Here is a 191,483-nt window from a genome sequence, read left to right as displayed (position 1 = left end):
GGCGGCAGATAAGGCCGACATAGATAGGACCAGATTGTTAGCAATTAAAGAAAACCGAGTTCAGATAACTGTTCCGCAGGCCGCGAATTCAGTCGAGCAGATCTCGGCCAATGACTGTGTTTTGTCGATCTGGAGAAGTCCAAGGAGATCAGTGTCGCCAGAACCACGGGTCGGTCACCAAGTCTTGCCCGCCGTTGCTACCCACCTGCGAGACGGCCTGAAAGTCTACGACCCCTTCGGTCGGACGTCGATAGCTTGCAGCTCGAACCGACAGCCCTAGCACCGTGGTTGGCGATACGCTGGCGTTGTCGGAAGGTGAGCGCATGGTGCCCGGTGACCGTGCACGTGCCCAGCGGATCGCGTGCATGTGATGGTCGACGAGGATCCGCTGGAAACCCGCCGCGACGTGAATATGCCCGTCGCGACGGAGTTGAGTGCGGCCGGGCTCGAGGATGCGAAGGAGATCGGCCGAGGGGGTTTCGGTGTCGTCTACCGGTGCACGCAAGTAGCGCTGGACCGCACGGTCGCCGTGAAGGTGCTGACTGCAGAACTGGATGCCGACAACCAGGAGCGATTCTTCCGCGAACAACAAGCGATGGGGCGGCTGACTGGGCATCCGAACATCGTCATGGTGCTGCAGGTGGGTGTCACGGCCGTCGGGCGACCATATCTGGTAATGCCGTATCACCCCTTGGATTCACTCGATGCTTGGATCCGCCGACAAGGGCCGGTACCGACCGAGACGGTGCTCTGGGTCGGGGTGAAGATCGCCGGTGCGCTCGAGAGCGCGCACCGACTCGGGATCGTGCATCGCGATGTGAAACCGGGAAACATTCTGCTCACCGACTACGGGGAACCTGCATTAACCGATTTCGGTATCGCGCGTATCGCAGGAGGGTTCCAGACGGCCACGGGCATCCTGACGGGTTCTCCAGCATTCACCGCCCCGGAGGTGCTCAGTGGCGGGACCGCGACACCGGCAGCAGATGTGTACGGGCTGGGTGCGACTCTATTCTGTGCGCTGACCGGACATGCGGCGTTCGAGCGTCACAGCGGTGAGGAGGTGGTTGCACAGTTTTTGCGGATCACCAGCCAGCCCACGCCGGACCTGCGGCAGGGCGGTATTACCGACGATGTGGCGGCGGTCGTGAGAGCGGCGATGAACCGGGATCCGCAGCAGAGGCCGTCGGCGGCGAGGTTGGGCGAGACGATCCGCCAGGTCCAGCGGAACCACGGATATCAGGTCGGTGAGATGGCCGTGTATGGCACACCGACTGCGGCACCAGGGTTGCCTGGCCGTACTCCCGCGAGGGGGGAGTCGCCCCCCTCGCAACAAATGGAGGCTTACCGAAGTACGGGTGAGTTGCCGCTCGAGTTGACGAGTTTCGTCAACCGCCGCGCTGAGACATCCGAGATCAAGAACCTGCTGTCGGTGACGCGGCTGGTGACATTGACCGGAATCGGTGGTGTCGGCAAAACCCGGCTGGCGTTGCGGGCGGCGTCGAATGCTCGATCAGGTTTCGCCGATGGGGTACGGGTGATCGAACTGGCCGACGTGCGCGACCCGACACTGCTGGTAGACGTCGTGGCTGCCTCGCTGGGCTTGCGGGGCGATTCGGCCCAGCCGATGCCGCAGGTGCTGGTCAACTTCCTACGTTCCCGGGAAGCGTTGCTGGTTTTGGACAATGGCGAGCAGGTTGTCGAGGCGTTGGCGAGATTGGTCGAGACATTGTTGGTGGCGTGTGCGGACCTGCGGATTCTCCTCACCAGCCGCGAGCCGCTGGATATTGCTGGGGAAGCGGTGTTGCGGGTATTACCGCTGTCCGTTCCGAGCTCCGACGGTGAGCCCACGCTGCGGGGGCTGCCCCAATACGACGCGGTAACCTTGTTCGCCGAGCGCGCCGCGGCGGTGGTTCCGGGCTTCGAGGTCACTGCGGACAACAAAGCCGCGGTGGCCGGGGTCTGCGCCCGGTTGGACGGATTGCCGCTGGCGATTGAGCTGGCAGCGGCGCGGATGCGCACGATGTCACCACAGCAAATCCTGGCGCGGCTGACCGACCGGTACACCCTGCTGACCCACAGTAGCCGCACGGCGCCGCAGCGGCAGCAGACGCTGCGGTGGTGCATCGACTGGAGTTACCAATTGTGCACCACGGTCGAGCAGCGACTGTGGGCCCGGTTGTCGGTGTTCGCCGGCGGTTTCGAACTCGATGCCGCCGAACAGATCTGCGGTGCCGAGTTAGCGCCGGAGAGCCTCCTGGACGCGTTGTCGTCCTTGGTGGATAAATCGATCGTGAACCGGGAGGAATCTGATGGCGTGGTGCGATTCCGTATGCTCGAGACGCTGCGAGAATACGGTCGCGAACAGCTGAACGAGTCCGGCGAAGATCTGGATCTGCGCCGTCGGTTCAGTGACTGGTACCAGCGGTTGGCGCTGGATGCCGAGGCCGGGTGGATAAGCGACCGACAGCCTGACCTGCTGGCCCGTCTCGAGCGTGAGCAACCGAATCTGCGGGAGGCGCTCGAGTTCTACACCTCCGACGACAGCGCAACCTCGGGCGAAGCTGGGCTGCGCACCACCGCGGCGCTGTGGATGTTCTGGAGCTACCGCGGTATGCATGGTGAAGGTCGGCGCTGGATCGCCCGCGCCCTGGCCCATCCCACCGTTCGTTCGATTCCCGACCGCATCAGGGCGCTTCATGCCGGCATTGTCCTGGCCACGATGCAGCGAGACTTTTCGTTGGCCGAGGCCCTACTGGAGCAGGCGCGCGCTCTGGCAGAACAGGATCGCACTCCTATGAACCAGGCGCTGGTTGCCTGGGCCGACGGCTCCTTGGCGCTGTATAGAGACGAACCTGCGCGGGCAGTATCTTCCTTCGAGCGAGCGGTCGAGGTGTTCAGCTCGAACAGAAAGGGATATTTCCACGTTGCTGTGCTGATGTTGCTGGGTTGGGCGTACGCATCGCAGGGCGATACCCAGCGGGCGATCGAGTGTCACGAGCAAATGCTCGCCATCACCGAAGAGAGTGGCGAATCTCTGCTTCGGTCGCGTGCGCTGTGGGGAATGGGAATCGCCGCGTGGCAACAAGGCCAGCAACCACACGCACAAGAATTACTGCAGAAATCGCTACGAGTCAATCGGCGCGTGCGCAGCCCGATGATCGCGGCGTTCGATATCGAGGGGCTGGCCTGGACCACCGCCGATCATGATAGTGAGCGCGCAGCCGTTCTGATGGGTGCCGCAGAAAATCTGCTCCGGTCCACCTCCGGCGTTTCGATTTTCTTCCCCGAGCTATCCGACGCACACGACGAATGCGAGCACATGGTGCGTCGCAAGCTCGGTAACCAACGATTCGATGCGATGTTCAAGCGCGGTCAGGCCATGGGAATGAACGCTGCGGTGGCCTACGCATTGGGAGAGCCGGAAAATGCCACCCCCCACGCTTCAGGGATGGAGTTGACCGACCGCGAACGGCAGGTCGCCGAGTTTGTCGCCAAAGGGCTTACGAACAAGCAAATCGCAGCAAAATTGGTGATCTCGCAACGCACCGCAGAGCACCATGTCGAAAAGATTCTGACCAAACTCGGCTTCACTTCCCGTGCTCAGATCGCGGCCTGGATCGTGGACCGGGGCCATCACGAAAGCCTTTGACCGCAAAGCATCGCATATGCTTTCGGGATCAGCCGCTGCCGGAATTGGCACTTCGACATCGTATTCCTTGGCTCGTGTCAGCAGCTGGGTACTGAATTCGGCACCGGCACTGTGCGCCGTCAGCTCCAGCGCGTGCGCGTCACAGCATCTTCCTCGGGCTCGGCGAAACGACTACCACCTCCGAGCTTCCCTCGCTGCTCGACCGCTACGCCGACCAGCACCGCAACCATTGTCCGACTTGCCCACCTCCAGCTGGAGGAGGAAGACCCACGGTCGGCCGGACCACGGCGATCCGAGCGGATGGACGGCTACCGTTGAAGACTGTCGGCGCCCTCGATGCGCGCTCCACCCCGGTGTCGGTCAGGGATCATCCGGACTGTGAGCGGCGCTGACACTGGTAATCACTCGCATACGAAAACGATCCGAAATGCGGAGCACGCCAGAGAATCTCAAGCTATGCAATATGTCACATTCCTGGGGGCGACACGGTCTGACGCGGAACTAGGCATCCGATCAACACCACCGCCCTGCACGCGATTCAGGGATACAAACCCAACTTTCCGCCCACCTTGTCAAATTCGCAAGTGAGCTTCCACAAAATTACACTTTTGCAACAGGTACCGTCTCCAATTCATTCTGTGTAACGTCCGAATTATCCGGTGAAAACACGTCTGGAGGCCACCGAACTGTGAAGAACCATATCGTTCGCACCCATCGTTCCGCGGAGGAATTCCCTCGCGAAGAACACCTTGCCTGGCGGATAGCCGAAGTCGCCACCGACAGTGCGGAAGTCGCCGCCGACACCGAAGAGATGATCGTCAACAGGATCATCGACAACGCCGCGGTCGCTGCAGCCTCGTTGGTCCGTCGCCCCGTCGCCAACGCGCGTGCCCAGGCAATCGCCCATCCCTACGACCAAGGTGCGGCGGTCTTTGGTCTCAACGGTTCCTACTCTCCTGAGTGGGCTGCATGGGCCAACGGCGTCGCGGTGCGCGAGTTGGACTTTCACGACACATTCCTCGGCGCAGAGTACTCGCATCCGGGCGACAACATCCCGCCGATCCTGGCTGTCGCCCAGCACACCGGGCGCACCGGGCGCGACCTGATCCGCGGTATCGCAACAGGTTACGAAGTTCAAATCGATCTCGCGCGCGCGATCTGCTTGCACGAGCACAAGATCGACCATGTGGCCCACCTCGGCCCCTCTGCCGCCGCGGGAATCGGCACCCTTCTGGGGTTGGACACCGAGACCATCTACCAGGCCATCGGCCAGGCACTGCACACCACCACCGCCACTCGCCAGTCCCGCAAGGGCAAGATCTCCAGTTGGAAGGCCTACGCCCCGGCCTTCGCTGGGAAGATGGCCGTCGAAGCCGTCGATCGCGCGATGCGGGGCGAGGGTGCGCCTTCCCCGATCTGGGAGGGTGAGGACGGCGTTATCGCCTGGCTGCTGGGTGGCCCCGACGCGGAGTACTCGGTCTCATTGCCCAGCCCGGGCGAGGCAAAACGAGCAATCCTGGACTCCTACACCAAGGAGCACTCGGCCGAGTACCAGAGTCAAGCGCCGATCGACCTGGCTCGCCGCATGCGCAAACGCATCGGCGACCTGACACAGGTCCAGTCCATCGTCCTGCACACCAGCCACCACACTCATGTGGTGATTGGCACCGGCTCCAACGACCCGCAGAAGTTCGATCCCAAGGCCTCGCGCGAAACGCTTGATCATTCGGTCATGTATGTCTTCGCGGTCGCGCTGGAAGACGGTGCTTGGCATCACGAACGCTCATACGCACCCGAACGCGCGCAGCGCCCCGAGACGATCGCGTTGTGGAACAAGATCTCCACTACCGAGGACCCTGAATGGACTCGTCGCTACCACGCCTTGGATCCGAATGAGAGGGCGTTCGGCGCGCGCGCAGAAGTCACCCTCGAGAATGGGGAGGTCATCGTGGACGAGCTGGCAATCGCGGACGCCAATCCATACGGTGCTCGGCCGTTCGCTCGCCCACAATATGTCGAGAAGTTCCGCACCCTGGCAGAAGACGTGATCGTGCCGGCCGAGCAGGACCGCTTCCTGGAGGCCGTGCAGAACACGCGAGAGCTTGCAGCCGGAGAGCTTTCCCAGCTCTGTTTCTCGGTCCCAGATGAAGTGCTTGCCCGCGCGCCGAAGTCTCCGAGGGGGCTCTTCTGATGACCGGTCTCATCGCTGCCGCCACCTCTGCCGCAGACAAGCGTGCCGCGCTCAAAGCCGGCCTGAACTCCGGCACGATTCAGCGGTTCCCCGGCGCATTCAACCCTTTGGTGGCCAAGCTGATTCAGGAGATCGGTTTCGAAGGCGTCTACGTTTCCGGCGCGGTGCTGTCGGCCGACCTGGGGTTGCCCGACATCGGGCTCACCACCTTATCCGAGGTTGCTGGACGCGGCCAGCAGATCGCCAGCGTCACCGATTTACCTGTCCTCATCGATGCTGACACCGGCTTCGGTGAACCCATGAGCGCCGCCCGCACAGTAAGCGTCCTCGAGGATGCAGGTATCGCCGGCTGTCATCTCGAAGATCAGGTCAACCCGAAACGGTGCGGCCATCTGGACGGCAAGGCGGTGGTGCCGACCGCGGAGATGGTGCGACGGTTGCGCGCAGCCGTATCCGCACGACGTGACCCGAATTTCGTGATCTGCGCGCGCACCGATGCAGCCGGGATCGAGGGAATCGACGCAGCCATCGAACGCGCCAAGGCCTATGTCGACGCGGGTGCAGACCTCATTTTCACGGAGGCGCTCGACACGGCGGCTGATTTCGAGAAGTTCCGCGGTGCAGTGTCGATTCCTCTGCTGGCCAACATGACCGAGTTCGGCAAATCCGAGCTGATACCGGCGCAGACGTTGGAGTCGATCGGCTACGACGCGGTCATCTACCCAGTGACCACCCTTCGGCTCGCGATGTACGCCACTGAGACCGGGCTGCGAGAGATCGCGGCGACCGGCACCCAGTCCACCTTGCTGGGCCGTATGCAGCAGCGCAGCCGCCTCTACGAGCTCCTGCAGTACGAGCGTTACAACGAATTCGATTCCGACATCTTCAATTTCACCCTGGGAAGGAACCAGTAATGGCGGAGACTGCGATACCGACCGTCTACAAGGGTCTCGCCGGCGTCGTCGTCGACACCACCGCGATCTCCAAGGTGGTGCCGGAAACCAACTCACTGACCTATCGCGGCTACGCGGTGCAAGATCTGGCCGCCAGCTGCAGCTTCGAGCAGGTCGCCTACCTGCTGTGGCACGGCGAACTGCCGACCGCCGCCGAACTCGACCGATTCTGCCAGCGAGAACGCGCGAGCCGGAGTGCTGATCGCTCCCTCTTGTCACTGGTCGCGAAGCTGCCCGAGAACTGCCATCCGATGGACGTGGTGCGCACGGCGATCAGCTATATCGGCGCGGAAGACCCGCTCGAAGACGACAACTCGCCGAAAGCTAATCGGACCAAGGCAATACGCATGATGGCGGTGCTCCCGACCATCGTGGCCGCCGACCACCGACGCCGCCACGGCCTGGATCCCATAGCACCGAGTATGAATCTTGGGTTCGCCGAGAACTTCTTGGGTATGTGCTTCGGCGAGGTGCCGGCACCCGAGCTGGTCAAAGCATTCGAGGTATCGCTGATCCTGTATGCCGAGCACAGCTTCAATGCGTCCACTTTCGCCGCCCGAGTAGTCACCTCAACGTTATCGGACATCTACAGCGCCGTCACCGCCGCCATCGGTGCGCTCAAAGGGCCGCTGCACGGCGGCGCCAACGAAGCCGTCATGCACAACATGCTCGAGATCAATGATCCAGCGCTGGCAGAGGAGTGGATGCACAGCAAATTGGCGAACAAGGAAAAGATCATGGGCTTCGGCCACCGGGTCTACAAGAATGGTGACTCTCGGGTGCCGACCATGAAGAAAGCGTTCCTGGACATCGCTGCAGCTACCGGCGGACAGAAGTGGGTACGCATGTACCAGATTCTCGAGAACACCATGAATGATTCGACGGGTATCAAGCCAAACCTCGATTTCCCTACCGGCCCAGCCTATTACCTGCTCGGTTTCGATATCGAGGTGTTCACCCCAATCTTCGTCATGAGCCGCATCACCGGCTGGACAGCCCACATCATCGAACAGAGTGGATCCAATGCCTTGATCCGGCCGCTCAGCGAATACGTTGGCGTACCACAACGTTCCGTTGCCTGACAGCCCCGGGGGCGGGACCGAGGGTGTGACAGAACCCGCAGCCAGAGTTGATCGGCCCGCCCCACCTTCTGCCCCGCAAACACCGAGATCCACAGCATCCGGCTGTATGGGGCCTCGAACCTGCCGGTAATTGCACAAGCCGAGGTTCACGTCGAACCTGAAGGCCCACCGAATCAATCGATCGCCGACGCGCCACCTGCACGTCGCCTACCCCGATGTCAGCACCAACGACCACTAATGACTCTCCCTCCCCCAGAAGGCATTTTCGCGACCTCCCCGAACCAGGCGAAGGAAGGCGATCAAGATGGCTAGGCAACGCGCACTCGGCTACCTGAGATCCGATGTCAGCAGATACAAGCAGCGTTGGGACGAGTACCACATACGACATCACGCCCGCCTTATGGGGCTGGAACTCGGCAAGATCGTTGCCTTCAGCGACCGAACCTCGCATCCCATCGAAAAGCTGCTGAGAGCCGTAAAGGACTCCGGCGCAACGGCACTGGTTGTCCCTGGAGTCGAGCATTTCGACGAAGGACGGATGCCGCCCGAGATCTGTCAGATCACGGATATCTTCGCGGTAGATTCTCAGCGCACCTACCCTCGCCGGGATGCCGATGAAGAAGAAACGGACAGGAACGAGACGCAACAATGATCAGTTCGATCAGGCCGACAGCAAACATGACTGGGCCCTTGGACCACGTCATCAAGATCTCATCATAGGCGGTCGAGCTGCCAATCTTCCATGTGCTGTGGCGTTGCCTCCGGTCGACGCCACAGCATTGACCGTGCCCAACCCGGCGGTCACTGAACATCAGCCCAGTCTGATATGCGATACGATCTGCTGACCGTAAATCCTGAACAGAAGTGGACACGAACGCATCCGGTCAGCCTCACCTCCGACAACGGTAAAAGCCTATGCCCCATAGGGAACAGTAAGAGCTTGGTTGTCGTCGACGTGAACCGGCGCCCCAATCTGCGGGAACGCGCGTTGAGCGCAATCCCGACGATCGCAGACCTTGCACCCGGCACCGATGAGGACCGCGGTTCTCGGGTCATTGATCGGCAGACCGTGAGAATAGACGATCTTTTCAGCATAGGTCAGGTCACAGCCCAGGCCGACCGCAAAATCACGCTTGGGAGCCAAATAGCCCGGAGTGTTTTCATCAGTGGTTCGTGCGAGCCACAGGTAGGTGCGTCCGTCGGGCATCTGCGCAATCTGAGTGCGGATGCAGCCGGGGGCGGAGAATGCCTCGTGCACAACCCACAGTGGGCAACTCCCGCCAACTTGCGAGAAGTGAAAAGCAGTGGCGGACTGGCGTTTCGAGATGTTGCCAGCACGATCCGTGCGTACGAAGCAAAACGGCACTCCACGCTGCTCCGGACGCTGGAGGGTGGAGAGACGGTGGCAAACGGTTTCGAAACCCACTTCGAACTTCGCTGCCAGCAGCTCAATGTCGTAGCGTAGTGCCTCCGCATTCGCGTGGAACAGTGTGTAGGGCAAGACGAGAGCACCGGCGAAGTAGTTGGCGAGGCCAATGCGTAGCACGCCACGGGACAGATCAGGCATCCCCTCAGCAGAGTCGATCAGCCTGGCCATGGTCTCGGTCTGCGTGAGGAACGCGAGCTGAGCAGCTAGCTGGAACGCGCGCTGGCCGTGCGAGAGCCGACGGGCCAGAGTCAGTACCCGCGATTTCGGGTCGTAACGCCGTTTCGGCCCAGGCTTGAGCGGATCGTAGTTACGGATGACGACGGCAATGTCGTGCTGCTCTCTTAAGATCCGCGTGAGCTGCAGATCGAGGCCGCCGAGTGTCAACCGATTGCTGCCAAAAAGCTCTTCTGCTGCGGCGTCGAGCTCGGCTACGTGATTCCGCCGGTCATAGAAGTAGTCCCGCACATCCTCATACGGTCGAGCAATGGGCGATTCGGTTGCGGAACTGTCGGTCCCCTCCGACGCCCGCTCGAGCTGTTCAAGGGCCCCATGCGCACGCCGGTGCAGGCCGACGAGCATGCGGGCAGCGATTGGCATACGGGCTACCAAATCATCGATTTCCGCAGGACTGATCGCCGCCCCCTCCGGATCCTCAGCGAAGACGTCGTGAAGGTCAGCAATCAACCTGGCGTCAGTGTCACGTGCGAAGTAACACATGTCGAGCGCGAAGCTGGTGTTGAGCCGCAGCAGCACTTGCACTGTCAGTGGGCGCTGGTCGTGTTCGAGTTGGTTGACATAGCTGACTGAGATCCCTAGCGCCCGAGCCAGCCCCGACTGGGACAGACCTCGCTGCTCGCGCAGAGCTCGCAGGCGAGGGCCCGCATACATCTTCTGCATAACCGCCGGTACCTCCGTCTCATCAATGAACCGACCGACACCTTGCCATCCGCACAAGGGTGGTGTATATCTATCTACCAGAAATCTAGTATAAGTAGTCATGACAAGTGTAGCTAGCTCTACGACATGATGAGGGTTCAGCGAGGGCGGTACGCACCGGTTCGTGTTGTCAGCTCGGACACCCGACGTCCGTGCAGTCGAAAGGCAGGCCAATGGAGAAGCGTGCTGCCAGGGCGGCGCCCATCTCGGGCTTCAATACGACCGAAGCCAGTTCGACACCCATAGGCCATGCATCGATAAGGACTGTGATCGAGCTTTATGCGCTCACAATCTACGTATTTGTCGCCATCATCATCGCACTGACCTTCCCGGCCTGGCATGTCTTGGCGGCAGGGCTAGTACCTACGGTGGTCGGCTTCGTCTGCAGGCTAGCAGCCAGACTGGTGTATGGCCGGTCTGGCGCAAGTACATCTTCCGAGATCTCGGGCATGACTGTTCGACTTCGCCGGTCATTACTCCGTAACTCCAAACAGACCTATTGGATTCGACCTACCCCGAATCCAATGGTCGGGGTCCGACCACCCCTTTCGGACCCCGGTGAGACCGCCACCCAGCCGGCGGTAAGGGAATCCGGTGTCTTCGCGATTCACCGTCGTCGATGTCGACGACACCGGATTCCCCCATCTCGCAGGTAGTCGATAGTTGGTCTGTCCATGAACATATTCTCACGCACCCCCCGATGGTCCTCCAAGGACACGTCGACCACGAAGCACTCACATGTCGCCTCGTCGACACCGGATTGCCGCAAAGCAATCCACGCCCAGGGGGCAACGATCGACCTCAGCCGCTTCAGCTTGCTCGGACTGCTCGCGGTCGAATTCACTCCCCTGTTCGTCCATGTCGAGAGCGACTTCGACGCCGAAATCCACCGAAGACAGGTCGATGCCGGTCACGCCGACCAGCCTGGCCCTGCGAGGTGATCCATGGCTAGCCCCCTCGGCGTCACGGTCGACACCAGATCGCGTTAGCAGGATTGTGTCATGCCCAATACCGATGCCACACAAAGCGATACGCAGTGCGGTATTCCCGCGGAACTGGCGGCCGCCGGCTTCTTCGATGCGGAGCAGATCGGCCAGGGCGGTTTCGGGATCGTCTACCGATGTGTCGAGAGCTCTCTCGATCGAAATGTCGCCATCAAGGTCCTTACCGCAACTGTCGCTACCGAGGATCGCGAACGATTCGTGCGTGAACAGCATGCCCTCGGTCGGCTGTCGGGACATCCGAACATCGTTCAGATATTGCAGGCCGATGTCACCTCGCGTGGAATCCCGTACATCGTCATGCCGTTCCACTCTCGAGGCTCGTTGGAAGAGCGGCTACGTGAATCTGGCCCACTGTCCTGGAACGAAGTCGCGCGGATCGGTGAGCGTATCGCTGGGGCGTTAGCAGCCGCGCACAGGATCGGCATCATCCACCGTGACGTAAAACCCGCCAACATTCTCGTAGATGACTACGACGAACCCCAACTCGCCGACTTCGGTATCGCCCGGATCGGGGAGGGATTCGAAACCACCCGTGGCCACGTCGCAGGCACGCCTTCCTTCACTGCACCTGAACTACTGAGCGGCCAGCGCCCTAACGCAAAGTCGGACATCTACAGCCTCGGCGCAACGCTCTTCTGCTTGCTGACCGGGCACGCCGCCTTCGAACGCCGAACCGGCGAGAGCGTAGTCGCCCAGTTTCTCCGCATGCGCAACGACCCGATTCCAGATCTCAGAGAGACCGACATTCCAGTCACCGTAATCGAATCCATCGAATGGGCGATGGCGCTGAACCCTGAAGACCGGCCCGAGTCGGTGCAGATCTATCAAAAGCTACTCAGAAACACACTCACATCGGTCGGTTCCCGAGTCATAGTGACTCCGCTCGCCTCGCGCCCACCGATTTCGGGAAAAGCCCGTCGACACCGTTCGGTCACTCCCCCGCCGACAGCGGCCACCAGATTCCGTCCGCCAGTGTCGACCTCGCCCCCGGTAGTCCGCAAACGACTACTTCACGTACTCGAGACACACCGCGAACGCAGGCTCACCGTCATCCACGGCCCCGCTGGATTCGGCAAGAGCACCTTGGCGGTTCAGTGGGCACACACCTTGGAGGCCGACCACATTCCGGTTGCCTGGTTGACGGTCGACGCGGACGACAACGATGTTGTCTGGTTCTTGTCTCATCTCATCGAGGCTATCGAACGAGCGCGGCCAAACCTGGGGCAGCAGTTGGGAGGCGTCCTGGAGAAGCGGGCGTCATCTAATGCGGTCCGCTACGTTGTCACAACGCTCATCGATGGAATACACCATCGTGGTGAGCGCCTGGCTGTCGTCATCGACAACTGGCATCAAGTCACGGATCCACATGTCGTCCGCACTATGGAGTTCCTACTCGACCAGGCATGTCACCATCTTCAGGTCATCGTGACCAGCCGCAATACCGATGGGCTGCCTGTAGCGACAATGCGTGTGCGCGACGAGTTGAACGAGATCGATACCGAGGACCTCCGATTCGACGACGTCGAAACCGACACCTTCCTCGACACCCACGCGCTTCGGTTGCCAGCCGCCGACGTCGTCGGCCTCCGAGCCTCTACCGAAGGCTGGGCGGCCGCGCTCCAACTCGTTTCCCTGTCACTCCACAACTCCCTCGAACCAGCTCGCTCGATTACACAGTTCCCGACGATCAGTCGCACCCTCGATGACTACGTCGCAACGAATGTGCTCGGTCATCTCGACCCCCACATGCTCGACTTCCTGCTGGCAACGTCGATCTCCCGTCGAATCTGCGCCAGCCTGGCGGACGCTCTGATCGGCACATCGAATGGACAGGAAACTCTGGAGGAGATAGAACGGCTCGGGCTTTTCTTACAGCGAGATGAGGACCCGGAATGGTTCCGCTATCACAGGTTGTTCTGTGCCGTATTGGTACACAAGCTGTCTCGCCAGGAACCTCGTCGAGTCCAGGAGTTGCACCTACGAGCCTGCTCCTGGTACTCCGAACACGACATGCTCCTGGACGCGGTCGACCATGCGCTTGCAGTCCCGGATTGCGAACGAGCCGTGCAAGTTATCACCGCACATGGTCAGGATCTGCTTAGACAATCGAAGATGACGACCTTGCTTGGTCTCATCGAGAAACTCCCGTCGGCCTGTTCAACAGCGAACCCTCGCTTGCAGTTGTACGTGGCATGGGCGAACCTCGCGTTGCACCGACTATCGTCCACCTACACCGCGCTCGACCTCACTGAACTCATCCTCGAATCCCCGCGAGGCCTTGACGATCTGGAGATCGCAGACATGCGCGTCGAGATCGGCCTCATTCGGTCCTCGGCGAGCTTCTTCGCCGATCGGTACGAGTCGGTCCCCCAGGTCGTCGAAGAACGAATGGAAGATCAACTCGACCCCTTCCTTGCAGTCTCCGCAGCGAACGTTGCATCCATGGTCGCCCTATACGACTTCGATTTTGGCCAAGCTCGTCGTTGGCACCGATGGGCCGCTCCACGTCAACCACAGCAAAAGGGCCACATCGGGGTCGTGTACAGCTACTGTCTGTCCTCGCTTGCCGCGCTCGAACTACTCGATCTCGATGCCGCGGAGTCCGACCTGAGAACTGCGTTTGCTCTCGCACGATCGATTGGACCGCACTCGCACGGTGTCCGCCTGGCGTCTTCATTGCTGGGATACCTTCGCTATCTCGCCGACGACATCACCGGCGCGGCAGAACTCCTCGAGGAAGGTAGCGACTTTGGGCCGGAGGCGATGTCGATCGAGTTCATGCTTGCAGCTTATGGCGTCGGTAGCCGTGTCAAGGCGCTGAACAGTGATTTGATCGGCGCAGAAAGCCTGCTCTCCGAGGGCGCGAAGCTGGCCGAAACTCTGAACCTGCCGCGATTGTCGGCCCGTATTCTCAATGAACGCGTCCGACTGGGGCTCACGATAGATTCGGACGACAGGGCAGCACTGCTTCGGTCGCTGGATCCGGTAGACAACTGTGACACAGATGGTCTACGTGAGCTGACGCGAGAACTCGAACAGGAGACCGCGATTCGCATTCTCCTATCCGAAAAGAACTCTGCCGCAACAGAGACGGCATGTCGATACGCTGAAGGCCTGGCTGGCGCAATCGCCGGGCGAGAACGCCATCGAGCCAGTGTATCCGCTGAGCTTCTCTGGGCAGCAGCGCTTTTCGACAATCAACAACAAGCTCGTGCATGGGAAGTCGCTACCCCGGCGCTGGCTCGGTGCGCGGAGCTTCGCTTAGTCCGACTCGTCGCCGACGAGGGTCCCCTGCTGCGGAGGATGCTCGCCGAGGGCTACACCAGCCACACTGCACCCACAGCGGTTCCCCGCAGCTTCCTCCGAAATATCCTGGCCGTGAGGAGCATTCCGCCTCGGAACATCCGATGAGCTCGCCGAGGGCCGCCGTTCGACGAATTCCGCATCGGTGTCTCAGCCCCTTGGAAGCCGGGCGGAACGACAATCTGACATATCAGCGACTACGTCGAGCATCTCCGCGGAGTTCCGCACGACGTATATCACGAGCCCGTGTAAGTGTTTCGGGCCACGCCCCGTGTGGCCGTAGCGGTCCGATCGGCTTCGTGGTGGTTGCTTCGACCAGAAGCGCGGCGAGCTCCCGCGGTCGGCTGAGAAAGGGAGCATGCCCCGAGTCGATCGACAGCGGATCGACCCCGAGCCGCGCAATGAACTGCGCGGCCATCGCTGCCGGAACTGCTCTGTCCTTATCGCACCTGATAAAGCTCCGAGGCAAATCTGCCAACCAGAAGCGCAGGATGGACACCGGTTCAGTCAGGAAACCCACTGGCTGCGGGCACAGTTGCCGGTACGCTGACCGTGCGGTTACCTCGTCGCAGTCACTATAAAAGAACTTCCAAGCGCCGGGGAAATCAACGCATTCCATTCGACCCTGGGCATTTGGTCGCGTGAACGTCGAAATCCCGGTGTCATTGGTCATTACGTCCGTGACCTGTCCATTGCCCTCTTCACTCGTAGCGCCCCCGTGGCCTCCAGCAAAGTCCGTCCTTCGAGAGGCAAGCTTGCTGCCAGATACACCAGGTGCCGCAACAGCTCCGGAATCACATCGGCCGCAACTGTGATGTCATAACCACCGGAAGAGTGACCTACCAGGACATCACCAGGCTCGACTGCCTCTACGATCGCGTCCCTGCGATCGGAGAGCGTCGAACGCTGATCGCGCCGATCGCCATGCCCCGGGAGGTCGATGGCGATGGCATCGTGGCCGAGCTGACGAAGTTCCGAGATCGTCCGACCCCAGCACCACGCGCCATGGAACCCCCCGTGAACGAGCACGAACCTCATAACCGAACTCCTTTTGGTCGCTTGCACCTGCGGTGCCCAACGCTGTCCAAGGTCTCCATCAGACAAGTTGACTACCGGCCGACACAGAGAAGAACGTCGACGAGGTGTTTACGATTCGCCGGGATGGCTTCGCTGAACGCTACCCGAGTAGCCTGATCAAACAGATCGTTGTGCATGATCGTCCCACACACGCCATTCTCAAGATTTCCGACGATACTCAGCTATACATCGTGAGCAGCCACAGCCGAGTCGGTCTTGCCGGCGTACTGCTCGGATCAATAGTCAATGACTCCGCCCGCGAGGGACCGAATAAGCCCGCATTGCACACTTGCAAACGATGGTCGTCGGCACCGATCTGGTGTCGACGACCATCGGGTCAGCTGTTCCGTAGACTATCGCATACCGAGCGCAGCTTCGGTGTCCTTGAACACCACCTCGTTGAACTTCTCCTCCTCGAAGGAGACCTTCTTGTTGAGCCCATTTCGATTGTTGAAGTGCTCGATCAGCTGCGGGTCGACGGCATGAGCCATGCCAAGAAGCTCCGACGGCTTGGGGCAGTACTTCTGAGCAAGGTTCTCGAGGTAAACACGATCGAGGCCGTAGAAATTGATCGCATTGTCACCGAGAATGGCGCGGGCATCGGGCTCGGGCACGTCGTTGAGTACGACCCGCAGGAAGTCGAGCGTATTCGGCCAGGTGCTTTCCGCGTGCGGATAGTCGCTGCCGAACATCGTCTTCTCCAAGCCCACCCGGTGACGGACCTCGAGGTCGGACACCCGCATGAAGGTGGGCGTCACCGCGCAGTTGCGCTCCCAATATTCCCATGGTGTGCGCTTGAGGACACCGCCGGCCTCGTCGTTGATGCGAGTCAGCGCATCGAGTGTCGGCGGGACCCAGTGGCTGCGGATCTCGGCGAATACGACTCGAAGATCCGGGAAGCGATCGAAGACCCCCGCCCACATCATCTGCCAGAGCGGGCGTCGTTCGTCAAAAATCCCCTCGAAGATCTGCGCAAGCGCATCAGGGCCTTGCCCGGCCTTCTCCAACGCGGTCTTGATGCGAGTGAGCATGAAGCCCTGAGGCTTGCCACTCCCGGCGTGAAGATGGACCGCGACTCCAGTATCACTACATGCCTTGAAGAACGGGTCCCAAGAGCGATCGTAAATCGGCGGCAGATCGTCTGGAGCGCCTGCGAAACGAGCCGGATACACACCGACCATGCCCTGCTTGCCAGCCCACTTCACGGTTCGCGCGGCGGCATCCATGTCAGGCCACGGATAGGTCGACGGCACACCGATCAGTCGCTTGCGGTCCGCGCTGCAGAAATCGTCAAGAAAGCGGTTGTAGGCTGCGGTTCCCGCCGCGCGAAGTTCTTCGGACACGCGCCGAGTACCAGGGTCGGCCCAGGGGGTGATTGCCATAGGCCCACCCGGGTGAAGGATCTCCGCGACCAGACCGTCGCGCTCCATGACACGCAGCCGACGATGCGGGTCATAGAAGCCGGCCACGCCTCCCGAGCAGTAAACGCCCTCCTTGTCGATCACGTCGAGGACTTGCGGGCTCCAGGGGTAGCCAAGCTTACGAAACATCCCTTGGAAAACCAGATTGTCTTCGAGGTAGCTGTCGAAAGCGTCGCGATACTGCGGATCCAGATACGGGCGGTATTCCTCGGGCGGAAGTCCGACGTGCGAGTCCGCGGACATGATCGTGAACGGCTTCTCCGCCCCCTGATCCGCCGCTGCGGGTTTCTGATCTGACATTGAAATTTCTCCTCTCGACTGATCGTCCACCGAGTCCACCGAAGCCATACTTACGGCAGCACACCGAACTCAGTTCGAACTCGCAGTCAATTACGACGGAACCCAAACGCGTACAGGGAAGCACAGACAGGTCCCATTGATTGCATTGATTGAACGCGACAGAAGGGATGGCGCCCAATATGAGCACCGCCCGCACCCTACCAATACCTGTTATTGCAAGAACGCCATACAACTCCTTCAGTTCGCAGACTTAAAAGAAGAGGAGCATCCGATATCGATTTCTTGAGATACGGCAATGGATCAGGTCACCGAATCCTTTGCGACGCCGCCGCTCATGCTGTCGCAATGGTAAAGTTGTACGACTGTTTGCAGGCCTCAACAAAGCACATCCCGGTGCCATGGCCATGAAACCCTAATGCGTCGGCCACGACCGCTGACATTGTGTCTCCTCCTCTACCAAAGAACCCACCGGCGTGCCGTTACCTCCGGGGGCCGCCGATCGAACGAGCGAGCGAGCTGAACCGGCGGACCGCATGCCCGTCGTGCACCTGGACCGGCTTCGCCCATCCTGCCGACAATCGGTAGCTATGTCAAGCATCACTAGCCATCTCTACTAGAGATGGAGGGGTCTACACGGCTCTCGCGGCGCAATCGTTATCTCACGGTTGCCGAGCTCGAGTAGCACAGACCAGCTCGATCAGGATCGTCCCGTAGTGATGCCTACCTCGCCGAATGGCACATTATCCGCCCGCGCCACCGCACAACTCCGACGTCTTGCGCCCGAGCGCCGACTTCGCCGCTGTGCCGTGACATGTAGACCCGCCGCCCGATCGAGGTTCTGGAGGACCGGGCGGTGGAAGTTTTCACGGGTTGGTTGCGCCTCACCCGGGCGCGGAGATCGAGTACCGCGACGGGGCCGGGGTCTACGCCGAAGGCACTGCGGCGGGAGCGCCGGACCGCTGCAGCTCGCCGATCGCGGGCACACCTAGAGCAACCCTGGCGAGGCGGTCGAACGCACCCTGGCGCGCACCGCATCAGCTTGTCCGCCGCCACCACCGAGCCCCGAACCACAGGATCGGCCCGGTATCACCGAAGTCACCGCCGAAATACATTGTGGTCCAATCTCACCCGGTCAACGGCAGCATCCGTGCTGCGCTTGGTCGCGCTAGCTGTTGCGGGTCGTGACGTTGGTGACGCGGGCGTGGGTGGGGTGAGCTGAGGGCGGTTCTTTCGGCGGCAGGATGTGAAGCGCCAACACCACGTCCGCCACTGCCTGAAAGAACCGCCGTCTCTCACCGTAATGCCCCACTGACCATTGAAGGCCGTCACCGGCTCGTGCGACGCTGCCGTACCCACCCGATCGCGCATGTCGCTGCCGAGATGGGCATCTCACGCCAATGTGCGAGCAAGTGGGTCAACAGGTTTCGTCGGCACGGCGAGCTCGGTTTACTCGACCGGTCCAGCGCTCCGCATCGTTCACCGGCGGCCACCGGTGCCGGGGTGGTGGCCCGGATCGAGCAGTTGCGGCGGGCCCGTAAATGGTCCGCGCGCCGGATCGCCCTCGAGTTGGCCGCCGAGGGCGCCGGGGTGTCGGACACATCCCCGACGGCGGTGGCTGGCGGGTGCATGGGAAAGGCTCAGCTCAGCACAAGGCCACCCGGGCGGTGAACCGGCGCACCCGGCCCGGCCACATGTTCCTGCACTCTGCGGTCGACGGTTGTTCGCGCCTGGCCTACACCGAAGCCCTGCCCGACGAAAAAGCAGTCACCGCAATCGGTTTCACTTTCAGAGTCGGCGCGTTCTTCGCCGCGCACGGCATCACCCGGATCGAGCGGATCGTCACAGACAACGGCGCCTGCTACAAAGCCCGCGACTTCGCGAAAGCGCTGCTGGGCGCCCGTCACCAGCGGATCACCCCCTACACGCCCCGCCACAACGGGAAAGTCGAACGCTACAACCGGATCCTGGCCGAGGAATTCCTCTACGCCCACGAATGGATCTCGGATCTGCAACGCCAGCAGGCACTGCAAATCTGGAACATCCACTACAACTACCCATTCGGCCACCGGAAACCGGCCGCCAGCCAGTTGCCTGCCTACCGGCGTCACGAACGTCAAGACCTCATACAGTTAGACGACACGGCGGTGAAAATTCGCCGAGGCCGCGTCGCGGTCGGCAGCGAGATCGACGAGACGTTGCCGAAGTCCGCGAGCATCCGCATGGTCGATTTCCCGCGGAGAGCACTCTCGACACTTAGACCACGTCTTACATGGATGTTCTGTTCGGGTATAGGTTGCGGAGTTCGGGGTTGGTTTGCGGGGTGGTTGCAGAGTTCGGATATAGATTTCTTGTTCTGAAGACGTGGAAGGGTTCTGGCGGGCAGACCCGGTGCTCGAGCTGAGCCTGAGCGTGGTCTGCGGCGGTGCACCGTCGCCGCCGGTCTGGGAGTTCGAGCTGGCCTACGGGGTGAGAGGTCGACGGATACACCCAACCGCGAACATGGTCGAGCCGACCGGTCAGGCGCCTTTTGCCCAAGCCCAGGCCGTCAGCCGCCACTGTGTCCCCGCCTTGCCGAGCGCGACGGTGAAGAGCGCGCCGGTTTGCGTTACCTGCTTGCCCTGCAGATTGACCGTCATGGTGGCGGGAACAACGACATATGCGTGGTCGCCGGTGACGTCGACGTGCTGTGGCTCGCCGAGCGCAATGTGGTAGCTCGAGGCTCCGGCGTGCTCGCCCTCCCTGCGTACGTCCCTCCACCAGTCCTCGCTGGCTGTCGGTCCCTGCCACACATGCGGCGACATTCCGTCGAGTATCTGCATCGGATCAGCGCACAGCGCAGCCATCGCCTTCGAGTCACCGTTGTTGAAGGCATTGACGTATTGGAGCACCACCGTCATGGGCGGGTCGAGCGCGATGTCCATGCTCGGGACGGTAACTCGAGTTCCCCGTGCCGGGACGAATGACGATGTCGTGTCGTCGTTCGTTCGTCGAGACCGGCACCGAAGTCCCCCCACAATCGGCAAAGTAGGTGCGAACACTTCGGCAGTTTGAATCGTCCGCACAACGTTTCGGGTGCAGGTCAGCGACTCGACGCCCGCAAAGTTCGACCGGAACGGACAATGGATTTCTTCGCTTTCGCGACCTTCTTGAATCAGGTGAGCGCAGCAGCCAATGTCGGGAAGCCCAGGTAATGAATTCCCTTGCGGTCGTATCGGATATTGAGCCGGTGGTAGCCGGTCAGCCATGACACCGTCCGTTCGATCACCCACCTGTGGCGGCCGAGTCGTTCAGCGGACTCGATTCCCTCGCGGGCGATACGAACTGCCACACCCTCACCGACGCAGCCACAGTCACAACTCGGGCTGGTCATATGCTTTGTCGGCGTGCAACGTGCCCGGCCGGCGCCGTCGGGGGCCCAGCCGGGACCGCACCGCCGGAATCGCCATGACGAGGGCTTTCAACGCCCGCGAGTCGTGGACATTGGCAGCCGAAACCGCCACGGACAGAGCGATTCCCGCCCGATCGGACAAGATATGCTGCTTGGACCCCGGCTTGCCGCGGTCGGTCGGGTTCGGGCCGGTCAGATCGCCCCTTTTTCGCCCGGACACTCGCTGCGCCGGCCACCACTCGCGACCAGTCGATCAAGCCCTGGCCACCCAACTCATCGAGCACCGCCCGATGCAGCCGACGCCACACCCCGGCCTCGGTCCACACCGAGAACCGGCGATGCACCGTGGGCACGCTCACCCCGAACGAGGGTGGCAGCATCCACCATGCACAACCGCTGGTCAGCACATACACCACAGCTGTGAACACCGCCCGCTGGTCGGTCGGGACCACCCCGCCACCCTGCGGACGCGGCGTAAACTTCGGCAGCGGAGGCTCCACCAATTCCCACAACTCGTCCGGCACCAACCGCTGTGACAACGCATCCACCACGACCGAACATCATGCAACACAACTAAATTCAGCGCATACCGGACGAATCACATCCATGTGAGGCATGGTCTTAGCCTCGACCGAGACCCGATGCGTGCTCCAGCGGTTACGGACGTTCATCATGTCCGCATCTTCGCCTGCTCGTTCCACGCGCCACTGATGCAATGCGCTGTCGGCATTCCCGCGATTGCTGTGTCGGCCAGGACGGGAATGTGCTGGCTTCTGGGCTTCATGGCCGTGCGCGGTGTGGGGCTATTCGGATGGTGAATTCCGGGTCGGCATGGTTATTGCGGGCGCGCGTGATGATGTGCGCCTCAGCAACTTTTTTCGTCGCCCGCTTAGACTGAGTCGAAGTACATCGGCCGATTACCCGGGAGCCTGGGGCATGCGGAGCATTGGTTTCGGTGATTTTACGCGCAACGCTGTATCGGTAGCGTCGTTGGTTGGGCGCCTGGGGGCCGAGACGGTGGTGGCTGCGCAGGCGCTGGCGGGTCCGGTGGCCGGCCCGGTTCGCGCATCGGCGCGCGTCATGTTCGGCGGTCCGCAGGGAAGCGGCCAGGTCGATGCGGGCCGGTCGGTGGCGTGGCTGGCGGGACGCAGGCTGCATATCGATCTCGACCCGGTACTGCCATTTCCGGCGTGGGTGCAGTGGTCCGCGGCGTTGGAGCGTGCGGTTCAGGCGGTTCCAGGGGTGGTTTCGGTTCATGTGGAGGGGGTTCTCGGGCGGTTGGTGATCGAGCGGGAGGAGACTGCCGGCATCGATGAGATCCACCGGGTGATCCGCCGTGTCGCCGAGGCCGTACCCGAGGCCGTTGCGGGCGCGGGCAATCGGCCGATGAGGGCGGTGGTGCCGGCGGCTGATCCAGGGGATCCGCTGGCGTTGATCGTTCCGGCGGTGGCGGCGGGGATGGACGTGCTGGCGGTGACGGGAGCGGTTACCGGATGGCTGGGCAGGGTTCCTCGTGCACCGCGTGCCGCGCGGGCCGCTGTGGCGGTGATCAAGCATCAGCCCCGGGTGGTTGCCGTGCTGGAGGCTCGGCTCGGGCGCGTGGGTACCGATCTGCTGTTGAACGCGATCTCCGCGGCAACTCATGGGCTCGCTCAGGCACCGGGCAGCCCATTGTTGGATCTGATGCAGCGCACGGCGCAGATTTCCGAGGCGCTGGCTCATCGGCAGACCTGGCGAACGCGTGAGCCGGGCCTTGCCGATGCCGAGCGGCCGCAGTGCCCGGCGATGGCGGTGATCTCGACGGCGCAGGACTCCGACGGCCCGCGGCACAGTTGGGCGGTCGCTGCGGCCGGAGAGGCCTCGCATGTGGTCGTCGACTCGACCGTTGACGTGTCGGTCGATGCCGCCGCCTCGGCAGTGGTCGGCGTCGTCGAGGACTACGCCGACCAGTCCGCCAACGGTTCGCTCGTGGCGGCTGCGGGGGCTCTCCTGGCGGGTGGCACGGTCGACGATGTCGCCGATGCGGTGCTGGCCGGGGTTCCCAAGGCGGCGTATTTGGGCAGGGAATCGTTCGCGGCGGCCCTGGGCCGGGGGCTGGCCAAGGCGGGGCTCCTGGTCCTCGACCCGGGCGCGTTACGGCGTCTGGACCGGGTTCGGGTGGTCGTCATCGATGGCGCCGCGTTGCGTGGCGACACCCGCACGGTGCTCGATGTCCAGGTGCGCGTGCCGGGGTGGGATGACGAGCGGGTGTACGAGGTTGCCGATGCGCTGCTGCACGGTGAGAAGGCTCCACCGCCCGATCCTGACGAGTTGCCCGCCGAGAGTGCCGGTTTGGGCTGGCATCAGCGACCGGATGTCACCACACCGGCTCTGGGAGTCGAGTATGCCGACCTGCTGGTCGATGGGCGGGTGGTGGCCACCCTCGCGGTCGGCTGGGAACCGGACCCCTATTCGATTCCGTTGGTGGAGACGGCTCGTCGCAGCGGCGCGCGAGTGGTGTTGCGGCATGTGGGTGGCACCGAAGAATTGGCCGCATCGGTAGCGGCCGCATACGAGCCGGGCACTCCTCTGCTGGACATTGTGCGGGATTTACGGGACGACCGCGGCCCGGTCATGTTGATCTCTGCGCTGCACCCGGATTTCCTATCCATCGACACGCTGGCCGCGCTCGCTGTCGCCGATATCGGGCTGGCGTTGGACGATCCCGCGGCGGCGACGCCCTGGACCGCCGACATCATTGCCGGCACCGATCTGGTCGCGGCGGTGCGGGTACTCACGGCTCTGTCGGCTGCGCACCGAGCCACCGAATCCGCGGTGCGGTTGGCCAAGGCGGGTAGCACCCTGGCGGGATTGCTGCTGGTCACGGGAGAAACTGGTCGACGCGGTCGGCTCGGTCTGGGGCAATGGCTCAGCCCGGTCAACGCTGCGGGCGCGAGCGCCTGGATTTCCGGCGCGTGGGCGGCTCACCGGGTCATGAGGCTGCCGGACCCGCCACCTCAGCCGCTGACGGCGTGGCATGCCCTCGATCCCGAGATCGTGTATTCGCGAGTTTCCGGCGCCATGCCCTCATCGCTGCCGTCGGTGAGCTCGCAGTGGTACCGGGTGCTGTCCGAACTGTCGAAAACCGGTGCCGGAGAGTCTCTTCGACGCCCGGCCACACTGCTGGTCAGGCTGGCCGATGCCACCCGTCGTGAATTGCGCGATCCGCTCACTCCGATCCTGGCCGTCGGTGCGGCGGCGGCCGCGATCTTGGGCAGCAATATCGATGCGGTGCTGGTTGCCGGGGTGATGAGCGTGAACGCGATGGTGGGTGGCCTCCAGCGTCTGCGCGCCGAGAAGGCCACCGAGGCGCTGTTCGCCGAACAAGAACAGGCCGTGCGGCGGGTGGTGGTCCCCACGGTGGCGACCACGGCACGTCGGCTGCACGCAGCGCGTAACTCGGGGCGCGTCGCGGTTGTCCCGGCTACCCGATTGCACCCCGGCGACGTCCTGGATCTTCGCGCACCGGAGGTGATCCCGGCCGATGCTCGGTTGCTGGTCGCCGACGATCTGGAAGTCGACGAGTCGTCGCTGACCGGCGAGTCGGTTCCGGTGATCAAACAGGTCGAGGCGGTGGCCAACGACGCTACCGACCGAGCCAGCATGCTCTTCGAAGGCAGCACGATCATTGCCGGGCACGCTCGCGCCATTGTCGTGGCCACCGGGCCGGCCACCGCCTCGCACCGCGCCATCTCCTCGGTCTCCGATGCGGCTGTGGCCGTGGGGGTGCAGAACCGGCTGCGCGAGCTCACCGCCAAGGTCCTGCCGCTGACTTTGGCGGGGGGTGCCGCGGTGAGTGGTTTGTCGCTCGCGCGTCGGGGAACGCTGCGTCAGGCAGTGGCCGACGGGGTCGCGATCGCGGTAGCGGCGGTCCCGGAGGGGCTGCCGCTGGTGGCCACCCTCGCGCAGCTGGCCGCCGCCCGTCGCCTGTCCCGCCTCGGTGTGCTCGTCCGCACCCCACGCACACTCGAGGCCGTCGGACGAGTCGACACGGTCTGCTTCGACAAGACCGGAACATTGACACTGAATCGGCTCGCGGTCGTGACCGCAGTCCCACCCGGCTTCACCGCTGATCGCCCCTACCTGGAGATCACCGACCCCCGAGCCGCCGCGGTGGTGCGCTGTGCGGCACGGGCGTGTCCACGTCCGGAGAACGGTGAGGGGCACGCCCATGCCACTGACGAGGCGATCCTCACCGCCGCCGTACGCGTCGGCGAAGAAGGTCCCGAACCGATGACCGTCGCGGAGGTTCCCTTCGAATCCAGCCGCGGCTACTCCGCCTCGATCATCGCTTCTGCCGGCACCGAGTCGGCTTCGCATGCGCAGCTGGTCCTCAAAGGCGCGCCGGAGGTGGTGTTGCCGCGCTGCCGGTTCGACATCGGCGGCCACGACCGTGCCTCAGCCGAAGACCTTGTGCACCATTTGGCCGATCAGGGCCTGCGAGTGCTTGCTGTCGCACAGCGCACGACCGATGCTGTTCACGAGGAGGAGGTGAACGATCCGGATCTGATCGATGCACTGGCTACCGACCTGACCCTCGTCGGCTATGTCGGACTTGCCGACACCATCCGCGACTCGGCGCGCCCGCTGCTCGAACAGCTGGTGGCGGCGCGCCGTAACACTGCGCTGATCACCGGCGACCATCCGGTCACCGCTCGGGCAATCGCACGCCAGCTCGGCTTTCCCGCCGACGCGCGCGTGGTCACCGGCACCGAACTCGCAGACGCCGACGAGGATGCCCGCTCGACACTCGCCGGCTCGGCCCAGGTTTTCGCTCGGGTCAGCCCCGAACAGAAGGTGCAGGTGGTCTCCGCGCTGCAACGGTCCGGCCGCGTCGTCGCCATGGTCGGCGACGGAGCCAACGATGCCGCAGCGATCCGCATGGCCGATGTCGGGGTCGGAGTGACCGGGCGTGGGTCCTCGCCCGCACGAGAAGCCGCCGATCTCGTGGTGACCGGCGAAAACCTCACTGTCCTGTTGGATGCCCTCGTCGAAGGCCGGAACATGTGGGCCAGCGTCCGTGATGCCCTCACACTGCTGCTCGGCGGGAATGCCGGCGAGGTCGCGTTCACCATCCTCGGCACCGCACTCGGTCGCGGTGGCGCTCCGATCAGCACCCGCCAACTCCTGCTGGTCAACCTGCTCACCGACATGTTCCCCGCGCTCGCCATCGCGGTCTCGCCACCGGGGCGCGCCGATGACGCGGACCCCACCGCAGCCGACGGCGCCTCCACCGCTGCGGTGTCGGTGCTGTCGGCCCCGGCTCCCTCGCTCGAACGACCACTGATCCAGGCCATCGCCCGCCGAGGAGCCGCCACCGCGGCTGCGGCCACCGCCGCCTGGGCGATCGGGCAGTGGACGCCGGGCACCCGGCGGCGCTCTGCCACAATGGGATTGACCGCTCTGGTCGGCGCCCAACTTGCCCAGACCCTGGTCTTGCGCCAGGAAAGCACGCTCGTGATGGCCACCGCCGTCGGCAGCGCTGCGGTGCTCGTGGCGATCGTCGAGACTCCCGGAGTCAGCCATTTCTTCGGCTGCACCCCACTGGGACCATTGGCCTGGGGCGGAGTGCTCACCGCCGTCACCGCCACCACCGCTGTAGTGGTATTCGCACCGGCCTGGTTCACTCGACGAACCGACGCGTTGATCGAACGAGCCGAACGCTTGCCGACCATCTCACCCGTGCGCGACCATGAACAAACCACTCACTTCGCACCACCGGATCCGGTTCATGCCGGTGGTGACATAAACCGGTAGTTCTCACACACGGACAGGACCACAACCATGCCTTCCCGCAGTAGAACCACCAGCAACGACCGGCCCGCCTCGGCGCCTGAACCCGAATCCCTTCCAGCATCGGCCGAACGTCCCGCCGCGCCCGCCGCGACGATCAACCTGCCCTACCTCAGCGCCGAAGTAGCAATTCCCGGCCCTGGCATCCGGATCAAGGCAGGACCGGTCAACCTCGCCATCCCCACCCGCTACCTCTACTACGGAGGATTGGGCGCACTCACCATCGCCGGTACCGTCGAGTGGCCCATCACCGGCGCACTCGCAGCGACAGGGCTCATCATCAACCGCATGCGCAAACCCGCCCCCGCACAACCCGACACCGCCCCTGCCGGAGCACAGAAGAAGCCATCCCACCAATAGAACAACAGCTGTATCCGCCGCGCCGCACCGGCAAAGCGGCACGCCCACCGGTTGGGCTCGTGCCCGACCGGGATCGAGTCCGAGTATCCCAGGGCTGCTTTCTCGTCGGCTGCACCAGCAGTCTTGGTGTGGCCCTCCCGGGGGGCCCGCGTCCCGCGGGGTGCCTGCCGGGTGCCTGGGCCGACCGCGCCAACGCCGGCGACCGAGCGACCGGGCCGACGCCATCCGCTCACGACGCGGCTCTGCCACTGCTGTTCGCCGGCGGCATGACCCTGTTCGACACGGCGACGGACATTTGCATGAACGTAGTTTTGTGCCTCGGGGCGCCACTCGCCGTACTCAATTCGGTGAATCCACGTTCTCCGGGAATGTCGGAACGCCAATAATCCGACACTCCCCGTTCTCTCCCCCCATAATCTGTCGTCTCATGAGGCAGTCTGTCCTGATTGACCTACCGGGTAATGTGCACGAGTCGTGTCGTGATCTGACATGGTCGATATTTCTCAGCGTCGCCACAGCGAGCTGTCACTACGGTCGCGGTCTGTGACAGAGATGACGGGAGCCGAGGCCCGTACGACCCGGCAGATGTTGAGCAAGGTGCCCGAGGTCACGGTGTGGTTCTGGGTCATCAAGATTCTGTGCACCACTGTGGGGGAAACCGTCGCGGACTGGATCAACAGTTCGCTGGGTTTCGGCCTGGTCGTCACGGCCGTGCTGTTCACGGTGGTATTGGCCGCGGTGCTGGGCTGGCAGCTGCGCCTGAATCGGTATGTGCCGTTCGTGTACTGGCTGACGGTCGTGGTGGTCAGTGTGGCCGGCACCCTGTACACCGATATCCTCACCGACAAGCTTTCGGTGCCGCTGGCGGTGAGCACCAGCGTTTTCGCCGTGGTGTTGGCGGTGGTGTTCGGCATCTGGTACTCCCGTGAGGGCACGCTGTCGATCCATTCCATCGTCACGCTGCCGCGCGAGTTGTTCTACTGGCTGGCGATTCTGGTTACCTTCGCGCTGGGGACCGCGGCCGGTGACTGGACGTTGTCGTTGACCGGCTGGGGACCGGGAACCTCGGTGCTGTTGCCGGCCGGGTTGATCCTCGCGGTCGTCGTGGGTTGGCGGCTGGGGGCGAATGCGGTGCTGTCGTTCTGGTTGGCCTACATCCTGACCCGTCCGCTGGGGGCGAACCTCGGTGACTGGTTCGCCTCCCCACGAGCCGATCACGGGCTCGGTGTGGGTACCGCCATCACCAGCGTCATCTTCCTGGCCACAATCCTCGTCGTGGTCGTCTACCTCACGCGTTCGCGCCGCGACGTGATCGACGGTCCACAGCGGCAAACGCCGGCCTCGGCTACCAACCCGGCCCGCGAGGGCCTCATGCTCGGCTACTACGCGGTCGTCGCCGTGGCCGCGGGTGCTCTACTGGTGTGGACGTCCGCGCAGCCGCACGCCTCCGCGAGTGACGAGCCGGCCGCCGCGCCGACCGCCGCGACACTGGCCCCGGGCGAAGTGGCAGCAAAGTTCCCGGCGGCGGAGATTACCAAGTTCCGGACCATCGCCCAGGACACCGTGTCGAAGGTGCAAGCCGGTCAGCAGAAGGAAGCGACCGCACAGATCAAGGACCTCGAGACGGCGTGGGATCAGGACCAGGACACGTTGCAGCCGATGGACAACTCCGGCTGGAGTGTGCTCGACGGCAAGATCGACATCGTACTCGAGGCGCTGCGCGCGAAGACACCAGATCCCGGGGCTGAAACCCAGGCCCTGACGAATCTTCTTGCCGCACTGCGCTGATCCAGCGCACGACACTCTCAGCCCGGCATAGCGAGGGCAGCCTGTTCGCGTGCCGGACTCGCCGTGCTCGGAACGCCGAAGCACACCCCACTCGATTCATCTTTGGGCCCGGACCTACCGCTGTCCGGGCCCACCGCGATCCTCGACAGGAGAACGCCTATGGCCATCACGTATCTGGAATCGATCGTTGTCGGAGCATTGCAGGGAGTCAGCGAGCTCTTCCCGGTCTCCAGCCTCGGTCACAGCATCCTGCTGCCGGCCTGGATCGGCGGACAATGGGCCACCGACCTCGACATGTCCACGAAAGGCTCACCGTATCTGGCGATCCTGGTAGCCATGCACGTCGCCACCGCACTCGCACTGGTGGTGTTCTTCCGTCGTGACTGGATGCGCGTCATTGCCGGGCTCTGGGATGTGTTGCGCACCAGACAGATTCGTACTCCCGAGGCACGATTGGGTGTGCTGCTGGTGCTCGCCACCATCCCCGTCGGCCTGGCCGGACTAGCGCTGGAGAAAATGGTCCGCAACTACCTCGGCACCCCCATTCCGACCTCGATATTCCTGGCGCTCAACGGCGTGGTGCTGGGGTCGGTCGAACTGCTGCGCCACCGCGACGCCAAACGCCACGCCGTGCTGACCCCCAGCGGGCACGGAGCCGACCTGTCCGCTCAGGACACCACCGTGCTGCCTGTCGCGTACTCGGAGAGGGCCACGGATGCACGGCTCTCGCGCCTGAGCATCGCCGACGCACTCATCATCGGATCAGCCCAGATCGCAGCGCTTTTCCCAGGCGTGAGCCGCTCGGGGGCCACCATCACGGCGGGCTTGTTGAAGGGAATGCGCCACGAGGACGCGGCCCGCTTCGCGTTCCTGCTGGCCACCCCGGTCATCCTCGCCGCCGGTGTATTGAAGACACCCGAATTGTTCGCTCCGGAGAACCACTCCGTCCTCGGCCCGGCGCTGGCCGGGGCCCTCGCCGCCGGCCTGCTGGCCTACGTCTCGGTCAAGTTCCTGGTCACCTACTTCGAAACCAAGACCTTGACCCCATTCGCCGTCTACTGCCTGGTCGTCGGGATCGGCAGCGCAGTGTATTTCACCGTGCGCGGCTGATACCCCGCCGACCATCGACCCGCCACGTTCGTGCACCGGCACGTGGTGGGCGTCGTCAGGACTGCGATTCGAACCGGTAGCCGCGGCCTCGGACGATTGTGATCCGGTAGGGGTCCTCACCATATTCGGCGAGTCGGTGGTGCAGGGCCGAGACGTGGACATCCAGGGTTTCGGTCGGTTCGTACCAGTGCTCGTCCCACATCGTCGTGATGAGCGTGTCGCGGGTGACCACGTGGCTGGCGTGTTCGACCAGCAGGTGCAGCACGTCGAATTCCTTGGGCCGCAACACGAGCGACCCAGGCGCGGTGGGCGTGTGGATCGATGCGCAGCGGCCGGTGGTGAGGACGGGGGCGCCGAGGGCCGTGGAGCGGCGGCGCAGATGCGCCCGCAGCCGGGCGAGCAGCTCGGTGAGCCGGAACGATTTGGTCACGTAGTCGTCGGCGCCCGCGTTCAAGGCCTCGACCACTTCGAATTCCTGGGTGCGAGCGGTCGATACGACGATGACCGTGACACGCAGCGCGACACGAGGGTCCGGCACAGCGCTACCCCGTCGCGGTCGGGCAGCCCCAGGTCCAGCAGGACCAGGTCGGGATTGTGTTGCGGCGCAAGTTGTTCTGCCGCGGTCCTGGCCCAGTCCACGGTGAACCCGTACACGGCGAGCACCTGCTCAATCTGTTGCAGAGCCCTGGGCTGTGGCCCCGAACTCGGGATTCGCCGACTGGTCGATACCGGTGGCCCTTCGGCGTCGGCGCCGCAGGACGACGGCGACGGCGACGGCGATCGCGATCGCGGCCAGCGCGGCGATGAGGTAACTCGGCCCGCGCAGGGTGTCTTCCAGATGCTGCCAATTGGCGCCGACACCGTAGCCCGCGATGGCCAGGGCCGCGGTCCACGGCAGACAGCCCGCGAGGGTGTAGACCCCGAACCGGAGGGCGGACATGCCGGCGATCCCGGCGGGCAACGAGATGAAGGTCCGGATGCCGGGCAGCAGCCGCGCCCAGAACACCGACGCCGCACCGCGGCGCACGAACCAGTCCTGAGCGCGGTCGATGTCCTCGGCGCGCAGGAAAATGTAGCGGCCCCACCGGTGCAGGGCGGGGCGGCCGCCGTAGCGGCCGGCCAGCCATGCCACGTAGCTGCCCGCCACATTGCCCGCGGTGCCGGCTGCGATGACCGCGACCAGATTCGGGTGCGGCCCACTCACCGCTCCGGCGGCCAAAGCCCCACCCAGCAGCATCGTCACCTCGGACGGAATCGGTATACACGCCGACTCGGCGGCCATGAGCAACAGGATCGCGGCGAGGCCATAGCTGAGGATCAGATGTTGCATAACCGGCCATCCCAGCGGTGGAAACTCGATATCACCAGGCCACCCTGGCAGGAAGGTGCTGAGAACACGCTGAGACCGGCACCGTGCTCCGGGCAGCCGTGGATGAGGATGTGGGGCATGGGCAACCTCGAGATCGTCTGGAGCCCGGACCGGTGGGGGGTGCGGGTGCGTTCGGCGCTCACCGCGGCGGGGGTGGTCGCGGTGGTGGTGCTGCTCGGTGCGGTGGTCGTGGTATCGCTGCTGTACCGATCGCTGTACGGCTCGGTCGACTCCCCGGCGCTGGCCCGCCTGAGCGAGATCACCGACCAGCTGCACACCACCGCACCCGGCGGGCTGAATCCGGCGCTGCTGTCCGCGACCTCGCACATCGAAGCGGTGCAGATCTTCGACGCCACAGGCGCGCTCGTACGCTCCTCGGCCGGGGCACCCGGGCGTCCGCTGGTCACCGTGCCCGGCTCCGGTGCGGTGACCGGATTGTCCGCCGACGGCCCCGCCGACCTTCGCGTGTCGGCACGCACGGTGCACGGCCCGGCCGGAGTGTTCACCGTCCTGGCCGCGGTCAGCGCCGAACCGGCCGAGGACGCGCTCAAGGACGTCGCGCTCGGGCTTGCCCTCAGCGGCCCGATCGTCGTCCTGGCCGCCGCGGCGGCCACCTACGCATTGGTCGGGCGGTCGTTGGCATCGGTGGAAGCGATCCGGGCCCGGGTCGCCGACATCGGCGCTTCCGAACTGTCACAACGGGTTCCGGTCCCACTCGCCCGCGACGAGATCGCCCGGCTGGCCACCACCATGAACGAGATGCTCACCCGCATCGAAACCGGGCACACCGCCCAGCGCCGCTTCCTCGCCGACGCCTCCCACGAGCTGCGCAGCCCCCTTGCCACGCTGGTCGCCGGACTCGAACTGGCCCATCACCATCCCGACACCGCCGATGACAGCTTGATCGGAGCGACACTGCTGCCCGAAGCCGTGCGCATGCAGAAGCTCATCGCCGACCTACTCACCCTCGCCACCGCCGACGACCACGGCCTCACCCTGCACGCCACCGACGTCGACCTCGACGACATCGCCGCCACCGTCGTCGCCGCGGTACGTCACACCTGCATGGCGGTGGCGGTGACCGCCCAGTTGCAGCCTGTGCGGATCGACGGCGACCCGCAGGCGCTGACCCGCGTCGTGCGTAATCTCCTCGACAACGCGGTCACGCATGCCCGCTCGATGGTCACCGTCACGCTCACCGCGACCGACACCACCGCACGGGTGGTCATCGACGACGACGGCCCCGGCATCCCTGACGCCGACCGGCTGCGGGTGTTCGACCGATTCGTCCGCCTACAGGACGACCGCGGCCGCAGCAGCGGTGGCACCGGACTCGGACTGGCGATCGTCGCCGAAATCGTCACCGCCCACCACGGCACCGTCGACATCGGCCGATCACCCCTGGGCGGAGCACGTTTGAGCGTGGACCTCCCACTGCATCCACCACCGGCCGAAATACTCTCCTGACCCGGGTCAGAGGGCGCACCTCAACGATCGGCGCGGGTTCGGCTCTCAGCGTGCTCTCAGTGCCGGTCGCGGATACTGCCGCGAGCCCCTGTCCGCCAACGCCGCAACGCCCGCCGCTCGGCCCCGAAACCCGAACCGCCGACCGCCGGAAATCGGCTTGAAAGCCTTGCCTGCCCGCATTTTCGACACCATCCCGCCGAGAGATGGGGGTGTCGGTCGATCGCTGTGTCCGTCCCGTCTCATTCGCAAAGGTGACCCGTTGAGCATCTCCTCCGGTGGACCGAGTTCGTCCTCCCCGGCACTGACCCGCGCCGGTGCGCTGCGCGTCCCCGAGATCACCGCCGTGTTCTGGATCGTCAAGGGATTGTCCACCGCCATGGGCGAATCCACCTCCGACTTCCTGGTCACCAGCATCGACCCGCAGATCGCGGTCGTCCTGGGTTTCCTGGCCTTCGTGGCGGCCCTCATGCTGCAACTATGGATCGGTCGCTACGTGGCGTGGTCGTATTGGCTCGCCGTGGTCATGGTCGGCGTCTTCGGCACCATGGCCGCCGACGTCATGCACGTCGTCCTCGGCATCCCCTACCCGGTTTCCACCGGCTTCTACGCCGCAGCGCTCGCGGCGGTATTCCTGCTTTGGTACCGCACCGAACGCACCCTGTCGATCCACGCCGTCGACACCACCCGGCGCGAACTGTTCTACTGGGCTGCGGTCGTGGCCACCTTCGCCATGGGCACCGCCCTGGGCGACTTCACCGCCTACACACTGCATCTGGGCTACGCCGCCTCTGCAGCCGTGTTCGCCGCCGCGATCCTTATCCCCGCCGCCGGCTACCGCCGGCTGAACTGGAATCCGATTCTGTGCTTCTGGACCGCCTACGTCATCACCCGCCCCCTGGGCGCCTCGATCGCCGACTGGCTCGGCAAACCACGACAAGTGACCGGGCTCGGACTCGGTGACGGCCCCGTCATCACCGTCCTCGGACTGCTCATCCTTGCGTTGGTCACCTACCTGGCCATCACCAAAACCGATGTGCAGCAAACCTTCCGAACCAGCAGCCCGCACCACGAAGACCCCGCCCTGCGGCAGTAAGTCGGACCGTGCGGCGACCCGGCCACCGTAGTTGGATGATTCCGGCCGGATCGCTGAACGCCCCCGCCGGGCGGGCCGGTCGCGGGAGCGGCGGGCCCGCCAGATCCCCCGCCGCATCACCTTCGCAGACCTCTCAGCGGTGTTCGCGCGGGTCGCCGCGCCGTGGGTGGTGGCGGGAGATACGGCTTCGACCCGATGACCGCACGCACCTTCCGGATCCAGTCGACACTGCGCACACCGTCGACCAGCAGCACATCAGCGTCGGTTGCAGCCAGCGCTTCCGCGCGATCACCCCGACGCGCCGAGCATCTCCAACTGCTCGACCACATGACAGACCACCTCCGCATCCACATACCCATCGTCGATGTCGACCAGCAGATGTTGGCGCGGGAACGCCAGCCGCAACCGCTGCACGAACCCGACCATGTCCGGCCAGGCGATGAACCCGATATCCGGTAGACCGTAATAGGACGCGGCGAAACCGAATCCGGACCGTGGTGACGTTGGCGGCGGTCCCGCACCAGCGACGACGATGCCGGGGCCGAGCGCGGGTGGGTTGCGGCACGTCTACGCCGAAGGCGGTGCGCACCGCCTTTTTGATGGCGGCCGGGTCGACGATGTTGACGTCCCCAGCTCGGTTTGCGCCGCATGTGTTCACAACATCGATGTCACGCTCGAGGCGGCCATCGAGAACGGGCTGATCCAAGGCCCCCGTATGGTGCCGAGCGTGCGCTCAACTCTTCTCGACTGGGACAACACCGATACGTTCGTTTACGGGCACATCGGTTCGACCGCGATGCCCGGCAGGGGTGCCAGTGAACAGGTTGTCCTGCACGGACAAGCCGTCCTGGAACTGCTGAGGGTTCCGCAGACACTGACGATCACGTTCGAAGAGCCCGAGTCGGGTGCCTGTGAACTGTTGTCGAAACTCCGCGAGCGCCTGTAATCCTTTCCGTGGTCAGGGTTTATACCCCACTGCGCCCGGATACGCTGTTACCTTTGGGACGTACCGGTCGTGCGCGTTATCCGTCGAGGTTCTACGCTTGCCGCTGCGGCATTGTGATGAAGACAAGGAGCAGATTCGTATGGCGAAGAAGGTCACCGTCGAATTGATCGACGACTATGACGGTAAGTCCGCGGCGCAGGAAACTGTCGTGTTCGGCATCGATGGTGTCGAGTACGAGATCGATCTGTCGGTGAAGAACGCGGGCAAGCTGCGTAAGGCGTTCGAACAGTGGACCGAGCCTGCCCGGAAGGTCGGCCGGATTCCCAAGGCCAAAGGCAAGGTCGGCAATCGTACTGTGGCGGATAAGGAACAGACCAAAGCGGTTCGGGAATGGGCCCGCAAGAACGGCTACGACGTGTCCGATCGCGGCCGGATTCAGGCCAGCGTCCTGGAGGCATACAACAAGGCGAGCTAGCCGGGCACCCCGCGTCGGCATCGTGTCCGGGGTGAGAGGCTGCCCGATTCGCCGAGCAACCCTACGACCTGGCATCGACACGGTCACCTGCTGCTACCGATCGGTTGCGCAGATGCTCGGACATCTCGGTTCTCATCGAAGAGCTTCGCCGGCTCGACTATCGGGGCAGCCAGCGCACCGTCTATCGCTACCTGTAGCCCCACCGCGACGGCCGCAGGAACGCGCGGCCAGCCGTGGTCCCGCCGGCCGCGCCGAAGATCCGCGCCGTAACCGCGTGGATCATGCGGGACCCGGATACGCTGGCCAGCGACGACGCCCAGCAGCTCGCCGGAATTCTGGCCTGCTGCCCAGAACTCGAGGCCACCTGCCGGCACGTCGGTGCATTCGCCGTCATGAAGCGCGACCTGCGCGGTGATCGTCTCCCCGAGTGGATGTCGCAAGTCCGTGCCGACAATCTGCCAGCGCTGCACTCGTTCGTGACCGGGCTCGAACATGACTTCGCGGCGGTCACCGCGGGGCTGACGCTTCCGTGGAGAAATGGGCCTGTGGAAGGCACCGTCAATAAACTCAAGCACCACAAGCCCAGTGCTTCGGCCGGGCCAAACTGGATCTGTTGCGCAAGCGCCTACTTCTCAACCACGCAACCGTCGACCAGCACCTCCCGGTGAAATGATCACGGTTCGTGCGCCAGAATGAGCACCCTGACGCCGTCGAGCGCGCCCTGCGGGCCTGGAAGTCAATCACCGCTCTCAGGGGCTTGTCGGCCCAGCCGGATCAGGGTCCGCAAGACATTCCGGTAGGTCCTCGACCAGCTCGTGGGGAAGACGTCCGCTGCCCTGGGGTGCAGAACCAGGATCGAGGGACAATCACCACCACTGCGCCGCACCTCGCGCGGCGCCGGTCAAGACTCAGCGTTGCAATCGGTGCCTGCCGCCGTCGCTCTGGCCCACAGCCTTCTCTTGTGCCTGAATCGCCCCGGGTCCAGCCCAGTGGCCTGTGAAGCGGCGTAGCTCCTCGGTCGGATTCTCGACACTACCTCGCAGACGCGCACAGAACGCGTCCAACGAACCGTATCGGGCCACGATATCCCTCACCAGATGCGCCGCGGTCGTGTTCAGAACCGGCATCGCTTCCTTTCCTTCATCATCGGAATCACCCCAGTTCTCACCCCCCGCCAATCGGATAGCCCCGCCCGTCTCGCAGCGGACCTGCCACGGACGACGCGGACGAACGGGGCTCCACCATCGCGATTACGCCACTATCCACCCGATGCCGCGACGGCGGATCCCACCCTATCCACCCGGCGTTCACATCCGGCAATCTCCCGGCGAGTCCGGCTGCGCGCGCCCCTCATAACGGAGAAATCGGTCAATACCACACACTTCCCGGCGCGGTAACCGTCATCGAGCGGCACACAGCAACCGGGCAATTAGTAACTGCGAGATAGCGTTACCGTCGGTTCACACGCGGATCGCGTGAGCGTTGTCCGTCAACCCTGCCCAATGGATCGGTACCGAGGAGACCGCAGCCTCCAGCTGCGATGTGCGCCAACCACTACCACCTCGGCGATCACCAACATTGGGCAATGATCCCGTTGCCCCCGAACTGCCCGTCGACGGACCGGCCCGGATCGGCATCCGAACTGGACGCTTGGTGAAAATGGGCTATCATCAATAACGCTGAGCGGGCTCGGTATTCGGTTCCCGGGATGAAGACCCACACCTGGTGACCGGTCTTGTTGCGACACCGTGTCCGACCGCGAATTGCAGAGCTGATTCTTGGCGATATAGCATTCTGTAATTACTTGGCTTGTGGGTCGGCTACTCGGATTCACGTGTGTGCAACCACATCGATGGTGACCGTGCCCCACTGGTTCATCGCCGGTTATCTCTCGAAGCTACCGTGGCGAGTGCTCGGAAGGAGCAGCGTCATGGAATTCCGGCATTTGGTCTCGTTCATCACCATCGCCGAAGAGCTACATTTCGGTCGCGCAGCGCAGCGCCTTCATCTCACTCAACCAAGCCTGTCCACCCAGCTACAGAAGTTGGAAAAGTCTCTCCGGGTACAACTGGTCGCCCGCAACTCGCACGAGGTGCAATTGACCGCGGCTGGGCGGGCATTCGAGCTACAAGCCCGTCAGATCATGGCCCGGATGGACCGCGCGGCCGCGGTAGCCAAGGCCACCGCCGAGGGCCGCGCAGGCTCGGTCGGTGTCGGCTACAACGTGCCCGCCAGTCGCCACATACTGCCGCACACCTTGACCCGGATGACCGAGCGACATCCGGATGTCGTGGTGTCGCTGTGGGAAAAACGCACCGGGCCCCAGCTCGCTGCGCTCTCGAACGGATCGTTGGATATTGCCCTCGTCTACGGTCAGCCCAGCACCACGGAGTTCCAGTACCGAAGAGTGCTGCACCGGGTGCCACTGGTCGCGGTGGTCGGGCGCCGCCATCGATGGGCAGATCGGCCAGGTGTGTCATTCAACGAACTACAGCATCAGCAGTGCGTGCTGTTCGGCCGCGAGCAATGCCCAGCCATGTACGACACCATCTTCCACGCCGCCGCACAATCACAGATCTCACTGTCGGTGTCCCATCACGCCGATGATCCGGGCGCGACCGCGCACCTGGTGTCCGTACGCCCACTGGTCGGTTTCGCGTCCTTACCACGCGCGATTGCTATGAATATGGGCGAGCCCGACAGCCCGGCAGTCGCGGTGAAATTGATGGACCCGGTCCCAACTCTGGATTTGTATGCCGTGTGGCGATCGGGAGAAACGAACCCCGCGGTGGACGCCTTTCTCGATTGCATGGAAACACCCGAATCCGCACAGCTCGATAATCCTCCACCGGCTTCGGCGGCAGCGATTCGATAGATATTCGGCTTCGAGCGGTAGAAACGACGCGGACCTCCGCGACGAGAAGCATCGCCATCAAGTAGAAGTCCTGGTGTCAACCGTGCATCTCCAACCGCCGAATCGCACGCTGCTATTCATCCGTCAGCCAAGGGACTCACCGCCGAGTCCGCAACTGCCGGCGGTGTGCATCCGACTCGAGACCGTGCCTCGTTTCGGCATGACCCATGACGCGTTGAAGTAGCTCCCTGATACGGATTGAGAGAACGTCACCCACCGGCGGTGACGTTGAGCACCACGAAGGCCAGCGCACAGGTGAACAGGAATTCCACCGCAAGATAGTCGGCGAGCACCCGGCCGGTGGGTCGATGTGATCATGCCTCCGTGACGGTGGCCGAGCTACGAGCTACTCGCCCCGCACGATCGCCACTGAGGCGGCAAGGATCATCGCGAAGGCGTGCACAGCGTTGCCGGAGATGCTGACCGCCGACGGCACGGCGAGCACACCCTGGAAAATCATGCGCACGAGACACGGCATGGGTTGGGTCGTGTGGTCCGTGTGCGTGGGGGGTGCACGCGAGCTGGGGCACCGCGGTCGAGCAGACCATCCTGGATCTGTCCGCCCGCCCTCATCCAGGCGCCCTCCCCGAGGAAGCCAACGCGGCCGCCCGTGCACTGTTGCGACGGGCCGATCACGAACTGCTCGCCGAGCTGGCGCCCAGCAACGGCGTCACGCCAGCCTGCGACGTCTGAACGGCGCACCAGAAGGGGGTACTGGTGCTCACCCCGGCCGATGAACACCGAGTCATGGACTGCTTCGGTGTGGCTCGCGCGCAGGTTCACCGAGGTCACCTGATTTCGCACGTTCTGGCCACCGTCGGAAGATACCTTCCCGACCGAATTCTTTTCTTCGGAACGGCGTTGAGCCACATCGTGATACCTGACGGCTGGTCGTCCGAGGACATCGACCTCATCGCAACCGCTTCAACATACGTTCGCCGGATCGTATGCCTGTTGCAAGTGGTTCGCGACGACACTGCCCGGATTCGCCGCAGCCTGGCATCCAGGTGCAGGTCAGTGTTCTGTTTTCGCCAGCCGGGTGCCGTACCGGACTGCTTTCAATGACGCGATCATGTCGTCCTCGATCCGGTACAGGAAGAAGTACTGCGCCCACAGGGTGTTGCCGACCGTCAGCGGCTGGATCGGGAAACCGGGATGGTCACGTACGCAACGGTATTCCACGGTGATGTCCAGCAACAGCCACGGGTCGTCGATCGCCATGGCGTGAATGTCCCGGAAATATTCTTCGACACCACTGTGCATCGGGACGAAGAACAGATCCAGGAAGTTCCGGCGACCAACCAGGGTGCCATCTCCCGGCGTTTCCACCACGAGATTCTCGGCCATGTACCGTGCGCCGAGCAGTTCCCAGTCCTGGCTGTTCAGCGTCTTGATGAACTCGCTGACGATATCTTTGGTCCACATGTCGGGCGTTGTCTCCGCTCAGGCCAGGGTCAGCGGCAGCGCGGTCACGCCACGATGCGCCAGACTGGTCAAATAGGTGAGGTTGTCGTCGGCCAGCGCCAGCTTCGGCGCCCGGGTGACCAGTTCGCGGATCTCCGCCTCGGCTTCCATCTTCGCCAGCGGCGCGCCCAAGCAATAGTGCAGACCCAGCCCGAAACCGAGGTTGCGGCGGGCCGGGGTGGCCCCGGCGTACCGAGTGATGTCGAACCGGTCCGCCTCGGGGAACACCGACTCGTCGCGCCCGGCCGAGGCCATCAGCACGACCGCGCCGGAGCCGCGGGTGAACTCCCGGCCGACCACGGTGGTGTCGTTGAGCGCCACCCGGATCGTGAAGTGCACCGGCGGGTCGTAGCGCAGCATCTCGTCACCGGCGTACTCGGCCAGTTCGGGCCGCTCCCGCAGGAGCGCCAACTGCTCGGGGTTGCGCAGCAGCGCCAGTACGCCGTTGCCGATCAGGTTCACCGTGGTCTCCACGCCGGCGACCATCAGCAGGGCGAGGATGTCCAGCATCTCCTTCTCGGTGAGCCGGGCACCCTGTTCCTCGACATCGGCCAGCAGGCTGACCAGGTCACCGGTGGGGTTGGCGCGGCGCAGCGCGATCAGGTCCTTGAAGTAGGCGCCGAAGTCGGTGTTGGCACGCACCCGGTTCTCGATTTCCTCGGCGGTGAGCATGAAGTCGGGGTCGGTGCCTCGGGCCATCGCGCGACCCCAGCCGCCCATCATGCTCGCGTCCTCCTGTGGCACGCCGAGCAGTTCGCACATCACCGCGACGGACACCGGCCGGGCCAGATCGCCGACGATGTCCATCTCGCCGGCGTCCAAACCGGCGTCGATCAGGCTGGTGACCAGGGCGTCGATACCCGGGCGCAGCCCGCCGACCATGCGAGGTGTGAATGCCTTGGACACCAGCGCGCGCAGCCGGGTGTGATCGGGCGGGTCCATCGCCAGGAACGACGCGGGCACATCCTCGGCCTTCACACCCGGCCGGAACGGGCTGATGCCCGCCGTGTAGCCGTGACCCCAGTCGGTGCTCTGCAGGATCGAGGCGGCTGCCTCGTAGCGGGTGACCACAGTGACCGGAATCGGTCCGAGGTCGAACGGGCTGAATGCGGACGCCGCGCGGGCTTTCGCGTACGCCGGATACGGGTTCTCCCGGAACATCGGGTGGAATCCGTCGAACGGCGCGGGATCGGTTTCGGGCACGGTGGTCATCGGGTGAGGTCCTTATCCGTTCGATCCAATGTGACTCAGCTCTTGAAGCGGACCTGGAGTTCCGCGAGGCCGCGGATGAGCACGTTCGGCTTGTACGGCGGGTTGTCCTGGAGCAGTTCCATCGAGCCGACCCGTGCGAGGAGGGCGGTGAGCACGACTTCCATCTCCAGGGTGGCCAGCGGCGCGCCGAGGCAGTAGTGGTGGCCGCGGCTGAACGCGAGGTGCCGGGATACCGGGGCGTGGCCGTCGAAGCGGGTGATATCCAGCTTGTCCGGGTTGTCGAAAGCCCGGGGGTCGCGGTTCGCGCAGGCCAGCAGGGTGACGACACCGTCACCGGGTTCGAAGGTCTGGCCGCCGAGAGTCGTGCGCACCTTCGCGGAGCGGGTGTTGAGGTGCGGGGGGCCGTCGTAGCGCAGCAGTTCGTCGATGGCCGGGCGGACCAGTTCGGGTCGGGACCGCAGTAGGTCCATCTGGTCGGAGTTGCGCAGCAGCGCGAGCAGGCCGTTGCCGACCAGGTTCACCGTGGTCTCGTGACCGGCGACGATCAGGAAAATGATCGTGCCGAGCATTTCCTCCTCGCTGAGCCGGTCGCCCTGCTCCTCCACGGTGGCCAATGCGCTTATCAGGTCCTCGCCGGGGTTGGCGCGGCGTTCAGCGATGAGCGCGCGAAGGTACTCCAGGAACTTCGGAGTGGCCTCGGAGCGGGCGTCCTTGGCTTCCTGCGGCAGCAGGTGGTCGGGGTCCAGGCCCCAGGACAGGATTTGTGACCATTCCTGGATGAGGTCGTGGTCGCGCGCAGGGACGCCGAGGATCTCGCAGATCACGGTCAGCGGCAGCGGGTAGGCGATGCCGGTGATTGCGTCGAACTCCTCGGCGGCCAGTGCGGTGTCGAGCAGCCCGTCGACGATTTCCTCCATCCGCGGCCGGATCGACATGATCCGCCCGGGGGTGAACGCCTTGGAGACCAGGCCGCGCAGTCGGGTGTGGTCGGGGGGTTCCATCCACATGAAGACCGGCGGGAAGGCTTCCTCCTGGCCGGAGTGCAGGTGCTCGACTTCCTGGTCGTGGCCCCAGTCGGAACTGGTGAGCGCGGTGACGACCTCGTCGTAGCGAGTGAGCAGGCTCAGCCCCAGCGGCGACCGGTGCACCGGACCGAGGTCCTGTAACTGCCGATAAAGAGGGAACGGGTCGTGCCGATTCGCGGGGTTGAAGATCTGCAACATCAGTTGCAATTCAACCGGCAGTTCACCCGGCGCCAGGGTGGGCTGCTCGGGCGTGCTGGCCAGGCTCATGGCTGAGTTCCTTCGTATGAGGAGCTTATCGCTATTCGAGATATCCAGTCCGGGCAACTATTGCGGCATTTCCAGGGGTCTACCGATCGTTATTCGATCTTTGATTCGGTCGATAGATAGATGTATGACGTGGGGATTTCTCTCGCTTCGAACCCCGATACACATGGGAAAGTGGGCACGTGGCCACAGCACAAGAGAAGCCCCAGACGTCTTCAGTAGACCTCGGGAATCCACAACTCGTTTTGGCACGACTGTTCGATCCGGCGAGTCGGCCCGATCCCTATCCGCTGTTCGACGCGCTGCGGGACAACGGCCCGTTTCTGGCGATGAACGGCGCCATGGTCGTGGTCACCGATCACGAGCGGGCCTCCGCGATTCTGCGTGACCCGGCGGTGAGCAGCGATCGCAGGCGCTCTCTGGTGCCCGGGACCCTGACCGCACCGGATAACGATGCGCCGCTGTCATTTCTGACCATGGACCCGCCGGATCACACCCGGCTGCGGAAGTTGGTCTCCAAGGCCTTCACATCGCGGGTGGCCGCGGAGCTCGAGCCGACCATCCGAGCGATCGTGGCCGAGCTGCTCGCCGACATCGCGGACAGCGATTCCTTCGATGTCGTATCCCAGTTCGCCTATCCGCTGCCGGTGCGGATAATTACCCAGCTGCTCGGCGTGCCCGTGGCCGATCATGAGTGGTTCGAGGGCTGCGGTCGCCGGGTCGCGGCCGGGCTGGACCCAGCGGTCTCGGTCAACGCCCCGGACCAGCTGGCCGATATTCATGCCGCGCAACGGGAGTTCCGGGAGTACTTTCTCGGGCTGATCGCGGACCGTCGGCGGACGCCGACCGAGGATCTGCTGTCCAAGCTCGTGCTGATCGAGGAACATGGCGACCAGCTCACCGAACATGAACTGATCACCACCTGTGTGCTGTTGCTACTCGCCGGCCACGAGACGACCGCCAACCTGATCACCGGCGGCGTGTTGGCGTTGTTGCGCCACCCCGATCAGCTCGCCGCACTGCGAACGGATCCGGCGTTGATCTCCGGGGCGGTGGAGGAGGCGCTGCGTTACGACACTCCTGTGCAGTTGGCCACCCGGATCGTGCGCAAGCCCACCGTCCTGGGGGAGGTCACTGCGCCGACCGACGCGATGGTGCTGATGTTTCTGTCCGCGGCCAACCGCGATCCGGCGGTATTCGACGAGCCGGACCGGTTCGACATCACCCGGGACGCGCGAGCACACCTGTCTTTCGCGGCCGGCACGCATTTCTGCCTGGGTGCCGGTCTGGCCAGGATGGAAGCGTCGATTGCCTTGTCCGCGTTCGCCGATCGGGTTGTTCGGCCAGAACTGGACGAGGACTCGTTGCGTTACCGTCCGCATTTGAATCTGCGCGGACCGGAGCGGATGGTGGTCGGATTCGAGTCGGTCCGTACGTAACCGTTCGTGCTAGCGCGTGCCTCTCAAATATTCAGGTCTCGATCGGCGAAGAGGGGACTGAAAATAGACGGCTCTGTCTCCCATTCGGCTCTGGTACACATCCGGCCGTCCGCGTCGGCGGCAGATCGTGACCTGTGCGCGAAAGCATCCACTACCGCAATACTATTCGCCTCTTACTTGACGCAGCGGATTCGGCGTCCGTGCCGTGACCACCGAAAGTGCGACAGAGCCAGATCTCAGACAGTCCCACCCCGGGAGGCGATTCAGGGCGCTCCGCGCTGTTACAGCAGTCCGAGCTGTTGCAGGTTGGTGATGTATCTGATGATGATCGGTGCGGTGATGTGTGGAATGTCTTTGTCCGGGCCGATTTTCGCCTCTTGTACTGCCGCATGGAACCGTTCGGCTGGCGCGAGGGCTCCGCGCAGCGGCTGTGCGGGCTGGTGGTAGAAGTGCAGCAGCGGTAGCGCGGAATGCTGGCGTTGCCGGTCCGGTAGAGCACGCATGGCGGTCTCGAATCGGTGCAGCCAGTCGTGATAGTCCGGGATGCGCTGGATCGGGTGGCCGGCGTCGATGAGCCAATCGACGTATTCGTCGAGCCCGATGCCGTCGTCGTGCGGGTTGGTCACGTGATATGTCTCGATCCCGGTTTCCAGCTGGGCGCCCAGGGTGACGATCGCTTCGGCGATGAAATCGACGGGCAGGCCGTCGTAGTGGGCGCGTTGGCGGTTGCCGTCTTTGTCGAGTTCGTAGAACGAGTAAGGCGCAATACCGGTGGCGACCAGGGAAAGCATCAGCCGGGTGAAGATGTCGGGCAGGTTCATCTGACCGACGTATCGGGTGTCGGTCATGATCATGTCGCAGCGGAACACCGCTACCGGTAGGCCGCACACGTCGTTGGCTTCTCGTAGTAGCACTTCGCTGGCCCATTTGCTGGTGTTGTAGCCGTTGGCGTAGCTGTTGTCGAGTCTGCGGGTCGGGTTGATGGTGCGGATGTCGGCGTTTTCGGTGAACTGCGACGGTGGGGTCCGGTCACCGACTCCGAGGGTCGACACGTAGCTGTATGCCTTGATCCTGGTGGTCAGCGCGAGCCGGATCAGTTCGGCGGTGCCTGCCACGTTGGGGCCGAACAGCTGGCTGTAGGGCAGGACGTGGTTGACCAGGGCGGCGGGGTCGACGATCTGGTCGACGGTGTCGGCCAGCCGCTGCCAGGTCTGTTGATCCAGCCCGAGGTTCGGCTCGCTCTTGTCGCCGGCGATCACGTGCAGGTGCTGGGCGGCCAGGTCGCGGTAGTGCGCCAGTAGCGCCGGGTCGCCGCTGTCGAATGTCTGGTCCAGCCGGGCGCGGGCGGCGGTGTCGTCCTTGCCGCGTATCAGGCAGATCAGTGTGCCATCGACGGGGGCCAGCCGCTCGAGCCACTCCAGGGCCAGGAACCGTCCCAGGAATCCGGTCGCACCGGTCAGCAGAACGGTGCGCACGTGTGCGTGGCGCCGCGGCAGGGTCGGCGCGACCGCCAGTGTCGATGAACTTGTCCAGGGTGAGGTCGCCGGCGGCGACCTCGGTGACTTCCCGGTGATCGTCTGTGTGTGCGTGGACGGAGGCGAAGGCAGGCCGGCGGCTGCCGGGTTGTCGCTGCGCCTGGATGTAGTGGGCGAGGGTCTGCAGGTCGGTGGCCGGGCTGATGATGACGCCCACCGGCACGTCGATGCCGAAGATCTCGTGTAGCAGGTTGGCAAAGGTCAACGCGGACAACGAGTCTCCGCCCAGGTCGCTGAACTGCGCATCCGGCCGCAGATCGCTGTCCGCTGTGCCGAGCAGCGCTGCCGCGGCCCGTCTGATCGTCTGCAGCACCGGCTGGTCGGCGCCGTTGCGGCGCAGCCGGCGCAGTTCGTTGTCCTGGCCGTGGGCCAGATCGTCGTACAGCTGTTCCAGCTGCCGGCCGTAGCGTTGCTTCAGTTTGGGGCGCGCTATTTTGCCGATGCCGGTCAGCAGGCCGTTTTCCTGGCTGAACGGCGCCGGTTCGATGGGGAAGTCGCGCGGGATCTCGTCGAACAGAGCCTTTCCGGTTCCGTCGAACACGACGTCCACACCGTTGCCGTCGACCAGTTCCCGGATCGCCGCGCCCAGGTCCTCGATCTCATCACGCACCAGTACCTGCCAGGCACCGGCCTCGCGGGCCGCGCCCGCCTTGTGCGCCCGTGACACCGTGGCGATCACCCGGCCACCCCGGTGGGCGGCCAACTGGGTGAGCATGCGGCCGACGCCGCTGCCGGCGGAGTGCACGAGCACCACCGCATCCCGCCGGACGGGGACGGACACATGGGTCAGATACTGTGCCGTCATCCCCTGCATCAGCCCGCCCGCAGCAGCTTCGAGGCTCACCCCTTCGGGGATCGGCACGAGGCTATCGTTCGGTACTGCCACCATGTCCGCGTAGCTCCCCGGGACACCCATCCACCCGACCCGGTCGCCCACCTTCGCGGCGGCCTGGTCACCGGCCGCCGTCACGATACCCGCTCCGTCGACCCCCAGACTGAGCGGCGGTTCATGGTTGAAGTGGCCTGCGGGCATGCCGCGGCGGACGTAGGTGTCCATGAGGCGGCCTTCACTTCGACAACCACTTCGCCGGGCCCCGGCTGGGGAACCGGCCGTTCCTCGACGAACAACACGTCAGGAGGCCCGTGGTGCGACGCTGTGACGAATCGCATGCTCTACTCCCTCGGTTCAGTGCCGAAGTAGCTTCTCGGCACGGTGAGATCGACGGCCCGGGCAACCGGTACGATCGCGCACACCTGGCCCGGTCCCGGGGCCACTGCTGGCTGGGCTAATGCTTGCTGAACCCGGTCGGGCGCACCACGATGACCACCCAGTCCGGGGCGTCGGCGGGAGCCTCGCCCCGGGGCGGGGCGTCGGGGGGAGGCTCCGAGCCTTTGTAGCGGTCGGCGATACGCAGGAAGAAGCTCGCCGCTGGATCGGGGTCGATGCGCTCGACGTTGCCGCGCACCTCCAGGTAGCGGTACGGATCGTCGGGATCCGAGATCGACATCGCAACCCGCGGGTTGATCTGTATATTGCGGTACTTCTGCCGCTTGGTGGTGTGCGCGAACCGCAGCAGCTCGCCGTCCCAGTCGAACCACATCGGACTCACCTGCACCGCGCCGTCAGGCCGGGTCGTCGCCAAATGCCCGTACAGCGGGCGCTCGAGCAGGTCATCGTATCCGGTGGGAACCGCAACCATGATTTGCTCCTATCCAAATCCGAGGGGAATGACAGTTGATACAACGGCGACCCCGCTGTATCAGGTCAGTAGTCGGCGGGCTGGTTGAACACGATCACCAGGCTGACGATCTTGCCGTCACGCACGCTGAAGTAACTCGTCAGAACAATCTCGTCGGGCAGATCGGTCCGGTCGAACGTACCGTCGTAGGCTCCGCGCACTACGGTATCGCCGTAATGATCGAGCACCTCGCGAACTTCGATCGTCACCTTGTCGCCGACCATCTCCTTGGCCACCCAGCGGCGGATGGCGTCGATTCCGGCGAATTCGCGGTGGTTGTCGTTGACGTAGGCATCCGCGGCGAACGTAGCGACCGCGCCATCGAGGTCGTGGGCATTGATCGTCTCGATGTGTTCGGCGACGATCCCGGTCAGGTCTGTCTCTTTCATGCTCTTGTCTCCTGATTCGTGTCCGGCGCATGGTGCAGCCGGTGATCCCACCGTGCGCGCTCACATCGTGGGCGAGTCAAGGCATGTTCTGGGCGTGAGTCTCCCCCAAGGGGAGAGCGCACACTGAAGCCATGAGTTCACCCACGCTGTTGGCCATCGGGGACTTCTCCCGTGCGACGCAGTTGAGCGTGAAGATGCTGCGCCACTACCACCAGATAGGGCTGCTCGAGCCCGTCGACGTCGACCGCGCTACCGGCTACCGCCGCTACAGCACCGAGCAGATCTCCACAGCACAGATCATTCGCCGTTTCCGGGCTCTGGAAATGCCGCTCGACGAAATCGGCACCGTGATGAGCACCACCGACATTCGTCAACGCAACGAACTGATCAACGCGCACCTCACGCGACTGGAATCCCAACTCGCGCACACCAAGCACGCCGTTGAGTCGCTGCGTCAACTGCTCGAGCCCGGACCTGCCGCCGAAGGCCGGATCGGTTACCGCAGAGTCGAAGCGACCGAGGCGGTCGCGATCAGCGAGGTCGTCGACCTCAGTGATGCGCTGACATGGGTCCAGGGAGCGTTGGCCGAGCTGTACGCCACAGTTACCGCTCGAGGCGCGCGTATCAGCGGCTCGGCCGGGGGCATCTTCGCCGACGAGTTAGTCGCCAACGAACGAGGACCGGCGACCGTTTTCGTCCCGTTCGCCGGCGACATCCGCCTCACCGGACGCCTCACCGAACTGCTCGTGCCCGCCGCCGAACTGGTCACCGTCGTGCACGCCGGCTCGTATCACGACTTCGACCTGGCCTACGGCGCCCTGGCCACCCACGTCGCCCAACACGCGATCCCCGTCGATGAGCCCATTCGTGAGTACTTCCTCGTCGGCCCCCAGGACACCCGCGACGAAACGGCCTGGCGCACCGAAATCGGGTGGCCAGTCTTTCACACCACCACCGCCTGAGCGTGCCCACGCTCCATCAACGCTGCCGACCCTCACCACCACACCCACCACGGCTGCCAGCGCACGACCAACGTCCCAACGAAATCTGCACGGGGTCTGTCCAGTCTCAGGCTCTGGTGCACATTCGGTGGTCGTGCCCGCATCCGGCCGTCCGTGTCGGCGACAGATCGTGACCGGCACGCGAAACATCCACTACCACAATATTATTCGCCTCTTACCTAATGCAGCGGGTTCGGCGGCCGTGCCATGACCACCGAAAGTGCGACAGAGCCGTTGAATTGACAGTCCCGCGAAGAGTGGCCGGTGACGCGGTTGGGTTTGATTTCTGATGAGTTCTGGGCGGCTGTGGAGCCTGTGATGCCGTCGGATAAGGGCAAGCGAGGCAACAGGTTCGGTGATCACCGGTTGATGCTCGAGGGGATCGCGTGGCGGTTCCGCACCGGTACTCCGTGGCGGGACTTGCCCGCTGTTTTCGGGCCGTGGCAGACGGTGTGGAAGCGGCATCACCGGTGGTCCTTGGATGGCACCTACGACGAGATGTTCGCCGGGGTAGCAGTTGTGTTCGGGTTCGACCCGGAGATGGCCGGTGATGTCGAGAGCTGCCGTCGGTGGACTCGACGAGCGCGCGGGCGCATCAGCATGCCGCGAGTGCACGCTCCGACACGCTCGCCACAGGGGGCTCTGTCGAATTAAAGGAAAGCCGCCGATGAGCCCGCGAACATGCGCTGGGCCGTTCGCGTGGCGGATTGACCACGAAGATCCATGCTCTGACCGATCAGCGCCAGGCCCCGGTCACGGTTCGGTTGACCGCGGGCCAAGCCGGGGACAATCCTCAGCTGGTGCCGTTGCTCGACGACTACGCCCGGACCCGTCGAGCCGCGGGTAATCCCGGCGGCGACTTTCGGCTGCTCGGCGACAAAGCGTACTCACATCCCAGCACGCGAACCGAATTACGTTCCAGGAGAATCAAAAACACCATCCCCGAGCGTAAAGACCAGATCGCCCGCTGTAAGGCGAAAGGATCGAAAGGAGGGCTGGCCACCTGCGTTCGACACCGAACTCTACGGTCTGCGCAACACCGTGGAACGGGGCTTCAACCGGCTCAAACAGTGGCGACGCATCGCGACCCGCTACGACAAGTACGCGCTGACCTACCTCGGCGGCGTGCTATTGGCTTGCGCCGTCATCCATGCCCGCGTCGGGACCCACAATTTGGGAGACACACCCTAGTCGATGACGGCCTGGTACACGAGGTTCTTGAAGACCCGTTGGTAATGCCTGGCCCGCCAGTATCTCTGGGTCATGAACAGCCCGATCATATCCTCGGCCGGGTCGACGAAGAAGCTTGTCGATCCGCGTCCGAGCCACCAGAAGTCGCCCGCCGAGCCGAGGACATCGGATAGTCCCGGCTCTTTGCGCACCGCAACGCCCAAGCCGAAGGTGTACCCGTCGCGCGGCATGTAGTCGGGGCCGGTGCCGTAGATCGTGCCGAGATGGTCGGAAGTCATCAGCTCGACGGATTTCCGGCTGAGCACCCGCTGTCCCTCCAATTCGCCCATTCCGAGCAGCATCCTGGTGAAGCGGAGATAGTCGCGCACGGTGGAGAAAGCGCCGCTGCCGCCGGAGAGGAATGTCGGACGAGAGGTGAAGTCGCGCAGCACCGTGTCCGCGGCGAAGGACTCGGCCGGCTGCGCGATCCGGTGGGCCTGCTGCGGTGAGACGAAGAACCCCGTGTCGGCCATGCCGAGCGGGGTGAACACTCGATCGTCGAGCAGCGCGTCCAGCGACCGGCCGCCGGCAATCTCCAAGAGCCGTCCCATGACGTCGCCGGATCGACCGTATTCCCAATGCGAGCCTGGTTGCATGGCCAAGGGCAGTGTGCTGAGGGCGGTGACGAGGTCCTGTGTGGATGTGGTGAAAGCGACGTCGGTGTGGTCGAACTCCCGGATACCGGCCTGCTCGTACAGTTTCAGGATCCAGGGGGTACCGAAATACCCGCCGACGATGCCTGATGTGTGCCGCAGCAGATCCAGCACAGTCATCTCACGCTCGGCGGTCACGAGGCGATAGCCACCGTCGGATGTGGATTCGCCGACCGGTAGGTTGGCCAATTCGGGCAGAAAACGCCCGACGGGATCACTGAGGTCGAGAAGTCCCTCCTCATGCAGGGACATCGCGGCCACGCTCGTGATCGGCTTGGTCATGGAGTAGATGCGAAAGATCGCGTCCAGTGGCATCGGCGTGCCGGTCGAGGGCGTCACCATGCCTGCCCGCGCGATGTACGCGACCCGACCGCGGCGAAACACGAGTGCTACTGCGCCGGGGAACTGGCCGTCGTCCACCTGTGATGCAAGCAAGTATTCGATCCTGGCGAGCCTGGCGGACGACAGACCGACCTCTTCGGGTGTGGCGAGGTCACCCAGGTCCGTTTCCGGTTCCACGGGTTCCTTTCGATCGGAGAGAATACCTATTGATTCGACCATGCGCATAGATCCGCACGCACAGAGAATACGCGATATCCCCGGATTTCTTTTGCAGGCGAGAGTAGCACCGGCGAGTTTCGAATCGGACCGAAATTCGGGCGATCGAGATAACTCGATCGAGCGATAGAAAGTTCCGAGATGGCCGTGCCGTTCGACGTTCTGTCCGATCGCGCGGGAATCCCTTTGTCGGTGGGTGTTTCGGCTGTCGACACCACGACGCCGCGGCACTCGCCCCCTGCGAGCGATCCCTGCGGTGGGGGTTGTCTATCGACCGATAGCCATCCCGGAACGGACCGTTTATACGCTCTCCGTTCCGGTTAGATCTTCACTACATGGATTCATGATTCGAATCGCTGGTCGATTACGGCAGAACCTTCTGTGGAGGGGCACGTGTTGAAAGTGCTGCGCACGATCGAGGAAATACGCGAGCAAACGCGTGAATGGCGTGCCGCTGGCTCCTCCATTGGCTGCGTCATGACCATGGGCGCTCTCCACGAAGGGCATCTGAGCCTTGTCGACGCCGCGCGGAAAGAATGTGACAAGGCGGTATTGACGCTATTCGTGAATCCGATTCAGTTCGGACCTGCCGAGGACTTCGCCCGCTATCCGAGGACCGAGGAAGCGGATTTCCGCGCCTTGCGCGACCGGGAGTGTGACGCGGTCTTCGCACCGGCTACGGAAACGATCTTCCCTTCGGGTGAGCGGCATATCGACCAGATGCGCACCAAGGTCATCGTGTCCGGGCTGACCGATGTGCTGTGTGGCCCGCAACGCCAGTGGACAACCGGCAGCGGCACGCAGGGCTCGGGGCACTTCGACGGAGTCACCACCGAGGTTCTCAAGATGTTGCACATTGTCGACTGCGATCGCACCTACTGGGGTGAGAAGGACTACCAGCAGTACGCGATTATCCGGGCGATGGTCGAGGATCAGGGGCTCCAGGTCGCGGTGGTTCCCTGCCCGACCGTGCGCGAGACCGACGGCCTCGCGTTGAGCAGCCGCAACACGTACTTGGACGAGGGCCAGCGGGCGATTGCCCCGCAGCTGTACGCGGAACTCCGGCGCGGCGCGCGTCGGATCGCCGAGCAGGGCATCGACGTCATCGGCGAGACCACGACGCAGATCGCGCGGAGCCTGCTCGCGCACGGATTCGACCTGGTCGAGTACGTCGAGGTGTACACCAGCGCACTGCGCCCGGCCGTCGCGGACACCCCGGTCGAGGAACTGCGAGTCTTCGCGGCGGTGCACATCGGTGGCGCCCGCCTGCTCGACAATGTCGCCGTCGCCGACGAAGTCGGCCGATGAACGCGATCAAGGGGCTGTATTCCGGTGGCCGCTGGTCGCCCGGCGTCGGCAGCGCGGAAGTCCGCAACCCGTACACCGACGAGGTGGTGGGGACCGTGGTTCGCGCGAGTCGGGAGCAGGCGGTCGAGGCAGTGCGTGGGCTGGGTGCGGTCAGGCCCGAGCTGACCGCGCACGACCGGAGCGAGATCCTCGCCGCGACGGCGGCCCTGCTGCACCGCGAACGTGACGACGTAGCGAGCACGATCTCCCAGGAGTCGGGCCTGGCCATCCGCGACGCAGGGCGCGAGGTGGACCGCGCGACCACTCAACTCCGGTACTGCGCGGAGGAGGCCACGCGGATCACGGGCGAGGCGATCCGAACCGACATCACCAGCGCACGACAGCGACGCCTGGCGATAACGACCCGTGAGCCGATCGGCGTCGTGTGCGCCGTCACGCCGTTCAACCGGCCACTCAACCAGGTCGTCACCAAGGTTGCCCCCGCGATCGCCGCCAACAACCGGGTGGTCGTCAAGCCGTCGGAAAAGACCCCGTTGAGCGCGATCCGCTTCGTGGACGCGCTGCTGCGGTCCGGCCTGCCGCCCGAGATGATCGCATTGGTGTGCGGCGACCCCGGCGACCTCATGGACGCGCTCATCCATTCCGGGCATATCGACATGTTGACGTTCACCGGCAGCACCGCGGTGGGCCGGCTGCTGGCCGCGTCGGCCGGGATGATCAGACAAACCTATGAGCTCGGGGACAGTGGCGCGCTGGTCGTCATGGCCGATGCGGACCTGCCCGCGGCTGTCGCGGCGGCCACCGCGGGCGCGTTCACTACGTCCGGCCAGTCGTGCCGGGGGGTGAAACGCATCATCGCGCACGAGGACATCGCCGACGAATTCGCCGGAAAACTCGCCGCCGCCGCGTCGGAACTGGTCGTCGGCGATCCGGCGGACCCGGCGACCGACATAGGCACGCTGATCGACCAGACTGCCGCGGACGAAGTGGCGGACCGAGTGGCTCGTGCCGTGGCCGCGGGCGCGCAGGTGCTGTGCGGGGCCCGGCGTGCGGGCGCCCAGTACTGGCCGACGGTTCTCGACCACGTGCCGCGGGACGCCGATCTGGTGCGCCTCGAGACCTTCGGCCCAACCGCACCGGTGATCAGAGTCGAGGACTTCGACGACGCGGTCGCGGTCGTCAACGACACCCGGTATGGCCTACAGGCGGGGATCTTCACCAACAGTCTGGACCACGCCCGCCGGGCCGCCGAACTCTTCGACGTGGGTGCGGTCATCGTGAACGGCGGACCGCAGTTCGAGTCGCCCAACATTCCGTTCGGCGGGATGAAGGACAGTGGCATCGGTCGCGAGGGTGCGAGATACGCGATCGAGGAGATGACAAGGATCAAGACCTTTGTCATCTGAGTGCTCTCATCCGATCAGGAGAAAAATGACCCACAGGAGCCGCTCGTGACCGCGGACCGCGAGATCACCAACCCGAAGGCGGTCGCCTGGGACCGGCTGGGTAGTGCGTACTGGAACCTCAACTACAACGGCGGCCCGAACCCCTCGGCGTGTGTTCAGTACCTCGACGGAGTCGCGGCCGGCGAGCGAGTGCTCCTCGTAGGCGCCAGCACGGTCGCACTCGCCCGTGCAGTGCTCGACGCCGGCGCCGAGCTGGTGGTCGCAGACTTCTCCGCGGTGATGCTCGCCGAGCTGGAGTATCTGCTCCCTGGACAGGCCGAGTTCGTCCGGGTCGACGTCACCCGCGCCGACCCGCGGTTCGACGACGCGTTCGATCTCGTGTTGGCCGATCGACTTGTCAATAGGTTCGTCCTCGCCGAAATGCGCGGCGCCCTGCGCACCCTGTCCGGCGCGGTGCGCCCCGGCGGGAAGCTGCGGCTGAGCTACCGGCTGGGGCTCTATGAGCGGGACGTGCCGGTGCTCGCCGAGGCCGCTCGGCGCGGGGAGACGTCCGCGGTTTTCGACGAGGCGCAGTTCGACGTCGATTACAGCGGCGCAGCGGAATGGCTCGCCACTGTGTTGCCGCCGCACGGCGACATCCCCATGGATATGCTGGTCGACTTCTACGTCGCCAGGGGACGAGAACACCGGATCAGAACCGGCGAACTCGACGAGTTGGCCGCACAGGTGATTTCCGACAGCACTCGTTACGAGATCGCGCACCTGCCGGTACTCGGCCATAGCGGCGACTTCCTCTTCCAACTCACCCGCCGGACATGACCTACGACACCGGAAAGCGCGACTTCCGCGTGTTGTTGTGCGGTGAGTCGATCAGCCTGCTCGGCGACCGGGTGGCCACCTTCGCCGTGCCGACCATCGCGATCCTGACCCTGCACGCGACCACGTTCGAAGTCGGCCTCTTGACGATGGCCACCTACATCGCGTACCCGGTCGCCGGTATCGGTGCGGGACTGCTCGTCGATCGGTTCAGCCGCCGACCGATGATGCTGGTGGCCAGCGCCGCGCGGTTCATGTTGTTCATGAGCGTTCCGCTCGCGGACCGGTTCGGCGTGCTCACCATCGAGCAACTGCTCCTGGTCGTCGGCGTGAGTGGCTGCTTCACCCTGCTGTACGACGTGGCGTTGCAGGGGTATCTGCCCATCCTGCTACCCGGCGACGAACTGCCGCGCGGCAACGCCGCGGTGGAAGTCTCCCGGACCACTTCGCAGGCTATCGGACCCGCACTCGGCGGGGTGCTGTCGCGCGTATTCGGGGCAAGCTCCGCGGTGGCCCTGAACGCGACGTCCTTTTTGGCCTCCATGCTCGGCGTGCTGGCCGTGCGGACGGGCGAACCGGCACCCGAGCCGCACGCACCACGGGACACGATGGCAGGCCGGCTCCGAGAGGGCTTCGCGTTCGTGTTCACCCACGACCTCCTGCGACCCCTCATGCTCTCTGCCGCAGTGCGAAATCTGGGCACGACGGTGATCAAGACGGTGATCTTCCTGTACGCGTATCGAGCACTGCACATCTGCGTCGACACCATGGGAGTGATCCTGGCGGTCGCAGCAGTCGCCGCGGTGCTCGGCGCATCGGTCGCGGGGCGCGTCGTGCGGAGATTCGGTTACGGCAGGACGCTGCTGATCACGGTCGCGGAAGGGGTGGCGTGGCTGTTGTCACCGCTGGCCCTCCTCGGTCACCCGGCCCAGGCGCTGGGGGTGATCGTCGCGCTCACCTCACCCTGGCTGCCGATCTGGAACAGCCAGGTGTCCACCGCACGCCAGGTGTTGGCGCCTGTCCGTCTGCAGAGCCGCGTGCTCGCTTCGATACGGACGATCAGTTGGGGGACCCTGCCGCTGGGAGCGTTGCTGGGCGGCGTGCTCGCCACGGTTCTCGTCGGTGCGCTCGGTGAACGAGCCGGACTCGCTCTCGCAATAGTCGTCGGTGGGGTCGTCACGACGAGTGCGGGTAGTTGGCTGTCGGCTCCGGCCGTACGGAGTTTGCGGGAGGTTCCCCTGGCACGTTCCGCCGATCGATCGGCCGAGGAAATTCTGTCGGGAGCTCGCCATTGATCAAGGAGCGGTGAAAGTGCTGTTGGATACGTTCAAGGTCGTTCACTGGATGAATGCCCGAAAGATCACCGGTCATCAACTCGCGGCGCGGCTGACAATCGATGACGGGGAATTCGGTCGATTACTCGCCGCGGACGAATTCGATGTGCCGGACGAGTTCGCCGAGTTATTGGCCGGTCAGCTCGAGATCGAACTCTCGCAATTGTCCGGCGGTACCGTGAAGGACCTCGTGGTGATCCGCACGGCGGCCGAAATGCGGGCCACCTGTCGTGCTGTACCGCGCGACGGAATCCATTTCTACAACTACTACACGATGGCGGCGCCGACTGGGAAGGTCGCGCCGGTCGTACTCGATATCCTGTGTCCCGCCGACCGGTTGCCAGCGTTGAACAACGGTCACCTCGAGCCCGCGATCACTGTGAATTTGGGTCCGGGTGACATCAACGGCCGCTGGGGAACCGAACTCACGGAAGCGACATGGCAGCGGATGCGCGCGGGGACCTCGGCCGTGCCGTGGGTGGCGGGCGATTCCTACGTGGAGCCGTCCTTCTGCCCGCACACCTACTCCCTCGCGACCGATGTGCCCGCACGGATCATCTCCTACACCGGTGTGTCCGGGCTCGAGGCGTTGGTGGCGGAGACGAACACCTGGTCCGACCATGCCTTCGACACGATGGCGGAGTCGGTGTCCGACGGCTCGCCCGCGGCGATCCTGCGGAGCCTGCTGGCCCGCCGTGGTCACGACGTGACCAGCCTGGCAAAGGAGACCGGTATCCCGCACGAACGTCTCGCCGCCGTGGCAGACCTGACGCTCGATGAGTTGCGCACGGTTGCCGGGGTGCTCGCGACGGACTACCGGGTCCTTCTCCCCCCGATGCGCGCATACGACGAGGTCGGCAAGACGTTCTGCTCGGTGGACAGCAGCGTGGCGAGTATCCGCCCGTTTCACGACTACGAGGTCGCTTCCCTCGCCGCCGCGCCGCATCTGCCCGACTTGACCGGGCTGTACGTGCGCATCGACAACGACACCCCGGCGCCGGTGCTCGATCTCTGCGACCTGGGTGAGACCCACTACTTCGTGCTGGACGGCGAGATCACCCTCTGGTGGCGGCAGGACGGCGATGGGATCGGCTCCGCACGGCTGACCGCGGACGGCAGCGCATGGGTGTCGCCGTTCGTCGCGCACGGCTGGTCCGGCTCGGGATCGGTGGTGAAGTTGGGTAGCGGAAAGCATATGTCCTACCTGGACTACCTCGAGCTATCGAACACCTTCCAGGCCCGGCAGGTGCTGCGCAGAGGGCGCCGTGATCGGCTCGGCTGGGGTTACGACGCTCAGGACGGGGCGCAGGGCTGATGCGTGTGGTGTATACGGACCCGGCGTGGGCTGTCGACGTGGGTGGTGAACTCGATCCGGCGCTGGCGAAGATCGAGCGCGAGATCTACGGCGAGGATATCGAGATCGGGCTCGGCATTCGCCGGGATGGCCGGTTCCTCATCGATGGGGCGGAATTCGAGGACCACGTCGCCGGTGCGGACGCGCTGGTCGTCTACCGCGCCCGGGTGACTCAGCGACTGCTCGACGCGGTGGGTCCGTCGTGCCGGGTCGTCGCGCGGCAGGGGGTGGGGCTGGACAACCTCAACGCCGAGTTGCTGCGTGCACAGGGACTGTGGGGCTTTCACGTTCCCGATTACTGCGGAGATGAGGTCAGCACCCACACGCTGGCCCTGGCACTCGCCCTCGAACGCGGCGTCTGCGTGCAGGACCAGTTGGTGCGCAACCGCGCGTGGAACATCCACGCGGGTCGGATTCCCCGGCGCACCGCCGGGTTGACAGCGGGCATCGTCGGTTTCGGCAGGATCGGCCGCGCCACCAGCCGTAAGCTGCACGCCTTCTACGGGCGTGTCGTCGCCTACGACCCCAACGTCGCGACGGACCTGATGGCAAGCCACGGCGTCTGCCCTTGTGCGTCGCCGGCCGAACTGTTCGCCGTCTCGGATGTCATCGTCCTGCACCCGGAGTTGACGGCCGAGACCGACCGTTTGGTCGACCGGGCCTTGCTCCGGTCGTGCAAGCCGGGCGCCTTGCTGGTCAACACCGCTCGCGGCAGGCTCGTCGACCTGCCCGCGGTGCTGGAAGCCCTTCGCGACGGATGCCTGGGCGGGTTCGCCTCGGACGTCTTCTCGCCGGAGGACCCCAACGACGACGAGATCGGTCGTGAGCTGTTGTGCCGACCGGACGTCATCGTCACCGCTCATCGGGCGTTCCTGTCCGCCGAGTCGGAGATCAGCCTGCGGCAGCGGGTCGCCGCCGGAGTGCGGCACGTACTGCGCGAGGGGCAACCTCCGCCCGCAGGCCGGGTCGCCTGAAGCCGCTTTCCCTCACTGGACTGGACCGAGGTGGAGAACACGACATGCAGAGAATCAGGAGCAGGACCTTCCGGGCTGTGCTGGCGGAGGGCCGGGCAGTGCGCGCCGCGGGCGTTCACGACGCGCTGGGAGCAATGCTTGCCGAGCAGGCGGGCTTCGCCGCGGTCTGGGCCTCGGGCCTGGGAATCTCCGCGTCCCGTTGTGTACCCGACGCGAGCCTGCTCACCATGACCGAATACCTCCAAGCCGCGGTACAGATGCAGCGCCAGGTGAGCATCCCGGTTGTCGCCGATTGCGATTCGGGTTTCGGCAACAACCTGAATATCACCCATATGGTGCACGAGTACGAAGCGGCGGGAATCACCGCGGTCTGCGTCGAGGACAAGCAGTATCCGAAGAGGAACAGCTTCGCTCCCGGCAATCAGGATCTGGTCGACACCGCCGCTTTCGCGGACAAGATCGCCATCGCGAAGCGGGCCCAGAGCGACGAGGACTTCTTCGTCATCGCCCGCACCGAAGCACTCATCAGTGGCCTCGGTGTCGACGAAGCACTGAACCGCGGCTACGCCTATGCCGCAGCCGGTGCGGACGCGATGCTGGTCCATTCCAAACAGCCGACCAGCGCCGAGGTGCACGCGTTCCTCGAGCAGTGGGACGGGCGCGTGCCGGTCGTGGTCGTACCGACCACCTATCCTGATTGGCACTTCGACGACGCGGTCAAGGCGGGCGCGTCCATGGTCATCTACGCCAACCAGGGGCTTCGCGCGACGATCGAGGCGCTGCGGACTACTTTCGACTCGATCATCACGCACGGGAGTTCGGCCGACCTCGAGGTCGACCTCGCGTCGGTGAACGATGTGTTCGAGCTTCAGCGGCTGCGGCAATGGCTGGAGTTGGAGCGGTGATCGATGCCGACCGGTTCTGTACGCAGTTGATCGCGCACGGCTTCACCTCCGCCACTGGCGTGCCGTGCTCGTATCTCGCCGGTCCGATCGAGTGGCTCTCGCGCGAAGAACGTTACGTGCCCGCGGCGAACGAGGGCACCGCCCTTGCCATCGCCGCGGGTGCGGCCCTCGCAGGCTCGCGTACCGCGGTATTCGCGCAGAACTCCGGGCTGGGAAACCTGATCAACCCACTTGCCTCGCTGCAGATGACCTACGACATCGCCACCCTGGTGTTCGTGAGTCTGCGCGGCTGGCCCGATCCGTCGCAAGACGAACCACAACACGCCCTCATGGGACAGGTCACCGGAAGGCTGCTCGACGCGCTCGGTGCGGCCAGGTGGTTGCTGACCGCCGAGGCGAACGACCTCGACGGCATCCTCGACGAGGCAGAGGGTGAACTGGCCCACGGCCGTCCGGCGTTCGTCCTGGTCGAGAAGGGAGCCATCGGCGGGGTCGTCAAGGGGGAGAACGGTGACCTGCCCGTCTGCGAGACCCGAGCCGGGGTACTGCGTGCGATCCAGCCCGACCTGCGCGAGCTGCCGATCATTTCCACGACCGGTTACACCTCGCGTGAGCTGTTCTCGATGCGCGACGCGGACAACCACTTCTACATGCAGGGGTCCATGGGGCACGCGGTGGCCATCGGCCTGGGGCTGTCGCGGACGTTGTCCGACGCGCAGCCGGTGGTCGTCCTGGACGGCGACGGGGCCGCGTTGATGCACCTGGGCACGATGTCGACCATCGGTTCCACCGCGCCGGCAAACCTCGTGCACATCCTGTTCGACAATGGCTCCTACGAATCCACCGGCTCGCAGGCGACCAGCTCGTCGACGACCGACTTCGTTCAGATCGGGCTGGCCTGCGGGTACCGCACCGCGCGCGAATGCTCGGAAGTTCCGGACGTACGCTCCGCTCTGCGCATGATGCTGGCCACTCCTGGACCACACCTGCTGGTTGTGCGTGTGGCGTCCAGTCACGGCACGGCTCCGCCCCGAGCGACCTCCGCGATGAGCGCACCGGAGATACACCGGCGCTTTCGCACCTGGGTATCCAGCCGTGCGGAGGAACCATGCCCGAGGTGATCAGCGCCGCCGGCTCCGTGTCGGCGCTAACACGGGTAGTGGGTGCGGGCAGGCGCGTGCTGGTGGTGGCCAGCGCCCGCGCGTTCCGAGCGGTCGAGGGGGTGCTGCCGGGAACCGAGGTTGCGTTGTTCTGCGGCTTCACGCCCAACCCCCGCCTGCGCGATGTGGTCGCCGGTTGCCGGTTGCGGGACCGATGGCGGCCGGAAGTGATCGTCGGTATCGGCGGCGGCAGCGCACTCGACGTGGCGAAGTTGGTTCGCCTGCTGCCCGCCGACATCGAGCAGGCTCGCGTGTCGCTGCACACGACGCGGTACGAGCCACCCGCACACCGAACCCCGCTCGTGCTCGTGCCGACAACCGCCGGCACCGGCAGCGAGGTCACCCGATTCGCGACGGTCTTCGACGACCACACCAAGCTGTCGCTGGACCACGAATCGGTGCTGGCCGACGTTGCCGTCATCGATCCCGACCTGGCAGTGTCGTGCCCACCGAGCCTGGTCGGAAGTTGTGGCTTCGACGCGCTGTGTCACGCCGTCGAGTCGTGGTGGAGCAAGCGGTCGACCCCGCATTCCCGGGAATTCGCGAGCGAGGCGCTGCGCGCGCTCGTACCCCTGTTGCGGCGACCGGTGTCCGAGCCGGACGCCGCGGAACGGAGCATGCTGGCGGCCGCGGCGCTTGCCGCGGGGCGGGCCATCGACATCACCAGGACAACAGCGGCCCACGCCTTCGCGTACCGGTTGACCACGCAATACGACGTGCCGCACGGCGTCGCCTGCTTGCTGAACCTGCAGTGGCTGCTTCGCCACAATCTAGCGATGGCCGGCCGACCCGGCGGCGAGGCACGGGTCGTCGAGCAGCTGGCGGCCATCGTCGAGTTGCTCGATCTCGGGGACCGGGAGCCGACGGACTACTTCACCGAGTACTTCACCGGATTCGGCTGGTCGCCGCGGCTGAGGGACTACGGGATCAGCCGCGATGCACTTCCGTCCCTCGTGGACGCGGGGCTGGGGTCCCGGGCCAGGGCGGAGAACAACCCGATCAAGCTGCATCACCATGAGGCGCTACGAGGGCTGCACTCGGTTTTCTGAGCGGGCTGTGGCGCCACCGGCGGCCGACCAGACCACCTCTATCCCCTCGACCAGTTGCGCGTCGGGAATGGTCAGCGGGGGCGCTATCCGGATGCGTTCACCGTGTCGGCCCCCGCTGAACACGAGTGCGCCGTCGGCGAACGCCCGGCGCACCAGTTCCCCGCTGGAGACGACGGTCGGTTCGAAGGACAGTGCGGGGCCGATCGTGTACACTGCGCGCGCGAGGTCGGCAGCCTCCAGTCGGTCGGCGAGTTCCTTGAGCCGGGCGCCGACGGCCGCGCCCATACCCGCCACGTCGTGGTCGTCGATGTATCGGGTCACCTCATACGCGGCGGCAGGGCCCAGCGTTCCGGTCTGGAAGGTGTGCGCCAGATACATCGGATCCGCTCCCGCTTCCAGAAAGCGTTTGTACACCACGGCCGACAGCGGGTACATACCGTTGGTCAGAGACTTGCTGAACAGCACAATGTCCGGGTCCAGACCCCAGGCCGCGGATGGGCTGAACACACCGTGCCGGAAGAACCCACACTGGATCTCGTCGGCCACGGTAACCACGCCCGCCGAGGCTGCCGAGGCGGTCACCTCCTCCAGCCACCCGCGGTCGAGAGGCACATACCCGTTGGCGCCTTGCACGGGCTCGTAGATGAGGCATGAGACGCCGTTCCAGTCCCGTGGCACGATGCCGGGAGTCAGGTGGATCACCTCAGGCGCGAGCAGGTCGGCAAAACCGGTGTCGTGCAACGAGAACCGCCGCTGCACGGTGGTGAGCGCTGCCGTGTCGACACCGAGGCCGTGGAAGCCGCCGTCGATCGACATCACCCGGCCAGGACGGGTGCGGCGGGCCAGAGCCAGAGCGGCCGCCACCGCGAAGCTGCCGCCGACCTGGTACAGCACACGCCGACTGTCCGGTTCGGGCAGCTGATTGCACAACCACCGCGCCACGGTTTCCGCCGCCGGACCGTGAAACAGGCCCGTGAGGTCGGACGATCGCGCCAGTGCCCGCTCGATCTCCGGGTTGCGATGGCCGAAGTTGACCGCGGCATACGCCGACATGAAGTCGATGCATCGGTGCGATCCGCCGTCCCCATCTAGCAGGTGCAGAGTGGCGTTGTCGGCGCGGACCAGCACGTACCGCTGGTCGAGCACGCTCGCCTCGTCGAGCCGACTCTGATAGAACCGGTCCCCGATTTGCCGGGCCGAATCGATGGTCGTCACCGCAGCTCCTCCAGGAATAACGCATCCAGACCAGTAGCTTCGCTGCGCCGCGTCATCGATGTATCAGCGATCGCGGAAGCCTCGGAAGCGATAGGAGATTCCGAGGTGGCCCGCATCGGCGGCGCGGAGTCGCGAGACTATGCGACATGCGGGGCTGGGTCGCGATGTGGACGAGAACGGACATGGGCAATCGATCCGAATCGGGACCGAAACACCTGAGGATCGTCGATCTGCTGATTCTCGCTGTCGGCACATTCACCCTCGGTGTGGACGGCTACGTGCTCTCGGGTTTGCTGCCGGAGGTCTCCGCTGACCTTCGGGTCTCGATCAGCGAGGCTGGTCAACTGACCGCGTTGTTCGCGATCGTGTACGCGGTCGGGTCGCCGGTCATCGCCGCGCTGACGGGCAGTTGGGATCGCCGGGTGCTGCTCGGGGGCGGGATGATGGTGTTCATCGTCGGCCTGATGCTGCAGGCCGGCGGACCGAATTTTCCGACAGTGGCAGTGGGGCGCATTGTCGCAGCTCTGGGTGCGGCGGCTTACCAGGCGAACGCGTTCAGCACCGCTGGATTGCTGAGCGACGATGCGCATCGTGCCCGATCGCTGGCCGTTGTCGCGGGCGGCGCTTCGCTTGCGCTGGTGGCGGGGCTTCCGTTCGGCATCATCGTCGGCCAAGTGTGGGGGTGGCGCAATGCCATGTGGATCCTGGTCGTGCTGGCCGCGATCTCGTGTCTCTCGGTAGGGCTCCTCCCGGCCGCACATGCTCCGAGGCTCGGTCTGCGCGACCGATTGCTGGTGCTCGCGGATGCTCGTGTACGCGGCATACTGGTCGGCACGCTCACCGTGATGGTCCCGGGTTTTCTCATCATCTCCTTCCTACCAACGGTCCTGCATGCCTCCGGCGTGCTCGTGGTGGTGGCGATGTTCGCCTTCGGATGCGGGCAGGTTCTCGGCACGACTGCCGTGCCGCGACTCATCCGATGGCGTGGAGCGCCTTTCGTGCTCGTTCTCGGTGCCGGCGGCGTGACCGCATTCGCGGCGATGCTGGCCGTGACGGGCACGACCGAACTCGGAGCGGTTGCGTCGATGATCGCGCTGGGCCTGAGCATGGGTATCGCGATCGTGCCCCAGCAGCACCGCTTGTTCGCGCTCGTCCCCGCAAGGGCCCCGGTCGCGATGGGCCTCAACGGGTCGGCGATCTACACTGCCGCAGCACTCGGCGCCGGACTGGGTGGCGGCGTGCTGGCCGTCGCCGGGGAAATCGCACTCGCGCCGACCGCGGCCATCATCGGTCTGCTCGCCGTCACGGCCGGTGTCGCCGTCCGCCCTGAGCGCCGCCCGCAGCGGTGAATCGGATGGGACGTGGCGAGGTGGTCAGGAGTGTGGTCGCTGTGGGATCGGTGGTGGTGCCTGTTCGGTGTACTCACCTATCCCGGGCATCTTCTCGTTGACCGGCGTTTCCTCGACCGCTGGATTGATCGTCATGCCAACTCCAAGTCAGATCCCTTCCCGGCGAGGAGCAGGTACCGAGGACATGGCGACCGAGGTACTGGCATTCGTCGCCGGGCATCCCGACGGCGTGCGCTACTCGGGGGTGACCTCGAAGTTCGGCGACAAGGCAGGGCGCTACCTGGACGGGATGCGCGCATCGGGCACGGTCGTGCGGCCCAAGCGCGGCTTGTACGCCCTCGCCCCCGGTCCAACGCCGCCCGTCGAGCCACAGGGGGTTGCCGCCCGCACAGTGACCACGATGTTGATTCAGCTCTCCGCTGCGCTCGATGACGCGGTGAAACAGGGCTTGGTGACCCGCAACGTCGCGCGACTGGTGAAGCGGCCCGACATCGCCGACACCGAAATGCAAGTGTGGACCCGGGAGCAGAGCCGGGAGTTCCGGGAGCACGTCCGCGAGCACCGCCTCTATGCGCTGTTCTTGCTGTCGCTGTGCGGGCTGCGTCGCTCGGAAATCATGGGGTTGTGCTGGTCCCGCATCGAGGGAAACACCCTGCACATCCGCCGTGGCCGCGTAGCGATCGGCAAAGACGTGGAGGAGGGCGACCCGAAGTCATGGCGCAGCCGCCGGAGCCTGCCTCTTCCAGCCGACGTGGTGGCGGCACTGGCCCGGTTCGAAGTCGCCCAGAAGGCCGAAGCGCTGGTCCTCGGGGCGTCGTGGTCGGACGAACGTCTGGTCGCGGTGCACGAGGATGGCTCACCGATCCGGCACGAGTGGTACACCGACGAGTTCCAGCGGCAGGCCGAGGCAGCGGGCCTACCCGTAATCCGCCTACACGACGCCCGGCACACGGCCGCAACCATCCGGTTGGACTCCGGCGGCCGTCTCGGCGGTGGCGAAGTGGCTCGGCCATGACCCGGCCGTTCTGCTCAGAGTCTACGGTCACGTCTATGACGAGGCGCTGGAGTCAGCGGGCGCGGCCCTGTTCGGTGACGACACCGCAGCGAGCGGCACCTAGTCCCGCCGGTCCGTTGGGTCACTCTGGGGACACTGGGCGCTTCGCGCTCGATGGCGGATCCTCCGCCGAATGACCAAACTAGCCTCTGACCTGGCAATCAACGAGTGGGCGCAGAGGGGTTCGAACCCCCGACCGCTGGTGTGTAAGACCAGTGCTCTACCGCTGAGCTATACGCCCGGTACTCCGCTTCGCCGAGCGGAGTGGGTGGCCTCTGGAGGAGGCGCGGGTTACGAATCTAACGCAGTGAGGGCTTTCTCCCAAGCTGCCTGGTCACGGGGTTCGCCGGGGCCGTTCATCTCGGCGAAGCGGATGATGCCGGACTTGTCGACCACGAAGGTGCCGCGGTTGGCGAAGCCGGTTTTGTCGTTGAAGACGCCGTAGGTCTGCGCGACGGCGCCGTGCGGCCAGAAGTCGGACAGCAGCGGGAAGGTGTAGCCCTGTTCGGCGGCCCAGATCTTGTGGGTGGGTGGCGCGCCGACCGAGACCGCGAGGATCTCGGCGTTGTCGTTCTGGAATTTCGGCAGTTCGTCGCGCACCTTGCACAATTCACCCTGGCAGACGCCGGTGAAGGCGAGCGGATAGAACACGATCAGAACGTTCTTGTCGCCGCGGTAATGGGACAGGCTGACGTCCTGGTTGTTCTGGTCCTTCAGCGTGAAATCCGGTGCGGCCGTACCTACTTCGATGGGCATGCGCGAATCCTCCTGTCTGTGATGCGTCCCGCGCCTTGGCTGCGCGGCACGGGGCTCGCTTACTGGCCGCGGTGCGCGTCGAGTTCCGCGCTCGCCGGACGGCCTCGATCCGGTGCGCTTGCGCGAGAAGACGGCACGCGCCCCGGTGAACCCCTGCCGCGCTGCGAATCAGCGCTGCTTGGAGGGTGTCTTCGGCTGGGTGAGCTTGATCCCTGTCCAGCCACCGAGACTGACCGGTGTGGTGGAGGTCAGTCCGGCCGGGGTCGCCGATTCGGCGATCTCGCTGGGATCCACATGCCCCTGCTCCCCCGTCTTGGGGCACAGAACCCAGACGAAGCCGTCGTCGGCCAGCGGGCCGATCGCATCCATCAGCTCGTCGACCAGGTCTCCGTCCCCATCACGCCACCACAGCAGGACGACATCGACGACCTCGTCGGTATCGTCGTCCAGCATCTCGGAGCCACTCTCCTCCTCGATGGCTGCCCGCAGCTCGTCGTCGGTGTCCTCGTCCCAGCCCAGTTCCTGAACAACAAGCCCGGATGAAATACCGAGCTTCTGAGCATAGTTGTGCGCGTCCGCCGCGGCGACCACGGTGGTGTCCTCCTCAACTCCAGACAATAGGTAGTTGCAAGCGAACATGGTCCAGCGTCACAACGCAAGCCGATCCGACCAAAATCTCGGCGAAATGTCGCGGGACAGTTCGGTGAACACGTCCGGGTCGGCACCACCCCGTGTCTGGAACCAAGGCTGCCACTCCCGTGAAATCAGCAGGCCAAGCAGTACTCCTTACCGCGCTGAACAGGCATCGCGCGCCACGTTGAGGGCATCGTTCACCCGCTTGCTGGCGTCGTTGAGCGCGCCGACCGGCGCGGTGTAGGTCATCTTCCGTGATTCCGAGGCCAGCGTGCGAGCCGCGGCCACGTAGGCGCTGAATTTCTGTGCCAGATCGGTCGGCAGGGCGTCACCGGAGGTGTTCACCCGGCCCTCGACCGTCTTGGCGGCGTCCTCGAGCGTCTGCGCCGCGGTGTCGCGCTTGGCTTCCTGATCGGGCGCGTTCGCGTCGTGCGCGTCGACGAACTCGTTGTACTTGGTGACCGCGACACTGGTCGTGCCCCGGAACGGCGTGCAGTTGTCGCTGATCGCCTTCGCCTGCGCGGCCGCCTTCTGCGAGGAGGTGGCCGCAGCGGAGGACGAAGCCATCTCCGTCCGGTACGCCGAGGCCTCCACCTGGTTGGCGGTGGCGGTACCGTGGATGGAGCTCGAGCAGCCGGCCACCACCAGTCCCGTGCCGACCGCCATGGTCGCGCACATCAGTCCGAACCCGCGTGGGTCCAGCAGCTTCATCGTCCTCCCCGCTTCTCGACATCGACTGTGTCCAAGGGCACTTATGAATGCAAATGTTGCCTCGTGCACGGTACTGGATTTCCGGCTGACATGATGACCTGGGACGCATCATCGGCAAGGATGTGAGATGCGCCCTATTCGTTCGCGTCGGATAGCCCGCTTACCAGCGCAAGCTACCCGGGGAATCTCGACAACAGAGCCATCAGCCTGTCCACCCCTGCACGAGGAGCATTGATTTTGACCGACCTGCTGCACCCGATGTCTTCGTCCGGTCCCGCTGCCGACGGCCACGGCGACGCCGCACAGGCGCCCAGCCGGCCCGCTGGGGCACGCGTACGAGTGATCCGCGAGGGGGTGGCGTCGTACCTACCGGATATCGACCCGGACGAGACCAGCGAATGGCTGGAATCCTTCGACGAGATGCTCGATCGCGAAGGTCCGGGTCGCGCCCGCTATCTGATGCTGCGCCTGCTCGAGCGCGCCGGTGAGCGGCACGTCACCATCCCTGCCCTGACCTCCACCGACTACGTCAACACCATCCCCACCGAGAACGAGCCCTGGTTCCCCGGTGACGAAGAGGTCGAGCGTCGCTACCGCGCCTGGATCCGCTGGAACGCCGCGGTCATGGTGCACCGCGCCCAGCGTCCGGGAATCGGTGTGGGCGGCCATATTTCGACCTACGCGTCCTCGGCGGCGCTGTACGAGGTCGGCTTCAACCACTTCTTCCGGGGCAAGGATCATCCCGGTGGCGGCGATCAGGTGTTCATGCAGGGCCACGCCTCCCCCGGCATGTACGCCCGCGCGTTCCTGGAGGGCCGGCTGACCACCGATCAGCTCGACGGGTTCCGCCAGGAGTACAGCCACGGCGGCCCGGGACACGGCCTGTCCTCGTATCCGCATCCGCGCCTGATGCCGGACTTCTGGGAATTCCCCACGGTGTCCATGGGGCTGGGCCCGATGAACGCCATCTACCAGGCGCGGTTCAACCACTACCTGCACGACCGCGGCATCAAGGACACCTCCGATCAGCACGTGTGGGCGTTCCTGGGCGACGGCGAGATGGACGAGCCCGAATCGCGCGGCCTGATCCAGGTGGCCGCGAACGAGGGCCTGGACAACCTCACCTTCGTCATCAACTGCAACCTGCAGCGCCTCGACGGCCCGGTGCGCGGTAACGGCAAGATCATCCAGGAGCTGGAGTCGTTCTTCCGCGGCGCGGGCTGGAACGTCATCAAGGTCATCTGGGGCCGCGAGTGGGACGCGCTGCTGGGCGCCGACCGCGACGGCGCACTGGTGAATCTGATGAACTCCACCCCCGACGGCGACTACCAGACGTACAAGGCCAACGACGGCGCTTACGTGCGGGAGCACTTCTTCGGCCGCGACCCGCGCACCAAGGAACTGGTGAAGGGCCTGACCGATCAGGAGATCTGGAACCTCAAGCGCGGCGGCCACGACTACCGCAAGATCTACGCGGCGTACGCGGCGGCGCTGGCGCATCAGGGCAAGCCGACGGTGATCCTGGCCAAGACCATCAAGGGCTACGGCCTGGGCAAGCACTTCGAGGCGCGCAACGCCACCCATCAGATGAAGAAGATGACGCTGGACGACCTCAAGGCCTTCCGCGACGTGCAGCGCATCCCGATCACCGACGCGCAGCTCGAGGAGAATCCGTACCTCCCGCCGTACTACCACCCCGGCATGGAGTCCCCGGAGATCCAGTACCTGCTGGGCCGGCGTCAGGCGCTCGGCGGTTATCTGCCCGAACGACGCAGTGTGGCAAAGCCTCTGCAACTTCCCGGCGACGAGCCGTACCGCGGCGTACGCAAGGGTTCGGGCAAGCAGAACGTCGCCACCACGATGGCGTTCGTGCGCCTGATGAAGGAACTGCTGCGGGACAAGGAGATCGGCAAGCGGATCGTGCCGATCATCCCCGACGAGGCCCGTACCTTCGGTATGGACTCGTGGTTCCCTTCGTTGAAGATCTACAACCGCAACGGCCAGTTGTACACGTCGGTCGACGCGGAATTGATGCTTGCCTACAAAGAGAGCACCATCGGGCAGATCCTGCACGAGGGCATCAACGAGGCGGGGTCGACCGCGTCGTTCACCGCGGCGGGCACCTCGTACGCCACCCACGGCGAGCCGATGATTCCGCTGTACATCTTCTATTCGATGTTCGGCTTCCAGCGCACCGGCGATGGCCTGTGGGCCGCGGCGGATCAGCTCGCCCGCGGTTTCGTGCTCGGAGCTACCGCCGGGCGAACGACGCTGACCGGTGAGGGCCTGCAGCACAACGACGGTCATTCGCTGCTGCTCGCCTCGACCAACCCGGCGGCGGTCGCCTACGACCCGGCGTTCGCGTTCGAGATCGCGCACATCGTGCGCGATGGCATGCGACGGATGTACGGCGGCGGCACCACCCCGCCCGACCCGGCCGCGGTGCCGGGCACGCATCCGCACATGCACCAGGACGCGTTCGGCGGGGAGAACATCTTCTACTACATCACCCTGTACAACGAGCCCTATCCGCAGCCCGCCGAGCCGGACGGCATCGATATCGACGGTCTGCTCAAGGGCTTGTACCTGTACAAGCGCGGTGGCGAGGGTGCCGTGCGCGCGCAGATCCTGGTCTCGGGCGTGACGGTGCCCGACGGCCTGCGGGCGCAGGAACTGCTGGCCGAATGGGGTGTGCAGGCCGATGTGTGGTCGGTGACCTCGTGGAGTGAGCTGCGTCGCGAAGCGCTCGCCAAGGAGATTGCGGCACTGCGCAATCCGGGCGCCTCGGCGGAGGTTCCGTACATCACCGAGGCGCTGTCGCAGGCGCAGGGACCGTTCATCGCCGCCTCGGACTGGATGCGCGCGGTGCAGGACCAGATCCGCAAGTGGGTTCCGGGTGACTACACGACCCTCGGCACGGACGGTTTCGGCTTCTCCGACACCCGTCCGGCGGCACGCCGCGTGTTCAATGTGGATGCCGAGTCGATCACGGTCGCCGCACTGTCCGCACTGGGCCGCACGGGCGCGATCGACGCGTCGAAGGTAACCGAGGCCGCAGCCCGCTACCGCATCGACGACGTAGACTCCGCCGAGCAGTCCACCAACAACGAGGACTGACAGGGTTCGCGTCCGCTTCGCTCCTCCGGGAGCCTCCGCCCGAAGGGTGAAATGACCCCCAACCTGACCACCTCCGGCGTACTCGGCAGCAATGCGGCTCGGTACGCCGGAGCAGTCAGCCCGAACACGCCGACACCACGGTTCGCAAAACGACTCGCCGCTGCGTGCACGAAGGGTGAGATGGCTCGCACCCCGACCACCACCCACGCACCCAGCGGCGAAGCGTCTCCGTACGCCGGAACTGCCAGGCAAATCAGTTCAACCCCAAAGGTTTTCGGCGCGGGATCGTCGTTCGGCCCTCGAAGCGCATGGGCGAAGCCCGAGTCTCGAGGGACGAACGACGAGCCTTACAGCGCCGAAAACCCGCCGGAGCGAAGCGGAGGCCAAAAGTACAGTGGATCGTAAACCGCCGAGGCCGCGCCGGGTATCCGAGTCCGGTACTTCCACCTCGCATGAGGTGTATCTGCCCACCGGGGCTTTGTCGCCCAATCGGCAGACCCGCGACCCGCTGCCGGACACGCTGCTCAAACGGGTCAAGCAGTTCTCCGGGCGGTTGTCCACCGAGGCGGTCGCCTCGATGGAGGATCGGCTGCCGTTTTTCGGCAGTCTGGACGCCGCACAGCGCGCGGGCGTGCAGATGCTGGTGCAGACCGCGGTGGTCAATTTCCTGGAGTGGCTGCAGGATCCCGAGAGCGATATCCGCTTCAGCCTGGATGCCTTCCAGGTCATCCCGCAGGATCTGGCGCGTCGGCTGACGCTGCGCCAGACCGTGGACATGGTGCGGGTGGCCATGGAGTTCTTCGAGCAGTGGCTGCCCGCGCTGGCCCGCAACGACCGGCAGCTGGTGGCCCTGACCGAGGCGGTGCTGCGGTACGGGCGCGAGCTGGGTTTCGCCGCGGCCTCGGTGTACGCCAGTGCCGCCGAATCCCGTGGCGCCTGGGACACCCGGCTCGAGGCGCTGGTCGTGGACGCGGTGGTGCGCGGCGACACCGGACCCGAAATGCTCTCCCGCGCCGCCACTCTCAACTGGGATGCCACCGCGCCGGCGACGGTTCTGGTCGGCACGCCGCCGAAGGATCAGGTGGCCGTGGTCGGCTCGGTGCACAACACCGCGGCCCGGCACGGTCGCGCCGCGCTCGCCGTGGTGCAGGGTTCGCGGCTGGTGATGGTGGTCAGCGGCCATCTCGGCGACACCTCCTACCCCTCCCCCTTCCTGATCGATCTGCTCGCCGAGACGTTCTCCGAGGGGCCCGTGGTGATCGGACCGACCACTCGCACCCTGTCCGCGGCGCATGCCAGTGCGGTGGAGGCGATGGCCGGAATGGAGGCCGTGGTCGGCTGGCGGGGCGCCCCGCGGCCGGTGCATGCCTCCGAACTCCTGCCCGAACGAGCCCTGCTCGGAGATCGCGCTGCGGTCGAGGCTCTGAACGAGTATCTTGTGCTACCGTTGGCCGCCGCCGGGTCGGCTCTGTCGGACACCCTCGACGCCTACCTGGATTGCGGTGGAGCCGTCGAGACCTGCGCCCGCCAGCTGTTCGTTCATCCAAATACGGTTCGTTATCGCCTCAAGCGCATCGGCGAGGTCACGGGCCGGGATCCGCTGAATCCACGCGACGCGTACGTGCTCCGGATCGCCGCGACCATAGGTCGTCTGACACGAACTCGTAACGAATCGCCAACTTCTGCCTCAGAGGACCCAGCCGGCCTGATCCACGAGGATCGGTTGTAACGCCGTACACGAGATCCTCGATGCCGGTAGCCGACTAGCCGTTTTGTGGAGTCCACACAAAAGCAGTCCGCAAACATCATTCGCGTCGACATCTCCACAACCCCCGAAAACGGTGTTGTCTAGAGAAGTGATCGCGTTGTTCGCCCCAGGACAGGGCTCTCAGACACCCGGCATGCTCGCGCCTTGGCTCGACCTCCCCGGCGCGCGTGACCATCTCGAACTCTGGTCCAAGGCCGCAGGCCTGGACCTGGTGCAGCTGGGCACCACCGCAACGGCGGAGGAGATCACCGATACGGCGGTCACCCAGCCGCTGGTGGTCGCCGCCGCGCTGCTCGCCTATGCGGAGATACCGCAGAATGCGCTGCCGCCCGCTACGATCGTCGCCGGACACTCGGTCGGCGAGCTCGCCGCCGCCGCTGTCGCCGGCGTCATCTCCCCCGATGACGCGGTGATGCTCGCCGCGATCCGCGGTGCGGAGATGGCCAAGGCGTGCGCGCTGGAGCCGACCGGTATGTCCGCTGTGCTCGGCGGCGACGAGGCCGCCGTGCTCGCCCGGCTCGCGGAACTGGATCTCGTTCCGGCCAACCGCAACGCGGTGGGTCAGATCGTGGCCGCGGGCCGGCTCGATGCACTGGCCGAACTGGCGGCGAACCCGCCGGAGAAGGCACGCGTGCGTGCCCTGCCCGTCGCCGGGGCGTTCCACACCGCGTTCATGGCTCCGGCCCAGGACGCGGTGGCGAAGGCCATCGCACAGATTTCCCCCGGCGAACCGACCCGGACCCTGCTGTCGAACTTCGACGGCAAGCCGGTCACTTCGGGTAAGGACGCCGTCGACAAGCTCGCGGCACAGGTGACCCGGCCCGTCCGGTGGGACCTGTGCACCGAAACCGTTCGCGCGGCAGGGGTTTCCGGGGTGGCAGAGTTGCCGCCCGCTGGAACCCTGGTCGGCATCGCCAAACGGGAGCTCAAGGGCACCCCGAATCTGGCGCTGAAGACCCCCGAGAACATCCCCGCGTTGTCCGACCTGTCGGCAACCGGCTAGCTTTTCTGCGGCTTGCAGTGATGCAACCGCAACCGGATGGATCGAAACGTTCGCCCAGCCGGTTCCGAAATAAGTAAACAGACCCCGTCGAAGAGAAGAACAAGAAGGGAGCCACGCAGTGGCCGCTCTGACCCAGGAACAGATCGTCGAAGAGCTCGGCAAGATCATCGAAGAGGTGACCGGTATCGAGCCCTCCGAGGTGACCATCGAGAAGTCCTTCGTCGACGACCTGGACATCGACTCGCTGTCGATGGTCGAGATCGCCGTGCAGACCGAGGACAAGTACGGCGTCAAGATCCCGGACGAGGATCTGGCGAGCCTGAAGACCGTCGGCGACGCCGTCGGTTACATCCAGAAGCTCGAGGCGGAGAACTCCGAGGCCGCTGCCGAGCTGAAGGCCAAGTTCGGCGCGGACTCCGAATAGGACCGATACCGTGACCACTCCTTCCACTCTGAACGGGAACTTCCCCAACGTCGTCGTAACAAGCCTGGCGGCGACCACGTCGATCGCGGGTGATGTCGATGCGACGTGGAAGGGACTCCTCAACGGCGAGAGCGGCATCGACGTTCTCGAGGATTCCTTCGTCGAGGAATACGACCTTCCGGTCCGCATCGGCGGTCACCTGAAGGTTCGGCCCGAGACCCTGCTCAGCCGGGTCGAGTGCCGTCGCATGGCGTACGTCGAGCAGCTCGCGACCGTTCTCGGTCGCGAGGTGTGGAAGAACGCCGGTACTCCGGAGGTCGACCCGGAGCGCCTGGGCGTCGCCATCGGCACTGGACTCGGCGGCGGCGACGCGCTGATCGATTCGGTCGACAAGCTCAAGAACGGTGGCTATCGCAAGATTTCGCCACTGGCAGTGCAGATGGTCATGCCGAACGGGCCGTCCGCCGTCGTGGGCCTGGAGTTGAAGGCCAGGGCGGGAGTGGTCACTCCGGTCTCCGCGTGCTCATCGGGTTCGGAAGCCATCGCGAACGCGTGGCGGATGATCGTCATGGGCGACGCCGACATAGTCGTCACCGGCGGCGTCGAGGGTTATATCGACGCCGTGCCGATCGCGGCATTCTCCATGATGCGCGCGATGAGCACCCGTAACGACAACCCGAAGGCGGCCTCGCGTCCCTTCGACTCGGCACGGGACGGTTTCGTCTTCGGTGAAGCCGGTGCGCTCATGGTCATCGAGACCGAGGAGCACGCCAAGGCGCGTGGAGCAACCATCCACGCACGGCTGATGGGCGCCGGAATCACTTCCGACGGTTTCCATCTGGTCGCCCCGGCCCCGGACGGGCAGGGCGCGGCACGCGCGATGACCCGGGCGATGCAGACCGCTGGTCTGAACAAGAAGGACATCACCCACGTCAACGCGCACGCGACCGCGACGCCGATCGGTGATACCGCCGAGGCGAACGCGATCAACCTGGCCGTGGGCAACCATGCCTCGGTCTACGCGCCCAAGTCCGCCCTGGGCCACTCGATCGGCGCCGTCGGCGCGCTCGAGTCGGTGCTCACCGTGCTCAGCATTCGCGACGGCATCGTGCCGCCGACGCTGAACCTGGACAACCAGGATCCGGAGATCGACCTCGATGTCGTGCACGGCGAGGCTCGTCGTCAGGACATCGAGTACGCGATCAACAACTCGTTCGGCTTCGGCGGTCACAACGTGGCGCTGGCCTTCGGCCGGTACTGAGTTCCGCCGTTCGACAACACAACGAATCCCCGTGTGGGCCTTCGGGATTGGTCGACCCCATTTCCGCCAGGCCGCACGGGGAATTCTCTCGACAGCCGATCAACTGCTGCACTCACAGCCGCGTCAGCGACTCACCATCGCATCGAGGAGAGAACGCGATGACCATCATGGCTCCCGCGCAGGCGGATACTGCCACCGATCCCCGGGATCCGCTGGGCCGGTTGCAACGGTTCTTCGACCCCGGCACGGTGCTGCCGCTGCATCCTCGTGACAAGTCCGGCGTGCTCGCCGCCACCGGCGAGGTCGACGGTGTGCGCACCGTCGCCTACTGCTCGGACGCCACGGTCATGGGCGGCGCGATGGGCATCGAGGGATGTAAGCACATCGTCGACGCGATCGACACCGCCATCGAGTCCGGACTGCCCGTCGTGGGCATCTGGCATTCCGGTGGCGCCCGCCTGGCCGAGGGCGTGGAGGCCCTGCACGCGGTCGGCCTGGTCTTCGAGGCCATGGTCCGCGCGTCCGGCCTGGTCCCCCAGATTTCGGTGGTGCTCGGCTTCGCAGCCGGTGGCGCCGCCTACGGTCCCGCGCTGACCGATGTGGTCATCATGGCCCCCGAGGGCCGGGTCTTCGTGACCGGTCCGGATGTCGTGCGCAGTGTGACCGGCGAGAACGTCGACATGGCCACGCTCGGCGGCCCGGATACGCACTACAAGAAGTCCGGTGTGTGCCACATCGCCGCCTACGACGAATCCGACGCCATGCACCGCGGCCGTCGTCTGGTCTCGATGTTCGCAGAGCAGGGCTCGTTCGATATGGTCGCCGCCGAACACGGCGATGTCGACCTGCGAGCGATGATGCCCGAATCGGCCAAGCGCGCCTACGACGTCAAGCCGATCGTGCATGAGCTGCTGGACAACATCAACGGCGAGTCGACGTTCGAGGAGTTCCAAGGCGGGTACGCCCGCAGCATGGTCACCGGCCTGGGTCGTCTGGCCGGACGCACCGTCGGTGTGCTGGCGAACAACCCGCTGCGCCTGGGCGGCTGCCTGGATTCCCAGAGTGCGGAGAAGGCAGCGCGTTTCGTGCGCCTGTGCAACTCGTTCGGCATCCCGCTGGTCGTGATCACCGACGTGCCCGGCTACCTGCCCGGTGTCGGCATGGAGTGGGAGGGTGTGGTGCGCCGCGGCGCGAAGCTGCTGCACGCCTTCGCCGAGGCGCGCGTTCCGCGCGTGACCCTGGTGACCCGCAAGATCTATGGCGGCGCGTACATCGCGATGAACGCGCGCTCGCTCGGTGCGACGGCGGTATTCGCCTGGCCGGGTTCGGAAGTCGCGGTCATGGGAGCCAAGGCCGCCGTCGGCATCCTGCACAAGAAGGCCATCGCCGCCGCGCCCGAGGAGGAGCGAGAAGCGCTGATCGAGCGGCTGACCGTCGAGCACGAGCAGATCGCCGGCGGTCTGGGCCGGGCGATGTCGATCGGGGTGGTCGACGAGGTCATCGATCCGGCCAAGACCCGCTCCACCATCGCCGCCGCGCTGGCCGCCGCGCCCGCCCGGCCGAGTCACCTCAAGAACATTCCGCTGTAGCCTGGCGAAGATATCTCTTCCACAACAAGGATTACGGGTGGTCTCCTCGGAGGCCACCCGTATTCCATTACTTCACAACAGAATCGAGGGGGACCGGATGGATGATCTGCACGAGCGGCTGATGGCAGCCCTGGACGAGTTGCACGAGTCCTATGCCGAGCAGACCGCGCTGCGAGCCGAACTGGCCGAGGCGCGCGCCGAGCAGAGCGCCCTGGCCGCCGAACTGCATTACACGCGAAGCGAATTGGATATCGCCTGGACCGATACCGCACAGTTGCACTCGGACTATCTACGCATCCAAGGCGACTACGTGCAGATGCAGTACGAGCAGATCGATATGCGGCACGATCTGATCGAGGTCGAACACCTGGTCACGGTGCGGCTCGCGGCTCAGGAGGAGGAGCTGCGATTGCTACGGGGGCGCGAGCTGCCGCCGGAGGGCTGATACTCGCCGCGGTCAGGGCTCGGTCGGGTCGGGGTCGTCGGAGTAGCCGGTGACGGTCAGCTCGACGAGCAGCAGCATGGGTGAGTCGGCGGTGGGGACCAGAGACCCGACGGCATCGACCACGGTCCAGCCGCCGCCGTTGCGGCGCAGACGAATTCCGTTGACCCGCCCGCTCGTCTCCTGTGCCCGGACGCCCCGGTCGACCTCGGCGAGAATGCGGGCGACGTCGTCGGGATGCGGGGTGTCGCGGTCGTCGACCACGCCCTTCCACTGGATGCCCGGGATCGGGTCGGTGACCCACCGGATCAGCCGGACCTTCTCCACGTCGGCGAGCACCAGGTATGAGCGTCCGGGGCGCTGACGGCCGAGTGCGGCGAAGGCCGCGGTGTCCACCGAAGCCGGTTCGGGCGCGAGGAATTCGGTGACGTCGTGCAACAGTCCGCGCCACCGCGTGAGTTCGGTTCCGGCGCCGTTGCGCAGGGCCAGGTGGTAGCGGCGTGGCGTACCGTCGACGCAGGCGGTGACATCGCCCGCCCAGCGCATCCCTTCGCGGGGATCGCGCGTCTGCATGATCAGTTCCATCGAGCCGTCGCACCGCCGCACGTGCCGGAATGCCTCCGGAACCGTCCACTGCGAACGCCCCTCGGGCAATGCCCATCCGAACGGGTTGTCCGCCAGCTGAATCGTTCGCCGCTGAGACGAATAGTCCAATGCGACAACGGAATACGGATCAGGCAAGTGATCCCGCGCGGCGGCACTACACACCTGCACCGCGTAGACCCGACCATCGGTACCGAATACCGGTGAGGCGCATACGATCTCGGTGTCCCATGCACCGCGCGAACGACGGGTCGGCTCCACCTCGACGGACTCCCCGCGACGCCATACCTGTTCGATCGTGCGCTGCACCGCGGGCCGCAGCACCCGTGCCACCGACCGCCAGGGCACGGGGCGCTCGTCGACCGCGAGTACGGTCCAATCCTCGTACTCCCCCAGTGTTTCGATCAGTACCCGCCCGCTGTCCACTCCACCCCTCCTCCTCGGTGCCGGAAACGACTCTGCCACACGGGCTCGCCGGGCTCCCCGGGAGCGTCGGCAGTGCGATATTCGGAGGCGGTGTGCGGTCCAGTCAGCCGACGTCGCGGCGCAGCCAGGTGACTTCCGCGCCCTCACTGCCGCTGCGGAAGGGCTCGAGGTCGTCGTCCCAGGCGGTACCGAGGGCTCGATCCATCTCGGCGGCGATCTCGGCGGGACCGTACCGGCCCCGCTCGCGCGCCAGACGCACGATCTCCCGCAGCCGCATCTCCCCGACCATCACATCGCCGTTGGCGCTCATCGCGCCGCACCACAGGCCCAGGCTGGGGACGAAACTGTAGCGTTCACCGTCGACGCCCTCACTGGGATCCTCGGTGACCTCGAAACGCAGAACCGGCCAGGCCCGCAACGCATTGGCAATCTTCGATCCGGTACCGACCGGACCCGCCCACTCGGTGGTTGCGCGCAGTTGTCCGGAGGCGGCGGGTTGTGCGGTCCACCGCAATTGCGCGGGCGATTTCAGGGTCGAGGAGAGCGTCCATTCGATGTGCGGGCACAGCGCGGCAGGCGACGCGTGGATATACACCACACCAGACGTCGCGTCCGCGAACTGACTCGTTCCGCGCACCAGTACACCTCCAGCCTCGACCTGGAACGTCTTCCCCAACGATCGGGTCGAGCTGGCGTGGCCTGAGTTTACTGGAGTGTCCGGAGTTACGTGTGTTACTTTGCCGACGTGTCGCGATCCGCCGCGATCTCGGTGAGTACCGAGTCGCTGAGCGGCGGCCAGGCCGTGCGAGCCCAGTCGCCGAAATTCTCGTCGCTCAGCGCCACGCACGCCAGCCCCTGCGCGGGATCCACCCACAGGAAGGTGCCGGATTGCCCGAAATGGCCGTAGGTGCGCGGTGAATTCGCACTTCCGGTCCAATGGGGAGTCTTGTTGTCGCGGATCTCGAATCCCAGCCCCCAATCGTTGGGGCGCTGCGAACCGTAGCCGGGCAGCACTCCGTTGCAGCCCGGAAATTGCACGGTGATGGCCTCATCGAGAGTTTCCGGAGAAAGCAAACTCGGATTGAGCAACTCACCGGCAAAAAGCAGTAGGTCGGCGGTCGTCGACCAGGCGCCGTGCCCGGCCGAGCCGTCCAGATCCGAGGATTTCATCCCGAGTGGCTCGAATACCGCCTCGTGCAGGTAATCCTCGAAAGCGATCCCGGTGTGATCGGCGACGAACTGCGCCAGCACTTCGAATCCGGAACTCGAGTAGATCCGCCGCGTCCCCGGCTCGGCCATGATCACCGTGGTGTCGAAGGCCAGGCCCGAGGTGTGCGCCAGTAGATGACGCACCGTCGATCCCGGTGGCCCGGCAGGCTGGTCCAGTTCGACCGCGCCCTCCTCCACCGCGACCAGAACCGCATAGGCGACAAGCGGTTTCGTCACCGAAGCCAACGCGAACGTGCGATCGAGGTCCCCCTCGGTCGCCACCACTCCCGCGGCCGTCGCCACCCCCGCAGCCGCATGCCCGACCGGCCATTCTCGAATCTGCTCCAACGCTCGCACGCACAGAGCTTATAAGGGGTGCGCGAACGCCTGATCGGTCAGGCGTGGATGTCGTGGAGGTGGTGCACGAGGTCGTGCAGGAAGTAGGTGGCCATGGAGTCGACGGTGAACAGGGAGCCGTTGCTGCGGCGGGCGGCGCGGGTGCGCTCGGACACGGGGACGGATTCGAAGGCGTGCGATACGGAGTCGGCCGCTTCGGTCAGTTCGGCGGCCACCGCGGCGGGGGTCTGGGTGAGGTACCGGTCGGCTTCGGCGGTGCGGTCCTGGTCCCAGTTCGCGAAAACGGGCAGCCCTTCGGAGATTCCGGTCTTCGCCTCGAAGGCGGTGATCGCGGGCGGGGTGGCGAGATTGCCCAGCGCGATGTCCAGGCGGTAGCGGAACATTCGGCAGACGTCGCGGACGTGGGCGGCGTATTCGATTGGGGCCCAGGTGGATTCGTCGGGGCGAACGGCGATGTCGGGGCGTTCGAGTGCGGCGGTGAAACGTGCGGCGGCGGCCCGGGTCAGGCCCGGCACCGCATCGTAGGCGGTGGCCGGGCCGTCGAAACCGCATTCTGGGCAGGACCTGTCCAGCACCCAGGTCCAGTCCTTGTCTTCGGCAGCGATCGGCATGCGCAGTAATTTATCCTGGCTGCAAATCATCTACCACAAATAAGCTGCCAAACCTCGTCGAGATTCGGCCGTAGCCGAGGAGGCGGGAGACTCACTCCACCAGCTGATTCGCCTTCTCGAACAGTTCCAGGGTGATCGCGTGCAGGAAGTCGCCGACCTGCTGGGGCGCCTTACCCGCGAAGGCGCGGGCGTGGGTGCCCTCGAGCACGATGCCGAGTTTGAAGCAGGCCAGCACCGTGTACCAGGTGATGTCGCTCAGATCGCGGCCGGAGAATTTCCCGTAGTGCGCGATCATCTCCTCGGCGGTGGGCAGCCCGCCGCGCTGGCCGAGCGCACCGAACAGCCCCGCGCCGGCGGTGCCGGGCTCGGGGCGGGTCGCGAGCTGCCAGCCCAGATCCAGCAGCGGATCGCCGATGGTGGACATCTCCCAGTCGACCAGCGCCGCCACCTGCGGGCCGTCGTAGCGGAACATGATGTTGGCCAGATGGCAGTCGCCGTGCAGAATGCCGGGCTCCCAGCGGGCGGGCCGGTTGCGCTCGAGCCATTCGCCGATCCGCTCGACATCGCCGATCTGCGGGCCCGGATAGCCTTCGTTGGCGCTGTAGGAGTCGAGTTCGGCGAGCCAGCGCGGCACCTGACGCTCCAGGAAACCCTCCGGCTTGCCGTAGTCCTCGAGACCAAGTTTCCGGTAGTCCAGCGCACCCAGTCGAGCGATCGCCTCCACCGCGGACAGGCCCATCTGCCTGCGAATCTCCGCATCACCGGCGTGCAGTTCGGGCAGTTCGGTCTGCGGATTGAAACCGATGATCGGCTGCATCAGATAGAACACCGCGCCCAGGACGGATTCGTCGGGGCAGGCCGCGATCACCTCGGGCGCGCGCACGCCCGTCCCGGCGAGCGCGCCCAGCAGCCGCGCCTCCCGGCGGATCACGTCATTGCTCTTGGCGCGCAGGTGTTTCGGACCGCGCCGCAGAACGTAGTCGCGACCCGCGCGGGTGAATCGCAGCATGATGTTCTGGGTGCCGCCGCCGAGCGCGGTCACGCCCTCGAACTGCCCGCCGGGCAGCCCCTGCTCTTCCATCCATTTTCCGACGACCGCGAAGTCGACGACATCACGGTCCACATCGGCCGGTTGCACCACAGACATGTCCCACATTGTGCACCAGAGGCCGCACAGAACTGAAGGCAGACGCCCTCAATAGGCCGTCCGAGCCGACCGATCCCGCGGACTACGGTGAAGCCCATGCGCACGACCCGCCCCGGGGTCCGACCGGGGCCCGCATCCGATCACACCGATGACACCCGGCCGCCGGCCGCACCGCACGAGCTCGGGCTCACGCCGACGGCAGGATCGGCGCACAGCACGTCGACGCCCAGCGGACCCGATCCGGAGCGGGCGAGCACCGAGGAAACGCCGATCGCGCTGACCGTGCTGTACGAGCGGATCGATCGCGCGGTGGATCCCGAGGCCGTGTTCCTGTCGCTGTATCGGGACTCGGAGACGGCGTTCTGGCTCGACAGCACGCATGCCGAACCCGGGTTGGACCGGTTCTCCTATCTGGGTGATGCGGCCGGGCCGCTGGCCGAGACGGTGCGGTACCGGGTCGATGCGGGCCAGGTGGAGATCGATCGGCGGGCGGGCCGCAGTACCGTATCGGGCACCGTATTCGATTATCTGACAACGCGATTGCGGCAGATCGAGATCGATTTCCCGGATGTGCCTTTCGATTTCGCCGGCGGCTACGTCGGCTATCTCGGCTACGAGATGAAGGCCGACTGCGGCGCGTCGGCCCGGCATCGCGCACCCGCGCCCGACGCGCAGTGGCTCTTCGCCGATCGCCTGATCGTGGTCGACCACGTTGCCGAACACACCTATCTCCTCACGCTCGCAGACGCGGATACCCTTGCCGCAGCGGCTCGTTGGCTGTCCTCGACCCGGGCTGCCCTGGCGGCGATGCCCGACCGGTCCACCCCGCCCCGACTCGAGCTCGCCGCCGACGAGGGGGCCGTTGAGTCCCGGCTCACCCGCGGCAGACAACGCTATCTGGCCGATATCGCCGAAATCCGCGCGCAACTGCAGGCGGGTGAGACGTACGAGGTCAACCTCACCGACAGCGCCTACGTCGAGCAGGACTGCGACGGGCTGGCCGTGTATCGGGCACTGCGACGCTCGAATCCGGCGCCGTACGCGGCATTCCTCCGTTTCGGTGAGCTCGAGGTCGCCTGCTCCTCGCCCGAGCGATTCCTCAAGGTGGACCGCACCCGCACGGTGGAGACCAAGCCGATCAAGGGCACCGCACCCCGCGGGCACACTCCCGAACAGGACGAAATCCTGCGCCGCGCACTGGAATCCGATCCCAAGACGCGCGCGGAGAACCTGATGATCGTCGATCTGCTGCGCAACGATCTGGGCCGGGTCTGCGAACTGGGCAGCGTGCGCGTCGCGGCGCTCATGCACACCGAGACGTACACCACGATGCATCAGCTGGTGACCACCATCCGCGGGCGTCTGCGCTCGAACGTGGACGCGGTCACCTGCCTGCGCGCCTGCTTTCCGGGCGGCTCGATGACCGGTGCGCCGAAACTGCGCACCATGGACATCATCGACGATCTGGAAACCGAAGCGCGCGGCGTCTATTCGGGCACCATCGGATTCCTGGGCCTGGGCGGCACGGCCGATCTGAACATCGTCATCCGCACCGCGGTCCGGTACGAGGGGCGCTGGCGGGTCGGCGCGGGCGGTGCGATCGTGCTGGATTCCGATCCCGAGCAGGAGTACCACGAGATGGTGCTCAAGGCGTCCGCGGCGCTGCGGGCGGTGTGTGCGGTCACCGAGGTCGCCGGGGCGCAGCCGTGAACCGGTCTATTTTCCTCGTCCACGACCGCGTCGGCGCGGATCGATCGGCTCCGACGGCGCGTTCTCGCGTCCGGTGAGACGTCCGATCATCGACACCCCCGGCAGCCGGGACAACCGGTTGTAGACCTCCTCGCCCATCGAGATCATCGCCTCGAGCCGCGGCAGCAGCCGGTCGTAGGCAGCGAACGCCGGATCGGCCAGCGCCAGGGTCCGGTCCAGGCGATCGATGGTCCGGTTGAGCCGATCGATCGCCATCGAGAGGTTCTCGATCAGATCCGGCAGCTGGGCGGCGAGCTGCACCGAGGCCGGTGGCAGCCGGACCGCGGTGTCGAAGGCCTGTCCGGCGGTCACCTGCGCGGCGTCCAGAGCCTGTCCGGCCGCCCGCTGGGCCGCCTCCGCCGCGGCCTGGGCGGCGGCGATCAACTCACCCGCGCCGGGCACGCGGGGCGTTCCGGGCTTGCGGGCGGGCTCCTTCTGATCGCTCATACATCCATCGTGCCGCATCGGGCGCCCGCCGCCCGCGCACGACAGACCCTACGGTCTGTGTCGGTGCCGCCTGGCATAGTTCCACGACGATGACCTTCACCGAGAACGGCGCGACGCCGATACCGACTTCGCTGCTGAGCGTGGAACTTTCGTGGCGCTCGGCCCATGCGTTGGACGCGCATGCGCTGTTGCTCGACGACGACGGCCTGGTCCGTACACCGCGCGACGCGGTGTTCTTCAACGCGCCCCGGCATCCCTCCCAGGCGGTGACGCTGGACCAGGAGCCCGAGCCCCGCTCGGCCCGCCTGTCGGTCTCGCTGCCCCGAACCGAGTCCACGGTCGTGCGGATCGTGCTGGGCGTCTCGTCGGAGGGGCCGCTGCACGAGGTGGCGGATCTGACGGTCACGGTCCGGGACGCCGCCGGGACGGTGGCCCGCCGCGACGTCCCGGCACCGCGGTCGCGCGAGGTGACAGCCCTGTCGATCGCGGAGTTCAGCCGAGACGAGGAGCACTGGTCCTTCCGCCCGTTCGACCGCTCCCGGGACGAATTGTCCCAGCTGTTCGAGGATTTCGGCATCGCGACGGATGTCGATGCGGTGCGGGGTCGAATTTCGCTGCGGCGAACAGGATTCGACCGGCTCGTCGATGAAAACCCCACGGTCGCACCGCCGCCGGATCCCCGACCGGACTGGCATCCGCAGGACACGATCTTGCGCTGGTGGGACGGCACGCAATGGTCCGACAGAACCGTCCCGCTACCTCCGGCCGATGCCCGGATCTGCCCGCACTGCGGACGACGACGTAGCTGGCGCGTCCTGGGCGCGCCCGCCCCCTGCCGGTCCTGCGCCGCCGAGATCGAGGAGTACCTCGACACCTGGCGGGCCCGCGCCTGGCGCGTCCTGACCGGTGACGGGCCGGGCGGCGTGGCGTGGGAGGAGCTGTGGACCGCCCTGCGCTACCGGCGGATCTCCGAGGACACCGGGCGCGCGGCGCTGCGCGGCCCCGGTCTGGCCTATGTCGAGCGGCTGGCCGCCTTCGCCGACGAGGAGATCACCGCGGCGGAGGTCGAGGAGTTCGACACCGCCCTGCGGGAGCTGGACCTGTCCGGCCCGCAGGTGGAGGAGTTGCGACGCCGCATGCACCGCGGCCGCACCCGCACCCGGTTTCGTGCCGGGGAACTGCCCGTCGTGCACGCGCGGGGGCTGCATCTGGATCCCGAGGAGCGCGTCCACCTGGACATCGAAGCGACCCGCATCCGGCAGTTGTCCCGCGGCGAGCGCGCCACCGCGGGTCGGCTGATCGGCACGAACAAGAAGCTGCGTTTCGTCGGGCCGGAGGCGGGAATCGAAATGCCCTGGTCCCGAATCGTTTCCGTCTCCATCGCCGAGGGCCTGGTCGCGCTCGCGGCGACCTCCGCACGCGGCGGAGCCGAATTCGACGTCGAGGACCCGGATCTGGTGGCCGCGATGCTGGAAGGCGCTCTGCGCGTGGCCAAACGACTCACCCTGGCCCCGGGGCGCCGGGACACCCGCGTGATCCCGCCGGAGATCAAAGCGCAGGTGTGGCATCGAGACGGCGGGGCGTGCATCGAATGCGGCGCCACGCACTATCTGGAGTTCGACCACGTCATCCCGCTGAGCCGGGGCGGGGCGACCAGTCCGGGAAATCTGCAGGTCCTGTGCCGGTCCTGTAATCGTGCCAAGGGCGCGCGCATCTGACTCGGCGGCGCTATCCGACCTTCGGCACCGGCAGGTGGATGCCCAGCACCGATCGGGTCAGCCCCGAGACCACATCGGCGGTCTGGTCGGCGGGACTGCCGTCGGTCTGCGCGGAAATGGTGAAGCCGGGCCCGAAGGACGCCGAACCCACCTGCTGCGGACCGTAATCCGACCAGCCCCACTTGTTTCCGATCACGCCGGGCAGCCGAGCGGTACCCCAGTTCTGCGCGGTGCCGTCGGCGGCGACCGGACTCGCCGTGGCCATCCAGGCCAGCACGGGTGAGCCGGGATCGGTGGTCATCTTGCGGTCCAGGAACTTCGTGATGTCGGCGGTGCTGGTGGAGGACTGCCCCCAGGTGGGACCGGAATGGGTGGCGGGCAGACCGTATTCGGCGGCCTCGGCGTCGACGGCGTTCGGGTACTTCGCCGCGCTGGCGTCCGCCGCCGAATCATCGGAGTAGCGGATCATTCGCTCCGTGAGCTGCCGATCCTGTGCGGAGCCGTCGCCGTGGCGCAGTGCGTAGTCGGCCATGTAGAGCTTCACCAGGGACAGCCCCGAGCGCGACTCGGTGTCGTTGGCGGTTCCCAATTGCAGGTTCAGGAAGTCCACGCGCAGCGAGATCGAGGTCCGCCCCGGAACGCCCGGCATATCCATACTGGTCGGCGTGGCGACCGGGGGTACGGGATCTGCCGCCGCATGCCCGGCGAACAGACACAACCCGGCCGCGAACATTCCCGCCACAACCGTTCGACAGCGCATGGTCAGCCTCCTCGATCCACACTTCGGTTCCGATCGGAAACACCCAGCGTCAACGACATCGCGGATGCGAAACGTTAGCCAGAGTAGCGCGGCCGGGCGGCCCAGAAGCATCGACACGACAGCAGCGTGTCCTGTGGTTCATTCGAACATCCCTGATTACCACCTGTTTTCGCGATCCGTCGTAATCCTCGGTCCGCCGGGTGTGTCCGAGCCTCGAGGCCGTACCTCATCGCTGCGAGCCCGCGCGTGTCGCGATTTCCGAAGCGGGCAAACCGGTCTCGTCGGGACCTGGGCGGAGTTACCCTGACAGGAGCGTTGCGCCGGGAGCGTTCGCGCCGGACGCGACGTCAGGCGAGCCACTCTCCCCGAGGATCAACCATGAGCGTCAACGAAGACCACACGGTTCAAACCACTCCCGCCATCGCCGATCCAGCACCGCTGGGTCTGGGCGCATTCGCACTCACCACATTCCTGTTATCGGCGGTCAACGCCGGGTGGGCGACCGCGTCCACCGGCGATGCCTGGGTCGGCTATGCCTTCGCCTACGGCGGGTTGTGCCAACTCCTGGCCGGGATGTGGGAATTCCGCAACCGCAACGTCTTCGGCGCGACGGCGTTCTCCACCTACGGCGGATTCTGGATCGGCCTGGGGCTGTGGTCCCAGCTGGTGGCCCCGCACGCCACGGGCGCGGGCGCCGCGCACGATCTGGGCTGGATCCTGTTGGCGTTCGCCATCTTCAACACATACATGCTGATCATGGCCGCCCAGGTGAATCTCGCGGTGTTCGCCGTGTTCCTCACCCTGGAGCTCACCGAAATCGTTTTGTTCGCAGGCAATTTCGCGGTCAGCGACACCACGGTGAAGGTCGGCGGCTACATCGGCGTGATCACCGCACTGTGCGCCTGGTACGCCTCGGCGGCGGGCGTGGCCAACGGCATCGGCGGCAAACTCCGACTCCCGGTAGGTGCGCCGCTGGTCGCGTGACCCCTGCCGGCGGGCTCCACGGAGCACCAGCGTCACACGATCGGCGACCGAAACCAGGCCGGGCCCGGCATCCACCGGGCCCGGCCTGTCGGCCGTCCGGACCGTTCAGCCCGGGAAGCCGAAAGTCACTGTCCCCCGGACAGATCCGCGGACAGGTCGGCCACCTCGACGCCCTCGGGAATCCGGACCTCCTCGACGGGCTCGGGACGGTCGTCGAATTCCAGCCGCAAGGCACGGCACATGGTGGCGTGCATGTCGTACAGCGCGGTGATGTAGGTCAGCTGCAGGATCTCCGGATCACTGAGGTTGGCCTTCAGCACCGCGAACACCTCGTCGGGCACCCGGCCGCCGTCGTAGACGAGCCCGTCGGTGTAGGCCAGGATGGCTCGCTCGAGTTCGGAGAAGCAGTCGGCGATCTGCCAGTGCGGGATCGCGGCGATCTTCTCCTCGCTGACGCCCAGCGAACGCATCTGCTTGCAGTGCTGGGAGAACACGAATTGACTGCCGCGAGCATATCCGGCCCGGCTCTGCCCGAGCTCGCGCAATTTCGGATCCAGCGTGGCATTGCGGTAGACCGCGAAACCCTTTACCGCGTGGCGGAATACGTCCGGGGACTGCGCGAATACGGTCCACCAATCGCCGGGAGTGGCGTGAATGGTGCCGTGGTCGACAGCCGGATCCTTGTCGGGGCCGAACAACCGGTCGTAGAAGAACAGAATTCGTTCGTCGGTGACTTCGGCGCGCGGCACTTCGCGAAGACGCGGCATGGTACGTGATCCTCTCGGGTGGTACAGATGTGATGATGCGGAATGATCAGAGTCCGGCGGACACGTTCCGGTCCGCGGCGGTCTTGGGCTCGTGCTTCACGTCGTCCTCGGTGAAAGTGCGCGTCCAGCAGGCGAATTCGAGCAGTACGCCGTCGGGATCCTGGAAGTAGAACGACCGCACGAAGGTCCCCTCGTGCACCTCGCGCGAAACGCCACGGGGGCTGTCGTCGTGATTGAGAATCCGGCTGACCTTGATGCCCTCGGCAGCGACTCGCTCGTAATATTCGTCGAACAACTCCGGCGGCACCGCGAACGCGACGTGATTCATCGAACCCACCCCGCTGACCAACTCACCCTCGTCGGGCAGACCCTTCGGCGCGGCGAGCCCGGGAGTGGCATCGGGTGCGTCGGCGAGCCAGAAGAAGGCGAGGCTGTTTCCGCCCCCGCAGTCGAAGAAGAAGTGCTGCCCCAGATTACCGGGCAGTTCTATAGTCTTGATCAACGGCATACCCAGTGTCCCCGAATAGAAATCAATGGTTCGCCGCATATCGGAGCACACCAGCGCGAGGTGATTGATCCCGCCTAGTCGGTACTTCGGATTGGAGGGGCTCATGGCATTCCTTCCTGCTGTGACGGTTCGACGTCCGGAACCGATCCGCTGGCCGCAACCACGAACTCGTACGGTTTCGACGCCCACAATATGACTTGACAGTCATGTCATGTTGTTGGATAGTGTGATCCGTGGCGAAGTCATCTGTCAATAGCCCCGCCGCCGCGGCCGACACCTTGACCCCGCGCGGTCGCAAGACGCGCGAGGCGTTGCTCGATGCCGCGCGGACGGTCTTCGAATCGGTCGGCTTCCTGGACACCCGGGTCGAGCAGATATCGCAGGAGGCCAACGTCTCCTACGGCACCTTCTATCGCTACTTCGAGTCGAAGGAAGACGTCTTCGGCGAGCTGAGCACCCGGTTGTTCGAGGATATGCACCGCCGCGAACCGACCGCGGCCGATCTGTCCCCCGCCGCCAAACTCGTTGCGGCCAACCGCTCCTACTATCGCGCGTATCGACGCAACGCCCGGATGATGGCGATCGTCGAACAGGTCGCGACCTTCAACGAGGAGTTCCGCAGACTGCGGCACGAACATCGCCGTCAGCTCATCGATCGCACGTCCAAGGCCATCGCACGCTGGCAGGACGAGGGGCTGGTCCGGCCGAAGCTCGATCCCGAACTCGCGGCGCGGGTCATGGCCGCGATGGTGGAACACACGATCTATCTGTGGCTGATTCAGGGCGAGGACGCCGACGAGGACGCCCTGCTGGACACGCTCGACCGGATGTCCGTCGGCGCACTCGGACTCGATCCGGACCAGCAGTAACACATCGGCGCCGAGTCAGGAGGCACCCATGACATCAGCTCTCTCCCCCACGGGCGACGCGAGCACCACCCCCGGCCCGCTGGACGGCTTCCGCGTCCTGGAGCTCGGCACGCTCATCGCCGGGCCCTACTGCGGTCGCCTACTCGGCGACATGGGCGCCGACGTGATCAAGATCGAGGCGCCGGATCGCCCCGACCCTCTGCGGGACTGGGGTCAGGCCCAGGGCGGTCACCAGTACTTCTGGGCCGTGCACGCGCGCAACAAGCGGTGCATGAGCCTGGATCTGCGCACCGAGGCGGGCCGGGAGATCTTCCTGGATCTCGCGGCCACCGCCGATGTCGTGGTGGAGAGTTTCCGGCCGGGCACGCTGGAACGCTGGGGCATCGGATACGAGGAACTCACCGCGCGCAATCCGCGACTGGTACTCGCGCGCGTATCCGGATACGGCCAGACCGGGCCGTACGCCGAGCGTCCGGGATACGCCTCGGTCGCCGAGGGCATCAGCGGTCTGCGCCATCTCAACGGATTCCCGGGTCAGGCGCCGCCGCGCATGGCCTTGTCCATCGGGGACAGCCTGGCCGGTCTGTTCGCCTTCCAGGGGGTGCTGGCCGCCCTGCTGGTGCGCGAACGGACCGGGCGCGGGCAGATCGTCGACGCCGCGCTCACCGAGGCGTCGCTGGCCATTCAGGAGTCCACGGTTCCCGACTACCACAAGACCGGCCATGTGCGGCAGCCCTCGGGCACCCGGCTGGACCGGGTGGCCCCATCGAATCTGTATCTGTCCAAGGACGGGTTGTGGGTGATCATCGCGGCCAATCAGGACACGGTGTTCCGGCGGTTGACCGCGGCCATGGGACGTCCCGAACTCGCCGACGATCCCCGCTACGTCGATCACGGCGCGCGCGGTGAGCATCAGGACGAACTCGACGAGCTGATCGGTTCCTGGGCAGCGGATTTCAGCGCGACGGACCTGATCGAGGAACTCGCCCGGCACGGTGTCGTCGCGGGTCCGGTGAACACCGTCGCCGAGGTCATGCAAGATCCACAGTTCCTGGCCCGCGGCATCTTCGTCGATCATGCCGATCCATCGTTGACCAGCCAGGACGCCGGATTCGATCCGGTTCCGGCCAAGGGGGTCGGCGTGGTGCCGCGCCTGAGCGAGACCGCGGGCGGGGTGCGCTGGGGTGGTGCGAGCCGTCCGGGGACGCATACCGACGAGGTGCTCACCGAGGTGCTCGGCTACGACGACGATCGCCTGTCCCGGCTGCGCGAACAGGGCACGATCGCATGAGCGCCGCCGACGCCGTCGACATCCGCGAGGTCGGTCCGCGCGACGGACTGCAGATCGAGGAGCCGATCCCGACCGAGGCCAAACTCGAATTCATCGATGCGCTCGTGGCGACGGGCGTACGCCGGATCGAGGTGACCTCCTTCGTCTCCCCGCGTGCGATACCGGCACTGGCGGATGCGGAAGCCGTTGCCGCCCAGCTGGATCGGTGGCCGGACGTGCAATTCTCCGCACTGGTCGCGAGCCTCGGCGGCGCGCGGCGGGCGTTGGCCGCGGGAGTCACGCACATCGAATACGTCGTATCCGCCTCGGACGGGCACAGCCAGGCCAATGTCGGACGGGACAGCGCCGCGTCGGTCGCGCTCATCGCGCCGATCGCCGAACTGGTCCACGAGGCGGGCGGACACCTCGAGGTGATCATCGCCATCGCGTTCGACTGCCCGTTCGACGGCCCCACCCCGCCCGAGCGGGTGGCCGAGATCGCCAGGAGCGCAATGGCTTCGGGGGCGGATGCCTTGGCCGTCGCCGATACGATCGGCACCGCATCGCCGATCCGGATGGTCGATGTCCTCGGGCGCGTCCGCGCTGCCGCGCCCGCGACCGTTCCGGCCGTCCACCTGCACAACACCCGCGGTCAGGGGCTGGCCAATGCCTGGGCCGCCTACGGTGCGGGAGTGCGTCGATTCGATTCCGCCGCAGGCGGTCTGGGTGGCTGCCCGTTCGCGCCGGGAGCCAGCGGCAATATCGCCACCGAGGAACTGGCCTACATGTTCGAGGACGGCGGAATCGCCACCGGCATCGATATCGACCGGGCCCTGGACGCGGCCCGGCTGATCTCCGGCCTGCTCGGCAAACCCGTCGCCAGCAATCTGCTCGCCGCGGGCGGCCGTTCCGTGCCGACCCGCTGATCACCCTCGATGAGCAGCGAATTATCCACCCCGGGAAGAGGTCCCCATCGTGAATGAACTGGCCGATCGCTTCTTCGCCGCTGTCACCAGCGGCGATGCGGCAGCGTTGACCGATATGTACGCACCCGATGCACGCATCTGGCACAACGAGAAGAACTCCGAGGAGACCGTCGCGGAGAATCTGCGGGTGCTGCGCTGGCTGTCGCGGACGGTGGAAAACCTTCGCTACGAGGATATCCGGCGTTATCCGCTGCCCGAGGGCTTCGCCCAGCAGCACGTCGTGCGCGGTAACCTTCCCGGGCACGGGCCGCTGGAGATTCCGGCCGGATTGTTCGTGCAGGTGCGGGACGGCCGGATCACGCGCATCGACGAATATGTGGATTCGGCCGCGCTCGGGCCGCTCTATGCGGTATCGGCCTCTACCCGGGAGCAGTGATGACGACCATGGACCGGCCCGAGGGCCACATCGCCGAATTGACCGCGCGCATGCGGGAATTCATCGACGGAGAGGTCATCCCGCAGGAGCCGGTACTGATCCGGGACGATGCGGCCGCGACCGCGGAGCTCGACCGACTGCGCACCCGGGCCAAGGAGCTGGATCTGTGGGCGCTGGGGCATCCGGCCGAGATCGGCGGCGGCGGAGTGCCTTTCCTGGACTTCGTCTATCTCAACGAGATCATCGGCCGATCGGAATTCGGTCAGCTGGCGGTGGGTTCGGTTTCCATGCAGGACACCCTGATGCTGTACCGGCACGGCACCGAGGAGCAGCGCCGCCGCTGGATTCCGCCGATGGTGGCCGGGGACGTGCTGCCCTCGGTCGGGCTGACCGAGCCCGAGGTCGCCGGATCCGATCCGACGCTCATCGCCACCCGCGCCGAACTCGACGGCGACACCTGGATCATCAACGGGCACAAGTGGTTCACCACCGGTGCGGCGCAGGCGGCCTACTGCACGGTATTCGCCAACACCGAATCCGATTCCGTGCCACGGCATTCTCGGATCAGCGCGATCATCGTGCCGACCGACACCCCCGGCTTCGAGATCGTCCGCTCGATCCCGACCATGGGCCACGACCCCAGCGACCACTACGAGGTCCGGCTCACCGATGTGCGCGTGCCGGCCGAGGCGCTGCTGGGCGAGCGCGGCAAGGGTTTCGCGGTGGCACAGGATCGGCTCGGGCCGGGCCGGATCTTCCACTGCATGCGCTGGCTCGGGCAGGCCCAGCGGGCCTACGAGCTGATGTGCGAGCGCGCCAACACCCGCTACGCGCACGGTTCCCTGCTCGCCGAGAAGGGCGAAATCCACCGGTACATCGCCGAATCCGCCGCCGAGATCCACGCCGCCCGGCTGATGACGCTCGACGCGGCCCGCGCGATGGACGCCGGGGAGGACTACCGGATCCGAGTCGGACTGATCAAGTTCTGGGGTGCGCGCATGCTGCACAACGTGATCGATCGCGCCATCCAGGTGCACGGCGCGCTCGGCCTGACGGCCGACACTCCGCTCGAGCGCATGTACCGGCAGGCCCGCTACGCCCGCGTCTACGACGGCCCGGACGAGGTGCACCGAATGTCCACCGCCCGCCGACTGCTACGCTCTCCCGAGGCGGCGCCGTGGCTGTGACGCCGGCTTCCCCTGGGCCGGAGTCGATCACGCTGGCCGAGGGCGTCGGCGAGGTGCTGCGCGCAGCCACCGGACGCACCATCGGCGAGGTATCCCTGCGCCGATTCACCGGCGGCGCGAGCAAACAGGTCTACGCCGTCGACGCCCGCGACGACGCGGGCGCGGCCGTGCGCGCGGTGCTTCGCCGCGATCCTCCCGGGCACGGCGACGCCGCCCGGATGGGCGCCGAGGCGGCCTGCCTGCGGGCCGCGGCCGTGGCCGGGGTGCCGGTCCCGGCCGTACTCGCCGCCGCGAACACCGCACCCGGGATCGATGCGCCGTATCTGCTGATGGAGATGGTCGAGGGCGAGTCGATTCCCCGTAAGCTGCACCGTGATCCGGAGTTCGCGCCGGTGCGCGATCGGCTCGCCGCCGATCTGGGCCGCGTGCTGGGCCTGATCCACCGCACCCCGCTGGACACCCTCGACTCGCTCGACGACGAGGACCCCCTGGATACCATCGAGCAGATCTACCGGGGTCTGGACGAGCCCCGTCCCGCGGTGGAGATGGGTTTGCGCTGGCTGCGCGAGCATCGCCCGCCGCCGCGCCGGAAAACACTGGTGCACGGCGACTTCCGGCTCGGCAACTTCCTCATCGCCTCGGACGGCGTGCGCGCGGTCCTGGACTGGGAGCTGGCGCACCGCGGCGATCCGATCGAGGATCTGGGCTGGCTGTGCGTGCGCGCCTGGCGTTTCGGCGCACCGGCCCCGGTCGGCGGGCTCGGTACCCGCGAACAACTCCTGGACGGTTACGCACAGACCACCGGAATCCGGCCCGCGCCGGAGGAACTGCACTGGTGGGAGACGTTCGGCACACTGAAGTGGCTGGTGCTGAGCAGATTTCAGGCCGAACGTCACCTGGGCGGCCAGGAGCGCTCGGTGGAGCTGGCCGCCATCGGACGGCGCGTCTGCGAATCGGAATACGATCTGCTGTCCGTGCTGGGCATGCTCGACGAATCCGTCGTGGTCCCGGCCGCATCCGAACCGGCGGCCACGGTCCACGATCGCCCCCACCTCACCGAGATGCTCGACCTCGTCGCCGACACGCTCACCGAGGAGATCGCCCCCACCCTGACCGCCGAACAGCAACGTCAGCGATTCCTGCTGCGGATCTGCGTCAATCTGCTCGGTACCGCGACTCGCGAACTGCACGCCGGACCGGCGGCCACCACCGAGGTCGCCGAGCTGCTCGGTGAGCTGGACTGCGATTCGGAAGCCGAACTCGCCGCGGGATTGCGTTCGGGCGCACTGTCGTACTCCGACAACGAGGTTCGCCGAGCGGTCTCACTCGCGGTGCTGTCCCGCCTGGAGGTCGCCAATCCCCGGCACCTGCACTGATCGGGAGCAGCGCCCGCCTCTGCACGAGGCGGGCGCTGTTCGAATTCTGCCCGGACGAAGCGTCGCTAAGCGCTCAAGCGAACCGGCAACGCCTGGTGGCCGTTCATCACGAAGTTCTGCATCGGCCGCAGTTCATCTGCGGCAGAGGCTAATCGAAGCTCCGGAAACCGGGACAGTAACGCGGGCAGGGCGATTCGCGCCTCGAGCCGGGCCAGGGGTGCGCCCAGGCAGTGGTGCATCCCGTAACCGAAGGCCAGATGCCCCCTGCTGCCGGTCTCCCGGTCCGATGACGGGTTGAACTCACCGGCGCTGCGCCCGAACGCCTTCCGGTCGCGATTGGCTCCCGCGAACGAGGCCAGGATCGCTTCGCCCTTGGGGATCCGGACACCGCCGCCGAGGTCGAGATCCACGCGCGCGAATCGGAACGGCATATTCGCGATCGGCGACTGCCAGCGCAGGCTCTCCTCGATCACCTCTTCCCACTCGACCTCCCCGGCGAGGGCCGCCGCACGGGCCTGCGGATGGGTCAGCAGCGCTAGGATCGTCTGGTCGATCAGATTCACCGTCGTCTCGTGCCCGGCGCTGATGATCAACGTCAGGGTGTCCAGCAGTTCCTGATCGCTCAGCAGCGGACCGGTGGCCTCGTCGGGGCCGGTGATCAGCGTGCTGGTCAGATCGTCGCCCAGATGCTCACGCTTGTAGGCGATCAGCCGGCCGACCAGCTCGAGCAACGCCATGAAATCCTTCTGCACCTGTTCCGGCGGGGCGGAAGTATCCAGTGTGCCGTCCGCGTGCTCGCACAGTGGAGTTCCGATTTCCGACGGCACCCCCATCAGTTCGGTGATCACCTTGATCGGCAGCGGACGCGCGAAATCCGCTCGCAGGTCCGCGATGTCGCCGTCCGGGGTGTCCGCGAGCGCGTCCAGCAGATCGCTGACCATCGCCTCGATCCTGGGCTGCAGGGCCTGTACCCGGCGCGTGCTGAACGCGGGACCCACCGCCTTGCGCAGGCGTGCGTGGTCCTCCCCCGAACTCCGCAGCATGTTGCGCAGGCCGATCCACGGAGTCATCACCCAGTCGGCCGGAATCCGGCCCTCCCGCAACGTCGTCCAATCCTGCGGCTCCTTGGAGACCTGCGGATCGGTCATCAAACGCCGCAGTATCGCGTAGTCGGTGACCATCCACACCACCACCCCGCCGGGCAACTCCACCCGGCCCGCCGGGCCCAGTTCTCGAATGCGGGCAATTTCGCCGTGGATATCGGTGCCGGCCGGGTCCAGCACGATGGGTTGATTGTCCGTCACGGGAACTCCTTACAAGCGGGCGGACGGTTCGAACCTCGACGACGTAGCGATCTGCATCGGCGCCGTGGCCGGGAACTCCACCGGCAGTGAAACCAGTGCGCGATGGAAAGGCCCCGGACGCCAGGATAATTCGCTCAGCGGTATCGCGAGCTTCATATCCGGCAGGGCATCGATCAGCAGATCGATGGCATCCTGCGCGATCGTCCTGGCCATCATCTGCGCCGGGCAGGCGTGCGGGCCCGCGCCCCAGGCCAGATGCGACCGGTTGCCGGTGCGATCACCACCGGCGATACGCGGATCGTTGTTGCAGGCCGCCAAGCCGATCAGCACCGGTTGATCCGCGGGCAGCCACACCTCGTCGACCAGAATCGGCTGGCGCGGATACATGATCGAGAAGTTCGTCAGTGGCGGATCCTCGAACAGCACCTCGTCCAGCGCGTCCTCGGTGGAGAGCGCACCGCTGATCAGCCCGCTGCCGAATCGGTCGTCGCTGAGCATCAGCAGCATCGTGTGCAGGATCAGGTTGGCCAGCGGCTCGGTTCCCATGGAGAACAGCAGCGCGGCCTGATTGATCACCTCCACGTCGTCCAGGCGGCCGGGGTCGGTGATCAGTGCCGAGGTGAGATCCTTTCCCGGCCTGGCACGTTTGTCGGCCACGACCCCCGCCAGCGCGCCGATGAACATCTCCTGCCCGGCCTGCGCGTTGACGGTGTCCAGCATCGCCGCCATTCCGGCCCACGCCTGCCGCGCCGCTTCGGTCGGAAAACCCATCAGATTCGCCAGCACCTGGAAGGTCAGCGGGGCCGCGTACCGGCTGAGCAGATCACAGCCGCCCTCGCCGCAGAAGCCGTTGATGAGTTCTTCGGCGGCATGGCCGACCAGATCGTGCAACCGATTCAGATCGACCTCGCGCAGCGCCGCGAAACTGCTACGGAACCGCTGATGTGTCTCACCGGTGGTGCGCAACGCGTTGGCACGGGCCTCCAGGAACGGCCGGACCGGGCAATCCTCGGGGACCGAGCGCTGCCAGCGACTCGGATCGGCCGGGAAATGCTCGGGGTCGCGCATGATCCGTAATGCCGTCGCATAGTCCAGAACCAGCATCGCCGGGACGCCGGGCGCCAGCTCCACCGGCGCGATCGCGCCGAATCGCGCGCGCATCTCGTCGTAGGCGTGATGCGGATCGGCCGCGAACTCCGGCTCGTACAGTCGCACCTGGTCCCGTCTCGATCCGGTCGGCGATGTCTCGTACCCCACCGATACCCCCTGCGGCGGCATATTCACCCGGCCACCACCTGCGCCTCGGTCGACGCCGAACTCCTGCTACCTCTGCCGATCCCGCACTCCACACGTCGGCCATGCACGCCGGTGATCCTCTTTTCTGCATCGCACTTCACGGAAACATCTCGGCGCGCGGACCGCGCCGAACGGTTCGAACACCTCGGAGATGGATCGAATTCCGTTGCGGCAGACGCTACCTCAGCATGGTCCAGGGCGCGCGAGATGATACGCGATCGGATCGGATTACCTATTCCCAGCAGTTGCACACAGCATGGGAATCCAGTCGCGCGTACCGGAGACGAAAGACGCCCGCTCCCACGGGGAACGGGCGTGCGCCGATCGGATTTCTCACGAGAACTGCTGGCGTAGCTCCCGTTTGAGAATCTTTCCGGTCACATTCTTCGGCAGTGCTTCCACGAACTCCACCCGGCGCGGCACCTGGAACCCGCCCAGTTGCTCGCGGCATCCGGCGATGATGTCCTGCGCCGTGGCGGTGGCGTTCTCGCGCAGGACGATCACCGCGCAGACGACCTCACCCCAGGTGTCGTCCTGCACACCGATCGCGGCCGCCTCCGCGACGCCCGGCTGCCGATACAGGGCCTGTTCGACGGTCAGCGAGGCGACGTTCTCGCCGCCGCTGATGATCAGATCCTTCTTCCGGTCGACGATGTAGACGAAACCCTCCTCGTCCTGGCGGACCAGGTCGCCGGTGTGGAACCAGCCGTCGGTGAACGCATCGGCGGTGGCCTGCGGATCCTTCCAGTAGCCGAGCATCACCTGATCGCCGCGCACGATCATCTCCCCGACCTGTCCGGTCGGCACATCGGCGAACTGGTCGTCGACGATGCGAATTTCGGCCAGCCGCATGGGTTTTCCGGCCGAGGCGAGCAGTCCGGTCTCCCCCTCCGCCGCACGACGGTGCGCGAACTCGTCCAGATGCAGGACGTTACCGGCGAGTTCGGTCATACCCATGCCCTGGTAGAAGTCGCAGCCGAACCGATCGAGTCCGGCGCGCAGCACCGCGGCGGGGATGGCCGAGGAGCCGTAACCCACCGCCTGCAGGGTGTCGAGGGAATGTTTGTCCAGCTCCGGATCCTGCAGCAGGAAGTTGATCATCGTCGGGGCCAAACCCGTTTGGGTGACCTGCCATTCGTCCACCAGACGCAGGAATGTCGCGTTGTCGTAGGACCGCAGGATCCCGACCGTGCAGCCGAGCAGATGGTTGATCATGACCACGTATCCGCCGATGTGACACAGCGGGAAGCAGAACAGGAACACCGTCTCCTCCGGCACCTCCCACTGCAGCGCCGACGAGGTCACGCCCGCGAGCAGGTTCCGGTGCGAGATCATCACCCCCTTCGGCGCACCCGTGGTTCCGCTGGTGTACACGAGCCAGGCCGGATCGCCGGGGTCCGGAACGTGCTCGGGCGCTTCCGCCGCAGCGCCCGAGAGGAATTCGTCCCAGGCGGTGGCGCCGGCGGCGGCTCCGATCGACACCACCGTGGTCACCGACGGTATGCGATCGCGGATACGCTCCACCACCTCGGCGAACTCCGGCGCGATGATCAGCACCCGCGCCTCGGAATGCTCCAGGAGGGAGACGATCTGGTCCGGATGCAGCCGGACGTTGAGAATCGTCAGCGCCATGCCCGCCATCGGGACGCCGTAATAGCAGTCCAGGTACTGCGTGCAATTCGAGGACAGGATCGCGATCCGATCGCCCGGCGAAGCGACGCCGAGCAGCGCATTCGCCAAACGGCGGCAGCGATCTCGCAACTGCCCGTAGGTGATCTGTTCCTGTTCGAACCGCAGCGCGATCCGGTCCGGGTGTTTGCGCGCACCGTATTCGACGATGTCACCGATCAACATCTGTTCTGCTCCTTGCCGATTCGAATCCGACGCACCATCACCGGATCGCCATCGGGTTGATCGGCGAGCCGACACCGCGGGTGAACGGCAGCGGCGGGCCGGTGTAGAAGAAGTCCCATCGCCCGTCGGCGGCGCAGGCCTGCGAAAGGTCTTCGAAGTCCAGCATTTCCGCGAGCGTCATGCCCATGTCGCGGATGAGCACCATATGCAGTTCGAATGCCGTGCCGGGATGTTCGCCCGGCATCACCTCCACGGCCCAGTTGTCCGAGCCGACGACCGCGATATCCTTGTCCCGCAACCATTTCGCACAGGCCAGACTCAGACCGGGCTCACCGGCCATGAAGCTGTTCGGGTCGCGCTCGGTCAGGAATTTCCGGCGCCACCCGGTCCGGAACAGCAGGATGTCGCCCGCGCCGATCTCCACGCCCTGCGCGGCGGCGACCTCGTCGAGTTCGTCGGGCCCGATCGCGGTTCCGGCCTCGAGCCAGTCCACCCCGCGCGCCCGCGCGATGTCCAGCAGTACGCCGCGTCCGGCGATGCCGCCGGCCTGGGTGTGGATGCCGCACTTGTCCGCGCCCTTGACCGTCACCCCGTCGCCCGGATGGCCGTTGTAGAGCTGATCGTCGTAGTGCACGTGCGCCAGCGAGTCGTACTGCGAACCGGCCTGCAGCGGCATGAACACGAAGTCGTCGGCCCATTTGAACCCGCCCGGCAGCACCTGCTCCTGCCCGTTCTCCGACATCAACCGGATCGGATTGATCCGCAGCCCACCCGGCTGCGGCCCGTCTCCGTCGAGCGGAATCCCCAGCGCGAACACCTCTCCCGTCCGGACCAGCCCCGCCGCGGCCGACACCCGTTCGGCCGTGAGCAGATTCGTGGTCCCCCGCTCATCCTCACTCCCCCACCGCCCCCAATTGCTGACCTCCTGGCCCAACGCGCGCATATCGGGAACTTCAGGCACCGCTGCCTCCTCTGGATCCATTCATGACGTGACAGTCATGTCAACTTTCTCGCCCAGTGTGATCGACCGCACTACCGGTGTCAATAGCGCATCGCCGAGGGGGCGGACCACCTACCCGACAACGGGGCGGCCACCCACGGCCGACGGCTCGAACAACGACACTGGAGCGTTCATGCAGCCATGACTGTCACCCACAGGCCGAACACACAGAACTCGATCTGGTCGACGGCCCGCATGCTCACACCTCACGCCATCCGGCCGCCGCGACGCACAACTGGTCGCCGATCGACCGCAGGGCCGCCACGCCCCCCGCGATCGGATAACCGCATCCGACCTTGTCCGATGCGCCGGAACCGCGCAGATTCTCGGCTCCGCACTCCACATCCCCGCAACTACGCCACCCGCGCCTTCGCGAGATCGGCTCCGGGCCGCCGAGGGCGACCGTTCGGTTTACGTTTGCGATCGTGGTATCGATCCGAAAAGACTAGTGACACTTCGTGTTCCAGCCGGTAATGTTGATTCTGGTCGATCGACCATCGCACATACTTGGGGATCCAGTTCTCGAATTCTGTTGTTGTGCAGAAACATTAAGGGGTAACCAACCATGACCTCCGAACACGAGTGCTCGACTTCCGCCGTGGTTATCGCTGCGAGTTTTCCTGTGAGTCGGCTGCGTTCGTAGTGGGCGACTGCGGCTGACATCTCAATCAACTTGTCGCCCAGTCACTTTCGTTCGACAGAACCGACGAACCCTACCCAGGGTTTGCGTCCGTATCGGCACCGAAGGTAATCGTCGGAACTCGCCGAGTTCGTCTCTTTCGACACTTCGAGATACTCCGTGCGAATGCGCGATTTTCGTCCTGCGCGCAGGAGTTCACGGTGAATACCGGTACGCGGAAATCCGAAGTGCGCATATTCATTCGACTTCATTTCGGTCGGCGGCACGTGGGTGCCGTGCCGACCGGCCGGAATTGCTCTGCCTCCCGGATCCGGGAATGAAAGGTGCCGCAATGGAATTCGATGCCACATCAACGAAATTCGATGTCGTGCTCGGCATCGACTCGGCCAGTTTCTCGGCGGGAATCGCCGAGCTCTACAACGCCCCGGACAAGAAGGCATACGACGCCTTCTTCCAAAGCGAATACCAGGGTCAGGGGGTGGAGGGCACCTGGGCGGTGGTCGGGGACGCACCCGCTTTCAGGTTCGAGGCGCCCACGCTGGAGAAATGGCGCGACTCGGTCGACAAGAACGGGCAACACCCGGCCGACGGTGACCTTCCGGCCGATAACGTCTTCGTGCTGTCGATCCCCAGCCTGCAGATGGCCGTCACCAAGCTGCCCACGGTGTCCCCGGAGGTCGAGTTCTACGGGCAGGTGACGCTTGCTACCGATTCCGAGTCGAACACACCGACGGTGTCGCTCACCCCGCTGGCAATCTGGGCGGACGAAAGCCAACTGGGACAGGCGAAGCCGTTCGTCAACGGCATCATCCTGCCGCAAGTGTTCAAGAAGCTCGCCACGGTCCTCGAGGGACACGAGATACCTTCGCAGCAGATCCCTTTCGGGCAGACCACGCTCGACCTCACCATCGTCGGCGTCCTCATCACCGACACGCACCTGATCGTCGTGGCCACGGACGGCGACTCGACCGCCGTGGCGGTGCCGTCCGCATGGCCCACCGAGCCGGTATTCGCGATCGTCAACCGCGGCTATGCCCTGGATCTCGCACAGCAGGCCGCGGCGGCGAACAAGAACAAGACGCTCTACGACAAACAGCCCGACGGAACGAACAAAACGGCCTCCCTCGCGGCCAAGGCGGTCCTCGCGAGCGTGGACAACATCACGGTCAGCTCGACCGATGCGACGTCGTGGTCGGGCGACCTGAACGTGTCCTTCGACGTGTCGGCCACGGTGCTCGGCAGCACGTGCGCATTGAAGAAGGCCAGCAACAACATCCAGTAGAAGCCTCCGAATCCCGACAATACCGAGGACGGTGAACGCCGATGCAGTACAAGGTGACCCTGACACCGCAGGAACCGACATTGACCGTGAAAGTGTCGGCCGACTCGGCCGAGCAATTCACCGCCACGGTCACCGACCTGAGCCTGACGCACGCGGAAGTCGAGCCGGACGGGAAGGGAATCGACAAAGTCCTCGAAGCCGCGGCCAAACCCCTGGTCCAGGCACTGGTCAACAAACTCGTCCCGAGCCTGATCGGTCGCGTGAAGGGCCAGAAGCTCCCGTGCAAGCTCGACCATCCGGTCGGTTATCGGGTGAAGGTCCAGGACGTGCCGATCTGGGTCCAGGCGGCGAACCTCACGCTCGGTACGCACGAGACCCACCTACTGGCCACCGGCGAGATCGAGGTCCGGTCATGACCGCGCCCGGCCCGCTGTCCGTGCCGACGCCGCCCACCATGCCGCTGGCGCGCACGGTCGAGATGCCCGCACACATCGGCTACCCCTCGGGAGCCCTGTCGCTGCGGTTCACCGAGGTGACCGTCGAGCCGACGCGGGAGCCGGACGCCGTGGCCGTATCGGACGGCGACCGCACCGTGGTGGGACTGCCGCCGCTGCTGGTGCGCGCACGGTACGCGATCGACGCCACGCCCGACCGCGTCGCGACCGTCGACGGCGGCGGCGACCTGTCGCTGCTGCCGGAATCGGCCACCGCGCCCAGGTCCGGCGCCGAGACCGAAGCGCACCCGGAATGGCTCGACAACGCGCGGGACCAGCGAATGAGGTTGGCGCAGACCGAGAACGGCTGCAGTCTGCTCAATGTGTACGACCAGCACACGGACGTGTTCGCGGAGCTGTTCGACCCCAACTTGGGAACGTTCTCCGACGACATCTGGACCAAGCATGGCGGTACGGCCGCGATGGCGGCCGACACGCACAACGCGGTCACGAACGGCCAGGACGCGATCAACGACCCGGCGAAGTCGTACCAGCTGCACACCGGGGACATGGCGAGCTACAACGTCAATGCGTTCACCCGCCAGGTCGCGGCCGCCAGCTACACCCTCTACCTCGACCCCGACTACGACCCGTACGACTACCCGGACCGACAGCCCCAGCCCAAGTACCAGGAGGCCAGCCAGGCCACCTGGGACTTCGCAAACGCGGTGAAGGACAACGGGAACGACGACAAGGACGCCACCAACCCGATGACTCGGGACGAGGTCTATCAAGCGGTGATCGACCATCCGGGCCCCTCGACCGCGTCCGCATTTCCGCGCGAGCGGTTCGCCGCGGTGCTGTCCCCGTTCGCCGACGACGTCTGGGCGGGCTGGGACGACGACGAGCGCGACCTGATCCGAGAATTCCACCGCCAGGCGCGAGCCGGTCGCGAGGCGCTGCGCGCCGCCACGGCGCCGACTCCGCTGTTCGAGGGCGCGGGCAGCGGTGGGGTCACCGGCGCCGCCGTCGTGATCGACGCCGCCGGTGCGGTCCACGTCGAATTCCCGGATTTCGATCTGGCGCTGGATGATTCGGGGTGGACGGGCGCAGCTGCCGATATCGCGCGGGATCGGCTCAACGCCGCGGGATTCCTGGCCGGTCTGGTGCGCGACGCCGTCGCCGAACGACTGCGCGGCGCGGTCCTGGCGGGAGAGCCGAGCCTGCTCACGGATCCACCGCTGTGACCGCCACGGAGATCGTGCCGCCCGCGACCGTGCTGCGGTCGGGTCCGCGCGAGGACCCGGTCACGCAGGTGTGGCGGACACTGCTGGCCGACGACCTCGAGCGGTACCACGCACTGCTCGAGGAGGCGCTCGCACCGCAGCGCGATTACCTGACCGACACCGAGTGCGCGCTCTACACCGGTGGCAAGAAACTGCGCCCGCTGCTGCTGGCCCTGTCCGCGCACCTGGTGCACGGGCCGGGCGAGCTACCGGTGAAGGCGGCCCGCGGCGCGGTGTCGCTGGAGATGCTGCACGTCGCCACGCTGATCCACGACGACGTGATAGATCACTCGGCCGTGCGGCGGGGCCTGCCCTCGGTCAACTCCGCACGCGGGGCCGGGACGGCGATCCTGCTCGGCGACATGCAGTTCGTGCAGGCCGTGCGCGGGTTCGTGGAGTGCATCGACGTCGAACGAGACCTCGGCCTGGTCAAGTCCGTGCTGGACGTTGCCTTCCGGATCTGTTCCGGGGAACTGGACGAGCTGCGCGTGGACCCGTCGTGGCGCACGGAGATTCTGGTGGAACGCTATTGGCGCACGATCGATCGCAAGACGGCCGTGCTGTTCGCGCTCGCGTGCGAGTGCGGTATCGCGCTGGTCGACGGCCATACCCGTGATGTGCGGCGGATCGGCTGCTACGGCCGCCGGGTCGGGCGCGCGTTCCAGGTCATGGACGACCTGTTCGACCTGACCCAGGACGAGAGCGTCTCCGGGAAGCCGCGCGGCATCGATCTGGCCCGCCGTCGGCTGTCGCTGCCGATCGTGTACGCGATGGCGGAACTGGGTGACGAGCACAGGCTCAGTCGCGTGATGCGCGGCGCACAGCCCGTGCCCGACGATCTGACCGAACTGGTGAACGACGTCCGCACGACGGCAGGGTTCGCCCGCGCCTACGCGGACGCCCGCAGGCAGGCACTGGACGCGCTGGAGTATCTGCGGCCCTTTCCGCGCAACCCCTACCGCGATGCCCTCGAACGGATTGCGCTGCACGTCGTCGATAGAGACCGCTGACCACACCACCAGCACCACACCATCAGGAGGACATCGTGGGCGAAGGTTTGTTCCGATTCGTGTTCAACACGCTCCAACCCCGAATGGCCCAGCCCGACACCAGGTTCTATCTGCCCACGGTGCTGACCGGCCTGACCGACGAGGACGGCGACAAGGTCCTGCCGCTGCACTCCGACTCCTGGCCGATCGGCCCGCTGGAGGACGACAGCGCCGTGACCGTCACCACCATCTTCCACGACGAGTTCTACCTGTACCTCAAAAACGTGCTGATCAGGAAACACCCGGAGGAGTTCGACCCGCGCATCACCTCGGACCAGTTCGACGTCATCGCGACACCGGGGAACGACAAGCCGCAACTGAATCTCTCGAAGGCGAAGGTCGAGGGGCTGGAGAACGCCCGGCTCGAGTCCGACTTGACCGTGCAGCGCGCGGGCAACGGCTACACCTCGACCGTCACTATCGCCTTCGGAAAATTCCCGGATCTGCCGCAGGCACTCACGGTCTCCGGCGAGTACGTGCTCGACCAATCGCTCAGCATGGCCGATTCGGGGAAGAAGACGGTCACTGCCCAGCAGGAGAAGAAGGCGCCGTTCGACTGGCCCACCTTCGACCTGTCCTGCTCCGGGAGCTTCCAATCGTTCGTCACCACACTGTGGGCCGAGGTCGACTGGACCCTCTCGGTGGACGGGCAGGGGCAACCCCGGATCGAGATCGACGAGATACGCCTGCGCGGCCAGCACACCGGCGATGAGCCGACGCTGACATTGGACACGGTGAGTGTCGACAAGAGTGATCCGGGCCTCCTGCCGAAAGAGTTGGAGAAGGCCGCCAAGACCGCGTTCGACAGCAAGGCCGGCCGCGAGGGACTCATCGCGCGCATCAAGGAAACACTCGACGAACAGCACAACCGGGACAGTCTGGCTCGGGAGCTGACGACGAACCTGAGCTCGGTGCTGGACCGGTCCATCGGTCCGGCCGCCGGGGGAAAGTCGGTGGACGACAGCATATTCGCCCGCTTGGGCAGCGCGGTGAACAACTCGGCGAGCGACTACTATCTGCCCGCCGTGATCTTCGGGGTCACCTCACCGAAGCTCGATCCGTACCAGTTGAGCTCGATTCCGTTCCAGGTCGAGGTATGGGACACGCCGGTCGATGTCGCGTTGAACGATTGCGCGCTGGCCGGGATCGCCGACGCGATCGCGCCCGCCGACGATCTGGTATTCGACCCGGGTGTCACTGCGCGCGTGTGGTTTTCGACCCTGCCCGACCAGAGCACGGTGCGGTACCGCGACGCCGACGGACGGGAACAGACCGGGACACTGCACGCGCCGCTGAAGCTGACCGGCAACGCGGTGGTCACGATCGAGGGCCAGGACCCCATACAGGGGCCGTTCACCGTCACGGTCGCCTCGGCCACGGCCGACACCGTGCTCCCGACCAGCGGCGGCGCACACAACGCCCTGGACACCCTGACGATCACCTGCACGTCGCTGAGCATCGACGCCGACCCCGGCAACATCGACATCAACGTGGACATCGGCGACAGCTTCAAGGATCTCGTCAACGAGCAACTCAACACGACCGAGAACCGAAAACGGATCGTCGACGAGATCAACAAGAAGCTCGGGGAGTCCGGCACTCTCACCGACCTCGGCAACACGATCAGCGAAAACGTCAGGAGCACAATCACTTCCCGGCTGGACGGGTGACCCGTGACCACGCTGGACGACCTGCTGACCGCCGTCGCGAACCTCGTCACCGCGGGCACGTTCGCGATGGCGCCCGGCGCGCTGGGTTCCGACGGTATCCGCGTCCTGGTCACCGACTCGTTTCCGCTCGCCGACGGTAAGTGGGTGCTGACCGCTGTCCAGGGGCCGACGCGCCAGAACGACGCCGTAGTGCTGACCGGCACGTCCGCGACGTTGCTCGGCGTCAGCGCGCCTCGCCTGGCGTTGTCGTTCGACCTCGCCGACGCGGGCGCGCCCGCGCTGCGGGTTGTGCTGACCCCCGATCCGGACTCGTGGAATCCGGGCGTGTCCTTCCCTGACTGGCGGGAAACCGCTCCGGCGCTCACCGAGCTGGTGCTCGAGCGTCCGCGACTGGTGTGGTCGAGCCTCACGCGACCGGAGGCCGCGGCGGGCCTGAACGTTGCGGCGGACGACGTGTCGACCAAAGGTTCGCTGGCCGCGCTGGCCGTGTTCCCCGACCTGCGGTTGCCGCAGCCGCGCGGGGCGATCACCGGCGGTACGCCCCCGACGACCCGGATCGTGACCGAGCCCTCCCCGGCGCTGACGATCGGCGGCCTGTCGCTGCCGCTGACCTTCACGGCGGTGGCGGCGGCCGAGCCGGGGCCGTGCCTGGAGTTCGGCAGTGCCGTCCACATCGGCCACGGGGTGCCCGATATCGCGGTGTCGGCGCGCACCAGCGACCTGAGCGGCTACCTCATCCTCGACGCCGACCTCACGACGGCGTCCTCTTACGCGCTGTCGGCCTTCGCGGACTTCCTGCACGACGCACCGGTCGCCGACCTGGTGCGGGACGTGCTGACGGTGCCCGAGACCATCCTGCTCACCCACCTGAGCGCGGTGATCGGCCTCGACCCGGCCCGGTTGGCCTCGGTCGCGGTCACGGTCGGCACGGGCCGGTCGCTGGACGTGATACCCGGCCAGGTGTCGATTCCGAGCGTCAGCGCGACGTTCACCGTCGAGGATCCGGTGGGACGGCGAACGATTTCGGCGTTGCTGGCCGGCACGTTCCGGTTCCTCGACGAGTACGACCTCGAAATCTCGGCGTACTACACGAAGTCGAGCATCAGATTCGACGGCGCGCTCGACCCGGACACCAGCATCCAGCTGTCCCGAATCATCGAGAAGTACGTACCGAGCGCGACCTGGCTGCCCGAGCTGACGCTCAACCGGCTGGAAGTCTCCGCGGACCTGCGCGACAAGCAGTACTCGTTCGGCCTGGCCATCGCCAGCGACTGGCCGATCCCGCTCGGGCCCGCCACATTCCACCTCACCGGGGGCTCGTTGGACCTCGACTATCAGGCGGACACCGGGTTCGACGGCACGGTCACCGCCACCGCCGCGCTCACCGGCCGCTCGGGAGAGCAGGTCGCCTCGTTCGACGCGTCGCTCGCGGTGCGCTCGACCGGGTTCGAGCTGAAGGGTGTGGTGCCGGAGGTGTCGCTGACGGGACTGGCCGGGGCGTTCTCCGGATCGGACGTTCTCGCCTCGTCGGGTCTGCCCGCGATCACCCTGAAGAATTCCAGCGTTCTGGTGCACCATGGCCAGGACGCCGCCCGCGAGCTGCGCGTCACGAAGAGCGCGAGCTACGAATTCGCCGCGGCGACAGAGGTTTCCGATGCCACGCTCGGGTCGGTCCAGTTGTTCCTCGCTGCCCGTCGGCCCGGCTCCTCCGCACTGATGGCGGCCTACCGGAACGAGCGAATGGCCGCCGCCGACACCGACCAGGCCGGGTTCGTGGTCGGCATCGTGGTCGCGCCCAACTGGAACCCCGGCACGATCTGGGGCGACATCGGCGGGGTCTTCGACTATCTGGTGATCCGCGACGCCGGGATACTGGTGTCGACGGACAAGTGGGCCGGGCCGTTCCCGGATCTGAAGCTGCCCCGGCTGCCCGAGACGATCAATCCCGGCGTGACGTTCATCGGCTCGCTGTTGCTCACGGACAAGGCGCTGAGCGTCCTGTCCCACGTGCTGCCCGCGGATGTCGAACTCGACCTGTCCGCCGACATCAACACGAAGAAACTGCTCGACTCGAGCATCCAGGGCATCCTGCCCCACCCCGCCCGTTTCCACTCGGTCGACTTCACCAAGCTGGTCGTCACGTTGACGACGACCAGGTTCAGCGTCGAAGCCGACGTCACGTTCACCGTGCAGGACGAGAAGGTCCCCCTCGTCGGTCGCGGCGTGATCGGTCTGGCGCTACCGCCCACTCTCACTCTGTCGGTATCCATCGAGCACTGGGTCGCGCCCTTCGGCATCAGCGGGCTCACCATCGATGAGTTCGGCCTCGACATCGGCGTCGAGGACACCGGACTGTCGGTCGGCCTGCTCGGGAAGTTCCTGATCGGCGCCGGGCCCGACGCCTTCGCACTCACCATCGGCGGTGAGTTGACCGATCTCTATGAGCCGAGCGCATTCGTGTTCGGTCTCGACCCGACGTCCGGCCACGAACTCACCCTCGCCGCGATCGTCGGACAGTTCACCGGCACTGACCTACACAGCGTTCCCCTGTTGGACAGCATCGCGATCACCCGACTCGACTGCTACGTGGTGGCCGACCCCAACGGCTGGACCGCTCCCAACGGGCATCTCTACCCGAAAGGCTTCGGGCTGGACGCCGACGTCCGGTTCTTCGAGTGGACGCTCGAGATCAAAGCCGTGCTGGGAGACAAGGGCATCGCTGCGGCGGGCTCGATCGAACCGGCAATCGTCTTCGGCAAACTGTTCGCCCTGTCGGACGCCACGGGCAAGACCGGACCGCACGTCGCGATCGACACCACGGCGCTGGGAAAACCCGGCACGACGTACTTCGACGCATCGGGGCAGGTCGAACTTCTCGGCTTGGTCGAGACGTTCACCGGCCACGCCAGCAACGACGGGTTCGCGTTCTCGTTCCACACGGACCTGAAACTCTTCACCACCGACGTGAGTGCCGCGTTGTCCAAGAGTGGATTCACGGGCGAATTCGAAGGCGACTACGACTTCGACCTCACACTGCAAAGTGATGTCGAAGTCGATGGAATCACTGTGCTCCCGAAGGGTTTCCGGATTCATGGCCCCCGCGCGAGCCTCGATGTCGGCTGCGCGGTGTCCATGAGCGCGGCGAGCCTGCACGCGAACCTCGACTTCACTTGGTGCGGAGTGCATTTCAACCCGGCCATGAAGCTCACGGTCACCGCCGACATATTCACCGACCTCGGCAAGGCGATCCTGCTCTGGATTTCCGACAACGCGGCCACGTTCTTCGCGGACATTCTCGACGACGTGAAGGTATGGCTCTCACTGCTCATGCAGGGCGTGCTGTGGATCGGGCAGACCGCGGTAGAACTCGTCAGGGTGCTGTTCAAGCACTTCGCGCAGTCGGTGGCACAGGTCGCCGACGCGATGCTCGACCTCGACAAGTTCGACATCCCCACCCTCGCTTCGGCCCTGGTGGAGGTATGCGGCATCACCATGAACGAGGCCCTGAAGCTGCTGGAAAAGAACTGCGCCATCACCAAAGCGGCCAATGCCCTCTGAGCACGCGCGGAACTCGTTGCGCCACTGAAGTTCTCAATGTCCCTTGTGAATTCAACGCCCTCCGAAAGGATTTCCCGTGAGCGACGTCGCAGTCGGATTGTCCACCGACACACTGAACGACATCATCGGGCACGTGTATCAGCGGCAGTACCCGCAGTATTGGCGGGACAGCACCACATTCACCCAGAGCGGCACGACCTACGAGCTGTCCTGGGACGTCGTGCAAGTGCCGGTGTTCGACCTGAAATCCGTTGTCGACCATGACGCCCTGGCGGCCGATGTCGTCGGCGACGGAGAACTCGCGGAAATCACCCGCGCGGAACTTCTGCGGAGCGTCGCCGCGACCTACGAGTCCCAGGTGTTCCATCTCGACTTTCCGCAGGTGAAGCTGACGCTGACGATGAACGGCACACCGGCCCAGGACACCGCCACCGTCCAAATCGCCGCCAGCGTGGACACATCCGGCAACGACCTCGTCCTCGAGCCACTCAGCGCCACCGTCTCGACCGGGTACAAGTTCCCCGACTGGGTGTACAACGACAAGGTCGTCCCGATCATGCTCGACGCCGCCCGCCGGCTGCTCGCCGGTGTGCCCGTGCCGATTCCGGAGATCGACGGGATCACGCTCACGCAGCCGGTCGTCGTGGTGACGGCCGACCATCTCGTGTGCACCGCGAACGTCGCGGGCGGATCGCTGCCGAGCCAGCAGGCCGAGAGTTGGCCCGACGAACCGTTTTTCGTCGTCCTCGGCCCAGACGCGGTCCGAGCCGTCACGGCCATCGGAACCCGCGACCTGGAAGGGCATACGGAGAAGCCGCACGACGAGACGAACGTCGGAATCGGCACGGCGTACTACAAGGCGACCATCACCATGTACGACCTCCGCGTCGACGGCCAGGTGTCGGACGATCGCACGATCAGCGTCGCGGCCACGGTGACCGGTGGCGGCTCGGCCGGAATCAACTGGATCCTGGGCGGGTCGACGGACGGGTTCTTCGATCTGGACCTGACCCCGGACCCGGTCGCGACCGTTCAACTGGACCTCGACGACACGAAGCTGTCGGCGAAGACCACCGGCGTGAACGACTTCGACCTCCACCTCACCCCCACGTCGGGCGACATCGTCAGCGTCGTACTGTCTTTCGTCGCCAACGCCCTGTCCGGGTACATCAGCCCGTATGTCCGCGACGCCCTGACCGGGCTGTCGTTCGACGTCTACACGGTGCCCACCCTGCACGTGGACGTCGACACCGTGCGTTTCGACGCGACACCACTGAACCTCCGCCTGTCCGCCGACGACGGCACGGTCGCGATCGGCGGACGGCTGGAGATCACCGACCGGTGACGGTCATTCGGGCTCTTCGTCGCCGTCGACCCGCCATTTGTTCCGGTAACTGGGGGCCGACCTATCCCACCGTTCTGTGCGATAGGTTTGCCCTTCCCAGTCGAACTGAAGATCATTGATCGCGACAAGAGCGTAAGGATCAGCGGTCAGGAGCCGTGCCGCGGCTTCGGCGGCGGCGTTGTAGAACTTCGGCTGCTGCTTCCGCTGGTTGTACGCGGGATTGTCATGAGGGTTGGGATCGGGCTTGTAGGTGCCGCGTAGCTCTTGCGATTCTGTCTTCTTCGGGCTCTCGGACCGCGTTACCGAGACCCGCACAACCACTTTGATACCACGAACACGGCCCTTGGTCCTCAGCTCCTGTCCAACCGGGTAACCCTCATCAATGGTGACTTTCGTGATGGGCATGGTCGTCGGACTCCTCCCCGAAGGCAGTGGTCCCCAGTCCTTCGCCGGTCGACCAACCTTCGATTGCCTTGTCTACCAAGGGTATTCACAACATCATACGGCAGACCGGGCTCTATGACGACTACCTCACCACCGCACAGCCGATCATCACGAGGCCGCAGTTCCTCGGAGCCATCATGTCGCGCACCACGACGCCGATCGTCGCGACGGCGACAGGAAACGGCACCCCGATGACGGCCGGCCCGGATCGCGGCCCCCGGTAGGACTGTATGTTCCTCTGTCGCAACGCATTGCGACCCGGACCAAGCGGCCGACGCGGCGCGGGGCCCCTCGAGCGACTCCCGGTTGGACCTGTCCTCGCCAAATGCGTCGCCGCGACGGAAGCGGAAGCGCGCCGGTACGCTGAACAACTGATCATCGCAATGCCTGATGGAAAGTTGTTCATCAGCGCGGACATCCTGAACATGATGCGCGCCAACGGGTGGCCCGAGCTCCGCGAACGCCGGAACGTCGGTCCGATGCTGTTACGTCTGCGCCGACGAGGATATGTGACGAAGGTCGGTGAACGATCCACCAGCGCACGATCACACGGCGGGGTGACATCGGAGTGGCAACGCACTCGACAACCGTCGTGAGTCGCCGAATGCGCCAGTGCCGACACGTAACCACCTCAACGTAGGGGTATCCGCCATTGGTCACGAAAATCGTTGCTGCCGCGCGTGTCTTGAAACTCGTAATCTTCGCAGGATCGTTCACGCGGGACGCGTTCGGGCCAGAGCGACCAGACGATCACCATCACCGGCAGGCCCACCGCCACGGCGTACCCGAGCACGATCACTCGATCAACCCGGCATCGACGTTTGAGCCAGCGCGCGAAACTCAGCCGGGGGCGGACGGATTCCACGCAGGCGATGGACATGATGCCGTTCAGTTCCAGTACGTCGAGATGGTCCGGGCCGGGAATGATGACCGCGTCAACGTCTGCCGCGCGCACTTGGTCGACCAACGGGATCACCGAGTCTTCGGGTGCCCAGACGATGAGGTAGCCGAGATGCCGTGCGAGACGTTGAACCTGGGCGCGGTCCCAGTGCGGCGCGACGCTCACCTCGAGATTGATCCAACCGAACGCAGTCGGTCGTGTACGCATCCGGTCCCCCTGCTGCCGTAGTGGTTCGTACCCACCGCCGGAGAATCGAGTTCGGCCCGGCGGCAGGGCCGAATTCGACGCTATGCGGGCAACGTTGGCGCACCTACGGTTTCGGCGTCCACAGGTGTCCGCAGCCCCGTTAGGCTGGAGTGGTGGAAACAGGGGCGATCATGCGGGCCGCTCGTGAAGCAGCCGGTATCTCTGTGCGCGCGATGGCGGAACGGACTTTCTACAGCCGGTCGTATCTCTCAGCGATCGAGACGGGACAACGGCCGGTGCCTGCTGGGGTGTCCGCTGCTTACGAGCGGGTACTGGGGACTACAGACCTCGGCCGTCTGACCGTCGCGGCGAGATCGGCCTCGAGCGTGGATGCCGGCGCCCTGTCCGAAGTGAGCGCGATGCTGGCCGCTACTCGGCGTATCGAGGATGCGGCCGGTGCTCTCGCGGTCCTCCCAGCGGTGCGCGGAATGTCCGCCATGACCGAGCAATTCGCGCGTGAGGCTCAGACGGCGCGACCCGACGCGGTGGTACTCGCTTCCGAGATGACGCAGTATCGGGGCTGGCTCGAGCATGCGGTAGGCGCGGACACCGCCGCCCAGCGCAGCCTGACTACAGCGGTGGAACTGGCGGCGGAATCCGGCGACCCGGACCGACTTGTTCACAGTCTCGGTTTCGCCGGATATGTCGCGTGGAGCGCGACAGGGGATTATGGCGAAGTGATCGCCTTTTCGGACGCGGCGCTGGCCGTCCGTGGCGCGCATCCAGTCCTTGCCGCCTACGCCCGGATGCGCCGGGCCGAGCTATTGGCCGCCCGCGGCGAGACGCGGGAAGCCCGCAGTGCGCTGGCCGCCGCCGACGCCGCGACCGAGGCCGCACACGGCGTCGAACCACCGGAGGCAATGTACTGGTGGACACCAGGATTCGGCGGAGTGCAGCGCGGCGGCGTCCTGTCCTTGCTGGGGGATACGACCCACGCGATCGAGGAAGCCACGGACGGCCTGGCCGAAATGCCTGTCGAGCACCGCCGGACCGAATGGCTCGCATCGGCACTGCGCCGCGTCGACCCGGACATGAACCCGGTCAGCGGGTAGAACAGTGGCCCAGTTCGTGCGGACCGGTGGGACCTCGCCACCAGCGACCTTCGCAAGCTCACGCACCGAGTCGGCGCCGTCACCGCGTAGACAACCAGGGCTGAGAAACAACGGCCAGGAGAGTAGTTCGCCTACTGCGATGCCTACATGGCTCTGCTATTCCTCAACCGTGGCGACAGTGCCTCTCATCTGGCCGAACTGTGTAGGGCGGATAAGGTTCAAACCCACGCCAGCGCCCGGAGCGCGCGCCGCGCCGTCCCAGGGCAGGCCCGCGGCCTGCCCTCACCGCCTGCCCAGGGCCGCAGAGGTCTCCGGAATCCAGGGAACGCGCCGGAGCGCGTGCGCGACCAAATTTCCTCGACCACCGAAACGTCAGCACCGCGCCGGTGCGAAATTCAGCCGTGCCGGGCGCGGACCCTGGAATCTGGAGGAGCGGGCCGCGCAATGCGGCGGCGTGCAGGGAATCCGAACCGGACCCACCTAATCGAACCGGCCCAGCACCGGACCAGGAACCCGGACGGGTTCGCGCCCAACTCAGCTACTCACGCGCAACATCTGCTCTGGACGTGACTACCGCGCAGCGCTCCAGACGTCACCGCCACGTACGCACCAATCTGTACCGGCAAAATCTACGGCTCGACGAGCGTTGTGCCGCATCAACCCGGCTAACCGAATCAGCATTTTCGCTGGTAGAAGGGGATTTGTGGGGCGGGTGGGGCTCGAACCCACGACCAGCGGATTATGAGTCCGCGGCTCTAACCGACTGAGCTACCGCCCCCGACCGCGTATAACTGCGGGCAGGGCGATGGTACCGAATCGGGAGTCTGTTCGCCTATTCGGACCGGTGGGGGCTCGGTGATGTGCGGGACGCGGTGTAGCGGATAGTGTGGCCGGTGAAGGGGACGGACGGGAGGATCGGCGTGGCGGATCTGTTCGTGAAGGTGTTGCGGGCGCATCAGTGGGTGTACGAGCACAGTGGCGGGCTGGTGGGGCATCGGCTGCTGGCGGGTAATCCGACGTTGCTGTTGCGGACGGTCGGGCGGAAGTCGGGGCAGGCCCGGACGAATGCGCTGACCTACGCGCGCGACGGGCAGGACTATCTGGTGACCGCGTCGAACGGCGGATCACCGCGGCCGCCGGGATGGCTGGCGAATCTGAAAGCCGCGCCGGACTGCGAGATTCAGGTCGGCCGCCGAAAGATCGCGGTGCACGCACAGGCGACCTACCCCGACGACGCGAACTACGCGCGACGCTGGGGACTGGTCGACAAGGTGAATAAGGGGCGATACACGCAGTACCAGAAGCAGACCGAGCGGCCGATCGCGGTCGTCGTACTCAGTCCGCGCTGACAGACTTCACGTCCTGTCACACTTCACGTCCTGCCGCGCTTCACATCTCGTCGCGACATTCGAGCCAGGTCGCGAGACCGCGCCGAATCCGGGCGTGCGGATTCCGGCTCAGCTGTCCGGGTCGCGAATCATCCAGCGGTCGAGGATGATTCGCTCGAACCGTCTCCGCGATCTGCGCGGCGGCGCGGAAGACGCTCCTGCCGTGCGAATCTCGCGCGCAGCGGTCATTCGGCCGCAGCGGAGGCTCGGCCCCTTCCAGGTCGGACGATCCCGAGCGAGGGCGTTCAGACCGTCAGAATGGTGCGTCCGACCGCCGCATGTGACTGGATCGCCGTTTCGAAGCCGCCCCACCGCTGCCGACTGCGACGGCCCGGTTCCGTCCCGGGAGACGATCCCGAGCGAGGGTGTTCAGACCGTCAGGATCGTGCGTCCGACCGCGGTACGTGACTCGATGGCCGTATGGGCCGCAGCCGCCTCTGCGAGCGGGAAGCTCTGCCCTACAACGACTTCCAGATTTCCCGCGCCCGCCTCGGTGAGTGCGCGGCGACCGAGGGCCTGCCAGTCCAGATCGTCCTTGGTCATCTCCAACAGCGTTCGCACCGTAATGCCATGTGCGGCCGCATATTCGGCCGGGTTCTCCAGGAATCCGCCTGCGGCGTTGCCGTATCCGAGGAAGCGGCCACCGGGCGCGACGACACTCAGCGCAGCGGTACCGATCGGTCCGCCCGTGCCGTCGAGCACCACGCTCACACCCGCGCCATCGGTCGTCTCGCGGACTCGATCCACCCAGCCGGGATCCTCGTAGTCGAGTGCCACCTTCGCGCCGAGACGTTGCGCCAGTGCGAGTTTCATCTCGCCGTGCGCCGCCGCGATGACCGAGGCGCCGGCCGCCGTCGCCCATTGCGTGAGCAGCGTGCCCAATCCGCCGCCCGCGGCAGTGATCAGCACCCACTCCCCCGGGCGGATCCGAGCCTGCTCGGCGAGCATCAGCGAGGTTCGTCCGTCGTGCACCAGGGCGGCGGCCCGGACGTCGTCCAGGCCGTCGGGGATCTCGACCAGCGTCTGCGCCTTCGCCAGCGCCTTGGTCGCATAACCGCCGATGGGCAGTCCGCCGCCGATGCCGCTGGCCGCGGTGGCCGTGGCCACTCGTTTGCCGATCCAGCCGGGATCCACGTCCTCGCCGACGGCCGAGACCACACCGGCGACCGCGCCGCCGGGCACGTACGGCGGCTCGACCGGGAAGAAGTCCCGGCCCCACCCGCCGCGCAGCCGCACGTCCAGGAACATCACATCGGCCGCCGCGACATCCACGACCACCTGCCCCGGTCCGGCGACCGGATCGGGTACTTCGGTCGCGACCAGCACTTCCGGTCCCCCGAACGACTTCGCTTCCACCACATACATGTTCGGTCACATCCTCTCGTCTCGAACGATGCGACCAGCCTGATACCTCGAGCTATGTTGAGGTCAACCCCTGTTCGCCGAGAGCGAGAACATGTCGCGAAGGATTTGCCGGTCACCGTCGGATCCGACTAGAATCAGCGCCGAGGGGAGTACTTCCCAAGCGCTATACCGGTCAGTACGGATTTCACCGTTGAGATCCCCGGGTGGCCGCCCGTTCCACGGGCGAAGGAGACCTCGGGTGGTTTGTCATACCCGAGGAGTCTCATGAGTTCGACCGTTCTGGCATCATCCCAGCTGCACACCATCGGCTCGCCCTGGCTGTGGGCGGCGACCATCGCCGGTGTGTTGCTGCTTCTGGTGCTGGATTTCGCCGTCACCCGTCGCCCGCACGAGGTATCGATGCGGGAGGCCCTGCGGTGGACGTCGTTCTATCTGGCGCTGCCGGTCATCTTCGGCGCGGTGATCTGGGCGACGTACGGATCGCGGCCGGGCACGGAATTCTTCACCGGCTATCTGCTGGAGAAGTCGCTGTCGGTGGACAATCTGTTCGTCTTCATGCTGCTCCTGGCGGCATTCGCGGTACCGGCGCGGCTGGCCCAGCGGGTACTGCTCTTCGGGATCGCGGGCGCGCTGGTGCTGCGTGGCATCTTCATCGCACTCGGCGCCGCCGCCCTCGCCTCACTGGATTGGGCATTCCTGTTGTTCGGCGCGATCCTGCTGATCACCGCCGCGAAGTTGCTCAAGGATGCGATCACCGGACAGGAGACCGAGGTCGAGGTCTCCTCGCTGCGTTCGGTACGGCTGCTACGCCGGGTGATGCCGGTGACCGACGGCTATCGCGATACCCGGCTGAGCGTGCGGGAGGCAGGACGACGGGCACTGACCCCGTTGGCACTGGTGGTCACCGCGGTGATGACCACCGATGTGGTGTTCGCGGTCGATTCGGTGCCCGCGGTCTACGGCGTCACCGGCGATCCCTACCTGGTGTTCGCCACCAATGCCTTCGCGCTGCTGGGCCTGCGTGCACTGTATTTCGTCCTGCACGCGGCGCTGAACCGACTGGTGCACCTGGCCTACGGACTCGCGGTGATCCTGGCCTTCATCGGCGTCAAACTGGTGCTGCACTGGGCACACGAGATCTGGGCGTCCGTGCCGCAGATTCCGACGGCGGCCTCGCTCCTGGTGATCGTCGTGGTGCTGGCGGCGGTCACCGTGACGAGTCTGTGGGTCACCCGGGGAGAGAACGAAAGCGATTCCACCCCGAAGACTTCCGCACAGTAGCGAAAGACCCGGAAGCACGACGGTTCACCGTTGCGTAATCGGTTGATCGGCTGGTTCGCCGCAACCTAGGGTGAACTGTGTTGTTGTCACGTTTTCGCCGCCCCGATCCGGCCCGCACCCGACAGGCCGTCGAGCAGTTGGAGTTGTCCGAGGCGGTGTTCAAGACCTGCCCGTGGCAGCCCCGCGAACTGGTCGAAACCGGTCTGCGCCAATGGTTGCTGTGCTGTGGGGCAGCGGTACGTGACGGTCAGGTGATCGGGATGCCCTCACACGCGGTCGACGAGGCGTGGCACGGGCTGATCCTGTGCACTCGGCGCTATTCCCGATTCTGCGCGGCCGCGTACGGGACGTTCCTGCATCATTTCCCGGAGGGCGACGGATCCGGCGGTGGCACCGGCGATTCCATGGCCACCCAACTCGGGCGCACCGTCGTGGCGTGGTCCATGGTGGCCCGGCCGGGCGAGGAGTGCGTGCTGTGGGATCTGGACTCGAAGGTCGGCGTCGAACACCCGTGGGGCGTACCGCTGGACCGGGTGTCGGCAATCGAATCGGCCCTGCGGGAAGGCAATTCCCCCTGAGCGATCCAACTGCTCAGTCACTACCGCCTCCGCCGCAGGAACTGCCGCCGCCGCACGAACTTCCACCACCACACGAGCTGCCGCCACCGCACCCACCGGCCGAGCAGCTCCCGGAACTGCAACTTCCTGTGCTGCAGCTACTTCCGCTGTCCGAACTGCTCCATGTCGAGCCGGTGCTGCCGTAGTCCCAACTACTGCTGCGCCGCCGCCGCGATGCCGATGTGCCGGTCTGTTTCAGTGCAGCGGCGATCAGGACGACGTAGAGCATCACGATGCCGACGATTACCAGGACTATCCCCATGCACCGCACGGTAGAACCGTTGACTGAAGAGCGGCCAACGATTCGCTTGGCACTCGGCGAAACTCAGGTGAGCTTGACTCGCGCGGCGACGAACCGGGCGACCGCCGGGGCGAACCGCTGGAAGTGGTACTGCAGATGGGCTTCCGGAGTCACCGGGACGACGTCGCGGCCGTCCTGGACCGCTCGCACGATCTGCTCGGCCACCTTCTCCGGGCCGTAGTGCCGCTTGCGGTACAGCTCATCGTATTTGGCCTGCTCGGCCGACTCGTCGGAGGCGGACAGACCCGAGAATCGGGTCGTGGCAACGATATTGGTGTGCACGATGCCGGGACAGATGGTGTGCACCTCGATGCCCTTGCCGGCGAGTTCGGCGCGCAGGCAGTCCGAGAACATGAATACCGCCGACTTACTGGTCGAATAGGCGCTGAACCCGCGCTGCGGCATATAGGCGGCCATACTCGACAGGTTCACGATGTGCCCGCCGAGCCCACGCCCGGCCATCGCCGCCCCGAAGGTGCGGCAGCCGTTGACCACCCCGCCCAGGTTCACTCGCAGCACGCGATCGAAGTCCTCCGCCGACGTCTCGAAGAAGTCCCCCGCCTGGCCGATTCCGGCGTTGTTGATCAGGATGTCGGGCACCGCATGCTCGGCGATGACCGCGGCAGCATGCTCGGCGACGGCACGCTCGTCCGAGACGTCGACCGAATAGGCATGGGCCACACCGCCTTCGGCCTGCACCAACGCGACGGTCTGTTCGGCCGCATCCAGATTCAGGTCCGAGACCACGATCTCCGCGCCGCGGCGAGCGAACGACAGCGCCGTCTCACGGCCGATGCCGCTGCCGCCGCCGGTGATCACGACGAGCTGATCGGAGAACTCACCACGTTCCCGACCGCGCACCACCTCCGCACGCCGCAGCCCGCGCGAGGTCGCGCCCTCGGTGAGCGAATCGACGAGTTCGGTTGTGGCCGTGGCCAAAAGCTCCGGATGCGAGAACGGCAGCCAATGTCCGGCCGCGACCTCACGACGCCACAGTCGCGAGGTCCACTGCGGCTCGTCCGCGTATCCCGCGGGTCGCACCGCCACGTCGCGACGAGCGATCACCAGCTGTACCGGCACCTCGGTGTACCGCTCGCGGGCATTGACCAGGCGGGGCAGGATATTCGCGCGGTAGATGCGCATCCCGTCGAAGAAATCCTCCTGGAACCTCGGGCCCAGACGCACGTTGGCGGGTGCGGTCTCGTTCATGAGTCCGACGAAACGCTGCCAGATCGTGGCCGCCGACAGCGGCCGCAACAGCACGCGCGGCACGCCCGGGGTCATGAACAGGAACGTGTACGCCGAGGACAGCAGTTGCGTGAACGGTCCCCACGCCGCGCCGCGGGAAAGCTCGGCGCGCATCCACTTTCCCATGTGATCCAGATTCGGACCCGAGACCGAGGTGAACGAGGCGATCCGGGCGGCGGCCCGCGGCTCGCACACCGCCTCCCACATCTGCACCGAACCCCAGTCGTGCGCGAGCACGTGGACGGGCCGATCCGGGCCGACCGCATCGGCCACGGCGAAGAAGTCCCCGGCGAAGGCGTCGAGCCGGTAGTCGCTGGTTCGGTTGGTGCGGGTGGAGCGGCCGTGGCCGCGGGTGTCGTAGGCAACGACGTGGAATCGCCCGGCCAGCAACGGAATCACCCGATCCCACAGGTGATGATCGTCGGGCCAGCCGTGTACCAGCACGATCGTTTCGGCGGCGGGGTCGCCGTATTCGTAGACGGCCAGGTCGAATTCGCCGTTGCGGACGATCCGCTCGGCATCGGGAACGGGGGTCTGATCGGTCACGATATCTCCCTTCGGGGCCGGTGGACGCGGTGCGGGCGGGCGCGGAACCTCACAGGTCCAGCACCAGACGCTCACCGGCACACCGGGATACGCAGATGAGCATGTCGCCGGCGGCTCGCTCGGCATCGGTCAGTACGGTATCGCGATGGTCGACCGGTCCGGACAACGCGTTCACCCGGCAGGTGCGGCAGAAACCCTGACGGCACGAATACGGGCTGTCCGGGCGCACTTTCAGCACTTCCTGCAGCACGGTTCGGTCGGCGGGCACCGCGATCACCTCGCCGGTGCGGGCCAATTCGACCTCGAACGCGGTGCCGTTCCGGACCGGCAGCGGCGAGAATCGCTCGGAATGCAGCTCCACACTGGACATCTCGCGCACGCGGTCGGCGATCAGCGTGGTCATCGGAACCGGACCGCAGCAGTAGACCGCGGTATCGGCGTCCACTCCGGGGAGCAGATCCCCGGCGTCGGGCAACCCGGACTCCTCGTCGGTGCGAATACGCACCCGTGCACCCAGGAGTTCCAGCTCGTCGAGAAACGCCATCGAATCCCGGCTGCGTCCGGTGTAGACCATCGACCAGTCGACGCCGAGCCGATGCGCCATCCGCACCATCGGCAGAATCGGCGTGATCCCGATGCCCCCGGCCACGAAATGCACACGGGCGGTATCGGATCCGTGTCCTGGCAGGACGAACGGGAAGGCGTTGCGCGGACCGCGCACGGTGACCGAGCTGCCGACCGTCAACGACTCGTGCACCTCGCGCGAACCGCCCTCGCCGTCCGGAATGCGCCGCACGGCAATGCGATACGCATGCCGCTCGGCCGGGTCGCCGCACAGCGAGTACTGCCGCAACCGGCCCGAGGGCAGTTCCAGATCCAGGTGCGCACCGGGCCGCCACGGCGGCAGCGCGCGACCGTCGGGTGCGGTGAGCAGCAGGCTGACCACGTCGGTGTCGTGCGCCTCCACCCGCCGCTGTGCGACCGTGAGCGCGATCCGGCGATCGTCCACCGCCCCGGCGGCGGTGCGGCGGTTGATCAGCGCCGTCCAGCGCATCCGGGTCTCGGCGACCGCATCGATGACGCGAATCGCCCGGTCGCTGCGACGCCTGCCGTACAGATCGGAGGGCGGCAGCAGCGGAACCCGCCGGTCGTTCACGACGCCATTGCCTGTGCGGCAGGCGATTTGGCCAGATATGCGATCGCCTGCGCGGTGGAGCCGACCGTGCCGGGATCGTAACCGGGCCGCAGCACCGTGGCCGCGCTCCACAGCAGCGAGGGCACCCCGGGCAGCGCACCGCGCCACATCGCGCCGAACACCCGCAGCACCAGACGCGGATACCGCATATTCGGCAGCGAAGGATCTTCGTGCACAAGGTATTTGGTGCCGCGCAGCAGCAGGGTCAGGAAGATCGGGAAGACGATCAGCATCAGCGCGGACCGGCGCAGATAGCCGACCTCGAAGTACTGCGCCACATCGTGCGCGACGTGCCGGTGTTCGACCTCCTCCGCACCGTGCCAGCGGAACAGATCCAGCACGCGCGGGTCCGCGCCGAATCGTTCGAGGTCGGCATTGAGCACCCAGTCGCCGAGGTAGGCGAAGAAATGTTCGAGGGTGGCGATGAAGCCGATGCGTTCGACCAGGGTCTGGAATTGCGCGGCGGCCCCTTGGCCGGGCCGGGGGCCGAGGGTTTTGCGGAACAGGAACTCCATCTGACGCACATAGGCGTCCACGGCGATGCCGTGCGCAGTGAGCACCTCGTGCAGCACCACGTTGTGGGTTTCGGCGTGCATCGACTCCTGACCGATGAAGCCGAGCATCTGCTCACGCAGTTTCTCGTCCTGCACCAGCGCCAGCGCCTCGGAGAACGCGAGCACGAACATCCGCTCCCCCTCGGGGAGCAGCAGATTCAGCGCGTTGATCACGTGTGAGGCGATCGGCTCGTCCGGCATCCAGTGCAGCGGAGTGTCGCGCCAGTCGAACTGCACATTGCGTGCGTGCAGGGCTACCTCGCCCGGATCGGTCCCGTCACGAGGCGTCCACAGGGGAAGTAGCTTCATCGGTACTCCTGGTCTCGTCGTGCGGCGTCACCGCCGCCGATACCCGAGCGTAGCAAAATTTCGGGTGTATATGCGACCGGGAGTTACATCTACAGATTCGAGGCTGTCATCGCTTCTCGACCAGGGGAAACTGCGCGGCCTTGCCGGTCGAGTCGATGGTGGTGGCCTTGGTGTAGAGGTTCGCGGGCTGGGCCGGATCGGACAGGACGACATGCACCGGCTTGTCGACATAGTTTCCGGCGGCGCAGTTGGGCGTGCAGGTGTTGTCGTGTTCGGTGCCGTCGCCCTCGGCCTTGTCCGCGGCCCAGGATTTCCAGGTGATCTTCTCCACCTGCACCCCCAGGTCGGCGCAGGCGAGGATCAGGCTCGGCGGGCGAACGGTCGGTTTGTCGAACGAACAGTCCTGGACGTCCGGCAGAGCGTTGGACTGCCCCGCGGACCGGACACCGGTGCCCGGCGACGGGGAACTCGGCGAACTGCACCCGGCAACCGCGGCGATCACCGCTATCGCCGCACAGCATCCGATGCGCACACGCCTGCGATTCGTTCTCGTATCCACCATGTTCGCACTCCCAAGTCCGTCACCGATCACCGCCGGGCGGCCGCCCGCAGCACCGCCGCAGGTTCCGGCAGGCTAGCGCACACCGATGACACGCCGCGACACACCCGCCGTGGACGGCCCGGAACATGGTGTGATCGATGTCGGGACGAGACTCTCACGGTGGCGCAGAATTGTTGACAATGCTAGTAATTGGAGAACATCGATTCGGACCGGACGCCGTTCCGCGAGCGCGCGCGAGGGCCGACGACATGGCCACGCTAGGAGAAAAATTGATCAGGCTGTACCGGGCGCCGGCGGCCTAGGAATCACATATGGTGACGATCCTCGGAGGCGGCATCGCGGGTACCGTGCTGGCGGGCGGACTGGCGCGAGCAGGCCATCATGCCGTCGTCTACGAACGCCGACCCAACGTGCGCGGGGGCGCATTCCTGTTCCTGGATGCCCACGTGCACCGCACGTTGGCCGATCTGGGCGTTCCCGCCGATCAGCTCGACAGTGCGTCCTATCCCGTCGACGGATTCCGGGTCGGCTCCCCGGCCGCGGACGCGCCCGAGGCGCCCTCGGCCGGGCATCGGCTGTATCACCGCACCGATCTGATGCGGGTGCTGACCGAATTCGCTCGGGCCGCAGGCGCGGACATCCGCTACGGGACGGCGATCAGCGATCTGGACCCGGACACCGGCGTGTTGTATCCCGGCGGGACCGCGGCCGAACTGCTCATCGCCGCCGACGGTGTCGACTCGATCGCCCGCACCCGGCTCGAACCCGAGCGCGTCGCCGAATATGCCGGTCAGGTGGTGCTCTACGCGACCGCCGCGCCCGGCACCCGACCCAACACCACCCCGTCGCTCCTGCATTTCCACCGGCACGGACAGGACACTCCGGCCACCTTCGGACACTTCTGGAACGACGGCGTCACGGTGTGGTTCGCGCGACTGACCCGCGCGCCGATCGCTGTGGGCTACACCGGATTTCAGCCGCTCGCCCGATGGATCGAGCCGATCCGCACCGCCCTGCCGGAGATTCCGTACCTGTTGGACACCCTGCTCGACCACACCGCGATGGTGCACGTCTCCAATGCGCGCTGTGTGCCGCTGACCAAGGCTCTGCCGCCGCGCCTGCCCGTAATCCTCTGCGGCGACGCCGATCACGCGCTCAGCCCATCCTCCGGCGTCGGTGCGCGCAATGCCATCGACGATGCCGCGGCGCTGTGCCACGCCCTGCTCGACGGAGACGATCCCGCCGACACCATGGCCCGTCGGCGTGCGGAGGTGCTCGCCCAACTCGGTTGAGCCGCAACGCCTCAGAACGCGACGACGTGGCTGCTGCGGTCGCCCGGCAGGCGTCGGAGTACGTATGACGGAAGCTCACCCGGGTGCCGTGCCAGATCCTCTCGGCCGAGAGAGGGGCCAGGTCGTAGATCATCGGGCAGAAGCGCATGGCCTCGCCGCGGAATGTTTCAGGCCGAGCCCTCGGCGCCCGTACCGGCGATCGTGTCGTGCCAGCGATCCGCCCATACCCACAGCCGCTCGAGCGCCCGGCCCAGCTCGACGCCCGGGTAGGTCAGCTCATAGGACTTGTCGGGGCGTTTGACGATGATTCCGGCGGTCTGCAACGTCTGCAGACGCACCGACAGCATGCTCGACGAGCAGTTGTCCATGCGGCGGCGCAACTCCAGAAAGCCCAGCGGACCCGGTTCCAGCTCCCAGATCACGCGCAGCATCCAGCGCTGGCCCAGCAGCTCCATCGCCTGCGTGGGCGCTGCGGCCGGATCCCGCCGCGGTGTTTCCGGATCTCTTGCGCTTCTCATTCAGAACTACCATAGTTGCTTCTGAAATAGAAGCAGTCGAGTAAGGAGGCCGAGTGAATTCGAGCAGAATCGCGCTGGTGACCGGGGCGTCGCGCGGCATCGGAGCGGCCACGGCCCGGATTCTGGCCGCTCGCGGCGATCACGTGATCGTCAACTATCGCGAGAAGCGCAAGCGCGCACAGGATCTCGCCGACGAGATCGCCGCGGCAGGCGGCAGCGCCTCGATCGCCGGGGCGGACCTGTCCGACGAGGCCGCCGCGCAGGCGCTCACCCGGGAGATCCTCGACCGGTTCGGACGCCTGGATGTGCTGGTACTCAACGCATCCGGCGGACTCGAGCGCGGCGCGGCGCCGGATTACGCGATGTCCATCAACCGCGATGCGCAGTTGCGACTGGTCCGGCTACTACTGCCGCATATGCCCGCGGGCGCGCGCATCGTCTTCGTCACCAGCCACCAAGCACACTTCCACGGCCGCAAACCCGTGCCCGCCGACTACGAACCGATCGCCGCCAGCAAGCGCGCCGGAGAGGACGCGTTGCGCGATCTGATCCCCGAATTCGACTCGCGCCGAATAGGTTTCACCGTCGTCTCGGGCGATATGATCGACGGCACCATCATCGTGCGCCTGCTGCGACGCCGTGATCCGGATGCGGTCGCCGCCCGGACCGAACACGGCACACTACCGACCGTGGACGAATTCGCCACGGCCGTAGCCGATGCCACCATCGGGGATCAGCCACTCGGGCACACGGTGTACATCGGCGGCACAGACTACCTCGCGCACAGCTGATTTCGGCCAGCGGCAACGGTATCTAGTCCGGCCAGACCGGCGCACGTTTCTCCAGGAACGCAGCCATACCCTCGCGAGCACCGGGCAGCTGGGAAGCGGCGGCCATGACCTCGACGGCGAGAGTGTAGGCATCGGTTTCGGGCCGGTCGAGCTGTGCGTAGAGGGTGTGTTTGCCGAGGGCCTTGCTGGCGCGGCTGCCGCGGGTCGCGCGGGACAGCAACTCGGCGACGGCGGTGTCGAGATCCTCGTCGGGAACCGCGCGGTTGATCAGCCCCCATTCCGCGGCGGTGCGGGCGTCGATCGGATCGCCGGTCAGGGCCAGTTCCATCAGACGTTTGCGACCGACGGCCCGCGCCACCGGGACGGCCGGAGTGTGGCAGAACCAGCCACCTTTACCGCCGGGAAGTGCGAAACCCGCCGAGTCGGCGGCGATCGCGAGATCACAGGAGGCGACCAGCTGACATCCGGCCGCGGTGGCCAGGCCGTGCACCCGTGCGATGACCACCTGCGGCGCGGCCTCGATGGCCGTCATCAGATCGGTGCACAACTTCAGCAGCTCGCGCACACCGACCAGATCCCGGGACGCGACGTCGGCGAAGTCGTGACCGGCCGAGAACACCGGGCCCCGAGCGCCCAGCACGATCCCGGTCGCATCGCCGGCGCCCGCGGTCCGGAAGGCGATCAGCAGTTCGGCCAGGTGTTCGGCCGAGAGCGCATTGCGCCGCTCCGGGCGGTTCATCGTGATATGGACGGTGTCACCGTCCCGGTCTACGAGCAGATGCTGAAACTCCACGGTGGTCATACCTCCACGGTAGTTTCGTCGGCACCGGACGTGGAGGGAATGCGCTGCGCATACCGAACTCCCTCGCGACGCCCGCTACCGAGGCGATCAGGCGGCGGGCTCCAGCACTGCGTCGCGCGAGAGCAGATCGGCATAGAAACCGTTGCGCTCCAGGAGTTCCCGGTGCGTACCTCGTTCGACGGCGTGTCCGGCGTCCAGGACGACGATCTGATCGGCATCTCGGATGGTGGACAGGCGGTGGGCGATGGTGATCGTGGTGCGCCCGGCGGACAGGGCGTCGATGGCGGCTTGGACCTCGCGTTCGGTGCGGGTGTCCAGGGCGCTGGTGGCCTCGTCGAGCACCATGATCGGCGGATTGCGCAGGATGGCGCGGGCCACGGCCAGGCGTTGTTTCTCGCCGCCGGAGAAGCGGTAGCCGCGTTCGCCGACGAGGGTGTCGTAGCCGTCGGGCAGGCTCGCGATGTGCTCGTGGATCTGTGCGGCGCGAGCCGCGGCGATCAATTCCTCGTCCGTGGCATCGGGCTTGGCGAAACGGAGATTCTCGGCGACCGAGGCGTGGAACAGATAGGTCTCCTGGGAGACCACACCCACGCTCGCGGACAGTTCCGCGAAACTCAGATCCCGCACATCGATGCCATCGATGGTGACGCGGCCCGAGCTCGCGTCGTACAGCCGCGCGACGAGATATCCGAGAGTCGTTTTGCCCGAACCGGTTTCACCGACGATGGCCAGTGACGTCCCGGCCGGGACGGTGAGATCGATATCGTCGAGGACCTGCCGATCCTTCGCATCATAGGCGAAACCCACCTGCTCGAACCGCACCGTGCCCGCCACCTCGGCACGCGGCATCGACACCGGGTGCGCCGGTTCCTGGATATCGGGGCGCAGGTCGAGATATTCGAAGATCCTGCCGAACAACGCCATCGAGCTCTGCATATCCACGCCGGTGGACAGCAACTGTACTGCCGGACGCAGCAGACTCGTCTGCAAGGTGGTGAAGGCGACCAGGGTGCCGATCGATACCAGCGGATGTCCACCGGCGGAGGTGAGTCCGGCGACCCAGTAGATCACCGCGGGCATGGCGGCCATCACGATCTGGATCGTGGCCTGCCGCCAGCGTCCGGCCATACTCGAGCGGATCTCCAGATCGACCAGTTCGCGCGACTCGCCGGTGAAGCTGTCGATCAGCGCGGGCGAGCGTCCCATGGTGCGCCCCAACAGAATTCCGCTCACCGACAGCGATTCCTCCACGATCGCCGACATTCCGGCGAGTTTGCGCTGTCGCGCGGCGGTGATCCGCCGACGTTCGTCGCCGACACGTCGGCTGATCCACACGAAGAACGGCAACATCAGCAGCGAGACCGCAGCCAGCCGCCAATCCAGGGCGAACATGGCGATGATCGCCGCGATCACCGAGGTGAAGTTGGAGACGATGGAGGTGGCCGTCGTGGTCACCGTGGACTGCATGCCGCCGATGTCGTTGGCGATGCGTGATTGCACCTCACCGGTGCGGGTGGTGGTGAAGAATGCCAGCGGCATGCTCTGCAGCCGCGCGTAGACCGCCGCGCGCAGGTCGTGCATGACCTGCTGGCCGACGGCGGTGGAGATATAGGTCTGCAACACGCTGAACACGCTGGTCAGCACGACGACCGCGACCATGCCCGCGGCCAGGACGGTGAGCAGTCCGGTGCGGCCGTGCGGCAGAGCGTCGTCCAGGATCTGACGCAGCATGAACGGTGAGGCCAGCGAGACCACGGACGAGAGGCCCACCAGCGCGGCGACCAGAGCCAGGCGCGCGCGGTAGGGCCGGAACAGCCGGAGAATCCGGCCGATGCGGGGTGGGGATTGGGCTGCCATAGGCGCCTCCTTCCAGGTACTACCACTCCTAACTGAGCTTGACTCACAATTATTCCACAGAACTATGAGCTAAGCTCAGAATTATGGCAGAGGCCACCGAATCCGAACTCCCCGAGCTGTTCCTGCAGGTCAGCAAGCGGATCCGCCGCAATCAGGCGGCACGCCTGGCTCCCCTGGGCCTGACGCCCGCCCAGAGCCGAGCGTTGCGGATCATCGGCCGGGCCGAGGAACCGCTGCGGATGTCCGCCCTCGCGGACCATCTCGGCATCGTGCCGCGCTCGGCGACCACGGTGGTCGATGCGCTCGTCGCGGCGGGACTGATCACCCGCGCACCCGATCCGGCCAACCGGCGTTCCACCCTGGTGGTCCCGACCGAAGCGGGACGTCGCACGCTCTCGCTCATGTCGCAGGCCCGGCGCGAGGCCGCCACGGAGACGTTCGCACCGCTGTCCGACGAGCAGCGGGAAACGTTGCGGGCGTTGCTGGCGGCGTTGGACGCGCAGGATCGCTGCTGAGCGCGGAGGAACTGTCGCTATTCGTGCGGCAGGTCGTACACGGGACATTCGGCGACGCCGATCGTATCCCGGGTTATCGCCTCGACCTGTTCCTGAGCCTTCTTCGGATCGCTCACCCACGTTTTGTAGAAATCGAACGGGCAGTCGGCGATGCCCTTGTCGCCGTCTCCGGAATTCCAGACCCCGGTATAACCGCGATGTAGCAGTTTGAACAGATGATTCTGCGCCTGATCGTACCGGCGGGCGGCACGAATTTCGGGGATAGACAATTGCGCGTATTGAATCCCGTACTCCTCGGTGCCGGTCTCACCGAGAGTGCGTCCGTCGAAGCCGATGATCGACGAATGGCCGAAGTACGTGTAGACGCCGTCGAATCCCGAGCAGTTGGCGACCGCGACATAGCAATTGTTCGCCCAGGCCATGGCCTTGGCCATCAGCACCTGCTGATCCTTCGCCGGGTACATGTAGCCCTGACAGCGCACGATCAGTTCGGCGCCCTTCATCGCACAGTCGCGCCAGATCTCCGGGTAATTCCCGTCGTCGCACACGATCAGCGAAAGCTTCATACCCTTAGGGCCATCGCTGACGTAGGTCTCCCCGCCGGGATACCAGCCTTCGATCGGGTTCCAGGGCAGTATCTTCCGGTACTTCTGGACGATTCGACCTTCGTCATCGATGAGCACGAGCGTGTTGTAGGGCGCCTTGTCCGGATGCCCCTCGTGCCGTTCGCCGGTCAGGGAGAACACACCCCACGTCTTGGCTTTCCGGCACGCCGCGGCGAAGATCTCGGTCTCCGCACCGGGCACGGTGGTGGCGGTGGCATACATTTCTTCGCGGTCGTACATTATTCCCATCGTCGAATACTCCGGGAATACTATGAGGTCCATACCGGGCAGGCCGGTCTTGATGCCTACCACCATATCGGCGATCTTCTTCGCGTTCTCGATCACTTCGGCCCCGGTGTGCAGTCGGGGAATCTTGTAGTTGACCACCGCGACCCCGACCGTGTCGGGACTCGAGCCGATGTCTCCGTGACGCATGAGAGTCGCCCTTCCGCTGATTCCGGCGCACTTCACCGGATGTCATCGGAGAAAACTATCCCGCATGCCGGAGGCGTCGTAATGTCCGCCGTGTAACAAGGGCATTTCCGGGGAAGAATGCTACAGCGACACCGGATCGCTCACCTGGATCCGATCCAGCAGAGCTGTGAGCAATTGTGTGAGCGGTTCACTTCCGAGGGCGATCGAGGAAATGCCGCCCTCGGTGAGCGCCTGATTCATGACCTTGTGTGTCAGCTGGCCGCGCCGGGTCGGGTGCACCAGCACTCTGCGCCGGTCGGCGGCGTCGACGTTGCGGTTCACCAGGTTGTCGGCGATCATCGCGTCGATCAGACGGGTGAGCGTGGCGGCATTGAGTTGCGTGACTTCGGCCAGTTGGGACATCGAACGCCCCTGGCCATCGGCGACCGCGTTCAGCACGTGCCAACGCCCGGGAGACGTCTCACCGAGGCAGGTGGCGACAGTCTTGTCCAGATCCTGCGATACCCGCCGCATCAGTCGGGCAAGCTCGTCCAGCGCGGCAAGGGCGGTACTATCGTCCACAATCAGCACTATACAGCGCCGTATGAGTCATTTTCACTTGCAAGTATTACGGTGGTGGTTGCCATGACCGCTCGGAGCCTTCGCGGTCGTCGCGAATCGGTCGATCTCGCACTGGCGGTGCCGCTGAGCGGCCCGGCGGGGATGTTCGGACCGTCGTGCGAGGCATCCGCCGAGCTCGCGATCGAGGACATCAACGCCGCGGGCGGCATCCTGGATCGGCCGGTGCGGCTGCACCCGATCGACGCCGCAGCGCCACTGCCGGAGCTGACCGCGCACGTCGACCGGATGATCGGCGCGGGACTGATCGACGGCGTCGTCGGCTGGCATCTGTCGAACGCGCGCAAGGTGATCACTCCGCAGACCGCCGGGCGAATCCCCTACGTCTACACCACTTTCTACGAGGGGGGCGAGGATTCCGACGGCGTGTACATGGTGGGTGAGACCCCCGATCAGCAGCTGTTCCCCGCACTGCGGTGGATGCGCGCTGAATTCGGCATCCGACGCTGGTACATCGTCGGCAACGATTACATCTGGCCACGCGAGACTGCCCGGGCCACAGTGGAATTCAGCTCCGAATCGGATATCGATGTGGTCGGCGCGACGTTCGTCCCGCTGGGCGGGCGCGATTTCGCCGCCGCACTCGACCTGATCGGATCCTCTGCGGCGCAAGGTGTTCTGCTGTTCCTGGTCGGCGCCGACTGCGCCGCGTTCAATCGGGCGTTCGCCGCGGCCGGACTCGACGAGTGCCGGATCCGGCTCGGCATGATGATCGGTGAGGATGTCCTCTACGCCGGTGGCGTCGACAGCACTCGCGGATTGTTCACCGCCTGCGGCTATTTCGAGAGTGTGGTGTCCCCGGCCGGGATGGACTTCGGGGCTCGGTACGCCGACCGTTTCGGGGCGCACGCTCCGGCGCTGAACAACATCGGCGAGTCCTGTTACGAGGGACTGCTGTTGTTCGCGTCGCTCGCCGAGCAAGCACGCAGTCTGGACCTGCGCGCGATCGAACGCACCGCCTCCAACGCCACCTACCACGGTCCGCGCGGGGAGGTCCGGGTGCGCGGCGTGCACACCACGCAGCCGGTCTATCTCGCCGGGGCCGATCGGCTGGATTTCACGGTGCACGCCGAACTGACCTCCTGATCCGCCCCCTGCTCAGGGCCGAACATTGTTCGACCCCAAGCAGTTTCAGGGATCTCAGTCGCGCACGCGCATCGCCTGCAGGCCCAGGTCCGCGGCCGCAACGGTGTCGGCATAGGACGGCGACTGGCACTGCTCCGCACAGTTCTTGGTGAGCGTGCACGTGAGCGAGGACACCGTTCCGCCATGGAAGGGGCAGTGGTGCACCATATCCGGCAGTTCGTACCGCTTGCCGTCCACCACATCGAGCAGGGTTTGCCCGGCCCACAGCGGCTCCTTCTCGATCTCCTCGCGAAGCGGATTCGGTCGCGCCAGATAGTATTTGCCGCGAGTGAGGACCGCGATGATCGGCGTCAGCACGACCGCCACGGCCAGTGCGAGATACGGTGACCACGCCGCCAGCAGGCTGCCGAACGCGCCGAAGTACGCGAGAATCGACAGCACCGACCCGGCGAGCATGGATCCGAATCCGACCGGATTGATCGGATACAGATAGGCCCGTTTGAATTCGATGTACGGCGGGCTGATCTTCAATATTCCCTTGTTGATCACCAGATCGGCGACGATCGCGCCGACCCACGCGATCGCGACGTTGGAGTAGAACCCCAGGATGGTGTTGAGCAAGGTGAACATGTTGCCCAGCATCAGCGCCAACGCGATCGCGATGTGCAGTGCCAGCCACACGACTCGGCCGGGATGTACGTGCAGCACCCGGCTGAAGAAGTTCGACCACGACAGCGAACCGGAATACGCGTTGGTCACGTTGATCTTGACCTGAGACAGCAGCACCATCACGGTCGCGATGGCCAGCGCCATCGCATGACTGTGGATCAGCACGCCGTAGCTGCCGAGAAACTGTTCGATCGGCTCGGTGGCCCGGGTGAAGCCGACCTGTCCCGCGATGTAGAAGGCGAGGAAGGCCCCGCACAGCTGCTTGGCGGCGCCGAGGATCACCCACCCCGGGCCTGCCGCCAGAACCGCGGACCACCAGCGCAGCTTGGGCGTCTCCGACTTCTCCGGCATGAACCGCAGATAGTCGACCTGCTCCCCGATCTGCGCGATCAGCGACAGCGCGACTCCCGCGCCCGCGCCGACACCGATCGCGGTCACCCGCGCGCTGCCGCCGTTGCCGGCCCACGACAGGAAGCCGTCGAATCCGGACGGATCGCCGATCGCGATCATCACCAGCGGCGCCGCGAACAGGATCAGCCACAACGGTTGCGTCCACACCTGGAACTTCGCCAACGCCGACATCCCGTACAGCACGAGCGGAATGATCAACAGTGAACCGATGATGTAGCCGAGCGGGAGCGGGATGTGGAATGCCAGCTTCATCGCCTGGGCCATGATCGATCCCTCGAGGGCGAAGAAGATGAAGCAGAAGCTGGCATAGATGATGCTGGTCAGAGTGGATCCGAAGTAGCCGAATCCGGCCCCGCGAGTCAGCAGATCCATGTCCAGGTTGTACTTGGCGGCGTAGTAGGCGATGGGGACGCCGGTCAGGAAGATCGTCACGGCGGCCACCAGGATCGCGATCACGGCGCTGGATGCACCATGAGTCACGGCAATCGACGCACCGATGGAGTAGTCGGCCAGGTAGGCGATGCCGCCGAGCGCGGTGACCGCGCAGGCCAGCGGACTCCAGCGGCGGAAGGATTTCGGCGCGTACCGCAGCGAATAGTCCTCGATGTCATCGCGAGCGGCCCAATCTTGGAAACGACGCCATCGGGAGGGCGTCGCGGACGGCGTCGGTTGTGTCGTCATGATGTCGTTCTCCTCGCAGTCGAGGCCGTTGGCTACACGGGCTCGGTGAGGACAGACGCTATAGTCGATATTTTCAATTGACTATAATTCATATGAAAATTAATGACCGGGAAACACGCTGCGGTTCTCGTAACAGCGGGTTAACCGCACGGTTTCGCGGCCGCGACATGTCCGGCTTTCCATTGTGTCCGTCCAAAATACACTCAAATGAAACTGATTGTCGGCGCAGCCCGGTCAGCCGGAGGTCTCTCGATGCCCAGCTACGAATTCACCTGTCCCACATGTGGCCGCTTCGACGGCCGCCACCCCATCACCGACGTTCCCGAATCCGCGCCGTGCCCGGTGTGCCACAACCAGTCTCGGCGACGCATCTGCGGTGGCGCCCTGCTACGTTCCGGCTCGACGGCCACGCGATTGCTCGACGCCACCGCACGCACGGCGTCCGAACCGCCGCTCGTCGCCGCACCGCCGCCGCGCCGCAGCCCGAGGGTTACCCGAAATCCCTTGCACCGCAGGCTCCCCCGCTCCTGACGACTCCCACGCTTTCGACGTCGAAGAGAGGTATCCCATGCCCGAGTTGCTGTACCCGTTGGATTCGTCCAAGCGGTTCACGGACCAGAAGTTCGTCGGCCACAACCGGTGGCATCCCGACATCCCGGCCGCGGTCACCGTGCGGCCCGGCGACGAGTTCCGCGTGCACGTGCGCGAATGGTTCGACGGGGCGATCCACAACGACGATTCGGCCGACGACGTGCGCAACGCCCCGCTCAGCAGCGTGCATTGCCTGTCCGGGCCGTTCGCCGTCGAGGGTGCCGAGCCCGGCGACCTGCTGATCGTCGACATCCTCGACATCGGCCCTGTCCCACAGGAGGATTCGGGTCCGCTGGCCGGTCAGGGCTGGGGTTACACCGGGATCTTCGCCACCGACAACGGAGGCGGCTTCCTCACCGAACACTTCCCCGACGCCTACAAGGCGATCTGGGATTTCAGTGGGCACACCACGACCTCCCGGCACATCCCCGGAGTGAAATTCACCGGAATCATGCACCCCGGCCTGATGGGCACCGCACCCTCGGCCGACCTGCTGAGCACCTGGAACGCCCGAGAAGCCGCACTGATCGCCACCGACCCCGAGCGGGTGCCGCCGCTGGCATTGCCGCCCGAACCCCGTGACGCGATCCTGGGCTCGCTGACCGGTCCCGAATTCGATCGTGTGGCCGCCGAGGCAGCACGTACCGCCCCGCCCCGCGAGAACGGCGGCAACCAGGACATCAAGAACCTCACGCGCGGCAGCCGCGTCTTCTATCCCGTCTTCGTGGACGGCGCGAAGCTGTCCGTCGGTGATCTGCACTTCTCGCAGGGCGACGGGGAGATCACCTTCTGTGGCGCGATCGAGATGGGCGGCTTCATCGACCTGCGTGTCGATGTGATCAAGAACGGCATGCAGTTGTACGGGGTCACCGAGAACGCGGTCTTCCTGCCCGGTAACGAGGGACCGGTGTACTCCGAGTGGCTGGCCTTCTCCGGAACCTCGGTCACCCTCGACGGCGAACAGCGATACCTGGACTCCCAGTTGGCATTCGAACGCGCCTGTCTGCATGCCATCGATTACCTGACCAATTTCGGGTACAGCCGCGAACAGGCTTATCTACTGCTCGGCGCGGCCCCCATCGAGGGACGCTTCTCCGGTGTGGTGGACATCCCGAACTCCTGTGCCACCGTTTACATTCCGACGGCCATCTTCGACTTTCCGATAGCCCCGACCGCTTCGGGCCCGGTACGCATCGACCCGGGTATCGGAGCGCCGCGCACCGCCCGCTAGCCGGCCGAGTCCACCGGGTGTCGTTCATTCCCCGAAGGGAGTTGTCCGACACACGCCGCTCGGCGAATCCTGAAGCGGTGAACGACATCCGATACGGACTACTACTGCCCGCCGGGCAGGCTCAACTCGCCGCCGGAGGCTCGGCTCGCGCACTTCTCGATCTCGTGGTGAGCGCCGAGCAGCGGGGATTCGATTCGGCGTGGCTGGGTGATTCGCTGCTGCGCGCACGGGTCGAACCGTTGACGCTGCTGGCAGCCGCCGCCACGGCGACCGAACGGATAACCCTCGGCACGGCCGCGTTGATTCCGGCCTACCGCAATCCGGTGCACACCGCGCTCGTGCTCGGCTCACTGGATCTGGTGTCGCAGGGGCGAATCGTGCTCGGCGTAGGGGCCGGATTCCCGGGCATCAGCGAACCCGAGTTCGAACTGTCCGGGGTGGATTTCCGGACCCGGTTCTCCCATCTGGACGACACCGTCCGGCTGTGGCGGCAGCTGTGGTCGGGCAATTCGAATCCATTCCACGGCAAGGTATTACACTACGACTGGCTGCCGGAGGCACCGCGCCCGCATAGTCCCGGCGGGCCACCGATCTGGCTCGCCGGAGCAACCCCTGCCGCCCTGAAACGCACCGGCCGCCTGTACGACGGCTGGCTCCCCTACCCACCCGACCCCGCCGACTACGCCGCGGGCCTGACCGCCATCCACACCGCCGCCGCAGCCGAGGGCCGCGACGAAACAACCATCACCCCAGCTCTTTTCGCCACCGTCTATATCGACGAAGACCCCATCCGAGGCCGCGCCGCCCTCGACGACTACTGCCGAACCACCTACGGCATGCCCGTGGAACAGGTCGAACAGATCCAGGTCCTGATGACGGGATCGGCGAAAGACATTGCCACACAGCTGAACCAGTACACCGCAGCAGGAGCCCGTCACCTCCAGATCCGCATAGCCGCCATATCCCCCGACTCCTTCACCACCCAATTCGACCAGATCACCGACCTGATCCACGCCCAACGCCGATCCGCCGGGGAGTGAGAACGACATTCACCGGGAGTCGCCGAGCCCCGATCGAAGCCGGTAGACGATGAAGCTCGGAACATCGGTCAGCGGGCCCAATTCGGCGGGAAACCGCCGTAGCGCCTCCTCGGACGGTCGCGCTTCGGTGATCGCATCGATCACGAACCCGGCCGCCGAGAACTCCGCCACCACCGCTGCCGGCGGACGACGCCAACAGTGCTGAGTGACTTCGACATCGGCTTTGGTCCAGGTGTCGGAGACGAACTCGGCGTCGAAGTAGGAACCGTGCTGGGCGGGCAACCGGCACCGCACCCCGCGTCCAGAACCGTCAGCCCGGCAAGCGCCCGAGGCATCAACGACCGCAACGCGGGCCGCTCCGGCCACCCGTTGTACGGCCCGTCATCGGTGGTGGCAGCCGGAGGCCGGGATCACTGCCACCAGGTGCGGTGTCGAGACGGCTGCCGATCGAACTCCTCCTCGGCGAGGGCGGCAGCCTCGTCCGAACGGCCCGCAGCCCGGCAGCTGCGGACCAGTGGGGGAGCCCTTCCTTTCACGGGGAAGTGAGCGCGAACAGGCCGTTCTAGTATTTGGGCCCCGAGTCGGACGAAGTGCTCAAATCAGTTGGCACAGAACGAATGGTGAATACATTGCTTGCACTCAAACAGGCGGTCGGATCGGCCTTCGCCACGGCGGCGCTCCTCGCCGGGACGATAGCTGTCGCCGCCCCCGCGAACGCCGTCGCGACCCCGGCTGAGGCGTGTGGCAACAACTACCACGAAATAGACCACCAGGACCTGAAGGGCGCAGTCATCCATCTTCTGTACAACGGTTCGACAGACTGCGTGGTCACCACGAAAACGTCGAATCTCGGGAAAGAGACCTGGGTAGGCGCCATGATCGGACTTGCCAAGGGGTCAGTTGCGCACAGCGACTACGGCAACTTCGACTACTATGCCGGACCTGTCCGGCTCACCGCTCCCGGAAAGTGCATCGTGTGGGAGGGAGCCGTGGGGACAGGACGTGACAGTGCCACCGATGTTTGGGTCTCGCCGCAGACCGGCCCCCGCGCCCACTGCGGCTGAGCGGGGCCTGAGCATGTGATTTCGCCGGGCGCCGGGCGGTGGATCGCGGCGTCCGTGGCGCGAAGTTCGCGGCCCGAGCCGCCGTGTCGGGCCGCGACGATCTCGGCGGCGACGGCCACGGCGGTCTCCTCCGGGGTGTGGCCGCCGAGGTCGAGGCCGATCGGGGAATGTAGCCGGGAGAGTTCGGATTCGGTGAGTCCGGCCGCGAGCAGGCGGGCGGTTCGGTCGCGGTGGGTGCGGCGTGAACCCATCGCGCCCACGTAGGCGACGCGGCGGCGCAGCGCGACCTCCAGTACCGGGACGTCGAACTTCGCGTCGTGGGTGAGCACGCAGATCACCGTGCGCGAATCGACCTGCGTGCCTTCGAGATACCGATGCGGCCAGTCCACGACGACCTCGTCGGCTTCGGGGAAGCGGGCACTCGTCGCGAACAGTGGGCGGGCGTCGCACACCGTCACGTGGTAGCCGAGGAATGCGCCGATCCGTGCGACCGCAGCCGCGAAATCGATGGCCCCGAGCACGATCATGCGCGGCGGTGGCACGGAGGATTCCACGAACACTGTGACTTCCTCTGCATCACAACCGATCACCCGCACACCGGTGGCGCCGAGGTCGAGCATGGCCCGCGCGTGCGCAACCACCGCCCGATCAGCGCACGCCACCGGTCCGCCCTCGATATGCGCGAGAGGCGCTGAGACCCGGTCCAGTTCGGTATCGGCCGAGCCGGTCGACGCGCTGTACGAGGCGATACGCCCGAGGTCGGCACCCCGGAACACATCCTGATCACTTGTGAAGTCCGATGTCGACCGATGCGCATCCGCGACCATGTTGCCCGGCGGGGTGATTCGACCCTCGACCCCAAAGGCGACCGGTGGCGAAACCCAGTCCGGCCCCACCGCGAGCGTCGCCCCCGAGCCCACGTCCCGCACGAGCGCGACGGGTCCGCCGGCGCGCAGGGCCGCGAGCAGTGCGTCATGATCGCGCGAGCCGACCGGGTGCACGAAGACTTCGAGCACCCCGCCGCAGGTCAATCCGACCGCGAACGCGTCGGAATCGCTGTAGCCGAAGGTTTCCCGCTGCGGCGTACCGGTTGCCAATGCCTCGCGGCACAGTTCGTAGACCGCGCCCTCGACACAGCCGCCGGAGATGGAGCCCACGACGGTGCCGTCCTCGTCCACCGCCATCGCGGCGCCGACAGGGCGTGGTGCGCTGCCGGTGACGCCGATGATGCTGGCGACGGCGAATCGTGTTCCCGCAGAATGCCATCGCAGGATCTGCTCGGTCAGCTCGCGCATGATCACTACCCTCTCAACAGGACTTCGATTCCGGAGATGGCGAAGTAGCAGGCGAAGACCGCACTCACCACCCAGACCAGCCAATGGATTTCGCGGAATCGTCCGCGGGCGGCCTTGATCACCGTGTACGAGATCAGACCCGCGCCGACGCCGTTGGTGATCGAATAGGTGAACGGCATCGCGACGATGGTCAGGAAAGCGGGCACCGCGACCTCCATGTCGGACCAATCGATCTTGCGCGCCTGGGTCATCATCAACGCCCCGACGAGCACCAGCGCGGGTGCGGCGGCCTGAATCGGCACCACCCCGGCGATCGGCGTGAAAAATATTGCCAGACAGAACAATCCGCCACTCACCAGACTGGTCAGACCGGTGCGCGCACCCTCACCGACACCGGTCGCGGACTCCACGTAGACGGTGCTGCCCGCGCCGCCGCTCGCACCGCCGATGATCTGCGCGAGGCCGTCCATCGTCAGCACCCGGCCGAGTCCGGGCATGGTGCCCTTCTCGTCCAGCAGTCCGGCCTCGTCGCAGACCCCGAAAACCGTTCCCATGGCGTCGAAGAAACCGGTCAGCACCAGCGTGAACAGCACGACGCCCGCGGTCAGCGCGCCCGCGCGGACGAAGCCGCCGAACGGGTCGACGTGCAGCATCAGCCCGAAATCCGGGACGGCGAACAGCCGGGACGGCGCCTTGGGCACGACGGTCCCCCACGACTTCGGGTCGATCGTGGCCACCGCGTTGATCACCACGGCCAGCACGGTGGCGACCGCGATGCTGATCAGGATCGCTCCCGGCACCTTGCGGATGTACAGCGCGATCATCAGCAGCAGCCCGACCCCGAACACCACCACCGGCCAGCCCTGCAGATGTCCGTCCGGGCCCAGGCTAACCGGCGGCCCCGAGGCCGAACCGTGCCCGACCACACCCGCCGAGACCAGCCCGATCATCGCGATGAACATCCCGATCCCGACGCCGATCGCATTCTTCAAGGCCAGCGGAATGGCGTTGATGATCATGGTGCGCAGTCCGGTCGCGGCCAGGATCACGATGATCACGCCCATCAGCAGCACCAGGCCCATGGTCTGCGGCCAGGTCATATGCGGTGCGGCCTGGAAGGCGACCACCGGCACCACGCCCAGGCCCGCGGCCAGAGCCAGCGGGACGTTGCCCACCAGACCCATCAGCACGGTGGACAATCCGGCGGAAAAGGCTGTGGCCGTGGTGAGTTGCGCGATGCTCAGGTGTTTCCCGTCGATGTCGGTGGCGCCGGCCAGAATCAGCGGCACCAGCAGAATCACGTAGGCCATCGCCACGAATGTGGTGATGCCGCCGCGGATTTCCCGGGTGACGGTGCTGCCGCGCGCGCTCAGCCGGAAGAACCGGTCGAGCGCGGACCGCTCGGCGATGGTGGCAGCAGGGGAAGTACGAGTCTGTACCTCGGTCATTGGCGTGCCCTCCTCGGGGCTGGAACGAGTACGCCGCGCCCTGCGTCGTGACGCAGAGCAGTCGCGGCATCACGCCGACCTGCAGTCCGGCCGTCATCGGACCTGTAGTTCGGAATGCGGTTGTGGGGGCCCGGTCCACGCCGGGCGAGAACCCCTGTTGATCAACAGCTTCGGATGATGTCCTCGGGACGGACCGGAACCCGGATCAGGTTCCCCGTCCCGCCGGCGGCCTTGCACGCGTTGCGAATTGCCGAGACGACCGCGGGTGTGGACGAGAGAGTGGGAGGCTCTCCCGCGCCGCGCAGCCCGTAGGGGGCGTGCGGGTCGGGATTTTCCAGAATGTCCAATCTCTGTGTGGGAGTGTCGAGAATCGTGGGAATGAGGTAGTCGGTGAACGAGGGATTGCGCACCTTTCCGTTGGTTACCTGAATTTCCTCCATGACCGCCAGACCCAGACCCTGGACGGATCCGCCGTGGATCTGGCCTTCCAGCGAGAGCCGGTTCATGATCCGGCCCACGTCCTGGACCGCATCCAGAGCCACGACCTTGACCAGGCCGAGTTCGGTGTCCACGTCGACCACGGCGCGATGCACGCACACGGCCAGCTGGGTGTGGCTCCGGCCTTGCCCGGTCACCGGATCCATGCCGGTGGTGGGCCGGTGATGGTATTCGCGGGTTTCTTCGACGACCCCCTCATCGAGTACGTCGACCAGTGCCGCGAGCACCTCACCGGTTGCCGAGGCCACCTTCCCGCCGACGAGCCGCGCCGCACCCGAGATGCCCCGGGCCGCAGCGAGTTCCAGGACGCGGGCACGTACGGCCTCGCAGGCGGTCTTGACCGCGCCACCGGTCATGTAGGTCTGGCGGGAGGCCGAGGACGACCCCGAGTCCCCCACCGCGTTGTCGGCCGGGGCGATGGTGACCCGGTCGATGCCCAGTTCGGTGCGGGCGATCTGCGCCTCGACCGTGACCAGGCCCTGCCCCACCTCGGCCGCGGCGGTGTGCACCAGCGCAACCGGTTCTCCGGCAATGACTTCCAACCGCACTCGCGCGGTGGACAGGTCGTCGTAGCCCTCGGAGAAGCAGATGTTCTTGATGCCCACGCCGTATCCGACGCCGCGAACGACGCTTTCGCCATGGGTGGTCTGGGAAGCGCCGCCGGGCAGGTTGCGGATGTCCGAGATATCCGATTCCGGTGGCAGCGGCATATCTTTCAGCCGTTCCAGCATCGGCGCGAGCGGGGTCGGGGCGTGCAGTACCTGCCCGGTGGCGAGCTTGGAGCCCTGGGTGACAGCATTGATCTGCCGCACGTGTATCGGGTCCATGCCGAGCGCGTCGGCGAGCTCGTCCATCATCGACTCGTGCGCGAAACACGCTTGTACCGCACCGAATCCGCGCATCGCACCGCACGGCGGATTGTTGGTGTAGACACCGTAGGCGTCGACCTCGAGATGCGGGAATTCGTAGGGGCCCAGGGCGAGTGAGGATGCGTTGCCGGTGACATTCAACGTCGCGGAGGTGTACGCGCCCCCGTCGAGGATGATCCGCACCTTCGCGTAGGTGAGTTTCCCCGCCCGGGTGGCGCCGTACTCGTACCACAGATGCGCCGGATGCCGATGGACGTGGCCGAAGAAGGACTCCTCGCGGTTGTACATCATCTTGACCGGCCTGCCCGTGTGCATGGCGAGCATACCGGCGTGGATCTGCATCGACAGGTCTTCCCGGCCGCCGAACGCGCCGCCGATCCCGGCCATGGTCATTCGGATCCGGTCCTCGGGCAGGCCCAGGCACGGGCCGATCTGGGACAGGTCGTTGTGCATCCACTGGGTCGCGACGTAGAACTCGAGCCCACCGTCCTCGGCAGGGACCACCAGACCCGATTCCGGGCCCAGGAATGCCTGGTCCTGAATGCCGACCTCGTACTTCTGCGAGATCACCACGTCGGCCAGGGCCCGGCCGACGGCGATATCGCCCACCCGGACCGGCTGATGACGCGCGATGCCGCCGCGCTCCTGGACCCGATTGGCTTCCGGATCAGCCACCACCGCAACGGGATCCACGATCGGATCGAGCACCTCCCACTCGATGTCGATCAATTCCAGCGCGCGGCGGGCGATTTCGGGATGGTCGGCGGCGACCAGTGCGATCGGTTCGCCGTGATGACGGACCTCGTCGATCGCGAGAACCGGCTGATCCCAGGTGTGGTCCAGGCCGTACACCTTGCGGCCCGGCACGTCCTCGTGGGTGAGCACGGCGTGCACGCCGGTGACAGCCAGCGCGGCGGCGGTGTAGATGCGCAGGATGCGGGCGCGCGGATGCGGGCTGCGCAGGGTCATCCCCCACAGCATGCCGTCGATCCACAGGTCCGAGGCATAGGCGAACTCGCCCTTGACCTTCAGGGTTCCGTCGGGACGCAGCGGGCTGCCGCCGACGCCGGCGTTGCCGGGTGCGGCCACCTCGGCCGGGAAGCGGGTCGAGCGGGTCATCGAAACTCCTGATCCGGTCCGTGATTTCGGCGGGACGGTCATCAGCGGTCCTGTCCGCGCAGCAGCCGATCACGGGCCGAGACCCCGGCCGCGGCGATGACGTCCTGTGCGACGGTGCGCAACTCGTCGTTCTCGACCACGGTGCGCCCGCCCACCAGCAGTCGCGCCAGCGGCGGAGTCGGGCCGAATACCAGCGAGCACACCGGATCGGCGATGGCGGAACGGAATCCGTCGACCCGCCAGATCGCGATATCGGCCAGCTTGCCCGGCTCGAGGCTGCCGATCTCGGTGTGCCGACCCAGATTTCGCGCCCCGCCCAGGGTGCCGATCTCCAGCGCCTGGCGTGCGGTCAGGGCCGTCGGCCCGTACACCGCGCGCTGAAAGAGCATGGCCTGGCGCATCTCACCGGCCATCGAGGTCAGTTCGGAGGATGCCGCGCCGTCCACGCCCAGTCCGACCGGTGCGCCCGCAGCCAGCAGATCCCGCACCCGGGCGATCCCCGCTCCGAGCCGGGCATTGGAGCTCGGGCAGTGCGCGGAGCCGGAGCCGGTCTCGGCGAAACGCTGAATATCCTTGTCGTGCAGATGAACCGCGTGCGCGAACCAGACGTCCGGGCCCAGCCAGCCGATCTTCTCCATGTATTCGACCGGGGTGCAGCCCATCTGCTCGCGGCAGTGCCGTTCCTCGTCGAGCGTCTCGGCCAGATGTGTGTGCAGGCGAACACCCTTGTCGCGGGCCAGGATCGCCGACTCGCGCAGCAGTGTCTCGCTCACCGAGAACGGTGAGCAGGGCGCCACGGCCACCCGCAGCATCGAATCGAAGGACGGGTCGTGGTACTTGTCGATCACCGCCGCGGTCTCGTCCAGGATCCGATCGATCGTCTCCACGACCTCGTCCGGCGGCAGACCGCCGTCGGATCGACCGCGGTCCATCGAGCCCCGGCAGGGGTGGAATCGAAGCCCCACCTCCGCGGCCGCACGGACCTCGGCCTCGAACAGATCGCCACGGCCCGAAGGGAATACGTAGTGGTGATCGGTGGAGGTGGTGGTCCCGCTCAGGGCCAGCCAGCCCAGTCCGGCCACTGCCGCGCCATGGGTGATGTCGGCATCGATCCGGGCCCAGGTCCGGTACAGCCCGGTCAGCCATTCGAACAGCGTGGCGTCCTGATACAGGCCCTGGGTGGCCCACTGGTAGAGGTGGTGATGGGTGTTCACCAGGCCCGGGGTGACCAGGCAGCCGGTGCCGTCGATGCGCTCGGCATCCTCGACGATCGGCGCGGGTCCGCTGGCCAGGGCGGTGATCCGGCCGTTGTCGACGGTGAGGTATCCGTTGTCGATCTCGTCGCCGACAACCGGTGCGATATAAGCGTTTTCGATGACGATCCGGTGGCCCGCAGACAACTGCGCCGCCGGATCAGCCTGCGATACCTTACTCATTGCGCTGCGGCCTTTCGCCGTGCGGCCACCCGGACCGCGTCGAGGATCTTCTCGTAACCCGTACAGCGGCAGAGGTTTCCGGCCAGCGCCTCGCGGATCTCCGCATCGGTCGGCTCCGGATTCCGCTCGATCAGGTCGTGCGCCTGCACGATCAGCCCCGGCGTGCAGAATCCGCATTGCACCGCACCGGTTTCCACGAACGCCTGCTGCACCGGATCGAGCCGGTCGGCCGTCCCTGTGGCGGTGGCCAGACCCTCCACCGTGCGCACCGAACGTTCGCGCGCCTGTCCGGCGGCGACCAGGCACGAGCAGGCCGGGACGCCATCCAGATAGACTGTGCAGGACCCACATTCGCCTTGTTCGCAGGCGTTCTTGGAGCCCGGCAGCCCCATCCGCTCACGCAGCAGGTACAGCAGGCTCTCGCCTTCCCAGACGTCGTCGACGGTCTCTCGGACGCCGTTGACATGGACATTCACCCGCATCAGGCCGCTCTCCTCTGCGCCGCGAGGTCGTTCCAAGCCCAGCTCAGGGTGCGGCGTGCCATGACCGAGAGGGCGTGCGTGCGATAGTCGGCGGTACCGCGCACATCGTCGATGGGTTTCGCCGCGGCCGCGACCAATGCGCCGAATTCGCGCGCGATCGTCTCGGTCAGCGGGACCGGATCCGCCCAGGGCAGTTCGCGCGCGAGAAAATCCTCCGCCGCGCGAGCCCGCAAGGGTGTCGGGCCGCAGGAACCGATTCCCGTTCCCGCCGTGCGTGTTCGGGGATGTAATGCGATCGCGAAGGAACATACCGCGATGACCATGGCGTTTCGAGTGCCCACTTTCGAGAAATACTGCGGGCCGGAATCGGGTTCCAGCCAGATCGCGCGGATCAATTCATCGGGTTCGAGCGCATTCTTCTTGACCCATACGTAGAAATCGTCGATCGGAATCATCCGGGAACCGCGCGCGGCCGAGGTCACCTCGATCACCGCATTCGCGGCGAGCAACGCGGGATGGCTGTCACCGGCCGGCGACGCGGCGCCGAGATTACCGCCCACGGACCCGCGATTGCGGATCTGCGGCGAACCCACCGTGCGCGCGGCCTGGGCCAGTCCGGGTACACGTGTGCCCAGTTCACGGATGATCTGCACGTACGGAACACCCGCGCCGACGCGCACCCGGCCATCGATTTCCTCGATACGCCGCAATTCCGCGCACGGATTAAGATCCAGCAGTGCCGCCGGACGCCCCTTGTCGAAATTCAGCTCGACCATCACATCCGTGCCGCCCTGAATGGGGAGCGCCTCGGGAAAGGCGGCCCGTAATTCGAGCGCCTCGGCCCAACCGCCGGGTCGCAGGAATTCCATCACATCCCCCCGGCATTTCCGAGTGTGCACTGCCGCACCGTCATCTGACCTCCATCGGCATGAAACGTGTGAAGCCAGTACACCCGTCCGAGGCATCGCACGGCCACGACCGGAACTCCGAACTGTGCGCTGGTTCACACGGGGTCGTTCGTACTTATCTCCAAATGCGATGACGCCCGCGTTACAGCGAGGTCACCAGTGCCCTCGATATGGCGACAACCGGGCGCGCAGGCTGTTAGCGTCCGGAATCATGCGTCTACGTTCCCTGCTCGCCATGACGGATCTGGGGCTCGAACTCGTCACGGGGGAAGAGGAGCTCGACCGGTTCGTGCGCTGGGTCGTCACCCAGGATCTGCCCGATCCCAGCCGCTATCTGTCGGGTGGCGAACTGGTGCTCACCGGCATGCAGTGGCGCAGCGGTCCGCAGGACAGCGAGACCTTCGTCGCGGCGCTGGCCCGGTCCAAGGCGGCGGCGCTGGCCACCGGGGACGCCCGTTACGGCGCACCGCCCGAGGATGTGGTGCAGGCCTGCCGCAAGTACCGGATTCCGCTGTTCCGAGTGGATGAGCGGGTGGCGTTCGCGACCGTCACCGAGCGGATCACCCGCATGCTGTCCACCGGACGGGCGGCGGATCTGACCGCGATCCTGGACCGGCATCGCCAGTTGGTCTCCGGCACCGGCCTGGGTTCGGTACTCGACCTCATCGAACGCGATCTGGACATGCGCTGCTGGGTGATGTCCACGACCGGTCGGGTCGTGGCCGGACCGGTCGAGCCGCCGCCCGCGCGCACGGTCACCGAATTCCTGTCCGCACGGCGGCTGCCGCACGTGGTCCGCACCGGGCCGCGGCCGTATTCGCTGTTCGCGGTGGACGAATTCGGCACCTCCCGGGTCGCGGACTGGCTGCTGGTATTCGATTCGGACTGTTCGGACTGGCCCGAACAACGTCGCGCGCTGGCCGGAGAACTCGCGGCCATCGTCTCCCTCGAACGGGTCCGCAACGACGATCGACAGCGCGCCGAGGGCCGCCTGGCCGAGGAACTGGTCCAGCTGATCGTCTCCGATGCGAAACCGGCGGAGATCATTTCGCGACTCGAGTTGACCGGGCTCGGGGTGACCGACAGCTATGTCGCGGTGGCAGCCGCGGCCGAGGATGTCCTGCGGCCCAGGGAGTTACGCGCGCTGTTGCGCGAAATCCTCTACGGCAGAACACCTGCCGCCGGTCTGGTGGACGGCGAGGCGATCGCGCTGATCCCCGCCGACGCCGCCGCACGCACCGAGATCGGTTCGGCGCTGCGCACTCTCGAACCGGGTCTGGGCGGTATCCGCCTGTCGATCGGCGTCAGCGGCATCGTCGACGGCGAGGGGCTGCGCGGTGCGGTCGAGGAGGCCCGCTACGCCCGGCGGATGGCCGCCGGACGCGGGCGGGCGGGCGCACTGGTCGGCCACGACGAACTGGCCACCCACATGATGCTGCTGGCCAGCGTTCCCGACGAGGTGCGCCGGATGTTCCGGCTGCGCCTGCTGGACCCGCTGGTCACCTACGACCAGGACAACGGCGCGGATCTGGTGCACACCCTGCAGATATTCCTGCAGACCAACGGCTCGTGGACCCGCAGCGCCGAACTGCTGCATCTGCACGTCAACACGCTGCGCTACCGCATCGCCCGGATCGAGGAGCTGACCGGCCGCGATCTGTCCCGGCTCGAGGACCGGGTCGACTTCTTCCTGGCACTCGCGCTGGGTTGAGCCGATTCGGCGTACCGTGCTGGCCATGGCATCGCCACAACCTGCCCTTTCGACGCCCGGGACGCGCACCCTGGCCCAGGCGTGCCGGGCCGACGTGCCGGCGATGACGCGGCGACTGCTGGCGGCGATCTTCACCGACAACCCCGAATGGACCGACTACACCTCGGTCCCCCGCGCCGACCTGCGCGAGGGCTGCCGCCGATATCTGACCCGGATCCTGGATCTGCTCGGCGGCGCGAGCGGCGATCCGGAGACCGACGACGTGGCGGCGGCGATCGGCCGACATCGCGCCGAACAGGGCGTGCCGATGGAGGCGATGCTGCGGACCTTCCGGCTCGGCGGCGGCATCGTCTGGGAGGCGTTGCTCGACAAGGCCGGAAGTGTTGGGCCACAGGAGATCCGGGAATCCGGAACGGCGATGTGGGCGGTGGTCGACGGGCTGTCCTCGGCGCTGGTGACCTCGTACCGCAATACCGAACTGGAACAGGTCCGGCGGGACGAGCGCCGCCGCCACGCACTGATCGAGGATCTGCTCTCGGGCCGGGCGCACGACGCCGCGTTCGCCGCCCGCGCCGCACGCGAGTTGAATCTGCCCACGCAGGGGGCATATCTGGTGGTCGCGGCCCGCGGTGCGGGGCGGCCACTGCGGGCGGGCACCGAGACGGCGCTGTCGGCCTCGGGCATCCGATCGGTGTGGCACGACCGAGTGGACACCACGATCGGGATCGTCTCGCTGGAACATCGCACCGATGAGGCCGTCCTGCAACAACTTCGGCCGCAGGTGCGCGGGCGCGCGGGGGCCTCGCCCGCGGTGCCGGGGCTGGCACAGGTGGATTCCGCGCACGCGCTGGCGCTCATCGCGCTACAGACCTTGCCCGGGGGCGCAACGGGTCTGGTGTCGCTCGAGCAGCGGTATCCCGAGGCGCTGCTGGTCCGCTCCCCCGATCTGACCGATCTGCTGCTCACCCACACCCTCGGCCCGGTGCTCGAACTACCGGACAAGGAGCGCGACATCCTGCTGCGCACACTGTCGATCTGGTTGGCGGAGAACCGTTCCGCGGCCAATGCGGCGCCGCGACTGCACTGCCATCGCAACACCGTGATCAATCGATTGCAGCGGATTTCCGGGTTGCTGGGGCGTCCGCTCGAGGATCAGCGCGCGGCGCTGGAATTGTCGCTCGCCCTCGCCGCGCTCGGGCTCGACGCCTCCCAGTAGCGCCGCGGCAGTCTCCCCGCCCCCTGTGGCCGGATGCGCTGTACCACCGTGAACCGGTCGGGCACCGCCTGCTCGCGCCATGACCACCATTGGGCGCAGCGCCCAGTTTGGGAACGGAATTCCTGGGCTTGCGGTGCATTGTTTGTGCTCCGAGTGGCGACAAGACTCGACGTGGATGACTCGCGCCACAACCGGGCGCGGTCGTATTCGTTCGAGACGAGGAGCACCACGAGTGCCGGAATTCGATCTACTGGTGATCGGCGGCGGTCCCGGTGGCTATGTGGCCGCCATCCGGGCCGCTCAGCGCGGCCTGACGGTCGGGCTGGCGGAGAAGGAACGGCCCGGCGGGGTCTGCCTGAACTGGGGCTGCATCCCCACCAAGGCCATGTTGCGATCCGCCGAGGTCTTCCAGACCGTCAGTGCCGCAGCCGATTTCGGCGTATACGCCGATGACGTCCGATTCGACTTCGCCGCCGTGCGCCAGCGCAAGGACGGGATCGTCAAAGAGCTCACCGACGGTGTCGCGGGACTGCTGAAAGCCAACGGCGTCACCGTGATCGAGGGCCATGCCCGGTTCACCGGACCCACCACGGTGCAGGTCTTCGAGGCCGGAACCTCGCCGATCTTCGCCGGTGGCCCCCGCTACGCCGCGGCTCCCGGCGCGGCGGCGGTCCGCGAGATCACCGCCACCGACGTCATCGTGGCGACCGGTTCGGTACCGGCGGTACTGCCCGTGCCGGGTGCGGATCTGCCCGGTGTGATCACCTCCGACGGCGCGTTCGGGCTGACCGAGGTACCCGAGCGCATCGTCGTCATCGGCGGTAGTGCGGTCGGCGCGGAATGGGCCAGCCTGTTCCACGCCTTCGGCGCGGAGGTCACCGTCGTGGAGATGCAGGATCGGCTGGTTCCATTGGAGGACAGCGCGATCGGGACCGCCCTGGGACGCTCGTTCACCAAACGCGGCATCACCGTGCTGACCGGGTCCACGGTCACCGGCATCACCGAGGCGGCCGGAGCGTTGCGCGTCGCGGTCGGCGGGCCGCAGGCGCGTGAGGTGGACGCGGATGTGGTGCTCGTCGGCGTCGGCCGTCGCCCCAATACCGCCGCGCTCGATCTGGATATCGCCGGAATCGAAACCGACGCACGGGGTTTCATCCCGGTCGACGACCAGATGCGCACCGGCGTGCCGCACGTCTACGCGATCGGTGATGTCACCGGCAAGGCTCTGCTCGCGCACGTCGCCTCGCATCAGGGCCTCACCGCGGCCGATGCCATCGCCGGGCACGAGACGCACATCGACTACGCGGTCATCCCGGCCGCCACGTTCACCCATCCGGAGATCGCGAGCGTCGGGTTCACCGAGGAGGCCGCCCGCGCCGCGGGGCACGAGATCGTCACCGCCTCGTTCCCGTTCGCGGCGCTGGGCCGGGCCAAGACCTTCGGGGATACCGAGGGCATGCTGAAAATCGTTGCCGGGCAGCGCCACAACGAGGTGCTCGGCGTGCACATCATCGGACCGTCGGCCAGTGATCTGATCACCGAAGGGGCGCTGGCCATCTCGATCGAGGCCACCCTCGACGAACTCGCGGGCACCATCCACGCCCACCCCACCCTCGGCGAGATCGGCATGGAGGCGGCCCTGGCCGGTCTCGGACTGCCGGTTCACATCGCGCCACCGCGCAAGCGACCCGGAGGCGGCAGCAGAGCGTGACCGCACCGGAAACGCTGTGCCGCATCGAACTCGAGGAGCACCACAAGTGACCACCGCAACTCCCCGCAAGCCCAGCCGCAAGGCCACCCGTCCGGCCGACGGACGTCCGGCCACCGCCGCCAAATCCGTTCCGGCACAGGAAGCGGAAGCCGCGCCCGCCGACGACGCGCCCGCCGCGACCTCGGCCCCGCGCAAGTCCGCTCGTGCCAAGAAGACGACCCAGGCAGACACCGCGTCGGCAACGCAGACCCCGCTCGCCGATCACACGGCGACCGAAGCATCGACGGTCGAAAGTCGCATCGCCGCAACAGATCCCGAGTCGCTGCGTGACCTCTATCGCGACATGCTGTTCGTGCGCCGCTTCGAGGAGCGCACCGCCCAGGCGTATCAGCAGGCCAGGATCGGCGGCTACTGCCACCTGAACCTCGGTGAGGAGGCGACCGTCGTCGGGCTCGGCGCGGCCATGCGCCCGACCGACTACCTGTTCACCAACTACCGCGAGCACGGTTACGCACTGGCCAAGGGCATCGAGCCCGGCCGGGTGATGGCCGAGCTGTACGGCCGCTCCACCGGCACCTCGAAGGGCTGGGGCGGTTCGATGCACATGTACGACACCGCGACCCGGCTGCTCGGCGGTTATGCGATCGTCGGCGGTCAGGTCCCGCTGGCCATCGGCGCGGCACTGGCCATCGACTATCGCGGCGAGGACGACGTGGTGGTGTGCCAGATGGGCGAGGGCACCACGAATATCGGCGCATTCCACGAATCGCTGAACATCGCGGCACTGTGGCGCCTGCCCGTGGTGTTCCTGGTGATCAACAACTACACCGGCATGGGCACCACGGTCGAGAAGTCCTCCGCCGAACCGGATCTGTGGAAGCGGGCCGCGGCCTACCGGATGCGCGGTGAGCGGGTGGACGGCACCGATGTGCTGGCGGTCCGCGAAGCGGCGAGCGAACTCATCGAATCCGCACGGCGCGAAGGGAAACCGGCGCTGCTCGAGGCGGTCAGCCATCGGCTCAAGGGCCACTCGGTGGTCGACCCGGCCAAATACCGCAGCACCGAGGCGGTTTCGGAAGCCCGCGAACACGATCCGATCACACTCTGGCACGCCCGGCTGCTCGCGGCCGGTGTGCTGAGCGAGGAGTCGGCCGCCGCGATCGAAGCCGACGTCGCCGAGAAGGTCGCCACCGCTGTGGAATTCGCGGAGTCGAGCCCGCATCCGGACCCGTCCAGCCTGTTCGACTACACGTATGCGACCCCCGTCCCCGGGGAACTGCGCCGGCTGCCCGCCGACCCGCTGTTCCCGGCCGAGGCGCTGAGGTGACCCGTGCCCGTCACCACGCATCGCGACGGCCCGTCGCTCACCCCGAAAGGTAATTCCGTGCCCGTCATCACGTATCGCGAAGCTCTGCGCGAGACGCTGCGTCAGGAGATGCGGCGCGACGACGATGTCTTCCTCATCGGCGAGGAGATCGGCGTCTTCGAGGGCTCCTACAAGATCACCGCCGGTCTGCTGGCCGAATTCGGGGAGAAGCGGGTCCGCGACACGCCGATCGCCGAGGAGGGTTTCGTCGGTGCCGCCATCGGCGCGGCGATGCTGGGGCTGCGCCCGGTCGTGGAGATCATGACCATCAACTTCTCACTGCTCGCGCTGGATCAGATCGTCAATCACGCGGCCAAGATCTACGGCATGTTCGGCGGGCAGACCAACGTGCCCATGGTCATCCGCACGCCCGGTGGCGGCGGTCAGCAGCTCGGCGCGACCCATTCGCAGAACATCGAGCTGTACTACGCGTTCGTCCCGGGCCTGAAGGTGGTCGCGCCCAGCACACCGGCCGACGCGGCCGCGCTGCTCAAGGCGGCGATCGAGGACGACGACCCGGTGCTGTTCCTGGAGAACCTCTCGCTCTACAACACCAAGGGTGAAGTGCCCGAGGATATTCCGCCCGCGCAGATCGGCAAGGCGGCGGTCACCCGGGAGGGCTCGGACATCACGCTGATCGGCTACTCCCGGATGGCCACGGTATGCACCCAGGTCGCCGAACGCCTTGCCGCCGAAGGTATCTCGGCGGAGGTGATCGACCTTCGCAGCCTGCGTCCGCTGGACCGCGAAACGCTCGTCACCTCGGTCCGCAAGACCGGCTGCGCGGTGATCGGCGAGGACGACTGGCTGACCTACGGCATCGGCGCGGAGGTGGCCGCCTCCATCTCCGACGGCGCCTTCGACTACCTCGATGCGCCGGTGCGCCGCGTCGCCATGGCCGAGGTACCGCTGCCCTACGCCAAACCGCTCGAACGGATCGCCCTGCCGTCCGCCGACTCGCTGTACACCGCCGCCATGGAAACCCTTGCGGCCGTGGGCCGACGGCGGGCCTGAGAGGACCAGATATGCCTGAGATCACCATGCCCCGGCTCTCGGACACCATGGAGGAGGGCGTCATCGCGTCCTGGCTCAAACAGGTGGGAGATCCGGTGGCCCGCGGCGAGGTCATCGCCGAGATCGAGACCGACAAGGCTCTGATGGAGCTGGAAGCCTACGACGACGGGGTTCTCGAACAGATCCTCGCCGACGCGGGAGCGCGGGTGCCGATCGGGGAACCGATCGCACTCGTCGGGGATGGCAGCGGGACCGCGCGCGTCACGAGCGCCGCGGCACCGGAGACCTCGGCCGCTACCGGCGGCTCCGAGGTCTCCCCCGCTGCGCCCACACCCGACGCTCCCAGGCCCGCAACGGGTTCCGTGACGCCGACACCCACGGCTACAGCAGGATCCGCGACACCGGACGATCGCACGTCCAGCAGTTCGGCCACCGCGGACGGGCAGCGTCCCAAGTCCTCGCCGCTCGCACGGAAGATCGCCCGCGAACGCGGTGTCGATCTGGCGACCGTGACCGGCAGCGGACCCGGCGGACGCATCACTCGCCGTGATGTCGAATCAGCGAAGCCCGCAACCGATTCCGGAACATCCCCGGAACTCGCACCGGCGGCCGCCACTGCCGAAGCCGCAGTAGCTCAACCGATTCCGGTATCGGGCGACTACGACGAGATTCCGCTGACCCGCATCCAGCAGGTCTCGGCCACCCGTCTCACCGAGAGCAAACAGCAGGCCCCGCACATCTATCTGACCAGCGCGATCGACGTCACCGAACTGCTGGCCTTCCGGGTGCAGATCAACGCGACTCTCGATTCCGCCGGAAAGGGCAAGGTCAGCGTCAACGACCTGCTCGTCAAGGCGGTCGCGGCCACCCTGCGCACCGATCCGTCGGTGAACGTCAGCTTCGCCGGTGACAAACTCCTGCAGCACAAGGGAATTCATCTCGGCGTCGCGGTGGCGACCCCGGCCGGGCTGCTCGTCCCGGTGATCCACGACGCGGACCGCAAGAGCGTCTCGGAGATCGCTGCCGAGAGCCGCGACAAGGCCGAACGCGCCCGGACACGCAAACTGCGTGCCGAGGAGATGTCCGGTGGCACCTTCACCATCTCCAACCTGGGCATGTTCGGCATCGAACAGTTCACCGCGGTCATCAACCCGCCCGAATCGGCGATCCTGGCGGTCGGCGGCGCGAGTGACGAACTGCGACTGGATGATTCGGGCGCGGTGGTGGCCCGCAAGGTGCTGCGGGTCACGCTGTCCGCCGATCACCGGGCCATCGACGGCGCGGTCGCGGCGAAGTTCCTGCAGCAATTCAAGGATCTGCTGGAACATCCTCTGCGGATCATCACGTAACAGCAGCCCAGATGGCGAGGGTGCCCCGGGTCACACCGGGGCACCCTCGCCGGCTGTGCCGAAGCCACGGACACAGCTACCCGCGCACCGTTGAGCGGGTGGAATGGTGGCCTACAACAGTTTTCGCAGCATCAGGTCGGTGGCGTACTTCTCGATCAACGCGCGGTCCAGATGCGGGATGTCGCGATCGGCGCCCAGTTCGGCGGCCTGCACCGCGGCCTGGAACCTCTTGGCGGGCAGAGCCGCACCGCGCTGCGGCCTACCCGGAGCCCGGTAGGCGTGCAGCAGCGGCAGCAACGAATGCTGGCGTTGTTCCTCGGGCAGCCCACGCACCGCGGTCTCGAACCGGCGGAACCATTCGCCGTAGTCGTCGATCCGCTCGATCGCATGCCCCGCCTCGATCAGCCAGTCGACGAATTCGTCCAGTGAGATGCCGTCGTCGTGCGGGTTGAGCACATCGAAGGTCTCGAAACCATCGGTGACCTGGGTGCCGAGCGCGGTGATCGCCAGGGCGGTGAAATCGGCGGGCAGCCCGTCGTAGTGTGAACGCTGCCGCTCGCCCCGAGAGTCGGTGGCGTAGAAGGATTTCGGGGCCAGTCCGGTGGCCAGCAGGCTCAGCAGCAGGCGGGTGAACATATCGGGGACGTTCAACTGCCCGGCGTAACGCGAGTGGGCCAGGATCATGTCGGACCGGAAGACCGCCACCGGAAGACCGCACAGATCGTGCGCCTCCCGCAGCAGCACCTCACCGGCCCACTTGCTGTTGCCGTAGCCGTTGGCATAGCCGTCGTCGATCGAGCGCACCGCGCTGACCTCGCGGATGTCACCGTCCTCGGTGAACGCCTGGGGCGCGACCTGCGCGGCGACGGCCACTGTGGACAGATAGGTGACCGGCTTGATCGTCGTGGTCAGGGCCAGCCGGATCACCTCCGCGGTGCCCACCACGTTGGGACCGAACAACTGCCCGTACGGCAGCACGTGGTTGACCAGGGCCGCCGGATGCACGATCAGATCGACCGTCTGCGCGAGCCGATCCCAATCCTGTTCACTCACACCGAGATTCGGCTCACCGATATCACCGGCCAGCACCTCGAGGGTACGCTCGGCCAGTGCGCGATAGTGCCGGGTGAGTTCCGGATCTCCGCTGTCGAAGACCTCGTCCAGCCGGGCGCGCGCCGCCGCCGCATCGGCGCCGCGCACCACACAGATCAGTCGGCCGCCCGAAGCGGACAGCCGCTCCAGCCATTCCAGGCACAGGAACCGGCCCAGATAGCCGTTCGCACCGGTCAGCAGCACTGTGGCGGGAACCTGCGCGGCACGCGGCAGGTCCGGGGCGGCATCGAGCGTCGGGCGGTCGATGAACTTGTCCAGGGTGAGATCGGCGGCGCGAATCCGCGCTCCGGTCCCGTGCACACCGGCGACGGTGGGCCGGGTGCCGCCGGAATCGCGTTCGGCCTCGATGTACCGGGCCAGCGCGGTCAGGTCGGTGGCGGGGCCGACGATCACACCGACCGGGACCTCCACCCCGAAGGTCTCCTGCAGCAGTGTGGAATACGTCAACGCCGAGAGTGAATCACCGCCCAGATCGGTGAAGTGCACATCCGGGCGCAGATCCGTGGTCGCGCAACCCAGCAGCGCTCGCGCGGCCCGCCCGACCGTCTCGAGCACCGGCAGATCCGCGGCCTCGCGGCGCAGTGCGGCCAGTTCGTCGTCCTGTTCCCGCGCCAGATCGATGTAGAGCTGCTCGAGCCGCTCGCCGTAGCGCTCTTTGAGCCTGGGCCGCAACTGTTTCGCGATACCGGACAGCAGTCCGTTGTCGAGGGTGAACGGCTCGGTCTCGAGCAGGAAGGCGCGCGGGATCTCGTAGGAGTTCAGCTCGGCCCCCCGGGCCACGCGCTGTAGCGATTCGGTGATCGCCGCGGTCAGATCGGCGGTATCGGGATGTGCGGCAAGCGATTCGGGCGTCGGGACGACGACCGCGAGCAGATACGCGCGCTCACTGCTGCCGTACAGATAGATCTGGTGGACCAGCGGACTGGCCGCGTAGACGGCTTCCAGCTTGGCGACCGTCACGAACTCGCCCTGCGAGAGTTTGAGCACGTTGTTGCGCCGGTCGACGTAGAACAAGTGATCAGGGCCGTGTTCGGCCATGATGTCACCGGTGCGGTAGAAGCCCTCGGCGTCGAAGATCTCCGCATTCAGTTCGGGGCGCCGGAAATAGCCGGGGAAGAGGGTCTCGGCCTTGATCAGCAGTTCCCCTCGCGGATAAGGCTTGTCGGTGCTGAAATAGCCCAGCTCCGGGACGTCGAGGAGTTTGTAATCGATCACCGGCGGCCGGACGACGAGGTTGTCGACGATGACGCCGCCGGAGGACTCGGTCGAGCCGTATCCATCGATCAGGCCGAATCCCAGTACCGAGGCCATGAATTCGTGCAGTTGCGCCGACAGCGGCGCACTGCCGGTGATGGCCAAGATGAAGCGTCCGCCCAGAACCTCGTCGCGCAGTTCGACTTTCACCTGCTGCTCGACCGTCTCCGGCACGCCTCCGGCGGCCACTCGGCGATCGACTTCACCGCGGAAACGCTGGAACAGCATGTCGCATATGCGCGGAACGAAGAACAGCACCGTGGGGCGCGCCAACGCCAGATCGTCGAACAGCGTGGACATATCGCTGCGGGCGGCGAAATACACGGTGCCGCCGCGACCCAGGCAGGACAGCAGCGAACCGCGTCCGGCGACGTGACTCATCGGCATGAAGCTGAACCCGATCGACGGCAGCGGCACCTCCACGCCGTTACGCCACATCCGGGTCACCATGCGCTCGGAATACATCGCGCCCTTGGGCGTTCCGGTACTCCCCGAGGTGTAGACGAGCAGGGCCAGCGCATCCTCGTGCGCGCCGGTGTGCAGTGGGGCCTCGGGGAGTTCGCCGCCCTGTTCGACGACCTCCGCCAGGACCCGCACCGATACCGGACGATCGGCCAGGCGAGCGCGGGCGGATTCGACCGCGGCGCGATGATCGTCGTCCTGCGGATGGTGGTCGAAGACGACCAGCGTGCTCGGCAGTTCGGTGGCCAGCACCAGATCCACTGCGGTGTCGAGCTGTTCGACGCTCGCGGCCAGCACGCGCGGCCGGGTCTCGGTGACGATCGGGGTCAACTGCGCCGCGGACGCGCCGGTCTGCAACGGCACCGACACCGTGCCCAGTGCGGTGCAGGCCAGATCCACCACCGTGTAGTCGGTACTGGTGAATCCGAGAACGGCGACGAAATCGCCTGCCCGGAGCGGAGATTCGGCATCGTGATACCAGGCCGCGGCGACGGCGGTGACGCGCCGCCACATCTCGCCGTAGGTGATGGTGTCGTAGCGCGGCAGCAACCGCCCGTGGGTGCGACCGGTCTCGTCGGTGACGAACTCCATCGCCCGCCCGGCCAGCGCCGGACGGTCCGCATACCCCTGCACGAGCATCGCGATCGACTGCGCCAACGACACGTTCGTGCGAGCCACCGCCGCGCCCACCTCGGCATCCGGAATCGCCGCGCGAACCTGCGGGTCGCGGGCGACCAGCTCCGTCATCCGCCGCCCCAGTTCCTGCCGCGCTGCCTCGTCCATACCTCGACCTCCCTCGAATTCGTCCGACGCCCCGATGCCCCGCCGCGGACATCCTAGCGATGCATGTATTCCGCAATTAGTTTCATGTACCAACTATCCCAGTCCGGTGACCAGGCAAAGTCAAGTCCAGGACCAGCGCTATCGGTATCCGGCAAGCTCAGGACCACTGTCTGATATCTCACTCACCCCCGTGCGGCGGTCTGTGCTACCCGCACCGAAATATTCAGCACAGGCCGCCGAATTGGTCACGTGCGGGCTCCGGACCGTTCAACCGGCCGCCCTACCGTCGGATCATCGGGCCGTACCCGGGCGGAGGTTTCCATGCTGAACGCACGTCTGCGAGCGACCTGGGTCGCCAATGCCGCCTCGGGAGCGGCCGCCGTCACGGTGGGAACTCCGTTCCGCACCCGCTCGGCGTTCACCGCCCATCGAGCCGATCGCGTTCGGGTGCACCAGGATTCGCTGGTCGCCTCCGAACTCGAGGTGGTGACCGTCACCGACAGTTCGGCGATCCTGACCTGGACGACCCGAGCCCGCGATCGCGCCGGACGGCTGCGCCCGGCGCCCGCGGACACCGAGATTCGCATCGCCCCCGCGGACGCCGCGCATCCGCCCCGGCGATACAGCATCGACTCCCGTCCCACCGCGTACCACTACGCGCAGATCGAGGGACTCGAGCCGGGCCGCGCGTACCGATTCGAGGCGTATTCCGGCGGCTGCCGCGCCGTCCCGGCCCGGACCCTGGTCACGCGCCGGGCCGGATCACCGGAAACCACAGGCGTTTTCACCACACTCACCCCGCCGCCGGGCCCGCTGCTGCGCACGATCGCGCTCGCCAACGACGTGCACTACGGCGAGAGCACCAGCGGCCTGATCGTGGCCGGATTCCCGAACGGGCTGCGGCACGACACCGACAGCCATCCGCAGATCATGCTGGACGCGCTGCTGACCGATCTGCGCGCACCCGATCGCGGCACCGATCAACTCATCGTGGCCGGTGACATGACCGATTCGGGCACGCTCGAGCAGTCCGCGGCGGTGCGTGCGCGCCTGGATGCCTGGGGTGCGGCGGGCCGGGACTACTTCGTCTGCCGTGGCAACCACGACGTGTCCCGCGAGGGCGACCCCTGGGGATCGGTATTCCACGCCCGGGGACGACTGGCCGTCTCGGACGTCGACGGGCTGCGCATCATCGGCCTGGACACGACCCGCCCGCGCGGCTCCGGCGGCACGCTCACCGCACCGCAACTGAGCAATCTGCGCGAGGTGCTGGCCGCCGATCCGGACCGGCCCACCCTGATGTTCGGGCATCATCCGGTGACTTCCTCTGCGGCGGTGAGCAATCCGGCCGGACCGGGATTCGTGCTCGACCGCGCCTCGGCCGCCGTACTGCACTCGCTGTACCGCGGCGCGCCGGGCGTGTTCCTGCATCACACCGGCCACACCCACCGCAATCGAGTGGGCCGCCCGGACTCCCCCGTGAACGTGGAATTCCTCGAAGGCGCGGCGGTCAAGGAGTATCCCGGCGGCTATCTGCTGCTGCGCATCTACTCCGGCGGCTACATGGTGAACTTCTACAAGACCCGCGCCGAGCCCGCACTGTGCTGGAGCACCCGGACCCGGCGGCAGTATTTCGGGCTGCATCCCGATCACGCCCTGGGCAGTTGCGCCGACCGCAATCACGCGGTGCTGCGGGACTTTTCGGGGTTGCGGTAATCCCACCCGGTCACGGGGGGTTTTCATCCGGATCGACGGGCATGTCCCACACGATGATCATCTTTGCGCCTACGCTGGCTCGCGGAGCAAGTACCGACCGGTCGTCGCACGCGCTGAGTATTTCAGTGCGCCAGCATCATTGAGGAGAGTAGTAGTGCGAACCGATGGAGATACCTGGGACATCATCAGCAGTGTCGGCATCACCGCCCTGGGAGTCGCGACATTCCGGGCAACCGAGACCGCCCAGCCCGATGCTCTGATCCGCGACGACTGCGCCCGGTTGTTCGTCGAGGCCGCGGCCGAACCGCGCTCACTGCAGGCCCTCGCCGCACCCGGCGACGCGGAATTCCTGCCCGTGGCACGCCTGATCGGGGTGCGCACGAAGTTCTTCGACGAGTTCTTCCTCGCCGCGGCCGCCGCGGGTGTGCGGCAGGCGGTGATCCTCGCGGCCGGGCTGGACGCGCGCGGGTACCGGCTCGACTGGCCGGTGGGCGCCAGCGTCTTCGAGATCGATCAGCCCAAGGTGCTGGACTTCAAACATCAGGTGCTGGCGGACAACGAGGTGGTGCCCCGGGCGGTCCTGCGCGCGGTCCCGGTCGATCTACGCGACGACTGGCCCGCGGCCCTGTTCGACGCCGGTTTCGACGCCGACCGTCCGACCGCCTGGTCCGCCGAGGGCCTGCTGCCCTATCTGCCGGGCGCGGCGCAGGACGCCCTGTTCGAGCGGATCGATACGCTCTCGGCTCCCGGTAGCCGCGTAGCCGTGGAGGGTTTCTCCGGCCGTCCCGATATCGCGCGTATCTCCCAGGCGGCCACACAGGAGATGGCGACCAGCCCCTTCGGCGACGTCGACGTCACCCAACTGTTCTACAACGATGAGCGGACCGATCCGGTCCAGTGGCTGACCGACCGCGGCTGGCAGGTCGATTCGGCCGACGTCACCGAACTCTCGGCCCGGTACGGCCGTCCGGTCCCCGAACTCACGGGAGGTTCGGCCGATATGCACAACGTGGCCGCATATCTGACCGCGACGAAGTAGTCGGGCCGACCCCGGTCGGCTACGCGGTGACCGCGAGCCGCTGGATCAGCCAATCCCGCAGCGGGGCTGCGTATTCTTCGCGTTCGAGGGCGAAATCCACTGCGGCGCACAGGTATCCGCCCGGGTTGCCGATGTCGTGGCGAACACCGCGGTGCACGACGACGTGGACGGGGTGCCCCTCGGCGATGAGCAGGGCGATGGCGTCGGTGAGCTGGTACTCCCCGCCCGCGCCCGGCTCGATGCGGCGCAGCGCGTCGAAGATCGCCCGATCGAGCAGGTAGCGACCGGCCGCGGCGAGGGTCGACGGGGCGTCTTCGACGGCGGGTTTCTCCACCATGGCGTTGACCCGCAACACATCCGGGGCGTGCGCCTCGGGTGCCGCCGCGACGTCGAACACGCCGTACGCGCCGACCTTCTCGCGGGGTACCTCGAACGCGCACAGCACACTGCCGCCCCAGCGGCGGCGCACCGCGGCCATCGTCTCCAGGACGCCGTCCTGTTCGGATGCGGCAGCTCCGGCGGGCGGGCGGACCAGATCGTCGGGCAGCAGTACCGCGACGGCGTTCTCGTCGGGCGCCAGGACCGATTCGGCTTGCAGCACAGCATGTCCCAGTCCCAGCGGACGCTGTTGCAGCACGGTGTCCACCTCGAGCAGTTTGGGCGCGCGACGCACCCGTTCGAGCAGACCGAATTTGCCGCGCTGGGCGAGCGTGCCCTCCAGCTCCGGATCCTCGGTGAAATGCTTTGCCACGGAACTCTTTCCGGGCGAGGTGACGATCACCATCCGGTCGGCGCCGGCCTGTGCGGCCTCCTCGGCCACCAACTCGATTCCGGAGGTGTCCACCACCGGTAGCAGTTCCTTGGGCACGGATTTGGTGGCGGGCAGGAATCGGGTGCCCAGCCCGGCCGCGGGCACCACGGCCGTGCGGAACTGGCGGGGTGTGGTCGGGGCGGCGTGGTCCATGTGGATCTCCTTCGAGTGCCGGATTGCCGTTCGCGATTCGGTACCGACGCTAAGGAGCCAACCTGTACGGAAGATGGGAACAGCCTCCCGTTACCTGGAGAACGCCCCCGACCTGCGTGATCTCACTCACACCCGCCCTGCGGGCGCTACCCGGTGGCGCCCACCGGCGTGCCACTAACGGCCGGATCGCCCACAGGCCGCGCCCGAACCAGCGCCACCATCACCGCCGAGATCAACGCCGCCACCGCGAACACGGTGAATCCCCAGTTCGACAGCTCGTGCGCGACCAGGACGCCACCCAGCCAGGGCCCGAATACCGCGCCGAACCGTCCGAGACCCGAAACCCAGCCCAGCGACGTCGCCCGGATGCTCGGCAGATAGTAGGTGCCGACCGAGGCGTAGATCAGCGTCTGCGCGCTGAACAGGAATCCGCCGGTGAGGAAGACGTCCACGCAGGTCAGCCACAGCGGCATGTGCACCGCGAGCAGCCCGATCCCGATCATGGTGGCCGCGAACCAGATGACCGTCACCCGCCGCGGGCCGAACCGATCGGCGAGCGGTCCGGCGACCAGCATCCCGACGATGCCGCCGAGGTTGATCACCAGCAGGAAGCTGATCGCCGAACCGAGGTTGTAACCGTGTGCGCGCATCATCGTGGGCAGCCAGGTGTTCACGCCGTAGACCAGCAGCAGTCCGCCGAACGAGGCGATCCAGAACAGCAACGTCACCGAACGCAGTGCGGGAGTGAACAATTCGGAGACCTTGCCGCGTCGCTGCTGTGCGTCGCGTTCGGGCGTGTAGGCCGCGAGCGAAACCCCGAACCGGTCCGCGATCCGCTGCGCTCGCTCGGTGCGGCCCGATGCCAGCAGATAGGTCAGTGATTCGGGCAGCAGGAACAGGATCGCGGGGACCGCGATGACGACCGGCGCGGCGCCGAACCAGTACACCGAACGCCAGCCCAGTGATTCGACGATATTCATCGCGACCGCCCCGGCGATCGCGCCACCGGCCTGATGCGCGGTCATCAGGAAGGTGACCGCGATGTTCTTGCGCGCCGCCGGGGCGTACTCCATGACCATCGCGATCGCGGTCGGCAGCAGCACCCCCAGCCCGATACCCGCGGTGAATCGCGCGGCGCCGAAGGTCGACACGTCGGGCGCCATACCGCAGACGGCCGCGGACAGCGTGAACACCAGCACCCCGCCCAGGATGATCTTGCGGCGGCCGATCCGGTCGGTGATCACTCCGGCGGCCAGCGCGCCCAGCAGCATGCCGAAGGTGTTGAAGCTGCCGATATCCCCGGCCACGGCCGGGCTCAGACCGAAAGCCTTGTCCTTGAACACACCGGGCAGCGTCGCGCCGTAGACGAACAGATCGAGTCCGTCGAGCAGAACGAGGAACCAGCAGACCGCAGTGACCTGAAGCCACAGCCGCCAGGAGGGGGCGGCCGAGACGCCACCGGATTCGAGCGAGGACACCTGTGTCCCTTTCGTAGAGCTACATCCAGTGATGCAGGTTACATCTGTAGCAATATCATCAACAGTATTTCGAGCAGAATTGTTAACATTATGCTCGGACAGGCGCCCTCGACGAGATCGCGGCGCGGCCGACCGATCGGCGCGGCCGCTGTCTAGTCCTGCGAACCCGCGAGATCCTCGGCGGTCGGCGTCCCGTGGGTGTGGAAGGACTCGATCGTGCGCAGACCCCACGCCTGCCCCTTGGCGCGTTCGGCCTCGGTCCAGTCCACCCGTTTCCAGTCCGGAGCCAGAATCAGCCGCGCACCGGCATTGCACAGTTCGATGCGGTTGCCGCCGGGCTCGTAGACGTACAGGAAGAACGTCTGCTGAATGGCGTGCTTGTGCGGGCCGGTCTCGATGAACACACCCTGATCCAGGGCGACATCGCAGGCCCGCAGGATGTCCGCGCGGCTGTCGGCGGCGAACGCGATGTGGTGCAGCCGCCCCGACAAGGCCAGGTTGTCGCGAGTGTAGACCAGGTCGTAACTCTTGTTGGTGAACGTGGTCCAGGTGCCCGCGACCGAACCGTCGTTCAGCACGATCTGCTCGGTCGTCATCGCGCCCAGCGTCTGCTCGAGGAAGTCGCGATTGTCCACCGGACTGCGGCCGAGGAAGTTGACGTGATCGAGCCTGCGCGCCGGGACGCCGCCGCTGGGATAGGCGCCGGCCTGATTCTTCAGCGACGGGCGGTCCTGTTCACCGCACTCGTACCACTCCGCCTCGTAGTAGAGACCGAATTCGTGACCGTCCGGATCGGTGAACAGGTAGGTGGGCCCGAAGCCGGATTCGCCTTCGGCCCAGCCGATTCCGCGTCCGGCGGCCTCCAGCGCCGCGACCCGCCGAGCCAGCGCCTCGGGACCGGCGGCCCGCAGGTGCGTGCGGCCGATGCCGCCGTGCCGATGCGCGCGCAGGGTGAGGGTGTGGTGCTGATAATCGTCCCAGGCGTGCAGATACACCTCGTCCTTGCTCTCACCGACCACCCGCAGCCCGAGGAAATCGGTGAAGAATGCGACGCTGCTGTCGAGCGTCGGCGTCAGCAGCTGTACGTGCGCCAGATGCGCGATGTCATGACCGGGGGCCATCTTCTAGTCCTCCTCGAGCAGCAACGCGCGCCTCAGGCGCGCGGAAAAACCTTGCCTGCGAACAGTTTCCGGGCGGTGCGGACCACACCGGCGCTGCGCACGAGCGGCGGCTGCACGGTCTGGTCCAGGTCCATGTCGACCAGCAGATGTCCGGACGGATGTTCCACATCCACCCGGCGCAGATCCGCGGGCCAGGCCGCGGTGCGGTCGTGACCGACCGCACCGGGCGTCCGCATCGCGGTCACCGCGCTGATCGCCGCGAACACCCCGAGCGCGGTATGCGGGCGCACGGGGATGAACGAACGCGTGCACACCCGGCCGCCGTCGCGCGGGGAGGCGAGCAGAATCGTCTTGGGCACAGAGGATTCCGCGACGTCGCCCAGGCCCATCCGCTCCGCGGCCGCGCGGCGCAACCGATCCACGCGTTCGGTCAGCACGGCGTCGGCGGCCAGGTCGTCGGGCGATTCGTAACCGGTGAGCCCGAGGCTCGCGGCCTCGGCGACCACGACCGGCATCCCGTTGTCGACGCAGGTGATCTCGATGCCCTCGACGGTATCGCGCACGCTGCCGGTGGGGAACAGTCCGGAGGTGGCCGAACCCGCGGTGTCCTCGAAGGCGAGCGTCACCGGTGCGGCCGTGCCGGGCACGCCGTCGATGCGGGTGTCGCCGTCGTACACCGGGCGGCCGTCGCGCACCGGGAACGTCGCGGTGGCCGTTCCGGCGGAATTGACCAGATATACTCGTACCGAACAGGTTTCGCCCGATGCGGCGACGATTCCGGATTCGACGGCGAACTGTCCGACCCCGGCCAGGATATTGCCGCAGTTCTGCCGATCCGAGACCGTCGCCTGTTCGACGCCCAGTTGCAGGAACAGGTAGTCCACGTCGACACCGGGCCGCTCGGACGGCGACACCACCGCGACCTTGCTGGTCAGCGAGGTCGCCCCGCCGATGCCGTCGATCTGGAGCGGATCCGGGGTACCCATGATCCGCAGCAGCAGATCGTCGCGCTCGGCCGGGTCGGCGGGCAGATCCGAGGCCAGGAAATACGCACCCTTGGAGGTACCGCCGCGCATCCACACGCACGCGATACCGTCCCGGTCCGTGCTCGGCGGGACGGCCGTCCCCTCATCGGCGGCCGCCTCGCCGAGCGGATCCGGGTGGCTCGTCATGACCGCTCCCGGGTGGCTCGGTAATCCTCGTAGGAGACGTAGCTGAGGCCGAAATCGGCGAGCCGCTCGCGCAGCCCGTACCGATCCAGACCCAGCTCACCGTTCGTGAACGCCTCGCGGGCCGCCTGTTCCTTGGCCACCCGTGCGGCCGAGAGTTCCAGTGTCCCGGGCACATTCGCCTGCGGCACCCGGACCACGCCGTCGTCGTCCGCGACGATCACATCGCCGGGATTGATCACCTGGCCCTCGATGACGACCGGCACGTTGATCGCGCCCGCGGTGGCCTTGACCGTGCCCTGCGCGCTCACCGCGGTGGACCAGGCCGGGAAGCCCATCTCGCGCAGCTCCGCGACATCGCGCACGCCGCAGGCCAGCACCACACCCCGCACGCCTCGGCGTTGCAGCGCGGTGGCGAACAGTTCGCCGAAAAGCCCGTCGCTGCACGGTGAATTCGTCGCCACCACCAGCACGTCACCCTCGCGGCACTGTTCCACCGCGACGTGGATCATCAGATTGTCACCGGGCCAGCACAGGACGGTGACCGCCGTGCCGCCGATCCGCGCGCCGGACCAGGCCGGACGCAGCCGCGGGCCGAGAAAGCCCGTACGCCCCTGCGCCTCGTGGACGGTGGCGGTGCCGAACTCGCCGAGTGCGGCGGCATCCTCGACCGAGGCCCGCGGGCACCCGGTCACCACGACGTTCTCCATCACTGTCTCTCCGAATCCCGCGTCGTGCCCTCGTCTGCGAAGGCGATATCCTGTAATGCATCTCGTGTGGCAGCGGCGATGTGCGGCGTGACGCCGAGTTCGCTCAGCTGCCCGGCGGCGGCCGCCATCTCCTCGGCGCGGCGTGCCGCGTGCGCGTAGGTGCCGGTGATCAGGCGGTCCAGCGTGTCCTGGTCGAAGGACCGGAATTCGGCGGCGATGTGGTCGCGGAACCAGTCCGCACAGCCCGCCGCCTCCGCACCGGCCAGCCCTTCCACCACCGCCGCGGCCAGACCCTTGTACACGACACTGCGCAGCAGTTTGCGCGAACTGGCCACTCCGACCGGTCCGGGTACGAGTTCGACCGGAACACCGAGCGCGTCCATGATGTCCGCGAAAACCATTGCCGCCGAGCCGGATACCTGCATGGGCGTACGAATCCCGCGACCGGGCACCGGAGCCATGATCGCCACGTCGACCAGATCCACTCCGGCCTCGGCGGCCAGCTCGGCCAGCCGGACCTTCGCCGCCGGGGTGCCGGTGTTCGCCTCGGCCCACACCGCCCCCGGCGCCAGTCCGGTGAGCGCCTGCCGCAGCGCGGATTCGGCCTCGTGCGCGGTGGTCAGGCCGAACACCAGATCGACCTCGCGAACGGCATCCGCGTCGCTCGAACACTCCCGAACACCCTGCGGTGCGGGCACTTTCGGATCGAACCCGCGCACCTCCGCACCGAGGGCGGCCAGATCGCGGGCGAATTCCATTCCGGCTTCGCCGAATCCGAGCACCGCCACCCGCAGCGGCTGGTGCCCACTCACGAGAGCCGAGCGGTGACGTGCGGGTAGTGGCGAACGAACGCCTCGGCGCGACTGTTCTTCAGCAGGCCCAGGTTCGGGCCCGCGTTACGTTCGAGTTGGACGCCGCGGCGGGCGGCCAGATCCTCGTAATAGGTCCACATGTGCTGCTGAGCACCCAAGCAGCGCATGGCCTTTCGCTTGGTCTCGAAGACCTCGGTGATGTCCAGGAGCACATCGGGACGGAACTCGCACATCTCCGGCTGGTGCGGTTCGAAGCTGAACACCGGCGGCGCGCCCAGCGGTTCACCGGGTGCGTCGTAGCCGACCGCCTGAGCCAGGACGCGAGCGTCGAGGGCCATCCGGGCCGCGGCCGGATGGTCGCCGTTGTAGGGGTCGGCGAGGGTGTGGGTGAGGACCACCGTCGGGGTGGTCTCCCGGTAGACGCGCACCAATTCGTCGACCAGTTCCGGAGATTCACGCAGCGGGTAGTCACCGGCGTCGAGGAATCGGATGTCCGCGCCCAGCACCGCGGCGGCCTGCTCGGCCTCCCCGCGTCGCAACGCCTTGATCTCCTCGAGCTGCTTACCCTCGCGCCACGCCTTGGCCGACTCACCGCGCTCGCCGAAACTCAGGCACACCACCGTGGCCCGCTCACCACGCGCTGCGGCCAGTGCGATCGCACCACCGGCCCGCCAGACGAAATCTCCCGCGTGCGCACTGACCACCAGTAGCGATTCGGACGTGTTCTCGGGCATCGACTCACCTCACTTGCTCCGCGATCGCTCGACCCACCCGGCCGAGCGCGAACATGTCGCACGACACGTTCCGCATCGACGGTAAGTATTGCCGACAAAAATGTCAACAATCCTGTTGCCGAAGAAGGTCGGGGCAGGTCCGGACCGGTGTCGGAGAAGGTCAGGCGGTCCGACTCAATGCGGTGATCACACTGTCGAGATGGTCGCGCATGGCCTGCTCGGCGGCAATCGGATCGCCCGCCACGACCGCGTCCACGATCGCGAGATGCTCGGGGAGCGAGACCTGCGGGCGGCCCGGCCGCAGGGACAGCTGGAACTGATGCCGCACGATCTGCGCGTTGAGCCGGGCGATCAGATCCGTCGCGGTCTCCTGTCCGGCGATTTCCCTGAGCACAGCATGCAGTTCGTGATTCAGCGTGGAGTACTCCAGCAGTTCGCCGTCCTGCACCGCGGCGGACAGTCGCGCGGAATACCCACGCAGCCGATCGGCGTCCGCCGGGGTGATGCGCTCGGCGGCCTTGGCCGCGATCAACCCCTCGAGCACCTTGCGGCACTCGAGAATCTCCACCGCCTGCTGATGCGAGACCGAACGCACCCGCGCGCCGCGATTGTGGATTCGCTCGATCAGCCCCTCGGCCACCAGTTCGTCGATAGCGGCGCGCACGCTACCGCGGGTGACCTCGAACTGTTCGACGAGTTCGGACTCGACCAGCCGCTGCCCCGGAGCCACCGCACCCTGCGCGATGGCATGCCGAAGCCGTTCCACCGCAATGGCCTTGCCCTGGGTTCCACGTTCGAGTCCACTGGTCTGCGACACTGACAACCGTCCTGGCGATAGGTGATACTCCGATTGTCAATGATTATGCCAACAATTCGCCGGACGCCGCCGAGGCGCTGCCGCTCACGGGGAATGCAGATGCGTGCGCTGCCCCTCGTTGTCCAGGATGCACAGGATTTCCGCGGGTCCGTCCAGGGCGCCGAAGGCGTGCGGGACCATGCAGGAGAATTCGGCCGCCTGACCGGCCTCGACCCGCACACGGCGCTCGCCCAGACGTAGTTCCACCGCGCCGGACAGCACGGTGAACCAGTCCCGGCCCGGATGAACGCGCTGCTCACCGGCCGGTTTGGTCAGGCGCATCTTGGCCACGGTGACACCGTTCGGGCCCGAATCGCGAGTGAGCAGCCAGGTGGTGACGCCGCGGACGGCATCGCGTTCGGGGCGGATCACCACATCCTCGTCCCCGACCGGCTCCACCAGTTGATCGAGTGTGGTGCCCAACGCCCGAGCAATGGGCGCGAGCTGGTCCAGGGCGATGCGCCGGTGGCCGGTCTCGATGCGGCTGAGCGTGGACGGGCTCAGATAACAGCGGCCGGCCAGGTCGTCCAGGGACCAGCCGCGCGCCACGCGCAGGCCCCGGATCCGCTTGCGGACCATGCCGTCCAGATCACCGTCTTGCGTCATAAGCAAGATTGTATGCCTTCAGAGCAAGCGACGGGTAGCGTCGAATCCATGAGCCACGATCACGATCACCAGCACGGCGGCCACGACCACAACCACCATCACCAGCGCGGCGGCCACGACCACGGCGACGAATCCGCCCTGGCCGACCTGCTCGATCTCGACGCGGAGGCGCTGCCGGAATACCTCCCCGAGGTGACGGCGCTGATCCGCGATCACCTCGACGACCGACCCGTCCGGCGCATCCTGGACATGGGCGCCGGCACCGGCAGCGGCGCACTCGCTCTGGCACAACGCTTTCCCGATGCCGAGATCACTGCCGTCGACGTCTCCGAGTTCATGCTGACGCGACTGCGGGACAAGGCCGGCGCCCGCGGCGTCGCCGAACGCATCCACACCCTGCGCACCGATCTCGACGCCGCATGGCCCGAACTCGAACCCGTCGACCTGGCCTGGGCGGCGAATTCCCTGCACCACACGGCAGATCCGGATCGCGTGCTGACCGACCTGTTCGGCACGATCCGCCCCGGCGGTCTGCTGGCCCTGGCCGAACTGAACTCGATGCCCCGATTCCTCTCCACCGCAGGCGAACTCGGCGAGCTCGAGGATCGCGCCCACGAGGCCCTGGCCGCCGAGACCGCCGACCATGTCCCGCATCTCGGTTCGGACTGGGCGAGCCTGCTCACCAAGGCCGGATTCGAGATCGACACCGAGCGCCGCATTCTCGTCTCGCTGACTCCCCCGCTTTCCGAAGCCGCCACCCGCTTGGCCCACCGCACTCTCCAGCGCATGCGCACCGGCCTCGCCGAGCGCCTGGCCCCGCAGGACGCGACCGCGCTGGATGTCCTGCTGTCCGACGGGCCCGAGAGCCTCGCCCGGCGCTCCGATCTCACCGTCCGCGACGAACGGCCGGTCTGGATCGCCCGCCGCCCCTGAGCGTCATCGAGGAGACGAATCTCATTGCGAGGGTGCGGGTTCGGCGAAGGCTCTGCCGAAACGCGCGACGAGGGCCAGGATCACGGCCAGGCACGGCAGAACCCACAGGGCCGCATCGAGTCCGACCAGGTCGGCGAGATGGCCGATCAGCGGTGGGCCCGAGACGAATCCGCACCAGCCCAGGGCGGCGACCGCGGCGATCGACGGGCCCGGGTTGGCGTCCGCGGCAACCCGGCCCGCGGCACTGAAGGCGCTCGGTACGACCAGACCCAATCCGAGTCCCATACAGGCGAATCCGAGCAGAGCCACGACGGGCTGACGCAGGATCAGCGCCGCGCCCATACCGCAGGCGAACACCATGGCCAGCACCGGAAGCAGTGCGGTGGGGCGGAATCGGCGCTGTAATCCCGTGCCGCTCAACCGCATCGCCACCATCGCCAGCGCGAAGGAGGCGTAGCCCAGACCCGCCGTCGCGGCACTGGTGCCGAGTTCGTTGCGCAGGTAGGCCGCGGACCAGTCCGCCGCGGCCCCCTCGCACAGCATCGAGGCGAACGCGACCGCGCCGAGCAGCGCGATCACCGCCGACCATCGGCTGCGACGCGAGGCGCGGTCCGCGCGCGACCGCGGGGCCGAGGTATCACCGATCAGGTGCCGCGACAGCACTTCCACGGCCACGACGGCCAGTACGCCCAGTACCGCGAGCTGAGCGGTCAGGCCGATCCCCAGGCCCACCGCGCCGGAACCGATCAGCCCGCCCGCGAACCCGCCGACACTCCACATGCCGTGCAGCCGGGACATGATCGGGCGGCCCACCGCCTTCTCGACGGTCACCGCCTGGGTGTTCATCGCGACGTCGACCATTCCCTGCATCAGTCCCCAGAAATACAGCGCGACGAACAGCACAACCGGCGAATCCGCCAGTCCCACACCGATTCCGGCGACGGCGTAGCCGACGATGGAGATCCGGATCAGCCACGGGCTGCCCAGCCGCGGCAGCAACCAGCCGCACAGCACCATCGCGGTGACCGATCCGATCGGCAGGCCCAGCAGCGCGGTTCCCAGGGTGCCGTCGCTCAGGCCCAGCGTCGCTTCGACGCCCGGGATGTGCGCGGTCCACGAGGCGAACAGGACAGCCTGCACGAAGAAGGTCACGCCGACCGAAATCGGCGCTGCCCCGGGTCCTTTGGATGCACCGGACCGATCCTGTTCGGTGCGGCAGGGCAGATCAGACACAGTGCACCTCGATACCGTCCGCGCGTAACGCAGCGACCACGTCCTCGGGCGCGTCGACATCGGTGATCACCATGTCCACGGCCGTGGTCGGGCATACCACCGCCATCGCGGTGCGGGCGAACTTGCTCGAATCGACCATCGCGATGGTGCGGGCCGAGGCTGCCATCGCGGCCCGCTTCACCGCCGCATCGCCCAGGTCGTAAGCGGTGACACCACGACGCGGATCGAATCCGCAGCAGGTCAGCAGCATGGTGTCCAGCCGCAGTTGCGCGAGGTTCTGCTCGGTCATCGGGCCGACCAGCGAGGACTCCCCCGCGCACACCGTCCCACCGGGCAGCAGCAGTGATACGCCGGGCGCGGAGGCCAGCGAACCGAACTCGGACAGGGCCAGCGGCACGACCGTGAGCCGCCGCTGCGTCAGACATCGCGCGGCCGCGGAACCCGTTGTGCCACCGTCGAGTACGACCGATTCACCGTCGGAGATCCGGGCCACGGCCGCCTCGGCGATCCGCGCCTTGGCCTCGGCGCGCTCGAGCTCGCGCATCGCGAAGGGCAGCCCCTCCCCGCGCAGCATGGCACTGACCGCACCACCGCGCACCCGCCGCAGCACACCGGCCTGCTCGAGTTCGGCCAGGTCACGCCGGATCGTCACCTCCGAAGCGCCCAGTGCCCGCGACAGGTCGGCCACACTCACCGCTTCCGCCGACCGCAGTGCCCGCACGATCTGCGCCTGCCTGGTCTCGCCGTATGCCATCGCTCGAACGTACATCAGATCTGATCATTCGAAAGCGAAAACTGATCGAATCGACCGAAACGAGCCATCGCAGCTTTTTACTCACGGTGATCGTGGCCGATGGCAATCGCGACGTGACGGCGGAGAATTCTGCGGACCGGTGCACCGGGCGCACCCCGCGTCCGGGCTGTCCGTACGACGACGGGAGGTTGGGTGACCACGTCACTGCCTGTGAAACTCAAGCACGCCAAGGATATTCATCCCGGTATCGACTTACCGTCGATGCACGAGGCGGTGCGAGCCGAACGCACACTGTGGTCCCCTGCCGAGTTACACGACCTCACCAGCACCGTGGCCGCCGAATTCGGTACGCGCCTGCGGGATATCGTGCGTTTCGACCCCGAGCAGCGCTGGTGGACCCGGCTGGCCCTGACCATGGGCGTGGAGGTGTGGCTGCTGTCGTGGACACCCGGCCAGGGCACCGAACCGCATGATCACGGCGGCGCGGCCGGCGCGTTCACCATCACCCTCGGCGAACTCGACGAGGAGTACCGGCACAGCGGCGGCCCGGTCCGCGCGGCGCACTGGCACAGCGGCGACACCGTCGCCTTCGGTCCCGGCCGCGCCCATCAACTCAGGAACGGCGGCACCGGCCCGGCCGCCACGGTCCACGCCTATTCCCCGCCGCTGCGCCCGGTGCGCGAATACCGCGCACTCACCGACTTCGCCGGTGTGGAACAGTCGCGATAGTCGAGCAGGAGGTATCGCGATGAGCATCGAGGACAAGCTCGCCCGCGCACGGGCCGGACTGGACCGGGTCGATCCCGAACGCGCCGCGGCACTACAGCGCGAGGGCGCACTGGTCGTCGACATCCGTCCGCACGCGAATCGCCTCGCCGAGGGCGAGATTCCCGATGCCGTCGTGGTGGAACGCATCGTGCTGGAGTGGCGGCTGGATCCGCACGGCGATCATCGGCTGCCGGAGCTGACCGCCGAGACCCCGGTGGTGATCGTCTGCAACGAGGGCTACGCCTCGAGTCTGGCCGCCGCCGACGCCCAGGAGCTCGGACTGCACCGGGCCACCGATCTCGTCGGCGGCTTCCGGGCGTGGAAATCGTCCGGATTGCCGGTGGTTGCTGGAGGATCGCCAGCAGTTCCGTAAAGCTCGATCTAGGCGCGAGCGGCGGCGAGGAAGGCCCGGATCAACTCGGGTGATTTGACGCCCCGCTCGCTCTCCACGCCACTGGAGACGTCCACGCCCCACGCCCCGGTCGCCTCGACCGCCGCACGAACGGTGTCCGGGCGCAGGCCACCGGCCAGCACCCAGCGCCCGGCGGGAGCGGCGAAATCCGGTGCACCCCAGTTCCACGCCTTGCCCGAGCCGGGATCCGGGGCGTCCAGCAGCAACAGGTCCTCACCGAGTTCGCCCGGGCGCGGCGTCCGCTGCCCTGCCGCGACCGCACGAATCAGAGTGCGGCCGGGCGCGCGCAGCGTCTCGTAGTAGTCCGGCCCCTCGTCGCCGTGCAACTGGATCGCACGGATACCGCTGTGTTCGGCCAGTTCGCGAACCTCCTCGACCGATTGGCCGCGGAAGACGCCGACGGTCAGCACATGATCGGGCACGCGAGCCGCGAGCCGGTGCGCGGTCGGCGCGTCGACGGTGCGCGGACCGGCAGCGAAGACGAATCCGACCGCGTCCGCACCGGACGCGACGGCAACGTCCACGTCCCGCTCGGTCCGCAGCCCACAGATCTTGACGAAGAGATCGGCCATATCCGCAGTCAACCAAAACGCCCCGGGCACGCGCCGGCCGGACCCCACCGGCCCACACCGCGACCAGGGCATCTGCGCGCGGTCGGACGCTGTCGCAAGGCCACGCAGCGGAAAGGTTGCCAGGAGTTGTCCAATCGCCCGGCAAAACGTAGTAGCGTGGTATCGGTATCGAGGGCTGGACGCACCTGCGACGTGTGCGCCGTCCTCGACACCACAGAGGGAAAGATTCACTCCGGTTCACCCCGGCGCTCGGCGGTGCCAGCGCCGAGTTCTCGTGTGTCCATCGCCTGTTCGGTTCGACAAGTCCACACCGATGTTCTGCCTCGTCACAAACTCACAGCACCGTAGCTGAGGAGGAATACCGTGAGCAGCACCATTTCCCAGGCCGATTCGACGGTTCGCGAACTGCCCGTTCCTGGCGGTCCACTGCATATCGTCATGGTGGCGCCGCCGTATTTCGACGTGCCACCGGCCGGTTATGGCGGCGTGGAGGCCGTGGTCGCCGAACTGACCGACGCTCTGATCGATCGCGGACACCGGGTGACCCTGCTGGGCGCCGGAAAGAACGGTACGAGAGCACGTTTCGTCCCGGTGTGGGAATCAATAATTCCCGAACTACTCGGCCAGGCGGCTCCGGAAGTGCACAACGCGCTCAAGGTCCGCCAGGCGGTCGAACGGATCGCGGCGGTCGATCACATCGATATCGTGCACGACCACACCTTCGCCGGGCCGCTCAACGCCCCCACCTACAGCGAGCTGGGCATCCCGACCATCGTCACCGTGCACGGGCCGGTGGACGGCGATCCGGGCGAGTACTACCGCGCCCTGGACGACACCGCCCATCTGGTCGCCATCAGCGACCGCCAGCGCAGTCTGGCCGCGGATCTGAACTGGGTCGGGCGCGTCTACAACGCGGTGCGCCCGAGCGAATGGCCGTTCCGCCAGGAGAAGAAGGACTACGCGCTGTTCCTGGGGCGGTACGCCGAATACAAGGGCCCGCACCGGGCGCTGCGGGCCACGCACGCGGCCGGCCTGCGGCTGGTGCTCGCCGCGAAATGCAATGAGCCGGAAGAGAAGGCGTTCTTCGAATCACAGGTGCGGCCGCTGCTCACCGCCGACGACAGCGTCTTCGGCGAGGCCGATGCCGTCGCCAAACGCCTGCTGCTTGCCTCGGCGCGCTGCCTGCTGTTCCCGATCGGCTGGGAGGAGCCCTTCGGCATGGTGATGATCGAGGCGATGGCTTGTGGCACACCGGTTGTCGCGTTGCGCGGCGGCGCGGTCGAGGAGGTGGTCGAGGACGGCGTCACCGGCATCATCTGCGACGACGAGGCCGAACTGCCCGCGGCCCTGGAGGCGGTGCGCGATATCGACCCCGAGAAGTGCCGCAGCCGGGTCGAAGAACACTTCTGCGTCGATCGGCTCAGCGCCGGTTACGAGTCGGCCTATCTCAAAGCCCTTGCCCCACAACGTACTGCGGCCTTGCTCGGCGGCTCGGTGAGCACCATGGTCGTACGGCCCCCGACCGTCGCGCAGACCCAGGTGAGCAACGCATGAGCGCGGCGATCGCAGACATCGAGGAGGTGGCGTCGTGAGCGCACCGCAGATCTTCAACGCCGGACCGCCCGTCGGGCTGGGCGGCGGTCAGTCGACGATCACACTGGTCGAGGCGAATACCTTCTGCCTGTCCGACAATCTCGGCGACATCCATCCCGGCACCGCCCAGGGCCTGTTCTATCGGGACACCCGCACGATCTCGCGCTGGGAGCTGCGGGTGGAGGGCCAGCACGCCGAGCAGCTGACGGTGCTGACCCCCGAATCGTTCAAGGCGCGCTTCGTGATGCGCGTGCCGCCGCGGCCGGGCGTGGCCGACAGCACGCTGCTGATCGTGCGCAGCCGCCTGATCGGCGACGGGCTGAAAGAGACCGTGACGGTGCACAATCTCGGCCACGAGGACACCGCCCTGCGGCTGACCCTGCACGCCGAGGCCGATTTCGCGGATCTGTTCCTGGTCAAGGAGGGTCGCAGTCATCACGGCAGCGCCGAGGTCACCGTCGCCGGATCGGAACTGCACTTCACCGATCACGCCGATCCGGGCCGCGGCCTGATCATCAGTGCCACAGGCGATCCCGTGGTGCTGCCGGGCGCACTGAGCTGGCGGGTGGTGGTGCCCGCGCGCAATCAGTGGCGGGCCCAGGTGTTCGCGCAGCCGGTCGCCGGGCACCGCCGGGTGCAGATCTCCTGCGGCGAGGAGGACAGCCCGATCACCCGGATGACCGCATGGCGCGCCACCTCGACGGATCTCACCTCCACCGATCCGCGGCTGACCTACATCCTGCGCCGCACCGAGAGCGATCTGGGCGCGCTGCGCATCGATGAGGGCGGCGGCCTGCCCACCTACGTCGCGGCCGGTGCGCCCTGGTTCATGACCCTGTTCGGCCGCGACAGCCTGCTCACCTCGTGGATGGCGCTGCCGCTGGACTCCGAACTGGCCGTGGGCACGCTGCGTCAGCTGGCGAGGTTGCAGGGTACGACGGTCGATCCGATCACCGAGGAGGAACCCGGGCGCATCATGCACGAGATGCGCCGCGGGCCCGCCGGTGAACGCGTCCTGGGCGGCAGCGTCTACTACGGCTCGATCGATGCCACACCGCTGTTCGTGATGCTGCTGGCCGAGTGCCGCCGTTGGGGCGCAGAGGAATCCGCGGTCGCCGAGCTGATTCCGGCCGCGCGCGCGGCCCTGGACTGGCTCGAACATTTCGGCGACTGCGATGACGACGGACTGGTCGAATACCGCCGCAAAACCGATCGCGGACTGGTCAATCAGGGTTGGAAGGACAGCTTCGACTCGATCAGCGACGTCACGGGGCGGCTGGCCGAACCGCCGATCGCCCTGTGCGAGGTGCAGGGTTACACCTACGCTGCCCGGCTCGCGGGCGCGGAACTGGCACGTGCGCGCGGTGACGAGGCCGCGGCCACCCGCCTGGAACATCAGGCCATTGCGCTGAAGGAGCGTTTCAATCAAGCGTTCTGGGTTCCCGAAAGGGGCTGGTACGCACTGGCTCTCGATCATCGCAAACGCCCCGTCGACGCGCTGTCCAGCAACGTCGCGCACTGCCTGTGGACCGGCATCGTCTCGGACGAACGCGCCGAACAACTGATCGCGCACCTGGCCGATCCGGATATGGACAGCGGATTCGGGTTGCGCACCCTGTCCGCGGCGATGGGCGCGTACAACCCGATGAGTTATCACAACGGTTCGGTGTGGCCGCACGACACCGCCCTGGCGGTGGCCGGACTGATGCGGTACCGGCACATCCCGGGCGCCTGCGAGCTGGCCGAACGCCTGGCGAGAGGGCTGCTGGACGCGGCGCTGCACTTCAACGGGCGGCTGCCGGAGCTGTTCTGCGGATTCGGCCGCGACCAGTTCCACTCGCCGGTGCCCTATCCGACCTCCTGCTCACCGCAGGCCTGGGCCAGCGCCGCGCCGCTGCTGCTGGTGCGGTCGTTCCTGGGCCTGTCCCCGGACGTGCCGAACCGGACCCTCGACATCGCACCGCACCTGCCCGCGCGCTGGGGACAGCTGATGCTCAGCGATCTGCGGCTGGGTCCGGTCACGGTCGGGATCGAGGCCGAGGGCGACACGATGCGCGTGGAGGGACTGCCCGGAGACTGGATGTTGAACGGGGAATGCTCCGAGGCCGAGGAACGCATCACCGTCGACGTGTGACAGCCGGACGACGTTGCGTCTCAGTGCTTCTCGCTGAGCTCCGCGAGCCGGTCCACCGAACCGAGGAGTTTGTCCGCGGTGGTGGCGCGCGCCCGAACCTGACGCTTCTCGTCGGTGAGCAGCGTCCAGTCGTAGGTGTGCGTGACCCGGGTGCGACCGGGGCCCAGCAGTTCGAGCTCCCAACGCCACAGATGTCCGGGCGGCTCGTGGCCGGGTTCGGAAGGCCGCCAGGCGATTCGGCGGCCCTCCTCGAACTCCACCACGTGGTTCTCCCGGATCTGGCCCATGGTGAGCTGCATGGTGAACACCTCCCCGACCGCACGCACGCGCTGACCCGCGGGTGCGGTGGCGAGGTTGTCGTTACCGTCCCACCGCGGCTGCTGCGCGGGATCGGCGATCAGCTCGAAGATCCGCGCGGCATCGGCCGCGATCTCGCGATGGACGGTGACGATACGGGGCACATCGACGTCGTCGGTCATGCTCCGATCGAACCACGATGTGCCCGAGCAGCCAGGTTCAGGCCGCCTGGTTCTCCGTCGGTCCCGGTAGGCGCCGGTGCGCCGGGCCGGCCGCCCGACACAGCTCCGCGCGCAGAGCGCGGTGTTCCGGGCACAGAGACCGGGATCCGTGGCGGATGAACGCCGGATCCAGACGCTGAGCGAAGGTCAGATGATCGCGGCGCCAGCAGTCGCCGCAGACGAGTTCGTTCATGACGGACCTCCTCGTTCCCCCCTGTACCCGGGGGGTGGCACAGGAGTTCCCGATCCGAATCTCGTTCAGCCCTCTCGACGCCGATATCGGCCGAACCGTTATGGACCTCACCTGCAGTGTAGGCGGGGTTATCCGTGCAAGGGCACCCTCAGGGGGCGATGAGCCGACGGGCCGCGAGCACCGTGGCGGCGCGGAGTTCGCCGACGTCGGCGCGATTGTCGTGCAGCGCGTGCACCGCCGAGGTCCGGGCCAGATCGGTGAGCAGCGTGAGCAGGGTGAGCGGATGGAAGGTGTCGGTGATCAGCCCCGCCGCCTGACCCCGCCGGAGCTCGGCGAGCTTGGGCGTCACCGCATGTCGGATGGCCTCGTCGGCCGCGGGGATCTCGGTGCGTTCGATATCCGCCCACGCCTGGAGCCGGGCGTCGTCCGGATTGCGCAGGTAGTGGTCGAAAAGGCGGCCGATGTAGGCGGGGATGTCCTCGGCGTCCAACGCGGTCTCGGCGGTCGTCTCGCTCACCCATTGCGCGGTCACCGCCGCGTACAGCTCCTCCTTGCCCGTGAAGTACGCGTACAGCCGGTCCTTGCTGGCGTGGGCGGCCGCGGCGATCCGGTTGATCCGCGCACCCGCGATCCCGTACCGGGCGAATTCCGCCTTGGCTGCGGCGAGGATCCGCTCCTTCGTGGCATGTCCGGCTGAGCGCATCCCGGAATCCTATCTTGCCGAACCATTTGGTTCGGGTGTAGATTTCGCGAACCAAATGGTTCGCCGAGAGTGGAGATGGGATGACCGAGACGATCCGACCCTGGCGCGAGCTCGCGGCGTTGCCCGAGGGAGTTCCCACCGCGGAGCTGGACCAGCTGTGGGCCGGACTCGAGACCGTGCGCGCCGAGGACATCCTGGGCGAATGGAAGGGCGCGGCCTTCCGCACCGGTCACCCGCTGTGCCGCGCGCTGGACCACAGCCGCTGGCACGGCAAGACCTTCCTGTCCCCGTTCGAGGCCAAACCGCTGATCTGCCGGGCCGAGGACGGAACGCTGTTCTCCGACATCCAACTCGGCGGCGGCGGTGAGGCGTCGCTGTGGAACATCGAGTTCCGCGGCGAGGTCACCGCGACGATGGTCTACGACAAGCGCCCCGTCTTCGACCACTTCAAACGCCTCGACGAGAACACCCTCATGGGCATCATGAACGGCCGCCCCGATCTGGTGCTCGCCGACGGCGAATACTTCTACTTCCTGCTCGAGCGCGCCTGATGCCCACCACATCGGCGGCGATCTCCCGCGATCCCCGCGCCGAATTCACCATCGAGCCGGTCGAGATCGACGACCCGCGCGCGGACGAGATCCTCGTGCGCGTCGTGGCCGCCGGGATCTGCCACACCGATCTGGTCTCCCGCGCGGCCGGTGCGGCCGATCGGCCGATTCTGCTCGGGCACGAGGGCGCGGGCGTGGTGGAAGCGGTCGGCGCGGACGTGCGGGGCGTGCGGCCGGGCGATCAGGTCGTGCTGAGTTATCGGCATTGCGGCGCGTGCCGGAACTGCCGTCTCGGTCGTCCGGCGTACTGCGCCGGCGCGACGAAACTGAACCAGTTCGGGGCCCGCCCGGACCGCACGCCGCGAGTGCGGATCGGCGCGACCGCCGTGCGCGACGGCTTCTTCGGTCAATCCAGCTTCGCCGGATACGCCCTGACCACCGCGGACAACACCGTGGCCGTCCCGCCCGGCACCGATCCGATCGTGGCCGCTCCCCTGGGCTGCGGCTTCCAGACCGGTGCGGGCGCGGTGCTCAACGCTCTGCGCCCCGAACCGGGAGCCGCGCTGGTCGTCTATGGTGCGGGCGCCGTCGGGATGGCCGCGCTGCTGGCCGCGAAGACGCTCCCGGACGTCGATGTGATCGTGGTCGAGCTCTCCCCCGAACGCCGCTCCCTGGCAATGGAATTCGGTGCGTCGCAGGCGTTGGATCCCGCCGACGGGGATACCACCGCAGCCATCTCCGAACGCACCGGCGGCGGAGCCACCCACGCACTGGACACGACCGGGCGACCCGAGGTGCTCGCGAATGCCGTGGCGGCCTTGGGAATCGGCGGCGTCGTCGTTGTGGTCGGTCTCGGCGTCGGAGTCCCGCCCATCGATCTGCGCGATATCGTCCTGTCGGGCAAGATGATTCGCGCATGCCTCGAAGGTGACGCGGTGCCCCAGCGGTTCATCCCCGAACTGCTCGCACTGCACGCTGCCGGGCGACTGCCGCTCGAGCGCCTGGTGCGCGGCTACCCGTGCACCGAGATCAACGCCGCGCTGGCCGATCAGCGCGCGGGACGGGTCGTCAAACCAGTTCTGACCTGGTAGGGGACGACCGCCTGAGCGCGCGACCGCCGCACGCACCGGATCCGGATCCGGATCCGGATGAGCCGAGGGCATCATGCGTGCCCGAAGGATGCGGTGCGTGCGTCGGACGGTCGCGCTGGGCCGAGGCCATCGGCACAGCGGGCGCGCGTGCGTGATCGGTCGATGCGGCTCGCTTGGGTAGGGTCGCGGGCAGGCCGGGCGCATCCGGCGGGTTTGTCAGGAGGAGTGCCGCACCATGCCGCTGTTCGGGCGAGATGCCGAGCTGAAGGATCTGAGCGCCTACCTCGAGGGGCCCGGGGAACGCAGTGGCGCGCTGATCGAGGGCGGGCCCGGTATCGGAAAATCCGCACTGGTGGCGGAGAGCGTCACGGCGGCGGCCATCGCGGGGGTGCGTGTGCTGCGCACCGCCGGCACCGAGGCCGAACAGGATTTCGCCTACGCCGGACTGCACCGGCTGCTGTATCCGCTGCGGCGCGGTCTGGATGCCTTGCCGAAACGCCAATCCGATTCGCTGGCAACGGCTTTGGGGCTGGCGGACAGCACCGGCGAGCCGAGTGCGTATCTGGTCGGGCTCGCGGCGCTGACCCTGCTGTCCGACGCCGCCGCCGAACGCCCGCTGCTGATCGTCGCCGAGGACGTGCACTGGCTCGATCGGCTCAGTGCCGAGGTCCTGGCCTTCCTGGCCCGTCGCATCGACACCGAACCCATCGTCCTGATCGCCACGATCCGGGACGACGCGAACTCACCCCTGAGCGATGCGGAACTCGCGCACCTGCCGCTCGGCCCGCTGTCCGACGACCAGGCCGCGGCACTCCTGGATTTCACCGCGCCCGACCTGCCCGCGGCCGTGCGCCGGCGGTTGCTCGCCGAGGCCCGGGGAAATCCGCTCGCGCTCGTCGAATTGCCCACCGCGGCAGCCGATCTCGACGAGTCCGCGCTCACCCTGCCGCTGCCCGAACGACTCGAGCGCGCCTTCGTCGCCCGCACCGCCACACTGCCACCGGCGTGCCGCTGCGCGTTGTTGCTCGCCGCGCTGGACGACAGCGGCTCGATCGCCGAAATACTCGCTGCCACAAGTGTTCTCCAGCAGACTCCGGCCGATCCCGAAATCCTCGCGCCCGCCACCGAGGCCCAGCTGATCGACCTGAGCCCGGACACGCTGACCTTCCGGCACCCGCTGATGCGCTCGGCCGTCGCCGCCGCGGCCACGCCTGAGCAACGCCGCAGCGCCCACCTCGCCTTGGCCGAAGTGCTGACCGATCTGCCCGACCGCAGCCTGCGACATCGTGCGGCAGCCACGCCGGGCCCGGACGAGCAGATCGCCGTCACCTTGGAGAATTTCGCCGAACGGGCCCGGCATCGCGAAGACGCGATCACGACGCTGGAACGCGCGGCGGCCCTGAGCCGGAGCCCGGCCCGGCGCGCGGACCGTCTGCTGCGCGCGGCCGAGACCGCGGTCGATGCCGGCCGACGCCCCACCGCCGAACGTCTGGTCGCCGCCGCGCGCACGCTGCCGCTGACCTCCGGGCAGCAGGCCGTCGGCAACTGGCTGCTCAGCGGATTCGACGACGGCGTACGCGAAGCCCCTTCGCGCATAGGCGAACTCGCCACACTGGCGGCGTCGGTCGCCGCGGACGGCCACGTCGATGCGGCGAAACGCATCCTGTGGGGTGCGGCGATGCGCTGCTTCTGGTCCGAGCCCGGCCCCGACGCCCGTCGCACACTGCTCGCGGTCGCCGATGAACTACCCGTCCCGGACGACGATCCCCGCCTGGTCGCGGTCGCCGCATACGTCGCCCCGCTCGACCGCGGTGAACCGGTCATCGCGCATCTGCGCGCACGGGCGGCGGTGACCGGGCACGATCCGGAGGTGGATCGCTTCCTCGGCAGTGCGTCACTGCAGGTGGGCGCGTTCGACCTGGCCGCGCAGTTCTCCGCGGCCGCGGCGACCGGACTGCGCGCGGCCGGTGCGCTGGGTGCGCTGCCGCGTGCGCTGACGGTGCAGTCGTGGAGCCTGACCCGGCTCGGCGATCTGGCCGCCGCCGCACCCGCGGCCGCCGAGGCCGCGGCCTTCGCCCGGGAGACCGGCCAGCCGTTCATGCACGGGCTGGCCATCGCCGTACAAGCCGAAATCGCCGCGCTCCGTGGGGATTACAACCAGTCCGGCACCCTGCTCACGGAGGCCGAGCGGATCGGGCTCGCCTCCGGCGCGCGGCCGGTATTGGCGACCGTGCAGCTCACCCGCGGACTCGTCGCACTCGGCGAGGGCCGATTCGACGACGCCTACACCGACCTGCTCCGGATCCACGATCCCGGCGACCCGTCACATTCACCGGCGCTGCGCACCTACTTCCTGGCCGAACTCGCCGAGGCGGCGATCCGCTCCGGAAACACCCGGGACCTGCGCGATCTGCTGGACGGGCTCGAACCCGCCACCCGGTCCACCTCCTCCCCCGCCCTGCACATCGGCATGCGCTACGCACGAGCCGTTCTGGCCACCGACGACGCCGAGGAACGATTCACCGACGCGCTGGCCGCGGCTGCGCCCGCCTGGCCCGCCGAACGCGGCCGCCTGCACCTGGCCTACGGCGAATGGCTGCGGCGACAGCGCCGGATCATCGAGTCGCGAACCCATTTGCGCACCGCCAGAGCGACTTTCGACGCACTGGGCTTCACCGCCTGGAGTGCGCGCGCCCGCCGCGAACTGCGCAGCGCCGGTGAAACGAGCCCCAACCGCACCCCGGACGCACGCGAGATGCTCACCCCGCACGAACTGAGCATCGCCCAGCTCGCCGCCACCGGCCTGACCAACCGCGAGATCGGCCAGCAGCTCTACCTGTCCCACCGCACCGTGAGCACCCACCTCCACCGGATCTTCCCCAAACTCGGCATCAGCTCCCGCACCGAACTCACGCACCTGTTCCCGCCGGAGGCGGCACCGAACAAATAACAACCGCAACCTGCGCCATCATTCGTCGAGTCATTCGGCCCGTGCCGCTGATGCTCAACTCACACAACAACTCTCACCGGTGGTCACACAGCGGGAAGCGGTCAGCGCATGATCACCTCATCTGGACCACACCCGAGCAGCACAGGCGTGCGAGAGGCAGCGGGACTTGTGAGCACGGGACAGCCGAAGGCGACGGTGTCCGAATACCGCACACGATTACGTCATTCGACGGACGCGGTGTGGTCGGCGCACTGCCTAGCGTCAGCGGCGCGGACCGGGGATCGTGAGTTGTCGGCTCTCGCTTCCGTCCGCTGCTCGTTGACGACACTTCGGCAGGAGATCGGATGACCCTCAACAGACGACTATTCGGCGGAGCGCTCGCCGCGGGCGCGGCAGGGCTGGCCGCAGCGTCGCTGAGCGGATGTTCCCCGGATTCCGGCGGCGGGAGCGCCGCCACGACCACCGTGGGTCAGCAGCTGCGCGCGGGATCGGGTGCGCACACCACGCTGGGCACCATCAAGCACGTCGACGCCGGTGTGCTCAACATCGGATACGCCGAGTTCGGCCCCGCAACCGGTCGGCCCGTCGTACTGCTGCACGGCTGGCCCTACGACGCCTACAGCTACGCCGACGTCGGGCCGCTGCTGGCCGACGCCGGATACCGCGTGCTCGTACCGTATCTGCGCGGCTACGGCCCGACCACCTTTCTGTCCCCGCAGACCGTACGCAACGGACAGCAGTCGGCCATCGCCAAGGACATCGTGGACTTCATGGACGCACTGCACATCGACAAGGCCATCCTCGGCGGATACGACTGGGGCGCAAGGACTGTCGACATCATCGGCGCACTGTGGCCGCAGCGGTGCAGGGCACTGGTCGCGGTGAGCGGCTACATCGTCACCCAGCAGGCCGTGCAGCAGCAGCCGCTGACGCCGAGCGCCGAACTCGGCTGGTGGTACCAGTACTACTTCGCCACCGAACGCGGCCGCGCGGGCTACGCACGGTACCGCCACGACTTCAACAAGCTGATCTGGCAGCGCGCCTCACCTGCCTGGAAGTTCGACGACGCCACCTACGACCGCAGCGCCGCGGCCTTCGACAATCCCGATCACGTGGACATCGTCATCCACAACTACCGCTGGCGACTGGGCCTGGCCCAGGGCGAACCGCAGTACGACGCCTACGAACAGCAGCTCGCCACCGGGCCGGCGATCAGCGTGCCCACCATCACCGTGTCCAGCGACTTCGACGGCGCGGCCGAGGACGGCAAGACGTATGCGAGCAAGTTCACCGGCAAATACGTCCATCGAGTGCTCGACGGTATCGGGCACAATGTCCCGCAGGAGGCGCCGAAACCGTTCGCCCAGGCCATCATCGACGCGGACCGCCTGTAGCCCGGAATACGTCACCGCAGCGTCATCCGGCGGATGTGGCACGACCCGCACCTGGACGATGCTCGAAATGCGGCCGGAGAGGTTCCGAACCAGCCGACCGCACCCCATCGACCGGCCGTCGCCTTCCCCCCACACGACGGCCGGTCGAGCCCGCCACATCCACCTGCTCGATCTCGAGGAGCAACGCATGACCACGGTCCGTTTTCATCTCATCTCGGCCCTGTCGCCCACCGAGGTGATGGACGTGCTGACCGACTTCGGCCCCACCCGCACCGAGGTGTGGCCCACGATCGACGCCGAGCACTTCGTCGTCCACAATCGCGGCGAGGGGTGGGCCGAGGTCACCGAGGGCACCGAGGCCGCCTGGGAACGCGCCCGCTACGACTGGGATCCGGCAGGCGATACGGTCACCGTCACCACCCTGGATTCGAAGGTCTTCGGCCCCGGCGGCGGCTGGATCTTCCGGACCACCCCCGAGCCCGAAGGCACTCGCGTGGACGTCGAACTGACCCGCGATCCGCAGGCGTTCAAGGGCAAGGTCATCGCCGCGCTGCTTCCGCTGATCGGCCCCGCCACCTTGCGCAAGGGTCTGCAGAAACCGTTGCAGGCCAAGTAATCCCACGCCTGTGCTTCAGGGCTTCTCATGCTCGGATGCAAGCTGGCGAAGCACACATCGGCCGGTCGTCACGACCGGCCGATTCGTGCTCTCATCCGGTGACCGGAGCAAGCCCGGTTACCGGACGCGAAATCTATTCGCCCCCGCCGGAATTCGCTTTCCGATCGCGGTATGCCTCCAGGAGCCGCAACCAGATCTCGCTGATGGTCGGGAACGACGGGACCGCATGCCACAGCCGATCGATGGTGACCTCACCGGTGATCGCGATCGTGGCCGAATGCAGTAGTTCGGCGACTCCCGCACCGGCGAAGGTCGCACCCAGGATCGTGCGACGCTCCGGATCGACCAGAATACGCGCTCTGCCAACGTATTTCGGATCGAACTGGATCGCTCCGGCGACATGGCCGATCTCGTAGTCGACCACCTCGACCGTGCGCCCGGCGCGCGCGGCGTCCTCGCTGCTGAGCCCGACCGCGCCGATCTCCGGATCGGTGAAGACCACCTGCGGCACCGCCAGATGATCCGCGGTGCCGACATTGCGTCCCCAGGCGCCGGTGTCCAGGGCGATCCCGGCCGCCCGATCCGCGATGACGCCACCCACGATCCGCGCCTGATATTTACCCTGATGGGTAAGCAGCGCACGATGATTCACGTCGCCGACCGCGTACAACCATTCGCCGTCGATCTCGGTGGCGGTGAACGTGTCGTCGGTGGTGATCCACGTCCCCGGCGCCAGGCCGACGGTGTCGAGTCCGATGTCGTCGGTGCGCGGTGCGCGACCGGTCGCGAACAACACCTCGTCCGCGACGATCCGGCTGCCGTCGGCGAGCGTCACGTGGACCTCGCCGTCCGGCCCGTCCGGGCGTTCGGCCATCTGGATACCCGATCCGAACCGCAGGTCGACGCCCGCGGTCCGCAGCCGATCGGCGACCATCTCCGAGGCGAAGGATTCCACCCGCCCCAGCAGCCCGGACCCGCGCGCGACGAGTGTGACCTGGGTGCCGAGCGCCTGCCAGGCGGTGGCCATCTCGGTGGCGACCACACCGGCGCCGAGGATCACCAGACGTCCCGGCACCTGTTCGGCACTGGTCGCCTCCCGACTCGTCCAGTACCGCAGCGTGTCCAGCCCGGCCAGCGGCGGCAGGGCCGCGCGAGTGCCGGTACACACCGCGACCGCATGCCGGGCGGTCAGCTCGACGGTCTCCCCCTCGGGAGTCTCGACCGTCACCCGGCGCGCCCCGGCGAGCCTGCCGTGCCCGCGCAGCAGGGTGATACCGGCCGAGGTGACCCAGTCCACCTGCCCCTGGTCGTTCCAGTCGGCGACCATGTAATCGCGATGCCGCAGTACCGCGGCCGCATCGATCGGCCCGGTGACCGCGGCGCTCACGCCCGGGAACCGCGACGCCTCGCCGTACAGCAGCACCGGCCGCAGCAATGCCTTGCTGGGTTCGCAAGCCCAGTAGGAACATTCGCCGCCGACCAGTTCGGATTCGACGATGACGGTGCTCAGTCCGGCGGCGGCGGTCCGGTCGGCGACGTTCTCACCGACCGGGCCCGCGCCCAGCACGATGACGTCGTAGGTCTTGTCGTTCTCGTCTGTCATGCCTGTACTTCCGATCGGGGGGTCAGCGGCCGGGATGCTCTCGCTCCGTGACCTCCGGTAGAAACCAGCCGTTGCCGTCAGGGTCCTGGAACGCGGCGAAGGAACCGTAGCCCGCCCGCTTCGGGTGCGCCCCGGCGACACGCTCGGCGGGGAGAGTCAGCGGGTCGCCCGCGCGGCCTGTTCGATGACGTCCGCGACGGTGTCCGAATGCGAGACGGCGACCGAATGCGAAGCGGCGACCTCGGTGACGTGGGAATGCGCCCGCTGCGCCATGAATCGCTGCGCCGCGACGGGAATGTTCTTGTCCTGCGTGGTGATCACGTCCCAGCTGGGTTTCTCGGTCCAGGCCGCGGCGGTGGCCTTCTCCTCGAGCGCCGACTGCGCGATCGGCCGTTGCGTGGCCGCCATCAGCGCGGCCTCGTCGGCGGGGACGTCGGCGGCGAACTGATCTTGGAATTTGTCCGGCTTGATGTAGAGGTCGGTGCCGGTGGTGCCGTCCGGGTTGGTGAACGGGGCCGGGTTCAGGGCGCCGGGCAGGGTGGAGCCCGGGAATTTGCCGGTCAGTTCGAGTGCGCTCTCCCCCGGCGCGGGCAGGAATGCAGCCACATAGACCAGGGCCTTGACATTCGCGATCCCGGCTCCGGCCGCACTGATCACCGAACCGCCGTAGGAGTGGCCGACCAGGATCACCGGGCCGTCGACATGATTGATCAGCGCCCGCAACGTGGTCGCGTCACCGGCCGGGCCGCGCAACGGGTCGGCCGCCGCGAGCACCGGATAGTTGTCCTTGCGCAATCGTTCGATGACGCCGGTCCAACTGGACGCGTCGGCGAAGGCGCCGTGCTCCAGGATGACGGTCGGCTTCACGAAACCGTCATCGGCCGGCGCGGCGTTGGTCTTCGAGCCCGCGGCGCAGGCCACGGCGAGTGTGCCGACGACCGCGCCGGCAGCGAGCGCCGTAACAGCCCGGTTCACCCGCCGCCGCAGATAGCCCTGTCCGATGATGTCGCCCATGTGGATTCGCCCTTCGAGAAGTTGATGCAGGTCGAGCGTTTCCACTGTGGTCGCATCGACATCCCGGGCGCATCCGTCGACCGACGCTGTCGACGACGTAAGTCACCGGCGCCGGAGGATGGTCGGCGGCGCACTCGCCGAGCGGCGATCAATCCTGTGCCAGAAGGACTTTCACCGCCGCGCGATGCCCGAATATCCGGCGGCCGTTGCTGGTGGCGTTCATCGCGATCACGGCGGTGCCGGTATCCGGGTCCAGCGATTTGACCGTCCCGGCGAAGGTGATCGTCGCACCCAGCAGCGCCTCCACGTAGACCGGGCTGGCGAACCGGACCGAGTATTCCTGGACCGCGCTGGGATCACGCAGCCAGGAGGTGATGTATCCGGCGCCCAGGCCCATGGTCAGAATGCCGTGGGCGACAACGGTATCCAGTCCGATGAGCGTCGCGAACTCGTCGCTCCAGTGGATGGGGTTGCCGTCGCCGGAGACACCGGCGTAGTTCACCAGATCGCCCCGGTTCAGGCGGATCGTGCGTCGCGGCAGCTCCTCGCCGACCGACACCTCACGGAAGCGGCGGCCCCGCGGCAGCGGCGGATCGATGGTGACGAGCGGGTTCCGGCTGCGCGCGGACGTCCGGACGGATGTCGCGGGCAGGATGGATTGTGTGCGGTCCGGCACGATATTCGACATGTCGTGTGCGACCAGGCCGCGCGCGGTGGCCGCCACCGTCTCGGCGGTCTCGCCGCGAGGTCCCAGGAGCAGGGTGCTGTACGCGGTGTGCACCAGCTCGTCGCGCTGATTCGACACCCGATTCTCCAGCACCAGCAGGTCGCGACCACGCACCTGATGGAACGAATCCAGCGATACGTCGCAGGTCAACCGGTCACCCGCCACGATCGGACGGTGGAATCGCAGAACCTGGTCGGTCTGAATCAGCTGGCTCAGATCGCAGCCGACCGCGATCCGTTCGAGCAGTTTGCGTTGTGCGTGCATACCCATCGGCGAGACGAATGTCAGCGGCGCCAGCAGTCCCCCCGACTCCAGGGCGAACTCGTCCTTCTCGTCGTGATGTGCGGGGTGGTAGTCCTGAACCGCCTTGGCGTATTCGCGAATCTTCTCCCTGCCGACCACATAGTGATCCTCGGTGACGTAGTGGTGGCCCACCAGTGCCGTCGCATGTGCGGCCGGGTCCGATGCCGGTGACTCCAGAGTCGCTGGATGCTCCACATAGCTAACATACGGCAAATATCTTGTGGGGACGGGCGACTCGCGCCGGTAACTCCTATTTCAATCCGACCCGCTACTGCCGCACCGAAACCACCTGCCGGACAACATCACCCGAGACATACCAGAACCCGCGGCGGACACGAAAACGGCGGGGCCGCCACACATCTCAGCCCGCGGTGATCTGTTCGTAGTAGGTCCACGAATGCCCCTTGGCCTCACACGACACGCTGCCGTGGAAGCCGGTCGAGCACGTCGCCCCGGCATGACTGACACTCGAGCCCCACATGTCGTGACCGGTGGCCACGGTGGAGATATCCGGATTTCCACCGGGCAGCGTATAGGGAGTCCCGGCGGCGAACCCCGGATGGGCCGGCGCCCACGGGACGTTGATCACGACCTGGCTCACCTGGAACGGGATCGGCAGATAGCTACCACCGAGCTTGATCGACATGAGCTTGGGCGAGGTATCGCAACCGACCGTGCCATCCGCGGAGATCGCACACTGGAACGAACCCATCGAGAAATAAACCGGCCCGGCGGCCTGCGCGGTGTTGGTGAACAGCAGCGGAGCCAGCGCACCGGCGGCACACGCGGCCACCGCCGCCTTGATCGAACGTTTCATACGTACTCCCTCCGCACATGAACTCGAACAACAGCGAGACCCGTCGGCAACCGGAGAGGTGACCAACTCCAGCGTCGCCGAGGCCACGCAGAGACCCCGCAGACATTACCGAGCCACCCGCGACCGCCGCACGATTTCCGCCACGCCCACGCGCGCCACCCCCGCCCCGACCGAACAAAGCGCGCAGGTAGGACCGCGATTTGGGGTCCCGACCAGCGATACGCTAAAGTTTCTCCTCGGTCGACCGATACGGACGACCAGGAGCAATCCCCTATAGCTCAATTGGCAGAGCAGCCGACTGTTAATCGGCAGGTTTCTGGTTCGAGTCCAGATGGGGGAGCATAAAACGGCCCCTGACCGGCGAATTCAATTTGCCAGTCGGGGGCCGAACTTGTATGAACTCCTTCTACTGAGAGTTCGGTCGTAGCGGAGTTGCCGAGCGCGCCGCATCGATCTATGCCTTGCCGGTCCGATCCGGAGTCCGTCCACCGCGGCGTTGTGGATCACGGCCGCCGCGTCGCGCGCGGATGTACTTGCGCCGAGTCGACGCGCTGAAGTACATCGGCGGTCACACGACCGCCACCCTCGTCCGGCAGTGGCGGTGCCGCCGAAACCGACGACACAGCTGCGCTCCCCCTCATCACCCTGGGGAGAGGTGAGTCTCTCAGTGCTGCTGAGATTCTCGTTGCAGTCCGGCATTGCGAATGCGTGAATTCGACGTCGGCGACAACCACATCCCTACCAGCACTGCATGTTTCGGTGAGTCGACTACTGCTCGGTGCGCGGTCGAATCCTTCCCAGTGGTGAAACACTTTGATCGCCAAGGTATTTGGACGGCATGATGCGATAGGGAAACGCACGCGATCGAGCACCACCGTGTTACAGTTTCGCGCGCCCCGACATGTTATTGATCAACCTCTCGTTCTCGACAAAGGAGCCCCAGGTGGCTGATTCGTTGCTGGCCGACAAAGTCGTCGTCATCACTGGCGCGGCGCAGGGCATCGGTGCCGCGTCCGCGCAGCGAATCGCCGACTACGGCGCGAAAGTGGTCGTCGCCGACGTCAACCAGGACGGCGGTAACGAGACGGTCGCTTCGATCACGAAAAGTGGTGGCGAAGCTTTCTTCCAGCGCACCGATGTGACTTCCGCGACCGACGTCGAGGCGATGGTTCGCGCGACGGTGGACCGGTTCGGCCGGTTGGACTGCGCAGTCAACAACGCCGGAATCGAGGAGCAGGGCGAGACGCTGCACGAGAGTTCGGAAGCGGCGTGGGACAACATGCACACCGTGAACCTCAAGGGCGTGTGGCTGTCCATGAAATACGAGATCCGGCACATGCTCACGCAGGGCAGCGGCACGATCGTGAACACCGCGTCGGTGGCCGGACTGGTGGGACTGCCGCTCGGCATCGGGTCCTATTCGGCAGCCAAGGGTGGTGTCGTGGCGTTGACCCGCACCGCGGCAATCGAATACGCGAAACAGCGCATCCGGGTCAACGCCGTATGTCCCGGCGTGGTCCGCACCGCCATGCTGGACAACGCGATCAACGCCGGAATGTTCACCGAGTCCGAGGCCGCGGCGCTGCATCCCACCGGGATCCTGCTGACCCCGAACGATGTCGCCGAGACCATCGCCTGGCTGCTGTCCGATATGTCCGCGGGTCTGACCGGGCAGGCGATCGCGCTCGACCACGGCATGCTGGCCGGCTGAGCGCGGGAAGCTTCGTCCTTGAATACGCCGAATACGCCACAGTCTCGCTCCGACGCCCCGTCCTGCCCGGTCGCCCACGGCTCGCCCACCGCGTTCAACGACTCCCGAGTACCGATGTACTCACCGGAGTTCGCCGCCGACCCGCACCACGCCTACCGTGAAATGCGTAGACAGTACGGCTCTTTGGCGCCGGTGGAGCTGGCGCCCGGCGTATCGGCCACACTGGTGGTCGGGTATCGCGCCGCGTTGCGAGTCCTGAACGATCCCGAGCACTTTCCCGGCGATCCGCGCACCTGGCAGAAGGATATTCCGGGCGACTGCCCGGTCCTGCCGATCATGGAGTGGCGCCCCACCGCGAGCAGGAGCGCCGGGCCCGACTTCGTTCGCTATCGGCAGGCGATGACCGCGAGTATCAATCAGGTCGATCTGTACGCCGTTCAAGCCGCCGTGGAGCAGATCGCGACTCCGCTGATCCAGAGCTTCTGGCCGGTCGGCACCGCCGATCTGATCAGCGAATACGCCTTTCCGCTGACGTTCGCGGTCGTCAATTCCCTGCTCGGCTGCCCACCCGAGATCGGACAGCGGGTCGCCGCCGGTATGGCGGCGATGTTCGAGGGGATCGGCGCCGAGAAGGGCAACCAGATGATCGGCGAGGCGTTGCAGGATCTGGTGACCCTCAAACGTGACCGGCCCGGAAACGACGTCACCTCGCGGTTGTCGCAACACCCGGCCGAACTCGACGACCTCGAGATGGTCAGCAACCTGGCGGGCTTCTACGGCGCGGGAATCGAACTGCAGCAGAACCTGATAGTCAACACCCTGCTGCTGATCCTCACCGACAGCCTCTTCGGCGGAAATGTGATGGGCGGCAGCATGTCCACCCGTGACGCCCTGGACGAGGTCCTGTTCAACGACCCGCCGGTGGCGAACCTCCTGATGACCTACCCCCGTCAGCCGATCCTCATCAACGACGTCTGGCTGCCCGCGCATCAGCCGGTCCTGGTCAGCATGGCCGCCTGCAACAACGACCCCACGATCCGCGCCGACGACCACACGGGCAACCGATCGCATCTTGCGTGGGGCGTCGGCCCCCGCGCCTGCCCCGCACAGTCGCTGGCCTACATGGTCGCCCAGGAAGCCATCG

156 protein-coding genes, 3 tRNA genes and 6 pseudogenes (1 of these 165 only partly in view) are annotated in these 191,483 nt (G+C 66.4%); 88 read left to right on the top strand and 77 right to left on the bottom strand.

Annotation, left to right across the window (positions count from 1 at the left end):
* Positions 1-370 precede the first annotated feature (370 nt).
* The 5 genes from ON40_RS09810 to ON40_RS09790 all read left to right on the top strand — a co-directional run bounded on the left by ON40_RS09810 (position 371) and on the right by ON40_RS09790 (position 8,530).
* Positions 371-3,652 carry a protein kinase domain-containing protein gene (locus ON40_RS09810; protein WP_040820718.1) on the top strand — a complete coding sequence of 1,094 codons (3,282 nt, stop codon included), beginning with the start codon at positions 371-373 and terminating at the stop codon, positions 3,650-3,652.
* Between the two features lie 688 nt (positions 3,653-4,340).
* On the top strand, positions 4,341-5,843 hold the full coding sequence (prpD, locus tag ON40_RS09805) for a 2-methylcitrate dehydratase PrpD (RefSeq protein WP_040820716.1): 1,503 nt from the start codon (positions 4,341-4,343) through the stop codon (positions 5,841-5,843).
* Positions 5,843-6,757, top strand: coding sequence for a methylisocitrate lyase (gene prpB / locus ON40_RS09800; RefSeq protein WP_040820715.1), 915 nt, complete (start codon positions 5,843-5,845; stop codon positions 6,755-6,757). Before prpD ends, prpB begins: the two co-directional genes overlap by 1 nt.
* Positions 6,757-7,878 carry a bifunctional 2-methylcitrate synthase/citrate synthase gene (locus ON40_RS09795; RefSeq protein WP_040820713.1) on the top strand — a complete coding sequence of 374 codons (1,122 nt, stop codon included), beginning with the start codon at positions 6,757-6,759 and terminating at the stop codon, positions 7,876-7,878. Before prpB ends, ON40_RS09795 begins: the two co-directional genes overlap by 1 nt.
* Positions 7,879-8,182: 304 nt before the next feature.
* Complete coding sequence (locus ON40_RS09790) at positions 8,183-8,530, top strand: hypothetical protein (RefSeq protein ID WP_040820711.1); 348 nt, start codon at positions 8,183-8,185, stop codon at positions 8,528-8,530.
* Between the two features lie 261 nt (positions 8,531-8,791).
* Here ON40_RS09790 and ON40_RS09785 read toward each other — a convergent pair whose 3' ends face one another.
* Together ON40_RS09785 and ON40_RS51750 are read right to left on the bottom strand one after the other, a co-directional pair.
* On the bottom strand, positions 8,792-10,204 hold the full coding sequence (locus tag ON40_RS09785) for a short-chain fatty acyl-CoA regulator family protein (RefSeq protein WP_040820709.1): 1,413 nt from the start codon (positions 10,202-10,204) through the stop codon (positions 8,792-8,794).
* Between the two features lie 773 nt (positions 10,205-10,977).
* Positions 10,978-11,157: a hypothetical protein gene (locus ON40_RS51750; RefSeq protein WP_157186248.1), complete on the bottom strand. Its 180-nt coding sequence runs from the start codon at positions 11,155-11,157 to the stop codon at positions 10,978-10,980.
* An 87-nt stretch (positions 11,158-11,244) separates the two neighbouring features.
* Here ON40_RS51750 and ON40_RS09775 point away from each other — a divergent pair, with 87 nt between their 5' ends.
* Positions 11,245-14,658, top strand: coding sequence for a serine/threonine-protein kinase (locus ON40_RS09775; protein ID WP_083895518.1), 3,414 nt, complete (start codon positions 11,245-11,247; stop codon positions 14,656-14,658).
* Between the two features lie 564 nt (positions 14,659-15,222).
* On the opposite strand, the gene ON40_RS55750 is transcribed toward ON40_RS09775, so the two are convergent.
* Together ON40_RS55750 and ON40_RS09765 are read right to left on the bottom strand one after the other, a co-directional pair.
* A complete protein-coding gene (locus ON40_RS55750) occupies positions 15,223-15,588 on the bottom strand; it encodes an alpha/beta fold hydrolase (RefSeq protein ID WP_063712971.1) in 366 nt (121 codons plus the stop codon).
* A 392-nt stretch (positions 15,589-15,980) separates the two neighbouring features.
* Positions 15,981-17,348 carry an amidohydrolase family protein gene (locus tag ON40_RS09765; RefSeq protein WP_157186247.1) on the bottom strand — a complete coding sequence of 456 codons (1,368 nt, stop codon included), beginning with the start codon at positions 17,346-17,348 and terminating at the stop codon, positions 15,981-15,983.
* A gap of 1,269 nt (positions 17,349-18,617) precedes the next feature.
* On the opposite strand from ON40_RS09765, the pseudogene ON40_RS09760 reads away from it, so the two are divergent.
* Positions 18,618-19,481 (top strand): annotated as a pseudogene (locus ON40_RS09760) (integrase core domain-containing protein).
* 383 nt (positions 19,482-19,864) lie between these two features.
* Here ON40_RS09760 and ON40_RS09755 read toward each other — a convergent pair.
* Positions 19,865-20,269: a nuclear transport factor 2 family protein gene (locus ON40_RS09755; protein WP_040820704.1), complete on the bottom strand. Its 405-nt coding sequence runs from the start codon at positions 20,267-20,269 to the stop codon at positions 19,865-19,867.
* A 230-nt stretch (positions 20,270-20,499) separates the two neighbouring features.
* Positions 20,500-21,275, bottom strand: a pseudogene (locus ON40_RS51150) (IS5 family transposase).
* Positions 21,276-21,672: 397 nt separating this feature from the next.
* Between ON40_RS51150 and ON40_RS09745 the strand changes: the two are divergent.
* From ON40_RS09745 to ON40_RS09730, 4 genes and pseudogenes are all read left to right on the top strand, one after another.
* A pseudogene (locus ON40_RS09745) lies at positions 21,673-26,406 on the top strand (cation-translocating P-type ATPase); the annotation flags it as partial.
* Between the two features lie 153 nt (positions 26,407-26,559).
* Positions 26,560-26,928 (top strand): hypothetical protein, encoded by a 369-nt coding sequence (locus ON40_RS09740; RefSeq protein WP_040820702.1) that lies wholly within the window; start codon positions 26,560-26,562, stop codon positions 26,926-26,928.
* Positions 26,929-27,471: 543 nt separating this feature from the next.
* The gene (locus ON40_RS09735) at positions 27,472-28,716 is read left to right on the top strand and encodes a COG4705 family protein (RefSeq protein WP_373281881.1); all 1,245 of its coding nucleotides are present in this window, start codon (positions 27,472-27,474) and stop codon (positions 28,714-28,716) included.
* A gap of 159 nt (positions 28,717-28,875) precedes the next feature.
* Positions 28,876-29,826: an undecaprenyl-diphosphate phosphatase gene (locus ON40_RS09730; protein ID WP_040820698.1), complete on the top strand. Its 951-nt coding sequence runs from the start codon at positions 28,876-28,878 to the stop codon at positions 29,824-29,826.
* A gap of 55 nt (positions 29,827-29,881) precedes the next feature.
* Here the strand turns inward: ON40_RS09730 and ON40_RS09725 are convergent, their stop codons facing one another.
* Positions 29,882-30,364: a response regulator transcription factor gene (locus ON40_RS09725; protein ID WP_051192897.1), complete on the bottom strand. Its 483-nt coding sequence runs from the start codon at positions 30,362-30,364 to the stop codon at positions 29,882-29,884.
* Positions 30,365-30,493: 129 nt separating this feature from the next.
* Entirely contained in the window at positions 30,494-31,156 is a 663-nt protein-coding gene (locus tag ON40_RS09720; protein ID WP_083895516.1) for a DedA family protein, read from the bottom strand.
* Between the two features lie 117 nt (positions 31,157-31,273).
* On the opposite strand from ON40_RS09720, the gene ON40_RS09715 reads away from it, so the two are divergent.
* Both ON40_RS09715 and ON40_RS09710 read left to right on the top strand, forming a co-directional pair.
* A complete protein-coding gene (locus tag ON40_RS09715) occupies positions 31,274-32,662 on the top strand; it encodes a sensor histidine kinase (protein ID WP_040820849.1) in 1,389 nt (462 codons plus the stop codon).
* Positions 32,663-32,921: 259 nt separating this feature from the next.
* Positions 32,922-33,755 carry a COG4705 family protein gene (locus ON40_RS09710; protein WP_218008762.1) on the top strand — a complete coding sequence of 278 codons (834 nt, stop codon included), beginning with the start codon at positions 32,922-32,924 and terminating at the stop codon, positions 33,753-33,755.
* A 288-nt stretch (positions 33,756-34,043) separates the two neighbouring features.
* Here ON40_RS09710 and ON40_RS53915 read toward each other — a convergent pair whose 3' ends face one another.
* Positions 34,044-34,181 (bottom strand): hypothetical protein, encoded by a 138-nt coding sequence (locus ON40_RS53915; RefSeq protein WP_218008761.1) that lies wholly within the window; start codon positions 34,179-34,181, stop codon positions 34,044-34,046.
* 130 nt (positions 34,182-34,311) lie between these two features.
* Between ON40_RS53915 and ON40_RS09700 the strand changes: the two genes are divergently transcribed.
* The 4 genes from ON40_RS09700 to ON40_RS09680 all read left to right on the top strand — a co-directional run bounded on the left by ON40_RS09700 (position 34,312) and on the right by ON40_RS09680 (position 38,051).
* Positions 34,312-34,701: a hypothetical protein gene (locus ON40_RS09700; RefSeq protein ID WP_040820697.1), complete on the top strand. Its 390-nt coding sequence runs from the start codon at positions 34,312-34,314 to the stop codon at positions 34,699-34,701.
* A 139-nt stretch (positions 34,702-34,840) separates the two neighbouring features.
* The gene (locus tag ON40_RS09695; RefSeq protein ID WP_040820846.1) at positions 34,841-35,176 is read left to right on the top strand and encodes a histone-like nucleoid-structuring protein Lsr2; all 336 of its coding nucleotides are present in this window, start codon (positions 34,841-34,843) and stop codon (positions 35,174-35,176) included.
* A gap of 233 nt (positions 35,177-35,409) precedes the next feature.
* The gene (locus ON40_RS09690) at positions 35,410-35,844 is read left to right on the top strand and encodes a transposase (RefSeq protein WP_051192896.1); all 435 of its coding nucleotides are present in this window, start codon (positions 35,410-35,412) and stop codon (positions 35,842-35,844) included.
* A gap of 1,262 nt (positions 35,845-37,106) precedes the next feature.
* Positions 37,107-38,051, top strand: a complete 945-nt coding sequence (locus ON40_RS09680; protein WP_040820845.1) for a LysR family transcriptional regulator — start codon at positions 37,107-37,109, stop codon at positions 38,049-38,051.
* Between the two features lie 385 nt (positions 38,052-38,436).
* Here the strand turns inward: ON40_RS09680 and ON40_RS55435 are convergent, their stop codons facing one another.
* Complete coding sequence (locus tag ON40_RS55435) at positions 38,437-38,568, bottom strand: hypothetical protein (protein WP_281033017.1); 132 nt, start codon at positions 38,566-38,568, stop codon at positions 38,437-38,439.
* Between the two features lie 32 nt (positions 38,569-38,600).
* Here ON40_RS55435 and ON40_RS09675 point away from each other — a divergent pair, with 32 nt between their 5' ends.
* On the top strand, positions 38,601-38,783 hold the full coding sequence (locus ON40_RS09675; protein ID WP_040820693.1) for a hypothetical protein: 183 nt from the start codon (positions 38,601-38,603) through the stop codon (positions 38,781-38,783).
* Between the two features lie 321 nt (positions 38,784-39,104).
* On the opposite strand, the gene ON40_RS09670 is transcribed toward ON40_RS09675, so the two are convergent.
* Genes ON40_RS09670 through ON40_RS09660 form a run of 3 tightly spaced genes read right to left on the bottom strand, consistent with a single transcriptional unit; the run spans position 39,105 to position 42,058 of the window.
* Entirely contained in the window at positions 39,105-39,515 is a 411-nt protein-coding gene (locus ON40_RS09670; protein ID WP_040820692.1) for a nuclear transport factor 2 family protein, read from the bottom strand.
* A gap of 18 nt (positions 39,516-39,533) precedes the next feature.
* A complete protein-coding gene (locus tag ON40_RS09665) occupies positions 39,534-40,766 on the bottom strand; it encodes a cytochrome P450 (RefSeq protein WP_040820690.1) in 1,233 nt (410 codons plus the stop codon).
* 35 nt (positions 40,767-40,801) lie between these two features.
* Entirely contained in the window at positions 40,802-42,058 is a 1,257-nt protein-coding gene (locus ON40_RS09660; RefSeq protein WP_040820689.1) for a cytochrome P450, read from the bottom strand.
* Positions 42,059-42,237: 179 nt separating this feature from the next.
* On the opposite strand from ON40_RS09660, the gene ON40_RS09655 reads away from it, so the two are divergent.
* Entirely contained in the window at positions 42,238-43,494 is a 1,257-nt protein-coding gene (locus ON40_RS09655) for a cytochrome P450 (protein WP_063712970.1), read from the top strand.
* Between the two features lie 281 nt (positions 43,495-43,775).
* Here the strand turns inward: ON40_RS09655 and ON40_RS09650 are convergent.
* The 4 genes and pseudogenes from ON40_RS09650 to ON40_RS09640 all read right to left on the bottom strand — a co-directional run bounded on the left by ON40_RS09650 (position 43,776) and on the right by ON40_RS09640 (position 47,157).
* Positions 43,776-45,744, bottom strand: a pseudogene (locus tag ON40_RS09650) (thioester reductase domain-containing protein).
* A 144-nt stretch (positions 45,745-45,888) separates the two neighbouring features.
* Positions 45,889-46,086: pseudogene (locus tag ON40_RS56010) on the bottom strand (alcohol dehydrogenase catalytic domain-containing protein); the annotation flags it as partial.
* A gap of 229 nt (positions 46,087-46,315) precedes the next feature.
* A complete protein-coding gene (locus tag ON40_RS09645) occupies positions 46,316-46,729 on the bottom strand; it encodes a PPOX class F420-dependent oxidoreductase (RefSeq protein ID WP_040820685.1) in 414 nt (137 codons plus the stop codon).
* Between the two features lie 65 nt (positions 46,730-46,794).
* On the bottom strand, positions 46,795-47,157 hold the full coding sequence (locus ON40_RS09640) for a nuclear transport factor 2 family protein (protein ID WP_040820683.1): 363 nt from the start codon (positions 47,155-47,157) through the stop codon (positions 46,795-46,797).
* A 131-nt stretch (positions 47,158-47,288) separates the two neighbouring features.
* On the opposite strand from ON40_RS09640, the gene ON40_RS09635 reads away from it, so the two are divergent.
* Together ON40_RS09635 and ON40_RS56005 are read left to right on the top strand one after the other, a co-directional pair.
* On the top strand, positions 47,289-48,119 hold the full coding sequence (locus ON40_RS09635; RefSeq protein WP_040820681.1) for a MerR family transcriptional regulator: 831 nt from the start codon (positions 47,289-47,291) through the stop codon (positions 48,117-48,119).
* A 303-nt stretch (positions 48,120-48,422) separates the two neighbouring features.
* Positions 48,423-49,349 (top strand): annotated as a pseudogene (locus ON40_RS56005) (IS5 family transposase).
* Here ON40_RS56005 and ON40_RS09620 read toward each other — a convergent pair.
* Complete coding sequence (locus ON40_RS09620) at positions 49,346-50,560, bottom strand: serine hydrolase domain-containing protein (protein ID WP_040820679.1); 1,215 nt, start codon at positions 50,558-50,560, stop codon at positions 49,346-49,348. The pseudogene ON40_RS56005 and the gene ON40_RS09620 sit on opposite strands and share 4 nt — an antisense overlap.
* A 420-nt stretch (positions 50,561-50,980) precedes the next feature.
* On the opposite strand from ON40_RS09620, the gene panC reads away from it, so the two are divergent.
* The 9 genes from panC to ON40_RS09575 are packed head-to-tail and all read left to right on the top strand — an operon-like array spanning position 50,981 to position 60,905.
* On the top strand, positions 50,981-51,907 hold the full coding sequence (gene panC, locus ON40_RS09615; protein WP_051192895.1) for a pantoate--beta-alanine ligase: 927 nt from the start codon (positions 50,981-50,983) through the stop codon (positions 51,905-51,907).
* Positions 51,904-53,313, top strand: a complete 1,410-nt coding sequence (locus ON40_RS09610; protein WP_040820677.1) for an aldehyde dehydrogenase family protein — start codon at positions 51,904-51,906, stop codon at positions 53,311-53,313. The genes panC and ON40_RS09610 overlap by 4 nt, the downstream gene beginning before the upstream one ends.
* A 45-nt stretch (positions 53,314-53,358) precedes the next feature.
* The gene (locus ON40_RS09605) at positions 53,359-54,132 is read left to right on the top strand and encodes a class I SAM-dependent methyltransferase (protein WP_157186246.1); all 774 of its coding nucleotides are present in this window, start codon (positions 53,359-53,361) and stop codon (positions 54,130-54,132) included.
* On the top strand, positions 54,129-55,424 hold the full coding sequence (locus ON40_RS09600; RefSeq protein ID WP_040820673.1) for an MFS transporter: 1,296 nt from the start codon (positions 54,129-54,131) through the stop codon (positions 55,422-55,424). The genes ON40_RS09605 and ON40_RS09600 overlap by 4 nt, the downstream gene beginning before the upstream one ends.
* Before the next feature lie 10 nt (positions 55,425-55,434).
* Positions 55,435-56,778, top strand: a complete 1,344-nt coding sequence (locus ON40_RS09595) for a cupin domain-containing protein (RefSeq protein ID WP_245567731.1) — start codon at positions 55,435-55,437, stop codon at positions 56,776-56,778.
* Positions 56,778-57,791: a C-terminal binding protein gene (locus ON40_RS09590; RefSeq protein ID WP_169541842.1), complete on the top strand. Its 1,014-nt coding sequence runs from the start codon at positions 56,778-56,780 to the stop codon at positions 57,789-57,791. Before ON40_RS09595 ends, ON40_RS09590 begins: the two co-directional genes overlap by 1 nt.
* Positions 57,792-57,835: 44 nt before the next feature.
* Positions 57,836-58,696: an isocitrate lyase/phosphoenolpyruvate mutase family protein gene (locus tag ON40_RS09585; protein ID WP_040820669.1), complete on the top strand. Its 861-nt coding sequence runs from the start codon at positions 57,836-57,838 to the stop codon at positions 58,694-58,696.
* A complete protein-coding gene (aepY, locus tag ON40_RS09580) occupies positions 58,675-59,817 on the top strand; it encodes a phosphonopyruvate decarboxylase (protein WP_085997677.1) in 1,143 nt (380 codons plus the stop codon). Before ON40_RS09585 ends, aepY begins: the two co-directional genes overlap by 22 nt.
* Positions 59,805-60,905: a phosphonoacetaldehyde reductase gene (locus tag ON40_RS09575; RefSeq protein ID WP_051192894.1), complete on the top strand. Its 1,101-nt coding sequence runs from the start codon at positions 59,805-59,807 to the stop codon at positions 60,903-60,905. The genes aepY and ON40_RS09575 overlap by 13 nt, the downstream gene beginning before the upstream one ends.
* On the opposite strand, the gene ON40_RS09570 is transcribed toward ON40_RS09575, so the two are convergent.
* Positions 60,879-62,120 carry an aminotransferase class III-fold pyridoxal phosphate-dependent enzyme gene (locus ON40_RS09570; protein ID WP_051192893.1) on the bottom strand — a complete coding sequence of 414 codons (1,242 nt, stop codon included), beginning with the start codon at positions 62,118-62,120 and terminating at the stop codon, positions 60,879-60,881. The genes ON40_RS09575 and ON40_RS09570 overlap by 27 nt on opposite strands.
* A gap of 182 nt (positions 62,121-62,302) precedes the next feature.
* On the opposite strand from ON40_RS09570, the gene ON40_RS09565 reads away from it, so the two are divergent.
* Both ON40_RS09565 and ON40_RS09560 read left to right on the top strand, forming a co-directional pair.
* Positions 62,303-63,469 (top strand): MFS transporter, encoded by a 1,167-nt coding sequence (locus ON40_RS09565; protein ID WP_063712975.1) that lies wholly within the window; start codon positions 62,303-62,305, stop codon positions 63,467-63,469.
* Positions 63,470-63,653: 184 nt separating this feature from the next.
* Positions 63,654-64,484 carry a tyrosine-type recombinase/integrase gene (locus ON40_RS09560; RefSeq protein ID WP_051192891.1) on the top strand — a complete coding sequence of 277 codons (831 nt, stop codon included), beginning with the start codon at positions 63,654-63,656 and terminating at the stop codon, positions 64,482-64,484.
* A gap of 208 nt (positions 64,485-64,692) precedes the next feature.
* Here the strand turns inward: ON40_RS09560 and ON40_RS09555 are convergent.
* From ON40_RS09555 to ON40_RS09540, 4 genes are all read right to left on the bottom strand, one after another.
* Positions 64,693-64,764, bottom strand: a tRNA-Val gene (locus ON40_RS09555).
* A 50-nt stretch (positions 64,765-64,814) separates the two neighbouring features.
* Positions 64,815-65,279, bottom strand: a complete 465-nt coding sequence (locus ON40_RS09550; RefSeq protein ID WP_040820667.1) for a peroxiredoxin — start codon at positions 65,277-65,279, stop codon at positions 64,815-64,817.
* A 168-nt stretch (positions 65,280-65,447) separates the two neighbouring features.
* On the bottom strand, positions 65,448-65,870 hold the full coding sequence (locus ON40_RS09545) for a DUF3052 domain-containing protein (RefSeq protein WP_040820832.1): 423 nt from the start codon (positions 65,868-65,870) through the stop codon (positions 65,448-65,450).
* 195 nt (positions 65,871-66,065) lie between these two features.
* Complete coding sequence (locus tag ON40_RS09540; RefSeq protein ID WP_040820666.1) at positions 66,066-66,623, bottom strand: Rv2240c family protein; 558 nt, start codon at positions 66,621-66,623, stop codon at positions 66,066-66,068.
* Between the two features lie 237 nt (positions 66,624-66,860).
* Between ON40_RS09540 and aceE the strand changes: the two genes are divergently transcribed.
* From aceE to ON40_RS09505, 7 genes are all read left to right on the top strand, one after another.
* Complete coding sequence (aceE, locus tag ON40_RS09535; RefSeq protein ID WP_040820663.1) at positions 66,861-69,740, top strand: pyruvate dehydrogenase (acetyl-transferring), homodimeric type; 2,880 nt, start codon at positions 66,861-66,863, stop codon at positions 69,738-69,740.
* Between the two features lie 394 nt (positions 69,741-70,134).
* Complete coding sequence (locus ON40_RS09530) at positions 70,135-71,469, top strand: PucR family transcriptional regulator (RefSeq protein WP_051192890.1); 1,335 nt, start codon at positions 70,135-70,137, stop codon at positions 71,467-71,469.
* Positions 71,470-71,596: 127 nt separating this feature from the next.
* On the top strand, positions 71,597-72,511 hold the full coding sequence (locus ON40_RS09525; protein ID WP_040820661.1) for an ACP S-malonyltransferase: 915 nt from the start codon (positions 71,597-71,599) through the stop codon (positions 72,509-72,511).
* A 118-nt stretch (positions 72,512-72,629) separates the two neighbouring features.
* Positions 72,630-72,935 (top strand): meromycolate extension acyl carrier protein AcpM, encoded by a 306-nt coding sequence (gene acpM / locus ON40_RS09520; protein WP_040820659.1) that lies wholly within the window; start codon positions 72,630-72,632, stop codon positions 72,933-72,935.
* Between the two features lie 10 nt (positions 72,936-72,945).
* On the top strand, positions 72,946-74,196 hold the full coding sequence (locus tag ON40_RS09515; protein WP_040820657.1) for a KasA/KasB family beta-ketoacyl-ACP synthase: 1,251 nt from the start codon (positions 72,946-72,948) through the stop codon (positions 74,194-74,196).
* Positions 74,197-74,354: 158 nt separating this feature from the next.
* Positions 74,355-75,785, top strand: a complete 1,431-nt coding sequence (locus ON40_RS09510; RefSeq protein ID WP_040820655.1) for an acyl-CoA carboxylase subunit beta — start codon at positions 74,355-74,357, stop codon at positions 75,783-75,785.
* A 97-nt stretch (positions 75,786-75,882) separates the two neighbouring features.
* Positions 75,883-76,230 carry a hypothetical protein gene (locus ON40_RS09505; protein WP_040820653.1) on the top strand — a complete coding sequence of 116 codons (348 nt, stop codon included), beginning with the start codon at positions 75,883-75,885 and terminating at the stop codon, positions 76,228-76,230.
* A gap of 12 nt (positions 76,231-76,242) precedes the next feature.
* Here ON40_RS09505 and ON40_RS09500 read toward each other — a convergent pair whose 3' ends face one another.
* The 5 genes from ON40_RS09500 to ON40_RS09480 form a co-directional block, all read right to left on the bottom strand.
* Positions 76,243-77,256, bottom strand: a complete 1,014-nt coding sequence (locus ON40_RS09500) for a GAF domain-containing protein (protein WP_040820652.1) — start codon at positions 77,254-77,256, stop codon at positions 76,243-76,245.
* A 103-nt stretch (positions 77,257-77,359) separates the two neighbouring features.
* Entirely contained in the window at positions 77,360-77,893 is a 534-nt protein-coding gene (locus ON40_RS09495) for a DUF3145 domain-containing protein (RefSeq protein ID WP_040820650.1), read from the bottom strand.
* A gap of 95 nt (positions 77,894-77,988) precedes the next feature.
* A complete protein-coding gene (locus tag ON40_RS09490) occupies positions 77,989-78,822 on the bottom strand; it encodes a serine hydrolase domain-containing protein (RefSeq protein ID WP_040820648.1) in 834 nt (277 codons plus the stop codon).
* 38 nt (positions 78,823-78,860) lie between these two features.
* Positions 78,861-79,433, bottom strand: a complete 573-nt coding sequence (locus tag ON40_RS09485) for a DinB family protein (protein WP_040820830.1) — start codon at positions 79,431-79,433, stop codon at positions 78,861-78,863.
* A gap of 91 nt (positions 79,434-79,524) precedes the next feature.
* On the bottom strand, positions 79,525-80,580 hold the full coding sequence (locus ON40_RS09480; RefSeq protein ID WP_040820646.1) for a phosphotransferase family protein: 1,056 nt from the start codon (positions 80,578-80,580) through the stop codon (positions 79,525-79,527).
* Positions 80,581-80,676: 96 nt separating this feature from the next.
* On the opposite strand from ON40_RS09480, the gene pabB reads away from it, so the two are divergent.
* On the top strand, positions 80,677-82,290 hold the full coding sequence (gene pabB / locus ON40_RS09475) for an aminodeoxychorismate synthase component I (protein WP_051192888.1): 1,614 nt from the start codon (positions 80,677-80,679) through the stop codon (positions 82,288-82,290).
* Positions 82,291-82,296: 6 nt separating this feature from the next.
* On the opposite strand, the gene ON40_RS09470 is transcribed toward pabB, so the two are convergent.
* The gene (locus tag ON40_RS09470) at positions 82,297-82,776 is read right to left on the bottom strand and encodes a hypothetical protein (protein ID WP_051192887.1); all 480 of its coding nucleotides are present in this window, start codon (positions 82,774-82,776) and stop codon (positions 82,297-82,299) included.
* An 89-nt stretch (positions 82,777-82,865) separates the two neighbouring features.
* Here ON40_RS09470 and ON40_RS09465 point away from each other — a divergent pair, with 89 nt between their 5' ends.
* The gene (locus ON40_RS09465) at positions 82,866-84,494 is read left to right on the top strand and encodes a TerD family protein (RefSeq protein WP_040820644.1); all 1,629 of its coding nucleotides are present in this window, start codon (positions 82,866-82,868) and stop codon (positions 84,492-84,494) included.
* A 10-nt stretch (positions 84,495-84,504) separates the two neighbouring features.
* Here ON40_RS09465 and ON40_RS09460 read toward each other — a convergent pair whose 3' ends face one another.
* Positions 84,505-85,254, bottom strand: a complete 750-nt coding sequence (locus tag ON40_RS09460; RefSeq protein WP_063712969.1) for a hypothetical protein — start codon at positions 85,252-85,254, stop codon at positions 84,505-84,507.
* Positions 85,255-85,632: 378 nt separating this feature from the next.
* Here ON40_RS09460 and ON40_RS09455 point away from each other — a divergent pair, with 378 nt between their 5' ends.
* A complete protein-coding gene (locus ON40_RS09455; protein ID WP_040820642.1) occupies positions 85,633-86,238 on the top strand; it encodes an acetate uptake transporter in 606 nt (201 codons plus the stop codon).
* Between the two features lie 125 nt (positions 86,239-86,363).
* On the opposite strand, the gene ON40_RS09450 is transcribed toward ON40_RS09455, so the two are convergent.
* Together ON40_RS09450 and ON40_RS09445 are read right to left on the bottom strand one after the other, a co-directional pair.
* Positions 86,364-87,005, bottom strand: a complete 642-nt coding sequence (locus ON40_RS09450; protein ID WP_040820640.1) for a carboxymuconolactone decarboxylase family protein — start codon at positions 87,003-87,005, stop codon at positions 86,364-86,366.
* 46 nt (positions 87,006-87,051) lie between these two features.
* On the bottom strand, positions 87,052-87,618 hold the full coding sequence (locus tag ON40_RS09445; RefSeq protein WP_040820638.1) for a VOC family protein: 567 nt from the start codon (positions 87,616-87,618) through the stop codon (positions 87,052-87,054).
* A 128-nt stretch (positions 87,619-87,746) separates the two neighbouring features.
* On the opposite strand from ON40_RS09445, the gene ON40_RS09440 reads away from it, so the two are divergent.
* From ON40_RS09440 to ON40_RS09415, 6 genes are read left to right on the top strand one after another with little or no spacing between them, the layout of a single operon-like run.
* Positions 87,747-88,382, top strand: a complete 636-nt coding sequence (locus ON40_RS09440; protein WP_040820636.1) for a TetR/AcrR family transcriptional regulator — start codon at positions 87,747-87,749, stop codon at positions 88,380-88,382.
* A gap of 28 nt (positions 88,383-88,410) precedes the next feature.
* On the top strand, positions 88,411-89,673 hold the full coding sequence (locus ON40_RS09435) for a CaiB/BaiF CoA transferase family protein (RefSeq protein ID WP_051192886.1): 1,263 nt from the start codon (positions 88,411-88,413) through the stop codon (positions 89,671-89,673).
* Positions 89,670-90,578 (top strand): hydroxymethylglutaryl-CoA lyase, encoded by a 909-nt coding sequence (locus ON40_RS09430; protein WP_040820635.1) that lies wholly within the window; start codon positions 89,670-89,672, stop codon positions 90,576-90,578. The genes ON40_RS09435 and ON40_RS09430 overlap by 4 nt, the downstream gene beginning before the upstream one ends.
* A 49-nt stretch (positions 90,579-90,627) precedes the next feature.
* Positions 90,628-91,014, top strand: coding sequence for a nuclear transport factor 2 family protein (locus ON40_RS09425; RefSeq protein WP_040820633.1), 387 nt, complete (start codon positions 90,628-90,630; stop codon positions 91,012-91,014).
* Positions 91,014-92,201: an acyl-CoA dehydrogenase family protein gene (locus tag ON40_RS09420; RefSeq protein WP_174435018.1), complete on the top strand. Its 1,188-nt coding sequence runs from the start codon at positions 91,014-91,016 to the stop codon at positions 92,199-92,201. Before ON40_RS09425 ends, ON40_RS09420 begins: the two co-directional genes overlap by 1 nt.
* Positions 92,192-93,577, top strand: a complete 1,386-nt coding sequence (locus tag ON40_RS09415) for a phosphotransferase family protein (RefSeq protein ID WP_245567730.1) — start codon at positions 92,192-92,194, stop codon at positions 93,575-93,577. Before ON40_RS09420 ends, ON40_RS09415 begins: the two co-directional genes overlap by 10 nt.
* A gap of 65 nt (positions 93,578-93,642) precedes the next feature.
* Here the strand turns inward: ON40_RS09415 and ON40_RS09410 are convergent, their stop codons facing one another.
* The 4 genes from ON40_RS09410 to ON40_RS09395 form a co-directional block, all read right to left on the bottom strand.
* Positions 93,643-94,881 (bottom strand): cytochrome P450 family protein, encoded by a 1,239-nt coding sequence (locus ON40_RS09410; protein WP_040820631.1) that lies wholly within the window; start codon positions 94,879-94,881, stop codon positions 93,643-93,645.
* A 9-nt stretch (positions 94,882-94,890) separates the two neighbouring features.
* The gene (locus ON40_RS09405) at positions 94,891-96,096 is read right to left on the bottom strand and encodes a cytochrome P450 family protein (RefSeq protein WP_245567729.1); all 1,206 of its coding nucleotides are present in this window, start codon (positions 96,094-96,096) and stop codon (positions 94,891-94,893) included.
* Between the two features lie 414 nt (positions 96,097-96,510).
* Positions 96,511-98,031, bottom strand: a complete 1,521-nt coding sequence (locus tag ON40_RS09400) for a long-chain-fatty-acid--CoA ligase (protein WP_040820629.1) — start codon at positions 98,029-98,031, stop codon at positions 96,511-96,513.
* A 37-nt stretch (positions 98,032-98,068) separates the two neighbouring features.
* On the bottom strand, positions 98,069-98,974 hold the full coding sequence (locus ON40_RS09395; RefSeq protein WP_040820628.1) for a cyclase family protein: 906 nt from the start codon (positions 98,972-98,974) through the stop codon (positions 98,069-98,071).
* A gap of 202 nt (positions 98,975-99,176) precedes the next feature.
* On the opposite strand from ON40_RS09395, the gene ON40_RS56000 reads away from it, so the two are divergent.
* The 8 genes from ON40_RS56000 to ON40_RS09355 all read left to right on the top strand — a co-directional run bounded on the left by ON40_RS56000 (position 99,177) and on the right by ON40_RS09355 (position 110,295).
* Complete coding sequence (locus tag ON40_RS56000) at positions 99,177-99,590, top strand: histidine phosphatase family protein (protein WP_083895527.1); 414 nt, start codon at positions 99,177-99,179, stop codon at positions 99,588-99,590.
* A 412-nt stretch (positions 99,591-100,002) separates the two neighbouring features.
* Positions 100,003-100,953, top strand: a complete 951-nt coding sequence (locus ON40_RS09385; RefSeq protein ID WP_157186245.1) for a hypothetical protein — start codon at positions 100,003-100,005, stop codon at positions 100,951-100,953.
* Positions 100,954-100,994: 41 nt separating this feature from the next.
* Positions 100,995-101,369, top strand: coding sequence for a hypothetical protein (locus tag ON40_RS09380; protein ID WP_040820625.1), 375 nt, complete (start codon positions 100,995-100,997; stop codon positions 101,367-101,369).
* The gene (locus ON40_RS09375) at positions 101,366-102,634 is read left to right on the top strand and encodes a hypothetical protein (RefSeq protein WP_040820624.1); all 1,269 of its coding nucleotides are present in this window, start codon (positions 101,366-101,368) and stop codon (positions 102,632-102,634) included. Before ON40_RS09380 ends, ON40_RS09375 begins: the two co-directional genes overlap by 4 nt.
* Positions 102,631-103,683, top strand: a complete 1,053-nt coding sequence (locus ON40_RS09370) for a polyprenyl synthetase family protein (RefSeq protein WP_218008760.1) — start codon at positions 102,631-102,633, stop codon at positions 103,681-103,683. Before ON40_RS09375 ends, ON40_RS09370 begins: the two co-directional genes overlap by 4 nt.
* A gap of 35 nt (positions 103,684-103,718) precedes the next feature.
* Complete coding sequence (locus tag ON40_RS09365; RefSeq protein WP_157186244.1) at positions 103,719-105,392, top strand: hypothetical protein; 1,674 nt, start codon at positions 103,719-103,721, stop codon at positions 105,390-105,392.
* A 3-nt stretch (positions 105,393-105,395) separates the two neighbouring features.
* Positions 105,396-108,950, top strand: a complete 3,555-nt coding sequence (locus ON40_RS09360) for a hypothetical protein (RefSeq protein ID WP_040820621.1) — start codon at positions 105,396-105,398, stop codon at positions 108,948-108,950.
* 76 nt (positions 108,951-109,026) lie between these two features.
* Positions 109,027-110,295 (top strand): hypothetical protein, encoded by a 1,269-nt coding sequence (locus tag ON40_RS09355; protein WP_040820620.1) that lies wholly within the window; start codon positions 109,027-109,029, stop codon positions 110,293-110,295.
* Between the two features lie 3 nt (positions 110,296-110,298).
* Here ON40_RS09355 and ON40_RS09350 read toward each other — a convergent pair whose 3' ends face one another.
* Positions 110,299-110,700 (bottom strand): hypothetical protein, encoded by a 402-nt coding sequence (locus tag ON40_RS09350; RefSeq protein WP_040820619.1) that lies wholly within the window; start codon positions 110,698-110,700, stop codon positions 110,299-110,301.
* A gap of 670 nt (positions 110,701-111,370) precedes the next feature.
* On the bottom strand, positions 111,371-111,805 hold the full coding sequence (locus ON40_RS54445; RefSeq protein WP_245567727.1) for a hypothetical protein: 435 nt from the start codon (positions 111,803-111,805) through the stop codon (positions 111,371-111,373).
* A gap of 194 nt (positions 111,806-111,999) precedes the next feature.
* Here ON40_RS54445 and ON40_RS09330 point away from each other — a divergent pair, with 194 nt between their 5' ends.
* Positions 112,000-112,938: a helix-turn-helix domain-containing protein gene (locus ON40_RS09330; RefSeq protein ID WP_169541841.1), complete on the top strand. Its 939-nt coding sequence runs from the start codon at positions 112,000-112,002 to the stop codon at positions 112,936-112,938.
* Positions 112,939-113,642: 704 nt separating this feature from the next.
* Here the strand turns inward: ON40_RS09330 and ON40_RS09325 are convergent.
* Positions 113,643-113,716, bottom strand: a tRNA-Ile gene (locus tag ON40_RS09325).
* 142 nt (positions 113,717-113,858) lie between these two features.
* On the opposite strand from ON40_RS09325, the gene ON40_RS09320 reads away from it, so the two are divergent.
* On the top strand, positions 113,859-114,287 hold the full coding sequence (locus ON40_RS09320) for a nitroreductase family deazaflavin-dependent oxidoreductase (RefSeq protein ID WP_174435021.1): 429 nt from the start codon (positions 113,859-113,861) through the stop codon (positions 114,285-114,287).
* A 408-nt stretch (positions 114,288-114,695) separates the two neighbouring features.
* On the opposite strand, the gene ON40_RS09315 is transcribed toward ON40_RS09320, so the two are convergent.
* Positions 114,696-115,691 carry a zinc-binding dehydrogenase gene (locus tag ON40_RS09315; RefSeq protein WP_040820614.1) on the bottom strand — a complete coding sequence of 332 codons (996 nt, stop codon included), beginning with the start codon at positions 115,689-115,691 and terminating at the stop codon, positions 114,696-114,698.
* 264 nt (positions 115,692-115,955) lie between these two features.
* Here ON40_RS09315 and ON40_RS09310 point away from each other — a divergent pair, with 264 nt between their 5' ends.
* Together ON40_RS09310 and ON40_RS09305 are read left to right on the top strand one after the other, a co-directional pair.
* The gene (locus ON40_RS09310) at positions 115,956-116,972 is read left to right on the top strand and encodes a TerC/Alx family metal homeostasis membrane protein (RefSeq protein WP_040820613.1); all 1,017 of its coding nucleotides are present in this window, start codon (positions 115,956-115,958) and stop codon (positions 116,970-116,972) included.
* An 80-nt stretch (positions 116,973-117,052) separates the two neighbouring features.
* On the top strand, positions 117,053-117,550 hold the full coding sequence (locus ON40_RS09305; RefSeq protein WP_040820812.1) for a UCP032817 domain-containing protein: 498 nt from the start codon (positions 117,053-117,055) through the stop codon (positions 117,548-117,550).
* A gap of 364 nt (positions 117,551-117,914) precedes the next feature.
* Here the strand turns inward: ON40_RS09305 and ON40_RS09300 are convergent, their stop codons facing one another.
* The 4 genes from ON40_RS09300 to ON40_RS09285 all read right to left on the bottom strand — a co-directional run bounded on the left by ON40_RS09300 (position 117,915) and on the right by ON40_RS09285 (position 122,304).
* Positions 117,915-119,684, bottom strand: coding sequence for an SDR family oxidoreductase (locus ON40_RS09300; RefSeq protein WP_245567726.1), 1,770 nt, complete (start codon positions 119,682-119,684; stop codon positions 117,915-117,917).
* Positions 119,685-119,733: 49 nt separating this feature from the next.
* On the bottom strand, positions 119,734-120,840 hold the full coding sequence (locus ON40_RS09295; protein ID WP_040820611.1) for a PDR/VanB family oxidoreductase: 1,107 nt from the start codon (positions 120,838-120,840) through the stop codon (positions 119,734-119,736).
* A complete protein-coding gene (locus ON40_RS09290; RefSeq protein WP_040820608.1) occupies positions 120,837-121,742 on the bottom strand; it encodes a metal-dependent hydrolase in 906 nt (301 codons plus the stop codon). Before ON40_RS09290 ends, ON40_RS09295 begins: the two co-directional genes overlap by 4 nt.
* A 106-nt stretch (positions 121,743-121,848) precedes the next feature.
* A complete protein-coding gene (locus ON40_RS09285; RefSeq protein ID WP_157186243.1) occupies positions 121,849-122,304 on the bottom strand; it encodes a hypothetical protein in 456 nt (151 codons plus the stop codon).
* Positions 122,305-122,615: 311 nt separating this feature from the next.
* On the opposite strand from ON40_RS09285, the gene ON40_RS09280 reads away from it, so the two are divergent.
* The gene (locus ON40_RS09280) at positions 122,616-123,596 is read left to right on the top strand and encodes an FAD-dependent oxidoreductase (protein WP_040820606.1); all 981 of its coding nucleotides are present in this window, start codon (positions 122,616-122,618) and stop codon (positions 123,594-123,596) included.
* Positions 123,597-123,763: 167 nt separating this feature from the next.
* Here ON40_RS09280 and ON40_RS09275 read toward each other — a convergent pair whose 3' ends face one another.
* Positions 123,764-124,114, bottom strand: a complete 351-nt coding sequence (locus ON40_RS09275; protein WP_051192882.1) for a winged helix-turn-helix transcriptional regulator — start codon at positions 124,112-124,114, stop codon at positions 123,764-123,766.
* Positions 124,115-124,167: 53 nt separating this feature from the next.
* On the opposite strand from ON40_RS09275, the gene ON40_RS09270 reads away from it, so the two are divergent.
* The gene (locus ON40_RS09270) at positions 124,168-124,905 is read left to right on the top strand and encodes an SDR family oxidoreductase (protein ID WP_040820601.1); all 738 of its coding nucleotides are present in this window, start codon (positions 124,168-124,170) and stop codon (positions 124,903-124,905) included.
* Positions 124,906-124,927: 22 nt separating this feature from the next.
* On the opposite strand, the gene ON40_RS09265 is transcribed toward ON40_RS09270, so the two are convergent.
* Positions 124,928-125,707, bottom strand: coding sequence for an enoyl-CoA hydratase-related protein (locus tag ON40_RS09265; protein ID WP_040820599.1), 780 nt, complete (start codon positions 125,705-125,707; stop codon positions 124,928-124,930).
* Between the two features lie 87 nt (positions 125,708-125,794).
* Positions 125,795-127,564, bottom strand: coding sequence for an ABC transporter ATP-binding protein (locus ON40_RS09260; protein WP_040820597.1), 1,770 nt, complete (start codon positions 127,562-127,564; stop codon positions 125,795-125,797).
* An 83-nt stretch (positions 127,565-127,647) separates the two neighbouring features.
* Here ON40_RS09260 and ON40_RS09255 point away from each other — a divergent pair, with 83 nt between their 5' ends.
* Positions 127,648-128,079, top strand: coding sequence for a MarR family winged helix-turn-helix transcriptional regulator (locus ON40_RS09255; protein WP_040820595.1), 432 nt, complete (start codon positions 127,648-127,650; stop codon positions 128,077-128,079).
* A 17-nt stretch (positions 128,080-128,096) separates the two neighbouring features.
* On the opposite strand, the gene ON40_RS09250 is transcribed toward ON40_RS09255, so the two are convergent.
* On the bottom strand, positions 128,097-129,119 hold the full coding sequence (locus ON40_RS09250) for an aliphatic amidase (RefSeq protein ID WP_040820594.1): 1,023 nt from the start codon (positions 129,117-129,119) through the stop codon (positions 128,097-128,099).
* A gap of 120 nt (positions 129,120-129,239) precedes the next feature.
* The gene (locus ON40_RS09245; protein WP_157186241.1) at positions 129,240-129,680 is read right to left on the bottom strand and encodes a MarR family winged helix-turn-helix transcriptional regulator; all 441 of its coding nucleotides are present in this window, start codon (positions 129,678-129,680) and stop codon (positions 129,240-129,242) included.
* Between the two features lie 63 nt (positions 129,681-129,743).
* On the opposite strand from ON40_RS09245, the gene ON40_RS09240 reads away from it, so the two are divergent.
* Positions 129,744-130,823 carry a substrate-binding domain-containing protein gene (locus ON40_RS09240; protein WP_051192880.1) on the top strand — a complete coding sequence of 360 codons (1,080 nt, stop codon included), beginning with the start codon at positions 129,744-129,746 and terminating at the stop codon, positions 130,821-130,823.
* A 54-nt stretch (positions 130,824-130,877) separates the two neighbouring features.
* Here ON40_RS09240 and ON40_RS09235 read toward each other — a convergent pair whose 3' ends face one another.
* Positions 130,878-132,584, bottom strand: a complete 1,707-nt coding sequence (locus tag ON40_RS09235; protein WP_051192879.1) for a purine-cytosine permease family protein — start codon at positions 132,582-132,584, stop codon at positions 130,878-130,880.
* Between the two features lie 207 nt (positions 132,585-132,791).
* On the opposite strand from ON40_RS09235, the gene ON40_RS49720 reads away from it, so the two are divergent.
* The 3 genes from ON40_RS49720 to ON40_RS09225 all read left to right on the top strand — a co-directional run bounded on the left by ON40_RS49720 (position 132,792) and on the right by ON40_RS09225 (position 135,446).
* On the top strand, positions 132,792-133,115 hold the full coding sequence (locus ON40_RS49720) for an FmdB family zinc ribbon protein (protein WP_306305379.1): 324 nt from the start codon (positions 132,792-132,794) through the stop codon (positions 133,113-133,115).
* Between the two features lie 37 nt (positions 133,116-133,152).
* Complete coding sequence (gene fmdA, locus ON40_RS09230) at positions 133,153-134,406, top strand: formamidase (RefSeq protein ID WP_040820592.1); 1,254 nt, start codon at positions 133,153-133,155, stop codon at positions 134,404-134,406.
* A gap of 77 nt (positions 134,407-134,483) precedes the next feature.
* The gene (locus tag ON40_RS09225; protein ID WP_218008759.1) at positions 134,484-135,446 is read left to right on the top strand and encodes an LLM class flavin-dependent oxidoreductase; all 963 of its coding nucleotides are present in this window, start codon (positions 134,484-134,486) and stop codon (positions 135,444-135,446) included.
* A gap of 9 nt (positions 135,447-135,455) precedes the next feature.
* On the opposite strand, the gene ON40_RS09220 is transcribed toward ON40_RS09225, so the two are convergent.
* From ON40_RS09220 to ON40_RS09190, 7 genes are all read right to left on the bottom strand, one after another.
* The gene (locus tag ON40_RS09220; protein WP_051192878.1) at positions 135,456-135,728 is read right to left on the bottom strand and encodes a hypothetical protein; all 273 of its coding nucleotides are present in this window, start codon (positions 135,726-135,728) and stop codon (positions 135,456-135,458) included.
* A 649-nt stretch (positions 135,729-136,377) separates the two neighbouring features.
* A complete protein-coding gene (locus ON40_RS49710; RefSeq protein WP_085997680.1) occupies positions 136,378-137,805 on the bottom strand; it encodes an XdhC family protein in 1,428 nt (475 codons plus the stop codon).
* 5 nt (positions 137,806-137,810) lie between these two features.
* Positions 137,811-139,253 (bottom strand): NCS2 family permease, encoded by a 1,443-nt coding sequence (locus ON40_RS09210; protein WP_051192877.1) that lies wholly within the window; start codon positions 139,251-139,253, stop codon positions 137,811-137,813.
* A gap of 161 nt (positions 139,254-139,414) precedes the next feature.
* On the bottom strand, positions 139,415-141,739 hold the full coding sequence (locus ON40_RS09205; protein ID WP_245567725.1) for a xanthine dehydrogenase family protein molybdopterin-binding subunit: 2,325 nt from the start codon (positions 141,737-141,739) through the stop codon (positions 139,415-139,417).
* 41 nt (positions 141,740-141,780) lie between these two features.
* Positions 141,781-143,175 carry an 8-oxoguanine deaminase gene (locus ON40_RS09200; protein ID WP_051192876.1) on the bottom strand — a complete coding sequence of 465 codons (1,395 nt, stop codon included), beginning with the start codon at positions 143,173-143,175 and terminating at the stop codon, positions 141,781-141,783.
* Positions 143,172-143,657, bottom strand: coding sequence for a (2Fe-2S)-binding protein (locus tag ON40_RS09195; RefSeq protein ID WP_040820587.1), 486 nt, complete (start codon positions 143,655-143,657; stop codon positions 143,172-143,174). Before ON40_RS09195 ends, ON40_RS09200 begins: the two co-directional genes overlap by 4 nt.
* The gene (locus ON40_RS09190; protein WP_040820586.1) at positions 143,657-144,526 is read right to left on the bottom strand and encodes an FAD binding domain-containing protein; all 870 of its coding nucleotides are present in this window, start codon (positions 144,524-144,526) and stop codon (positions 143,657-143,659) included. Before ON40_RS09190 ends, ON40_RS09195 begins: the two co-directional genes overlap by 1 nt.
* Positions 144,527-144,776: 250 nt before the next feature.
* Between ON40_RS09190 and ON40_RS09185 the strand changes: the two genes are divergently transcribed.
* The 6 genes from ON40_RS09185 to ON40_RS09160 all read left to right on the top strand — a co-directional run bounded on the left by ON40_RS09185 (position 144,777) and on the right by ON40_RS09160 (position 152,932).
* Complete coding sequence (locus tag ON40_RS09185) at positions 144,777-146,276, top strand: PucR family transcriptional regulator (RefSeq protein WP_040820583.1); 1,500 nt, start codon at positions 144,777-144,779, stop codon at positions 146,274-146,276.
* A gap of 25 nt (positions 146,277-146,301) precedes the next feature.
* Entirely contained in the window at positions 146,302-147,492 is a 1,191-nt protein-coding gene (locus ON40_RS09180) for a PucR family transcriptional regulator (RefSeq protein WP_040820582.1), read from the top strand.
* A 232-nt stretch (positions 147,493-147,724) separates the two neighbouring features.
* Positions 147,725-149,203, top strand: coding sequence for a dihydrolipoyl dehydrogenase (lpdA, locus tag ON40_RS09175; protein ID WP_040820580.1), 1,479 nt, complete (start codon positions 147,725-147,727; stop codon positions 149,201-149,203).
* 46 nt (positions 149,204-149,249) lie between these two features.
* Entirely contained in the window at positions 149,250-150,530 is a 1,281-nt protein-coding gene (pdhA, locus tag ON40_RS09170) for a pyruvate dehydrogenase (acetyl-transferring) E1 component subunit alpha (protein ID WP_085997676.1), read from the top strand.
* A 66-nt stretch (positions 150,531-150,596) separates the two neighbouring features.
* The gene (locus ON40_RS09165; RefSeq protein ID WP_218008764.1) at positions 150,597-151,583 is read left to right on the top strand and encodes an alpha-ketoacid dehydrogenase subunit beta; all 987 of its coding nucleotides are present in this window, start codon (positions 150,597-150,599) and stop codon (positions 151,581-151,583) included.
* A gap of 11 nt (positions 151,584-151,594) precedes the next feature.
* Positions 151,595-152,932 (top strand): dihydrolipoamide acetyltransferase family protein, encoded by a 1,338-nt coding sequence (locus ON40_RS09160; RefSeq protein WP_174435017.1) that lies wholly within the window; start codon positions 151,595-151,597, stop codon positions 152,930-152,932.
* Between the two features lie 111 nt (positions 152,933-153,043).
* On the opposite strand, the gene car is transcribed toward ON40_RS09160, so the two are convergent.
* Positions 153,044-156,544 (bottom strand): carboxylic acid reductase, encoded by a 3,501-nt coding sequence (car, locus tag ON40_RS09155; RefSeq protein WP_040820578.1) that lies wholly within the window; start codon positions 156,542-156,544, stop codon positions 153,044-153,046.
* Between the two features lie 321 nt (positions 156,545-156,865).
* Between car and ON40_RS09150 the strand changes: the two genes are divergently transcribed.
* Both ON40_RS09150 and ON40_RS09145 read left to right on the top strand, forming a co-directional pair.
* Entirely contained in the window at positions 156,866-158,260 is a 1,395-nt protein-coding gene (locus ON40_RS09150) for a metallophosphoesterase (RefSeq protein WP_040820576.1), read from the top strand.
* A 154-nt stretch (positions 158,261-158,414) separates the two neighbouring features.
* Complete coding sequence (locus ON40_RS09145; protein ID WP_040820574.1) at positions 158,415-159,299, top strand: class I SAM-dependent methyltransferase; 885 nt, start codon at positions 158,415-158,417, stop codon at positions 159,297-159,299.
* 19 nt (positions 159,300-159,318) lie between these two features.
* Here ON40_RS09145 and ON40_RS09140 read toward each other — a convergent pair whose 3' ends face one another.
* The 9 genes from ON40_RS09140 to ON40_RS09100 all read right to left on the bottom strand — a co-directional run bounded on the left by ON40_RS09140 (position 159,319) and on the right by ON40_RS09100 (position 167,749).
* A complete protein-coding gene (locus tag ON40_RS09140) occupies positions 159,319-160,263 on the bottom strand; it encodes a UTP--glucose-1-phosphate uridylyltransferase (protein ID WP_040820572.1) in 945 nt (314 codons plus the stop codon).
* A 146-nt stretch (positions 160,264-160,409) separates the two neighbouring features.
* A complete protein-coding gene (locus ON40_RS09135) occupies positions 160,410-161,741 on the bottom strand; it encodes an MFS transporter (protein ID WP_051192874.1) in 1,332 nt (443 codons plus the stop codon).
* Positions 161,742-161,893: 152 nt separating this feature from the next.
* Positions 161,894-162,862: a VOC family protein gene (locus ON40_RS09130; protein ID WP_040820570.1), complete on the bottom strand. Its 969-nt coding sequence runs from the start codon at positions 162,860-162,862 to the stop codon at positions 161,894-161,896.
* Between the two features lie 32 nt (positions 162,863-162,894).
* Positions 162,895-164,034 carry a 4-oxalomesaconate tautomerase gene (locus tag ON40_RS09125; protein ID WP_083895509.1) on the bottom strand — a complete coding sequence of 380 codons (1,140 nt, stop codon included), beginning with the start codon at positions 164,032-164,034 and terminating at the stop codon, positions 162,895-162,897.
* Positions 164,031-164,741, bottom strand: a complete 711-nt coding sequence (locus ON40_RS09120; protein ID WP_040820567.1) for a 4-carboxy-4-hydroxy-2-oxoadipate aldolase/oxaloacetate decarboxylase — start codon at positions 164,739-164,741, stop codon at positions 164,031-164,033. Before ON40_RS09120 ends, ON40_RS09125 begins: the two co-directional genes overlap by 4 nt.
* Positions 164,741-165,553: an NAD(P)-dependent oxidoreductase gene (locus ON40_RS09115; RefSeq protein ID WP_040820565.1), complete on the bottom strand. Its 813-nt coding sequence runs from the start codon at positions 165,551-165,553 to the stop codon at positions 164,741-164,743. Before ON40_RS09115 ends, ON40_RS09120 begins: the two co-directional genes overlap by 1 nt.
* Positions 165,550-166,287, bottom strand: coding sequence for a PIG-L deacetylase family protein (locus ON40_RS09110; RefSeq protein ID WP_040820563.1), 738 nt, complete (start codon positions 166,285-166,287; stop codon positions 165,550-165,552). The genes ON40_RS09115 and ON40_RS09110 overlap by 4 nt, the downstream gene beginning before the upstream one ends.
* A 160-nt stretch (positions 166,288-166,447) precedes the next feature.
* Positions 166,448-167,104, bottom strand: a complete 657-nt coding sequence (locus tag ON40_RS09105) for a GntR family transcriptional regulator (protein ID WP_040820562.1) — start codon at positions 167,102-167,104, stop codon at positions 166,448-166,450.
* Between the two features lie 84 nt (positions 167,105-167,188).
* Complete coding sequence (locus tag ON40_RS09100) at positions 167,189-167,749, bottom strand: helix-turn-helix domain-containing protein (RefSeq protein ID WP_040820560.1); 561 nt, start codon at positions 167,747-167,749, stop codon at positions 167,189-167,191.
* A 48-nt stretch (positions 167,750-167,797) separates the two neighbouring features.
* Between ON40_RS09100 and ON40_RS09095 the strand changes: the two genes are divergently transcribed.
* Entirely contained in the window at positions 167,798-168,682 is an 885-nt protein-coding gene (locus ON40_RS09095) for a class I SAM-dependent methyltransferase (protein WP_040820558.1), read from the top strand.
* A gap of 21 nt (positions 168,683-168,703) precedes the next feature.
* Here ON40_RS09095 and ON40_RS09090 read toward each other — a convergent pair whose 3' ends face one another.
* Both ON40_RS09090 and ON40_RS09085 read right to left on the bottom strand, forming a co-directional pair.
* The gene (locus ON40_RS09090; RefSeq protein ID WP_245567724.1) at positions 168,704-169,915 is read right to left on the bottom strand and encodes an MFS transporter; all 1,212 of its coding nucleotides are present in this window, start codon (positions 169,913-169,915) and stop codon (positions 168,704-168,706) included.
* Positions 169,908-170,669, bottom strand: coding sequence for a DeoR/GlpR family DNA-binding transcription regulator (locus tag ON40_RS09085; RefSeq protein WP_040820786.1), 762 nt, complete (start codon positions 170,667-170,669; stop codon positions 169,908-169,910). Before ON40_RS09085 ends, ON40_RS09090 begins: the two co-directional genes overlap by 8 nt.
* 192 nt (positions 170,670-170,861) lie before the next feature.
* Here ON40_RS09085 and ON40_RS09080 point away from each other — a divergent pair, with 192 nt between their 5' ends.
* Positions 170,862-171,398: a cysteine dioxygenase gene (locus tag ON40_RS09080; RefSeq protein ID WP_040820556.1), complete on the top strand. Its 537-nt coding sequence runs from the start codon at positions 170,862-170,864 to the stop codon at positions 171,396-171,398.
* Positions 171,399-171,417: 19 nt separating this feature from the next.
* On the top strand, positions 171,418-171,810 hold the full coding sequence (locus tag ON40_RS09075; RefSeq protein ID WP_040820554.1) for a rhodanese-like domain-containing protein: 393 nt from the start codon (positions 171,418-171,420) through the stop codon (positions 171,808-171,810).
* Between the two features lie 8 nt (positions 171,811-171,818).
* On the opposite strand, the gene ON40_RS09070 is transcribed toward ON40_RS09075, so the two are convergent.
* Positions 171,819-172,421, bottom strand: a complete 603-nt coding sequence (locus tag ON40_RS09070; RefSeq protein ID WP_040820552.1) for a phosphoribosylanthranilate isomerase — start codon at positions 172,419-172,421, stop codon at positions 171,819-171,821.
* A gap of 438 nt (positions 172,422-172,859) precedes the next feature.
* Here ON40_RS09070 and ON40_RS09065 point away from each other — a divergent pair, with 438 nt between their 5' ends.
* Together ON40_RS09065 and ON40_RS09060 are read left to right on the top strand one after the other, a co-directional pair.
* Positions 172,860-173,975 (top strand): glycosyltransferase family 4 protein, encoded by a 1,116-nt coding sequence (locus ON40_RS09065; RefSeq protein WP_083895522.1) that lies wholly within the window; start codon positions 172,860-172,862, stop codon positions 173,973-173,975.
* A 34-nt stretch (positions 173,976-174,009) separates the two neighbouring features.
* Positions 174,010-176,148 carry an amylo-alpha-1,6-glucosidase gene (locus tag ON40_RS09060; RefSeq protein WP_051192873.1) on the top strand — a complete coding sequence of 713 codons (2,139 nt, stop codon included), beginning with the start codon at positions 174,010-174,012 and terminating at the stop codon, positions 176,146-176,148.
* Between the two features lie 20 nt (positions 176,149-176,168).
* Here the strand turns inward: ON40_RS09060 and ON40_RS09055 are convergent, their stop codons facing one another.
* The 3 genes from ON40_RS09055 to ON40_RS09045 form a co-directional block, all read right to left on the bottom strand.
* Positions 176,169-176,627, bottom strand: coding sequence for an SRPBCC family protein (locus ON40_RS09055; RefSeq protein ID WP_040820550.1), 459 nt, complete (start codon positions 176,625-176,627; stop codon positions 176,169-176,171).
* A gap of 37 nt (positions 176,628-176,664) precedes the next feature.
* On the bottom strand, positions 176,665-176,859 hold the full coding sequence (locus ON40_RS09050; protein WP_040820547.1) for a hypothetical protein: 195 nt from the start codon (positions 176,857-176,859) through the stop codon (positions 176,665-176,667).
* 148 nt (positions 176,860-177,007) lie between these two features.
* Positions 177,008-177,562, bottom strand: coding sequence for a TetR/AcrR family transcriptional regulator (locus ON40_RS09045; protein ID WP_040820545.1), 555 nt, complete (start codon positions 177,560-177,562; stop codon positions 177,008-177,010).
* Between the two features lie 80 nt (positions 177,563-177,642).
* On the opposite strand from ON40_RS09045, the gene ON40_RS09040 reads away from it, so the two are divergent.
* From ON40_RS09040 to ON40_RS09020, 5 genes are all read left to right on the top strand, one after another.
* On the top strand, positions 177,643-178,113 hold the full coding sequence (locus ON40_RS09040; protein ID WP_040820542.1) for a DUF4334 domain-containing protein: 471 nt from the start codon (positions 177,643-177,645) through the stop codon (positions 178,111-178,113).
* On the top strand, positions 178,113-179,204 hold the full coding sequence (locus tag ON40_RS09035; RefSeq protein ID WP_040820540.1) for an NAD(P)-dependent alcohol dehydrogenase: 1,092 nt from the start codon (positions 178,113-178,115) through the stop codon (positions 179,202-179,204). Before ON40_RS09040 ends, ON40_RS09035 begins: the two co-directional genes overlap by 1 nt.
* Positions 179,205-179,439: 235 nt before the next feature.
* The gene (locus tag ON40_RS09030; protein WP_040820538.1) at positions 179,440-182,154 is read left to right on the top strand and encodes an ATP-binding protein; all 2,715 of its coding nucleotides are present in this window, start codon (positions 179,440-179,442) and stop codon (positions 182,152-182,154) included.
* 344 nt (positions 182,155-182,498) lie between these two features.
* Positions 182,499-183,548, top strand: a complete 1,050-nt coding sequence (locus ON40_RS09025; RefSeq protein WP_040820536.1) for an alpha/beta fold hydrolase — start codon at positions 182,499-182,501, stop codon at positions 183,546-183,548.
* Between the two features lie 187 nt (positions 183,549-183,735).
* Positions 183,736-184,164 carry an SRPBCC family protein gene (locus tag ON40_RS09020; protein ID WP_040820535.1) on the top strand — a complete coding sequence of 143 codons (429 nt, stop codon included), beginning with the start codon at positions 183,736-183,738 and terminating at the stop codon, positions 184,162-184,164.
* A gap of 133 nt (positions 184,165-184,297) precedes the next feature.
* Here the strand turns inward: ON40_RS09020 and ON40_RS09015 are convergent, their stop codons facing one another.
* From ON40_RS09015 to ON40_RS09000, 4 genes are all read right to left on the bottom strand, one after another.
* Positions 184,298-185,767: a dihydrolipoyl dehydrogenase family protein gene (locus tag ON40_RS09015; protein ID WP_040820533.1), complete on the bottom strand. Its 1,470-nt coding sequence runs from the start codon at positions 185,765-185,767 to the stop codon at positions 184,298-184,300.
* A 156-nt stretch (positions 185,768-185,923) separates the two neighbouring features.
* On the bottom strand, positions 185,924-186,826 hold the full coding sequence (locus ON40_RS09010; RefSeq protein ID WP_245567723.1) for an alpha/beta fold hydrolase: 903 nt from the start codon (positions 186,824-186,826) through the stop codon (positions 185,924-185,926).
* Positions 186,827-186,929: 103 nt separating this feature from the next.
* Complete coding sequence (locus ON40_RS09005) at positions 186,930-188,006, bottom strand: fused (3R)-hydroxyacyl-ACP dehydratase subunits HadA/HadB (RefSeq protein ID WP_051192872.1); 1,077 nt, start codon at positions 188,004-188,006, stop codon at positions 186,930-186,932.
* A 166-nt stretch (positions 188,007-188,172) separates the two neighbouring features.
* Positions 188,173-188,628, bottom strand: coding sequence for a hypothetical protein (locus ON40_RS09000; RefSeq protein ID WP_051192871.1), 456 nt, complete (start codon positions 188,626-188,628; stop codon positions 188,173-188,175).
* 267 nt (positions 188,629-188,895) lie between these two features.
* Between ON40_RS09000 and ON40_RS08995 the strand changes: the two genes are divergently transcribed.
* From ON40_RS08995 to ON40_RS08985, 3 genes are all read left to right on the top strand, one after another.
* Positions 188,896-188,968: transfer RNA gene (locus tag ON40_RS08995), tRNA-Asn, on the top strand.
* Between the two features lie 603 nt (positions 188,969-189,571).
* On the top strand, positions 189,572-190,339 hold the full coding sequence (locus ON40_RS08990) for a glucose 1-dehydrogenase (RefSeq protein WP_218008758.1): 768 nt from the start codon (positions 189,572-189,574) through the stop codon (positions 190,337-190,339).
* An 18-nt stretch (positions 190,340-190,357) separates the two neighbouring features.
* Positions 190,358-191,483: the 5' portion of a cytochrome P450 family protein gene (locus tag ON40_RS08985; RefSeq protein ID WP_040820531.1), read on the top strand. The gene runs 119 nt beyond the window's last position; the window shows 1,126 of its 1,245 coding nt (coding positions 1-1,126); its start codon is at positions 190,358-190,360; its stop codon lies off the right edge, out of view.

It is taken from the genome of Nocardia jiangxiensis NBRC 101359 (assembly GCF_000308615.1).
Classification (GTDB): Bacteria; Actinomycetota; Actinomycetes; order Mycobacteriales; family Mycobacteriaceae; genus Nocardia; species Nocardia jiangxiensis.
This window is presented reverse-complemented; position numbering and strand designations above follow the sequence as displayed.

What these genes read in the sequence shown, in the direction of transcription:
- ON40_RS09600 (WP_040820673.1), top strand. Translation starts at nt 54,129, where the DNA reads ATGACCTACGACACCGGAAAGCGCGACTTCCGCGTGTTGTTGTGCGGT.
- ON40_RS09450 (WP_040820640.1), bottom strand. Translation starts at nt 87,005, where the DNA reads ATGCCGCGTCTTCGCGAAGTGCCGCGCGCCGAAGTCACCGACGAACGA.
- ON40_RS09420 (WP_174435018.1), top strand. Translation starts at nt 91,014, where the DNA reads ATGACGACCATGGACCGGCCCGAGGGCCACATCGCCGAATTGACCGCG.
- ON40_RS09645 (WP_040820685.1), bottom strand. Translation starts at nt 46,729, where the DNA reads ATGGTTGCGGTTCCCACCGGATACGATGACCTGCTCGAGCGCCCGCTG.
- ON40_RS09100 (WP_040820560.1), bottom strand. Translation starts at nt 167,749, where the DNA reads ATGACGCAAGACGGTGATCTGGACGGCATGGTCCGCAAGCGGATCCGG.
- ON40_RS09660 (WP_040820689.1), bottom strand. Translation starts at nt 42,058, where the DNA reads ATGAGCCTGGCCAGCACGCCCGAGCAGCCCACCCTGGCGCCGGGTGAA.
- ON40_RS09310 (WP_040820613.1), top strand. Translation starts at nt 115,956, where the DNA reads ATGAGTTCGACCGTTCTGGCATCATCCCAGCTGCACACCATCGGCTCG.
- ON40_RS09665 (WP_040820690.1), bottom strand. Translation starts at nt 40,766, where the DNA reads ATGACCACCGTGCCCGAAACCGATCCCGCGCCGTTCGACGGATTCCAC.
- ON40_RS09695 (WP_040820846.1), top strand. Translation starts at nt 34,841, where the DNA reads ATGGCGAAGAAGGTCACCGTCGAATTGATCGACGACTATGACGGTAAG.
- ON40_RS09130 (WP_040820570.1), bottom strand. Translation starts at nt 162,862, where the DNA reads ATGGCCCCCGGTCATGACATCGCGCATCTGGCGCACGTACAGCTGCTG.
- ON40_RS09020 (WP_040820535.1), top strand. Translation starts at nt 183,736, where the DNA reads ATGACCACGGTCCGTTTTCATCTCATCTCGGCCCTGTCGCCCACCGAG.
- ON40_RS09460 (WP_063712969.1), bottom strand. Translation starts at nt 85,254, where the DNA reads ATGCGCTGTCGAACGGTTGTGGCGGGAATGTTCGCGGCCGGGTTGTGT.
- ON40_RS09560 (WP_051192891.1), top strand. Translation starts at nt 63,654, where the DNA reads ATGGCGACCGAGGTACTGGCATTCGTCGCCGGGCATCCCGACGGCGTG.
- ON40_RS09210 (WP_051192877.1), bottom strand. Translation starts at nt 139,253, where the DNA reads ATGACCGAGGTACAGACTCGTACTTCCCCTGCTGCCACCATCGCCGAG.
- ON40_RS09720 (WP_083895516.1), bottom strand. Translation starts at nt 31,156, where the DNA reads ATGCAACATCTGATCCTCAGCTATGGCCTCGCCGCGATCCTGTTGCTC.
- ON40_RS09070 (WP_040820552.1), bottom strand. Translation starts at nt 172,421, where the DNA reads ATGGCCGATCTCTTCGTCAAGATCTGTGGGCTGCGGACCGAGCGGGAC.
- ON40_RS09200 (WP_051192876.1), bottom strand. Translation starts at nt 143,175, where the DNA reads ATGAGTAAGGTATCGCAGGCTGATCCGGCGGCGCAGTTGTCTGCGGGC.
- ON40_RS09055 (WP_040820550.1), bottom strand. Translation starts at nt 176,627, where the DNA reads ATGACCGACGACGTCGATGTGCCCCGTATCGTCACCGTCCATCGCGAG.
- ON40_RS09585 (WP_040820669.1), top strand. Translation starts at nt 57,836, where the DNA reads ATGCAGAGAATCAGGAGCAGGACCTTCCGGGCTGTGCTGGCGGAGGGC.
- ON40_RS55750 (WP_063712971.1), bottom strand. Translation starts at nt 15,588, where the DNA reads ATGAGGTTCGTGCTCGTTCACGGGGGGTTCCATGGCGCGTGGTGCTGG.
- ON40_RS09480 (WP_040820646.1), bottom strand. Translation starts at nt 80,580, where the DNA reads ATGTCTGTGGTGCAACCGGCCGATGTGGACCGTGATGTCGTCGACTTC.
- ON40_RS09350 (WP_040820619.1), bottom strand. Translation starts at nt 110,700, where the DNA reads ATGCCCATCACGAAAGTCACCATTGATGAGGGTTACCCGGTTGGACAG.
- ON40_RS09785 (WP_040820709.1), bottom strand. Translation starts at nt 10,204, where the DNA reads ATGCAGAAGATGTATGCGGGCCCTCGCCTGCGAGCTCTGCGCGAGCAG.
- ON40_RS09240 (WP_051192880.1), top strand. Translation starts at nt 129,744, where the DNA reads ATGACCGCTCGGAGCCTTCGCGGTCGTCGCGAATCGGTCGATCTCGCA.
- ON40_RS09435 (WP_051192886.1), top strand. Translation starts at nt 88,411, where the DNA reads ATGACATCAGCTCTCTCCCCCACGGGCGACGCGAGCACCACCCCCGGC.
- ON40_RS09575 (WP_051192894.1), top strand. Translation starts at nt 59,805, where the DNA reads ATGCCCGAGGTGATCAGCGCCGCCGGCTCCGTGTCGGCGCTAACACGG.
- ON40_RS09505 (WP_040820653.1), top strand. Translation starts at nt 75,883, where the DNA reads ATGGATGATCTGCACGAGCGGCTGATGGCAGCCCTGGACGAGTTGCAC.
- pabB (WP_051192888.1), top strand. Translation starts at nt 80,677, where the DNA reads ATGCGCACGACCCGCCCCGGGGTCCGACCGGGGCCCGCATCCGATCAC.
- ON40_RS09120 (WP_040820567.1), bottom strand. Translation starts at nt 164,741, where the DNA reads ATGGAGAACGTCGTGGTGACCGGGTGCCCGCGGGCCTCGGTCGAGGAT.
- ON40_RS09185 (WP_040820583.1), top strand. Translation starts at nt 144,777, where the DNA reads ATGCGTCTACGTTCCCTGCTCGCCATGACGGATCTGGGGCTCGAACTC.
- car (WP_040820578.1), bottom strand. Translation starts at nt 156,544, where the DNA reads ATGGACGAGGCAGCGCGGCAGGAACTGGGGCGGCGGATGACGGAGCTG.
- ON40_RS09730 (WP_040820698.1), top strand. Translation starts at nt 28,876, where the DNA reads ATGGCCATCACGTATCTGGAATCGATCGTTGTCGGAGCATTGCAGGGA.
- ON40_RS09125 (WP_083895509.1), bottom strand. Translation starts at nt 164,034, where the DNA reads ATGACGAGCCACCCGGATCCGCTCGGCGAGGCGGCCGCCGATGAGGGG.
- ON40_RS09150 (WP_040820576.1), top strand. Translation starts at nt 156,866, where the DNA reads ATGCTGAACGCACGTCTGCGAGCGACCTGGGTCGCCAATGCCGCCTCG.
- ON40_RS09455 (WP_040820642.1), top strand. Translation starts at nt 85,633, where the DNA reads ATGAGCGTCAACGAAGACCACACGGTTCAAACCACTCCCGCCATCGCC.
- ON40_RS09290 (WP_040820608.1), bottom strand. Translation starts at nt 121,742, where the DNA reads ATGAAGCTACTTCCCCTGTGGACGCCTCGTGACGGGACCGATCCGGGC.
- ON40_RS49720 (WP_306305379.1), top strand. Translation starts at nt 132,792, where the DNA reads ATGAAACTGATTGTCGGCGCAGCCCGGTCAGCCGGAGGTCTCTCGATG.
- ON40_RS09000 (WP_051192871.1), bottom strand. Translation starts at nt 188,628, where the DNA reads ATGAAACGTTCGATCAAGGCGGCGGTGGCCGCGTGTGCCGCCGGTGCG.
- ON40_RS09510 (WP_040820655.1), top strand. Translation starts at nt 74,355, where the DNA reads ATGACCATCATGGCTCCCGCGCAGGCGGATACTGCCACCGATCCCCGG.
- ON40_RS09285 (WP_157186243.1), bottom strand. Translation starts at nt 122,304, where the DNA reads ATGGTGGATACGAGAACGAATCGCAGGCGTGTGCGCATCGGATGCTGT.
- ON40_RS09095 (WP_040820558.1), top strand. Translation starts at nt 167,798, where the DNA reads ATGAGCCACGATCACGATCACCAGCACGGCGGCCACGACCACAACCAC.
- ON40_RS09810 (WP_040820718.1), top strand. Translation starts at nt 371, where the DNA reads ATGGTCGACGAGGATCCGCTGGAAACCCGCCGCGACGTGAATATGCCC.
- ON40_RS09275 (WP_051192882.1), bottom strand. Translation starts at nt 124,114, where the DNA reads ATGAGAAGCGCAAGAGATCCGGAAACACCGCGGCGGGATCCGGCCGCA.
- ON40_RS09465 (WP_040820644.1), top strand. Translation starts at nt 82,866, where the DNA reads ATGACCTTCACCGAGAACGGCGCGACGCCGATACCGACTTCGCTGCTG.
- ON40_RS09040 (WP_040820542.1), top strand. Translation starts at nt 177,643, where the DNA reads ATGACCGAGACGATCCGACCCTGGCGCGAGCTCGCGGCGTTGCCCGAG.
- ON40_RS09680 (WP_040820845.1), top strand. Translation starts at nt 37,107, where the DNA reads ATGGAATTCCGGCATTTGGTCTCGTTCATCACCATCGCCGAAGAGCTA.
- ON40_RS09315 (WP_040820614.1), bottom strand. Translation starts at nt 115,691, where the DNA reads ATGTATGTGGTGGAAGCGAAGTCGTTCGGGGGACCGGAAGTGCTGGTC.
- prpB (WP_040820715.1), top strand. Translation starts at nt 5,843, where the DNA reads ATGACCGGTCTCATCGCTGCCGCCACCTCTGCCGCAGACAAGCGTGCC.
- ON40_RS09160 (WP_174435017.1), top strand. Translation starts at nt 151,595, where the DNA reads ATGCCTGAGATCACCATGCCCCGGCTCTCGGACACCATGGAGGAGGGC.
- ON40_RS09065 (WP_083895522.1), top strand. Translation starts at nt 172,860, where the DNA reads ATGGTGGCGCCGCCGTATTTCGACGTGCCACCGGCCGGTTATGGCGGC.
- ON40_RS09395 (WP_040820628.1), bottom strand. Translation starts at nt 98,974, where the DNA reads ATGCGCGCGTTGGGCCAGGAGGTCAGCAATTGGGGGCGGTGGGGGAGT.
- ON40_RS09085 (WP_040820786.1), bottom strand. Translation starts at nt 170,669, where the DNA reads ATGGCATACGGCGAGACCAGGCAGGCGCAGATCGTGCGGGCACTGCGG.
- ON40_RS09565 (WP_063712975.1), top strand. Translation starts at nt 62,303, where the DNA reads ATGGGCAATCGATCCGAATCGGGACCGAAACACCTGAGGATCGTCGAT.
- ON40_RS09265 (WP_040820599.1), bottom strand. Translation starts at nt 125,707, where the DNA reads ATGACCACCGTGGAGTTTCAGCATCTGCTCGTAGACCGGGACGGTGAC.
- ON40_RS09050 (WP_040820547.1), bottom strand. Translation starts at nt 176,859, where the DNA reads ATGAACGAACTCGTCTGCGGCGACTGCTGGCGCCGCGATCATCTGACC.
- ON40_RS09180 (WP_040820582.1), top strand. Translation starts at nt 146,302, where the DNA reads ATGGCATCGCCACAACCTGCCCTTTCGACGCCCGGGACGCGCACCCTG.
- ON40_RS09590 (WP_169541842.1), top strand. Translation starts at nt 56,778, where the DNA reads ATGCGTGTGGTGTATACGGACCCGGCGTGGGCTGTCGACGTGGGTGGT.
- ON40_RS09045 (WP_040820545.1), bottom strand. Translation starts at nt 177,562, where the DNA reads ATGCGCTCAGCCGGACATGCCACGAAGGAGCGGATCCTCGCCGCAGCC.
- ON40_RS09610 (WP_040820677.1), top strand. Translation starts at nt 51,904, where the DNA reads ATGAACGCGATCAAGGGGCTGTATTCCGGTGGCCGCTGGTCGCCCGGC.
- ON40_RS09540 (WP_040820666.1), bottom strand. Translation starts at nt 66,623, where the DNA reads ATGAAGCTGCTGGACCCACGCGGGTTCGGACTGATGTGCGCGACCATG.
- ON40_RS09715 (WP_040820849.1), top strand. Translation starts at nt 31,274, where the DNA reads ATGGGCAACCTCGAGATCGTCTGGAGCCCGGACCGGTGGGGGGTGCGG.
- ON40_RS09635 (WP_040820681.1), top strand. Translation starts at nt 47,289, where the DNA reads ATGAGTTCACCCACGCTGTTGGCCATCGGGGACTTCTCCCGTGCGACG.
- ON40_RS09550 (WP_040820667.1), bottom strand. Translation starts at nt 65,279, where the DNA reads ATGCCCATCGAAGTAGGTACGGCCGCACCGGATTTCACGCTGAAGGAC.
- ON40_RS09030 (WP_040820538.1), top strand. Translation starts at nt 179,440, where the DNA reads ATGCCGCTGTTCGGGCGAGATGCCGAGCTGAAGGATCTGAGCGCCTAC.
- ON40_RS09140 (WP_040820572.1), bottom strand. Translation starts at nt 160,263, where the DNA reads ATGGACCACGCCGCCCCGACCACACCCCGCCAGTTCCGCACGGCCGTG.
- ON40_RS09740 (WP_040820702.1), top strand. Translation starts at nt 26,560, where the DNA reads ATGCCTTCCCGCAGTAGAACCACCAGCAACGACCGGCCCGCCTCGGCG.
- ON40_RS09235 (WP_051192879.1), bottom strand. Translation starts at nt 132,584, where the DNA reads ATGACGACACAACCGACGCCGTCCGCGACGCCCTCCCGATGGCGTCGT.
- ON40_RS09110 (WP_040820563.1), bottom strand. Translation starts at nt 166,287, where the DNA reads ATGCCCGAGAACACGTCCGAATCGCTACTGGTGGTCAGTGCGCACGCG.
- ON40_RS09640 (WP_040820683.1), bottom strand. Translation starts at nt 47,157, where the DNA reads ATGAAAGAGACAGACCTGACCGGGATCGTCGCCGAACACATCGAGACG.
- ON40_RS09400 (WP_040820629.1), bottom strand. Translation starts at nt 98,031, where the DNA reads ATGTTGATCGGTGACATCGTCGAATACGGTGCGCGCAAACACCCGGAC.
- ON40_RS53915 (WP_218008761.1), bottom strand. Translation starts at nt 34,181, where the DNA reads ATGGTCGGGTTCGTGCAGCGGTTGCGGCTGGCGTTCCCGCGCCAACAT.
- ON40_RS09790 (WP_040820711.1), top strand. Translation starts at nt 8,183, where the DNA reads ATGGCTAGGCAACGCGCACTCGGCTACCTGAGATCCGATGTCAGCAGA.
- ON40_RS09430 (WP_040820635.1), top strand. Translation starts at nt 89,670, where the DNA reads ATGAGCGCCGCCGACGCCGTCGACATCCGCGAGGTCGGTCCGCGCGAC.
- aepY (WP_085997677.1), top strand. Translation starts at nt 58,675, where the DNA reads ATGGCTGGAGTTGGAGCGGTGATCGATGCCGACCGGTTCTGTACGCAG.
- ON40_RS09035 (WP_040820540.1), top strand. Translation starts at nt 178,113, where the DNA reads ATGCCCACCACATCGGCGGCGATCTCCCGCGATCCCCGCGCCGAATTC.
- ON40_RS09260 (WP_040820597.1), bottom strand. Translation starts at nt 127,564, where the DNA reads ATGGCAGCCCAATCCCCACCCCGCATCGGCCGGATTCTCCGGCTGTTC.
- ON40_RS09280 (WP_040820606.1), top strand. Translation starts at nt 122,616, where the DNA reads ATGGTGACGATCCTCGGAGGCGGCATCGCGGGTACCGTGCTGGCGGGC.
- ON40_RS09765 (WP_157186247.1), bottom strand. Translation starts at nt 17,348, where the DNA reads ATGTCAGATCAGAAACCCGCAGCGGCGGATCAGGGGGCGGAGAAGCCG.
- ON40_RS09385 (WP_157186245.1), top strand. Translation starts at nt 100,003, where the DNA reads ATGGAATTCGATGCCACATCAACGAAATTCGATGTCGTGCTCGGCATC.
- ON40_RS09255 (WP_040820595.1), top strand. Translation starts at nt 127,648, where the DNA reads ATGGCAGAGGCCACCGAATCCGAACTCCCCGAGCTGTTCCTGCAGGTC.
- ON40_RS09195 (WP_040820587.1), bottom strand. Translation starts at nt 143,657, where the DNA reads ATGCGGGTGAATGTCCATGTCAACGGCGTCCGAGAGACCGTCGACGAC.
- ON40_RS09015 (WP_040820533.1), bottom strand. Translation starts at nt 185,767, where the DNA reads ATGACAGACGAGAACGACAAGACCTACGACGTCATCGTGCTGGGCGCG.
- ON40_RS09670 (WP_040820692.1), bottom strand. Translation starts at nt 39,515, where the DNA reads ATGTGGACCAAAGATATCGTCAGCGAGTTCATCAAGACGCTGAACAGC.
- ON40_RS09470 (WP_051192887.1), bottom strand. Translation starts at nt 82,776, where the DNA reads ATGAGCGATCAGAAGGAGCCCGCCCGCAAGCCCGGAACGCCCCGCGTG.
- fmdA (WP_040820592.1), top strand. Translation starts at nt 133,153, where the DNA reads ATGCCCGAGTTGCTGTACCCGTTGGATTCGTCCAAGCGGTTCACGGAC.
- ON40_RS09375 (WP_040820624.1), top strand. Translation starts at nt 101,366, where the DNA reads ATGACCGCGCCCGGCCCGCTGTCCGTGCCGACGCCGCCCACCATGCCG.
- ON40_RS09190 (WP_040820586.1), bottom strand. Translation starts at nt 144,526, where the DNA reads ATGGAATTCCTGCGACCCGGCGGTTGGGCCGAGGCGCTCGAATTACGG.
- ON40_RS09205 (WP_245567725.1), bottom strand. Translation starts at nt 141,739, where the DNA reads ATGACCCGCTCGACCCGCTTCCCGGCCGAGGTGGCCGCACCCGGCAAC.
- ON40_RS09445 (WP_040820638.1), bottom strand. Translation starts at nt 87,618, where the DNA reads ATGAGCCCCTCCAATCCGAAGTACCGACTAGGCGGGATCAATCACCTC.
- ON40_RS09380 (WP_040820625.1), top strand. Translation starts at nt 100,995, where the DNA reads ATGCAGTACAAGGTGACCCTGACACCGCAGGAACCGACATTGACCGTG.
- ON40_RS49710 (WP_085997680.1), bottom strand. Translation starts at nt 137,805, where the DNA reads ATGCGCGAGCTGACCGAGCAGATCCTGCGATGGCATTCTGCGGGAACA.
- ON40_RS09075 (WP_040820554.1), top strand. Translation starts at nt 171,418, where the DNA reads ATGAGCATCGAGGACAAGCTCGCCCGCGCACGGGCCGGACTGGACCGG.
- ON40_RS09755 (WP_040820704.1), bottom strand. Translation starts at nt 20,269, where the DNA reads ATGGACATCGCGCTCGACCCGCCCATGACGGTGGTGCTCCAATACGTC.
- ON40_RS09250 (WP_040820594.1), bottom strand. Translation starts at nt 129,119, where the DNA reads ATGCGTCACGGAGACATCGGCTCGAGTCCCGACACGGTCGGGGTCGCG.
- ON40_RS09485 (WP_040820830.1), bottom strand. Translation starts at nt 79,433, where the DNA reads ATGCCGATCGCTGCCGAAGACAAGGACTGGACCTGGGTGCTGGACAGG.
- ON40_RS09025 (WP_040820536.1), top strand. Translation starts at nt 182,499, where the DNA reads ATGACCCTCAACAGACGACTATTCGGCGGAGCGCTCGCCGCGGGCGCG.
- ON40_RS55435 (WP_281033017.1), bottom strand. Translation starts at nt 38,568, where the DNA reads ATGCCGTGTCTCGTGCGCATGATTTTCCAGGGTGTGCTCGCCGTGCCG.
- ON40_RS09775 (WP_083895518.1), top strand. Translation starts at nt 11,245, where the DNA reads ATGCCCAATACCGATGCCACACAAAGCGATACGCAGTGCGGTATTCCC.
- ON40_RS09795 (WP_040820713.1), top strand. Translation starts at nt 6,757, where the DNA reads ATGGCGGAGACTGCGATACCGACCGTCTACAAGGGTCTCGCCGGCGTC.